Annotated in this window: 219 protein-coding genes, 1 tRNA gene, 1 other RNA gene, 1 pseudogene and 1 riboswitch (1 of these 223 cut by a window edge); of the genes and pseudogenes, 146 read left to right on the forward strand and 76 right to left on the reverse strand. The window is 66.9% G+C overall.

The genetic code is table 11. The features are described from left to right. The 6 genes from V9E98_06580 to V9E98_06605 form a co-directional block, all read left to right on the forward strand. Nucleotides 1–297, forward strand: a 297-nt coding sequence (locus V9E98_06580) for a hypothetical protein (protein MEI2716645.1), incomplete at its 5' end; no start/stop codon positions are given. Nucleotides 298–411: 114 nt separating this feature from the next. After that, nucleotides 412–1,077: an HAD-IC family P-type ATPase gene (locus V9E98_06585; GenBank protein ID MEI2716646.1), complete on the forward strand. Its 666-nt coding sequence runs from the start codon at nt 412–414 to the stop codon at nt 1,075–1,077. Then, nucleotides 987–1,196: a hypothetical protein gene (locus V9E98_06590; protein MEI2716647.1), complete on the forward strand. Its 210-nt coding sequence runs from the start codon at nt 987–989 to the stop codon at nt 1,194–1,196. Before V9E98_06585 ends, V9E98_06590 begins: the two co-directional genes overlap by 91 nt. Nucleotides 1,197–1,445: 249 nt before the next feature. Further along, nucleotides 1,446–2,402 (forward strand): malate dehydrogenase, encoded by a 957-nt coding sequence (gene mdh / locus V9E98_06595; GenBank protein MEI2716648.1) that lies wholly within the window; start codon nt 1,446–1,448, stop codon nt 2,400–2,402. Nucleotides 2,403–2,485: 83 nt separating this feature from the next. Next, the gene (locus V9E98_06600) at nt 2,486–3,706 is read left to right on the forward strand and encodes an NADP-dependent isocitrate dehydrogenase (protein MEI2716649.1); all 1,221 of its coding nucleotides are present in this window, start codon (nt 2,486–2,488) and stop codon (nt 3,704–3,706) included. A 16-nt stretch (nt 3,707–3,722) separates the two neighbouring features. Next, entirely contained in the window at nt 3,723–4,517 is a 795-nt protein-coding gene (locus V9E98_06605) for an exodeoxyribonuclease III (GenBank protein ID MEI2716650.1), read from the forward strand. A gap of 253 nt (nt 4,518–4,770) precedes the next feature. Here the strand turns inward: V9E98_06605 and V9E98_06610 are convergent, their stop codons facing one another. The 3 genes from V9E98_06610 to trpS form a co-directional block, all read right to left on the reverse strand. Next, a complete protein-coding gene (locus tag V9E98_06610) occupies nt 4,771–6,162 on the reverse strand; it encodes a DUF222 domain-containing protein (protein ID MEI2716651.1) in 1,392 nt (463 codons plus the stop codon). Between the two features lie 87 nt (nt 6,163–6,249). Further along, nucleotides 6,250–7,773 carry a hemolysin family protein gene (locus V9E98_06615; GenBank protein ID MEI2716652.1) on the reverse strand — a complete coding sequence of 508 codons (1,524 nt, stop codon included), beginning with the start codon at nt 7,771–7,773 and terminating at the stop codon, nt 6,250–6,252. A 159-nt stretch (nt 7,774–7,932) separates the two neighbouring features. Continuing rightward, a complete protein-coding gene (trpS, locus tag V9E98_06620) occupies nt 7,933–8,934 on the reverse strand; it encodes a tryptophan--tRNA ligase (GenBank protein ID MEI2716653.1) in 1,002 nt (333 codons plus the stop codon). A 153-nt stretch (nt 8,935–9,087) separates the two neighbouring features. Between trpS and V9E98_06625 the strand changes: the two genes are divergently transcribed. Together V9E98_06625 and V9E98_06630 are read left to right on the forward strand one after the other, a co-directional pair. Further along, complete coding sequence (locus tag V9E98_06625) at nt 9,088–9,381, forward strand: hypothetical protein (protein MEI2716654.1); 294 nt, start codon at nt 9,088–9,090, stop codon at nt 9,379–9,381. A gap of 1 nt (nt 9,382) precedes the next feature. Next, nucleotides 9,383–11,431 (forward strand): alpha/beta-hydrolase family protein, encoded by a 2,049-nt coding sequence (locus V9E98_06630; GenBank protein ID MEI2716655.1) that lies wholly within the window; start codon nt 9,383–9,385, stop codon nt 11,429–11,431. A gap of 51 nt (nt 11,432–11,482) precedes the next feature. Here V9E98_06630 and V9E98_06635 read toward each other — a convergent pair whose 3' ends face one another. From V9E98_06635 to V9E98_06645, 3 genes are all read right to left on the reverse strand, one after another. Then, nucleotides 11,483–12,289 (reverse strand): succinate dehydrogenase iron-sulfur subunit, encoded by an 807-nt coding sequence (locus tag V9E98_06635; GenBank protein MEI2716656.1) that lies wholly within the window; start codon nt 12,287–12,289, stop codon nt 11,483–11,485. Next, on the reverse strand, nt 12,289–12,567 hold the full coding sequence (locus tag V9E98_06640) for a hypothetical protein (protein MEI2716657.1): 279 nt from the start codon (nt 12,565–12,567) through the stop codon (nt 12,289–12,291). The genes V9E98_06635 and V9E98_06640 overlap by 1 nt, the downstream gene beginning before the upstream one ends. Before the next feature lie 65 nt (nt 12,568–12,632). Beyond that, nucleotides 12,633–13,142, reverse strand: a complete 510-nt coding sequence (locus tag V9E98_06645; protein MEI2716658.1) for an FAD-binding protein — start codon at nt 13,140–13,142, stop codon at nt 12,633–12,635. On the opposite strand from V9E98_06645, the gene V9E98_06650 reads away from it, so the two are divergent. Both V9E98_06650 and V9E98_06655 read left to right on the forward strand, forming a co-directional pair. After that, nucleotides 13,129–13,554, forward strand: a complete 426-nt coding sequence (locus tag V9E98_06650) for a hypothetical protein (protein ID MEI2716659.1) — start codon at nt 13,129–13,131, stop codon at nt 13,552–13,554. The genes V9E98_06645 and V9E98_06650 overlap by 14 nt on opposite strands. A 126-nt stretch (nt 13,555–13,680) precedes the next feature. Further along, the gene (locus tag V9E98_06655; protein ID MEI2716660.1) at nt 13,681–14,103 is read left to right on the forward strand and encodes a hypothetical protein; all 423 of its coding nucleotides are present in this window, start codon (nt 13,681–13,683) and stop codon (nt 14,101–14,103) included. A gap of 35 nt (nt 14,104–14,138) precedes the next feature. On the opposite strand, the gene V9E98_06660 is transcribed toward V9E98_06655, so the two are convergent. Continuing rightward, nucleotides 14,139–14,543 carry a succinate dehydrogenase hydrophobic membrane anchor subunit gene (locus V9E98_06660; GenBank protein MEI2716661.1) on the reverse strand — a complete coding sequence of 135 codons (405 nt, stop codon included), beginning with the start codon at nt 14,541–14,543 and terminating at the stop codon, nt 14,139–14,141. A 3-nt stretch (nt 14,544–14,546) separates the two neighbouring features. Beyond that, nucleotides 14,547–14,933, reverse strand: a complete 387-nt coding sequence (sdhC, locus tag V9E98_06665; GenBank protein ID MEI2716662.1) for a succinate dehydrogenase, cytochrome b556 subunit — start codon at nt 14,931–14,933, stop codon at nt 14,547–14,549. Between the two features lie 501 nt (nt 14,934–15,434). Between sdhC and V9E98_06670 the strand changes: the two genes are divergently transcribed. The 5 genes from V9E98_06670 (at nt 15,435) to V9E98_06690 (ending at nt 18,866) form a co-directional block, all read left to right on the forward strand. After that, nucleotides 15,435–15,704 (forward strand): hypothetical protein, encoded by a 270-nt coding sequence (locus V9E98_06670; protein MEI2716663.1) that lies wholly within the window; start codon nt 15,435–15,437, stop codon nt 15,702–15,704. Nucleotides 15,705–16,168: 464 nt separating this feature from the next. Continuing rightward, the gene (locus V9E98_06675) at nt 16,169–17,176 is read left to right on the forward strand and encodes an EAL domain-containing protein (protein ID MEI2716664.1); all 1,008 of its coding nucleotides are present in this window, start codon (nt 16,169–16,171) and stop codon (nt 17,174–17,176) included. Nucleotides 17,177–17,207: 31 nt separating this feature from the next. Further along, a complete protein-coding gene (locus tag V9E98_06680; protein MEI2716665.1) occupies nt 17,208–17,600 on the forward strand; it encodes a hypothetical protein in 393 nt (130 codons plus the stop codon). Nucleotides 17,601–17,617: 17 nt separating this feature from the next. Beyond that, nucleotides 17,618–18,055, forward strand: coding sequence for a hypothetical protein (locus V9E98_06685; GenBank protein MEI2716666.1), 438 nt, complete (start codon nt 17,618–17,620; stop codon nt 18,053–18,055). Then, the gene (locus V9E98_06690) at nt 18,048–18,866 is read left to right on the forward strand and encodes a hypothetical protein (protein ID MEI2716667.1); all 819 of its coding nucleotides are present in this window, start codon (nt 18,048–18,050) and stop codon (nt 18,864–18,866) included. The genes V9E98_06685 and V9E98_06690 overlap by 8 nt, the downstream gene beginning before the upstream one ends. Nucleotides 18,867–18,877: 11 nt before the next feature. On the opposite strand, the gene V9E98_06695 is transcribed toward V9E98_06690, so the two are convergent. Beyond that, nucleotides 18,878–19,312 carry a hypothetical protein gene (locus V9E98_06695; GenBank protein MEI2716668.1) on the reverse strand — a complete coding sequence of 145 codons (435 nt, stop codon included), beginning with the start codon at nt 19,310–19,312 and terminating at the stop codon, nt 18,878–18,880. A 213-nt stretch (nt 19,313–19,525) separates the two neighbouring features. Between V9E98_06695 and V9E98_06700 the strand changes: the two genes are divergently transcribed. The 3 genes and pseudogenes from V9E98_06700 (at nt 19,526) to meaB (ending at nt 24,469) form a co-directional block, all read left to right on the forward strand. Next, on the forward strand, nt 19,526–21,316 hold the full coding sequence (locus V9E98_06700) for a methylmalonyl-CoA mutase family protein (GenBank protein MEI2716669.1): 1,791 nt from the start codon (nt 19,526–19,528) through the stop codon (nt 21,314–21,316). Continuing rightward, nucleotides 21,313–23,479 (forward strand): annotated as a pseudogene (scpA, locus tag V9E98_06705) (methylmalonyl-CoA mutase). Before V9E98_06700 ends, scpA begins: the two are co-directional and overlap by 4 nt. Then, nucleotides 23,480–24,469, forward strand: a complete 990-nt coding sequence (gene meaB, locus V9E98_06710) for a methylmalonyl Co-A mutase-associated GTPase MeaB (GenBank protein ID MEI2716670.1) — start codon at nt 23,480–23,482, stop codon at nt 24,467–24,469. 45 nt (nt 24,470–24,514) lie between these two features. On the opposite strand, the gene V9E98_06715 is transcribed toward meaB, so the two are convergent. From V9E98_06715 to V9E98_06725, 3 genes are all read right to left on the reverse strand, one after another. Further along, nucleotides 24,515–26,257: an NAD-binding protein gene (locus tag V9E98_06715; GenBank protein MEI2716671.1), complete on the reverse strand. Its 1,743-nt coding sequence runs from the start codon at nt 26,255–26,257 to the stop codon at nt 24,515–24,517. Then, nucleotides 26,254–26,640, reverse strand: a complete 387-nt coding sequence (locus V9E98_06720; GenBank protein MEI2716672.1) for a DUF6394 family protein — start codon at nt 26,638–26,640, stop codon at nt 26,254–26,256. Before V9E98_06720 ends, V9E98_06715 begins: the two co-directional genes overlap by 4 nt. 158 nt (nt 26,641–26,798) lie before the next feature. Beyond that, a complete protein-coding gene (locus tag V9E98_06725; protein ID MEI2716673.1) occupies nt 26,799–27,935 on the reverse strand; it encodes an FUSC family protein in 1,137 nt (378 codons plus the stop codon). A gap of 52 nt (nt 27,936–27,987) precedes the next feature. Here V9E98_06725 and V9E98_06730 point away from each other — a divergent pair, with 52 nt between their 5' ends. After that, on the forward strand, nt 27,988–28,440 hold the full coding sequence (locus tag V9E98_06730) for a gamma-glutamylcyclotransferase (protein MEI2716674.1): 453 nt from the start codon (nt 27,988–27,990) through the stop codon (nt 28,438–28,440). 85 nt (nt 28,441–28,525) lie between these two features. Beyond that, on the forward strand, nt 28,526–29,983 hold the full coding sequence (locus V9E98_06735) for an NAD(P)H-quinone dehydrogenase (GenBank protein ID MEI2716675.1): 1,458 nt from the start codon (nt 28,526–28,528) through the stop codon (nt 29,981–29,983). Here the strand turns inward: V9E98_06735 and V9E98_06740 are convergent. The 4 genes from V9E98_06740 to V9E98_06755 all read right to left on the reverse strand — a co-directional run bounded on the left by V9E98_06740 (nt 29,973) and on the right by V9E98_06755 (nt 35,784). Next, on the reverse strand, nt 29,973–30,995 hold the full coding sequence (locus V9E98_06740; GenBank protein ID MEI2716676.1) for a hypothetical protein: 1,023 nt from the start codon (nt 30,993–30,995) through the stop codon (nt 29,973–29,975). The genes V9E98_06735 and V9E98_06740 overlap by 11 nt on opposite strands. 90 nt (nt 30,996–31,085) lie before the next feature. Next, nucleotides 31,086–32,435 carry a hypothetical protein gene (locus tag V9E98_06745; protein ID MEI2716677.1) on the reverse strand — a complete coding sequence of 450 codons (1,350 nt, stop codon included), beginning with the start codon at nt 32,433–32,435 and terminating at the stop codon, nt 31,086–31,088. Nucleotides 32,436–32,582: 147 nt separating this feature from the next. Next, nucleotides 32,583–34,337: a biotin carboxylase N-terminal domain-containing protein gene (locus tag V9E98_06750; protein ID MEI2716678.1), complete on the reverse strand. Its 1,755-nt coding sequence runs from the start codon at nt 34,335–34,337 to the stop codon at nt 32,583–32,585. A gap of 10 nt (nt 34,338–34,347) precedes the next feature. Then, the gene (locus tag V9E98_06755) at nt 34,348–35,784 is read right to left on the reverse strand and encodes a hypothetical protein (protein MEI2716679.1); all 1,437 of its coding nucleotides are present in this window, start codon (nt 35,782–35,784) and stop codon (nt 34,348–34,350) included. A gap of 288 nt (nt 35,785–36,072) precedes the next feature. Here V9E98_06755 and V9E98_06760 point away from each other — a divergent pair, with 288 nt between their 5' ends. After that, a complete protein-coding gene (locus V9E98_06760) occupies nt 36,073–36,711 on the forward strand; it encodes a GNAT family protein (protein ID MEI2716680.1) in 639 nt (212 codons plus the stop codon). Here V9E98_06760 and V9E98_06765 read toward each other — a convergent pair. From V9E98_06765 to V9E98_06775, 3 genes are read right to left on the reverse strand one after another with little or no spacing between them, the layout of a single operon-like run. Continuing rightward, on the reverse strand, nt 36,702–37,340 hold the full coding sequence (locus tag V9E98_06765; protein MEI2716681.1) for a Maf family protein: 639 nt from the start codon (nt 37,338–37,340) through the stop codon (nt 36,702–36,704). The two genes, V9E98_06760 and V9E98_06765, sit on opposite strands and share 10 nt — an antisense overlap. Continuing rightward, on the reverse strand, nt 37,337–37,555 hold the full coding sequence (locus V9E98_06770) for an acyl-CoA carboxylase subunit epsilon (GenBank protein ID MEI2716682.1): 219 nt from the start codon (nt 37,553–37,555) through the stop codon (nt 37,337–37,339). The genes V9E98_06765 and V9E98_06770 overlap by 4 nt, the downstream gene beginning before the upstream one ends. After that, a complete protein-coding gene (locus V9E98_06775) occupies nt 37,552–39,150 on the reverse strand; it encodes an acyl-CoA carboxylase subunit beta (GenBank protein MEI2716683.1) in 1,599 nt (532 codons plus the stop codon). Before V9E98_06775 ends, V9E98_06770 begins: the two co-directional genes overlap by 4 nt. Nucleotides 39,151–39,183: 33 nt before the next feature. Here V9E98_06775 and V9E98_06780 point away from each other — a divergent pair, with 33 nt between their 5' ends. The 4 genes from V9E98_06780 (at nt 39,184) to V9E98_06795 (ending at nt 41,750) form a co-directional block, all read left to right on the forward strand. After that, nucleotides 39,184–39,618, forward strand: a complete 435-nt coding sequence (locus V9E98_06780) for a hypothetical protein (GenBank protein ID MEI2716684.1) — start codon at nt 39,184–39,186, stop codon at nt 39,616–39,618. After that, nucleotides 39,596–40,102: a hypothetical protein gene (locus tag V9E98_06785; GenBank protein MEI2716685.1), complete on the forward strand. Its 507-nt coding sequence runs from the start codon at nt 39,596–39,598 to the stop codon at nt 40,100–40,102. Before V9E98_06780 ends, V9E98_06785 begins: the two co-directional genes overlap by 23 nt. 95 nt (nt 40,103–40,197) lie before the next feature. Next, complete coding sequence (locus V9E98_06790; GenBank protein MEI2716686.1) at nt 40,198–40,773, forward strand: PH domain-containing protein; 576 nt, start codon at nt 40,198–40,200, stop codon at nt 40,771–40,773. Beyond that, on the forward strand, nt 40,773–41,750 hold the full coding sequence (locus V9E98_06795) for an adenylate/guanylate cyclase domain-containing protein (GenBank protein MEI2716687.1): 978 nt from the start codon (nt 40,773–40,775) through the stop codon (nt 41,748–41,750). Before V9E98_06790 ends, V9E98_06795 begins: the two co-directional genes overlap by 1 nt. Nucleotides 41,751–41,828: 78 nt before the next feature. Here the strand turns inward: V9E98_06795 and V9E98_06800 are convergent, their stop codons facing one another. Continuing rightward, complete coding sequence (locus V9E98_06800; GenBank protein MEI2716688.1) at nt 41,829–42,338, reverse strand: GtrA family protein; 510 nt, start codon at nt 42,336–42,338, stop codon at nt 41,829–41,831. Nucleotides 42,339–42,457: 119 nt separating this feature from the next. Here V9E98_06800 and V9E98_06805 point away from each other — a divergent pair, with 119 nt between their 5' ends. From V9E98_06805 to V9E98_06815, 3 genes are all read left to right on the forward strand, one after another. Then, nucleotides 42,458–43,633 carry a 5-(carboxyamino)imidazole ribonucleotide synthase gene (locus V9E98_06805; protein MEI2716689.1) on the forward strand — a complete coding sequence of 392 codons (1,176 nt, stop codon included), beginning with the start codon at nt 42,458–42,460 and terminating at the stop codon, nt 43,631–43,633. Then, nucleotides 43,630–44,127: a 5-(carboxyamino)imidazole ribonucleotide mutase gene (purE, locus tag V9E98_06810; protein ID MEI2716690.1), complete on the forward strand. Its 498-nt coding sequence runs from the start codon at nt 43,630–43,632 to the stop codon at nt 44,125–44,127. The genes V9E98_06805 and purE overlap by 4 nt, the downstream gene beginning before the upstream one ends. A 114-nt stretch (nt 44,128–44,241) precedes the next feature. Continuing rightward, complete coding sequence (locus V9E98_06815; protein MEI2716691.1) at nt 44,242–45,456, forward strand: acyl-CoA dehydrogenase family protein; 1,215 nt, start codon at nt 44,242–44,244, stop codon at nt 45,454–45,456. Here V9E98_06815 and V9E98_06820 read toward each other — a convergent pair. Next, the gene (locus V9E98_06820; protein ID MEI2716692.1) at nt 45,399–46,124 is read right to left on the reverse strand and encodes a hypothetical protein; all 726 of its coding nucleotides are present in this window, start codon (nt 46,122–46,124) and stop codon (nt 45,399–45,401) included. The genes V9E98_06815 and V9E98_06820 overlap by 58 nt on opposite strands. A 144-nt stretch (nt 46,125–46,268) precedes the next feature. After that, nucleotides 46,269–47,618, reverse strand: a complete 1,350-nt coding sequence (locus V9E98_06825; GenBank protein ID MEI2716693.1) for an LCP family protein — start codon at nt 47,616–47,618, stop codon at nt 46,269–46,271. Between the two features lie 170 nt (nt 47,619–47,788). Between V9E98_06825 and V9E98_06830 the strand changes: the two genes are divergently transcribed. Both V9E98_06830 and V9E98_06835 read left to right on the forward strand, forming a co-directional pair. Continuing rightward, a complete protein-coding gene (locus tag V9E98_06830; GenBank protein MEI2716694.1) occupies nt 47,789–48,607 on the forward strand; it encodes a glycosyltransferase in 819 nt (272 codons plus the stop codon). 75 nt (nt 48,608–48,682) lie between these two features. Beyond that, nucleotides 48,683–49,804: a glycosyltransferase gene (locus tag V9E98_06835; protein MEI2716695.1), complete on the forward strand. Its 1,122-nt coding sequence runs from the start codon at nt 48,683–48,685 to the stop codon at nt 49,802–49,804. Here the strand turns inward: V9E98_06835 and V9E98_06840 are convergent, their stop codons facing one another. Together V9E98_06840 and V9E98_06845 are read right to left on the reverse strand one after the other, a co-directional pair. After that, entirely contained in the window at nt 49,805–51,232 is a 1,428-nt protein-coding gene (locus tag V9E98_06840) for an LCP family protein (protein MEI2716696.1), read from the reverse strand. It abuts the gene before it with no gap. A gap of 160 nt (nt 51,233–51,392) precedes the next feature. Next, on the reverse strand, nt 51,393–52,091 hold the full coding sequence (locus tag V9E98_06845; protein ID MEI2716697.1) for a TIGR03089 family protein: 699 nt from the start codon (nt 52,089–52,091) through the stop codon (nt 51,393–51,395). Nucleotides 52,092–52,199: 108 nt separating this feature from the next. Between V9E98_06845 and V9E98_06850 the strand changes: the two genes are divergently transcribed. Both V9E98_06850 and V9E98_06855 read left to right on the forward strand, forming a co-directional pair. After that, the gene (locus V9E98_06850; GenBank protein MEI2716698.1) at nt 52,200–53,279 is read left to right on the forward strand and encodes an NDP-sugar synthase; all 1,080 of its coding nucleotides are present in this window, start codon (nt 52,200–52,202) and stop codon (nt 53,277–53,279) included. 209 nt (nt 53,280–53,488) lie between these two features. Then, nucleotides 53,489–54,550 carry a hypothetical protein gene (locus V9E98_06855; protein ID MEI2716699.1) on the forward strand — a complete coding sequence of 354 codons (1,062 nt, stop codon included), beginning with the start codon at nt 53,489–53,491 and terminating at the stop codon, nt 54,548–54,550. A gap of 104 nt (nt 54,551–54,654) precedes the next feature. Here the strand turns inward: V9E98_06855 and V9E98_06860 are convergent, their stop codons facing one another. Together V9E98_06860 and cofD are read right to left on the reverse strand one after the other, a co-directional pair. Further along, on the reverse strand, nt 54,655–56,130 hold the full coding sequence (locus tag V9E98_06860) for a coenzyme F420-0:L-glutamate ligase (protein MEI2716700.1): 1,476 nt from the start codon (nt 56,128–56,130) through the stop codon (nt 54,655–54,657). A gap of 48 nt (nt 56,131–56,178) precedes the next feature. After that, nucleotides 56,179–57,144 (reverse strand): 2-phospho-L-lactate transferase, encoded by a 966-nt coding sequence (cofD, locus tag V9E98_06865; protein ID MEI2716701.1) that lies wholly within the window; start codon nt 57,142–57,144, stop codon nt 56,179–56,181. 59 nt (nt 57,145–57,203) lie between these two features. Here cofD and V9E98_06870 point away from each other — a divergent pair, with 59 nt between their 5' ends. From V9E98_06870 to ahcY, 8 genes are all read left to right on the forward strand, one after another. Beyond that, nucleotides 57,204–59,861 (forward strand): bifunctional FO biosynthesis protein CofGH, encoded by a 2,658-nt coding sequence (locus V9E98_06870; protein MEI2716702.1) that lies wholly within the window; start codon nt 57,204–57,206, stop codon nt 59,859–59,861. A gap of 454 nt (nt 59,862–60,315) precedes the next feature. After that, nucleotides 60,316–60,564: a WhiB family transcriptional regulator gene (locus V9E98_06875; protein ID MEI2716703.1), complete on the forward strand. Its 249-nt coding sequence runs from the start codon at nt 60,316–60,318 to the stop codon at nt 60,562–60,564. Nucleotides 60,565–60,849: 285 nt separating this feature from the next. Further along, nucleotides 60,850–61,215 (forward strand): DUF3499 domain-containing protein, encoded by a 366-nt coding sequence (locus V9E98_06880; GenBank protein MEI2716704.1) that lies wholly within the window; start codon nt 60,850–60,852, stop codon nt 61,213–61,215. Between the two features lie 17 nt (nt 61,216–61,232). Beyond that, nucleotides 61,233–62,633, forward strand: a complete 1,401-nt coding sequence (locus V9E98_06885; GenBank protein ID MEI2716705.1) for a phosphomannomutase/phosphoglucomutase — start codon at nt 61,233–61,235, stop codon at nt 62,631–62,633. Next, on the forward strand, nt 62,630–62,818 hold the full coding sequence (locus V9E98_06890) for a Trm112 family protein (protein ID MEI2716706.1): 189 nt from the start codon (nt 62,630–62,632) through the stop codon (nt 62,816–62,818). The genes V9E98_06885 and V9E98_06890 overlap by 4 nt, the downstream gene beginning before the upstream one ends. Next, entirely contained in the window at nt 62,815–63,891 is a 1,077-nt protein-coding gene (locus V9E98_06895) for a type I phosphomannose isomerase catalytic subunit (protein ID MEI2716707.1), read from the forward strand. Before V9E98_06890 ends, V9E98_06895 begins: the two co-directional genes overlap by 4 nt. A gap of 55 nt (nt 63,892–63,946) precedes the next feature. Beyond that, complete coding sequence (locus V9E98_06900; GenBank protein MEI2716708.1) at nt 63,947–64,954, forward strand: cation diffusion facilitator family transporter; 1,008 nt, start codon at nt 63,947–63,949, stop codon at nt 64,952–64,954. A gap of 98 nt (nt 64,955–65,052) precedes the next feature. Next, nucleotides 65,053–66,483 (forward strand): adenosylhomocysteinase, encoded by a 1,431-nt coding sequence (ahcY, locus tag V9E98_06905; protein ID MEI2716709.1) that lies wholly within the window; start codon nt 65,053–65,055, stop codon nt 66,481–66,483. A 57-nt stretch (nt 66,484–66,540) separates the two neighbouring features. Here ahcY and V9E98_06910 read toward each other — a convergent pair whose 3' ends face one another. Beyond that, on the reverse strand, nt 66,541–68,097 hold the full coding sequence (locus tag V9E98_06910) for a PQQ-binding-like beta-propeller repeat protein (GenBank protein MEI2716710.1): 1,557 nt from the start codon (nt 68,095–68,097) through the stop codon (nt 66,541–66,543). Between the two features lie 85 nt (nt 68,098–68,182). Here V9E98_06910 and V9E98_06915 point away from each other — a divergent pair, with 85 nt between their 5' ends. The 9 genes from V9E98_06915 to secA all read left to right on the forward strand — a co-directional run bounded on the left by V9E98_06915 (nt 68,183) and on the right by secA (nt 76,920). Beyond that, the gene (locus V9E98_06915; GenBank protein ID MEI2716711.1) at nt 68,183–69,679 is read left to right on the forward strand and encodes a hypothetical protein; all 1,497 of its coding nucleotides are present in this window, start codon (nt 68,183–68,185) and stop codon (nt 69,677–69,679) included. A 59-nt stretch (nt 69,680–69,738) separates the two neighbouring features. Beyond that, nucleotides 69,739–70,416: an MtrAB system response regulator MtrA gene (mtrA, locus tag V9E98_06920; GenBank protein MEI2716712.1), complete on the forward strand. Its 678-nt coding sequence runs from the start codon at nt 69,739–69,741 to the stop codon at nt 70,414–70,416. Then, nucleotides 70,416–71,111, forward strand: coding sequence for a hypothetical protein (locus tag V9E98_06925; protein ID MEI2716713.1), 696 nt, complete (start codon nt 70,416–70,418; stop codon nt 71,109–71,111). Before mtrA ends, V9E98_06925 begins: the two co-directional genes overlap by 1 nt. Further along, the gene (locus tag V9E98_06930; protein ID MEI2716714.1) at nt 71,023–71,931 is read left to right on the forward strand and encodes a HAMP domain-containing sensor histidine kinase; all 909 of its coding nucleotides are present in this window, start codon (nt 71,023–71,025) and stop codon (nt 71,929–71,931) included. The genes V9E98_06925 and V9E98_06930 overlap by 89 nt, the downstream gene beginning before the upstream one ends. Nucleotides 71,932–71,980: 49 nt before the next feature. Beyond that, entirely contained in the window at nt 71,981–72,646 is a 666-nt protein-coding gene (locus V9E98_06935; protein MEI2716715.1) for a phosphoribosyltransferase family protein, read from the forward strand. Nucleotides 72,647–73,098: 452 nt separating this feature from the next. After that, complete coding sequence (locus tag V9E98_06940) at nt 73,099–73,386, forward strand: sigma 54 modulation/S30EA ribosomal C-terminal domain-containing protein (GenBank protein MEI2716716.1); 288 nt, start codon at nt 73,099–73,101, stop codon at nt 73,384–73,386. Between the two features lie 51 nt (nt 73,387–73,437). Continuing rightward, complete coding sequence (locus tag V9E98_06945; protein MEI2716717.1) at nt 73,438–74,043, forward strand: response regulator transcription factor; 606 nt, start codon at nt 73,438–73,440, stop codon at nt 74,041–74,043. 224 nt (nt 74,044–74,267) lie between these two features. Beyond that, entirely contained in the window at nt 74,268–74,675 is a 408-nt protein-coding gene (locus tag V9E98_06950) for a hypothetical protein (protein MEI2716718.1), read from the forward strand. Then, nucleotides 74,611–76,920 carry a preprotein translocase subunit SecA gene (gene secA, locus V9E98_06955; protein MEI2716719.1) on the forward strand — a complete coding sequence of 770 codons (2,310 nt, stop codon included), beginning with the start codon at nt 74,611–74,613 and terminating at the stop codon, nt 76,918–76,920. Before V9E98_06950 ends, secA begins: the two co-directional genes overlap by 65 nt. Here the strand turns inward: secA and V9E98_06960 are convergent, their stop codons facing one another. Further along, nucleotides 76,921–77,343 carry an Rv3235 family protein gene (locus V9E98_06960; GenBank protein MEI2716720.1) on the reverse strand — a complete coding sequence of 141 codons (423 nt, stop codon included), beginning with the start codon at nt 77,341–77,343 and terminating at the stop codon, nt 76,921–76,923. A gap of 538 nt (nt 77,344–77,881) precedes the next feature. On the opposite strand from V9E98_06960, the gene V9E98_06965 reads away from it, so the two are divergent. Beyond that, nucleotides 77,882–78,373, forward strand: coding sequence for a hypothetical protein (locus V9E98_06965; protein ID MEI2716721.1), 492 nt, complete (start codon nt 77,882–77,884; stop codon nt 78,371–78,373). Here V9E98_06965 and V9E98_06970 read toward each other — a convergent pair. Next, a complete protein-coding gene (locus V9E98_06970; protein ID MEI2716722.1) occupies nt 78,367–78,582 on the reverse strand; it encodes a helix-turn-helix domain-containing protein in 216 nt (71 codons plus the stop codon). The two genes, V9E98_06965 and V9E98_06970, sit on opposite strands and share 7 nt — an antisense overlap. A gap of 59 nt (nt 78,583–78,641) precedes the next feature. On the opposite strand from V9E98_06970, the gene V9E98_06975 reads away from it, so the two are divergent. The 11 genes from V9E98_06975 (at nt 78,642) to V9E98_07025 (ending at nt 89,623) form a co-directional block, all read left to right on the forward strand. Beyond that, nucleotides 78,642–79,205 carry an SAF domain-containing protein gene (locus V9E98_06975; protein MEI2716723.1) on the forward strand — a complete coding sequence of 188 codons (564 nt, stop codon included), beginning with the start codon at nt 78,642–78,644 and terminating at the stop codon, nt 79,203–79,205. After that, nucleotides 79,202–80,290, forward strand: coding sequence for a hypothetical protein (locus V9E98_06980; GenBank protein ID MEI2716724.1), 1,089 nt, complete (start codon nt 79,202–79,204; stop codon nt 80,288–80,290). Before V9E98_06975 ends, V9E98_06980 begins: the two co-directional genes overlap by 4 nt. Before the next feature lie 699 nt (nt 80,291–80,989). Beyond that, complete coding sequence (locus V9E98_06985; GenBank protein ID MEI2716725.1) at nt 80,990–82,411, forward strand: wax ester/triacylglycerol synthase family O-acyltransferase; 1,422 nt, start codon at nt 80,990–80,992, stop codon at nt 82,409–82,411. A 58-nt stretch (nt 82,412–82,469) separates the two neighbouring features. Further along, complete coding sequence (locus V9E98_06990) at nt 82,470–83,465, forward strand: patatin-like phospholipase family protein (GenBank protein MEI2716726.1); 996 nt, start codon at nt 82,470–82,472, stop codon at nt 83,463–83,465. A 6-nt stretch (nt 83,466–83,471) separates the two neighbouring features. Further along, nucleotides 83,472–83,924, forward strand: a complete 453-nt coding sequence (locus V9E98_06995) for a hypothetical protein (GenBank protein ID MEI2716727.1) — start codon at nt 83,472–83,474, stop codon at nt 83,922–83,924. Between the two features lie 197 nt (nt 83,925–84,121). Continuing rightward, nucleotides 84,122–85,750 (forward strand): L-glutamate gamma-semialdehyde dehydrogenase, encoded by a 1,629-nt coding sequence (gene pruA, locus V9E98_07000; GenBank protein ID MEI2716728.1) that lies wholly within the window; start codon nt 84,122–84,124, stop codon nt 85,748–85,750. A 34-nt stretch (nt 85,751–85,784) separates the two neighbouring features. Further along, nucleotides 85,785–86,975, forward strand: a complete 1,191-nt coding sequence (locus tag V9E98_07005) for a glycosyltransferase 87 family protein (protein ID MEI2716729.1) — start codon at nt 85,785–85,787, stop codon at nt 86,973–86,975. A 106-nt stretch (nt 86,976–87,081) separates the two neighbouring features. Next, entirely contained in the window at nt 87,082–87,471 is a 390-nt protein-coding gene (locus V9E98_07010; GenBank protein ID MEI2716730.1) for a hypothetical protein, read from the forward strand. Nucleotides 87,472–87,555: 84 nt separating this feature from the next. Beyond that, entirely contained in the window at nt 87,556–88,830 is a 1,275-nt protein-coding gene (locus V9E98_07015; protein MEI2716731.1) for a histidine kinase, read from the forward strand. Between the two features lie 2 nt (nt 88,831–88,832). Beyond that, on the forward strand, nt 88,833–88,994 hold the full coding sequence (locus tag V9E98_07020) for an ATP-binding protein (protein MEI2716732.1): 162 nt from the start codon (nt 88,833–88,835) through the stop codon (nt 88,992–88,994). Further along, the gene (locus V9E98_07025; protein MEI2716733.1) at nt 88,991–89,623 is read left to right on the forward strand and encodes a response regulator transcription factor; all 633 of its coding nucleotides are present in this window, start codon (nt 88,991–88,993) and stop codon (nt 89,621–89,623) included. Before V9E98_07020 ends, V9E98_07025 begins: the two co-directional genes overlap by 4 nt. Before the next feature lie 6 nt (nt 89,624–89,629). Here V9E98_07025 and V9E98_07030 read toward each other — a convergent pair whose 3' ends face one another. Then, a complete protein-coding gene (locus tag V9E98_07030) occupies nt 89,630–90,130 on the reverse strand; it encodes a DUF2505 domain-containing protein (protein MEI2716734.1) in 501 nt (166 codons plus the stop codon). A 164-nt stretch (nt 90,131–90,294) separates the two neighbouring features. After that, complete coding sequence (locus V9E98_07035) at nt 90,295–90,513, reverse strand: hypothetical protein (protein ID MEI2716735.1); 219 nt, start codon at nt 90,511–90,513, stop codon at nt 90,295–90,297. Between V9E98_07035 and V9E98_07040 the strand changes: the two genes are divergently transcribed. From V9E98_07040 to V9E98_07125, 18 genes are all read left to right on the forward strand, one after another. Next, complete coding sequence (locus V9E98_07040; GenBank protein MEI2716736.1) at nt 90,506–92,011, forward strand: hypothetical protein; 1,506 nt, start codon at nt 90,506–90,508, stop codon at nt 92,009–92,011. The two genes, V9E98_07035 and V9E98_07040, sit on opposite strands and share 8 nt — an antisense overlap. Then, nucleotides 92,008–95,166, forward strand: a complete 3,159-nt coding sequence (locus tag V9E98_07045) for an NAD-glutamate dehydrogenase domain-containing protein (protein ID MEI2716737.1) — start codon at nt 92,008–92,010, stop codon at nt 95,164–95,166. The genes V9E98_07040 and V9E98_07045 overlap by 4 nt, the downstream gene beginning before the upstream one ends. A 283-nt stretch (nt 95,167–95,449) precedes the next feature. After that, entirely contained in the window at nt 95,450–96,517 is a 1,068-nt protein-coding gene (locus tag V9E98_07050) for an ATPase, T2SS/T4P/T4SS family (GenBank protein ID MEI2716738.1), read from the forward strand. Then, nucleotides 96,514–97,296, forward strand: a complete 783-nt coding sequence (locus V9E98_07055) for a type II secretion system F family protein (protein MEI2716739.1) — start codon at nt 96,514–96,516, stop codon at nt 97,294–97,296. The genes V9E98_07050 and V9E98_07055 overlap by 4 nt, the downstream gene beginning before the upstream one ends. Next, the gene (locus V9E98_07060) at nt 97,293–98,135 is read left to right on the forward strand and encodes a type II secretion system F family protein (GenBank protein MEI2716740.1); all 843 of its coding nucleotides are present in this window, start codon (nt 97,293–97,295) and stop codon (nt 98,133–98,135) included. The genes V9E98_07055 and V9E98_07060 overlap by 4 nt, the downstream gene beginning before the upstream one ends. Before the next feature lie 176 nt (nt 98,136–98,311). Further along, the gene (locus V9E98_07065; protein ID MEI2716741.1) at nt 98,312–98,470 is read left to right on the forward strand and encodes a hypothetical protein; all 159 of its coding nucleotides are present in this window, start codon (nt 98,312–98,314) and stop codon (nt 98,468–98,470) included. Continuing rightward, the gene (locus V9E98_07070) at nt 98,451–98,801 is read left to right on the forward strand and encodes a TadE family protein (GenBank protein ID MEI2716742.1); all 351 of its coding nucleotides are present in this window, start codon (nt 98,451–98,453) and stop codon (nt 98,799–98,801) included. The genes V9E98_07065 and V9E98_07070 overlap by 20 nt, the downstream gene beginning before the upstream one ends. Before the next feature lie 32 nt (nt 98,802–98,833). Then, nucleotides 98,834–99,175: a hypothetical protein gene (locus tag V9E98_07075; protein MEI2716743.1), complete on the forward strand. Its 342-nt coding sequence runs from the start codon at nt 98,834–98,836 to the stop codon at nt 99,173–99,175. 43 nt (nt 99,176–99,218) lie between these two features. Then, the gene (locus tag V9E98_07080; GenBank protein ID MEI2716744.1) at nt 99,219–99,605 is read left to right on the forward strand and encodes a pilus assembly protein TadG-related protein; all 387 of its coding nucleotides are present in this window, start codon (nt 99,219–99,221) and stop codon (nt 99,603–99,605) included. Between the two features lie 18 nt (nt 99,606–99,623). Next, on the forward strand, nt 99,624–100,745 hold the full coding sequence (gene prfB, locus V9E98_07085; GenBank protein MEI2716745.1) for a peptide chain release factor 2: 1,122 nt from the start codon (nt 99,624–99,626) through the stop codon (nt 100,743–100,745). A 621-nt stretch (nt 100,746–101,366) separates the two neighbouring features. Continuing rightward, nucleotides 101,367–102,056: a cell division ATP-binding protein FtsE gene (gene ftsE, locus V9E98_07090; GenBank protein MEI2716746.1), complete on the forward strand. Its 690-nt coding sequence runs from the start codon at nt 101,367–101,369 to the stop codon at nt 102,054–102,056. Nucleotides 102,057–102,192: 136 nt separating this feature from the next. Further along, complete coding sequence (gene ftsX, locus V9E98_07095; protein MEI2716747.1) at nt 102,193–103,098, forward strand: permease-like cell division protein FtsX; 906 nt, start codon at nt 102,193–102,195, stop codon at nt 103,096–103,098. 87 nt (nt 103,099–103,185) lie between these two features. Continuing rightward, nucleotides 103,186–104,478: a peptidoglycan DD-metalloendopeptidase family protein gene (locus tag V9E98_07100; GenBank protein ID MEI2716748.1), complete on the forward strand. Its 1,293-nt coding sequence runs from the start codon at nt 103,186–103,188 to the stop codon at nt 104,476–104,478. Nucleotides 104,479–104,487: 9 nt separating this feature from the next. After that, nucleotides 104,488–104,967: an SsrA-binding protein SmpB gene (gene smpB / locus V9E98_07105; GenBank protein MEI2716749.1), complete on the forward strand. Its 480-nt coding sequence runs from the start codon at nt 104,488–104,490 to the stop codon at nt 104,965–104,967. 54 nt (nt 104,968–105,021) lie between these two features. Beyond that, nucleotides 105,022–106,428, forward strand: a complete 1,407-nt coding sequence (locus tag V9E98_07110) for an aspartate aminotransferase family protein (GenBank protein ID MEI2716750.1) — start codon at nt 105,022–105,024, stop codon at nt 106,426–106,428. Between the two features lies 1 nt (nt 106,429). Continuing rightward, nucleotides 106,430–108,037 (forward strand): FGGY-family carbohydrate kinase, encoded by a 1,608-nt coding sequence (locus V9E98_07115; GenBank protein ID MEI2716751.1) that lies wholly within the window; start codon nt 106,430–106,432, stop codon nt 108,035–108,037. A gap of 107 nt (nt 108,038–108,144) precedes the next feature. Further along, the gene (locus tag V9E98_07120) at nt 108,145–110,904 is read left to right on the forward strand and encodes an EAL domain-containing protein (protein MEI2716752.1); all 2,760 of its coding nucleotides are present in this window, start codon (nt 108,145–108,147) and stop codon (nt 110,902–110,904) included. Further along, nucleotides 110,901–111,836 (forward strand): amidohydrolase family protein, encoded by a 936-nt coding sequence (locus tag V9E98_07125; GenBank protein ID MEI2716753.1) that lies wholly within the window; start codon nt 110,901–110,903, stop codon nt 111,834–111,836. Before V9E98_07120 ends, V9E98_07125 begins: the two co-directional genes overlap by 4 nt. 29 nt (nt 111,837–111,865) lie before the next feature. On the opposite strand, the gene V9E98_07130 is transcribed toward V9E98_07125, so the two are convergent. Together V9E98_07130 and V9E98_07135 are read right to left on the reverse strand one after the other, a co-directional pair. Continuing rightward, the gene (locus V9E98_07130; protein ID MEI2716754.1) at nt 111,866–112,441 is read right to left on the reverse strand and encodes a fibronectin type III domain-containing protein; all 576 of its coding nucleotides are present in this window, start codon (nt 112,439–112,441) and stop codon (nt 111,866–111,868) included. 521 nt (nt 112,442–112,962) lie between these two features. Next, complete coding sequence (locus tag V9E98_07135) at nt 112,963–114,819, reverse strand: DUF222 domain-containing protein (protein ID MEI2716755.1); 1,857 nt, start codon at nt 114,817–114,819, stop codon at nt 112,963–112,965. Nucleotides 114,820–115,367: 548 nt separating this feature from the next. On the opposite strand from V9E98_07135, the gene V9E98_07140 reads away from it, so the two are divergent. From V9E98_07140 to V9E98_07155, 4 genes are all read left to right on the forward strand, one after another. Continuing rightward, on the forward strand, nt 115,368–116,039 hold the full coding sequence (locus V9E98_07140) for an arginine deiminase family protein (protein MEI2716756.1): 672 nt from the start codon (nt 115,368–115,370) through the stop codon (nt 116,037–116,039). Nucleotides 116,040–116,211: 172 nt separating this feature from the next. Then, nucleotides 116,212–116,581, forward strand: a transfer-messenger RNA (tmRNA) gene (gene ssrA / locus V9E98_07145). 475 nt (nt 116,582–117,056) lie between these two features. Beyond that, a complete protein-coding gene (locus tag V9E98_07150) occupies nt 117,057–119,111 on the forward strand; it encodes a right-handed parallel beta-helix repeat-containing protein (GenBank protein MEI2716757.1) in 2,055 nt (684 codons plus the stop codon). An 85-nt stretch (nt 119,112–119,196) separates the two neighbouring features. Next, nucleotides 119,197–119,979 carry a DNA-formamidopyrimidine glycosylase family protein gene (locus V9E98_07155; protein ID MEI2716758.1) on the forward strand — a complete coding sequence of 261 codons (783 nt, stop codon included), beginning with the start codon at nt 119,197–119,199 and terminating at the stop codon, nt 119,977–119,979. 473 nt (nt 119,980–120,452) lie between these two features. On the opposite strand, the gene V9E98_07160 is transcribed toward V9E98_07155, so the two are convergent. After that, nucleotides 120,453–120,803: a hypothetical protein gene (locus tag V9E98_07160; protein MEI2716759.1), complete on the reverse strand. Its 351-nt coding sequence runs from the start codon at nt 120,801–120,803 to the stop codon at nt 120,453–120,455. 155 nt (nt 120,804–120,958) lie between these two features. After that, a complete protein-coding gene (locus tag V9E98_07165) occupies nt 120,959–122,098 on the reverse strand; it encodes a N(5)-(carboxyethyl)ornithine synthase (GenBank protein MEI2716760.1) in 1,140 nt (379 codons plus the stop codon). Between the two features lie 156 nt (nt 122,099–122,254). Between V9E98_07165 and V9E98_07170 the strand changes: the two genes are divergently transcribed. Together V9E98_07170 and V9E98_07175 are read left to right on the forward strand one after the other, a co-directional pair. Beyond that, nucleotides 122,255–123,736, forward strand: coding sequence for a transglycosylase family protein (locus tag V9E98_07170; GenBank protein ID MEI2716761.1), 1,482 nt, complete (start codon nt 122,255–122,257; stop codon nt 123,734–123,736). Further along, nucleotides 123,724–125,139: an amidase gene (locus V9E98_07175; GenBank protein MEI2716762.1), complete on the forward strand. Its 1,416-nt coding sequence runs from the start codon at nt 123,724–123,726 to the stop codon at nt 125,137–125,139. The genes V9E98_07170 and V9E98_07175 overlap by 13 nt, the downstream gene beginning before the upstream one ends. Nucleotides 125,140–125,193: 54 nt before the next feature. On the opposite strand, the gene V9E98_07180 is transcribed toward V9E98_07175, so the two are convergent. Continuing rightward, nucleotides 125,194–126,597 carry an MFS transporter gene (locus V9E98_07180; GenBank protein MEI2716763.1) on the reverse strand — a complete coding sequence of 468 codons (1,404 nt, stop codon included), beginning with the start codon at nt 126,595–126,597 and terminating at the stop codon, nt 125,194–125,196. 255 nt (nt 126,598–126,852) lie between these two features. Here V9E98_07180 and V9E98_07185 point away from each other — a divergent pair, with 255 nt between their 5' ends. Beyond that, entirely contained in the window at nt 126,853–127,470 is a 618-nt protein-coding gene (locus tag V9E98_07185; GenBank protein MEI2716764.1) for an SIMPL domain-containing protein, read from the forward strand. 153 nt (nt 127,471–127,623) lie between these two features. After that, nucleotides 127,624–128,019 carry a hypothetical protein gene (locus tag V9E98_07190; protein MEI2716765.1) on the forward strand — a complete coding sequence of 132 codons (396 nt, stop codon included), beginning with the start codon at nt 127,624–127,626 and terminating at the stop codon, nt 128,017–128,019. Between the two features lie 48 nt (nt 128,020–128,067). On the opposite strand, the gene V9E98_07195 is transcribed toward V9E98_07190, so the two are convergent. Continuing rightward, nucleotides 128,068–128,199 (reverse strand): hypothetical protein, encoded by a 132-nt coding sequence (locus V9E98_07195; GenBank protein MEI2716766.1) that lies wholly within the window; start codon nt 128,197–128,199, stop codon nt 128,068–128,070. Nucleotides 128,200–128,408: 209 nt separating this feature from the next. Further along, nucleotides 128,409–128,759 carry a hypothetical protein gene (locus V9E98_07200; GenBank protein ID MEI2716767.1) on the reverse strand — a complete coding sequence of 117 codons (351 nt, stop codon included), beginning with the start codon at nt 128,757–128,759 and terminating at the stop codon, nt 128,409–128,411. Nucleotides 128,760–128,931: 172 nt separating this feature from the next. Between V9E98_07200 and V9E98_07205 the strand changes: the two genes are divergently transcribed. The 9 genes from V9E98_07205 to otsB all read left to right on the forward strand — a co-directional run bounded on the left by V9E98_07205 (nt 128,932) and on the right by otsB (nt 136,739). Further along, complete coding sequence (locus tag V9E98_07205) at nt 128,932–129,420, forward strand: WYL domain-containing protein (GenBank protein MEI2716768.1); 489 nt, start codon at nt 128,932–128,934, stop codon at nt 129,418–129,420. Between the two features lie 35 nt (nt 129,421–129,455). Further along, nucleotides 129,456–130,391: a WYL domain-containing protein gene (locus tag V9E98_07210; protein MEI2716769.1), complete on the forward strand. Its 936-nt coding sequence runs from the start codon at nt 129,456–129,458 to the stop codon at nt 130,389–130,391. A 210-nt stretch (nt 130,392–130,601) separates the two neighbouring features. Then, the gene (locus V9E98_07215; GenBank protein ID MEI2716770.1) at nt 130,602–131,252 is read left to right on the forward strand and encodes a hypothetical protein; all 651 of its coding nucleotides are present in this window, start codon (nt 130,602–130,604) and stop codon (nt 131,250–131,252) included. A gap of 95 nt (nt 131,253–131,347) precedes the next feature. After that, on the forward strand, nt 131,348–132,556 hold the full coding sequence (locus tag V9E98_07220; GenBank protein MEI2716771.1) for an acyl-CoA dehydrogenase family protein: 1,209 nt from the start codon (nt 131,348–131,350) through the stop codon (nt 132,554–132,556). A 33-nt stretch (nt 132,557–132,589) separates the two neighbouring features. Beyond that, nucleotides 132,590–133,132 carry a general stress protein gene (locus V9E98_07225; protein ID MEI2716772.1) on the forward strand — a complete coding sequence of 181 codons (543 nt, stop codon included), beginning with the start codon at nt 132,590–132,592 and terminating at the stop codon, nt 133,130–133,132. Next, nucleotides 133,129–133,755: a DUF6758 family protein gene (locus tag V9E98_07230; protein MEI2716773.1), complete on the forward strand. Its 627-nt coding sequence runs from the start codon at nt 133,129–133,131 to the stop codon at nt 133,753–133,755. The genes V9E98_07225 and V9E98_07230 overlap by 4 nt, the downstream gene beginning before the upstream one ends. Then, on the forward strand, nt 133,752–134,360 hold the full coding sequence (locus tag V9E98_07235) for a MarC family protein (protein MEI2716774.1): 609 nt from the start codon (nt 133,752–133,754) through the stop codon (nt 134,358–134,360). Before V9E98_07230 ends, V9E98_07235 begins: the two co-directional genes overlap by 4 nt. Before the next feature lie 181 nt (nt 134,361–134,541). Beyond that, nucleotides 134,542–135,975 carry a trehalose-6-phosphate synthase gene (locus V9E98_07240; protein ID MEI2716775.1) on the forward strand — a complete coding sequence of 478 codons (1,434 nt, stop codon included), beginning with the start codon at nt 134,542–134,544 and terminating at the stop codon, nt 135,973–135,975. Next, nucleotides 135,972–136,739, forward strand: a complete 768-nt coding sequence (otsB, locus tag V9E98_07245) for a trehalose-phosphatase (GenBank protein ID MEI2716776.1) — start codon at nt 135,972–135,974, stop codon at nt 136,737–136,739. Before V9E98_07240 ends, otsB begins: the two co-directional genes overlap by 4 nt. 18 nt (nt 136,740–136,757) lie before the next feature. Here otsB and V9E98_07250 read toward each other — a convergent pair whose 3' ends face one another. Together V9E98_07250 and V9E98_07255 are read right to left on the reverse strand one after the other, a co-directional pair. Continuing rightward, nucleotides 136,758–137,135, reverse strand: coding sequence for an ATP-binding protein (locus V9E98_07250; GenBank protein ID MEI2716777.1), 378 nt, complete (start codon nt 137,133–137,135; stop codon nt 136,758–136,760). 29 nt (nt 137,136–137,164) lie between these two features. After that, nucleotides 137,165–138,022: an alpha/beta hydrolase gene (locus tag V9E98_07255; GenBank protein MEI2716778.1), complete on the reverse strand. Its 858-nt coding sequence runs from the start codon at nt 138,020–138,022 to the stop codon at nt 137,165–137,167. Between the two features lie 58 nt (nt 138,023–138,080). On the opposite strand from V9E98_07255, the gene V9E98_07260 reads away from it, so the two are divergent. From V9E98_07260 to V9E98_07270, 3 genes are all read left to right on the forward strand, one after another. After that, on the forward strand, nt 138,081–138,854 hold the full coding sequence (locus tag V9E98_07260) for an AAA family ATPase (GenBank protein MEI2716779.1): 774 nt from the start codon (nt 138,081–138,083) through the stop codon (nt 138,852–138,854). After that, complete coding sequence (locus V9E98_07265) at nt 138,847–139,173, forward strand: hypothetical protein (protein MEI2716780.1); 327 nt, start codon at nt 138,847–138,849, stop codon at nt 139,171–139,173. Before V9E98_07260 ends, V9E98_07265 begins: the two co-directional genes overlap by 8 nt. 200 nt (nt 139,174–139,373) lie before the next feature. Continuing rightward, a complete protein-coding gene (locus tag V9E98_07270) occupies nt 139,374–142,277 on the forward strand; it encodes an AAA family ATPase (GenBank protein ID MEI2716781.1) in 2,904 nt (967 codons plus the stop codon). A gap of 55 nt (nt 142,278–142,332) precedes the next feature. Here the strand turns inward: V9E98_07270 and V9E98_07275 are convergent, their stop codons facing one another. Next, entirely contained in the window at nt 142,333–144,057 is a 1,725-nt protein-coding gene (locus tag V9E98_07275) for a DEAD/DEAH box helicase (protein ID MEI2716782.1), read from the reverse strand. A gap of 206 nt (nt 144,058–144,263) precedes the next feature. On the opposite strand from V9E98_07275, the gene V9E98_07280 reads away from it, so the two are divergent. Further along, nucleotides 144,264–144,926 carry a ferritin-like fold-containing protein gene (locus tag V9E98_07280; protein MEI2716783.1) on the forward strand — a complete coding sequence of 221 codons (663 nt, stop codon included), beginning with the start codon at nt 144,264–144,266 and terminating at the stop codon, nt 144,924–144,926. 119 nt (nt 144,927–145,045) lie between these two features. Here V9E98_07280 and V9E98_07285 read toward each other — a convergent pair whose 3' ends face one another. Next, complete coding sequence (locus V9E98_07285) at nt 145,046–145,270, reverse strand: DUF3107 domain-containing protein (protein MEI2716784.1); 225 nt, start codon at nt 145,268–145,270, stop codon at nt 145,046–145,048. Between the two features lie 64 nt (nt 145,271–145,334). Continuing rightward, nucleotides 145,335–145,955, reverse strand: a complete 621-nt coding sequence (locus V9E98_07290) for a TetR/AcrR family transcriptional regulator (GenBank protein MEI2716785.1) — start codon at nt 145,953–145,955, stop codon at nt 145,335–145,337. A 117-nt stretch (nt 145,956–146,072) separates the two neighbouring features. On the opposite strand from V9E98_07290, the gene V9E98_07295 reads away from it, so the two are divergent. Beyond that, nucleotides 146,073–147,020, forward strand: coding sequence for an alpha/beta fold hydrolase (locus V9E98_07295; GenBank protein ID MEI2716786.1), 948 nt, complete (start codon nt 146,073–146,075; stop codon nt 147,018–147,020). A gap of 247 nt (nt 147,021–147,267) precedes the next feature. On the opposite strand, the gene V9E98_07300 is transcribed toward V9E98_07295, so the two are convergent. After that, nucleotides 147,268–147,831, reverse strand: coding sequence for a YceI family protein (locus V9E98_07300; protein MEI2716787.1), 564 nt, complete (start codon nt 147,829–147,831; stop codon nt 147,268–147,270). A gap of 106 nt (nt 147,832–147,937) precedes the next feature. On the opposite strand from V9E98_07300, the gene V9E98_07305 reads away from it, so the two are divergent. Beyond that, entirely contained in the window at nt 147,938–148,408 is a 471-nt protein-coding gene (locus tag V9E98_07305; protein MEI2716788.1) for a MarR family transcriptional regulator, read from the forward strand. 109 nt (nt 148,409–148,517) lie between these two features. Continuing rightward, nucleotides 148,518–149,708: an adenylyltransferase/sulfurtransferase MoeZ gene (moeZ, locus tag V9E98_07310; protein MEI2716789.1), complete on the forward strand. Its 1,191-nt coding sequence runs from the start codon at nt 148,518–148,520 to the stop codon at nt 149,706–149,708. 98 nt (nt 149,709–149,806) lie between these two features. Here the strand turns inward: moeZ and V9E98_07315 are convergent, their stop codons facing one another. Then, nucleotides 149,807–152,137 carry a lysylphosphatidylglycerol synthase transmembrane domain-containing protein gene (locus tag V9E98_07315; protein ID MEI2716790.1) on the reverse strand — a complete coding sequence of 777 codons (2,331 nt, stop codon included), beginning with the start codon at nt 152,135–152,137 and terminating at the stop codon, nt 149,807–149,809. A 242-nt stretch (nt 152,138–152,379) separates the two neighbouring features. On the opposite strand from V9E98_07315, the gene V9E98_07320 reads away from it, so the two are divergent. The 5 genes from V9E98_07320 (at nt 152,380) to V9E98_07340 (ending at nt 161,783) form a co-directional block, all read left to right on the forward strand. Further along, nucleotides 152,380–152,517, forward strand: a complete 138-nt coding sequence (locus tag V9E98_07320; GenBank protein MEI2716791.1) for a hypothetical protein — start codon at nt 152,380–152,382, stop codon at nt 152,515–152,517. A 110-nt stretch (nt 152,518–152,627) separates the two neighbouring features. Continuing rightward, nucleotides 152,628–155,753, forward strand: coding sequence for an ATP-dependent DNA helicase (locus V9E98_07325; GenBank protein MEI2716792.1), 3,126 nt, complete (start codon nt 152,628–152,630; stop codon nt 155,751–155,753). Beyond that, nucleotides 155,750–158,776 (forward strand): ATP-dependent DNA helicase, encoded by a 3,027-nt coding sequence (locus tag V9E98_07330; GenBank protein ID MEI2716793.1) that lies wholly within the window; start codon nt 155,750–155,752, stop codon nt 158,774–158,776. Before V9E98_07325 ends, V9E98_07330 begins: the two co-directional genes overlap by 4 nt. Nucleotides 158,777–158,787: 11 nt before the next feature. Continuing rightward, nucleotides 158,788–159,705, forward strand: a complete 918-nt coding sequence (nudC, locus tag V9E98_07335) for an NAD(+) diphosphatase (GenBank protein MEI2716794.1) — start codon at nt 158,788–158,790, stop codon at nt 159,703–159,705. Next, nucleotides 159,702–161,783, forward strand: a complete 2,082-nt coding sequence (locus V9E98_07340; GenBank protein ID MEI2716795.1) for an ATP-dependent DNA helicase UvrD2 — start codon at nt 159,702–159,704, stop codon at nt 161,781–161,783. Before nudC ends, V9E98_07340 begins: the two co-directional genes overlap by 4 nt. Here the strand turns inward: V9E98_07340 and V9E98_07345 are convergent. Together V9E98_07345 and V9E98_07350 are read right to left on the reverse strand one after the other, a co-directional pair. After that, on the reverse strand, nt 161,761–163,083 hold the full coding sequence (locus tag V9E98_07345) for an AarF/ABC1/UbiB kinase family protein (GenBank protein MEI2716796.1): 1,323 nt from the start codon (nt 163,081–163,083) through the stop codon (nt 161,761–161,763). The two genes, V9E98_07340 and V9E98_07345, sit on opposite strands and share 23 nt — an antisense overlap. 91 nt (nt 163,084–163,174) lie before the next feature. After that, the gene (locus V9E98_07350; protein ID MEI2716797.1) at nt 163,175–164,011 is read right to left on the reverse strand and encodes a TOMM precursor leader peptide-binding protein; all 837 of its coding nucleotides are present in this window, start codon (nt 164,009–164,011) and stop codon (nt 163,175–163,177) included. 52 nt (nt 164,012–164,063) lie between these two features. Between V9E98_07350 and V9E98_07355 the strand changes: the two genes are divergently transcribed. From V9E98_07355 to V9E98_07365, 3 genes are read left to right on the forward strand one after another with little or no spacing between them, the layout of a single operon-like run. Further along, on the forward strand, nt 164,064–164,387 hold the full coding sequence (locus V9E98_07355) for a DUF5679 domain-containing protein (protein ID MEI2716798.1): 324 nt from the start codon (nt 164,064–164,066) through the stop codon (nt 164,385–164,387). Nucleotides 164,388–164,440: 53 nt separating this feature from the next. Further along, complete coding sequence (locus tag V9E98_07360) at nt 164,441–165,823, forward strand: FAD-binding oxidoreductase (protein MEI2716799.1); 1,383 nt, start codon at nt 164,441–164,443, stop codon at nt 165,821–165,823. A 49-nt stretch (nt 165,824–165,872) separates the two neighbouring features. Beyond that, nucleotides 165,873–167,108, forward strand: a complete 1,236-nt coding sequence (locus tag V9E98_07365; protein MEI2716800.1) for a class I SAM-dependent methyltransferase — start codon at nt 165,873–165,875, stop codon at nt 167,106–167,108. Between the two features lie 30 nt (nt 167,109–167,138). On the opposite strand, the gene V9E98_07370 is transcribed toward V9E98_07365, so the two are convergent. Further along, entirely contained in the window at nt 167,139–168,455 is a 1,317-nt protein-coding gene (locus V9E98_07370) for a zinc-dependent metalloprotease (protein ID MEI2716801.1), read from the reverse strand. 133 nt (nt 168,456–168,588) lie between these two features. Here V9E98_07370 and V9E98_07375 point away from each other — a divergent pair, with 133 nt between their 5' ends. The 12 genes from V9E98_07375 (at nt 168,589) to V9E98_07430 (ending at nt 178,260) form a co-directional block, all read left to right on the forward strand. Next, nucleotides 168,589–168,732, forward strand: a complete 144-nt coding sequence (locus V9E98_07375; GenBank protein ID MEI2716802.1) for a hypothetical protein — start codon at nt 168,589–168,591, stop codon at nt 168,730–168,732. Next, nucleotides 168,729–169,772: a PDZ domain-containing protein gene (locus V9E98_07380; GenBank protein MEI2716803.1), complete on the forward strand. Its 1,044-nt coding sequence runs from the start codon at nt 168,729–168,731 to the stop codon at nt 169,770–169,772. Before V9E98_07375 ends, V9E98_07380 begins: the two co-directional genes overlap by 4 nt. A gap of 10 nt (nt 169,773–169,782) precedes the next feature. Next, nucleotides 169,783–171,192, forward strand: a complete 1,410-nt coding sequence (locus V9E98_07385; protein MEI2716804.1) for a UPF0182 family protein — start codon at nt 169,783–169,785, stop codon at nt 171,190–171,192. Then, nucleotides 171,140–171,610 carry a UPF0182 family protein gene (locus V9E98_07390; protein ID MEI2716805.1) on the forward strand — a complete coding sequence of 157 codons (471 nt, stop codon included), beginning with the start codon at nt 171,140–171,142 and terminating at the stop codon, nt 171,608–171,610. Before V9E98_07385 ends, V9E98_07390 begins: the two co-directional genes overlap by 53 nt. 206 nt (nt 171,611–171,816) lie before the next feature. Further along, a complete protein-coding gene (locus tag V9E98_07395; GenBank protein MEI2716806.1) occupies nt 171,817–172,635 on the forward strand; it encodes a UPF0182 family protein in 819 nt (272 codons plus the stop codon). A 258-nt stretch (nt 172,636–172,893) separates the two neighbouring features. Continuing rightward, nucleotides 172,894–172,967: transfer RNA gene (locus V9E98_07400), tRNA-Met, on the forward strand. 960 nt (nt 172,968–173,927) lie between these two features. Then, nucleotides 173,928–175,076: a hypothetical protein gene (locus tag V9E98_07405; protein ID MEI2716807.1), complete on the forward strand. Its 1,149-nt coding sequence runs from the start codon at nt 173,928–173,930 to the stop codon at nt 175,074–175,076. 213 nt (nt 175,077–175,289) lie between these two features. Beyond that, nucleotides 175,290–176,309 (forward strand): ERCC4 domain-containing protein, encoded by a 1,020-nt coding sequence (locus V9E98_07410; protein MEI2716808.1) that lies wholly within the window; start codon nt 175,290–175,292, stop codon nt 176,307–176,309. A gap of 115 nt (nt 176,310–176,424) precedes the next feature. After that, nucleotides 176,425–176,886, forward strand: a complete 462-nt coding sequence (locus V9E98_07415) for a hypothetical protein (protein ID MEI2716809.1) — start codon at nt 176,425–176,427, stop codon at nt 176,884–176,886. Then, complete coding sequence (locus tag V9E98_07420; protein MEI2716810.1) at nt 176,883–177,140, forward strand: hypothetical protein; 258 nt, start codon at nt 176,883–176,885, stop codon at nt 177,138–177,140. Before V9E98_07415 ends, V9E98_07420 begins: the two co-directional genes overlap by 4 nt. Then, on the forward strand, nt 177,140–177,862 hold the full coding sequence (locus tag V9E98_07425) for a Crp/Fnr family transcriptional regulator (GenBank protein MEI2716811.1): 723 nt from the start codon (nt 177,140–177,142) through the stop codon (nt 177,860–177,862). The genes V9E98_07420 and V9E98_07425 overlap by 1 nt, the downstream gene beginning before the upstream one ends. Continuing rightward, nucleotides 177,859–178,260: a hypothetical protein gene (locus V9E98_07430; protein ID MEI2716812.1), complete on the forward strand. Its 402-nt coding sequence runs from the start codon at nt 177,859–177,861 to the stop codon at nt 178,258–178,260. Before V9E98_07425 ends, V9E98_07430 begins: the two co-directional genes overlap by 4 nt. A 59-nt stretch (nt 178,261–178,319) precedes the next feature. Here V9E98_07430 and V9E98_07435 read toward each other — a convergent pair whose 3' ends face one another. The 5 genes from V9E98_07435 to V9E98_07455 form a co-directional block, all read right to left on the reverse strand. Next, entirely contained in the window at nt 178,320–178,847 is a 528-nt protein-coding gene (locus tag V9E98_07435) for a hypothetical protein (GenBank protein ID MEI2716813.1), read from the reverse strand. A 203-nt stretch (nt 178,848–179,050) separates the two neighbouring features. Then, nucleotides 179,051–179,353 carry a DUF427 domain-containing protein gene (locus V9E98_07440; GenBank protein MEI2716814.1) on the reverse strand — a complete coding sequence of 101 codons (303 nt, stop codon included), beginning with the start codon at nt 179,351–179,353 and terminating at the stop codon, nt 179,051–179,053. A 231-nt stretch (nt 179,354–179,584) separates the two neighbouring features. Then, nucleotides 179,585–180,271 (reverse strand): DUF981 family protein, encoded by a 687-nt coding sequence (locus V9E98_07445; GenBank protein MEI2716815.1) that lies wholly within the window; start codon nt 180,269–180,271, stop codon nt 179,585–179,587. Between the two features lie 180 nt (nt 180,272–180,451). Next, nucleotides 180,452–181,900: an NAD(P)/FAD-dependent oxidoreductase gene (locus V9E98_07450; protein MEI2716816.1), complete on the reverse strand. Its 1,449-nt coding sequence runs from the start codon at nt 181,898–181,900 to the stop codon at nt 180,452–180,454. A gap of 54 nt (nt 181,901–181,954) precedes the next feature. Then, complete coding sequence (locus V9E98_07455) at nt 181,955–183,172, reverse strand: cytochrome P450 (protein MEI2716817.1); 1,218 nt, start codon at nt 183,170–183,172, stop codon at nt 181,955–181,957. A 160-nt stretch (nt 183,173–183,332) separates the two neighbouring features. Between V9E98_07455 and V9E98_07460 the strand changes: the two genes are divergently transcribed. From V9E98_07460 to V9E98_07480, 5 genes are read left to right on the forward strand one after another with little or no spacing between them, the layout of a single operon-like run. Then, on the forward strand, nt 183,333–186,980 hold the full coding sequence (locus V9E98_07460) for a nitrate reductase subunit alpha (GenBank protein MEI2716818.1): 3,648 nt from the start codon (nt 183,333–183,335) through the stop codon (nt 186,978–186,980). Next, nucleotides 186,980–188,590, forward strand: coding sequence for a nitrate reductase subunit beta (gene narH, locus V9E98_07465; GenBank protein MEI2716819.1), 1,611 nt, complete (start codon nt 186,980–186,982; stop codon nt 188,588–188,590). The genes V9E98_07460 and narH overlap by 1 nt, the downstream gene beginning before the upstream one ends. Continuing rightward, nucleotides 188,587–189,204, forward strand: a complete 618-nt coding sequence (gene narJ, locus V9E98_07470; GenBank protein MEI2716820.1) for a nitrate reductase molybdenum cofactor assembly chaperone — start codon at nt 188,587–188,589, stop codon at nt 189,202–189,204. The genes narH and narJ overlap by 4 nt, the downstream gene beginning before the upstream one ends. Next, entirely contained in the window at nt 189,201–189,941 is a 741-nt protein-coding gene (narI, locus tag V9E98_07475) for a respiratory nitrate reductase subunit gamma (GenBank protein MEI2716821.1), read from the forward strand. Before narJ ends, narI begins: the two co-directional genes overlap by 4 nt. Continuing rightward, complete coding sequence (locus tag V9E98_07480) at nt 189,917–190,573, forward strand: HPP family protein (GenBank protein ID MEI2716822.1); 657 nt, start codon at nt 189,917–189,919, stop codon at nt 190,571–190,573. Before narI ends, V9E98_07480 begins: the two co-directional genes overlap by 25 nt. Nucleotides 190,574–190,700: 127 nt before the next feature. Here the strand turns inward: V9E98_07480 and V9E98_07485 are convergent, their stop codons facing one another. Further along, the gene (locus V9E98_07485; GenBank protein MEI2716823.1) at nt 190,701–191,705 is read right to left on the reverse strand and encodes an LLM class flavin-dependent oxidoreductase; all 1,005 of its coding nucleotides are present in this window, start codon (nt 191,703–191,705) and stop codon (nt 190,701–190,703) included. Nucleotides 191,706–191,911: 206 nt separating this feature from the next. Here V9E98_07485 and V9E98_07490 point away from each other — a divergent pair, with 206 nt between their 5' ends. Further along, on the forward strand, nt 191,912–192,472 hold the full coding sequence (locus V9E98_07490) for a hypothetical protein (protein MEI2716824.1): 561 nt from the start codon (nt 191,912–191,914) through the stop codon (nt 192,470–192,472). A 28-nt stretch (nt 192,473–192,500) separates the two neighbouring features. On the opposite strand, the gene V9E98_07495 is transcribed toward V9E98_07490, so the two are convergent. Beyond that, the gene (locus V9E98_07495; GenBank protein ID MEI2716825.1) at nt 192,501–193,946 is read right to left on the reverse strand and encodes an RDD family protein; all 1,446 of its coding nucleotides are present in this window, start codon (nt 193,944–193,946) and stop codon (nt 192,501–192,503) included. A gap of 322 nt (nt 193,947–194,268) precedes the next feature. Further along, a complete protein-coding gene (locus V9E98_07500; GenBank protein ID MEI2716826.1) occupies nt 194,269–194,628 on the reverse strand; it encodes a hypothetical protein in 360 nt (119 codons plus the stop codon). A 247-nt stretch (nt 194,629–194,875) separates the two neighbouring features. Here V9E98_07500 and V9E98_07505 point away from each other — a divergent pair, with 247 nt between their 5' ends. After that, nucleotides 194,876–196,936, forward strand: coding sequence for an FAD-dependent oxidoreductase (locus tag V9E98_07505; GenBank protein MEI2716827.1), 2,061 nt, complete (start codon nt 194,876–194,878; stop codon nt 196,934–196,936). Between the two features lie 43 nt (nt 196,937–196,979). Here the strand turns inward: V9E98_07505 and V9E98_07510 are convergent, their stop codons facing one another. Together V9E98_07510 and V9E98_07515 are read right to left on the reverse strand one after the other, a co-directional pair. Further along, nucleotides 196,980–198,401, reverse strand: a complete 1,422-nt coding sequence (locus tag V9E98_07510; protein MEI2716828.1) for a DUF222 domain-containing protein — start codon at nt 198,399–198,401, stop codon at nt 196,980–196,982. 199 nt (nt 198,402–198,600) lie between these two features. After that, on the reverse strand, nt 198,601–199,578 hold the full coding sequence (locus V9E98_07515) for an LLM class flavin-dependent oxidoreductase (GenBank protein MEI2716829.1): 978 nt from the start codon (nt 199,576–199,578) through the stop codon (nt 198,601–198,603). 242 nt (nt 199,579–199,820) lie between these two features. Here V9E98_07515 and V9E98_07520 point away from each other — a divergent pair, with 242 nt between their 5' ends. Then, nucleotides 199,821–201,947 carry a serine hydrolase domain-containing protein gene (locus V9E98_07520; protein MEI2716830.1) on the forward strand — a complete coding sequence of 709 codons (2,127 nt, stop codon included), beginning with the start codon at nt 199,821–199,823 and terminating at the stop codon, nt 201,945–201,947. Nucleotides 201,948–202,005: 58 nt separating this feature from the next. Here the strand turns inward: V9E98_07520 and V9E98_07525 are convergent, their stop codons facing one another. The 11 genes from V9E98_07525 to V9E98_07575 all read right to left on the reverse strand — a co-directional run bounded on the left by V9E98_07525 (nt 202,006) and on the right by V9E98_07575 (nt 212,059). Further along, the gene (locus tag V9E98_07525; protein MEI2716831.1) at nt 202,006–202,392 is read right to left on the reverse strand and encodes a nitroreductase family deazaflavin-dependent oxidoreductase; all 387 of its coding nucleotides are present in this window, start codon (nt 202,390–202,392) and stop codon (nt 202,006–202,008) included. A 93-nt stretch (nt 202,393–202,485) separates the two neighbouring features. Then, entirely contained in the window at nt 202,486–203,724 is a 1,239-nt protein-coding gene (locus V9E98_07530) for a hypothetical protein (GenBank protein ID MEI2716832.1), read from the reverse strand. After that, the gene (locus V9E98_07535; GenBank protein ID MEI2716833.1) at nt 203,721–205,061 is read right to left on the reverse strand and encodes a lipase family protein; all 1,341 of its coding nucleotides are present in this window, start codon (nt 205,059–205,061) and stop codon (nt 203,721–203,723) included. The genes V9E98_07530 and V9E98_07535 overlap by 4 nt, the downstream gene beginning before the upstream one ends. Nucleotides 205,062–205,085: 24 nt before the next feature. Next, entirely contained in the window at nt 205,086–205,640 is a 555-nt protein-coding gene (locus V9E98_07540) for an ATP-binding protein (protein ID MEI2716834.1), read from the reverse strand. A 23-nt stretch (nt 205,641–205,663) separates the two neighbouring features. Continuing rightward, nucleotides 205,664–206,293, reverse strand: coding sequence for a nicotinamide riboside transporter PnuC (gene pnuC / locus V9E98_07545; protein MEI2716835.1), 630 nt, complete (start codon nt 206,291–206,293; stop codon nt 205,664–205,666). Further along, nucleotides 206,287–206,393, reverse strand: a riboswitch (TPP riboswitch). It overlaps the preceding gene by 7 nt. Before the next feature lie 159 nt (nt 206,394–206,552). Continuing rightward, nucleotides 206,553–208,775: a carbohydrate-binding protein gene (locus tag V9E98_07550; GenBank protein ID MEI2716836.1), complete on the reverse strand. Its 2,223-nt coding sequence runs from the start codon at nt 208,773–208,775 to the stop codon at nt 206,553–206,555. Then, nucleotides 208,772–209,329: a carbohydrate-binding protein gene (locus tag V9E98_07555; protein MEI2716837.1), complete on the reverse strand. Its 558-nt coding sequence runs from the start codon at nt 209,327–209,329 to the stop codon at nt 208,772–208,774. Before V9E98_07555 ends, V9E98_07550 begins: the two co-directional genes overlap by 4 nt. Further along, nucleotides 209,269–210,222, reverse strand: a complete 954-nt coding sequence (locus tag V9E98_07560) for a hypothetical protein (GenBank protein ID MEI2716838.1) — start codon at nt 210,220–210,222, stop codon at nt 209,269–209,271. The genes V9E98_07555 and V9E98_07560 overlap by 61 nt, the downstream gene beginning before the upstream one ends. Further along, a complete protein-coding gene (locus V9E98_07565) occupies nt 210,150–210,584 on the reverse strand; it encodes a hypothetical protein (protein MEI2716839.1) in 435 nt (144 codons plus the stop codon). The genes V9E98_07560 and V9E98_07565 overlap by 73 nt, the downstream gene beginning before the upstream one ends. 1 nt (nt 210,585) lies before the next feature. Then, nucleotides 210,586–210,831: a hypothetical protein gene (locus V9E98_07570; protein MEI2716840.1), complete on the reverse strand. Its 246-nt coding sequence runs from the start codon at nt 210,829–210,831 to the stop codon at nt 210,586–210,588. A 943-nt stretch (nt 210,832–211,774) separates the two neighbouring features. Continuing rightward, nucleotides 211,775–212,059 carry a hypothetical protein gene (locus V9E98_07575; protein MEI2716841.1) on the reverse strand — a complete coding sequence of 95 codons (285 nt, stop codon included), beginning with the start codon at nt 212,057–212,059 and terminating at the stop codon, nt 211,775–211,777. Between the two features lies 1 nt (nt 212,060). Here V9E98_07575 and V9E98_07580 point away from each other — a divergent pair, with 1 nt between their 5' ends. After that, the gene (locus V9E98_07580) at nt 212,061–212,510 is read left to right on the forward strand and encodes a M1 family aminopeptidase (GenBank protein MEI2716842.1); all 450 of its coding nucleotides are present in this window, start codon (nt 212,061–212,063) and stop codon (nt 212,508–212,510) included. 245 nt (nt 212,511–212,755) lie between these two features. On the opposite strand, the gene V9E98_07585 is transcribed toward V9E98_07580, so the two are convergent. Next, complete coding sequence (locus V9E98_07585) at nt 212,756–213,046, reverse strand: hypothetical protein (protein MEI2716843.1); 291 nt, start codon at nt 213,044–213,046, stop codon at nt 212,756–212,758. Between the two features lie 149 nt (nt 213,047–213,195). Here V9E98_07585 and V9E98_07590 point away from each other — a divergent pair, with 149 nt between their 5' ends. Continuing rightward, a complete protein-coding gene (locus tag V9E98_07590) occupies nt 213,196–214,068 on the forward strand; it encodes a hypothetical protein (GenBank protein MEI2716844.1) in 873 nt (290 codons plus the stop codon). On the opposite strand, the gene V9E98_07595 is transcribed toward V9E98_07590, so the two are convergent. Next, on the reverse strand, nt 214,057–214,386 hold the full coding sequence (locus tag V9E98_07595) for a hypothetical protein (GenBank protein ID MEI2716845.1): 330 nt from the start codon (nt 214,384–214,386) through the stop codon (nt 214,057–214,059). The two genes, V9E98_07590 and V9E98_07595, sit on opposite strands and share 12 nt — an antisense overlap. Before the next feature lies 1 nt (nt 214,387). On the opposite strand from V9E98_07595, the gene V9E98_07600 reads away from it, so the two are divergent. Then, nucleotides 214,388–215,698, forward strand: a complete 1,311-nt coding sequence (locus V9E98_07600) for a pentapeptide repeat-containing protein (GenBank protein ID MEI2716846.1) — start codon at nt 214,388–214,390, stop codon at nt 215,696–215,698. A 121-nt stretch (nt 215,699–215,819) separates the two neighbouring features. Here V9E98_07600 and V9E98_07605 read toward each other — a convergent pair whose 3' ends face one another. The 3 genes from V9E98_07605 to V9E98_07615 all read right to left on the reverse strand — a co-directional run bounded on the left by V9E98_07605 (nt 215,820) and on the right by V9E98_07615 (nt 217,180). Then, entirely contained in the window at nt 215,820–216,317 is a 498-nt protein-coding gene (locus V9E98_07605; GenBank protein ID MEI2716847.1) for a hypothetical protein, read from the reverse strand. Between the two features lie 3 nt (nt 216,318–216,320). Next, a complete protein-coding gene (locus tag V9E98_07610; protein ID MEI2716848.1) occupies nt 216,321–216,626 on the reverse strand; it encodes a hypothetical protein in 306 nt (101 codons plus the stop codon). 83 nt (nt 216,627–216,709) lie between these two features. Further along, complete coding sequence (locus V9E98_07615) at nt 216,710–217,180, reverse strand: MarR family transcriptional regulator (GenBank protein MEI2716849.1); 471 nt, start codon at nt 217,178–217,180, stop codon at nt 216,710–216,712. A 16-nt stretch (nt 217,181–217,196) separates the two neighbouring features. Here V9E98_07615 and V9E98_07620 point away from each other — a divergent pair, with 16 nt between their 5' ends. The 6 genes from V9E98_07620 to V9E98_07645 all read left to right on the forward strand — a co-directional run bounded on the left by V9E98_07620 (nt 217,197) and on the right by V9E98_07645 (nt 223,170). Beyond that, entirely contained in the window at nt 217,197–217,754 is a 558-nt protein-coding gene (locus V9E98_07620) for a hypothetical protein (GenBank protein MEI2716850.1), read from the forward strand. Continuing rightward, nucleotides 217,699–218,559, forward strand: coding sequence for a nucleotide disphospho-sugar-binding domain-containing protein (locus tag V9E98_07625; GenBank protein MEI2716851.1), 861 nt, complete (start codon nt 217,699–217,701; stop codon nt 218,557–218,559). The genes V9E98_07620 and V9E98_07625 overlap by 56 nt, the downstream gene beginning before the upstream one ends. Before the next feature lie 578 nt (nt 218,560–219,137). Continuing rightward, on the forward strand, nt 219,138–219,482 hold the full coding sequence (locus tag V9E98_07630) for a HepT-like ribonuclease domain-containing protein (GenBank protein ID MEI2716852.1): 345 nt from the start codon (nt 219,138–219,140) through the stop codon (nt 219,480–219,482). A gap of 517 nt (nt 219,483–219,999) precedes the next feature. Further along, nucleotides 220,000–221,022: an HAD domain-containing protein gene (locus tag V9E98_07635; GenBank protein ID MEI2716853.1), complete on the forward strand. Its 1,023-nt coding sequence runs from the start codon at nt 220,000–220,002 to the stop codon at nt 221,020–221,022. A 314-nt stretch (nt 221,023–221,336) separates the two neighbouring features. Further along, nucleotides 221,337–221,621, forward strand: coding sequence for a hypothetical protein (locus V9E98_07640; protein MEI2716854.1), 285 nt, complete (start codon nt 221,337–221,339; stop codon nt 221,619–221,621). Between the two features lie 307 nt (nt 221,622–221,928). Beyond that, nucleotides 221,929–223,170, forward strand: a complete 1,242-nt coding sequence (locus V9E98_07645; GenBank protein MEI2716855.1) for an endonuclease/exonuclease/phosphatase family protein — start codon at nt 221,929–221,931, stop codon at nt 223,168–223,170. 501 nt (nt 223,171–223,671) lie between these two features. Here V9E98_07645 and V9E98_07650 read toward each other — a convergent pair. Next, nucleotides 223,672–224,097, reverse strand: a complete 426-nt coding sequence (locus V9E98_07650) for a macro domain-containing protein (protein MEI2716856.1) — start codon at nt 224,095–224,097, stop codon at nt 223,672–223,674. A 308-nt stretch (nt 224,098–224,405) separates the two neighbouring features. Here V9E98_07650 and V9E98_07655 point away from each other — a divergent pair, with 308 nt between their 5' ends. The 4 genes from V9E98_07655 (at nt 224,406) to V9E98_07670 (ending at nt 228,776) form a co-directional block, all read left to right on the forward strand. Next, a complete protein-coding gene (locus V9E98_07655) occupies nt 224,406–224,780 on the forward strand; it encodes an ester cyclase (protein ID MEI2716857.1) in 375 nt (124 codons plus the stop codon). Nucleotides 224,781–224,804: 24 nt separating this feature from the next. Continuing rightward, the gene (gene dacB, locus V9E98_07660; GenBank protein MEI2716858.1) at nt 224,805–226,370 is read left to right on the forward strand and encodes a D-alanyl-D-alanine carboxypeptidase/D-alanyl-D-alanine-endopeptidase; all 1,566 of its coding nucleotides are present in this window, start codon (nt 224,805–224,807) and stop codon (nt 226,368–226,370) included. 562 nt (nt 226,371–226,932) lie between these two features. Further along, nucleotides 226,933–227,472, forward strand: a complete 540-nt coding sequence (locus V9E98_07665; GenBank protein MEI2716859.1) for a TetR/AcrR family transcriptional regulator — start codon at nt 226,933–226,935, stop codon at nt 227,470–227,472. A 50-nt stretch (nt 227,473–227,522) separates the two neighbouring features. Next, a complete protein-coding gene (locus V9E98_07670; protein MEI2716860.1) occupies nt 227,523–228,776 on the forward strand; it encodes a glycosyltransferase in 1,254 nt (417 codons plus the stop codon). Nucleotides 228,777–228,959: 183 nt separating this feature from the next. On the opposite strand, the gene V9E98_07675 is transcribed toward V9E98_07670, so the two are convergent. Continuing rightward, nucleotides 228,960–229,388 (reverse strand): DM13 domain-containing protein, encoded by a 429-nt coding sequence (locus tag V9E98_07675; protein MEI2716861.1) that lies wholly within the window; start codon nt 229,386–229,388, stop codon nt 228,960–228,962. 341 nt (nt 229,389–229,729) lie between these two features. Between V9E98_07675 and V9E98_07680 the strand changes: the two genes are divergently transcribed. Together V9E98_07680 and V9E98_07685 are read left to right on the forward strand one after the other, a co-directional pair. Beyond that, nucleotides 229,730–230,464 carry a response regulator transcription factor gene (locus tag V9E98_07680; protein MEI2716862.1) on the forward strand — a complete coding sequence of 245 codons (735 nt, stop codon included), beginning with the start codon at nt 229,730–229,732 and terminating at the stop codon, nt 230,462–230,464. After that, nucleotides 230,461–230,686: the 5' end (the start) of a HAMP domain-containing sensor histidine kinase gene (locus V9E98_07685; GenBank protein ID MEI2716863.1), read on the forward strand. Its footprint extends 794 nt past the window's final position; only the first 226 of its 1,020 coding nucleotides appear in the window; the start codon lies at nt 230,461–230,463; its stop codon lies off the right edge, out of view. The genes V9E98_07680 and V9E98_07685 overlap by 4 nt, the downstream gene beginning before the upstream one ends.

Consider the following 230,686-nt stretch of genomic DNA (forward strand, 5'->3'; position numbering starts at 1 on the left):
TGTCCTGCTCAACTCATCGTATTGTTGTCGGGGTCGAAGGGGTTGCGGGTGATGGCGTTCGCCTACCGGCTGTTCGATCCGGACATGGTCGACCAGGTGCGGGCGGATCCCATGGCGGCGGTGTCCGACCTGACCTTCTCGTCGCTTGTCGGCATCATCGATCCGCTGCGGCCCAGCGGCCAAGGAAGCGATCGCGGTGGCGCATCACGCCGGTATCGACGTGCGCATGATCACCGGCGACCATGCCGTCACCGCCCAGGCCATCGCCGCCGATCTGGGACTGGGGCCCGGGAGTGATCACCGGCCCGGAGTTCGCGAAACTCACCGACGCCGAGCTGCTCGCCCGGTTGGACGACCTGCACGTGTTCGGTCGGGTCGCGCCTGAGGACAAGCTGCGGCTGGTGTCGCGTCATGCAGCAGGCGGGTCAGACCGTGGCGATGACCGGCGACGCGGTCAACGATGCCGCCGCACTGAAGAAGGCCGATGTCGGCGTCGCGATGGGCAGCGGCAGCGACGTGACCAAACAGGCCGCCAACATGGTGCTCACCGACGACAACTTCGCCACCCTCGTGCACGCCATCGAACTGGGCCGCGACATCTACGGCAAGATCACGGCGCAACTCCGATACGTGATGACCGGCCTGTTCGGCGTGCTGCTCGTCATGCTGCTGGCCAGCGCCCTGGACGTGAACGCGGGCCAGGCCCTGACGCCCGTGATGCTGATCTTCGTCACGTTCCTGGTCGGTATCTTCCCGGCGATCGGGATCTCCACGGACTCCGTCGAACCGGGAACCATGGACAAACCACCGCGGGATCCGAACGCGACGATTCTCGAACCGCAGTACGACCCCCCGGTGGCTGTTGTTCGGACTGGTGCAGGCCATCGTCATCCTGGTGCCGTACTTCGTCCTCGGAGAGCGGGGAGCGGACGAGCGGCCCGGGAGCGGGACAGACCACGGCATTCGTGGTGGCGGCGCTCAGCACGGTGTGGATCGCGGCCTCCGTGCGCCGCGACCTGGTCCCGGCCTGGCATGGCCCCCACTTCCCGTATTGGTGGTGGCTGCTCATCCCACTGACGCTCACGTGGCTGTCCGTGACCTACGACGGCCTGACCGACGCGCTGGCCACGCAGCCGCTCGATGGCGACCAGTGGCTGCTCGCCATCGCGACTCTCGCTCGCTGGTCCCCCTCGTGATCGAGGCGGACAAGGCGATCCGGCGGGCGAGCGCGCGCCGCTCCGGACCGTCAGCCCGAGCGTCGCTCCGACTCGTCAGCCGGGCGTCGTCCCGGCTCTTCGACCGGGCGTCGTTCCGGATCTTCCGGCTCTGACGCGGTGCCGCTGGACGACCTCGTCCGTCGCGTCAGCTGAGCGCGCCGATCCCGGTCCGCGGTCACCGAAAGCCGCTGGGTAGGGTGGAGCGTCACGTCCATAGGAGGGTTTCGCATGGCTCGTCAGGGCAAAGTCACCGTCGTCGGCGCCGGGTTCTACGGTTCCACCACCGCGCAGCGGCTGGCTGAATACGACGTCTTCGAAGAGGTCGTCCTCACCGACATCATCGAGGGCAAACCCGAAGGACTCGCCCTGGATCTGAACCAGTCGCGGCCGATCGAGGGCTTCGAGACCAAGGTGACCGGCCAGGCCACGGGACCCGCCGGCGAGGGGTACGAGGTCATCGCGGGATCGGACATCGTCGTCATCACCGCCGGCCTGCCGCGCAAACCTGGCATGAGCCGCATGGATCTCATCGAGACCAACGCGAAGATCATGCGGGCAGTGGCCGAGAACATCGCCAAACACGCCCCCAACGCTGTGATCGTCAACGTCGCGAACCCACTCGACGAGATGACCGCTCTCGCGCAGATCGTCACCGGCTTCGACAAGAGCCGGATCATCGGCCAGGCCGGAATGCTGGACACAGCCCGGTTCACCAATTTCGTCGCCGAGAAACTGGACGTGCCGGTTGCCAGCGTCCGCACCCTGACGCTGGGGTCCCACGGCGACACCATGGTGCCGGTTCCCTCGAAGTGCACGGTCGACGGCAAGCCGTTGACGGACCTGCTGAGCGCTGAGGAGATCGACGACCTCGTCACCCGCACCCGTAACGGTGGCGCGGAGGTCGTGGCACTGCTCAAGACCGGTTCCGCCTACTACGCGCCGTCCGCCGCGGCCGCCCGCATGGCGAAAGCCATCATCGAAGACTCCGGTGACGTCATGCCGGTGTGCGCCTGGGTCGACGGGGAGTACGGCATCTCCGGGGTCTACCTCGGTGTGCAGGCCGAGATCGGTCGCGAAGGTATCCGCCGCATCGTCGAGACCGACCTCACCGAGACTGAACTGGCCGGTCTGAAAGAGGCCGCCGAGGCGGTGCGCGCCAAGCAGGCAGACGTCCAAAGCCTCTGATCCAAAGCCTCTGATCGCCTGCGGACAACCCGCGGTTACGGAAGCCCGAGCCCCTACGAAACACCACCCCTCGGAAGGAAACCATGTCCAAGATCAAGGTGCAGAACCCTGTCGTCGAACTCGACGGCGACGAGATGACCCGCATCATCTGGGAGTTCATCAAGGGTCAACTGATCCTGCCCTATCTGGATATCGACCTGAAGTACTACGACCTCGGCATCGAGCATCGCGACGCGACCGACGACCAGGTCACCATCGATGCGGCCCACGCCATCCAGGAGTACGGAGTGGGCGTCAAGTGCGCCACCATCACCCCGGACGAGGCCCGCGTCGAGGAGTTCGGGCTCAAGAAGATGTGGCGCTCGCCGAACGGCACGATCCGCAACATCTTGGGTGGGGTCATCTTCCGCGAGCCGATCATCATCAGCAACATTCCGCGGCTCGTTCCTGGCTGGACCAAACCGATCGTCGTCGGCCGTCACGCGTTCGGTGACCAGTACCGGGCCACTGACTTCAAGGTTCCCGGGCCGGGCACGCTCACGATGACGTACACGCCCGCCGACGGTTCCGAGCCTATGGAGTTCGACGTGTACGACTTCCCGGGCGGCGGGGTCGCCATGGGGATGTACAACCTCGATGACTCGATCCGCGACTTCGCGCGCGCCTCGATGCGTTACGGGCTCACCCGGGGATACCCCGTGTACCTGTCGACGAAGAACACGATCCTGAAGGCCTACGACGGGCAGTTCAAGGACATCTTCGCGGAGGTCTTCGAGACCGAGTTCAAAGACGAGTTCGAGGCTGCCGGTATCACGTACGAACACCGCCTCATCGACGACATGGTCGCTGCAGCCATGAAGTGGGAGGGCGGCTATCTGTGGGCCTGCAAGAACTATGACGGGGACGTCCAGTCCGACACGGTCGCGCAGGGATTCGGCTCACTCGGACTGATGACCTCCGTGCTGATGACCCCGGACGGTCGAACCGTCGAGGCCGAGGCGGCCCACGGCACGGTGACCCGGCACTACCGCCAGCATCAGCAGGGCAACCCCACCTCGACGAACCCGATCGCCTCGATCTTCGCGTGGACTCAGGGCCTGGGGCACCGGGGTCGTATGGATGGCACGCCCGAGGTGACTCAGTTCGCCGAGACCCTGGAGCGGGTGTGTGTCGAGACCGTCGAGAGCGGCAAGATGACCAAGGACCTCGCCCTGCTCGTCGGACCCGATCAGGGACACCTGAATACGCAGGACTTCCTCGCGGCCATCGACGACAACCTGCAAGCCGCCATGGCGACAGCCTGAGCAACGGCTGCGGCGGATGAGGTTCATCACCGCCAACGTCAACGGCATCCGGGCGGCCGCGCGCAAGGGCGGCCCTGCGCAGATGCTCGGTGAGCGCCCGGATGTGATCGCGCTGCAGGAGGTGCGAGCCGATCCGGAGCAGGTCGGTGTGGCTCTTGCCGGGTCCGGGTTCCTGGACTGGGCGGCCGTCTCGTCTGCTTCCCAGCGCGCCGGCCGAAACGGCGTGGCAGTGCTGTCGCGTGCGGTCATCGCGGACACCCGCACGGGCCTGCCGGGTTTCGAAGACGAGGGCCGCTGGCTCGAAGCCCAGACGAGCGTGGCCGATCGACCGCTGACCGTAGTGTCCGTCTACGTGCCCAAGGGTCATGCCGGCGAACCGGCACAGGACCACAAGATGAGCTTCCTCACCGCCATGACCCAGCGCATGACCGAGCTCCTCGGCAGCGGCGGTGATGTCATCGTCGCGGGAGACATCAACATCGCCCGGACCGAGATGGACCTCAAGAACTGGCGCCAGCGCATCGGCAAGTCCGGGTTCCTCCCCGAGGAGCGGGCTCATCTGGACGCCTGGGAGCGGGCTGGCTGGCGTGACCTGGGGCGCGATCTCTCCGGACCGGGACCGGGACCGTACACCTGGTGGTCGCAGCGCGGCCGTGCCTTCGACAACGACGCCGGCTGGCGCATCGACTACGCATGGGCGACTCCCGATCTTGCGGCACGTGCCACTGCCGCGCGAGTGCTGCGGGCTGCGTCGTGGGATGCGCGCTGGAGTGATCACGCTCCTGTGCTGGTGGATATCGACCCCGAGTAGTTCCGTGTGGGTCCGGAGGCGCGTCATCAGGCCGCGTCCCTGTGTCGCCAGGCATGTCTTCGCACCGGTGTCACGCTCCAGTAGGGACCCTCCGGGTCGGGGTTTCGGACCAGCCGCCAGCGATTCAGGTCCACTTGACGGTGGTGCGACCAACAGAGCAGAGCCATCTGGTCACAGTCCGTGCGCCCGCCCGCGGCCCAGTCGGTGACGTGGTGCGTCTGGCACTCCGCCGGGGGCCGCTCACAGCCGGGGATCACGCACCCGCCGTCGCGGATGGCCAGTGCGGTGCGTTGGGCTTTGGTCGCCAGCCGGGTGGCGCGCCCGACAGCGAGAGGTTCGAGTCGGGTGGCGGCCAGCGCCGCAGCCAGCGGGGATTGTGGGGTCGCCTGACCGGGGCGACCGGTCGATGCTCTGCCGCCCGCGCCGCCCGCGCCGCCCGTGCCGCCCGTGCCGCCCGTGCCGCCCGTGCCGCCCGTGCCGCCCGTGGCGCCCGTGGCCGCCCGTGTCCGCCGCCCGTGCTGCTCCCAGCAACTCCGGCTTGGACGGGGTGGGTGACGATGACACCCGTGAGGTCCGCGGAGCACAGAGCGAAGCGGGCGGCTGCGTCGCCGAGGGTGGTGTCGGACTCCGGGACGTGGGCGATCCCGGCGGCGGATCCGACGCCGAGCCACTTCCTGTCACTCCCGCTGCCGGTGCCACAACCGCTGATGCCCGCACTGGCAGAGTGATCGTGACCGCTGGCATCGAGGAGCCGTTCGGCTTCGGTGAGGCTGATCGTGATGGATGCCGCCACCGGGAGTCCACTCGTGGTGGCGGGCAGGTCGCCGTGCGCCGCAGCGGCGTTGACCAACGTCATCAACGCATCCGCGTAGCGTTGCCCACGCGTCAGACCGTCGTCCGCGGTGCGCAGCGATTCCGCCAGCGCGTGAAGGGCCGCCTGCAGCGCGGCGCCGTCGATACTGGGCAGTTCACCGCGGATCATCGTCATGCCGGCGAAGTTGCAGAACGCCAGGAAGCGACGATCGTGGCGGCGCTGTTCGGTGCGGTCGCGGTCGTCGGGCGTCAACAAGTCCACCGCGCGGGCCACGACTTTCCTGACTTGGCGCACTGACAACCCGGGCAGTGTCGGGGCCAACGCGGCGACCACCTTGCCTTGGTCCTCGCTGGAAAGAGGGCTCAGGCCGCGTGCGATCGCAGCGACGATGTCGACGTTGATCCGACCGGCGGACCACAACTCCGCGAGTGCGTGATGCTGGTCGGCGAACGCTCCCGCCGCCAACAGTGCGCTGACCTGGGTACCTGATATCCCACCTGCGGAGTTGAGCGTGACCCGCGGAGTGTCCCGTAACACCCCGGAGTGGGCGGCGACGGTGACACGGCGAGCCAACTCCGACTGCAGGACGTGGGTGATCTGAGCCAAGACGATCACCGAATCCGCCAACTTCGGCCCGTTGGCCAGATCCCCGACAAGAGACTCGTCGCACAGGCCACAGGTGGCAGCGACGACGTTTCGCACCGCAGTCGAGGCGTTCGGCCCCAGCGCCAACACTCGCGCGACCCGCTGCTCATGGGTCAAGCCGAGGTCCACACCCTGAGCGTCACCGCTGTCGCCTGCCCCTACCGCCTGTCCCCGTTCTATTGCCATGCCACAGTCGAACACGGGGGCCCGACAGTTCGGCGGTGGCGTTGGGATCGTCCGGGGGGCACGATGATGCGGCCCGTTCCCGGGTCGTCATTGCTCCTCTGACGCAGCCGATCCGGACGCGGACCCCGAATCCGACGCGGACCCCGAATCCGACCCCGACCCCGACCCCGACCTCGACTCCGTCCTCGACCCCGCGCCAGAATCCGTCCCCGCGCCAGAATCCGTCCCCGCGCCAGAATCCGTCCCCGCCTCCGGCCCCGAACCCGACCCGGCGCCCGCCGCATCCCCCCCGACCAAAGCCTCCTCGGCGACTGCAACCTCCACTCCGACCGGCGCGACCAGCACACGATCCGCCCGGCGCCCGTCCATGGCGGTCACCGTCAACCGGCACGGCCCGAAGACCACAGTGTCTCCCGGCTGCGGCAGCCGCCCCAGCCGGTGGATCAGATAACCGGCCACAGTCTCGTACGGCCCCTCGGGAAGCTCGATGCCGAACTCGTCGTCGAAGTCGTCGAGGTTGGTCAGCCCGTCGATCTCCTGAGGCTCGATCAGGGCACCTGGATGGCGCAGGGGGACCGGAGCCTCGGTGTCGTACTCGTCTCGGATGTCGCCGACCAATTCCTCGACGAGGTCCTCCATCGTGACGATGCCGTCAGTGCCGCCGTACTCGTCGACGACGATCGCCAGGTGATGCCCTGAGTCCCGCAGCTCCATCAGCGCGGGGATGACCTGCTTGCTGCTCGGGAGCCGGGCCACCTCGCGTGCCAGCGAGCCGACGTGGATGCTGCGGCCCGCAAGCGAGGGGTCCAGGATGTCACGGACATGCACGAACCCGAGCACGTCGTCGGCGGATTCGCCGATGACGGGGTAACGCGAATGTGGCTGGCTGCCCACCTCCTGCGCCGCGCGATACAGCGGTATGGCTTCGTCGAGGAAGGCGACCTCCGTGCGGGGAATCATGACCTCACGCAGTTCGCGCTCCCCGGCGGAGAACACGTCGTCGATGAGTTCGCGCTCGTCTTCGCTCAACTCGTCATGGGACAACACCATGCCCCGCAGTTCTTCCTGGGTGATGCGTTCCCGGCCGATGTCGGGGTCCGCTCCGAGCAGCCGCACCACGACATTCGTCGAGGCGGACAGCAGCCAGATGAACGGTCGCGAGATCCGGGCCAGCCAGTCCACCAGGCCGGCCGTGCGCATGGCGATGCCTTCGGCGCGCTGCAGGGCGAGGCGCTTCGGCGTGAGTTCGCCCAGAACCAGCGAGAGGTACGCGATCACGATCGTCACAAGAACGAACGCCACAGTCTCAGCCCACGCCTCGGGCACGCCCAAAGCCTCGAACCACGGGGCGATGTCCGGAGCGATCTGCGAGGCGCCGAAACCAGCGGATAGGAATCCGGCCAGCGTCACACCGACCTGCACCGCGGCCAGGAACCGGTTGGGATCACGGGCCAACCGCTTCAGCCGACCACCCTTCTTGGGATGGGCTTGCTCGAGTTGGTCGATCTGGCTCTCACGCAGGGACACCAGCGCCAGTTCGGCTGCCGCGAAGAAGCCGCCGATCAGGATGAAGACCAGAACGACGGCGAAGTTGAGCAGGATGTCGGTCATGGCTCCCGGGTTCTGACGATGATGACTCGAGCGTAGAGGACCGGTGCCGAACGGGGCTCCCAGCGCCGCCGATCGCCCCGAGCGCGGCCAAATGTCCCGAGCGCCGTCAACGCATGGGCTGAAGGCGGCGGCCTCAGGAGTACGCCCGCAGGCTGTCGATCAGCCGCGCTCCACCGGCCGGCGCAGGCCCACCCGGTCGTACACGGTGCGGACGGTGTCGGCGGCGACCTCGCGAGCGCGCACGGAACCGGCGTCCATGATCTGGTCGAGCTCCGCCGGATCGGCCAGCAACTGCGCCACCCGCTCCTGGTAGGGCTGAGCGAAGGCGACGATCTGTTCGGCGGCCGCGATCTTCAGCGGTCCGTACCCACCCCCGGCGAACTCGGCGGTCACGGTCGCGATGTCCCGGCCGGACAACGTCGCGATGATGGTGAGCAGGTTGCTCACTCCCGGCTGCGTCTCGGGGTCGTAGTTGACCTGACCCACCGAGTCGGTGACAGCGCGCTTGACCTTCTTCTCGATCACCTTCGGTTCATCCAGCAGGAACAGGCATCCGGTGGGCAGCGACTTGCTCATCTTGGCGGTCGGGTCCTGCAGATCAACCACGCGTGCGGTGTCCTTGGGGATGAAGGCCCGCGGCACGACCAGTGTCTCCCCGAACCGGCCGTTGAACCGCTGTGCCAGATCGCGGGTCAGTTCGAGATGCTGGCGCTGGTCCTCGCCGACCGGAACCTCATCGGCGCGGTACACCAGGATGTCGGCTGCCTGCAGGATGGGGTACGTGAACAGTCCGACGCTCGCAGTGTCGGTGCCTTGCCGGGCGGACTTGTCCTTGAATTGGGTCATCCGACTGGCTTCGCCGAATCCGGTCAGGCACTGCATGACCCACGCGAGTTCGGCGTGTTCGGGGACCTGACTCTGGGTGAATACCGTCGATCGCTGCGGATCGACCCCGGCGGCCAGCAGTTGCGCGTACGCGTTGCGCGTCCGGCTGCGCAGAGTGTCCGGGTCGACCGGGACGGTGATGGCGTGCAGGTCCACCACCATGTAGAAGCAGTCGTGAGTCTCCTGGAGCGCCACCCATTGCCGCAGGGCACCGAGGTAGTTGCCGAGGTGGAACGAATCGGCGGTCGGCTGGATGCCGGACAGGACACGGGGCATGGCCCACATTCTGCCCAATGGGCCTCCGGGTGCCCAACGTGGGACTTCCGCAACCCAAGTGGCCTCCCGGCCGGGGCACCCCCTCGCGCTGCCACATGTCGGGGGTAACCGATAGGTTCGGTCGCAGACGGACAACGAACCGAAGGGGTTCCCATGAGCGAGCAGGATGGCAGTGGATTCGACGTCGTCGAGACGGTCACCGAGGGCATGACCATCGATGGTGAGCACGTCCAGGAGGACGTCGTGGCCGCAGTGGACGAGGAGAGCGGTGAGGCCATTGTCGACGACGTGATCACGGTGGAGTCGCCGGACGGGTCGGTCACCGCGGAAGAGATCGTCACGGCTATCGGTGCGGATGGCACCGCCGAGATCATCTCCGACACCGTCGCCACCATGGATGCCGACGGCAACATCGAGGTCGCCGAACTGGTCGACGAGGACGAGTGAGTTGACGACTGCAGGATCTGACGCGCCGGTCGGGCAGCCGGGCGACCCCGGCGAATTGCGGTACCTGGATGTCTCGGCTGTGGCGGGCACGCTGCTCGCCGCCTACGCCGCCGGCTCATCGACGCAGCCCAATCTGCTGACCCGGGGCACTCCGGATCAGGCGATCATCACCGGCATCAGCACCACCGCCGGATACGGGTGGGGCGTGTCGCTGCACTCGTTCCTGAGGTCGGTGGCCAACCGGCTGCCGGGAAGTCCCCTGGCGAGTGGGCTTCTGGTCGACGGTGCCACCGCCGCCCTGGCCTACGGCGCATATCGGGCCCTGCCGCACCGGCCGGGGGAGCCCGCCCTACGTGCATTGGCCCGGCTGACGACTCAGAGCACGGCCGCCGCCGCTCTGGCGGGGGTCGGCGCGGATGTCATGGACCTGCGTCGCGGGCATCGCTTCGGTCGCGTCGCCGCGCTGGGTGCGATGGCCGGCATCGGCGTGGCCGGTTGGGCGCGGACGCGTCCGGGCCGTGCGCGAGTCGGCTCCCAGTTGGACGACGGCTCGTACTTCGAGGACACCCCCCGCAGCATCAGTCCGGCCAAGACTGTCGGCCTGGGTCTGATCACGGGCGGCATGCTGTTCGGGCTGTCCCATGTGGAGTCGTCTCTCACCACGCTGTTCTCCCGTGGAGCCGCGAAGGTACTGGGCGGTGACCCTGAGGATCACCGAATGCTCGGGCGGATCGGCGCAACCGCCGCTACGTACGGTGTCGGATGGTTGGCGCTGTCGGGCGTGACGGCCAAACTGACCGGAGCCGGCAGCGAAGTCGAGATCGCGAACCAGGCGCAACCCACCCTTCCCGAAGTCACGGGCAGCCCCGCGTCCGGGATCCCGTGGGACAAGCAGAGCCGCGAAGGGACACGTTGGCTCAGTGCCGTCCTGCTGGCCGACCACATCCAGGACGTCATGAAGGAGCCGGCGCGTCAGCCGATCCGCGTGTACGCGAGCTTGAGTTCGGCGGACACGGAGGAGGCCCGCGCCGAACTCCTGCTGAGCGAGCTCGACCGCACGCGCGCGTTCGAGCGCAAGTACATCGCGCTGTTCTCACCGACCGGTTCCGGCTACGTCAACTACGTCGCCTGCGAAACGTTCGAGTATCTGGCCCGAGGCGACTGCGCCAGCATGGCGATCGAGTACTCCGTGCTCCCATCCGCGCTGTCGCTCACCCGGGCCCAGATGGGTACCCGGCAGACCAGGTTGGTCGTCAACGGCATCACCGAACGACTCCTCGCCATGCCCGCGGACCAGCGCCCGAAGTTCTTCTTGTTCGGGGAGTCGCTGGGCTGCAAGGTCAGCGAGGAGGTCTTCGTCGGACACACCGATGCGGGGCCGCGCGGTGTCGGGTTGGACGCCGCGGTGTGGGTCGGCACGCCTGCCTTCACCAACTGGCGCAAGCAGCTGTGGAACGGTCGGCCGCAAGGTGAGCCGCCGACAGTCGGGCCGGGGGCGATCTACCTGCCCCGCGCGATCAGCGACTGGCACGCGTTGCCTGACGACGAGAAGCGGAAGGTCGACTTCTTGCTGCTCCAGAACGGTGACGACCCGGTTCCCAAGTTCGAGGCACCGCTGTTGTGGCGTCAACCGGACTGGCTCGGACCCGACGACCAACGCCCACCGGGAGCTCCCCGGGGCACGAACTGGCAGCCGGTGACGACGTTTGTCTCGACGTTCACCGACTTGATGAACGCACTGACTCCCACGCCGGGCACGTTCCAAGAAGGGGGACACGACTACCGGGTCGAGATCCCCGGCGCCATCCGCACCGTGTGGGGCCTGGACTCGTCAGACGAGCAGATGAACCGCGTCAACGCGGTGCTGCGCACGCGGGAACTCGCCTGGGAGGTCAAGCGCGACTGGGACAACGCCATGGCCAAGCCGGAGGACAAGCGCGCCGAAGCCGCGGACAAGGTCCGAAAGCAGGTCGGCGACTGGTGTGGATCGGACCAGCCGGTAGATGATGAGACGATCCAACTGATCATCAAGGGGACTGAACCGGTGTAGTGGTCCAACGCCGAGGGTCACCTGCCGCAGCGGGTGACATGCCGCTGGGGGTCACATGGCGTCGTCGGCGCCGAACATCATGGCGCGTTTGACCTGCTGGATCGCCGTCGTGACCTGGATCCCCCGAGGGCACGCGTCGGTGCAGTTGAACGTGGTGCGGCAGCGCCAGGCACCCTCGGACTGGTTGAGGATCTGCAGTCGCTGGTCGCCACCGTCGTCGCGGCTGTCGAAGATGAACCGATGTGCGTTGACGATCGCCGCCGGGCCGAAGTACTGCTCGTCGGTCCAGAACACGGGGCACGACGTGGTGCACGCGGCGCACAGGATGCACTTGGTGGTGTCGTCGAACTTGGCCCGGTCCTCGGCGGACTGCAGGCGTTCCCGGGTGGGTTCCTGACCGGTCGTGATCAGGAACGGCTTGACCTTGCGGTAGGCCGCCATGAACGGCTCCATGTCGACGATGAGGTCCTTCTCGACCGTCAGGCCCTTGATGGGCTCGACCTTGATGGGCTTCTTGGTGTTGAGGTCCTTGACCAGCGTCTTGCAGGCGAGGCGGTTCTTGCCGTTGATGCGCATGGCGTCGGATCCGCAGATGCCGTGGCCGCAGGAGCGGCGGAACGTCAGCGTGCCGTCCTGTTCCCACTTGATCTTGTGCAGGCAGTCGAGGATGCGGTCGGTGGCGAACACGGTGACGCGTGAATCTCCTGCCAGTAGTGCTGGTCGTCGACATCGGGGTCGTAGCGGCGCACCTTGATAGTGACGTCGAATGCGACGGGATCCGGGGTCTCGGGGCGGTGCGGTGCCGGTGTCGGGGGCGCTCTCGGGGGCGCTGTTGGGGGCGGGGGTGTCGATGGCCATCAGTACTTCCGCTCCATGGGCTGGTATCGGGTGACGACCACGGGTTTGTAGTCGAGGCGGACGGAGTCGCGCCCGTCGGAGTCGATCTGGCGGTAGGCCATGGTGTGGCGCATGAAGTTGACGTCGTCGCGGGTCTGGTAGTCCTCCCGCGCGTGCCCGCCGCGGGACTCCTTGCGGGCCAGCGCTCCGGCGACCAGGACTTCGGCGAGGTCCAGCAGGAAGCCCAACTCGACGGCTTCGAGCAGGTCGGTGTTGTAGCGCTTGCCCTTGTCCTGCACGCGAGATGTTGCGGTAGCGGTCGCGCAGGGCTTGGACGTCGGTCAGTGCCTGCTTGAGCGTGGCCTCAGTGCGGATACACCTGAGCATTCATGTCCATGGTTTCCTGCAGGGCGCGGCGCAGTTCTCCGACACGTTCGGTGCCGTCGCCCTCGAGGAGGCCGGTGAGCATGTCGCGCACCATGGCCTCGGGGTCGTCGGGCAGCGGGGAGTAGTCGATGGTCTGGGCGTACTCGGCAGCGGCGATGCCGGCGCGGCGACCGAAGACGTTGATGTCGAGCAGCGAGTTCGTGCCCAGCCGGTTGGCGCCGTGCACCGAGACGCAGGCGACCTCGCCGGCGGCGTACAGGCCGGGGACGGTGTCGGCGTTGTCCGCCAGGACCTGGGTGTCGATGTTGGTCGGGATGCCGCCCATGGCGTAGTGCGCGGTGGGGAACACCGGAACGAGTTCGGTGATCGGGTCGACGCCCAGGTAGGTGCGGGAGAACTCCGTGATGTCCGGCAGTTTGGCCTCGAGCCTGCTCGGCGGGCAGGTGGGTGAGGTCCAGGTAGACGTAGTCCTTGTGCGGCCCGGCACCGCGGCCTTCGCGGACTTCTTGAACCATTGCGCGGGCGACCATGTCGCGGGGGGCGAGGTCCTTGATGGTGGGGGCGTAGCGCTCCATGAAGCGTTCACCCGACGCGTTGCGCAGGATGCCGCCTTCGCCGCGGGCACCTTCGGTCAAGAGCACGCCGAGGCCGGCCAGGCCGGTGGGGTGGAACTGGTAGAACTCCATGTCCTCCAAGGGGAGGCCGCGGCGGTAGGTGATGGCCATGCCGTCGCCGGTGAGCGTGTGGGCGTTGGACGTGGTCTTGAAGACCTTGCCGAACCCGCCGGTGGCGAAGATGACGCTCTTGGCCTGGAACGTGTGGATCTCGCCGGTGGCCAGTTCGTAGGCGACGACACCGACGCACGCGTCCTTCGCGACAGCAACACGTCGAGGACGTAGTACTCGTCGAAGAACTCGATGCCGTGCTTGATGCAGTTCTGATAGAGCGTCTGCAGGATCATGTGGCCGGTGCGGTCGGCGGCGTAGCAGGCGCGGCGCACCGGCTGCCTCGCCGTGCTGGCGGGTGTGCCCACCGAAGCGGCGCTGGTCGATGCGGCCCTCAGGAGTGCGGTTGAACGGCAGGCCCATCTTCTCGAGGTCCAGGACAGCGTCGATGGCTTCCTTGCACATGATCTCGGCGGCGTCCTGGTCGACCAGGTAGTCACCGCCCTTGACGGTGTCGAAGGTGTGCCATTCCCAGTTGTCGTCCTCGACGTTGGCGAGCGCGGCGCACATGCCGCCCTGAGCCGCGCCGGTGTGGGAGCGCGTCGGGTAGAGCTTGGTGAGCACGGCTGTGCGGGTGCGCTGGCCCGCCTCGAGCGCCGCCCGCATCCCGGCGCCGCCGGCCCCGACGATGACGACGTCGTACTTGTGCGTTGGCATCCGTTACTCCTCGATCGGGCCGGGTGTGGTTCGGGGCCGGCTAGGTTGCGGGTCGGGTCAGGCTAGGTTGCGGGTCGGGTCAGGCTAGGTTGCGGGTCGGGTCAGGCAAGGTTGGGATCGAAGGTGAAGATCACCAGGGTTCCCAAGATGATTGTCGCGGCTGATGCCGTATACAGCACGCCGTGCAGCCAGAACTTGGTCTTGCCGCTGCGTGCGTAGTCGTTGATGATCACGCGCAGCCCGTTGGTGCCGTGCAACATCGCCAGCCAGAGCATGGTGAGGTCCCACATCTGCCAGAACGGGCTGGTCCAGCGGCCGGCCACGAACGCGAAGTTGATCCGCTGCACACCGCCGTCGAGGATGTTCATGATCAGTAGGTGGCCGAAAACCAGGATGACCAGCACGAGGCCAGATGCGCGCATGAAGACCCAGGACGTCTTCTCGAAGTTGCGGCCCGCCTCTGGCGGCGCGGGCGGCGTTCGGGGGGGCGAGGTCAGGGGTGACAGTCATCAGGCGCTCCCGAAGATCGTGGCGATGGTGTGTCGGAGCATGAAATAGGCACCGGGGATCATCACGGCGCACCACACGACGACCGTGGCCCACAGCATCTGCTTCTGATAGCGGGTGCCCTTGCTCCAGTAGTCGACAGCGATGATCCGCAGTCCGTTCAGGGCGTGGAACAACACCGCTCCGACGAGGCCTACCTCCATGAGGTTGACCAGCGGAGTCTTGTAACTCGCGATCACGAGGTCGTAGGCGGCGGGTGACACACGCACCAATGCGGTGTCGAGCACATGTACATAGAGGAAGAACAGGACCGCGACGCCGGTGATCCGATGCGCGACCCAGGACCACATGGAAATGTCACCGCGATACAGGGTGCCGACGCTTGCCACCGTGCCTCCGATCCCACGCCCGAACGGGGTCAGGCGTGCCGGGTCCCATGCTAGTCCGATCGGGCATCGGAGGGCGGGGGTGACCCGGTTGCGGAGGTGTCAGCCGAGCTGAGCAGGGATGCGGTGAACGGATCCGGGCGGATGGTCCCGAGGACGTGGGGACCTTGGTCCCAGGGGAATCGTCATCGGACCGTAATAACCCGAACGGGTGATTTTCCCTGAGCGTTCAGGCAACGGAGCCAGCGACACCCCACTATGAAGGGGCCCCTCCGTGACGTTTGTCACGCGAAGTGAATGGGTCAGCGCGAAAGTCGCGCTCAATGAAAGGACTTTTGCCATGGCGTCTCGTCGATCCAGGACCCGCCGGACTGTTGCCGCCACCGCCGCGGCCATCGCCACCTCCGGCTTGGTCGCAGCCTCTGCGGCGTCGCTTGGCGCAGTGACTGCAGGACTCACTCGGAGCGACCGTCGAGCACCACTGCTGCCTGCCAGACTTCGGGGTTGACCATCGCGTGGAATGCTCCCGGCCATTCCAACGGAAATCCGAACTATCGGGTGAATGGTCTGAGCATCAACAACGTCGACGGCCTCACCGGCGAAGACTGCGATGGTCTGAACTACAGAGTCGTCGTGCTCGATAGCAATGACGACGCTCTTAACTCGCCCGATGCCTCCGGAACGATCACCAACCAGGCATCAATCCCTGTCACGCTCGCTCCGACGGTAGATGCCGAAGATATCGAGAGCGTCTCGCTCACGATCTACGAGTGATCCGTACGGGCGGGGGGAGATCGACCCCCCCGCCCTTCTCAGGCACGTTAAGTTGCTGAAATGAGAGTGGTTCGATCTGCGGCGCCCTGGGTGGCGATCGTGCTGTTCCTCATTCTGGTGTTTCCCGCCCGATGGGGTGGATTCTTCGGAACTACGATCGTGGCTGGCGAGTCCATGGAGCCGACCCTCAGTGACCGGAGACGTCGCCTTCACGTTCAAGCGGCCCGGCTACGCGATCGGTGACGTAATCGTCTATCACCCGACTGACATTGACAGCGAGCGCCCTGATCATTCACCGAGTGATCGATGTCCGTCCCGACGGCACCTACGTCACCCAGGGCGACAACCGGGACTACCGCGGATGAGTGGTTCCCCACGACTGCGGAGATCGACGGCGGTGTCTTCGCCGTGCTGCCCAAGGTGCACACTGTCCGGTCTGCGGAGCACTGGGGTGGCCCTTCCTGGTGTTCTCGCTGCTCATCACTGTCGCCGTAGCCGTTGCGGTCTACGAGTTGGTCCGTAACGGCCTCTGGCCCACCCGGGTGGTTCTGCCGGACTTGCCCCGGTACGAAGGCGCGGAGGAGGCCTGGGACCGCAGCGAACCCCCGCCTGGCCTCAGCGAGGAAGACGTCCGTGCCGTGAGCATGCTGTCCGCCGTGCTGCGCGAGGAGTTCGTGATCCACTACGAGCCCTCGATGTCGATCCGAACCGGCGACCTGCGCGCGGTCGAGATCCATCCCCGTTGGCAGCACGCGAAGTACGGCCTGATCAAGTCCAACGTCTTCCTCCCGATGACCGAAGAGAAGCAGTTGGAGGGCGACTTCGACTTCTGGGCCGCTCGCACCGGCCTGCGGCAGGTGGCGTTGTGGCGCAGGTACGCCACGGAGGGTCTTCGTGCCTTCATCCGACTCCCACGGCTCACGGGCGGCGACCCGTTGGATCTCGTCGACACACTGCTGGCGGAGGCGGCAGTGCTGGACATCGAGCCGGACGAGATCGTTCTCGGCATTGCGCCCGGCCCCTTCATGACGGAACGCGACAACGACTGGCGCGGGCTCGAGGCCCTGGCCGACCGTGGCGTCGACCTCTGCCTGCATCATTTCAGTGCGGCCGGTCCGGCTCCTCTCGAAGTGGTGGTCGACAGCCCCGTGGACTACCTCACGCTGGACATGTCATCCACGGAACTGCCCCCGGACCCCGACAAGTCCGTCGTGTCCCGGTCGGTGGTGCGGGCCGCCAATAAGGGTGTGCTGGTGATCGGCCGAGAGGTTGAACATGAGGAGCAACTGGAGGCGCTCGCCGAGCACGGCGCGGTAGGGTTCCAAGGTCCGCTGTTCGCACCCCCGCTCGCAGCGAACATCCTCAGCGCCTTGCTGTCCGGTCTGGAGGATTCAAACCCTCAGAGCGATGAACCGGACGATTGGCCGGCTAGTGGAGTCGCCGAGGAGGAAGGGCGGCCCGCTCATGCCTAACTCGCGCAAGCGCCGCTCCCCCCTAATTTGGGTGGCCGCCGGGGCCGCGTCTGTGCTGGTCGTCACCGGGGTTGTCGTCGCGTCGGCTGCCAGCCTCAATGTCAACAGTGACTCCCTGGCCGCTGACACGCTGGACGCCTCCGGCTGCGACAGCAACGGCATCACTGTCGGCATCGCCACCCCGATGAGCTTCTCGGCCGGCAGTGCCCCGGGCTTCACCGTGATCCAGTTCGCACTGTCCGGGGTCAACTCGGCCTGCGATGGTGCTCGGTACAAGGCGACCCTGCAGAACTCCTCCGGCAACTGCACCGCTCAGGGGGATGGCACGTTGACGGTGTCGGGGGGCAACGCCACCATCGACCTACGCTCGCCGAACTGCACCCTGGGATTCAACACCGGCCTTACCCTGACCCTTTACGACTGAGCCGAGGAGGTGGACCGATGCGCGCTGGAGTACTGGGGTTACTGGCAGGTGCGGCCGCGGGCTGCCTGACCGTGGCCGCTGTTGCTTACGCCGCCGCGCCGACCAACTGGGACGGAGCCCGGATCGGCACCAGCAGTGTTGCCCTGGGTGGGTGCGACGCCACTTTGGACAGCATCGGCTCACTGCGTACGGCCTACCGCACCGCAGGTGACAGGTACGAAATCTCCTCGGTGATCGTGAGCAGTATCCCAGTGGCCTGCCAGTCGCGGGCCTATCGGGTGACCGTTGTCGACAATGTGACGGACGGCGCGGCGCTGACGGACGGCGTCCGGACCGGAACGCTTGATGGCGACTCAAGCACCACAGTGACCTACACGTCAGGGTCAGGGGCCCAGATCCAAGACCTGAACAACACCAACAGTCAAGCCCGGATCGTGGTGATCATCCGTGGGTGACACGTTGGGACGCACCTTGTGGCTGGGAATCGGAGTCGGGTTCTTGGGGGCCGTCACAGTCGGCGCTCTGGTGTTGGGTTGGTTGCCGACGAGGGGTTCCGCAGCGTCGTTGGGCACCTTGACCGTTGCCAACACCTTGAAGGTCGAGTCGAACACGATCTTGCCGGTCGCTTCGGTCCGGTCAAATGCGTTGGGTGCAGGCAACGATTTGGACAACGACGTCACGGACTACAACACCGGTGGTGGATATGTGAACAACGCGGGGCCCACTTGGAATACGGTGCGCAGCGGCAGCAATGTGACCGGTGCCTGGATCGCACCCGCCGGCAACTTCGTCGCCCGGAATTCCGGCCCGGCCGCCACCAGTTACGCACTCATCCCGTGGGTAGCGCACCGGTCCTCGCTGAGGAATCGGTCGACCAACTTCAGTACGTCGACCGACATCGGCTATGTCCTGGGGACCAATAGCACCGGCACGAGTACCGGTATTGCCGCGCGCATCTACCACGACACGGGTACTACCTATCGCGTGCAGCTGATCGATGTGGGCAGCGGATCACAATGCGGCAGTGATGACCTGAACCTCGGGAATCTTGCCGGGGACACGATCGATACCAACTTCTCGTACAACCCCGGGACGAGCACGGCGTCGGTGACCGTGACAGGCGCCCCGGTGAGCCCGGTAACGGCGACCTGTACCTACTCCGATGCCAGTGGCACCTATGCCGGTCTGGTGTCCTACGACCTGAGCACGACGCGGTACACGCTCAATGCGACGACCAACCAGACACCGACTACCGCCTTCGGGTAGGACCCGTCGGCCTACTCGTAGATCGTCAGCGCAACGCTTGCGATGTTCTTGCTGTTCACCGCGCTCGACAGGGTGATGGTCTGGCTACCGCCTGACAGTGCGACCGTCGTGTTGGCGTTGGCCAGAGAGGTATTGGCGGAGTTGGCGGCCGTGACTTTGAGATTCAAGCCCTCGCAGTCGGTGCTGACATTGGTGATCTTGATCGTCGACACGTTGAAGGTCGAGTTCGCCGGGGTCGCATTTCCGCTGAACACTGGACTGCTGCTTCCATCGGCCCAGGAGACGTCGATCGTGTCGTCGCACACGGCGACCACGGTGGTCCCGGCACCGAGTTTGTCTGAGTTGAGTCCTCCGAGGGTGGCAGCACTGGCCACACCGATCCCGGCGATACCCACTCCGAGGAGGAAGCCCAGCGCAGCCATGCGGCGGCCAGTGGAGCGTGCCATGGGCACCACCTCCATCTGCTCCGGCCGTCGCGGCTTCTATCGGCTCCGGCCGTCGCGGCTATTGTCCCCGCGCGTCAGGCGAATGTCACCCACTGACCGTCGTTGCCAGTCGAACGTCGCACGAAGTGCCGTTCTGTGAAGGTGGAACGCCCTGATCTGTCGCCGTCCTCGGTCGCCTGTCCGATGGCCGGTCCCGCTGACTACGCTGGGACCATGACGGAATCCACCCCTCTGGCGCAGGGCTTCGCCCCAGTCGATCGCGCGGCATGGCGGGCCCTGGTGGCGGCGGCCCTCGCGCGCTCCCGTGGTGAGGTCAGCCCCGACGACGCCGAGCGTCTGCTCGCCACAACCACCGATGACGACTACACCGTGTCGGCGCTGTACACGCCGGACGATGTCGCCGATCTCCCCATCCCGGCCGACCCAGGTTCCCCGGACTTCGTCCGCGGCGCAGCGCCTGCAGCGGGCATGGACTGGGACATCCGCCAGCGCCACATCACGGTGGCCGACACTCCCGCTGCTGTCACGGACGACCTGGCCAACGGCGTCACCAGCGTGTGGCTGACCGGCGGCGACCCCGACACCGTCGCGGAAGTTCTCGCTGCGGTCGACCTCGCTGACACCCCTGTGATCGTCGAGGACTTCGAACCAGGCGCCCGGCTGGCCCGAACCCTCCTGGCGAGCGAAGGGCCGCTGAACCCGGCATCGTCACTCGGCCTCGATCCGTTAGGCATTCTGGCCGCCACCGGGCGCGCACCCGACGTCGACGACACCGTGGCCCTGGCGGGGGAGGCCCAGGCGGCAGGCATCAAGGCGTTCACTATCGACGGGTCGGTCTATCACGACGCCGGTGCCTCCTTCGGCGAGGAACTCGGCGCCGTCACAGCCGCCGGACTCGCCACGCTGCGACTGCTCACCGATGCCGGGATGGACGTGGCCACGGCCGCCGGGCTGCTTGAGTTCCGCATCGTCGTCACCGACGATCAGTTCGCCTCCATCGCCAAACTCCGCGCCGCGCGCATCATGTGGGCCCGGGTTCTCGATGTCGCCGGCGCCGGCTCCGACACCGGACAGCTGCAGCACGCCACCACCTCCATCGCGATGCTGACCTCCCGCGACCCGTGGGTGAACCTGATCCGCAACTGCGTCGCCGGGTTCGCTGCGGGAGTCGGAGCGGCGGCATCCGTCACCGTCGAGCCCCACACGTTCGCCCTTGAACCGGCCGACACGTTCGCGCTCCGCATGGCCCGCAACACCCAGCTGTTGCTGCTGCAGGAGTCACACGTCGGTTTCGTCGCCGACCCCGCCGGCGGCAGCTACTACGTCGAGAACCGCACCCGACAACTCGCCGACGCCGGCTGGGCCGTCCTGCGCGAGATCGAGGCGGCCGGTGGCATGACCGCCGCGCTGGACTCCGGCGCCCTCGCCGCCCGGATCGAACGCACCTGGAACCGCACCAGTGAACGCGTCGCAGCACGCAGAGCCCCGATCACCGGGGTGAGCGAGTTCCCCGACCGCGAGCGCCGCGACACCCCGGCCCAAGGCTGGCGGCGACCCGGCGGCGGCCTGCCGCAGCACCGCGTCGCCGAAGCTTTCGAGGCGCTGCGGGACCGAGCCGACGTCGCCGCGACGGAACCCGTGATCGCGCTGATCACCCTCGGGCCCCTGGCCCGGCACGCGGCGCGCGAGACGTTCGCCACGAACCTCTTCGCCGCTGGTGGCATCAGCACCGTGTCGGTCGCCTTCGATCCGGACGTGTCGCTGGAACTCCCAGATGGTGTTGCCGCCGCTTGCGTGTGCGGCACCGACGAAGATTACGACCAACACATCGAGCAAGTCGCCTCCGCGGCCGGCGCTGCCGGAGTGCGCCGACTGCTCGTGGCAGGCAAACCCGGAGCCCGGGCCGAACGGGATGAGGCCGCCGGCGTCGTCGGCCACATCTACGTCGGGTGCGATGCGCTGGCCGTACTCACCGACACCCTCGACCTGGAGGTGCCCGCATGATCCCCCCGTTGACCGACACCGACCTGTGGGGTAGCCAGCAGGTGCCGCCCCCGACCGGCGCCCGGGGTGGCGAGACCCGCACCACCCCCGAAGGCATCGACATCAAGGACCTCTACACCGCGGCCGACACCGATGGTCTGGACTTCCTCGACACCTACCCCGGGGTCCCGCCGTTCCTGCGTGGCCCGTATCCCACGATGTACGTCACGCAGCCGTGGACCATCCGGCAGTACGCGGGTTTCTCCACCGCCGAGGACTCCAACGCTTTCTACCGGCGCAACCTCGCCGCCGGCCAGAAGGGGCTGTCGGTCGCATTCGACCTGGCCACCCACCGCGGCTACGACAGCGACCATCCGCAGGGTCACCGGCGACGTCGGTATGGCCGGTGTGGCCATCGACTCGATCCTGGACATGCAGCAACTGTTCGACGGCATCCCGCTGGACCGGATGAGCGTGTCCATGACCATGAACGGCGCGGTGCTGCCGGTCATGGCGCTGTACATCATCGCCGCCGAGGAACAGGGTGTGCCGCCGGAGAAGCTCGCGGGCACGATCCAGAACGACATCCTCAAGGAGTTCATGGTCCGCAACACCTACATCTATCCGCCCGGACCGAGCATGCGGATCATCTCGGACATCTTCGCCTACACCTCGGCGCGCATGCCGCGGTTCAACTCCATCTCGATCTCCGGCTACCACATGCAGGAAGCCGGGGCCACGGCCGATCTCGAACTCGCGTACACGCTGGCCGACGGGGTCGAGTACATTCGCGCCGGCCTGGACGCCGGACTCGGCATCGACGCGTTCGCCCCGCGGTTGTCGTTCTTCTGGGCCATCGGCATGAACTTCTTCATGGAGGTCGCCAAGATGCGCGCCGCCCGGCTGCTGTGGAGCCGACTGGTGCGCCAGTTCGACCCGCAGAAGGACAAGTCGATGTCGCTGCGTACCCACTGCCAGACGTCTGGCTGGTCACTCACGGCGCAGGACGTCTACAACAACGTCATGCGCACGACCATCGAGGCGATGGCCGCCACCCAAGGACACACCCAGTCGCTGCACACCAACGCACTCGACGAGGCGCTCGCGCTCCCGACGGACTTCTCCGCCCGGATCGCGCGCAACACCCAGCTGCTGCTCCAGCAGGAATCCGGCACCACCCGGGTCATCGACCCGTGGGGCGGCTCGTACTACGTCGAACGACTCACCCACGACCTGGCCGTGCGGGCGCTGCAGCACATCGACGAGGTCGAAGCCGCCGGCGGCATGGCGCGCGCCATCGACGAGGGCCTGCCCAAGATGCGCATCGAGGAAGCCGCCGCCCGCACCCAGGCGCGCATCGACTCCGGACACCAGGCGCTGATCGGCGTCAACCGTTACCGGCCGGCCGACGACCCGCCGGTACAGGTGCTACGGGTCGACAACACGGCGGTCCGCCGCGAGCAGATCGCCAAACTGGAGCGGCTGCGCGCCGAGCGGGATGACGCTGCCGTCGAGTCGGCCCTGGCCGCCCTCACGGCCGCTGCGCAGGCGATCGCCGACGGCACGCGCGGGCCGGGTCTGGACCAGAACCTGCTGGCGCTGTCGGTCGATGCCGCTCGCGCTCGGGCCACCGTCGGAGAGATCTCAGAAGCCGTCGAGAAGGTGTTCGGCCGACACAAGGCCACCATCCGCACCATCTCGGGCGTGTACACCCAGGAGGCGGGCGAGGTGACCAACATCGACGAGGCGCGCGCCGCCACGGACCGGTTCGCGACCGAACATGGCCGCCGGCCGCGGATCCTGGTGGCCAAGGTCGGCCAGGACGGCCACGACCGGGGTCAGAAAGTGATCGCCACCGCCTTCGCTGACCTGGGGTTCGACGTCGACGTGGGTCCGCTGTTCGCCACACCCGATGAGGTCGCCCGTCAGGCGATCGAGTCCGACGTGCACGTCGTCGGGGTGTCGTCGCTGGCCGCGGGCCATTTGACGCTGGTCCCCGCACTGCGTTCGACGCTGGACAGCCAAGGCCGGCCGGACATCCTCATCGTGGTGGGTGGGGTCATCCCGCCCGACGACTTCGAGGCTCTGCGCGCTGCCGGGGCGGCTGCCATCTTCCCGCCGGGTACCGTCATCGCCGAGGCGGCGCTGGAGTTGCTGTCCGACATCGACCGGCAGGTCGCCTGAGTGGTGCCACCCCCCGACGCAGAGGCGCTGGCTGCGGGAGTACGCCGGGGCGAGCGTGCCACGATCGCTCGGGCGATCACCGTCGTCGAGTCGACCCGACCGGATCATCGCGCGGCCGCCGCCCGGCTGCTTGCCGAGCTTCAGGCGACCCCCGCCACCGCGACCCGGCTCGGGATCACGGGTGTGCCCGGGGTCGGCAAGTCGACATTCATCGACGAGTTCGGGTCGATGCTCACCGCGGCCGGGCACCGGGTCGCCGTGCTGGCGGTCGACCCGTCCAGCACTCGGACCCATGGCAGTGTCCTGGGGGACAAGACCCGCATGGAACGCCTGGCGAACGACGAGGCCGCGTTCATCAGACCCTCACCCAGCGCCGGCACGCTGGGCGGTGTGGCCCGCTCCACGCGGGAAGCGATGGTCGTGCTCGAGGCCGCGGGCTACGACGTGGTCATCGTGGAGACCGTCGGTGTTGGTCAGTCCGAGGTCGCTGTCTCCGGCATGGTCGACACGTTCCTGCTCCTGGCGCTGGCTCGCACCGGCGATCAGCTCCAAGGCATCAAGAAGGGGATCCTCGAACTCGCCGACGTCATTGCCGTGAACAAAGCCGACGGCGAGCACGCGGTCGAGGCGCGGCAAGCTGCCCGAGAACTGTCCGGTGCTTTGCACCTGGTCGCAGGAGCGGACCAGGACGCCTGGCGGATTCCGGTGCTGACCTGCTCTGCGCTCACCGGGGCCGGGGTGCCCGAGGTGTGGGACGCGATCACCCAGCACCGCGCCTGGCTGGCGAAGTCCGGTCGGCTCGAAGAACTGCGCGCCGAACAGCGGGTCACCTGGATGTGGGACACCCTGGCGGACCAACTCATGACCCGGGTGCGGACACATCCCGCGGTCCTGGCGGAACTCGACGCCATCACGGCGCAGGTGTCGGCGGGGCAAGTGGCGCCTGGTGAGGCGGCCCACACCCTGCTCGCCCTCGCCGGACTCACCTGACCGGACCGCGGTCCTCTCGGCGGCGGCTGACCTTCGCGGTACTCGTCACCGGCGGCGGCTCAGCGCCCGCCACACCCAGCTATTGCCGATGCGTTCGCCACTGGCCACGTACTCCAGCACCTGCGGAACACCCAGGATGGTGTCGAGTTTGCGGCGCCCGGTCACGCTGCAGGCGAGCAGGAGTTGATCGCCTGCAGCCAGTACCTCGTCGTCCCCCGGCGCGGGAACGACGTCGTCGCCACGGCGCAGCAACAGTGCCGTGCATTCCAGTGGCAGGGTGCGGTCCTGCGGATCACGCAGCAGTTCCCCGAGATGCGCGTGACCGCTGTCGAGCCACGACCGCAACGCAGGATTGTCCGCCCCGGTGAGCACCGGTTCGTACAGTCCCGGACGGTGCCGACCACACGACGTCTGCATACGCTCGAGCAGGTCTGCGGACCATTCATCAGAGTGGGTCCGTGCCTCTTGGAGGAACCGCCACAACATGGGGTCACCGATCCGGGCCAGGACCTCGTGGGCGATGAGTCGGGTCGGCACCAGCACCGAGTCGATGGCCACGGAGTCGAACAGTGGAGCGTTGACGGGCTGGTTCTGCCGGGCCACCAGGTACAGATCCGGATTGGCCCGCCGGGCAGCGACGATCAGCGACAGGTTCGTGGTGTCGTTGTCCGTGGCCGCGGTGAACGCTGCGGCGTGGGTGAGATCCGCGCGTTGCAGGACCTCGGGTTCGGTCGCGTCGCCCAGAATCCGAGCGGCACCACCGGTCGCCGTGTCCGTGGTCTCGATGACCGTGACCTCGATACCGTGCCTGAGCAGGTCATGGACCAGCCGTGAACCGAACCGACCGTAGCCGCACACCACCCAACGTCCAGCGCGCGGCAACTCCGGGTCTTCGGGCAGGACAGTCCCGGGATCGGAAGTCAGCCACGTGGCCAGGCGGGCAGTGTCGGGAGCGGTCACCGCGAGCATGAGTTCGTCACCGAACAGGTTGAACGGGTCGACGATCTGGGGCTCGCCGAAGTCGAGCATGCGTTCGGCGATGAGGTCGTCCATCGTGCGGGCGACGACCGGGAGATCCGGGCGCAGCAGGGCGGCTGCCATGACGACCGCCAGGTTGGCCTCGTCGTCGCTGGTCAACGCGATGACTCCGGCGCACTTCGGGTGATTCAAGCCGGCGCGGATCAGTTCCTCGGGGTTGCGGGCGTCGCCGACATGCCCCGGGACGTCATTGTGGAATGACGCGAGTTCGAGGGAGTCGATACGGGTCTGGTCGATGTCCAACACCACCAGCCGACGGTCCATGTCATCGAGAGACCGAGCCAGCAGTTCCCCCGCCTGGCCGAAGCCGACGAGGAGCAGGAACGGTTCGCGCAGCAGTCGTACGGAGCGGGAGAAACGCTGGGTGCTCACCGCGGTCTTGAAACCCGTGTCACCCAACAAGGAGAAGACGGTGCCGATCGCGTATGCCCACGCGATGACCGTCAGGTAGATGCAGATCGTGACCCACATCCGCTGCCCGGTGCTGAACGGATGGGGGATCTCGCCATAGCCGATGGTGGAGGCCGTGTAGCTCATGAAGTAGAAGGCATCGAAGATGTCCATGCGCCAAGGCTTGCCGTCGACGTCCTGACCGGGGATCAGGGTGAGCCCGAACACCGACACGGCGAACGTGACGATCAGCACGAGCAGTGGGGCGCGCATCTTGCGCAGGACCAGGAAGATCGCCGTGGACGATGGGCCGTTGTCCTGCGACGGCAGGTTCGAGGGGGTCGGTTCGGAGACGATCACGTGCGGCGGAACGACGCGGTTTCGATCACGAGCAGGACGACCGACACGATGTTCGCGAACAGGGCGCCCGCTGACAGCGACACGACGCTGGCCATGTCGGGGCCGGTGATGCCGCCGTCGGTGACGTTGTTGAAGTAGGACCACAGCGCAGCCGCGGCGACCAACTGCAGGCTGGCGACCAGGCTGGTCGCGAGGTGGATTGCTCCCATCTGGGTGCGGTCGCCGAACTTCAGCACGGTCACGATCAAGTTGATGATCACCGCGGCCATCAACTCGTAGATGTTGTGCAACTCAGGTCGGTCGATGTCACCGACGAAGAACCCGAAGTTCAAGGTGGCGGCCAGCAGCACGAAGAAGCCGAAGACGACCTTCTCGAGGTTCATGCCACCTCCCCATGCTCACGCTTCAGTTTCGAGCTCATGCGAGCGCCTCAGTCCGATCTCATGCGAGCGCCTCGGTCCGAACTCAGGCGAGCGCGTCGGTTCGAGCTCGTGCAACCTCGAGCGTAGCCAGTTCGATCGCGCGGGTGTTCGGAATCGTGTCACTCGGCAGCAGGGGCGGCTGCCAGCGGCTCAGGCGTGAGTGGCCGCGGTTGGGCCCGCCCGGTGGAGCGCAGATGCTGGTAGCCGAACACGATGGCGCTGGCGAGCAGCACCTGGCTGACGGCGATCAGCGTGTACATGAGCCGGTACTCGCTGGTGGCGGTGACGTCTCCGGTCGAGGACAGAAGGACGACAGTGGGAGTGAGGAACGTGACGTAGATCCAGTAGTTGCCGCCTGATCGCATGAACAGGGCGATCGTGAGGGTCAGCAGCGCGAGCAGGATCTGCAGTCCGTGATCGGGAACGGCGGCGCCGATTCCCGCGGCGATCAGTGCACCGAGTACGGTGCCGACGACTCGGTACACGGATCTCCGCAGCGACAACAGTGGACCGAGTTGGGTGACGGCGATCAGCGTGAGGATGAGCCAGGCTCCCTGGGAGCTGGGGCGCACGACGAGAACGGCGAAGGTATTGGCGGAACACAGCACCGTGATCACGATCGTGTAGGTCAGGGCATCCGCCCGGGACGCTGGTTGCAGTGCCAGGAGTCGGCGATGCTTCGCCAGGATCGGCACGACGAGCGCCATCCACAGAGCGCCGCCGAACAGCAGCAGGCTCAACACGCCGACATACGCCGTGCTCGTGCGATCGATCGGGATTTCACCCAGATGGGGGGGATGGATCAGCGGGTAAGCCAGCACCAGCGGGATCATCGTGAAGGACGTGTGCATGCCCCACAGGGCGGTCATCCCCGCGCCCAGGCACAGCAGCGCCATGATGGCGGCCCCGGCGATGGGAACCTCACCGGCCACGATCGCCACGGGAGCGGCGAGCAGCAGCAGGAAAGACTGGAACAGGGCGATCTTCTGCCCCGCGGACATCGCGGCGACGGCCCCAACGATCGCACCCAGCAACAGAGGTGCGGCCGCCTCGGACGACCAGACCACGCCCGCGATGATGCCGGGCAGGGCCAGGATCAACACGAAGACGACACTTTGGATCAGGCGGTGGATCACCGCTTTCGAACCGGGAGCGGGCTTCTTGGCATCCGGTCCTTCGGCCCCACCGGGTCGTTCGGTCCTATCGGCGTGCGCTGGCCCAGTCGGTGGCGGGGGCGGGGAGTCGGATGCTGTCACGTTCGCCATGGTGCCAGTCCGAACAGTCGGGCGTCGCGAGTACTCTGCGGGCGTGACTTTGTACGCCGCCTACGCCACGAGCCTGGACCCCTCGCGGCTGTCGGCCATAGCTCCACACTCGCCGCCCCGGGGAACCGGCTGGCTGTCGGGGTGGCGGCTGACCTTCGGTGGCGGGGACCTGGGCTGGGACGGTGCGTTGGCCACCGTGGTCGAGGACCCCGACTCGCAGGTCTTCGTGATGTTGTACGACCTCAACGCCGCCGATGAGCGTTCCCTGGACCGATGGGAAGGGACCGACCTGGGCCTGTGGCGCAAGATCCGGGTCCGTGTCGCCACGTTGAACGGGTCACCGTTGGCGTGGGTGTACGTGCTCGACGCTTTCGAAGGTGGCCTGCCGTCGGCGCACTACTTGGGGCTGATCGCAGACGCGGCCGAGGCCGGCGGCGCACCCGCGGACTACGTCACGGCCCTGCGCCGACATCCGTGCCGTTCGATCGCCGACTGACATTCGACGGGGGTGACCACCGTCCGAGGGCGAGGGCGAGAGCGAGGGCGAGAGCAATGCGCACTCTGGTCGCAGTGCCGACGCCATGACTGGTGAGAAGGCAGAGTCACCGTCGCTGCTTCGGATGGACTCGCAGCGCGGCAGAATGCCCCATGTGACAGCAGTGGTGATCATCGGTGGCGGACCCGGCGGATACGAGGCGGCCCTGGTGGCGGCGCAGAACGGGGCGGAGGTCACCGTCATCGAGCGCCACGGCATCGGGGGTTCGGCCGTCCTCACCGACTGTGTGCCGAGCAAGGCGCTCATCGCGACCTCCGAGATTCTCACCATGGCGGGTGAGTCGCACAACCTAGGAGTGACGATCCACGGTGAGCCGGCTCGCCCCGATCTGTTGTCGGTGCGGCTCGACGAGGTCAACGCCCGGATCCGGGAGTTGGCCCGCCAACAGTCCGTCGACACTCGCGCCACGCTCATCGCGGCGGGGATCGCCGTCCAACGCGGTACTGGTCGTCTGCTCGCACCGGATCGGATCGAGGTCACCTCCGATCATGGACTCACCCAGATCGATGCGGACGTCGTCCTGATCGCCACGGGGGCTCGACCGCGCGAACTTCCCGGCACGGACGTCGATGGCGAGCGGATCCTGAACTGGGAGCAGTTGTACAACTTGGGTGAACTCCCCGAGCGGTTGATCGTGGTGGGCTCCGGGGTCACCGGGGCGGAGTTCGCCTCCGCCTACCGGGCGATGGGCAGCGACGTCGTGCTCGTGTCGTCTCGAGACCGGGTCCTGCCCGCAGAAGACGCTGACGCGGCTGCGGTGCTGGAGCGGGCTTTCCGTCGCCGCGGAGTCGAGGTCCGGGCAAGGAGCCGGGCGCAGCGTGCCGTGCGGACCGGTGACCGGGTCGAGGTGTTCCTCTCCGACGGATCAGTGGTGTCCGGGTCGCATTGCCTGCTGGCTGTCGGCTCGGTGCCCAACACCGACGGAATGGGGTTGGCCGAGGCGGGCGTGATCACGGATGACCGCGGGTTCATCACCGTCGACAGGGTCTCGCGGACATCCGCGCGAGGTGTCTACGCAGCCGGTGACTGCACCGGAGTGATGATGCTCGCCTCGACCGCCGCGATGCAGGGCCGCATCGCCATGTGGCACACGATGGGTCAGGCGGTTCATCCGTTGGATCTGCGCATGGTGTCGAGCAATGTGTTCACGGAGCCGGAGATCGCGACTGTCGGCTACTCGCAAGCCGACGTCGATGCCGGAGTCATCAATGCGGATGCGGTCACCCTCGGGTTGCAGACCAACGCACGCGCCAAGATGCAGGGGTTCGACGACGGGTTCGTGAAGTTGTTCTGCCGGCGGGGCACTCGGATCGTCGTCGGCGGTGTCGTGGTGGCGCCGAAGGCGAGTGAGCTGATCCATGCGGTGACCATGGCGGTCGACCAGCGGTTGACCGTCGATCAGGTGGCGGGCACGTTCACCGTCTATCCGTCGCTCTCGGGTTCGATCGCCGAAGCGGCCCGGCAGCTGCACGTCACCGATTGACGGCGGCGGAGTCCGGACTCACCATCAGCCGCCGGGTGTCGACAGCCTCGAAGGCGCCCGCGGGTACCTGCTTCAGCTGGTCGATGAGGTCCTCGGGCCAGCGATCGTCGGCCGTGCCCTGGAAGTACCACGCACCACCATTGTCGGCGAGCACCATTCCGTAGCGCCGCATGCCCTGAAGTACGACTTGGGCCTGCGGCGAGTAACCGGAGATGTCGAATGATCGCTTGAGTCGGAACCGCGCCCCCATGGGCGGGTAGGAGGGATCCGCAGTGGCGCCCGCTTGATGTCGAGCCGGCCATAAGTAGCGCCGGCTCGTGGTCGGTGCGGTGAATCTGATCGCGTGGAACACCTTGCCGGCCGCGACCTCGTCGTAGGTCAGCAACCCGGGAAGGATCGGCAATCCCGCTGCGTCGGCCGAGGTCCAACCGCGGGGCCGCAGGGCGTTCGAACGCAGATCCCACGTTGCGCCCGACCCCGCCGTCCAGGTGCCGCCCGACGAGTGTGTGTCCCAGGTTTCGTAGAGCCGGCACGTGTCCCGGTCGATCACGATCGCGTGCCGGTCTCCGTCGGACTCCCGTCCGCCCTCGATGAACGTGTCCGGGCCCAGCGGGTAGCGCACGTCGTCGCTCTCGTCGGCGTAGTCGAACTGGACCGCGACCGTCGCGTGGGAGGAGTCGACCACCGTGACACCGATGCCGTAGGGGACCGACTGTTCGCCGTAACTGGGGCCGAAGTCGGGGTGCAAGGACTCGGAGCGGCCGATCGTGCGCAGCCATGCCCGGGATCGCCGGGCGACGGGCAGACGGTCGACTCGTGTCCGCCAGTAGTTGTTCGCCGGGAACGTGGGACACGTGGTGCCGGGGACGTTCCCGGTCGCAGAAGCTGCCGCAGCCGCCCGGGCAGCCCCGGGTGCCGCGAGCGGTGCGGGAGCGGAACCAGGCGTCAGTGCCGCGGCGCCGCAGGCGAGCACTGCGCCGACGGCGGCGATGCCAGCGTGACTGAGTCTCATGGGTTCGTTCTCATGGGTTCGGTTCTCATGGGTTCGGTTCTCATGGGTACATTGTCGGCAGCAGAAGACCGGTTCGATAGCGCCGTTCGGTCAGAATCCGCCGCCGCCGAAGTCGCCGCCCCCACCGAAGTCGCCCCCGCCGCCGAAGTCACCCCCACCGAAGTCGCCCCCACCGAAACCTCCGCCGAAGTCCCCGCCGAAACTGCCCCCTCCGAAGTCGCCGCCCCCATCGGACGATCCCGTGCCTTCGGCGCCGTACGCGTAACCGCCGGACATCATCGAGCCCATCATGGTCCCGATCAGCAAGGCGGGCAGGACGCTGCCGAACGAGTCGTAGTAGCCCTGCGCGTAGGGCGCGTACTGGGGCCCACCTTGCCAGTAGGGCACCGATCGGCCGTCGGATGCGGTGACCTGCCGCGGCGCCGGATCGCGGCCCGCGGTGATGGCTTGAGCGCACCGCACACACGCCGGGATCTCCCGCGGAGCGGCTGCTCCCATCGGCGTGTACATCACATCCTCGGTGCTGGGACCGTGGCGGGGATCGATGAAGCACGGGGGTCGGCGAGCCGGCATCGGGTCGCCGTCGAGTTGCGCTGCGACACACGCGACGGCGTAGCGACCGTCTTCCAGATGGGTGGTCACCGTGCCCGCATCGGCGGGTGAGGACAGGGAGGCCAGCGCGGACTTGGCCTTCTCATAGGAGTCCAACGCGGCCTCGAGCTGGTCGCGGGCCGGCTGGTCCAGGCGGCTGTCACTCATATCGAACTGGGTCAGCCGCTCCCCGTATTCGGTGATGTCTTCCTCGAGGACCCCGGTGACGTCGCGCAGTTCCCGGGCTCGGCGCTGCTTGTTCTTCTGACTACTGCGGTAGATGAGCAACCCGCCTCCGGCGACACCGGCCCCGAGCAGGACGGCGAGGACCCAGGGGAAACCGGAGGGATTCGCCTCGGAAAAGGATGTCGGCACTGTGCCGCCGTACCGTTCGGCACTCGCCGCGACGAAGCCTTGCAGCACTGCGTAGGTTCCCGCCCCGCGGTACTCCTTGATGGCGGCGTCGGCGAGGTCGGTGACCGTTGGGGAGCGGGTCGAACCGGCGCGGAAGTCGTTGCCCACGACGACGGCGTAGATGCCGGGACGGTTCACCTTGTCGGGCAGCGCGGCCAGCACGTCGTTGGGGGTCGGGTACTGCGTGTCCAGCGTGGACGCGGGCAGGACCGCGATGAAGTACGGCAGCCCCGTCTCGCGGACGTCGGCGATGAGCGCCTGGGTCTCGGCGCTGGTCATCGCCCGCTCGGCGGAGGTGTCGTTGTACACCGGGGTGGCGGTCAGACTCGCGGCGACGGCGTCGAGCGAGGTCCGGGCGGACCCGGCGCCGACGGGAACAGCCAGCAGTGCCGCCACTGCGACGAGCAGGAGGAGCGCGACTCGGCGAGGTGTCATGAGGTCACACTAACCTCGGGGGCCGACTCAACCTCGGGGGCCAGGCGGAGCCTCGGGGGCCAGCGGAGCCTCGGGGGGCGCAGACGCCGAGGGAGCGGACCCGCCTCACGGGCCGCCGAATGATCGGCTGCTCCCGCAGGGACCAGGTCAGTCGTTGATCTCCATGAGAACGGCCCCGTTGGCGACCGTCGCGCCCACCTCGGCGGCGATATTGGCCACGGTTCCCGACTTGGGGGCGTTGATCGGCTGCTCCATCTTCATGGCCTCGAGGACCAGTACAAGCTCGCCCTCCTCGACCTCCTGGCCCTCGTCGACGGCGATCTTGACGATGGTTCCCTGCATCGGTGCCGTGACGGAGTTGCCGCCCGCACCCCCAGCCGCCTTGGACTTCTTGCGCGTCGGAGCCTTCTTGGACGGCCCGGCCGTACCGATTCCGCCGAGTCCGGCGGGCAGTGAGACTTCCAGCCGCTTGCCGCCGACCTCGACCACGACGGTGTCGCGGGACTCGGGTTCGACCGGTTCGCCGGAGCCACCGCCGTACGGGGGAATGGTGTTGTCGAAGTCGGTCTCGATCCAGCGGGTGTAGATGGTGAACTGCTCGTCCGGATCGGCCGGGGCGAACGCAGGATCGCGCACGACCACTCGATGGAAGGTGAGTGCGGTCGCGATGCCCTCTGCCTCGAACTCGTCAAGGGCTCGGCGGGACCGCTCCAGCGCTTCCTGGCGGTCCGCTCCCGTGACGATGAGTTTGCCGAGCAAGGAGTCGAAGTTGCCGCCGATCACGTCGCCTTGGACGAATCCGCCGTCCCAGCGCACACCGGGTCCACTGGGCGGGGCCCACACGTCGAGCTGGCCGGGGGCAGGCAGGAAGTTGCGGCCCGGGTCCTCGCCATTGATGCGGAACTCGAACGAATGCCCGCGCAGGGGGGGATCGTCGAATCCGAGTTCCTCTCCGTCGGCGATGCGGAACTGTTGGCGGACCAGGTCGATGCCGGCGACTTCTTCGCTGACCGGGTGTTCCACCTGCAGCCGGGTGTTGACCTCGAGGAACGAGATGGAGCCATCCTCGCCCACCAGGAACTCGCAGGTACCGGCGCCGTAGTAGCCGGCTTCCGTGATGATCGCCTTCGACGCGCGATACAGCTCAGCGACCTGGGCGTCGGTCAGGAACGGGGCGGGAGCCTCCTCGACCAGTTTCTGGTGGCGGCGCTGCAGCGAGCAGTCGCGGGTGGACACGACAACCACGTTGCCGTGCTGGTCAGCCAGAACCTGGGTCTCGACATGGCGGGGCCGATCGAGGTAGCGCTCCACGAAACACTCGCCGCGGCCGAACGCCGCGACTGCTTCGCGGACCGCAGAGTCGTACAACTCCGGGATCTCGTCGAGATCGCGGGCAACCTTGAGCCCACGTCCACCGCCGCCGAAAGCTGCCTTGATGGCGATCGGCAGGCCGTGTTCTTGGGCGAACGCCACGACTTCGGTGGCGTCCTTGACGGGGTCGGTGGTGCCCTCGACCTGTGGGGCTCCGGCGCGTTGGGCGATGTGGCGGGCGGACACCTTGTCCCCCAGTGATCGGATCGCCTCCGGGGGTGGGCCGATCCAGGTGAGTCCGGCGTCGATGACTGCCTGGGCGAAATCCGCGTTCTCGGACAAGAACCCGTATCCCGGGTGAACAGCGTCGGCACCGGCCTCTTGGGCGGTGGCGATGATCTTGTCGATCAGGAGGTAGGACTCCGCAGCCGTCGAACCGCCGAGGGCGTAGGCCTCGTCGGCCGCCTTGACGTGGAGGGCATCGCGGTCGGGGTCGGCATAGATGGCGACGGAAGCGATGCCGGCGTCTTTGCACGCCCGGGCCACACGGACAGCGATCTCGCCACGGTTGGCGATGAGTACCTTGCGCATGGCCCCCAGCCTACCGAGCGGATCGCACAGACGATGGGGCCGCCCGGTGATCCGGACGGCCCCATCGCTGAAGTGGCGTCAGTTGGACTTCACCTCGATCCGGACAGTGGCGGTGAACCGCAGGTCGGGGGAGCGGGCCACCTTGACCTCGCGGTACGCGGTCCAGGTGCCGGCGTGGTGTGAGGTGGGCAGGTGCACCGCGTTCTCGCCGTAGGAGAACTGGTAGCAGTTGGCACCGCTGTCTTCTTCGTTGGACCCAGCGGGCCATGTGGTTGGTGCCTGGCTGGGAATAGTGCGAGGCGCACCACTGCTGGTTCTTCTTGGTCACCGCGTCGTTTTCGCGGCCCTCGACCTGCAGCGCAATCTGGTTGGCGGTGGTCGTGAACTGGTGCCGCGGCTGGGCAGCGGCGCTGATGGTCCTGGTCTCACCCGAACCGATCGACGTCTCGCCGTAGCCGTTGCTCCACGATCCGCTCTTGGTCGGTGCCGTGGTGCCGCGGGCCTGGAACAGTAGTTCACCCTTGCCCCGCAGACCTCGGTCCGCGTCGTCGTGCACCACGATCTTCTCGACCGAGACAGTCACCTGGCGCTGTGCCGTCGGAGCCGGGAGCAGCTCCTGATCCCATTCCTGGGTTCCGTTGCCCGCCACCGCGGTCAAGACGTTGTATGCGGTGCCCGGGGTCAACGAGTTGAACCGGTGCATGTACCGGAAGCGGGGCACGTCGCCGTCACTGATCTTCTCGCCGTGCAGCATGATCGCGTTGGCACCGGTCAGGTGGTTACCGGCCGGTGTCGCGGACTTGCCGAGGGACACCCACGCGGCGGGCTGGCTGGACACGAACGACACGTCGACCCAGCTGTGGCCTTTGCTGATCGAGTGCTGACCGTGCAGGAGTGTGCTGACCGAGCCGATCATCTGCACCGGCTTGAACCCGGCGCCCGTGGGGATCGTGAACAGGTAGTGGTAGACCCGGCCCGGCTCGAGGCCTTCCACGGTCTTGGTGAAGGTCCGCATGGCGTTGGGGTCCTTCAGCCCGCCGCCACCGTTCTGTGGGGCGGACACGACCACAGGCTGGGCGGCGCCCATCGTGTAGCGGCCAGAGGAGTCTTTGGTGGCGGGCGAGTCGCTCACCTGCATGATGACGGTGTCCACATTGGCCCGGAACACCTGCGTGAACGACGTCTGGGTCCACGACTGGGAACTGGTCCCGAACTTCTTGCCCGAGTCCTTCAGGGGCGCCGGGGCGATGGTGTCCACGGTCTTGGGCGGTGTCGGCTCAGCAGGTGCGGGTGTGATCTTGTCGATCGGCTTGGGTGGGGCCGGAGCGATCTTGTCCAGCGATGGCGTTGGGGCGGGCGGCGTCTGCGCCAATGCCGGTGCGGCCCCCAAGGGCAGCACGACAGCGGTGAGAATGCCGGCGGACAGTGTTGTCAGGGTGCGGTTCATCTCTTCCTCCTGGTCTCGGCGGTCGGGGTGACCGCGTATGACGGTGAGAGGAGTCGACTGATCGGCTTTCAACACTTTTTCCCAGGTCTTCCCAGGTCTTCCCAGGTCTCCCCAGGTCTTCCAGGGCTCCCAGGTCTTCCCAGGGCTCCCAGGTCTCTGCGAGGTCTTTCCGGAATCGCTTCCGAGGTCTCTTCCGGAATCTCTTCCGGAAACTTCTTCCGGAAACCTCTTCCGGAAACCCGTGTATCCGATGTTGGGCAGGCGGGTTCGGTCTCCTACAGTGGCGCGATGCGCACCCCGCCGTATCGGATCGAGACCGAGCGGGTCGTGATCCGCTGCTACGACCCGGCTGACGCCCCCTTGCTCAAGGAGTGCGTCGACTCGAGCCTGCCGGAGTTGCAGGCGCGGATGCCCTGGGCGCTGGACGATCCCCAGAGCGTCGCCGAGAAGGTGGAGCTTCTGCGAGGTATGAGGTCGCGCTTCGACGCCGACACCGACTACGCCCTGGGGGTCTTCACCCTCGATGGCTCACGGCAACTCGGCGGCACTGGGCTGCATCGCAGGGGGACACCCGACAGTCTCGAGATCGGTTACTTCGTGCGGACCGACAGCATCGGGCGGGGTCTCGCGACCCACGTCGTGGGGACCCTGACCGATGTGGGGTTGCGGCACTGCCGCGCCCGCCGGATCCAGATCGACGTCGAGGCGGACAACTCGGCCAGTCTGGCGATCCCGAGGAAGCTCGGATACCTGGAAGAAGGGGTGCTGCGCGGTCGCGCAGCGTGGCCCGATCAGGAACCACGCGACATCGTCACGTTCTCGTTGCTGGCCACGGAGTACCCGATCGTGGCCGGCGAACGGTCCCCGGCGGGACGACCGGCCGGGCTCGCCTACCGGGCTTACGACGCGGCTGGTCGTCAGCTCTGAGCCCATAGATCGGGCCAGAAGACACCCAAGTCGGCGAGCAGACGCCGGATCAACGGCAGCGAGAGGCCGATCACGTTGCTCGGATCCCCGGAGATCCCCTGGATCAGCGGTGCGGCGATGCCGTCGAGAGTGAACCCCCCCGCGACGTCGAGAGGCTCACCGGTGGCCACGTACGCCGCCAGTTCCGCATCGTCGAACTCGGCGAACCAGATCTCTGTGGCGGCCACCTCGTGGGCACGGGAATCCCGTCCGTCCGGCTGTCGCACGACCACCGTGTGTCCGGTGAGCAGGTGTCCGGTGCGTCCCGAGAGTGCCGCCAGCCGGCGGGTGGCGGTCTGCGCGTCGCCGGGCTTGCCCAGCAGCTCCCCGTCGAACCGGAACATCGAGTCCGCGGCGAGCACGATGGTGGGCCGGGCAACGGCACCCAGTTGTGCGACCACGTCGTCGGCTTTGAGATCGGCGAGTGTTTGGACCAGGCCCGCGGCGTCCGCCGGGTCCCATGCGGCCGTGATCGGGCCCTCGTCGACCGAACTGACGATCGACCGGGCGGTGAGGCCCGCGTTGGCGAGCAGGCCGGCTCGGGCCGCGGAGGCACTGGCGAGAACGACGTCCCACTCGGATGCCGTCATCGGCGCATGGACAGCCGCCACGAGTCCGGTCCGGGCCGCGGTGACCGGCGGGCGGCCCGAGCCGATCCGGACCAGGCGCTGACTCGGGGTTCCGGGGCAGGAGTCGAACCCAGAGCGGAGAACAGGACCACCAGAGCCGCCACATGCTCGGGATCCGGGTCGCCGGACACGATGCGCAGTGCGGGCGCCGCAGGTGGGGCGGTGTCGTCGCTCATAGCGGGATGTTTCCGTGCTTGCGGGGCAGGTTCTCCTTGCGCTTGTTGCGCAGGGCACGCAACGCCCGCACCACCTGCGTGCGGGTCTCGTGCGGGAAGATGACGCGGTCGATGTAGCCGCGCTCGGCCGCCTGATAGGGGTTACACAGCGTGCGCTGGTAGTCGTCGATCAACTCGGCGCGGGTGGCGTCCGGGTCGGCGGCCTGGGCGAGTTCTTTGCGATGCAGGATGTTGACGGCCCCCTGGGCCCCCATGACCGCGATCTCGGCGGTGGGCCACGCCAGGTTGATGTCGCCGCCCAGGTGTTTCGACCCCATGACGTCGTAGGCGCCGCCGTAGGCCTTGCGCGTGATCACCGTGACCAGAGGGACGGTGGCCTCGCAGTAGGCGTAGATCAACTTGGCGCCGCGCCGGATGATGCCGTCCCACTCCTGGTCGGTGCCGGGCAGGAAGCCCGGGACGTCCACGAACGTCAGCACCGGGACGTTGAACGCGTCGCAGGTGCGCACGAACCGCGCCGCCTTCTCCGAGGCGTCGATGTCCAAGGTGCCGGCGAACTGCATCGGCTGGTTGGCGACGATGCCGACGGCGTGACCCTCGACGCGGCCGAACCCGGTGATGAGGTTGGGTGCGAACAGCGGCTGGGTCTCCAGGAAGTCGCCGTCGTCGAGGACGTGCTCGATCACCGTGTGCATGTCGTAGGGCTGGTTGACGGAGTCGGGGAGCAGGGTGTCCAACTCCTTGTCCTCGTCGGAGATCGCCAGATCGGCCTCGACGGCGAACTGGGGCGGGTCCTCGAGGTTGTTGCTCGGCAGGTGAGCCAGCAGGGACCGAACGTAGTCGAGGGCATCCTCTTCGTCGGCGGCCATGAAGTGCGCCACGCCGGACTTGGAGTTGTGGGTGCGGGCGCCGCCGAGTTCCTCGAACTCGACGTCCTCGCCGGTGACGGTCTTGATCACGTCGGGCCCGGTGATGAACATGTGCGACGTCTGGTCGACCATCACCGTGAAGTCCGTGATCGCCGGTGAGTACACGGCACCCCCGGCGCAAGGTCCCATGATCAGGGAGATCTGCGGAATCACGCCGCTGGCGCGCACGTTGCGCATGAAGATCTCGCCGTACATCCCCAGGGACACGACGCCTTCCTGGATGCGCGCGCCACCGGAGTCGTTGATGCCGATGACCGGGCACCCCGTCTTCAGCGCCAGATCCATGACCTTGACGATCTTCTCGCCGAACACCTCACCCAGCGACCCGCCGAACACGGTGAAGTCCTGCGCGAACACGCAGACCGGGCGCCCGTCGATCGTGCCGTACCCGGTGACCACACCGTCGCCGTAGGGGCGGTTCTTCTCGAGGCCGAAGTTGTGGGAACGGTGCCGGGCCAGCCCGTCGATCTGCTGGAAGGAGTCCTCGTCCAGCAGCGCCTCGACCCGCTCCATCGCGGTCATCTTGCCTTTGGCGTGCTGCTTGTCGACGGCTGCTTGGCGCCGCCCCTGAGCTTCGTGGCGGCGATTCGCCAGATCGGTGGCCTTGCCGGCCGTGGTGGTCAGGTCGATCTGATCGGCCGGTGAGTCCGGGGCTACGGCGCTCATGACACCTCCAGGTGGGTTCCCTACATTATGGCCGTGCCCGCAACTTCATCTCCGCCCGGTGACCTGTCGGCGGCTCGCGTGTCCGCACTGCTCGCCGGTTCGGCACTGCCGTGGCGCGACATCGACGTGGTCGAGTCGACCGGTTCCACGAACTCCGACCTGTTGGCCCGACTGGAGCAGGGCATGGCGCACGAGGGCTCCGTCATCGCAGCGGGGGAGCAGGTGGCGGGTCGCGGGCGCCGGGGGAGGGTGTGGGCGTCGCCGCCTGGCACGACCTTGTCGTTCTCGGTGGCGTTGGCGCCGCCGGCGTCACGAGCGGGATTCGTTCCCGTCCTGGCCGCTGTCGCAGTCGCAGTCGCCATCGCGGATGTCACCGGTCTGGCGCCGACGCTCAAGTGGCCCAATGACGTGATGCTCGCCTGGGGCAGCGATGTGGGCGGCCCCGGTGAGAGTGGGCAGCCGCGGTGAGGGGGGCAGCCGCGGTGAGGGGGGCAGGGACGCAGGTGTCGGGGGCAAGGTCGCCGGGATCCTGGCCGAGGGGGGGACGGGTGGCGTCGTCGTCGGGTGCGGGATCAATGTGTCGGTTCCCCACTCGGCTCTGCCCGTCGACACTGCGACATCGTTGTCCGAACACGCCGCGCCGGTTGATCGCGCGGAGTTGCTCGTGGCCGCGCTCACCCACCTGCACGGTTCCTACGAACGCTGGCGGGAAGCGGGATTCAGCGCCGCCGCCTGTGGTCTGCTCGACCGCTACCGGTCCATGTGCGCCACCATCGGGAGCCCCGTGAGCGTGCTGCTGCCCGACGGGTCGCAGTTGACGGGAACGGCCACCGCGATCGACGACGATGGCCGTCTCGAGGTGGCCGGACCGCACGGGACACGCCTGCTGTCCGCCGGGGACGTCACCCACCTCCGCCCCGGACGAGTACCCATCTCCGCGCCGGACCAGTAGGCGCCTTTCCCGAGGGTTCACGAGGCGTGCGAGGCAGGGCTGCCGACAGGTCCAGAGCCCTGCCGCCGACGGCTTCCGGGCAGTACGGTATGCGCATGGGTTACCCGCAGAAACTGCTGTCCGACGGCGAACAGGTCGAGTTCGAGATGAGGCCGCACTGGCGGGCACTCGTGGTCCCGGGCCTGATCCTCCTCGCCTTGGTCTTCGGGCTGTTCTTCGTGATGCGTGCCGTGAACGACTGGTTGGGGGGCTCGGCGATCGGGACCTGGATCATCGTGATCATCTGCCTGTTCATCCTGATCGTGTTCGTCATCCGGCCCTTCCTGTACTGGGTCACCACGCAGTACGTCTTCACCAACCGCCGCATCATCGTGCGGTCTGGCCTCATCGCGCGGCACGGCCGCGACATGCCACTGAGCAAGGTGAACAACGTGTCGTTCGACGTCAGTGTCGGGGGGCGGCTGCTGAACTACGGCATGCTCACGATCGACTCCGCCAGCGACGAGGCGCTGATCATCAACGATGTCCCCAACGTCGAGGAGATCCAGCGCGAGGTGAATCGGCTGCACGAAGATGACGACGAGTATCGGCGTCGGTCGACAATGTCCGATATCGCCAATGAGTTCGGCACCCGACGCCCACCGACTGCTGACGGTGGCCAGCCGTCCTGATGGACGAGGACGAACTCGAAGCAGTTGTCCTGGGCGGCACGGAGCGCTACACACCCGACGAGATGGCCGCTGCTTCCCGGTTGACTCTGCCCGAGGTGCGGCGGCTGTGGCGGGCCATGGGATTCCCCGACGTGGGCGAGGCGCGCGCTTTCACCGATGCCGACCTCAACGCGCTCCTTCGCGTGGCGGCTTTGATGGAGCGGGGCCTGATCGACATGGATGGCATCGTCGAGGTGGCGCGCTCCATGGGGCAGACCTCGGCCCGACTGGCCGAGTGGCAGGTCGAGGCCCTGGGTCGGCGCGTCACGGATGAGGGTCTCGCCTGGCAGGGAGACACCCTGGACGCGCTGTCCGGTGAGATGTCGGAGCTGCTCCCGGAGTTCGAGTTGCTGCTCGGCTATGTGTGGCGTCGCCAACTCGCCGCCACGTTGGGGCGTTACCTGGAGCAGCCCGACGCGAAGGAGGGCGACAGCGAGTCGGTGGCCACTGTCGGATTCGCCGACATGGTGTCGTTCACGCGACTGTCGCGGCAACTGGACGAAGTCGAGCTGGCGGGGCTGGTTCAGGCGTTCGAGGCGGCCAGCGCGGATCTCGTCCACGGCATCGGGGCGCGCCTCGTGAAGACACTGGGCGATGAAGTCATGTTCGTGGCCGCCGCGCCTGGTCAGGCGATCCAGATCGCCTTGTCCCTGCACACCCTCCCGAGCGACGTGCGCGGAATGCCACAACTGCGGATCGGCCTGGCAACCGGTTCGGTTCTGAATCGGATGGGCGACGTCTTCGGCACGACCGTCAACCGCGCCTCGCGGATGACCGCGCTGGCCCGACCGGGGACCACCATCGTCGACGGCACGACCTCGGAGGCGCTGCACGCGCTCTCGGGGTTCGATGTGGACTACACCATCAAGGCCCTCACACCCCGGCCCGTGCGAGGACTGGGGATCGTGCGGCCCTATGCCGTGACCGCCGCGGAGTGAGTCGCGAGGTTCGGCAGTTCCGTTCCGGACAAGGGCCCGATGAGGGCTTGGGAATCAGACGGCTGATCGAGACGCAGATCAGATCAAGGCGTTAGGGGTGCGTTCCCCTTCGGCCTGCTCAGCCGGGAACACCCACTTGCGGTAGGACCAGAAGCGGAACACGGTGCCGAGGCCCAGGCCGATCACGTTCGCGGAGATGTTGTCAGCCAGCGGGGAATCCAGGCCCAATGCGTAGTGGGAGAACCACAGCACGGACAAGGTGATGAGCATTGCCACACCGTTGAGCCCGAAGAACAACAGGTACTCGCGCCAACGCGAACTGCGCCCACCGCGGTGGGAGAAGGTCCAGTTGCGATTAAGGCCGTAGGAGACGGCGGTGGCGGCGATGACGGAGATCGCCTTGGCGGTCAGGGGCTTGTCGTCCAGGAGGCCGTGGCCGGCGAACATGAGCAGGTTGAAAAGCCCGACATCGACGATGAGGGCGACGAAACCGACGACTCCGAACTTGCTGAACTCGCGGATCAGTCCTGAGAAAGGACGAAGCGGTGCGGGCAGAGAATGCTCAGCACGTTCACGGACAGTCGCCACAGTTACCACTCCATCACACTACCCGGGGGGAAGAAAGGCGAAACCCGCCGCGCCACCCGGCCGTGACCGTGTTGCCGCCGTTCCTGCCCCTGACCCCACCCTCCAATAGGCTTCACCCTATGACGCAGTCCCCTCCCGCTCTGGAACCGCCGCGCGGCTTTCCGGTGGTCGGCATGGTCGGCGGTGGTCAGTTGGCCCGGATGACCCAGCCGGCGGCGATCGCCCTGGGAATCGGGTTCACGGTGTTGTCGGCGCGCGCCGACGACAGCGCCGCCCGGGCCGTTCGTGATGTCGTTGTCGGTGATCCGGACGACCCCGAGGCGCTGGCAGCTTTCGGGCGGGGCTGTGATGTTGTCACGTTCGACCATGAACAGGTGCCTGCTCCGGGGCTGGCGGCGCTCGAATCGTCGGGCACCCAGGTCCGACCCGGAAGTCATTCTTTGACCCACGCGCAGGACAAGATCGTGATGCGTCAGGCGTTGACCGCTGCCGGAGCACCCTGCCCCGCGTGGCTCGAGTGGGGTCCGGGCACCACGATGGCTCACGTCACCGCTGAGATCGGGTGGCCCGCGGTCGTGAAGACCTCGCGGGGGGGATACGACGGGCGCGGGGTGTGGGTGGCCGCCGACGAGACCGAACTGGCCGAGGTCCTGGCCCATCCCTTGCAGCCCGGCGCCCGGTGGCTGATCGAGCAGTACGTCCCGTTCACCGCCGAGTTGTCGGCCCAGGTGGCGCGCTCACCCCACGGGCAGGCGGTGGCCTACCCGGTGGTGCGCACTGTCCAGACCGATGGGATCTGCAAGGAAGTCGTCGCCCCCGCCCCCGACATCGACGATGACACCGCGGTCGCCGCTCAGGAACTCGCGTTGCGCATCGCCGGTGAGTTGGATGTGGTCGGGATGCTCGCGGTCGAGATGTTCTTCGTGGACGGCAACGTGCTCGTGAACGAGTTGGCGATGCGGCCCCACAACTCCGGTCACTGGACCATCGAGGGGGCCGTCACCAGCCAATTCGAGAACCACCTGCGCGCCGTGCTCGACCTGCCCTTGGGCAGCCCCGAGCCTGTTGCGCCGTTCACGGTCATGGTCAACGTGCTGGGCGGTGACCACCCCGACATGTACCGGGCCTATCTGCATTGCATGGCCCGGGACCCCGCCCTGCACATCCACATGTACGGCAAAGAGGTCCGGCCAGGACGCAAGATCGGCCATGTGACGGTCAGTGGGGACGATCCCGAAGACCTGCTGGCGCGGGCCCGCCACGCCGCCGACTACCTGACAGGAGTCATCCGATGAGTGAGCCACTGGTCGGCGTCGTCATGGGCAGTGACAGCGACTGGCCCGTCATGTCGGCGGCTGCCCAGATTCTCACCGACTTCGGGGTCGCCCACGAGGTCGACGTCGTGTCCGCGCACCGGATGCCGGCCGCGATGCTGGCCTACGGCCAAGTGGCCGCCGCCCGTGGACTCAAGGTGATCATCGCCGGTGCCGGCGGCGCCGCCCACCTGCCGGGCATGCTGGCGGCGGTCACGTCCTTGCCGGTCATCGGCGTCCCGGTACCGCTGCGCAACCTCGACGGATTGGACTCGCTGTTGTCCATCGTGCAGATGCCCACCGGTGTACCCGTGGCGACGGTTGCCATCGGCAACTCCGCGAACGCCGGACTTCTCGCCGTCCGGATTCTGGCCACGGCCGACGAGGGTCTGCGCCGGAGGTTGGACGATCACCGCTCCGACTTGGAAGCGACAGCCGCCGCCAAGGGCGCTGCGCTACGAGACCTGCAGCCGTAGTCGGCACTGGCCTCAGCCGGTCGTCGCAGGCCGGCCGCGTACCCTGAAGGCACCGATTCATGACGCCGCGCGTCACGCCGCCGGACCTCATGGTCCGGCCCGTGATCCGGCCCCATGGCCCGGCCCGTGATCCGAGATCCCGAGATCGAGATGGAGTGCCCTGTGCCGTACGAGCCCAACCCGAACTACGACTTGTTCCAGCTCAGCGAAGAACACGAGGCGCTGCGTGAAGCGGTGCGTGGACTGGCCGAGGACAAGATCGCCCCCCGAGCGGCTCAGATCGACGAGTCAGGTGAGTTCCCGCAGGACGTCTATGAAGCGCTGGTGGCGGCGGGCTTCCACGCGATCCATATCCCTGAGGCCTATGGGGGTGAGGGTGGCGACCAGCTGGCGTCCTGCATCGTGGCTGAGGAGGTCGCTCGCGTCTGCGGGTCCAGTTCCCTGATCCCAGCGGTCAACAAACTCGGCACGACTCCGTTGTTGGTGGGCGGGTCCGAGGAACTGAAGCAGCGCTACCTCAGCGAGGTCGCCAGCGGCGCGGCCATGTTCTCGTATGCGCTGAGCGAGCGTGAGGCCGGCAGCGACGCAGCGGCCATGAAGACCCGCGCCGTACGAGATGGCGACCACTACGTTCTCAACGGTCAGAAGTCCTGGATCACCAACGCGGGTATCTCGAAGTACTACACGGTGATGGCCAGTACCGATCCGGAGCAGGGTGCGCGGGGTATCTCGGCGTTCGTCGTGCACGACGACGATCCCGGGTTCTCGCTGGGTACACCAGAACGCAAACTCGGGATCCACGGCTCACCCACACGCGAGATCTTCTTCGAGAACGTGCGCATCCCAGCGGACCGTCTCATCGGAACCGAGGGGGCCGGATTCACCTACGCCATGCAGACCCTGGACATCACCCGCATCACCATCGGGGCCCAGGCGCTCGGTATGGCTCAAGGCGCGCTGGACGCTGCCGTCGGCTACGCGCGGGAGCGCAAGCAGTTCGGCAAGGCGATCGCGGAGTTCCAGGGGCTGCAGTTCATGATCGCCGACATGGCGATGAAGATCGCCGCAGCCCGGTCGCTGGTCTACCAAGCAGCCGCGAAGTGCGAGCGGATGGAACCGGACCTGTCGTTCTTCGGGGCCGCGGCCAAGTGCTTCGCATCGGACACGGCCATGGAGGTCACGACCAACGCGGTCCAGGTGTTCGGAGGCGCGGGCTACGTGCGCGATCATCCGGTCGAACGCATGATGCGCGACGCGAAGATCACCCAGATCTACGAGGGCACGAACCAGATCCAGCGCCTGGTGATGGCACGGTCGCTCCTGCGCTGACCGGCCGGGGCTGCCGCGACCCGATGATGACCCGCCGGCCAGAGTGAGCCGACCAGGTCGCGCAGGACTGGCGGGATGACGGGCTGGCAGGATGGGGCCCCATGAGCAGCCTCTCGGCGAAACCGACGTCGTATTCGCGCATCACGCTGGCTCGGATCATGGATGACGGCGATGCCAATCTGCACGGGAACGTGCACGGCGGCGTCATCATGAAAGCCGTCGACGATGCAGCCGGGGCCTGTGCGGCGCGACACTGCCGCGCGCCGGCGGTCACCGCGGCCATGGACGAGATGGTCTTCGTGGAGCCGGTCCGAGTCGGGGACATCCTGACCACTCGCTCCCAGGTCAACTGGGTCGGCCGCACCTCCATGGAGGTCGGGGTGCAGGTCACTGCTCAGCGGTGGAATGACGCTGCCGATTCCGATCACCATGTCGCCTCCGCCTACCTGGTGTTCGTCAGCGTCGGCGAGGACGAGCGCCCCCGGGAAGTCCCGGAGTTGGTGCTGGAAAGTGATGACGATCAGCGCCGGTGGCGTGAGGCCGAGATCCGCCGAGAGCATCGATTGGCGCGCCGCGCCCACATCAAGCAGTCTCGCGCCCAGTCCGCTCTCACCGATCCACCGGCTGCGCGCGTCACCATCGAGGCACCCTGGCTTCGTTACAGCCACTCAACAGTGGCCCACACTGCCCTCGCGCCTTGCCATGCCACCCCGCTGGTGACGCTCGGGGCCCCTCCACGTCGAAGCCGTGGGGGAGCCGAGGACCGGTGGATTGAAGCAAGCGGCAAGGCCGAGGCCGCAGGCCGTGGTGCCTCACTGGCAGATGTCGTCCTTGGCGGAGCGTGCGGTCGCCTCGACGCCGTTGGTGGCGGACCGCACCGGTGCCGCACCGGTGTAGTCGGCGCCGACCGTGATCTGGAAGGTCTCCCCGATCCCGGGGCTCTGCTCGAACTCCGCGTCGGGAAGGACTGCCTGAACGGTGGCCAGGGACTTCGGGTAGGCGGGGTCGTACTCGACCACGGTGGTGGCAGGCGTCGAAGACGCGGACTCCGCCGTGGTGAGCGCGAATCCCGCACTCTCGAGGTCGGTCACAGCTTGTTCGCCGTGGGGCCCGGTGGGGGTCACGGCCACGGAGATCTCGCCCGGGGCGACCTCAACCGGGGTGACCTTGGGCGCCGGTGGGAGCGGCTGGTCCTCGTCGAGTGCCGTGAACATCGCCTCCGCCGCTGCGGCATCCCACAAGACCGTGCTCTCGCCTTCGTGCGTGTGATTGCCGTCGCTGACCGGAACGGTGGTGAACACGACGTTGCCCAAGTCCAACTCCGTCGAACGGCCGGCGAGTGCGGCCAGGGCGTCGCGCGTGAGCCTCTCATCCGTGGTGACACTGCCGACCGCGGCATCGATGAATCCGTTCATCGCCACGGGGTTGAGCAGTGTCCCTGAGCCGAAGACCTTCTGCAGCATCGCGGCCAGGAACTTTTGCTGCCGCCCAGACCGGCCGAAGTCGTTGTCGATGTAGCGGGCCCGCACGTACGCCAGTGCCTGCGGCCCGCTGATGGTCTGGCGCCCGGCTGGGAGGTTCAGCCCTGAGAGTTCATCGACCAAGGGCGTCTCCAGGCACACGTCCACACCGCCCACGGCATCGACCATCTTGAGGAATCCGGCGAAGTTGACCTCGACGTAGTGGTCGATGGTGAGCCCGGTGGCCCGCTGCACCGTGTCGACGGTGATCGCCGGGCCGCCGGTCGCGAAGGCGGAGTTGATCTTGCCGTCGTGTTCGGGGATCTCTTGGCCGTCGGGGCCGGTGTGGCCGGGAATGGTTACCAGTGAATCGCGCGGGATGCTGACCGCGGTGACCGTGCCCAGGTCGCCGCCCAGGTGCACCAGGATGATGGTGTCGGTATGACGACCGTAGTCGCCGTGCCCCGTGCGTAGCCGGCTGCGCTCCCGGGCGGACAATCCCGTGCGGTCGTCCGAACCCACCACGAGGATGTTGGTCGGGCCGCCGGTCCACACCGAGGATCCACCCAGCCCGTTGAACACATTCACCTGGGACAGCCCGGACAGGTACCGTTCGCTGGCAGCCCAGCCCGTGACGCTCAGCATGAGGACCAGAGCCGAGCACACTGCGACAGTGGTGCGCACGATGCGAGAGCGGGGCACGGGCAACCCTTCTTCCGGACCGGGTCCCTCCGTTTTCGGGTACCGGTTTTAGTGACCCTTGAGAGTAAGCGACGCCTCTTCGAGTTCCCCGCAGCCGGCGATGGGCGTGTTCGTCGCCGTCGTCTGACTGCGCCCGATGGTAGATTCCCGCTCGGACGAGGGGAGAGCGAATGGCTCTCGTGAGCATCGTCACGGCGACCTACGCCGGGGACGATCCGCAATTCCTCGCGCAGGCCATCGACAGCGTCATCGACCAGACTCATCGTCCCTTGCAGTACCTGATCGCCGGCGATGGGCCGCTCCCGGACGTCACACGGGCGCTCATCGATGCCCGCGTGTCGGACCATGACTGGATCGAACTCTGCCCGCTGCCCGGCCCACGCGGGCCGGCAGCCACGCGCAACGAGGTCCTGGCCCGATGCCGTGGCGACTACGTGGCGATTCTTGATGCCGACGACGCCATGGTGCCCACTCGGGTGTCCGAGCAGGTCAGATACCTGACCGAACACGGCCTCGATGTCGTCGCATCCTGGCTGGAGGTCATGGACCCGACCGGTACCGAGGTCGGAATCCGCAAATTCCCCGAGACTGCTGCCGAGGTCACGGCCAAGGCGCCGTTCTTCTGTCCGACCGCCAACACGGCCGTGCTCTTCCGCCGCGCGGTGCTGCCTGACTTCCGCTACCCGAAACTCGCTGTGGGTGAGGACTACCGCCTGTGGGTGGATCTGTTGCGGCGCGGGCGGCGCATCGGCAACGTCCCACGCCCGCTCACCCGCTACCGCACCGGATCGGGGTACTTCTCACGACGGCGCGGGTGGTCCTACGCCACCAGCGACCTGGCGACCAAGTTGCGTGCGCTGCCGCTGGCGGTGTGGTGGCAACGGCCGGTTGTGGTCGGCGTTGCCGGGGCCACGTTCGCCGTCCGGCTGCTGCCGGCGTCGTGGTTCCGTAGTGCCTACGCGGTCTTCGAGAAGGTCACCCGCCGATGAGGTGGTTGCCCTGGCGCGCGTCGCCGGCGCACCCTGACGATCGACGGACACCGTGATGACCCAAGGGACACCCGGATGAAGGTCGTCATGATCGCCCCGGTGCACATGTACGACGACGTGCGCGTGTTCCGCAAGGAAGCCGTCACCTTGGCAGCGGCGGGCCACGAGGTCATCCTCTACGCGCGCACCCCCGATGGTGAGCCGGTCCGCCGGGACGCAGTGACGGTTCGCCCCGTCCGCTACCGCAACCGCCTGGAGCGGTTCCTGTCCCTGCCGGTCATCGGACATCGGGCGTGGCGGGAGGGGGCGGATGTCTATCACGTGCACAATCCCGACACGATCCCCATCGCCTTGGCGCTGCGTGCCCGCGGTTGCCGGGTCATCTACGACACCCACGAGGACTTCCGCACCGAGATCCTGTTGCGCGGGTGGCTGCCGGCGCCAGTGCGGCGCCCCGCTGCCGCGACCGTCGCCGCACTGGAGTCCCTGGTGGCCCGAGTCGCGGACGCCGTGATCGTCACCCAGGAACAGTTGTTGGCGCGGCTACCCGGCGCGATCGTGATCGGCAACCCGCCGATCGTCGACGAAGCGGCGGGGCGCGCCGCCGCCCGCGCCCGGACCGAGCGGGTGGGAGCCAACGATCTGGTGCTCGCCTACGTGGGCAGCATCAGCGCCGACCGAGGCCTGTTCCGCATGCTCGACCTTGTGGGACAACTGCAAGAGCGGGTGCGCACGACACTGCTGCTCATCGGTCCCGGAGTCAACGACGACGCTCTCGAACGGGCGCAGTCCCTGCCTGGGTGGCGCCATGTCGACTATCGCGGGAGCCTGCCGCAAGAGCAGGCGTTGGCGGCGCTCGATGGTGCGGATGCCGGTCTGATCCTGTTCGAGGACACCGCCAGCCATGAATACATCGACCCGAACAAGATCTACGAGTACCTCTCCCGGTCCTTGCCTTTCATCGCCAGCGACTTCACCTCGTGGCGTGATCGGTTCCGGGGTGTGACGGTCGGACTCTTCGTCCCGGGCGGCGCCGTTGGACGCGAGACGGCTGCCCAGGTCGCTCATTTCGTTGCCGACCGCCCTCGGCTGCAGGAGGTGGGGCGTGCCGGGCTGCGGTTCGTGACCGGTCACTACTCGTGGCAGTCGCAGGGGGCGCCCCGGCTCCTGGCGCTGTACGAGCGGATCACCCGCTGATCAACCGGCGCAGATCACCTTGTCCGCGCGAGTCGGCGCAGCGGTGTCGTTGCCACTGGTGTCCTTCGGCTTGGCCACGACGATTCCGTCCTTGACGCCGGTCCAGTCCTCTCCGACGACGAGCGTGACTCCCGAGGCAGAGGAGTCCGTCAGGCTGGTGGCATCGGTCGCGTAGGCCAAGGTCCGCGCGGAGTCACTCAGCCCGGACCCATGGGAGACATGAGTGGTGGGCTCGGCGGAGTCCCGACTGCGTTGCCCCACGACGAACCCACCCGCATTGAGTTGGCGCGTGATGTCCTTGGTCGCGACGACACCGCCCGAGGCGTTGACGACGTTGACGGTGATGGCTTCGGGAGCGACAGTGAGTTTCTCGCCCTGGGCGTCCTTGGTGACTTCCGGCGGGTAGGGGGTGTCGTTCTTGATCGCGTCCAGGATCGGTTTGGCGGCTGCAGTATCCAGGTCGACGTTGGCGAGGTCGCTGCGGTAGGTGAACGGCAAGGTCACGAACGTGACGTCTTCGGGCTTGACTGCCCGCACGCTGTCCGCCATGGACTTCATGGCCGAGACGCTGTCGAGTCCCGAGGACACCGTCAACGACGACGTTGCCGTGTCGATCATGCGATACACCCGCGCCGGGTTGAGCAGGAGTTGGCTGTCGGTCACCTTGCGGATCGCGGCCGACAGGAACGACTGTTGGCGTTGGATCCGGCCGATGTCGGAGCCGTCGCCCAGCGACTTGCGAGCACGGACGAAGCCCAATGCCTGCTCACCGTTGACGACGGTCTTGCCCGCGGGCAGATCGAGTTTGGCCTCCCAGTCCTGCACGGGACGCTCGAGGCACACCTCGACACCACCCATGGCGTCGACCATGTTCTTGAAGCCGTTGAAGTCGACGACAACCACGTGGTTCACGTCGATCCCGGTGATCTGCTCCACGAGCTTGTGCGTGCAGGCGGCCCCGCCGGCCTCGAAGGCGTTGTTGAACTTCGCGTACTGCCCGGCCCACTCCCCGGTGCAGTCGGGCTGCTTGACCCACAGATCGCGGGGGATGCTCACCGCCAGCGCCCGGGACCGGTCCGCGGAGATGTGCAACAGGATGGTCGTGTCGCTGCGCTTGGTCGAGCGCCCGGCATCCAGTCCATAGCCGCGGTTGCCCTTGCCGGTGCGGTCGTCGGTGCCCATGAGGAGGATGTCGACGGGAGCGTCATCGACGGGGGCGGCCTCGGCGCCGGGGACCGGGATGACCGTGATCTGCCCCATCTTCTGGTAGAGCACATAGGCTCCGGCGCCGGCGGCGATCGCCAGGACGGCGAGCACGATGCCGATGATCAGCAGGACCCGGGGCCAGCGACGGCGCCGCTGGGGGCGGTCCGGAACGCTGGGCGGGCCTGGTGGGGGGAGGGTCGGCGCTGCCGGGTCACCCGACATGGCACCTCCCCGAGACTCCGCGTGACTGTCGCTGAAGTCTCGCGGCGGATGCGCGCAACTTCGCGGCGGGCGCGCCCAACTTCGCGCGACGCACGCTCAACTGTAAGTGACGGACCGGGTCACCCCCTATCTGCACAACGCTCGGACGGTTGCGACAGGGTCACGGTTCCGCGGTCAGTCGCGCTGTGGCGCGTTCGGCGTGTGCGATCGGCTCCGGGTCGGCGCCGTCGACCAGCACCACGGTGGCGTCGGCCACCATCGGTATGGCCCATGACGCCAGGGCGGTCCGCGGGTCGAGCGGACCCGTCACCAGCAGCCGCTCGGTCACGTGAAGTTCCTCGGCCTCGTGTCTGGCTCGGGCGGCCAGAACCTTGGCGGGCAGCAGTTCTTTCGAGGTGTGCCACGCACCAGCGGCCGCGGGACCGACCAGGACATCGGGCTGTCCCATGGCCTCTCTCGTGTGGTCCCAGGCGCCCGCGGGCACGGGCCCCGGGCGCAGCCCGAAGGCGTCGACCGCCACCACGACGGCGATCTCGGGATCGTCCGCCAGGACGTCGGCGGCCACCGCCCCCGCACTCAGGGTCACCGGACCCTCGTCCCACACGACGGTCAGGCCGGCCACGTCACACGCGGCCAACCAGACGGTGAGCTGCCAGTGCAGCGGCAGCCGTAGTCGCACAGCGGCCCCTGGCTCGAGTTCCCATTCGTCGCGCAGCAGTCCGGCTGTCTTGGCCACGGCGGTCGACAAGGTGACGGCCGACAACTCGGCGCGTTGGCCGTGCGGCCCGTACCACGTCACGACCGGATCCGCTGGTCGACGGCGAGTGCGGTCGGCCAAGAGGTCGGACAGTTCGCTCACTGGTCGCTCACTGGTTTGCTCACTGGGGGGCTCCGGCTGGGGAGCGGGGAATGGCTCTTGGGGGAAGGTTACGTGCAACGGCGCAGGGTGCTGTGCCACGGTGGCCCTATGCAGGCCATTCTCCTAGTCGGCGGTCAGGGCACCCGGTTGCGTCCGTTGACGATCAATACCCCCAAGCCGATGTTGCCGGTGGCAGGGGTGCCCTTCACCGCCCATCAGATCGCCCGCGCGCGCGACGCGGGGGTCACCCGGATCGTGCTCGGCACGTCGTATCGAGCCGAGGTCTTCGCTGAGTACTTCGGCGACGGCAGCCGGTTCGGGGTCGAACTCGTGTGTCTGACCGAGGACGAGCCGCTCGGGACCGGAGGTGGCATCCGGCACGCCGCCGCGGGACTGACCTGCGGCCCCGACGAGCCGGTGCTGATCTTCAACGGCGACGTGCTGTCCGGTGTCGATCTGCGCCACTTGGTCTCCGAGCACGACCGGACGCAAGCCGAGGTGACGCTCTACCTCACACGCGTGGAGGATCCTCGTGCGTTCGGGCTCGTGCCGACCGATGCCGACGGGCGCGTGACGGAGTTCCGGGAGAAGCCGACAACACCGGCTGAGATCGTCACCGATCAGATCAATGCCGGATGCTACGTGTTCCGCCGCGAGGTCATCGACCGCATCCCCCCCGACACCGTCGTCAGTGTCGAACGCGACACGTTCCCCGCGCTATTGAGCGCCGGGGAACGGCTCACCGGCGTGGTCGACGACGGCTATTGGCTCGATCTGGGAACGCCGCTGTCGCTGGTCACCGGGTCGGCGGATCTGGTGCTGGGCCGGGTGCCATCCAGCGCAGTGCCCGACCACGACGGGCCTCAGATCGTTCTGCCCGGCGCGGATGTGGCGTCCGACGCGGTCGTGACCGACGGCAGTGTGGTCGGGACGGGCAGCGTCGTCGGCCCGCGCGCACATGTCGCCGGGAGCGTGCTCATGTCCGATGTGCAGGTGGCCGCCGATGCGGTCATCGAGAACAGCGTGATCGCCACCGGCGCACGTATCGGGGCGGGTTCGGTGTTGTCCGGTGCCGTGGTGGCCGAAGGAGCGCAGATCGGCGCCGGGGTGGAACTCGTGCGCGGTGCCCGCGTCTGGCCCGACGCGGTGATCGGGGACGGGGCGATCCGCTTCAGTTCGGATCGCTGACGGGTGCGGTAGGCGCGACTGCGGAGCGTATTCTGGAATTACGGAACGTAGTTGCGAGGGGAGTCCTCATGTACCCGTCAATCACCACCTCGTCACCTTCCCCACCTTCCGCGCCTTCCGCGCCTTCCGCGCCTTCCGCGCCTTCCGCATCTTCGCCACCTTCCCGTCGCCCAGGGCTGCTTCGCCTGCTGGGACTCGGCGTCGCTGCGGTGGCCCTCACCCTCACGCCCGCGATGCCCGGCAGTGCCGCTCCCACCCCGGACCGGGTCCAGGACTACCGCGTGACCCTGACCCGCACCCCGCCGGTGATGGTCCAGATCGGGATCGGAGCCCAGAATCCGGACTTGGTGCGTCAGAAGTGTCCGCAGGCCTTCCCGCCAGGCTCGATCTTCCCCGTCGTCGGGGTCCCATTCGCATGCACTGACGTCCCGATCACGGTGGCGGACGTGGCCACGACCGTCTCGGGAACGGCGCAGAACAAGGCGAACGGGCGCTCCGGCAACTTCTCGCTGATCTGTGACTTCGCGTTCCCAGCCTCCGCCGACGTCACCGTGACCCTGGGGCCTGACTTCACGCCCACCGACGTCGTGCTCGATGACATCGACGGCACGGGGCTGGTCGGATGCTTCTGGAGCATCAAGTTCTCCGGCGGGACACCCGGCAGCCTGAACGGGACCGCAGTGGGACCCGTCTCGCTCAGCAGGGTTCCCGGGGAACAACTGGTTGCCGCATCGGTCGACCTCGACGTGGCGATCGTGTCGGGAACCAGCCCATACGACGCTGTGGCCGGTGGGACCGGTCGGTACACGGATACCTACCAGGCACCTTTCGAGGCCGAGCCGATGTCCACGACGAGCGCTTCTGCGGTGTATGACAAGGCCGCGACGTATGACACTTCCGCGGCGTATGACAAGGCCATGGCGAGTTCGCCGTCACTCCCGGCTGCGGCGGCCACCGGTTCGCTGAAACTGAAGCTCGGCAAGAAAGCCTCGCAGGCCGGCATCGTGCCGATGCCCAACGCGCTCACGTCCGGCGACGAGCGGACGCTGCGCATCGCGGGTCCGGCCAAGACGAAATGCAAGGCCAAGGCCACCCGCAGTGGCTCCACGGTGTCGCTGGGCAAGGCGACGATCGCCAAGTCAGGCCAAGCCGTCTTCGATGACGCGCTGCGTTCCGAGTTGACGACGGCCGGGTCTTGGAAGATCGCCGCGACCTGCACCAAGAGCGGCAAGAAGTTGACCACCCCGAAGGAGTCCGTCCGGATCGAGTGATGCTGCGGGCCCGGGGCTCAATCCTGGGCCTGACGGTCCACTCGCGAACAGGTCCTCTGGGCTCGGTCGGGAACGGTCTGTTCGGCTCAGTCGAGCACCGTGACTCAGTCGAGCACCGTGAGATGTGAGCCGGGATCGCGCGGGGGGCGTGGCGGTGGAGTGGTGGCGGGAAAGCCGACCGCCACCGCTCCGAGCGGCTGCCAATCGGTCGGCAGGTCGAGCACGCGGCGTACGACGTCGGGACAGAAGACAGTGGATGACACCCACGCAGTGGCGGCACCCCGGGCCGCGATGGCGATCATGAAGTTCTGTACGGCTGCGCCGCCGGACAGCAGGAACAGGTCCCGCTCATGGCTGCGTCGGGCCGCGTCTGGGTAGCTGTGGGCGCCGGCGGCCAGGGCAATGAACGGCAGCACGAGTTCAGGTGCGGCGCGCAGTACGTCGCCGCGGCGCACGCGACGTTCGATCGCTTCGGGGGTGAAACCGTCGAGTTGGTCCAGATCAGTCCGCCATTGACTGGCCATCTCGTCCAGTAGCTCGACGCGACGTGCGCCCCTCACGTGCAGGAAACGCCACGGCGTGGTGTGGTGGGGTGCCGGAGCGGCGATGGCATCGCCGACCGCGTCAACGATCAGGGTGGCCGGGACCGGATCCGGGCGGAAGGCCCGCACAGTGCGGCGGTTGCCCACAGCGGCGCGCAGTCCCTCGCGGTGGGCGGCGGCTCTGCCCAACGAGAACTCGTCCTGTTCGATCGGGCGCACAAGTGCGGCAGCTCCCGGGCCGGGGGTGGCGGTGACGAGTCTGGCAAGGCCGCGCACCACCGCGACGGGTCGCCCCGCGGCCTTGCCGCGCACCAGGTCGGACAGGGCCGCGATCTCGTCGGCCACTGCCGGTGCGGTGACGGCGAGAGTCCGCCCTCGGGCATCGTCGGAGCCGGCCAGATCGATCAGTGGCGGCAAGCCCGCGACGCCGATGGCCGTATCGGTCTGACCCAGCCGCCACGCCCGCCCCATCGTGTCGGTGATCACGACGGCCAGGGGCCTGACGTCGAGGGCGGCTTCGACGTTCGTCTTCAGCTCCGCCGCGGATCGATCGGGATCGGCCGGCAACAGCACGATCGTCCCAGGCTCGGTGTTGCTCTCGTCGATGCCGGCGGCGGCCAGCACCAGACCGGAGTGGGTGCGCACGATCCGTGTGCCCTTGACCTCGGCGAGTACGTCGGCGGTGGCGGACTCCTCCGATTCGCGTCGCCTGTCGGCCGCGGTGACTTGGCCCTCGGCCTTGGCCACCGCCTTGCTCGTCACCACGACCACGTCGCCGGGCTCGGCCCCTACGCTGCCATCGGGCCAGCGCGCGGTGGCGAGCACCAAGGCGATCACACGCGCCAGATCCGTCCCCCGGGTGATCTCGCCGATGCCATCGGGAGCGAGGACCATCAGTTGGTCCGCTTCGTAGCGGGGGTGTTCCGCCTCGCTGTGGGGGTGTTCCGCCTCGCTAGCGGGGGTGTTCCGCCTCGTAGCGGGGGTGTTCCGCCTCGTAGCGGGGGTGTTCCGCTTCTCTGCGGGGGTGTTCCGCTTCATACGGGGAGGGGTGAGATGCCTCGGAGCCCCATTCGGCGGCTGTGGGAGTCATGCCCGAACCGCCGCAGCCAGGTCCAGTGCATCCGCCGCCAACGCCGCAGCCCGGTCGGGATCGTTCATCACGAGGGGAACGGCCCGGGTCATGATTCCGGCGTCGGTCAGTTGAGGTACGGCAGCGGCATCCTCGGGCGCCACCAGCCACCCGTCGAGCAGTCCGCCGCTGCTGCGGGCGCCGTAGTGCTGGGCCACGGCAGTGGCTGTCGGTGGTACGCCGATGGCGGCCAGGCACTGCTCGGCCATGCCGCGGACCGCGCGGCCACCGATGATGGGGGAGACCCCGATCACGGGGGCTTCGGTGGCGCGGACGGCCTCCCGGATCGACGACACCGACATGATCGCCCCGATACTCACCACCGGATTGCTCGGCGCCAACAGCACGACGTCGGACTCCTTCAGGGCGGCGAGGACCTCGGGAGACGCAGAGGCTTCGTCGGCGCCGATCTGGACGAACTCCTCGGCCGGCAGTTCGGCGCGATGCCGGATCCACCACTCCTGGAAATGGAGCGCGCGCCGCCCCTCGGAGTCGGACACCACCACGTGGGTCTCGACCCGGTCATCGGTCATGGGCAGGATGTGCACCCCGGGCTGCCAGCGCACACACAGCGCAGTGGTGACATCGGTGAGGCGATACCCGGCCAGGAGCATCTGGGTGCGTACCAGGTGGGTCGCCAGGTCGCGGTCGCCGAGACCGAACCACGTGTTCGCAATGCCGTACGCCTGCAACTCCTCGTTGGCCCGAAACGCCTCGTCTCGCCGTCCCCAGCCCCGCTCGTCGTCGAGCCCACCGCCCAAGGTGTACATGACCGTGTCCAGGTCCGGGGAGATGTTCAAGCCGTGCAACACGATGTCATCGGCTGTGTTGACCACCGCCGTGATCCCGGAATCCAACTGGGAGCGCAGCCCGGTCAGGAACCGAGCGCCGCCGAAACCACCCGCCAGAACCGTCACCTGCATGTGCCGATCGTGACAGGTGATCGGCACGCGGACTGCGCCGGGCCGCGTACGGTGGACCCGTGCCGGTCAGTGAACGGGAGGTCGAGCGGGCGATCAGACGCGTCGACAGAGGCGCCACGATCAATCCCCGTGAGGCCGTGGCCTTGCTGTGCGCCCGCGGCGAGCAGTTGGACCGACTCCTGGCGGTCGCCGGGCGGATCCGGGATGCGGGACTGCTGGCGGCAGGGCGGCCAGGCGTCGTCACGTATTCGCCCAAAGTCTTCATCCCGCTGACCCGGTTGTGCCGCGACCGCTGTCACTACTGCACGTTCGCCACGGATCCCGCTGCGCTGCGCCGCTCCGGGCAGCAGGAGTACCTCACACCGACCGAGGTGCTCGACATCGCCCGGGCAGGTGCGGCGGCAGCATGCGCGGAGGCGTTGTTCACGCTCGGAGACACCCCCGAGGACCGATGGCCGGCGGCCGCGGAATGGCTCGCCGCGGCGGGCTATGACGACACCGTGTCCTACCTGAGGGCCAGCGCGATCTCGGTCCTGGAGGAGACGGGGTTGCTGCCGCACCTCAACCCCGGCGTGCTCGACTGGGCGGATCTGCGCCGATTGCGCCCGGTCGCGCCTTCCATGGGGCTGATGCTCGAGTCGTCGGCGCGCCGGTTGTTCACCGACCCCGGCGAGGTCCACCACGGCTCACCGGACAAAGACCCGCAGGTTCGGCTGCGCATGATCGAGGACGCCGGGCGGTTGGGGATCCCGTTCACCACCGGGATCCTGGTGGGGATCGGCGAGACGCCGGACGAACTCGTCACCTCCCTGCTCGACATCCGGCGCCTGGCTCGCGAGTACGGACACATCCAGGAGGTGCTGGTCCAGAACTTCCGGGCCAAGCCGGACACGGCCGCCCGGGCTCGACCCGACGCGAACGAAGACGCCTACCTCGCGACGGTCGCCACCGCTCGGGTCCTCCTGGGACCGAGCGTTCGGATCCAGGCTCCACCGAATCTGAGCGCTCCCCAGGTCGTCGCCCGTTTGCTCGCGGGTGGTGTGGACGACCTCGGTGGGATCAGCCCCGTCACCGCGGATCACGTGAATCCCGAACGCCCGTGGCCGCAGATCGAGGCCCTGGCCGCGATCGCCGCCGGCCAAGGTCTCGAGTTGGCCCCACGTCTGACGGTGCATCCGGAGTATGTGGCTGATGCCGCCACGTGGATCGACCCGCGCCTGCACCCGCATGTGGCAGCGCTGGCCGACCCCACCGGTCGGTTCGATCCGACGCGGGCGCCAGTCGGACTGTCCTGGCAGGAGCAGGACCCCGGTTACGAGGAGTTCGCGGTCCGCAACAGCGGCGGACGCACCGATCTCGCGGCCACGATCGACATCACCGGTCGTTCCGCGGCCGAGCGAGGCGACGCTGACACGGTGTTCGGCGACTGGACGGAGATCGCGCAGCGTGCCCGGCGCGTGCCGGGCGCTTCGATGCCCCGCGATGTCGGCCAGGCGCTCGACCTCGCCGAACGCGACCCCGCCGCGCTGGCCGAACGCGCTCACCACGAGGCGGCACTCGCGTTGATGTCGTGTGACGGTGCCGCCTTGGACCGGTTGTGTGCGCTGGCCGACGCCGTACGCGCCGAGACCGTCGGGTCAGATGTCACCTACGTGGTCAATCGCAACATCAACTTCACCAACGTCTGCTACACCGGTTGCCGGTTCTGTGCCTTCGCCCAGCGCCATGACGATCCGGATGCGTTCACGCTGAGTCTTGCCCAGGTGGGGGAGCGGGTCGACGAGGCCGTTGCGTCCGGGGCCACCGAGATCTGCATGCAGGGCGGGATCCACCCCGATCTGCCCGGCACCGCCTACTTCGACTTGGCTCGGGAGGTCAAGCGGCGCCAGCCCACCGTGCACCTGCACGCCTTCTCGCCGATGGAGGTCGTCAACGGGGCGATCCGGTCGCAGATGCCCGTGGAGCAGTGGCTGGCGCTGGCGCGGGAAGCGGGTGTGGACTCGATCCCGGGGACGGCCGCCGAGATCCTCGACGAAGAGGTCCGGTGGGTCTTGACGAAGGGCAAGCTGGCCGCCGACACCTGGATCGATGTCATCACAGCTGCGCACCGCGCCGGACTGCCGTCGAGCGCCACGATGATGTACGGACACGTGGATCATCCGCGGCATTGGGTGGAACATCTGAGGACCATCCGCGACATCCAGATGATCACGGGCGGATTCACGGAGTTCGTTCCGTTGCCCTTCGTCCACCAGCAGTCGCCGGTCTACCTCGCGGGAGTGGCGCGACCTGGACCCACCGCGCGGGACAACCGCGCCGTCCACGCCATGGCCCGGTTGATGCTGCACGGTGCCATCGCCAACATCCAATGCTCGTGGGTCAAGCTCGGGGAGCGTGGCTGCCAGGTGATGCTCACCTCCGGCGCCAACGACCTCGGCGGGACCCTGATGGAGGAGACCATCTCGCGGATGGCGGGATCCGATCACGGCAGTGCCATGACTGTGGCCGAACTCGAGCACATCGCCGCGGGAATCGGTCGCCCGGCGCGGCAACGCACCACGCTCTACTCTGCGCTCGGCTCGCAGCTCCCCTCGGAACTCCCCTCGCAGCTCCCCTCGGAACTCCCCTCGCAGCTCCCCTCGCAGCTCCCCTCGAATCCCGAATCGGCACTCGACCCAGCCCACGACTCGCCTGCGACGGAAGGCCTCCGCCGCTGAGGCGGCGCTCCTGGCCGGCTCCCCAACAACCGCGGTCGCTCGGCGCCGGGTGTCTGTCGGCAGGGGGCTCGGCAGGGGGCTCGGTGGGGGCTCGGCAGGGGGCTCGGTGGGGGCTCGGAGGGGGATCGGCGGGGGCTCGGTGGGGGACCGCCGATTGGGCAGCCGGGACGCCCACGCCCGCCCGTCACCCAGATGCCCGCCAATCACCCGTATGGCTGTGGATGGAACCCACGAATGACCCAAGATGTGGCATTTCGGCGGCAAGTCATCCACAGATATGGGAATTGGGGTTGACGACTCCGAGTCACACCCATGTAATTACAACCACGTCAGCGCCGGGGAACCGGACCACGTGGGGCTACCGGCCCGGGTAGGGGTACTCGGGTCTTCGGTTCCGCCGCCGACGTATTTCCGTGGCTGGGGAACAGAAAAGGGAGGAACCACGGTGGGTGAGATGGTCTTTTTTCCGATGACCGAGAACGAGGAACTGTCCTGGCAGGAGCGTGGGCTGTGCGCCCAGACCGATCCTGAGGCCTTTTTCCCAGAGAAGGGTGGCAGCACCCGGGAAGCCAAGCGGGTCTGTCTGTCCTGCGATGTCCGCTCCGAGTGCTTGGAATACGCACTCGCCAACGACGAGCGGTTCGGCATCTGGGGAGGCCTGTCCGAACGCGAACGCCGCCGCTTGAAGAAAGCCGCCGGCTGACCGGAGGGTCGACTGCCGATCGGCCTCACCGGGCGATTTCGCACCAGCTATCGGACTTCGCGCCTGGCAGTGCGTCACACCGTTGCAGTGGCGCGCAGCCCGATGGGCGCGTCCCGGTGAGGCCGACTCCCTGCTTGAGTCAGACCAGTTCCATTCCGCGGGGGGCGAGTCCGACGGTGACGAGTCCGGGTCGGCACAGACGCGTGCGAGTCGAACGCGGTGGGTGCGACACGGCGCCAATGCGTGGACCACACTCCGGCGGGCGGTAATCTTCGCCTCGTGAGTATGGCCCGCCGATGCAGTAAGCCGTCTTGTACGCGGCCGGCTGTTGCGACCCTCACCTACGTCTACGCGGACTGCACCGCCGTCTTGGGTCCGTTGGCCACCTACGCCGAACCACACTGCTACGACCTGTGCCAGGCGCACAGCGAGCGTTTGACCGCGCCGCGCGGTTGGGAGGTCGTGAGGCTTCAGCCGGATCCGGATGCGCTCAAACCCAGCAGCGACGACCTCGAAGCTCTCGCGGACGCGGTCCGCGAGGCCGGCCGACCGCGCACCCCTGTGCCGGCTGCTGAGACTCCGGTCCCGGCGGGCACACTCGAAGTCACCCGTCGGGGCCACCTGCGCGTACTGAGAGACGCGGACAGTTGAACCGATAGGCTCGGGCCGTGCGCGATCTTGACGCAATCATCAAGGCCTACGACGTCCGCGGCGTCGTCCCGGACCAACTCGACGAATCCCTGGCCCGCGATGTCGGGGCAGCATTCGTTCAAGTGGTCGCAGCGGCGCCCTCCGCGGGTGGCCCCGGAGCGATCGTCGTCGGACACGACATGCGGCCCAGCGGTCCAGACTTGGTAGCGGCATTCGCCGACGGGGTCACGGGTCAAGGCTGTGACGTCATCCGCATCGGACTGTGTTCGACAGACGGTCTGTACTTCGCCGCAGGGCGGTTGGGGCTCCCCGGCGCGATGTTCACGGCCAGCCACAACCCGGCCCAGTACAACGGCATCAAACTCTGCCGCGCCGGTGCGGCGCCCGTCGGGGAGGACACCGGACTCGCCGACATTCGCGAGGCGGTCCGTCAGGGACCGATCCCGGATGCCGACGTGCCGCCGGGAACGGTCCGCGACCGCGACATGTTGGCCGACTACGCGGCGTTCCTGCGCTCCTTGGTCGACCTGAGTGGAATCCGACCACTCCGGGTCGTGGTCGATGCCGGCAACGGCATGGGTGGCTACACGGTACCCGCGGTGTTGGGGACCCGGGCCGGTCTTCCGGAGCTGCCGCTCATGATCGTTCCGATGTACTTCGAACTGGACGGCACCTTCCCCAATCACGACGCCAACCCCATCGAGCCCGCCAACCTGGTGGACCTGCAGCAGCGGGTCGTCGCGCTGGGGGCCGACATCGGATTGGCCTTCGACGGTGACGCCGACCGGTGTTTCGTCGTCGACGAACGTGGCGAGGCAGTGAGCCCATCAGCGATCACCGGACTCATCGCTGAGAAGGTCCTGGCAGCGGAGCCCGGGGCGACGATCATCCACAACCTCATCACGAGCCGAGCAGTCCCCGAACTCATCAGCGAACTCGGTGGCGTGCCGGAACGCACACGCGTGGGACACAGCTACATCAAGGACACAATGGCGCGCACGGGAGCGGCGTTCGGGGGAGAGCACTCCGGTCACTTCTACTTCCGTGATTTCTGGCGGGCCGACTCCGGCATGTTGGCGGCCATGCATACTCTGGCTGCCCTCGGCCGGACCGAGCCGGGAACCGCCTTGTCCCAGATCATGACCAAGTACGAGCGCTATGTCGCCAGCGGCGAGATCAACACGTCCGTCGCGGACGTAGGGGCCGCTATTGCTGCGGTGCGGGACGCTTTCACCGGACGCGGCGACGTCGATGAGCTCGATGGCCTGACCGTGTCCACCCCGCAGTGGTGGTTCAACGTGCGGCCCTCCAACACCGAGCCGCTCCTCCGTCTGAACGCCGAGGCAGCCGATGACGCCACGTTGGCCGCCATCCGCGACGAGGTGCTGGCTGTCATCCGAACAGGAGTTGACGCGTGAGTTCCACCTTGGGCCTGGACCCCCTGCTCCTGGAGCTGCTGCGCTGCCCGCAGCCTCATCACGCCGAGCTTCGTGTCGACGAAGACCGTCACGAACTGGTCTGCACCGAGTGCGGTGCCGCCTATCCGGTACGAGACGGACTGCCGATCATGTTGATCGATGAGGCCCGGCAGGGGTCCGGGTGAGCACCGAGCCGGTCCTGGTCGGTGGTTTCCGTCAGGACTACGACTGGGGTAAGCGGGATGGCCTGGCTGAGTGGACTGCGGTCCCCACCGGTGGCCCACAGGCGGAGTTGTGGTTCGGGGCGCATCCGTCGGGGCCTTCGCCGGTCGTGATGGGGGACGGGACCATGGCCGATCGGATCGCGGGGGTTCCGTTGCTCGCGAAGATCCTGGCCGCTGGGTCCCCCTTGTCGTTGCAGGTCCACCCTGACGCCGAGACCGCGGAGGCTTGGGCGCGGGACCCAACGGCGTCTGATCTCTTGGCCGACTCCGCGGAGAAGACCGAGATGCTCATCGCCATCGAGCCGTTCCGGATTCTGGCCGGGTGGACCCCGGCCGAGCGAGCACGCGACATCTTGGCCGCTGTGGGGGCCGACGCAGCCGTGCTCGCTGCCCTGGATGCTGCCGATCGGGCCACTGCCGTGCGGCTGCTGCTCGGCGACCGTCCCGTGGCTACCGACGTCGATGGTTGGCGTCGCGCTGTTCGCGCCGCAGGCGCAGGAGACGTCGCTGAAGAGAACATGGCATTCGTGGCCGATCGTTTCGGAACCGATCGGGGAGTGGCGGTCGCCGCGTTGCTCGCATCCGATCTGCTCGCCCCGGGCGACGCCGTCTACGTCCCGGCCGGCGTGCCTCACGCCTATGTCGCGGGAGTCGGGTTCGAGGTGATGAACTCCTCCGACAACGTCCTGCGGCTCGGGTTGACCGGCAAACGCATGTCGGTCGAACACAGCCTCGCCGCTATCCGCGACGATCGCAGCGCCGTGATCATCCGTGCTCCCGCTGACCACTGCTACGCACCCGCCGGCGCTCCGTTCCGGGTCCAGACCCTTGCGGGCCAACAGACGTACGACGCACCAACTGGGGCCTACCGACTGGTGGTCGTGCTCGCCGGAAGTGGTGACGTCACCACCGATTCGGTAACCAAAGTGGCGCAAGCTGGCCAGGCGATTGCGATTCCCGCCCAGGCAGCTGCGGCACGCGTCACCACGACCGGCCATGCTGTGGTCGTGGCGGCGACAGAGGCGTCGCAATGAGTACAGCGCCGCGAAGCGGCGTCGCGAGGAGTACAGCGCCGCGAAGCGGTGCTTCATGAGCACCGAAGGTGGCATGCGGGCGGTCATCGCCGCCCTTCTGGCGAACCTCGGCATCGCCGTGGCCAAATTCGTGGCGTTCATCATCACGCAGTCGTCGTCGATGCTGGCCGAGGCCATCCACTCGCTGGCTGACTCCGGCAACCAGGTGCTCCTACTCGTCGGCAACAAACGAAGTCAGAAGGAGCGCACCCAAACCCACCAGTTCGGATACGGCCGGCTGCGGTACGTCTACGCATTCGTCGTGGCGATCATCCTCTTCCTCGTCGGCGGACTGTTCTCGCTGTACGAGGGCTTTCACAAGATCCAGCACCCGGAACCTCTGAACGACCCCCAGATCGCCTTCATCGTGTTGATCGTGGCCATCATCCTCGAGTCGTTCTCACTGCGCACTGCGCTGAAGGAGTCGAACAAGTCCCGCGGGCGACGCAACCTGTTCCGATTCGTGCGCGACACCCGCAACCCCGAACTCCCGGTGATCCTGCTCGAGGACACCGGTGCCCTCTTCGGTCTGGTCTTCGCGCTCATCGGTGTCACGTTGGCGGTCGTGACCGGCAACGGTGCCTTTGACGGGTTGGGAGCGATGTCCGTCGGCACACTGCTGATCGTGATCGCCATCTTCCTCGGCATGGAGATGACCTCGATGTTGACCGGGGAGGCGGCGCTGCCCGAGGAGGACGCCGCGATGCGCGCCGCCATCGAGCAGGTTTCGGGGATCGAGCGCGTGATCCACATGCGATCACTGCACACCGGGCCCGACGAGGTGCTGCTCGCCGCCAAGATCGCCGTGCCGGCTGACGCGAGCGGTCGGCAGATCGCAGATCTCATCGACCAGGCCGAGGTGGGCGTACGCGAGGCCATGCCCGGCAAGGCCTGCCTCGTCTACCTCGAGCCGGATCTGTTCCACGTTGAGTACAAGTCCGCTGCTGAGGTGGCCTCCGAGCAAGCCCGGAGCCCAGGCTCAGACGAGGGTTCCTCGGATTCGGATCCGGGTTCTGGGCGCTGATCAGCGGCCTGTGGCAGAATACCGGGGTCGGACCAACGAAGCCTCGTGACGTCCCCAGGCATTGCCTGCACAACCCCACCTGCATCACGAGGAGAATGATGTCCGTTTCCGACTTCAAGGTCGCCGACCTTTCCCTGGCCGACTTCGGCCGCCGCGAGATCATCCTGGCCGAGCACGAGATGCCCGGCCTCATGGCCATGCGCTCCCAGTTCGCAGCGCAGCAGCCGTTGCGTGGCGCCCGGATCACCGGATCGCTGCACATGACTGTCCAGACTGCCGTCCTCATCGAGACGCTGACAGTTCTGGGGGCGGACGTGCGGTGGGCATCCTGCAACATCTACTCCACCCAGGATCATGCGGCCGCGGCCGTCGTCGTGGGTCCGGACGGCACCCCTGAAGACCCGCGGGGTGTCCCGGTGTTCGCCTGGAAGGGCGAGACACTGCCGGAGTACTGGTGGTGCACCGAGCAGGCGCTGCTCTGGCCCGAGGGCGGGCCCAACATGCTGCTCGACGATGGTGGTGACGCCACGCTGCTGATCCACAAGGGCGTCGAGTTCGAGCGCGCCGGGGCGGTGCCGATGCCCGGCCCAGGCGACAACGAGGAGTACCAGGTCGTCCTCGAACTTCTCCGCGAGACCATGGCCCGCGATTCGCAGCGTTGGACACAGGTCGCCGACGGCATCATCGGAGTCACCGAGGAGACCACCACCGGGGTTCACCGCCTCTACGAGATGATGGCCGGCCAGACGCTGCTGTTCCCCGCGATCAACGTCAACGATTCGGTGACCAAGAGCAAGTTCGACAACAAGTACGGTTGCCGCCACTCACTCATCGACGGCATCAACCGCGCCACCGATGTGCTGATCGGTGGCAAGACGGCCGTCGTGTGCGGGTATGGCGACGTGGGCAAGGGCTGCGCGGATTCTCTGCGGGGTCAGGGAGCGCGGGTCATCGTCACCGAGATCGATCCGATCTGCGCTCTGCAGGCGGTGATGGACGGCTATCAGGTCGCGCGTCTCGACGACGTGGTCTCGGTCGCGGACATCTTCGTCACTGCCACCGGCTGCAAGGACGTCATCACCGTCGAGGACATGACGCGCATGAAGCATCAGGCGGTCGTGGGCAACATCGGGCACTTCGACAACGAGATCGAGGTCGCCGGCCTGGAGGATGTCGCCACGAAGACCGAAATCAAACCGCAGGTCGCCCAGTGGCAGTTCGCCGACGGTCACACGATCATCATGCTGAGCGAAGGTCGGCTGCTGAACCTGGGTAATGCCACCGGGCACCCCTCGTTCGTGATGTCGAACTCCTTCACCAACCAGGTACTCGCTCAGATCGAACTGTTCACCAAGCGGGACGAGTACCCGATCGGCGTGCACGTGCTGCCCAAGCATCTCGACGAGATGGTGGCTCGGTTGCACCTGGAGTCGCTCGGTGTCGACCTCACGGAACTGAGCAAGGATCAGGCTGAGTATCTCGGTGTCGATGTCGCGGGGCCGTACAAGCCGGATCACTACCGCTACTGATTCACAACATCCACTGACAGTGGAGCAGCGGCGCGGAGGAACACTCCGCGCCTGCTGCTACTGGCTGCTCGTGGTGGGTGCGGGCATCGGGGCTGCTGTTGCCTGATCGGCGGGGAACAGCGCGTGAATCCCGCCGTCGCGGGTCCCGAACCACATCTTCCCGCCCCACACCGCCGGTGTGGATTCGATGCAACCCCCGATGTCGACCTTCCACAGCTCCGTGGGTTGGACGGCAGTGTTGCCCATGTCGAAGCCGTGCATCGTACCGTCACAGTCGCCGATGAGCAGGACGTCGTCGATGACCACAGGAGACTGCCAGGTCGGACCGGGCAGTTGGAAGCGCCAGCGTTCCTGGCCCGTGGCCCGATCGATGGCGAGGACGTCGCCGGCGTTGGTGTCGAACACGACGACGTCCTCGTAGAGGGCAGGTGTGCCCCAGATTCCGCCGGACCCCGGGTCCTTGATGCTCCACACAAGGGGGTCGTCGGGCTTGGTGGGATCCAGCTTCATCATCTGGCCGACCTGCTTGCTGCGGGTGTTGCCCTTCTCGTACTCCGATCCGACGTACAAGAAGCCGTCCTGGTCGATGACGATGGAAGCGTCAGTGTCGTCACCCGTCCAGAACCGGAACACCCGCTCGGGTTTGGCGCCGTCCTGCAGGCCGGCGATGTCCCAGCCTTGGACGAGGCCGGCGCTGTTGGCGAAGTAGACGGTGTCCTTGTAGATCGACACGGAGTTCTCGATGGACACCTGGTTGCTGCCGAACTCCTCGAGCAGTTCGTCATCCCAACCTGGTGCGTTGAACACGAGTTCCGGGTCGACGGTGACCTTGCCGTCGGGGCCGTAGGACCGGTTCAGTTTGACGATGTGGAACTGGCTGTTCTCACCGCCTTCGAACAGGTAGTCGTCGATGACGAGCGGGGAGCCGTCCCAGTCGTTGTTCCACTGCACCGGTGAGACGGCGTCGGCGCTCAACTTCCACAGTTCCTGCGGTTTGTCGCCGTCGAACGACAACACCCGCAGGTAGTTGTCGCGGGAACCCGTGTAGACCAACGGGAAGCCGTCGGGGTCGATGGTGACGGAGCCCTTGATGATGTCCCCGGTCTTGTAAGGGGGCAGGATCTGCTCACCGGTGTTGGCGTCGAGGAAGTGCACGCCGTAGTCGTAGGCGCCGAACACCAGCCAGGTGCGGCCGTCGCGATCGAACACCGCCGGCTGGCCCGTCCAACCCGTGCCGCACCAGGTTTCCGGGCCACCGCCGTCGTCGGAGGTGCCGCAGAGGCCCCCCTTGCTGGGGTACCGCCAGGCTTGCACGGGTGCCTCACGGGGCAGGGGGCCCGTGCCGTAGAAGGTCCGGGTCGGGTTGCCCCGGAAGGTGATCAGCCCGGTGACCGTTCCCGGCGGGTAGGGCTGTCCGACCCCAGCAGGGTCGGACCAGTACGGACTGTCGCCGGGTACGGCCGGGGACGGTGGGGTAGCAGCGGGTGACTCGGTCGGGAGATCGGCCCCGGCAGCGGCCTGTTGCACCGGATCCGAGCGCATCGACCAGAACAGAACGAAGGCGGCGAGCACGAAGACTCCCAGCAGGGCGAAGGTCGAGCGCGCGGATCTCACTGCCTCAGGGTAAGCAGACATCGGTTGCCGACCGGGCAACGCCACCTGCCGATGTTGAAGGATGGCGCCAACGTGAGGAGACCAGGTGTCGGACAACGGAGTGCAGTTCCCCGAGCAAGACGGCCGCCGATCGACAACGGCCACCGGTCGGGCCGCATTCGCGGCGGCCGCGGACGCCGTGGACAACCGCCTGGCTCGCCGCATCCGGGCAACCTCGGACTGGCGGAAGAACTACGTCGCCCCGGCGCGGGACCTGGTCGCTGTCTCGGGTCGTGATGCCGAGCTGCCGGTCGCAGCCGCAAGCGCCGGCCTGGAGTACCTGTCAGGTGCGTTCGGGTTCGTGGTCGACGGGGCCGAGCATCCGTTGGCCCTGGCCTGCGAACTGCCCGGGGCGTTGGCGACCCGCTCGTTCCCGGGAGGTGCGGCCGTGCGCACCGGACTCGAGATCCCTTATCGGGGGCGAACACTCGAAGGGTCGGATCTACGGGCCCAGGTGCGCCGCTGGGTGGCGGCCGGGGTTGTCGAACCGTCCTTCCAGGTCGCCGTCGACGCCATGATCGACAACCCGGACTGGCTCGATCTGTCCCACACGACGATCGTGATGCTGGGCGCAGGGGCGGAACTCGCGCCCCTGCGGGAACTGCTGTCGTGGGGGGCCCAGGTCCTCGCGATCGACCTACCCGGCCCGGGAGTGTGGCGGCGCATCATCGCCGCGGTCGAGGGGACCCCGGGAATCCTGCAGGTACCCGTCGCGCCGGGCGCCGGCATCGGACCGGGCAGCAGTATCGACGATGTCGCGGACGCTGCCGGCGCTGATCTGCTCACGGAATTGCCGGCCATCGCGTCGTGGATCTCCAGCTTCGGCGGTGACCTCGTGCTCGGCAATTACCTGTACGCCGACGGCGCCACGAACGTGAGACTGTCCCTGGCTGCCGACGCCCTCATGACGCACCTGGCCGATACCTGTGGCGTGCACACGGTGCCCGCGTTCCTGGCGACACCGACAGACGCGTTCCAGGTGGGACCGGACGTGGTGCTCGATTCCCGTGAGCGCTGGCGGCACCACCACCTGGCCCGGGCCACGAGGTTGCCCCTGCGGGCCGCCAATCTGTTCCAGCCCCACTACGTCGACATGATGCGCGACGACACCGGAGTCCAGTACGCGGTGGCTGACTGCCTCGTCCCCCAACAGGGTCCGAACTACCTTCTGGCAAAGCGGATGCAGCGTTGGCGCGCTCTGGACTGGCGGAACCGGGGCCGTCGGGTGTCCCTGAACGTGGCGCCCGCCACCCGAACGCGCTCAGTGGTCAAGAACCGCATGCTGGCCGCGGCCTACGCGGGTGCGGGCCGGTTCGGGTTGGAGATCTTCGAACCAGCCACCACCAACGCCTTGATGGCCGCCATGCTCGTGCGGGACCTCCGCGATCCACGGTCGGCGGCCGACCCAGCGGTGGAGTTGGCGCATCCGACACAACTGTTCACCGACGCCGCAGCCCATGGGGGCCTGTGGCGCTCACCCTTCTCGCCGCGGTCGGTGCTCGGCGTCGCCGCCGTCGTGGGCATGATCGAACGGGCCGCCTGACAACGCCGGTCCCGACGTGGGTGCGCCCACCCGCCGGACGCTGGTGTCATGATGGGCCAGTGACAGGTCGCATTCTGGTGGTTGATGACGATCCGGCGCTGGCCGAGATGTTGACGATTGTGCTCAAAGGCGAGGGCTATTCGGTCGGAGTCTGCTCCGACGGCGGCTCCGCGCTGGCGGCGTTTCGGGACTTCGGCCCGGACGCGGTGCTACTCGACGTGATGCTCCCGGGGGCCGACGGCATCGAGGTGTGCCGGCAGATCCGCACCGAGTCGGACACCCCGATCATCATGCTGACCGCCCGGACCGACACCACCGACGTGGTGCGCGGACTCGAGGCGGGTGCCGACGACTACGTTGTCAAGCCGTTCAAGCCCAAAGAGCTCATCGCCCGGATCCGAGCCCAGATGCGGCCCGCGGCTCAGGTCGCCCCGGAGGTCATCCGGTTGCGCGACCTCGAGATCGACTACTCGGGCCACACGGTCACTCGCGCTGGTCAAGTCATCTCCTTGACGCCGCTGGAGTTCGAACTTCTTGCCTGTCTCGCGCGCAAGCCGTGGCAGGTCTACACCAGGGACATGCTGCTGCGCGAGGTCTGGGGCTACCAGCACGCTGCTGACACCCGACTCGTCAATGTCCACGTGCAGCGGTTGCGTGGCAAGATCGAGATCGACCCCGACAATCCGCAGTACGTGATCACCGTGCGCGGGGTGGGATACAAGGCCGGATCGGACTGATGGCCGACGGGCTGCCCGTGGTGCGGTTCTGGCGCCGCTCACTGCAGTTCCGAACCGTCGTCAGCACTGTCCTGGTGACTGTTCTCGTCGTGGGGGTCGCGGGGATCGTCCTCATCCAGCGCGTGTCCGAGGGGCTTCTCGACGCAGCCCAGAACACAGCTCTCGCCGAGGTCTCGGCGGGCCGCTCGATCGCGCGCACCTTCGCGACCACGAACCCGCAGCCCACACCGCAGGACACCGTCGACGCGCTCGTCGAGGCCCTCGCGGACAGGGCCGGCAAACCGCCCGCCTATGACGTCGTGCTGCAGCCCGCTCCGGAAGCCCCGGACCTGCCCGCACAGTCCACCGAACTCGTGTCCGCCGACTCCCTGCCACCGCAGTTGGTCGATGCGCTACGTACTCGGCGCACGCCTGCCTGGGTGTATGCCGACATCACCTACAGCGACGGAAGGGTCGAGCCGGGCTTGATCCTGGGGACACCAGTCAACATCGGCGACTTCGGACCCTACGAGTTGTACTACCTGTACGGACTCGACGGCGTGAACCGCACGATCTCGCTTGGTGCGCTCCACCGTCATCGCAGTCGGACTGGCGCTCGTTCTCGCTTTGGGAGCACTGGCCTGGTGGTTCAGCCGGCGACTCGTGCGTCCCGTCCAGCAAGTGTCCCGAGCCGCCGCGGAACTCGCCGACGGTGATCTCAGCAGCCGGATCAAGGTCGACGGCGAGGACGACATGGCCCGCCTGGCAGAGTCCTTCAACGGCATGGCCGACTCGATCCAGGACCAGATCGAACAGTTGCGCCGGCTCTCGGAGATGCAGCGCCGGTTCGTCGCCGACGTGTCCCATGAACTGCGGACCCCTCTGACGACCATCCGGATGGCCGCCGAGGTGATGCATGAGGGAAGTGGGACGGGACACCCGGTCTCGGAGCGAACGAGTGAGTTGCTCGTCACCGAGGTGGAGCGGTTCGATGCGCTGCTGAATGATCTTCTGGAGATCTCCCGGATGGATGCGGGCGAGGTGGCGCTCGACAACGAGGAGGTGGACCTGGCCCGGTTGGTGTCCGACTGGGTCGATGCGCTGCGGCCGGTGGCCGACGACCACGGCTGTGTCCTGACGGTGGAGGCAGCGGATTCCTGCGCTGTGAGTTGTGATGCCCGCCGGATCGGTCGAGTCGTGCGCAACCTGGTGGTCAACGCGGTCGAGTACGGCGCCGGCGCCCCCGTCGAAGTCGCAGTGAAATGTGATGCCCGGCGGGTGCGTGTCACGGTGACCGATCATGGCGTGGGCTTGGCACCCGCTGACGCGGAGCGGGTCTTCGAGCGTTTCTGGCGCGCGGACCCCTCCCGGCGACGCACGCTGGGCGGCACGGGACTGGGATTGGCGATCTCGCGCGAGGACGCCCGACTGCACGGCGGGGATCTGACCGTCAGCGGAGCCCCCGGGTTGGGCTGCACCTTCACTCTCACGCTGCCACTGGTCCACAGTCGCACCACACAGCAACTCGTCCCCTGATCGAGTGCACTCGGGTGCGCTCGACGTGCTCGGGCGCGAAGGTCGGCCCATGACGGACCTGTTGGCAGTGGCACGCCACCTGCTCGTACCGGCCCGCTGCGTCGGATGCGCCGAGCAACGCACGTGGTGGTGTCGCCAGTGTGCCACCACGGTCGCGACCCCCCGCCTTGGCCGGATCAGTGGGCTCCCGGTGGTTGCGGCGGCGACCTACGAGGGAACCGCGCGCGATCTCGTCCTTGCCTACAAGGACCGCGGCATCACCGCGCTGCGCCGACCCCTCGCGCAGCTGCTGCAGTCGGCCATCCGAGATCACCCTGAATCCGCACGCGCTGAGGGAATCGTCGTGATCCCGGCGACCCGGCGAGCGCGCTTGCGTCGAGGGTTCGACGCTGCAGGGGAGATCGCGGCCGGGGGCGCTCTCCCCGTCCTGCCCGCCTTGCGCTGGGTGCGACGCACTCGTCCACAGAAGTCCCTGGACCATGCGGCGCGCAGGGCGAACCTGTCCGGTGCCCTTGCGGCAACTGCCGTCGGCCGGGTTCTCGTAGTCGATGACGTCATCACCACGGGTGCCACCGTGCGGGAGGCGGTTCGAGCCCTGCGCTCCTCGGGCGGCACCGTGTTGGGCGTCGTGGCGGTCTGCTACGCGGAGCCGGTTCATGCTGATCGGTCCTGGATCGGGCAACCCATCGAAGCATCAAGCCCGGGGACGCGTTAGCGTGAAAACAGGACAACTGTCGGCGGAAGCCAGACAGTTGCCGGCAGCGGCCGACTCTGTCGGCTGAAGCCATTGTTGTCTGAAGCGAGGAGGGGTCATGGCTGTCGAGATCGTGGTGCGAGGTCGTCACCTGGACGTGTCTGATCGGTTCCGGGAGTTGGTCACAGAGAAGTTGACCCGCGTCGACCGCTTCGGGTTGGACATTTCGAGGATCGACGTCGAAGTGTCCCGCGAACGCAACCCCCGGATGTCGGAACGGGCCATCGAGGTCGAACTCACGTGTCACGGGCGCGGGCCGTTGGTTCGCGCGGAGGCGCATGCCGGCGACAAGTACGCGGCGCTCGATGACGCCACGGCAACGTTGTCGGAACGGTTACGGCGGATGTCGGACAAGCGTCGCAGTCAGCGCCGTCGTCACGCCCGCGTGGTGTCCTCCGACGTCGAGATCGACAGTGGTCGCGTCGTCAGCGAATCTTCCCGACACCGACGACCAGGCAGACGAGCTGCCTCCGGACGTCGTGCTGGCAGAAGGTCCGGTTCTGGTGCGCCAGAAGACCCACACCACGCGGCCGATGACTGTGCTCGACGCGCTCGACGCCCTCGAGGCGGTCGGGCACGACTTCTTCTTCTACTACGACGTCGATGCCGAGCGGCCCAGCGTCATCTACCGACGGCGCGGCTACGACTACGGCCTGATCCGGCTCGACGTCGCTGCCGAGGACGGACGCGCTGCCAGTTGAACACCGCCGAACCTCAGCCGGCGGCGCCCGCCTCCCAGATCGTCGTCGCCGATGCGACTCCGGTGTTCCTGCACGGGCCTGGTGGGCGTGCTGCGCGCCGCGGGCTACGACGTCACAGGAGCTGCCACAGTCACGGAACTGCGCGAGTCTCTGGGCAAGCAGCCGCCAGACCTCGTCTTGTTGGATGTCCGGCTTCTCGCTGATGACGACGCTGTCTGCGCCGCGGCCCGTGACCAAGGGATCTCCGTTGTCGTGACGGTCGCCGATCCGGACGATCGCGTCCTGGAACTCGTCAACGAGGGCGTCAACGGTTTGTGGGACCGAGAGGGCGATGTCGGCGAGCTGCGTCGGGTCGTCACGGGGGCGCTGGCCGGTTCGCCGGTGGTGTCGCCCGACGTCGGAGCCGCCCTGCTCGAGCGGATAGCGGGCGCCGGTCGGGCCGGCCGCGAGACCGTGGGGCAGTTGACCAGCCGGGAGCAGGAGATCCTCGGGCACATGGCCGACGGCAAGGGCAACCGTGCCATCGCCGACGCTCTGTTCATCTCCGAGAACACCGTTCGCAACCATGTCCGCAACGTCTTGGACAAGTTGCAGGCCCGAACACGCACCGAGGCGGTCGTGCGGGCCGTGCGCGCCGGGCTGATCCGGTTGGGCTGAAACCGCACGCATCGGTCCGGGCCCGGACTCCGACTACCATGGACAACCTTGGACTCAGGAAGGCGTCAGAGTGGCACTGATGGAACGACTCCTCCGCGTGGGGGAGAAACGCGTCGTCCGCAAACTCGAATCGGTGGCCCGCCAGGTCAACGCGATCGAAGACGAGTTCGTCGCCATGAGCGACGAGGAACTGCGGGCGTTGACCGCCTCAGTACAAGGAGCGGATCGCGAACGGCGAGCCGCTCGACGACCTTCAGGCCGAGGCCTTCGCCACCGTCCGCGAGGCCGCCCGGCGCACCTTGGGTCAGCGCCACTTCGATGTGCAGATCATGGGCGGTGCGGCGCTGCACCTCGGGAACATCTCCGAGATGAAGACCGGTGAGGGCAAGACCCTCGTCGCCACCCTGCCGTCCTACCTCAACGCGCTGACCGGCGATGGCGTCCACGTGGTCACCGTCAACGACTACCTCGCCGAGCGGGACTCGGAATGGATGGGTCGGGTGCATCGATTCTTGGGGCTGGACGTGGGGGCGATCCTGGCGCCGATGTCTCCCGCGCGAACGCAAGATCGCCTATGGCGCCGACATCACCTACGGAACGAACAACGAGTTCGGGTTCGACTACCTGCGTGACAACATGGCATGGACGAAGGACGAGATGGTCCAGCGCGGTCATCCGTTCGCGATCGTCGACGAGGTCGACTCCATCCTCATCGACGAGGCGCGCACACCCTTGATCATCAGTGGTCCCGCCGACGATGCGCCCCACTGGTACGTGGAGTTCGCGCGTATCACGCGGTCGCTGCGACGGGACGACGACTACGAGGTCGACGAGAAGAAGCGCACCGTGGCCATCTTCGAGAGTTCGATCGATCGGGTGGAGGACCAGCTCGGCATCGACAACCTCTACGACACCGTGAACTCGCCACTGGTGTCGTACCTGAGCAACGCGGTCAAAGCCAAGGAGCTGTACAAGAAGGACCGCGACTACGTCGTCATCGATGGCGAGATCATGATCGTCGACGAGCACACCGGCCGGATCCTCGCCGGACGGCGCTACAGCGAAGGCTTGCACCAAGCGCTGGAGGCCAAAGAGAACGTCGAGATCAAGGCCGAGAACCAGACACTGGCCACCATCACACTGCAGAACTACTTCCGTCTGTACGACAAGCTCAGCGGCATGACGGGAACGGCCATGACCGAGGCCGCCGAGTTCGGGCAGATCTACGGCATGAGCGTCGTCCCCATCCCCACCAACCGTCCCATGGCCCGCGTCGACCAGCCCGATCTCGTGTATCGCACGGAGGAGGCCAAATTCGCCGCGGTCGTCGAGGACATCGTCGAGCACGTCGACAACGGTCAGCCGGTGCTCGTGGGCACGGTCAGCGTCGAGAAGAGCGAGTACCTGTCCGCGCAACTGCGCAAGCGGGGCGTCAAGCACGAAGTCCTCAACGCCAAGCAGCATGATCGCGAGGCCACGATCGTCGCCCAGGCGGGTCGCAAGGGCTCGGTCACCGTCGCCACCAACATGGCCGGCCGCGGAACTGACATCATGCTCGGCGGCAACTCCGAGTTCATGGCTGCCCAGGAACTCGCACGACAGGGGCTCAGCCCGGTCGAGACACCCGCGGAATACGAGGCCGCGTGGCCCCAGGCGTTGCAGACCGCCCAAGAGGCTGTGGCGCTGGAGCACGACGAGGTCACCGCTGCGGGTGGTCTGTACGTTCTCGGCACAGAGCGGCACGAGTCGCGCCGGATCGACAACCAGTTGCGGGGGCGCTCGGGCCGTCAGGGAGATCCCGGCGAGACCCGCTTCTACCTGTCGCTGCAGGACGACCTCATGCGACTGTTCAAGGCGGACATCGTGGACGCGTTCCTGCGCCGCTTCAACGTCCCCGATGACGTCCCGATCGAGGCCAGCATGGTCACCAAGGCCATCGCCAACGCCCAGACCCAGCGTGAGGCCCAGAACTTCGAGATCCGCAAGGACGTCCTGAAGTATGACGACGTGCTGAACCGTCAGCGGCTCGTCGTCTACGAAGAGCGGCAGCGGGTGCTCGAGGGCGAGGACATCAGCGACCAGGTGCGCGCATTCATCGATGACACGATCCGCGCCTATGTGACCAACGCGACCGCCGAGGGCTACGCCGAGGATTGGGACCTCGACACTTTGTGGACCGCACTGCGCCAGCTCTATCCGGTGGCCGTGACAGTCGACGACCTCGTTGCGGCCAGTGGCGGTGAGTTGGCCGACCTGACGTCCGACTTCGTCGTCGAAGAGATCGTCGATGACGCCCAGGCTGCCTATGAGCGCCGCGAGGAGGAACTCGGCTCCGAGGGCATGCGCGAATTCGAGCGACGGGTCGTGCTGTCCGTCCTCGACCGGCGGTGGCGGGAACACCTGCACGAGATGGATCACCTGCGCCACGGCATCGGGTTGCGGGCCATGGCGCAGAAGGACCCGCTCGTCGAGTACCAGCGCGAAGGTTTCGACCTGTTCAACGGCATGATGGAAGGCATCAAGGAGGAAACCGTCGGGTACCTCTTCAACGCCGAGGTGCAGGTCAACCAGGTCGACGAAGACGTACAGGAAGCCGTCGAATCCCTGACCGATGCGTCCGACGGCGCCGTGGCCGACCTACTCGCGGCGGCAGTCGCCACCGGAGACGTCGAACCGGCGCGCCCCGAGGTCAGCGCCAAGGGCCTCGGACCGTCCCGGCCGCGTGACATGGAGTACTCGGCCCCGTCGATCGACACCGGGGGTTCGGTGCGCACCGTTGCCCACTCCGACGAACCCGAGGAAGTCGAAGTCGACCCCAACGCGTCGCGGGCCGAGCGTCGCAGGGCCCAGCGGGCCAACCGCAAACGCGGCCGCTGATCAGCGAACCTCGGCGGCGGTCACGACCCACTGCCCGCGCCTGCGCCTCAGCTCCAGCGCCACTGCCTGGAATCGGCGCGCCCCCTGGATGACGGCCGTCGCCTCGATAACGCCGCTGACCGGTTGGGCCAGTCGCAAAGACGTCACCGAACGGACGGGACCGTTGCGGCCGGGACGCACCCGCGCCCGACGCTGCAGCCGTTCGAGTGTCGCCGGTGACAGCACGCGGAACATCTGCCGGGCCGGCCGATCCCCATTGCTGACCTCGACGACCGCAGCGGCGATGCGCGCGATCCAACGCTGAGTGTCGTCGGGGAGCGACGGGACCCGATGCTGGGGGATGGGGTCCACGCCTCGGGGACGCCATTGCAGCGCCAAGGCCTGCTGTTGCCCGCCCTGTTGTCCGGCGTCCTGCTTCTGCACGTCCTGTCGTTGCGGCCGTTGCGGCTGCTGGGGTTGTTTCGGCACGTGCGGCTGTTGCGGTTCTTGCGCCTCTTGTCGCGTCGATGGACGGACCTGTGCCTGTGCGGGCGGGTGCGGGTACGGGTGTGCGGGTGCGGGTGCGGTTGCGGTTGCGGGTGCAGGTGCGGGTGCGGTTGCGGGTGCAGGTGCGGGTGCGGTTGCGTGTGGCTGAGCGTAGTGAGTCATTTGTCCCCCGATGGTCATTCGTCCCCGCTTGTCTTCCGTGTGCTGGCTTGTCGTCCGTGTGCTGGCTTGTCGTCCGTGTGCTGGCTTGTCGTCCGTGTGCTGGCTTCAGTGGCGATTTGGACATCTTCTGCCGCACTCCACGTGGCGTTTGATGCTGTTTGATGCTGTTAAATGTTATTTGCCCTTGTTCAGCGCGGTTTAATGAGAAACCCGATCCGGGGTTCGAGTCAAGACCCGACGACGAATGTGAGGTGAACCACCGCTTCGGGCACCACCACGCCCCGACTGGTCGGGGAAGCGTCATGGTCGGCGGATGTCCACCGCTGATTTCCCCCAGATGTGGGACCTTCTGCCCGTCCTCGAACCGCAGACGGCTGAAGAAGCAGCCGACGTCGCTGCGGCGGAACTGGCGGCGATCGGATGGACGGACCGGGTCCGAGCGATGGCGGGTGCCGAGATTCGGGTGGGCATCGAGGATCGGGTCGTCACCGGCACGGTGGGACCGGTGTTCGGCGACGCTGTCGTGATACTCGCGACTGACGGTCAGTGGCTGCTGCCGACGGCCACGATCTCATGGGTCCGGGGCCCCACCCGCCCCGCCCGTGGTCCGACGGGCAGGCAACGCGCCTCCGGCGCTTCCGCGGCGCGGGAGTGGGTCGGTCGGGAGGTCACGGCCGCATTGCGTGACGGACAGATCCTCACCGAGGAACTGGATTGTGTGGGTGCCGACCACATCGTTCTCCGTGGCTCAGCGGGGGGATGGATCGTCCCGTGGTCGGCGCTGCGCTGGCTGCGCTGTCAGTGATCGGCCCTCTCGTCCCTGAGCGACTGCTCGGTTTGTGCGTACATGCGCTTGAGGTAGTCCTCGAAGTCAGCCTCGTCTACTCGCCATTGACCCCGGCCGCCGATTTTCACAGCCCTCAACTCGCCTGAGCGGACCAGGGCGTACGCCTGCGCCGCTGAGATGTTCAGCACATCCGCGATATCCGCGAGGGTCAGGAATCGACGGTCCACGGTCTAATGCTGGCACGGGTCGGGCGCACGGGGCGCCGGACCGGTACTTCGGGGGAGACATGTCAGTTCGTCCAGACGGAAACGTCCACCTCACTCGCGGACCGGGACGAGCCCGGCTGACTGTTGGCGTGGGCTTGATCGCCGCGGCAGCGATCGTCGCGGGTATCGCCGTGACAGGTGAGGAAGTCGACCACCAGCGGGCCTGGATCGCCCGCGAACCGGTGCCGGCGGGGGCCCGGATCGACTCCCTCGCGTTCGAGCAGGTGTCGGTTTCGCTGCCCGAACCGGCCGCTCTGGTCACCCAACCCGCCGGCGTCGCGACGAGAGGTCTCGCCCCCGGCGAACTACTGACCGTCTCGGACGTGACGGGCGGCGAAGCCACCGAGCAGCGCCTGGTCACCTTGCCCATCCCGGCGGACCGGTTGCCGGTCCAGTTGCGCCCGGGAGACACGGTGGACATCTGGGACCACGACCTGCCCGTACTCAGCGACGTGACCGTCCAGCGCACGGCCGGTGCGGATCTCGGTCCTGGCCGGGTCGAGGTGTCGGTTCCCGTCGAGCAGACGCGGGCAGCGGTCCGGGCCGCCTCCTCGCAGGGTCTCGTCGTGGCGGTGCACCCATGACCTGGGTGCTCGCGATCAGCGGCCTGAACTGCGAGGCCGCGATCGTCCGCTCCCTCACCGGCAGCGACCCCGGGGCTCGGAGGGTCTCCGATGTCGTGGAACTGCTGGCACTCGCCAGGCCCGAACTGGCCGACGTCGTGGTCGTGTCCAGCAGATTCCCTCAGATGAACCGTGATGTGGCGCTGCGGATCGCGGCGTCCGGTGTGCCCTGTTGGGGGATCGCTGACACGAACGATGATTCCGCGGCGCGACAATGCGCCGAATGGGGCCTGCCGGTGCTCACAGTGTCAGCCGACAGTGACCTCGCCGCGTTGTTGGCGCAGGCCCGGATGCCGGAATCCCCGCCACCGGACGTCGCGCCGATCATCGCCGTGACCGGGCCACCGGGGTCGACCGGGCGCACGACGGTCGCCACCAATCTCGCCGCTCAGTGGGGATCCGACGTACTCCTCATCGACGCTGACCCGGTGGCGCCGGCCGTGGGCTTCTTCTGCGGGCTGCCACCCGGGGCGCCCGGGGTGATGGGGGCTGCGAGGGCCGCAGCCGGAGGTCGGCTCGATCCCGCCGCGCTGCTGGCTGCCGCCTCTCCCTGGTGGGGTGTGGCGGTCCTTCCCGCAGCGCCCGACGCGAACACGGCCCTCGCGGGACCCGGCGTGTGGGACGCAGTTGCGCGTGCTGGGATACCGGTCGTGGTCGACTGCGGGCCTGACGTGTCACATGGGTCCGGGCACCCCGTGCTCGCTCGCGCCGCAGCAGTCGTCACGGTGGCTGTGCCCTCGGCGCTGGGGATCAGGCGGTGGGCCGATGGTGCCGGACGGATCCGGGAGGCATCCGCTGCCGAGGAAACGGTCGTGTGGAATCACGTCCCGGATCGTGGACTGGGACCAGACCCGCTGCGCCGGCTGGGGCAGATCGTGGCGCAGGTGTCTCCGGCAGCTCGGGTGGCCGGTCTCCCGCACGATCCACGAGCGGCGACCCGCCTCGACCGCCGCCCAGTTCCGTTGCGCCGCGCCGCGCCGCGGTCCGCGCTGGCCAAGGCCATCGAGCGTCTGGCCGGCTCGCTGCGGACCACGGTGTCGGGGTGACTCGGACAGGGACCACTGGTGCGGGGACCACCGGGACGGTGAACCCTCAGACAGGGGCACCTCGGACAGGGAACCTTCGGACAGGGAACCTTCGGGACAGGGAACCTTCGGGACAGGGAACAGGGCCCCTCGGTATACGGGAACGAGGGGCCCTGTTCATGCCGCACGACTCACGGGTCATGCGGTTGTGGTGTCGTTCGTCGAGCGACTGCTGCCACAGACTCTGTTGTCTTGTTCGACCGCCGTCGCCGCCTCTGGAGAGGTGTTGTCGTCGTCGCCGGTCAAGACTGAGTCGAAGTGACTCTGTTGTCTGTCGGTGTCCCTCTGTGAACGTTTCGCCACCTCGGTGCGGACCTTCTCGGTGATGGTCCCGCTGCTCCTCGGTGACAGTTCCACCCTGCCTCGCTGTTGTTGCCGGAAGCAACGCGAGGGCGGGGACTGGCCGTGGGGATCACCCGTTTCGACCAATGTCATTTCGGCGGGTGTCGTATCGGCGGGTGTCGTATCGGCGGTGTCGTATCGGCGGTGTCGTTTCGGCGGGTGTCGTATTGGCGAAGGTGCGGCGCTACCGATGGAGGGCCTGCGGCGCCACGATGAAACGGCCTGCGGCGCCACCGATGAAACGGCGGGCGGCGCCACCGATGAAATGGTGTCGAGTTGGTTCGTGACAGCATGGGGGCAGCGTCGAAGGGAGTTGCGGTGGCCGACCGGCTCAGTCCGCTGGATGTGTCGTTCCTCTACCTCGAGGAGCCCACGACCCCGATGCACGTCGGCAGCGTCGCGGTCTTCGAACCACCCGCCGCGGGCTTCGACCACGACCGACTGGTCCGGCTCATCCGGACCCGGATCGCTTTCGTCCCGCGCTACCGGCAACGTGTGCGCTGGGTTCCGGGCCGGGTCGCCAACCCGGTGTGGGTCGACGACGAGTCTTTTGATGTCACCTACCACGTGCGCCGCTCCGCTCTGCCTCGACCCGGCACTGACGCGCAACTGCGCGAGTTGGTGGCCCGCATCATGAGTCGCCCGTTGGACCAGAACCGGCCACTGTGGGAGATGTACCTGATCGAAGGCCTCGAGGGGGGGAGGTTCGCGATCTTGTCCAAGAGTCACCACGCGATGGTCGACGGCATGGCGGCCGTGGACATCGGCCAGGTGATCCTGGACGTGACGCCCGAGCCTCGGGCATTGGGGACCGACGTCTGGCGTCCCGCGCGCGAGCCGACGTCGCTCGAGCTGTTCGTCGGAGGAGTCGCCGATTCGCTCCGGTCGCCCGCCGCAGTCGTGGAGTCGGTCAAGACCGGATTTGGGGATGTGCGCGAAACCGCCTTGGACCTCGGTCGCAGTGTCGCCGGTGTCCTCAGCGCCGCTGCAACGGTGGTCCGCCCCCCGGCGCACAGCCCACTGAACGTCGAGATCGGTGAGCAACGCCGGTACGGCACCGCGGACACGTCGCTGGTCGACTACAAACGCATTCGCAAAGCCCATGGCGGCACCATCAACGACGTCGTCCTGGCGGTCATCGCCGGAGCGCTGCGTGAGTGGCTGATGGCGAGGGGCGAGAACCTCACCGCCCGCAGCACCATCCGGGCCATGGTCCCGGTCAGCATGCGCCCCGAGGGCGACGCCAATGCCGGCGGCAATCAGGTCGCCGCATTCCTCTGCGACCTCCCGGTCGGAGAGCCGGATCCCGTGGTGCGACTCCAGCGAGTCACCTTCGAGATGGGCCAACTGAAGGCCAGCGGGCAGGCGCTCGGCGCGCAGGCCATTGTCGGGATCGCCGGCTTCGCGCCGCCCACGCTGCACGCCATCGGGGCCCGCGCGGCCAGCGGCCTGACCCGGCGGGTGTGGAACCTCGTCGTCACGAACGTGCCCGGCCCTCAATTCCCGCTGTACGCAGGCGGTTCCCGCATGCTCGCGGCTTACCCGGTGGTCCCGTTGGCACGCAACCAGGCCGTCAGCATCGGGCTCACGTCGTATGACGGCGGCGTGTTCTACGGACTCAACGCGGATCGCGACGGCATGCCCGATGTGGACGTGTTGGCGGAGTGCATCAGCGCTGCTTTGGCGGAATTGGTGGACACCACCACGCCGAGCGGCCGGAGGCGTACCGTAAAGGCGTAACAACTCCGCCACGCAGCCCTCAGGGTCGCGTTTTGATGTGAGTGCTGAGGTGACTGGAATGGCACAGGCACGTCCGATCCGCCGGGGACTGGTCCTCGGCGGGGGTGGGGTGTTGGGTGCCGCGTGGATGATCGGGGCGCTGTCCGCTCTGCGCGACGTGCACGGCATCGATCCTCGCGACTGCGACGTCATCGTCGGCACATCGGCCGGGTCGGTCGTGTCGGCGCTGCTGGGCGCCGGGGTCTCGGTCGACCAGATGGTGTCGCACCAGTGCGGCCACCCGATCACCGACGGACCCCTCGCCGGCTTCTCGTTCGACTACGAGAAGGCGACCGGACCCAGCCGCCCCACGCGACCGCGACTCCTCGGGCCCGGGTCGGCCAAACTGATCGGCTCCAGCATCCGCAGGGCGAGACGGATGCCGCCGACGGCGGTCCTCAGCGGGTTCCTGCCTACGGGTACCGGTTCCCTGGCCCGGGTCGGCCACCTGGTCGAGGCCATCACTCCCATGGGGGAGTGGTCTCCCCATCCGAACCTGTGGATCGTCGCCATGGACTACGAGGATGGACGCCGAGTCGCTTTCGGCCAGCCGTCAGCGCCCCTGGCGCCGCTGTCGGATGCTGTCATGGCCTCGTGCGCGATCCCCGCCTGGTTCCGTCCTGTCCGGATCCACGACCGCGAGTATGTCGACGGCGGCACGTGGTCGGCCACCAACGCCGACCTCGTGGCCGGTCAGGGTCTCGATGAGGTCTATGTTCTGGCGCCCATGGTGTCGTTCCACCTCGACCGGCCGGCGACGTTGCTCACCCGGCTCGAACGCCGGTGGCGGTTGCAGGTCACCAAGCGGTGCCTCAAGGAGGCGGACAAGGTCCGCTCCCACGGGGCCAGCGTCACCGTCGTGGGCCCGGGACCCGAGGACCTCGAGGCCATGGGAGGCAATGCGATGGACCTGCCCCGCCGCATTGAAGTCCTCGAGACGTCGCTGCGCACCAGTGTCGCGACGTTGCGGGATCCGGAAAACGTCGGACCGGACCATATGTCGGAAGTCGGCTGACACGCCGTGCGCGTCTACATTCCGGTGACCTTCGTCGGGCTACGGCGGGCCGTGGCGAGCGGCGCACTGCCTTCGTCGGGGTGGCACGCACGAATCTTGGGCTCGGGCCGCTTGGGTTCGGGCGCTGACGATGCCGACAACGACCAAGGTTCTGCTGAGTACGAGTCCCTTCGCCTGGCCGCAGCGGAGTCCCTCGTTGCCTTGCGCTCCGAACCGGAGGCGCCGCGCCGCCGCGCAGTGGTGGTCGCGAACATCCCGGAGGAGTGGACCGACAGTGAACCTGATGGCGGGGTGATCCTCACCCGCCGAGTACCGGTCGAGCGGTTTCTCGCCGTCTACGCCGATGGACCCGATGCCGCCGGCACCATCGTGGCCGCTCTGAACGGCAAGGAGTCGGCGATCGACTCGACGGATCTGCTGTGGTTCGCTCGCCAAGAACTCGCCGACCTCGTCTCTTGAGGTCTCTTGAGTCGCGGCGGCTCGCAGGCCACGGCGGCTCGCAGGCCACGGCGGCCCGTGAATCACGGGCGCTCGTGACTCACAGCGGCTCGTGACGCATCGCGGTCGCACGCCCACTGCGGTCGCCTGGCCCACCGCGCCAATCCGCCCGCCCGACTGCCAAGATGGGCCCGATACTCACGAAGCGGAGGAACCTCGTGGACGCAGTGACCGACATCCCACCGGTGACCAACGAGCCCATCCGGATGTATGAGCCCGGCAGTGCGCATCGGGCTGCGTTAGCCGCGGCACTGAGCGATCTGGCCCCCGGCGAGGGTCGTGAACTGCCGCAGTGCATCGGTGGCGAGTGGGTGCCGGCGGGCGGCGAACCCTTCGTGGTGGTGCAGCCGCACGACCACGCTGCCGTGTTGGGCACCGGTCGGGAGTCCGTGACCGCGGACGCCGCCGCCGCAGTCTCCGCTGCTGCCGCGGCCGCGCCCGCGTGGCGAGACATGGCGTTCGACGATCGGGCGGCCATCATCCTCAAGGCGGCCGACTTGCTCTCGGGGCCCTGGAGGGATCGGCTCAATGCCGCCACGATGCTCGGGCAATCCAAGACCGCCATCCAGGCGGAGATCGACTCCGCCTGCGAATTGATCGACTTCTGGCGGTTCAATGTCGGGTTCGCCCGCCAGATCCTCGCCGAACAACCGATCTCGTCGCCCGGGGTCTGGAACCGCACCGACCACCGGCCGCTCGAGGGGTTCGTCTACGCCATCACACCGTTCAACTTCACGGCGATCGCCGGGAATCTGCCGACCGCGCCGGCGTTGATGGGCAACACAGTGGTCTGGAAACCGGCCGCGACGCAGCAGTTCGCCGCCTCGCTGGTCATGGAGATTCTCATGGAAGCGGGGCTTCCACCTGGCGTCATCAACATGGTGACCGGATCCGGTATCCCCGTGTCGGAGGTGACTTTGGCATCACCCGACCTCGCCGGGATCCACTTCACCGGCTCGACCCCGGTGTTCCAGATGTTGTGGCGAACCGTCGGCACCAACATCGACCAATACCGCAGCTACCCCCGCATCGTGGGTGAGACCGGCGGTAAGGACTTCATCATGGTTCACCCGTCCGCGGACCCTGCGGTCGTCGTCACCGCGATGGTTCGGGGGGCGTTCGAGTTCCAGGGGCAGAAGTGCTCCGCGGCCTCGCGTGCCTACGTGCCACGCAGTGTCTGGAGCCGCATCCGGGACGACGTGGCGGATACGACGGAGAGCCTGACGATGGGATCCACCCTCGACTTCGCCAACTTCATGGGAGCCGTCATCGACGACCGCGCTTTCGGACGGTTGGCTGCTGTCCAGCAGCGGGCGGCCGCAGATGACACCGTCACGACTCTCGCGGGCGGTTCGTCGGACGACTCCGTGGGCTACTTCGTCCGCCCCACAGTGCTGGAGTGTTCTGATCCGACCCGTGAGTACTTCACGACCGAGTACTTCGGACCGCTACTTGCAGTCCACGTGTTCGACGACTCCGACTACGACCGGGTGCTGGACCAAATGGAAGGGATCGCTCCCTATGCGTTGACGGGTTCGATCATCGCCCAGGATCGCGCCGCCATCGCCGACGCCATGCATCGGCTGCGGTTCGCCGCCGGGAACTTCTACATCAATGACAAGCCGACGGGTGCGGTGGTGGGTCAGCAGCCGTTCGGCGGCGGTCGGGCCTCGGGCACGAACGACAAGGCAGGTGCTGCGCAGAACCTCATGCGCTGGACGAGCACGCGCTCGATCAAGGAGACCTTCGTGCCACCGACGGATCATCGCTACCCCCACATGGACTGATGGCTGCGCCCGGATCGGGCCCGGGGGTGTCGTGATGGCCGTGCCCGCAACGGACAATGCGGCGTCGTGGTGGCGGTACGCCATGGTGCTCGCGGCGTGGCTGGTCACACGCGTCGGGTTGGTGATCCTGGGACGAGTGGAACTGGGGTTCTATCCCGGTGGACGCTTGGCGTTCGACGATCTTGACGTCTATGCGCGTTGGCTCCCCGTCCTGTCGGATGGGCGACTTCCGGTCGATGACATGTGGCAGTACCCACCGCTGTCGGCGTTCTTCTTCCTGGCTGGAGGAATCGGGTCGGATCCTGCGACAGCGCTGTTGTTGGCGATCATGGCCGTGGACCTGATCTTGACCATCGTTCTGACCCGCCACAAGTTGGCCGCCGGATGGTACTGGGTGGGTTTCGGCGTTGTGATCGGCCCGATCCTCGTGGCGCGGTTCGATGTGGTGCCCACCCTTTTTGCGGTGCTCGCTGTCATCGCCGCCGCCCACCCGGTGCGAACAGGTGTCTGGGCAGCAATCGGCGCGGGCTTCAAGGTGTGGCCGGTCCTCGTGCTGGCCGTGGTGCCCCGGCGGCGTTCGCTGCCCGCTCTGGGCAGCTTCGTGGCGATCACGGTGCTGCTGCTGGCCGGCACCGCCCTCGTCTTCGGTGACCTGACAGGGTTCCTCGGCGGACAAGGCAGTCGCGGTCTGCAGGTGGAATCCGTCGCCGCGTTGCCGTTCCTGATCATCAATGCGACCCAGGGCGGCGTCGAGTTGGAGTATCGATACGGTGCGATGGAGGTGGCGGTCGCCGGGGCGGGGATCGCCGCTGCCGTGGTCACCGTCGTGGCCGTCGTCGGCCTTGTGTGGCTCGCCGTGGTCTGGTGGCGACAACGCCTCGCCCAGGCTGCGCCCGCCGACATCGCGTTCACGGTGGTTCTCTTCTCTGTCGTCGTGAGTCGGGTGTTCTCGCCCCAGTACTCCATCTGGCTCCTGGGGCTGGGTGCGCTGTGCCTGGTGGCCCCCCGGTCTCGAGTTCGCACCGCGGTGTGGCTCGTGGTGGCCGCCGCCGCGATCGCTCAGATCCTCTACCCGGGCGGCTATGGGCGGCTGTTGTCGGGTGACCCCTTGATGGTCACGCTGCAGGCGGTGCGGGTGACGCTCGTGGTGGTGGCGGCTGCGTGGTCGTGGTATCGCGTCGTCGTGCGACCCGGAACCGGACCCGGACCCGGTCCGAGTCAGTGAAGCCGAGCGCATGGGGGTGATCCTTGGACGCGGGGGTGGTCCTAGGACAAAGGTCGGGTTGTTCGCAGGCGCGTCGTCGGTCACGATCGAAGAGGAGGACTCCGACATGTTGACCATCACCCGCTTCGTCTCCGCTGTGGCCGCGGTGGCCCTCGTGCTCGCTGCACCGCCTGCGTCCGCAGCGCCAGGCGGTCCGGGTGGAGGCGCGGACACGATCGTCAGTTCCGGCCGATGCTCGGGCTCGAGTAGTTGGGTCATGTCCGGCAGGGCGAAGAACCGCGGAATCCTGGTCGCGATCCGTATCACCGGCTCCCGTCAGTTCTGGCGCGCGAGGGTGCTGCACAACGGTCGGGTCGTGCCCGGTGGGTTCGGGGGGCCGGGGCGGGGGGGTTACATCTTCCGGCGGCCCACGTTGAATCTTCCGGGCGTGGACACCTACCGCTTCGACGCTCGCAGCCGTTCCGGGGAGACCTGCTCGGGGTCGTTGACGTATTGACCGGCCACGACTTTCCTGGCCGGCAACAATCTCGTTGGCCGGAAACGACCTACTGAGTGTCCACCCGACGCGCCACAATGAACCATGACCCCGCCGGCGACCCCAATGGCTGGTCGGCTGGTCAGCGGTGCAGCGGGGCACGGTTCGGGTTCTGATTCCGACGATCCGCGTTCGATCGTTCGCCGCGAGGTCCTGCGGTTCGCGATCCCGGGACTGATCGGACTGGTCATCCTCGCTCTCCTGAGTCTTGTGGTCGCAGTGGCAGTGGCCCGGGAGCAATCCATGCGCGATGCCGCGATGACAGCGCAGTTCTTGGCCCGCTCCGTGGTGGAGCCTCGCCTGAGTGAGGATCTGATCGCGGGACGACCGGGGGACATCTCCTCGCTCGACGACGCGCTCGCTGTCACGCTCGAGGGCTCCGATGTGCTGGGATTGAGGGTGTGGACGGCGGATGGCATCGTCGTCTATGCCGATGACCCGCGGATCATCGGCGAGCCGTTCGTCCCGGCGCCGACCTTCGACCCAGGCGCCGGGGTGGTCGTCGAACCGGCGGATGTGTCCCGACCCGAGAATCGATACCTGGATCCCGAGTCCGCGATCCTCGACGTCAGTGTCCCCGTGAAGGGTGCCGATGGCGTCACCTATCTGGTCCAGGTCCACCAACTGCAGGACTCGCTGTCCGAAGACGCTCGCCGAATCTGGCTGGCTTTCGCCCCGGTTGTCCTGGGGTCGCTGCTGCTTCTGGCTGTGGTCCTCGGGCTTCTGGCGGTTCGTATGGCCCGCCGGATCAGCGCCGACCTGCGGGTTCGACAGGATCTACTCCAACGTGCCGTCGATGCCGGGGACGTCGAGCGGCGTCGGATCGCCGCCCGCCTGCACGACGGGACCGTCCAGGACCTCGCGGGACTTTCGTTCACGCTGGCGGGACTGTCCGCCCGGGCCCGTGCGGATGGAGCGGCAGACGATGCCGAGCAGCTGGATTCCGCAGCCGGGCAGGCCCGCGACGCGGTGCGAGGTCTGCGCAGCCTCCTGGTGGACATCTACCCGGCGAACCTGACCCGCACCGGTCTCGCACCGGCATTGGCCGACCAGATTGCGGCTCTACCCAGCGGGATCGAGGCCAGGGCCGATGTTGCGGAAATCGCGGACCTCGATCCCGAAGTCCAAGCGGTCGTATATCGCATTGCACGAGAGGCGCTGGCGAACGCAGCCAAACACTCGGGGGCCGACCATGTGACCGTGACCCTGTTGCGGGAACGAAATAGCGGCCTGCCTGAAGGGGAAGGGGGCCGGGAGCGAGCGGGGGAGAGCGAGCGGGAGATCGAGCGGGAGAGCGAGCGGGAGAAGAGGTGGTCCTGACAGTGACAGACGACGGAACGGGGTTCGACCCGGATGCAGTGGAGACGGGGCACATGGGGCTGCGGATCAGCAGCGACCTGGCAGAGTCGGTCGGTGGCCGGTTGACCGTCGCGGGCGGCCCTGGTACCGGTACGACCGTGACTGTCCGGGTGCCGGTGACATGATCGGCGTCGTCCTCGTCGATGACCACGAGGTGGTGGTCCAGGGACTCCGCCTCCTGCTCGGTCAGATCGACGACATCGAGGTTCTCGGCTCGGCGAACGATGGGGCCTCGGGTGTCGAACTGGCGCGTCGGCTGCGGCCCGATGTCGTGCTGATGGACCTGTCGATGCCCGGTACCGATGGCATCGCCGCCACAGCCGCCATCACCGAGTCCGTGCCCGACACCGCGGTCGTTGTGCTCACAACTTTCTCGGATCGCGAACGGGTACTGGCCAGCCTCGACGCTGGCGCAGTGGGGTACCTGATGAAGGATGTCTCACCTTCGGTGCTCCAGGACGGTGTGCGCGCGGCGGCAGCGGGGGGCTCGCCCATCGATCCACGGGTGGCCCGGATGCTGGTGGAAGCCCGGCGTACGCGAGTCGAGTCAGGCACCGCGCACACGCTGACCGCGAAGCAGGTCGAGGTCCTTCGGTTGGTGGCCGCAGGCAAACCCAATCGCCTCGTGGCCCGCGACCTTGGTATCAGCGAGAAGACCGTCAAGGCTCACCTGACCCAGGTCTACGCAGCCCTCGGCGTCACCGACCGGGTGCAGGCGACGCTGTGGGCCCACGAGCACTTGGCGGCTCCGTGAGCAGACTCACCGTTCGCCGTTGAGCCACGCCGTCCCGACGCGCTGTTCTTTGTCCAAGTACTTGACGATCCACTCCTCGGCGACACCCTCGATCTTGCCTCCCACCAAAGGGACGGTGCACTTCAGTGATCCGACGGTTTGCACCGTGGTGCCCTGCGGGTGTGGATCCAGATTGACGTCGCCACTGAAGCCGATGGGGTTGTTGCCGAAGTCCACGACAAAGGTTGCGGTGCGAAGGCCGGCGTCCTGATCCGATGTCCACCGTTGCGTCTCGACGAGAGTGACAGTCTCGCCGACGAACTTCTTCGCGAACCCGGGCAGTTTGGCCGGTAGCACCCGGCGGCTCACGATGGTGATGAGGGTGTCCTCCTCGAAGACATCCGCCGACGCCTCGATCGAACCGCTGGCCAGACACTTGTGTTCGACGAACTCGGGGTCACACAGCATGGCGAACACCTCGTCGGCGTCCGCCTGGTACTGCTGGACCCAATCGATCTTCTTGGCCACGCGCACTCCTCCTGAGTCATCCGCCCTGCCTGACAACCCCACCATGCCCTACTCGGCACCCCTGAGGGTGCCCAGTATCCGACCGCTTGCGCGTCCAGGTTGTGTGCAGGGCGCGACGGTGCGGGTGGGCCGATAGGCTGAGAACGATCATGACCACCCACCTGTCAGGCGACATCGCCGCTCGCCACGAGTCCGAGGATCGGCAGCGCTCGGACATCTTGGCCGAGGCGATCTCGCAGGCGGAGGCCCTCGGCGCCGCAGGAGTTCCCGGGGTCGCACCCTTGGTGGAGTTGTACTACTCCAACGTCGCCGTCGAGGACCTGCTGGTGCAGGACCCGCTCGACATCCTCGGGCGCCGCGCTCAGCCATCGGCAACTGGCCACTCATCGCGAGCCCGGGCGTTCCGTGGTGCGGGTGCACACCCCGACCGTGGAGGAGAACGGGTGGAGCAACGGCCACACGTGCGTCGAGATCGTGACGGACGACATGCCGTTCCTCGTCGACTCGGTGTCCGCGGCCCTGTCCTCCAACGGGCGGGGGATCCATCTGGTCATCCATCCGCAGTTCGATGTCCGCCGCGACGACACCGGCAACCTGCTGTCTCTCGGGCGGGTCGACCACGGCGAGGATGACGCCAAGCCACTGGATGCGCTGTCCGAGTCCTGGATCCATTTCGACATCGATCGCGAATCCGATCGGGTCGCTCTCGACGAACTCACCGCCATCCTGGAATCGGTGCTCGCCGATGTGCGTGCCTCCGTCGAGGACTGGCCACCCATGGTGGCGGAGGCCGGCCGGCGCGCCGAGGACATGGCCGAGCATCCGATTCCTGGAGTGCCCGAGCAGGACCAGCAGGAAGCGGTTTCGTTCCTGCGTTGGCTGGCCGACGGCAACTTCACGTTCCTGGGGCACCGCCGGTATGACCTCGCCGAGACTGAGGACGGCACCGCTTTGGTGGTCACACCCGGCAGCGGAGCCGGAATCCTCCGTGGTGGTGACGGGTCGGTCCGATTGCTCGGAACCATGCCCGAGGCCGTGCGGGTGCGCGCACTCGAACCCGATCCGTTGATCCTCACCAAGGCCAACTCACGATCCACCGTGCATCGCAGCACCTACCTCGACTACGTCGGGGTCAAGGTGTTCGATGAGACACGGCACGGTCATCGGGGAGGACCGGTTCCTCGGCCTCTACACGGCTGCGGCGTACAACCAGAGCATCCACGACATCCCGGTCCTGCGCGCCAAGGCCGCTCAAGTGCTGGTGATGAGTGGTTTCGCTGCCGACTCGCACAGCGGCAAGGATCTGCTGCAGTTCTTGGAGACCTACCCGCGCGACGAGTTGTTCCAAGCCATCTGCCGGCGAGTTGCTCGACACCGCACTCGGGGTTCTGCGGCTTCAGGAACGCCGCCGAACCCGGTTGTTCTGGCGCCGCGACCCATACGAGCGGTTCGTGTCGTGCCTGGTCTACCTGCCCCGCGACCGTTACAACACGACCGTGCGGCACCGCATGGAAGCCACCCTGTGCAATGCCTTCGATTCCGAGAACATCGAATTCCGTACCCGGGTCACCGAGAGTGTCTTGGCCCGACTTCACTTCGTTGTCCGGGTGCGGCCGGGACACGTATCTACCCCATCCCGATCATGCGGTGGTCGAAGCCGAGCTCGCCGCGGCAGCCCGTTCGTGGGAAGACGTTTTCGCCGACGACCTCCTCGAGGCAGTGGGCGAAGAGGACGCCACCCGGTTGACGGCGAGGTTCGGGCGGTGCCATGCCGGAGGCCTACAAGGAGGTCTTCCCCGCACGCACCGGTGTGGCCGACATCCGTCACCTCGACCGGCTCCCGGACGGTGCGACGGAGTTGAACCTCTACCGTCCCTATGAGGCGGGGGAGCGCACGCGTCGACTCGAAGATCTACCGATCCGGGGAGTCGGTCTCGCTGTCCCGGATTCTCCCGGTACTGCAACACCTCGGTGTGGAGGTGACGGACGAACGCCCGTTCAATGTCCCCGACTCGGCAGGCACCCCCTACCGGATCTACGACTTGGGCCTGGTGTTCCCCGAGGGTGACCTACCGTTCGGGGATTCCCTGAAGGAGCGTTTCGAGGAGGCGTTCCTGGCCACGTGGCGAGGTGCCGCCGAGGTCGACGGCTTCAACGCACTCGTGCTGCGCGCCGGCCTGAACTGGCGCGAAGCAGCGCTGCTGCGCGCGATGGTCAAGTACATGCGCCAGGCACGGGTGTCGTTCAGCCCGCGCTATGTACAAGCAGTCCTGCTGGCGCATCCGGAGGTCGTCCGCGACCTGGTCGACCTGTTCCACGAACGGTTCGAGCCGGCGCGCGCCGACGACCGCGAGGCCGCCCAGTCCGTCATCCACGATCGGATCCTGGAACGCATCGATGCGGTCGCGTCGCTCGACGTCGATCGGATCCTGCGGTTCCTGCTCACCTTCATCACCACCTGCGTGCGCACCAGCTACTACCGTCCAGCCACTGATCCGTTCCAGATCTCGTTCAAGCTGCAGCCGCGTCTCATGGACGAACTCCCCGAACCCCGACCGCGCAACGAGATCTGGGTCTACTCCCCGGTCGTCGAGGGCGTGCACCTGAGATTCGCGGCGGTGGCCCGCGGGGGGCTGCGCTGGAGCGATCGGCCCGAGGACTTCCGCACCGAGATCCTGGGTCTGGTCAAGGCGCAAGCGGTCAAGAACACGGTCATCGTGCCGGCCGGCGCCAAGGGCGGTTTCTACGCCAAACAGCTGCCCGACCCCCATCGGCGCGAGGAGTTCCAGGCCGCCGGCCGCGCCGCCTACACCCGGTTCATCTCGGGCCTGCTCGATCTCACGGACAACCGGGTGGACGGCATCGTCGCTCCGCCCGCTGACGTCGTGCGCCACGACGACGATGATCCCTACCTGGTCGTGGCGGCCGACAAAGGCACCGCCACCTTCTCCGACCTCGCCAACTCGATCTCCGCCGAGTACGGGTTCTGGCTCGGAGACGCTTTCGCGTCCGGTGGGTCTGAAGGTTACGACCACAAGGCGATGGGGATCACGGCGCGCGGCGCGTGGGAGTCGGTCAAACGCCACTTCCGGGAGCTCGGGATCGACACCCAGTCCGAGGCTTTCACGGTCGCGGGGATCGGCGACATGAGCGGCGACGTCTTCGGCAACGGGATGTTGCTGAGCGAGCACATCAGACTCGTGGCCGCTTTCGACCACCGCCACGTGTTCTTGGATCCGGCCCCGGACGCCGCTTTGTCCTTCACCGAAAGGCAACGGTTGTTCGCACGGCCCCGGTCGTCGTGGGACGACTACGACCGGGCCTTGATCTCACCGGGTGGCGGCGTGTATCCGCGGTCGGCCAAATCGATCACCATCACCGACGAGGTTCGTGAGGCACTCGGGATCGAGACCACCGCTGCTTCGCTGACCCCCAACGAGATGATCCGTGAGATCCTCCGGGCCAAGGTGCATCTGCTGTGGAACGGCGGGATCGGTACCTACGTCAAGGCGGCCACGGAATCCCAGGCCGAAGTCGGCGACAAGAGCAACGATTCTGTCCGTGTCAACGGAGGTGACTTGCGCTGCTGGGTGGTCGGCGAGGGAGGCAACCTCGGACTGACACAGCGGGGCCGGATCGAGGCTGCCCGCGCCGGTGTGCAACTCAACAACGATGCCGTCGACAACTCCGCAGGTGTCGACACCTCCGACAACGAGGTCAACATCAAGATCCTGCTCGATGACGTGGTGCGGTCCGGAGACCTGACCATGAAACAGCGCAACGAACTGCTCCACTCGATGACCGACGAGGTCGCCGATCTGGTGCTGGCCCACAACTACGACCAGAACAACACCTTGGGCAATGCCCGGATGCAGGCAGTCGGCATGCTGCCCGTGCACACCCGCATGATGCGGGAGTGGACGGCGGCCGGGGAGTTGGACCGTGATCTGGAATTCCTACCCGGCGAGGAGCAACTGCGGGAACTCGAATCGGATGGCGGCGGACTCACATCCCCGGAGCTGTGTGTCCTCCTCGCGTACTCCAAGATGATCCTGGCCGCTTCCCTGTCGGATGACGCGTTGGCCGGTGACCCCTACTTCCGGCCGGTACTGGACTCGTACTTCCCGAGTGAACTGGTCGCCAGGTACAGCGATCGGTTGCCCGATCATCCGTTGGCGCCGGACATCATCAAGACGGTCGTCGTCAACGACCTCGTCAACCGCGGGGGCATCTCGTTCGTGTTCCGGGCCCGGGAGGAAACGGCCGCCGCACCATTGGACATCGTCCGTGGGTACACGTTCGCGCGCGATGTCTTCGATCTACCGGACTTGTGGGCTCGCGTGCGCGCCCTCGACAACCAGGTGCCGACCGAAGCGCAGAGCCGGGTTTACCTCGAGGCTCGTCGACTGCTCGACCGGTCGGCGCGCTGGCTGGTCCAGACCTACAGCTCCGCCGTCGACCTCACCGCTGAGGTCGCACGATTCGGTCCCGTCGTCGCCGAACTCAGCCCGCAGTTGCCGGGATTGCTGCGGGGTGCCGAGGCCGCCCGCTGGCGCGAGATGAGCGAGGAATTCCGCGCGCAAGGGCTGCCCGAGGACATCTGCGACGACACTGCCAGCCTGCTCTATCGGTTCATGTTGCTCGATGTCGTGCGGATCTCCGAGCGCACCGGTCGCAGCGCGGCCGAGGTGGCGCCGCTGTACTTCTGCGTGTCTGAACGTTACGAAGTGGACAACTTCCTCACCCGGATCTCGGCGTTGGAACGTTCCGGCCGGTGGCAGGCCCTGGCCCGCCAGGCGCTGCGCAGCGACCTGTACAGCGCGTTGGCGTCTTTGACCGCCCAGATAGTGCGCTCGACCGACTCCGAACTCGACGCCAAGGAGCGAGTCGACGAATGGGAGGCGGCCAACAGCGCCGAAGTCTCGCGGGTCACCGCCACCGTGCGCGACATCAGCACGATCGATGCGTCCGATCTGGCTTCGCTCAGTGTCGCGCTGCGGGCGTTGCGCACGTTGGTAGCACAATCCCGGGGCTGATCGAGCCACCTCACCGCCGAGTCCACCCGACTTCACGCCCGAGTTCCAGCCCAGATCCGGGGCGTGTTCCGCGCTCGCCCGAGGGCGTATGACCGTGTGTCGTGACGCCGGTACCCCGGGCACAGGCCAGGTGAGATTGTGCACGCCCCGCCGGCTTGAGTTTCCACGGATTCCGCACCTACGGTTTTCGAAGCCTGATCGGGGGAAACGGCCGGGCGGCTCACCTGCGGGGGAGTCGGCAACCGGTACGGGGGAGAAGCAGGTCAGGGGGAATGGGGGGAAGATGTCGCTGGGTCGACCGACGCTCGTGGCCGAGGCCACCAGTGTTGCCGAAGGTGGACCTGGCGGCATTCTTCCCGCCATGGCAGCGGCGCTGTCCGACTGGGGTCCGGTGCAGGAGTTGCTCACCGACCCGGCCACCGAAGAGATCTGGTGGAATGACCCGGCGCGGATCTTCTGCTCGGTCGACGGCGCGGCACGGCTGTCCAACGTCGTGATGACCGAGGACGAGGCGCGGGCGCTGGTGATGAGGGCGATCACCGCCTGCGGTCGCCGGGTCGACACGTCGCAGCCGTTCGTCGATGCCGAGTTGCCCGACGGCAGCCGACTCCACGTCGTGATCCCGCCCATCACCCGTCGGTTCTGGGCGGTCAACATCCGCCGCTACATCGTCAGGCCCACCTCGATCGCGGACATGGTGGCGCTCGGGGCACTGCCGGCGGATGCCGCCGCCGTACTGGCTGGCGCTGTCGCCGCCGGCGCCAACACCGTCATCTCGGGCAGCACTCACACGGGCAAGACGACCATGCTCAATGCCTTGCTCGGGTCCTGCCCCGGTCGGCGTGTGGTGTCCTGCGAAGAGGTCCGTGAACTGCGGCTGCCGGTCGTCGACTGGGTCGCACTGCAGACCCGCGATCCCGGGATGGAGGGAACCGGCGGCATCACGCTGCGGGACCTGGTTCGCGAGGCGCTGCGCATGAGGCCGGATCGAGTTGTCGTCGGCGAGGTCCGTGGCTCGGAGGCCCTCGATCTGATCCTTGCCATGAACTGCGGGATACCGGCCGCGGTGACCATCCACGCCAACAGTGCCGGCGACGCAGTGGACCGCCTCGTGGGGCTGCCGCTGCTCGCCGGTCCGAATGTGTCCGCCGACTTCGTCTGTCGATCAGTCGCGCGCTGCCTCGATCTGGTGGTGCACCTCGGTGTCGGGTTGGACGGGCGTCGTGGCGTGCGGCAGATCGTATCGGTGACACCGGGTGCAGAGGGTCCTGTGGTGGGCCGGTTGTTCGCGGACGACGGCGCCGGGCTGCGTAGGGCGGCGGCCGAGATCCCGGCGGGGTGGCAAGCATGACGTGGTGGGTCGTCTCCGCGCTCCTGCTCAGCGCAGCGGGGTGTCTGGCAGTGCCGCGCCCAGAACCCGCACGACTGTGGGCAGGTGCCAGAATCGTGGGCCTCGCCGTGACCGGCGCGCTCGGGGCCGCTCTGATCGTGGATTCCGTGGTGGGGGTGCCGGCAGTCGTGGCGGTCGGTGCGCTGACCGCGGCCGCCGCACCGTGGCTGCTGGTGCGACACCGACGTCAGGTGGCAACCGCCGAGCAGCGCGCGGCGTGGCCTGACGCGATCGAGGTCATCAGGGCCGGCGTACGTTCCGGGGCCACCCTCGTCGAGGCGGTGGCGGATGGAGCCGAGCGAGGACCAGAGGTGTTGCGCAGTCGGTTCCGCCGCTTCCGCCACAGCATGGTCGCGGGCGCACCTTTCCCGCGGGCGATCGGCATGTTGCGCCGACCAGGTGACGACGTCTCCGATCGGGTGGCGGCGGTCCTGGTGTTGGCACATGAGGTCGGCTCGTGCGATGTCGGCAGAGTCTTGGGGGAGACCGCCGACTTCCTGCGAGCTGACCTGGCCCAGCAGCGCGAGATCGATGCCCGGCGCAGCTGGAACGTCGCTGCCGCGCGCATGGCCGTGGCCGCTCCGTGGGTGACGGTTGCCGTGCTGTCGATCCAGCCGAGTGGTCGCGCGGCGTACAGCAGCGCCACAGGCACCGTCCTGCTCGCGATCGTGGCTGCTGCCACTTCGGTCGCCTACTGGCTCATGACCAGGATCGGTCACTCCGGAACGGGCCAGTCGTGAACCTCGCGGCCGCCGCCGTCACGGCTGGGACTTTGGCGGGGATCTCTTTCATGGTGTCGGGCGCGCGCCTGTTGCGTCCGGATCCGCTGCGCCGAGCCATGTCGTGGGACGCGGCCCACGCGAACGGTGAGCTGAGCCCGTTGGATCGCACATTGGCCGTGTGGAACGACTGGATGGGTGTTGGGCGTCAACAGTCCTGTCTTGTCGTACTGGAGCGTCCGGCCACCTGGCACCGGATGGGACAGATCCGGGCCATGATCGTCGCGCTCGCGGGGTCATCGTTCCTCGCGCTCGCGGGGATCGCTCCGATCGGCGCCTTGTTGGCGACGGTGGTCGGCGTCGCGACGGCCCTGCTCGTGACGGAGAAGGCCCTGCACCGGGCGGCCCGACGCAGACGCGCTGTCCTGGCGGATCAGGTGCTGCTTCTCGCCGAGTTCCTCGCCCTGTGCTTGACGGCCGGTGTCACTGCGGCCGAAGCGCTGCAGCGCAGCGCCTCCCGCACGCCGCAGCCGTTGTCCGGTTGGATCGACATCGTGGTCCGGCAGGTGCGCGCGGGTCGGCCTCTCGACGAGGGGTTGACCGAGGTGGCTCGGATCCTGCAACTGCCCGAGTTCGACCGGCTGGCGGATTCGATTCGGACAGCCGCGGAGCGCGGGGTTCCGGTTGCGGCCGTGGTGAGTCAACAGGTTCGAGACGAACGCGGCCGACGGCGGGCGGCTGATCTCGAGCGGGCTGGTCGGGCCGACATGGCCATGCTGGTGCCGGTGGTCATGTTGATACTGCCCGCAGTTGTGGTGGTGGCGGTCTACCCGGGTTTCGTGACGCTGCTGTCCATGTAGTCGGGGTAGTCGGGGTAGCCGGGGCAGTCGGGGGAGCCGCCCGATGGAGCGGGTGACAGGCCCGACACGTGCGGGTGACAGGCCCGACACGTGCGGGTGACAGGCCCGACACGTGCGGGTGAAAGGCCCCATAGGTGGGGGAAACAGAGTGGGGGAAACAGAGATGAGGGGGAGTTATGCGGAAGAGAGAACTGTGGCGTGACGAGCGCGGCGATGTGCCCGGATGGGTCCTGGTCGCCGTGATGACGGCGGGTCTGGTCACCACCTTGTGGGTGGCGGCCGATGACCAGTTGGCCAACGTGCTGCAACAGGCCATTGAGTCGGTCTCGCGCTGACCGAGGCTCCGCGGTCGTCGACTTCGTGCTGCTGGCGCCCCTGGTCTTGATTCTGGTGTGCACGATTGTGCAGGCCGGGATCTGGGTGGTGGTGATGGCGGAAGCCCATCGGGTCGCGGACACCGCGGCCCGTGCCGGCGCGGTCGCCACGAATCCGGAGCGCGTGGCGACGACCCGAGCCCGGTCCGCCAGCCCGCAGGACTCCAGCGTCTCGGTCGCACGGGAGGAGTCGGATCTGGTGGTCCGGATCTCGGTGCCGATGAAGGTGATGTTGTGGCGCACGACCATCACGGGCACGGCCACCGGCCGGATGGGACTGGAACCCAGGTGAGCGGGCGAACGTTGTCTGAGCGCGGAACAGCTGTGCTCGAGTTCGTTGTCCTGACCGTGGTGTTGGTGGTGCCGATAGCCCAGGTGCTGACCACGGTCCTGGCGGTGCACCGCACCCGCGTGCTGGCACAGACCGCCGCCGCGGCAACTGCGCTGGCCGTCGCACGAGAGGGCCCCGATGTCGCTGAGCGGGTTGTGAATCGGCACCTGCCCGCGGTGACCCGGCCGCGGGTCCAGGTCGAGTGTCGCCCCGGGTGCGCAGCAGCCGGAGCCATCGTCACCGTCCGCGTGGCAGCTCAGGTGGAGCTGCCGGTCGGTCGCCTCACCATCGAGCAGGATCACTCTCAGGTCGTGGATCTCTATGCGGCGCGGTGAGGGGCGCGGTGAGGGGCGCGATGAGGGGCGCGATGAGGGGTCGGTGCTGATCCTCACCTTGGGTCTGGTAGTCGTCTTGGTGGCGCTGTTGGGCGTGGTCGTGGACGTGACCGCGCTGGCCTTGCGCCGCCGCGAGGCCGAGCTGACGGCCGACTCAGCAGCGCGCGCCGCCGCCCAGGCCGTCGATCTGAGTGCCTACTACCGAGGCGCGGCCGGCGAGCGGATTCCCCTGGATGTTGCCAATGCCCGGTCACAGGCGTCCGAGTTCCTGCGCCGGCCTTGGCGAATGGTGCGACTGACTGCCACGGATGAGGTGGTGCAGGTGACCGTGGCCTCCCGGATGCGGTTGCCCTTCAGCGGCTGGCTGGGCATCGGTCAGGTGCGCGTCGTGGGTCGCGGTGCTGCGGAGATGCGGGTGGCTCCCCGGTAGACAAGTACCCTGGACCTCGTGCCCGATCCCGACGTGACCCAGCGCCTCAGTGAACTCGACAGCACGCTGGCGAGTATTGCCACCGTCGTGGACCTCGATGCTGCTCGCCGGGAGATCTCCGAACTGGAGACTCAGGCCAGTGACCCCGGCCTGTGGGACGACCAGGCCAACGCACAGCGGGTGACCTCGCGGCTGTCGTTCCTGCAAGGTGAGGTCCGGCGGGTCGAGTCTTTGCGTTCCCGGCTCGACGACGTCCTTGTTCTCTTCGAACTCGCCGATGCCGAGGGGGATGCCGAGGTCACCGCCGAAGCGGGGACCGAACTGGATGACATCGCCGCCGCGATCGCCGAGATGGAGGTACGCACCCTCCTCAGTGGTGAATACGACCAGCGCTCGGCACTTGTCCACGTCCACTCCGGCGCCGGCGGGGTCGATGCAGCCGACTGGGCCCAGATGCTGTTACGCATGTACACGCGTTACTGCGAGCGGCATGGCTGGAAGTACGAGGTGTACGACATCTCCTACGCCGAGGAAGCAGGGATAAAGTCCGCCACGTTCCAGGTCGATGCGCCGTTCGCCTACGGCACCTTGAGTGTGGAGCAGGGCACTCATCGTCTGGTGCGGATCTCGCCGTTCGACAATCAAGGTCGGCGCCAGACTTCGTTCGCGCGCATCGAGGTGCTCCCGGTCACGGAGCAGACCGATCACATCGAGATTCCGGAGACCGACATCCGCATCGACGTGTTCCGCTCGTCGGGGCCGGGTGGCCAAAGCGTCAACACGACTGACTCAGCGGTTCGGATCACCCACCTGCCCACTGGGATCGTCGTGTCCTGTCAGAACGAGAAGTCGCAGATCCAGAACCGCGCCGCCGCATTGCGCGTCCTGCAGTCGCGCTTGTTGGAGCAGCGGCGGCAGCAGGAGAAGGAGGAGATGGACGCCCTCAAGGGAGATGCGAGCGGATCGTGGGGCGACCAGATGCGCTCCTATGTGCTGCACCCGTATCAGATGGTCAAGGACCTACGAACGGGCACGGAGACGGGTAACACGACGAGCGTTCTGGACGGGGAACTCGATGAGTTCATCGAGTCCGGGATTCGGTGGCGGCGTACCGGCGAGGCCGAACCGGCTCCAGCCTGAACCCAAGCGATGTCAGACGCCCCGGCGGGCAAGAAGCCCTGTCGGGCGGTGAGTCTGGGCATGCGGAGGCTCCGGAAAGGGGGGGAAATCCCGGAGCCTCCCACCTGGAGGGTGTTGCGTCGCTGGGCGACGCGGCCGGTCGGGGTTGGGGGGAAATCCCGACGGGCCAGTTGGGTGTCCTTAGCATGACGCGGGATTCGGTGATGCGCGACACCTAAAGAATAACAAAATGATAACGATCGGGGGGATTGGTAAACGGCCGGCCGGCCCGTCAAGGCCGGGTCGCCCGGGTTCGGGTTCGGTTGCGAGGGGAGGTCGGGTTCGGTTGCGAGGGCATGTCGGGTTCGGTTGCGAGGGCATGTCGATTCGGCCGCATTGGCAAATGTGACGCCCAACACTGCCTAAACTCGTGTCCCTGCCCGTCGGAGAGTTGCGGCCGGTCGGAGAATGACGGCCGAGAGCGGCAAGCGGGTGGGGGAACTCCGGGCTGGCGGGATGACTCCCGGGACCGGCGGGAGAACGCGGTCCAAGAGTTGACGGGCCAGAAAGTGGGTTCAGATGACGGGTCCGAAAGGGGCCGGCCACGGATCCGAAGCTGCTGAGAAGGGGCGAAGGGGCATTGTGATCAAGTTCGAGGACGTCACCAAGCAGTACAAGACGCAGCACAGTCCCGCCCTGCGCGAAGTGAACGTCGACATCCAACGCGGCGAGTTCGTGTTCCTGGTCGGCCCGTCAGGTTCAGGCAAGACCACGTTCTTGCGGCTATGCCTGAAGGAGGACCGGCCCACATCCGGCACGGTCTGGGTGGCCGGCAAGAACGTCGGCAAGCTGTCGTCGTGGCGGGTGCCGCAACTGCGTCGCCAGATCGGCACGGTGTTCCAGGACTTCCGACTGCTGCCGAACAAGACCGTGTTCGAGAACGTGGCTTTCGCGCTTGAGGTGATCGGGAAGCCCCGCGGTCACATCAAGACCGTCGTGCCGGAAGTCCTGGAGATGGTCGGACTCGACGGCAAGGAAAAGCGCTTCCCCGACGAACTGTCCGGCGGTGAGCAGCAGCGCGTCGCGATCGCCCGGGCCTTCGTCAACCGGCCGGATATCCTCATCGCCGATGAGCCGACGGGCAACCTCGACCCGAACACGAGCATCGGCATCATGAAACTGCTCGATCGCATCAACCGCACCGGCACCACCATCATCATGGCCACGCACGACGCCCAGATCGTCGACCAGGTGCGCAAGCGCGTCGTCGAGTTGGCGGACGGCATCATCGTTCGCGACCAAGCCCGAGGGGTCTACGGCTATGCACACTGATCGAAGGGGCGCATTGCGCGGCAAGGGCGCATCGCGCGCCAAGGGCGCATTGCGCGGCAAGGGCGCATCGCGCGGCCAAGGGCGCATTACACGCCACCGTGGTGTCAGGTTCGATGGGGAATGACGGAGGCGGCGAATGAGGGCCCGTTTCGTGCTCAGTGAGGTGTGGCAGGGGCTTCGTCGCAACCTGACCATGACCTTGGCGCTCATCATCACCATCGCGGTGTCTCTCGCCTTGTTCGGTGCCGGACTGATGGTGCGTCAGCAGGTGTCCCAGATGAAGGGATTCTGGTTCGACAAGGTCGAGGTCTCGATCTTCCTCTGCACCAAGAACTCGCAGGAGACTTCGTGTTCCGGGCCGGCGAGCGAGCAGGAGAAGCAGCAGATCGCTGCCGACCTCGAGGCGATGCGCCCGCTCGTCCAAGAGGTCTACTTCGAGACCTCCACCGAGGCGTACAACCGGTTCCAGGAGCAGTTCCAGGGCTCACCGATCGCGGAAAGTGCCACCCCCGAGGACCTCGGCGAGAGTTACCGGGTCAAACTCGCGGATCCGGATCAGTACTCGGCCATCACCAGTGCCTTCTCCGGGCGACCGGGTATCGAGCGCGTGGACGACCAGAAACAAGTGCTCGACAAACTCTTCCGACTGCTCGACGGGCTGCAGATGGTGTCTCTCGCCATCGCGATAGCGATGCTGGTGGTGACCGTGCTCCTGGTCGGTAACACCATGAGGCTGGCGGCCTACAGCAGACGGCGCGAAACGGGCATCATGCGTCTGGTCGGTGCCTCGAAGTTCTACATCCAGCTCCCGTTCCTCCTGGAATCGGTCATTGCGGCGTTGCTCGGCGCGTCTATCGCAGTTGGCGCCCTCGTTGTGGTGAAGATGTTCCTGGTCGATCGGTTCCTGGAGCCGTCCTTCCAGTTCACTCCCTTTGTGGGCTGGGACACCGTGTGGGTTGTCTCGGTGATCCTGGTGTTGATGGGTGTGGCGCTCGCGGCGATAGCCGCGGTGTTGACGCTGCGGAGGTATCTCAAGGTCTGATCGCCCGCCTGGTGGGGTACCGGAGGGGTGAAGATGATGGGCCGAAATGCCGATGTAGAAGGCAACGCCAACTGTCGGGAAGTGGTCGTGCCACTGCATCGCCGTCGCCGCCGTGGGGCTGTGGCCCTGTTGGCTGCAACGGCGCTGAGCCTGGGTGCGATCGTTCCTGGAGGAGCGACCGCCGGCGACGATCTGCACGACAAGAAGCAGAAGGTGGATGCCGCCCTCGACGACGTCCACGACGAGGTCCTGTCGTACAACAAGAAGGTTGCCCGAGCCACGCAGCAGGTCCTCGACGCCCGTAAACAACTCCCCGAAGCCCGTGAGAATCTGGCGGCGGCCCTGGCCGAACAGGAACGCACCGAGGCCGCCGATCAACTGGCGGCGCAGGAGTTGGAGCAGGCCACCGCCGACGTCGCCGAAGCGGAACGGCAACTCGCCGCTCTCGAGGCGCGTCTCGCGGAACTCGAATCCAATGTGGGCGACTTCGCGCGCCGCGCCTACCAGATGGGTCCCTACGCCGGCTTGGAGATGGTTCTCGACGCACGTGACCCGTCGGAGTTCACCGACCGCCTCGCGGCCATCCGCACGGTGAGCGCGTCCAACAACGCTCAGCTCGATCAGATGAGCGCTGACCGCGCTGACCTCGCCTACACCGAACAGCGCCTGACCGCGCTGCGCAAGGTCGCTCAGGAGAAGAAGGAGTCAGCCGAGGCGCGCTTGGTCGAGGCCCACGAAGCCGCAGAGGGGGCCCGCGCCGCGAAGGAGATCGTCGACGGACTGATCGCCCAAGAAGAAGCCGCATTGGCGACAGCGCAGGAGAACCGCGCCGACGTCAAGAAGCAGTACGAAGAACTCGAGGCGGAGCAAGAGCGGATCCAGAAGGAGATCGCCGCGGCCGCCGCCAAGCTCGCTCGCTCGACAGGAGTCGCGACCAACGGCGACGTCAACGCCATCGACAGCGGCACCCAGTGGTACTTCCCGCTGCCCGGGTACGCGATCGGCTCTGACGCCGGCTGGCGCTTCCACCCGATCCTGCACTACACGCGCTGCCATGCCGGTGCCGACATCAGCGCACCGTCCGGCACTCCGATCCACGCCGTCGACAACGGCACTGTGATCCAGGCCGGCTGGAACGGCGGCTACGGCAACTTCACCACCATCGCCCACGGCAATGGGCTGACCAGCAGTTACGCCCACCAGACAACGATTTCCGTGAGTGTCGGGCAGCAGGTCAAGCGGGGCCAGGTGATCGGCCGGGTGGGCTCGACGGGTTTGTCCACCGGTCCACACCTGCACTTCGAGGCGCGCGTCAATGGCTTGCCCTACAGCCCGAAGGGGTGGTTCGGACAGGGACCCAAGGTCCAGGTCTGCGTATAGCCTGGGCGGATGCCCAAGGAATCGGGCCGTAAGAAGATTGCGGTCAACCGCAAGGCGCGCCACGACTATTTCATCGACGCCACCTATGAATGTGGCCTGGTGCTCACCGGAACGGAGGTCAAGTCCTTGCGTGTGGGCCGGGCGAGCATCGTCGACGGCTACGCGTCGATCAAGGACGGCGAGGTGTGGCTGTACGGGGTTCATATCCCGGAGTACGAGCACGGATCTTGGACCAACCACGACCCACGTCGCCCGCGGAAGTTGCTGCTGCACCGCCACGAGATCGCGAAGCTGATCGGGCGCTCCAAGGAGTCTGGGGTCACGTTGATCCCGCTCTCCCTGTACTTCTCGGGTGGTCATGCCAAGGTCGAACTCGCGCTGGCCCGCGGCAGACGAGCGGCCGACAAGCGGCAGGCGATCGCCGAACGGGAGGCCAAGCGTGAGACGGAGCGGGCCCTGGGTCGTCGCGCCAAGGGGATGGACGACTGACCGTCCCACATCCCACGGCGATAGGCTCACGGGATCGCAAGCAAGGACGTGCCCATGAGTGATGACGCCTTCGTCGACGGTTTCTGGCCGTACCGCAACGACGCCGACAACTACCGAGAGATACCGGCGGAACCGGTCGACCGGGCCGAGGTGCTGGCACGTATCCAGCGGATGGCGCGCCGCGAGGATGAGACTGGGGATCAGGGCAGAGTCTCGGGCAGCCTCTACAGCGGCGATCACGACCACTATCGGTATCTGGGTGATGTGTTCAGCGAGTTCTCGCATGCGAACGTGCTGCAGCGGGACATGTACCCCAGCGCCACCAAGTTCGAGGGCGAGATCATCGCCATGGTGTTGGCGATGCTGCACGGTGACGAGGCGGGGTGGGGCGCGTGCGGAGTCGTGACGAGCGGTGGCTCCGAGAGCCTCATCACCGCGCTGTACGCGTATCGCGAGCAGGCTCGGGCCGACCGAGGGGTCGAGCATCCCAACGTCGTCATGCCGCTGACCGCCCATGTCGCTCTCGACAAGGGAGCGCACTGGATGGGTGTCGAGATGCGTCACGCCCCGGTGGGGCCGGACTTCCGTGCCGACGTCGCCGCGATGGCCGAGTTGCTCGATGACAACACCATCGCCCTGGTCGGATCCGCCGTGAACTACCCTCACGGCCTGATCGATCCCATCAGTGAGATGTCGGATCTCGCACAGGAGCGTGGGGTAGGACTTCATGTCGACGGGTGCCTGGGTGGTTTCCTCCTGCCCTGGGTCGAGCAAGTGGGCTACCCCGTGCCGCCGTGGGACTTCCGCGTCCCCGGAGTCACGTCGATCAGCGCGGACACGCACAAGTACGGGTACGCGCTGAAGGGCACCTCCACCCTTCTGTACCGCAGCCGAGAGCTGCGGCGCCACCAGTACTTCACCTACCCCGACTGGCCCGGCGGCCTGTACCTCTCTCCGGGTCTCGCCGGGTCGCGGTCCGGGGGACTGATCGCGTCCACGTGGGCGGCGATGGTCACCACCGGCCGCTCCGGATACCTGCAAGCCGCTTCCGAGATCATGGCCGCGGCGGAGGTGATCCGCGCAGGTGTCGCCGACATCGATGGCATCGAGGTGATCGGTGATCCGTTGTGGGTGGTGGCGTTCCGGGCGACCGACGCCGAGATCGACATCTACCTGGTCAACGACCGGTTGAAGGAACTCGGGTGGCGACTGAATTCCTTGCAGTTGCCCCCGGCTCTGCACTTCTGTGTCACGCGCCCGAACACACGCGACGGTGTCGCCGACGGGTTCGTGGCTGCGCTGCGCGATGCCGTGGCATACGCCCGCGAGCATGCCGGCGAACCCGCCGCCAGCGGTGCCATGTACGGATTCGGAGGCACCCCGCAGGGCAATGCCACACTGACGGAGTTGATGGCGGGAGTGCTCGACGCCATGCACGAAGTCGCCCCTGACGGGGCCTGACATGGGTAGCTGGATTCTGGCGATCGACCTGGGCAGCGGCGGTCCCAAGGTCGCCGTCGTCGGCCTCGACGGCCGAATCCGAGGAACTGGACTCACCCCCGTTTCGGTGCACATCGGGCGCGATGGTGCGGCGACCCAGGATGCTGCTGAGTGGACCGATGCCCTGATCACCGCTGTCGGGTCGGCCTTGGAGTCGTCGGGTGCGGATCCGCACGACTTGCACGCCGTCGGGATCACGGGCCAATGGGGGTCGAGTGTTCCCGTCGGCGAAGATGGCGAGCCGGTCGGCCCAGTGCTGATGTGGGCGGACACCCGGGCTCGCGACCACATGAAAGACGTGATCGGAGGGCGGTTCTCGGTGCAGGGGATCGCCCCTCACAAGGCGCTGCCCTGGGTCAGGATCACCGGCGGAGCGCCGAGCACCAACGGCGCGGATCCGACGGGGCACGCGCTGCTGCTGCAGCACGAACTGCACGAGATCGGACGGCGGTGCTCAGTCGTCCTCGAACCCGTCGACTACCTCGCCTTCCGCCTGACCGGGCGCGCCGTCGCCACCCCCGCCTCCATGGTCTTGTCCTGGCTGACCGACAATCGCCCCGGCGCCGAACCTGGCTACCATCCCGACCTGATCGTGCGAGCGCGGCGCAATCCGCAATGGCTGCCCGAGTTGGTCCCGACCGGTTCGGTCCAGGGCACCCTGCAACCCGAGATCGCGGATCGGCTGGGGCTGGTTCCCGGTGCCCCTGTGGTGACTGGAATCCCGGACCTGCACGCAGCAATCGTGGGGAGCGGCTCGGTCGAGCCGTACGGCACACATCTGGCGGTATCGACGACGGCCTGGCTGTCGGCCCGCGTGCCCTTCAAGAAGACCGATGTGCTGCACTCGATCGCGACTCTGCCCGGGCTGGATCCCCAGTTCAACCTCGTGGGGGACAACATCGAGACCGGCGGCGCCGCGCTGGCCTGGCTCCGCGAACAGATCATCGCGCCGCACGACGGGCTGGCCGGCGGGGGCAGCGGCATCGGAGCCGCCGGTGCCGCGGCTGTGGCCGATCCCCCCTCGTACGACGAGATCATCGCCCTCGCTGAGCGGGTGCCCCCTGGCTGCGAAGGTGTGTTGTTCGCTCCCTGGCTGGCGGGGGAGCGCAGTCCTGTCGACGACCGGCTCATCCGTGGCACGTGGCTCAATCTGTCGCTGCGCACCGATCGGTCGGTGCTCGTTCGCTCAGTCCTCGAGGGAGTCGCACTGAATATCCGGTGGCTGTTCGACAGTTATCAGAAGTTCCTGCGGCAACAGGTGCGCAGCATCCGGATCCTCGGCGGTGGGGCTCAGTCGGACCTCTGGTGCTCGATCATCTCGGGGACCCTGGGGGTTCGGATCGAGCAGGTCGATGATCCACTGAACGCGCAACTGCGCGGGGTCGCGTTGTGGGCCCGGGTCTGCCTGGGTGAGCTCACTTTGCATCAGGCTGCTGCGCTCGTGCCCGTGGCCCAGCAGTTCACCCCTGATCCGCGGGATGTGCGGACCTACGACCAGAACTACCGTGAATACCGTCGTCTGTACGGCACGGTGAAGGGTCTGTATCACCGGCTGAACGCCGACCTGTGATCCGTCCCTTCTGTCGGCCGAGCCAGGGTTCCTGTTGGTGAGTAGGCTGAGGTGATCGACGGGCCTCGCGTGGTTGCGGATGTGCCGATCCCGGCGAGGGGAGGGCAATGAGAACAGACTCATCGGCCGTCGCACCGGACCTCTCTGCTTGGGCTTCTCCTGAGTTCCGACGGGTCACGGAATGGGCTGTTGCCGCAGCTGTGGTCATGGCCGCTGTCACCACGCTCCTCGATTTCTTCGGCCGCCTGGGCATCATGGACGCCACTGCCATCCCGCGCGCTCTGGCTGCCTTCACCATGCTGATCGCGGGGACAACCGTCGTCGCGTGCATCGCCGAACGACGATCCCGAGAACTGTCACGTCGACGCTGGGCCCTGGTGCTCTTGGGTGTCGGACTGGGCTTGATCTACCTGGGTCAGTTCGTCACCTACCTGATTGCCCTCAATCGAACCGGCTACTTCGAGGGTTGGATCGAAGGAATCCCCCTGCTTCTGGGCGCTCCGTTCGTGGCCGTCGGAAGCGTGGTGCTGTGCTGGCCACCCCGTATGACGGCCAAAGATGCTCTCACCGTGATCGCCGACAGTGTGCTCGCGGGCCTCGCACTGGCGTTCGTCTGGGTCGCACTCGTTGTTCCCAGTCACACGCGGTCCGGAAGCGAGTTGGACAGTACATTCGCGGCGTTCGATGTCTGGGCGCAGTACGGGGCAGTGTTGACGTTCGTCGTGGTCGCGGCCGCGAATCGCAAGCCCGGAGCGCTGCCCATCAGGCAGTTGGTACTCCTCCAGAGTGGGGTGTTGGTCTACTTGACCGCCGACATCGTGGGCGACAGCCTCCAGCACGCAGATCGGGAGTCGAGCGTCACCTGGTCGCTGGTCTTCTATGCCGCTGCCGTTGCCCTGCTGCGAGCCTTCACCGTGCGTCCGGTCCTGGAGCCGGAGTCTCCACGTGCCGCCAAACTGCGTGACCTCTGGTCACACGGGATCCCCTTCCTTCCTCTACTCCTTGCCAGCGCAGTGGCCCTTGGGGTGCGACTGTTCATCGCGCCACTAACGGTGGAGGCGGTTGCCTTCTTCACGGGAACAGTGGTGGTGGGAGCGATCTTCCTGTTGATCTGGCGAATCGACATGGCTCGGGAGCGGCGTCAAGTCATCGATGAAAGGCTGGCGGCTAACTTGCAGGCAGCTGCCCGCTCGAACTGGTTCAGTGCTCTGGTCGGGGATTCCCAGGACCTCGTCACGGTAGTTGATCGAGACTGCCGCATCGTCTTTCAGACGCCCTCGGTGCTTCCCATGCTGGGGTACGAGCCCACGGATCTGGTCGGGACACAATTCGCCGACCTGGCTCCGCGGGGGAACGAGAGCGAGATCGGCCAATGGCTTCTGCGCTCTGCACATTCCTCTGATGATCGCGGACCGCATGAGTTGGTCCTCCGGGGCAGCGATGGTGTGGAGCACGAGACCGAGACCATGGTCACGCCATTGGAGGGTGAAGGTGCGGAGGGTTTCGTTCTGACCACGAGAGACGTGACCGACCGCCGCCAACTTCGCGCGGCATTGGCCGAGTCCGCGCAACGGGATCCGTTGACTGGCCTGCCGAATCGTGAGGCCTTCCTGAGCAGGCTGTCCCAGGAACTGGTGGTTGCGCGTTCCGGAACAGTAGCCGTGGCCATGGTGGACATCACATCCTTCCGTGACTTCAACGACAGCCGCGGCCACGCTATCGGCGATGAGGTCCTCCAGGCAGTCGCTGCGGCGCTGGCCCGGCTGCCGGACTCAGCCCGCGTGGTGGCGCGTACTGGTGCCGACGAGTTCGGGGTGATTGTGGTGTCCGATCCCCTGGAGTTCGCCATCGGTGAGTTGGAGCGTGAACTGCACGAGACCCTGGATGTGCTGCTGACCAGCGACGGTCGAGTCGCCCGGGTCGGCTTCGACATGGGCTATGCGGTCGTCGACGATCGCCATACATCAGCGACTGACTTGCTGGAGCAGACCGACTTGGCGATGGCTGCCGCCCGAAAGGCGCGGACCGGCGGGGTGGTCCGATTCGAATCCACGATGCGCTCGGCGCTGATTGAACGGCTCAGGGCAGAGGCGGATCTGCGCGAGGCGTTGGACGCCGATCGACTGGTGGTTCACTACCAGCCCATCGTGGCGTTGACAGACGGCAAGGTTCTGTCTGTGGAGGCCCTGGCTCGCCTACGCTCTGCGGACGGCTCCTTGATGTCTCCCGATCGGTTCATTCCGCTCGCCGAGGACCTCGGGCTCATCCGCCAGATCGGCCAGATGGTCCTGCGCAGATCATTGACGGATGTCCAACGTCTGTCAGAAGTCCTGGGGCGTCCCATCTCGGTGGCGGTCAATCTGTCCGCGGATCAGTTGGATGACAGCCTGACCGGCGTCGTCGCGGAGGCGTTGGCCGTCGCCGGAGTCCCACCATCGCAACTCACTCTCGAACTCACCGAGAGCATTCTCGCCAGTCGAGAGTCTGAGCCCGCTGCCCTGCTCCAATCGCTGCGGGATCTGGGCTGCATGTTGGCGTTGGACGACTTCGGGACCGGCTACTCGTCCATGGCCTATCTGGCCGAGTTGCCCGTCGACTATTTGAAGATCGACCGCTCATTCGTCGGGGCCATGGGTTCTTCACGCAACTCACTCATCCTGGTTCGCACTCTGCTGCAGATGACTCACTCGCTCGGCTTGGTCGCCATCGCCGAAGGAGTCGAGACCATGGAACAGGCGGACCTCCTGCGCGGGATGCAGTGTGATCGGGCGCAGGGCTACCTCTTCTCCCGACCTCTCGCCCTGGAGGACCTGCTGCTCGCGCTCCGAGTGACCAGCGGAGTGCTTCCTCTGTCGTCATCGCAGTGACTGCAATCGGTGCCTCCGCAGGGCGACCCGGGTCACCAGAGTCGCGGGCCTGCACCGACGTCATCGATCATCTGAGGCTTCCCGGGATCGCCGATCTGCATGTGCACTTCATGCCCCCACGCGTGATGGCCGCGGTCTGGCGGTACTTCGAGTCAGCCGGCCCGCTGGTGGGACGGGACTGGCCCATTCGGTACCGGGGTAGCGACGCCGAGAGAGTGGCCCTTCTGCGTTCGTTCGGGGTTGAACTGTTCGCCGGTTTGACCTATGCCCACAAGCCAGCGATGGCGCAGTTCCTGACGGAATGGTCATTGGGCTTCGCCGCTGGGGTCCGCGGAGCAGTGGCAACGGGGACGTTCTTCCCCGAGCCCGGCGTGCGCGACTATGTGGTCACCGCCGTGGAACGCGGGTGCCGGTTGTTCAAGATCCACCTCCAAGTCGGTGACTTCGATCCTCGTGATCCGCTGCTCGACGACGTGTGGGGGGAGTTGGCGGACATCGGTGTCCCCGTGGTGGTTCACGCCGGTTCCGGACCGATGCCCGGCCGATTCACTGGCCCTGGCCCAATCGCGCAGGTGCTGGCGCGCCATCCGCGCCTGTCATTGATCTTCGCTCACTTCGGCATGCCGGAAGAGGTCGAGTTCGTGTCGCTGGCGGAGCAGTTCCCGAACTGTGGACTGGACACCACCATGGTCGAGACCGACTTCATGCGCGAGATGCACGTCCTGGACGCAGCCGTTCTGCCGGCGATCCGTGATCTCGGTGTCGCCGGTCGGGTGTTCTTCGGTTCCGACTTCCCGAACATCCCTTACCGATACGACCATCAGGTTGACGTGCTTGAGCGGTGGGAACTGGGAGACGATTGGCTGGCGGCTGTCCTGTGGGGCAACGCCGCCCGGCAGTTCGGGGTGTCCGTGTCGAGTGCGGAACTGTGACGTGACGAGCCGGTCGAAAGCCAGACCTGCTACCTCTTCCGGTTGATCGTCCACGTCTTGCGGACGGGGATCCGTTCGTCATCGACCGGCTTCAGGTAGCTCGTGACCTCCACCTTGACGGCTCCCTTTCGCAACGCAGCTCGGGTCTGCCCGCCCATGGGGCAACTGAACGTGTACGTGCCCGCATCTTCGACCGTCTCCTTCTTCTTGCACTCGAGCCACTGTTTGGCTGGGTTCATGTCGGGCTGGCTGATGATCTTCTGTCTTATCTCACCCGCTGGGAAGACCGACATCTTGGTCCGGAACCTCACGTTGTTCGACGTCACCTTGGTGGCCAGGCGCTTTATCGAGATCCCGGGATCCGGGGGGATCGGGTCGATCGTCACCGGGGCTGAGGCGGTGGATGCTGGTCCGATTCCTGCATCGTTGCCGGCCACCACGGTGAAGGTGTACGTCTGACCAGCCGTGAGGTCGGGGACATGACAGACCGTGCTCGTTGCCGGGACCGTGCATTGTTTGCCGCCGGGCGACGATGTGACCGTGTAGTAGGTGACATCCCCGGTGACCCCGGTCCAGCTGACGCCAGCCGTCTCAGGGCGGCGCACTGGCTCTCACGCCCGTCGGCGCGGTGGTGGGTGGACCGGCAGCACCGGCCACCGGCGCGGATCCCAGGAGAACTGCGATCACCATGATCACCAGTACCCATCGGCCGGATGACGAGATGCCTCGTCGTGGGATGCCGGGTGGTGAGGCGTCTGATGGTGAGGCGTCTGAGGGTGAGGCGTCTGATGGTGAGGCGTCTGATGGTGAGGCGTCTGAGGTGAGGCGTCTGATGGTGAGGCGTCTGAGGTGAGGCGTCCGAGGGTGAGATGTCTGATGGTGCGGTGTGAGTCTTCATGTCTCGCCTCCCGGCAGTGCGGGTCATTTTCAGGCTTCGCCCGAGCTCCCGTGTGAACCGAACCAGAGGCCGTCTCAAGGATCCTGCGAGCCGAACCGTTCGTGGGTACTGCTTGTGTGGGGTGGGCTCGCTGGTCAGGGGTCAGGGGTCAGGGGTCAGGGATCAGGGATCAGGGATCAGAGAGCGCGGATGGTGGATCACGGATCCTGCAGTGGCCGGGGTGGGTCGTCATAGCTCGTGATCCCGGCCGGACTGGTCCAGTGCAAGGCCGGTGGAGCCAGGTCGTCGGCACCGGCTACCGACACCGGCACCGGCCCCGGTCTCGGAACCAGAGACCTTGCTCGCTGTGAAGTCCTTGCTTGCCGCGGAACTCCCGCCCGCCGCCAACCCCTTGCCTGGCGCGGGCATGTCCGTGTTCAGTAGCCAGTTCGTGTGGGTCTTCAGGCGATGGTGCCGTCTGCACAAAGCACCCAGATTCCGTGCGGACGTCGAACCCTCGGGCCATGGAATGGCGTGGTCGAGGTCGCAGTGCTCCGCAGTGGTGCGGCAGCCCGGGAAGCGACAGTACGGTTCCCGGGCCCGGATCAAGCGGGCCAACGCGGTCGGAGGGCGGTAAGTGCTGGCCGACGTGGCCACCAGGTGTCCAGTGGTCGAGTCCGTGATCCATAGTCTCCAGGCACGGTCGGCCGCGAGTTCCCGAGCGATGTCTGAAGGAATCGGACCACAGCCGGCCAGCATGGCTGGATCCGAGGCCATGCCCAGCAAGGTGGCCAGGTCGATCACAACATCGGCTTCGCCGCAGTGACCGCACGGCCGGGGACGGGGGCGCGTCTCGGGTGACCCCGGTGGAGCGGAGGAGCTTTGCGCGGACTGATCCGGCCCAGCGGAGCCTGGGGCGGGTGACCCCGGTGGAGCGGAACTGGGGTTCACCCGAGGCGGGACCGTCGTATCCGGCACGGCAGCGGTGTCAACTGGCCTGTCGAGGATGAGGTCCGCCAATACATCGGCGCGCTGCTGATCGCGGCTGCGGGAATCGTCCGAAGACAGGTCGCGCGAGATGGCAGTCAGCCGACCGTAGATGCGGTGGGCGATGTCAGCGGGAAGTTCCGCGATCAACTCGGCCATGCCGTCTCCGAGGTCGTGAACGGAGACGCGGCGGCCCTGGCGAGCTCGACGTCGCGCTTTGGCGAAGTCGACCGCGACCCGCGCCACGATGCGGGTGACCGCAGCCCGGAGTTCGCTGAACGTCCATGCCCGCAGCCCGTCGCGGTGTCGTTCGGTGACACGAACCAAGAGGCGGTCAATGACCACGTCGCGCTCAGCAGCCGACAGGGTTTGGAGGTCCTGAGTCACGAGGCGTGCAGCCCACGACGACACGAGCCCAGCCTCGACAGCGACCATCAGATCAGGTTGCTCGCGAAGGGCCCGGGCGGAGGCCACCCGAACTGCGCAACTGCGTGGCGACAGGCGAAGAGCAGGAGCAAGTTCGTCGACGGCGGGGTCGACGATGGTTCCCATACGCGGGTCCTCGGGGTCGCAGGTGACGGTGACCGGCTCGGCTCCGACGGCGTTGACCACGGCCCGCGTTTGGCGGGCGTCCGCCCAAGAACTCACGGCTGTCCAGGCGGCAGCGATGACGATCATGCAGGCACACGGCTGCCCGGGACGCCCGACACCGACGCGGCCGGGTGCGCTGGGGTCCGCCAGCGAGGAATGGCCGGTCACGGGATCGGCAGGACACAGGCCTCTAACCGCCAGATTCGACAGCGCCGCGACCAGGGCCGGGCCCGGCGCGAGCATCAGTAGCCGTTGTGCCGCGGGGCGCAGCGGAGCGTCGAACCAGCCGGCATGTGTCCAGGCGGCGCGATGGCGCAGCCACGCGGCACGGTTGATGGCGACCGCTGGGAGGGCTGGAGCGGCTGACTGCGACGTGGGATAGGGCAGGGGCGCCTCGGTGGGCAAGAAGCCGTCGAGCGGGTCGCCAACGGGCGTGAAACCGTGGAGTGGGTCGGCGATCGGTGTCAATCCATCGCCTGGGTCATCCACCGGTACGAATCCCTCGTGCGGATCGGCTACCAGCACCATTGCCTCCCACTGTGTTCCCGTGGGTCCAGGCGGCGCCGTGGGTCCGGGAGGCGCCGTGGGTTCCTTCGGTCCCGTGGGTCCGGGAGGCGCCGTGGGTCCGGGAGGCGCCGTGGGTTCCGGTTCGGTCCCGTGGATGCCTTCGGTCCCGTGGGTCCGAGAGGCGCCGTGGGTCCCTTGAGGTGCTCGTGGGTCCCGTCGGTCCCGTGGGTTGCGTGGTCCTTTCCATGGTTTGAAGCTATGCCTGGGGTCCGACAGTTCCTTCGGCCTCGACTTGGTCGGTCTCCTCGGTATCAGCCCCGTCCGTTCCCCTGTGCAATCAGCCTCGTCCCGTTCCTCTCGAATCGACCTCGACTGGTCGCTCTCAGCGGCAACTCCTGCTGCGGCGAGGCCGTGACTCGTCCGGCGATGCGCCCAGCGCCGATGGCTCCTGCCTGCCCCCCGGCCCCGCCACTCGGGCACTACGCTGCCTGCATGCGTGTCCTGGTCCGAGAACCCAGTCCCCGGTTGGCCCAAGGTCTCTGTGACCCACATCGAACGCACGCCCGTCGATGTCGACCTCGCGCGGCAGTCAGTGGGACGGCTATGTCACCGCACTGGAGCAGGTCGGGTGGGAGCCGGTCGCGGTCCCGCCGGCGCCTGACAACCCCGACAGCGTCTTCGTCGAGGACACGATGGTGGTGTGGCGCGATCGAGTCGTGATCGCGCGCCCCGGAGCCCCGGAACGCCGTGCCGAGACCGATGCGGCCGAACGACTGATCCGATCACTGGGCTACGAGGTGTCACGGATCGAGGAGCCCGCCACCCTCGATGGTGGGGACGTCCTCAAGATCGGCGAACGCTGTTTCGTCGGGGTGGGTGGGCGAACCTCCATCGACGCCTGCGAGCAACTCGCGCAAGGCCTCGGCCTCCCCGCTGTGCCGGTTCCGATCAGCAAGGTGCTCCACCTGAAGAGTGGCGTCACGGCGTTGCCGGACGGCACGGTGGTCGGCTATCCACCGTTGGTGGACAACCAGGCCGGGTGGGAGCGTTTCCTGCCCGTTCCAGAGGAGGGTGGGGCCCATGTCGTGGTGATCGACGACGACACGGTCTTGATGGCGGCCTCGGCGCCGCGGAGCGCAGGTCTGTTCGAAGAGCGCGGTCTTCGAGTGATCGCCGTCGACATCAGCGAATACGAGAAGCTCGAAGGCTGTGTCACCTGCCTCTCGGTCCGGTTGCGCTGACGCCACCGGATCGGAATATCGTCTCTGCATCCGACGTTGCCCCAAGTGCGCCGGAAATTCGCGGCCAACGTGAGGGCCCGTGACCTCCGTGGGGTTACCGCGGGGTCTGTGGTTTTGCTGCTCCGTTGGAAGGAGTCGGGGGCTGCGCCTATCCTGGGCCCACAACTACACAGGGGGTGACAGGTTTCGACAGCGTCTGTCGAGACGGGAGAAGCGAGCCGAGAACCCGTGGTGACCTCGTAAACCATCCGCGGAAAACCAATAGGTGCCAAACAAAACCGCACCTCCTTCGCCCTCGCTGCCTGACAGCGAGCCCGTGAAGGCGCCCGGCGGGAACAGTCCCCGCACCGTCGGGTGTCGCCAGGGGGCTCACCAACGACTCCGGGTCACGCGGGTCGGCGGAACATCTTTCAGTGACTGTGGCCGTGTTTCCTGCAGCGTCGTAAGAAGTAGGAAGGCCAAGAACACGCACATCGACTGCGCTCGGAGAAGTCCCTGATCTTCACCGTTGGACCCGGGTTCGATTCCCGGCACCTCCACTCAACTCAACTCACGTAAGACCCGCGCCTCTGGATTGACACCACGGCGGGCCAAGGTCGTGCCACTACCGTGAGCTGTACCTCCAGGCGGATCACGTCATCTCCCATGTTCTCGCTGGACTGCAGGCGCAGCGGGAGGGCGGAAGAGCCCCGGCGGCGGCGCGAAGGCGGTGTGGTCGACGTAGCCATCGAGCGATACGTGCATACAGAAGGCAAGGCTCGCCATTTCAGGTCATCTCCTCCCCTGGACGGCCCAGAGGTGGGCCGAGCCCAGCATGATGTGCTCACCACTCGACCATGCACCGACGGATCGACCATGCACCGACGGATCGACCATGCACCGACGGATCGACCATGCACCGACGGATCGACCATGCACCGGCGGACGATTGGCTGCCGATCCCCCGAATGTCGGATCATGGCGGCCCCTCCGGATGACGATGGTCTCAGAACCGAGATTTCCGGCCGGGAGGTCGACATGGACCAGCGCGGGTTGTCCGCAGGGGCCGCACTCGCTCTCGCGGCCGGCCTGGTGCTCGGTGTGCCGGCACCGGTATCCGCGGTGCACGTGACTGACGCGCAGGGGTTCCAAGGACTTCTGACCGGCCGGCCGAGCGCTCGAGCGACAGGTCCGGTGAGTGCGAGCGCCGCGGAGGACTGGCCGACGTGGGCATCACTGGATCCCGGCGGTGGTGCCATCCGACATGTGGCCACGACCGGGAGCGACTCCTCCGGTGACGGTTCAGCGGGAGCGCCGTTGCGCACCATCCAGCACGCAGTCGATCTCTCGGCGCCCGGTGATGAGGTGTGGGTGCAGCAAGGGTTGTATCCCGGAGAAGTGCGGATCAGGCAGCCAGGTATCACGGTCCGAGGGAGCTACGGGTCCGACAAGCCCCGCATCGTGGTTGCGAACCAGGACGAATCGGCTCATGAGATTGCCGTCGAGCTGGATCCGGATGCCGACGGTTCCCGCATCATCGGACTGGATATCGAGGGCGGTTCGTACTACGGGATTTCGTGTGAGACGAAGTGGGACTGGGGCGACCCCGCCGATCGCAGCGGTGCGACGGAGGTGGTGATCGCGTACAACGTGATCCACGATTCAGGTCGGGATGCGATCAAGATCAAACCCAATTGCGATGACGTGCTGGTGGCCAGAAACGAGATCCACTCCACCGGACGGCGCGATGACAGCAACGCCGAAGGCGTCGACAACGTGAACGGCGATCGGATGACTCTGCTGGACAACCACCTGCACGACATCGCGACCACCGGGGTGTACTTCAAGGGCGGGGCGATGGATGCTCGGGTAGAGCGCAATCTGATCGAACGGGTGGGGCAGGGCTCCAGCCCTGACTCAGCGGGCGCGGGCATCCTCGTGGGGTTCGATACTGACACCGACTACTTCGATCGTGCACAGAACCCTGGCATGTACGAGGCGATCCGCGGCCGAGTCGTCAACAACATCATCGACGAGACGACCATGACCGGGATCGGGGTGTACTCCGCGCGTGACTCGCTGATCGCTCACAACACGATCCGCAACTGCTGTCGTGACCATCATGCGGGGATTCACTTCGGCATCAGCCTCCAGAGCTGGATGCCTGACGGACTGCGTCCCCCCAGCGCCAATGTGACGGTGTGGGGCAATCTGATCGGGGTAAGGAGTGCCGACGGTGACGACTACGGCTCATCGATCCGCTTCCTGTCGGAGCCGGCTCTGGGTGATCTCGCTGGGTATACCGGCATGCCGATCATGGACTACAACGTCTACTCGACCGGCGCGCCACCGCTTCGGTTCGCCGACTCGCGGCCAGCTTCGCAATACGACGCTGCGGGCTTGTCCGGGTGGGCGGATCACATCGGGGCGGAAGCGAATTCCCGTGATTCTGGATTCACTGTCGACAGCCTGTGGGTTCCCGACCCAGCCGTGCCGGTCGATCCGAGTAGTCGCTACGACCTTTCCCTGGACTTCTACGGACAGATGCGATCGAGCCGACCCGTAGCGGGTGCCGTTGAGACACGTCCCTCCACCGGACTGAAACCGGCACCCACGGATCCCGCCTCACCACCCGGCAGTGGAACTGCCGATCCGCCAACTGCCAGTCCGTCTCCTGATGCATCCGCACCCCCCGGACCCCCGGAAGGAACGCCGGCAGAACCGCCGGGTCAGACTCCGGAGCCGGGTACCTCAGTGCCCAGCGCGAGGGCGCAGATCCTCGCGAGATGGAGGGCCCTGGGCGGGGCGAGTGGATCGCTCGGGCGCCGGGTCAGATCGATCAGGGATGGTCCATTGGGCTCCCGGATGCAGCGATTCACCCACGGGGTCATTCTCTACTCACCGACGACCGGGGCCTTCGAGTTGATCGGTGCCATGGCCCGGACCTACTCCCGCCTCGCGCCTGCCCGGCGCCAGCGGTTGGGCCTGCCCACCACAGGTGACCTCGCGCCGGGCCAGCGGCGCAAGACCAGATTTCAGCGCGGTGTGATGACGTGGTCTCCCCGTGCTGGAGTCGCGATCAGGATCGGCTGATGATCACGATCGGCGGAGTGGGACTCGCCGGGCGAGTTACTCGATCGCGGGAACGATCACGGAAACTTCGTGGCAGCCTCGTCCCATGCCCGAGGGAGATGCCGTGCGCCGCACTGCGCGCCGCCTCGATGGCGCGCTCGTCGGTCAGACGCTGAAGGTCGCGGAGATCCGAGTACCACGGGCAGCCACGGCGGATCTGGTCGGCTGCACAGTGTTGGGTACGCATGTGCACGGCAAGCACCTGCTGCTGCGAATGGCCAACGGGACGTCTCGCCTGACCTTGCATTCCCATCTTCGGATGGATGGTCGCTGGGCCACCGGCACCGCGTCTGGCCGGCCATGCGCGGGACCTGAGCACCAAGTGCGGGTCTGGCTGGTGGGGGAGCAGCGGCAGGCGGTCGGACTGCGGCTCATGGAGGTGGCTGTCGTTGCCAGCGATGACGAGGGCGATCTGATCGGCCATCTGGGTCCCGACATCTTGGCGGCGAGCTGGGATGGCGCGGATGGAGTCCGGCGAGTGTCGGCAACCCCTGACCGGGGACTTGTCGAGACGTTGCTGGACCAACGGGTGGTCAGTGGGCTGGGGACGATGTGGGCGGCAGAGGCCGCGTTCACTGCCGGAGTCACGCCGTTCACTGCGGTGGGGGACGTTCACCAGTTGGATGTCGTACTGGCTCGCACCCGGCAACGGATGCGGCGCGCGATCATCGATGATCGGCGCGCCAGTCGGGCTCGACTGAACATCTTCGAACGCCGAACCTGCCTGCGTTGTGGCGGTCCAGTTCGTACGGGCCGGGTCGGACACCATGACCGGGTCACTTACTGGTGCCCCCGGTGCCAGTCCGGGCCCGGTCCCACGGGTCGCTAGCTCGGCTTCATTGGCCGGGGCCTCGGTTTCATTGGACGGGGCCTCGGTTTCCTTGGACGGGGCCTCGGTTTCCTTGGACGGTGCCTCGGTTTCAGTGGGTGGAGTACGACGTGTCATTCCCAACCCCATTGCCAGTCGGCGTCGAACGCCTCGCTGAGTTCGTAGTCGCTCTCCACCTTGCGTACTGCCGTGTCGTCCATGGCGTCCACTCCTCTGCTGTCCTCTGCCTGCCCATTGCTGGCTCTCTGCTGGCTCCTCGGCTGGCCAGTGACGTCTCACAGGAAGGACGCGCGCAGGGGGCGACATGCAACAGTTTCTGGGAGGGAATTCCGCCCCTGAGTAAGGAATCCGCCCCTGAGTAAGGAATCCGCCCCTGAGTAAGGAATCCGCCCCTGGGTAGGGATCCGATTCTTCGCGAGGAAGCGAACGACAGCAGTGGTGGTTCTTCCCCGAACCCCCGTGCGGCGGGGAGGTCAGACGGCGGACAGCGTCATGATCACGGCGAGGATGACGGCCGGCGCGAACGCGAGGATCATCAGCGCGACCGCCCAGGTCCACCTGCCCCGCCCCCACGACCGCCAGGCCGCGACGCTGAACCCGATCGGCCACAGCGGGTACAACAGCACCAGCCCACCGAAGATCCAGGCGCCGACACTGCCTTCGGTGGCAGCTGCGATGACGGTCACGACAGCCACCACGGCCCAGATGATCAAGGTGATGACCGCGAGCACCTGACCGGCGATCAGGGCTGCCAGGTATGGACCGCGGGGCGTATCTGGTGCCTCACGGACCGCCGGGATGGCGTCGGTCATGTCCCCACTCATGGCCCCAGGGTACGGTCCGGCCGCCTTGTCAGACGTCGGACCAGGCCATTCACCGTCGGGCGCCAACTGTCGGGCGCCAACTGTCGGGCGCCAACGGTCGGGCGCCAACGGTCGGGCGCCAACTGTCGAGTGTCACTGTCGGGCTGCCCCGGCGGTCACTGCTGGATGGGATGCGGATACACGGGCGCGCGGTGTTGAAACGACAGGATCTTGGGGTTCACGATGACTCCGTCACGGATCTCGATCGCCTTGCGGATCGTGGGGCTGTGGTCCCACGCGCCGGTGAGAACGGGCCGCAGATGAGGGATCAGTGCCTCGCTGTTCTCCCACGTGGCGGACTCCCACAGGTACGACGGACTGTGGTCGACGCCGTAGTAGTGCACATCGTCACCCACCACGATCATCGGATCGTCGAAGGTCGTGGGCCGCGCGAAGGAGAACCCCATCGCGGCGTCGCAGGACACATCGACAATCACCGTGCCCGGCCGGAGTCGGGGCAGGTCCTCGTCGGTGAGGAACATGAGGGGCTCGTCGGTGTCTTGCAGGACACAGTTCACGATGAGGTCGAATTCGGCAAGGAATTCCTCGGTCGGCACCGGGCCAGAGCCCTTCAGTGTCATGGTCCGGGAGGGATCGTCGGTACGCCTTTCGAGGCCGCCGAGAGTCACGTTGGGGATCGGCGCGGCCACCAGATGCACGTCGCGCATTGTCAGTGCGACGACGTCGACCACGCCCAGGCTCTCGAGTGCGTTGGCGGCCCCGCGAGCGGTGTTGCCGAACCCGATCAGTACCGCGCGCCGCCGCCGTCCGTAGGCGCCTGTGAACCCGCGGAGCGACATGGCGTGCAGCACGGATGCGTAGCCCGCCAACTCGTTGTTCATGTGGAACACATGGATCACGAAACGGCCGTGTTCACTCCAGTGGTTCATCGCCTCCCAGGCGATCAGAGTGAGTCTTCGGTCGATCGCGACCTGCGTGAGTTCGGGATCCTGCACGCAATGGGGCCATCCCCACAGGATCTGGTCGTCCCGCATCTCGAGCACATCGGACAGCGTCGGCTTCGGCAGCAGCAGGACATCGCTGTGGGCGATGAGCTCGGAATGAGTCCGAAAACCGGCGACCAGCTCAGCCAGCTCCTCGTCACGCACCCCGAAGTGGGAGCCGTAGTCGTGTTCCAACCAGATCCGGGATCGCAGGTCGGGATCGATTCGGTCGAAGTGGCGCGGATGCAGTGGCAGCCGCCGCTCGTTCTCCTTGCCTGAACGGCCGAACACTCCCAGGGACAGTTCGGCCACAGCAGACTCCCTCGATCGGCGACTCATCCGCAGCGTATCCACCGCTGCGTCCGCAGCGCGAAGGCCGTCGACAGCGAGCGGACGAGGCCAGGCGTGGCTGCCGCGGGAAACGTGATCGGCGCGAAATGAGTCGTTGGATCGCACTACGTTCGGAGGATGATCTCTCGCATCCTCGTCGGCACCGTGACCGCCGGTCTCGTCATCGCGGTGGCGGCCCCATCGTTCGCCCAGCCGGCCGATCCGCCCCAGACCCAGACATCCGCTGAGACGGCGCAAGCGAGCAACAAGTCCAAGCAGATGAAGAAGGCCCAGAAGTGGGCGCGAAAGTCCAAGGCCTTGGACGCTCGGATCTGCCGGTCTGGCAACTACCCGGCCTTGAAGACCTCCGTGGGTTCGGGTGCTTATCTCATGACCCAGCAACGGTGGCAGAAGTTCGGGGGCACGGCTTTCGCCGCGCGCCCGAACAAGGCCTCGCGGCGCGACCAGAATCTCGTCGCGTGGCGGATGTTCAAGTCCTCCGGATGGAACAACCTCGGTTGTCCGCGGGCCGACTGGATGCGTGCTGCCTATCAGCGGGCCAAGAGCACCCCCTTGGGCGAGATGCTGATCCCCGGCACCCATGACTCGGGCTCGTCGCTGATCGACACTGATCCTCCGTGCGCCCCGCAGGTCATCGCCGGAATCAGTGCGGTGTTCGCCCAGGCGGCCCAGGTGAATCCCTGCGGGGCCGCTGACGAGGCGCGCGCGCAGGAGGAGAATCTCGGCGATCAGTTGCGCGGCGGGGTTCGCTATCTCGACATCCGGGTGGGGGTCCCCGCGAATCAGGTGATCGACTCTCCGCGCCCTCCGGCTCCGGACCCCTTGTCCGTGCCTCTGGTCCTGCACCACAACTACGTGTCGCAAAGCCTCACCAAGGGTCTGCGACAGGTCCTGAAATACACCGCCGCCCACCCGGCGGAGCAGGTGATCCTGGACTTCCAACACCTGGATCTGACCGGCAACCAGGCCATCGACGAGTACTACTACCAAGCGCTGCTCGACATACTGATGGAGTTCCAGGCCGAGGACAGTGGGCCCACCGTGTGTGAAGCCGCCTGGACACGGGACATCGTCGGCCTCCCCGACGGTGAGGTGGCCATGGGCGTGCCGGTCGGTGACATGTGGCAGTCGGGACGCAGCCTGCTCGTGCTGATGCCCGAGACGGGCATGCCCCAAGACGACTGTTACTTCTCGCGAGAGCTCGTCATCCACAGTCCGTGGCCCAACACCGACGTACCCCAGGTCAGCAAGGACGCGAATGACGGATACCTGGCCGAGCGGACGCAGCGACTCGACGGTGACCAGTGCGTCGACGCCTCGGGCAACGACTGGTGCGTGTTGTTCGTCAACCAGCTGCAGCTCACTCCGAGTGCCGTCAACTACGCCAACTGCGTGTTCAACAAGGTGGGTGACAACTGCTCGCTGCACGCGCTAGCCAGGTTGGTGAACGACAAGGTGGCCGGTTACATGACCGATTGGACGACGTCCGGTGAGCCGACCAACATTGAGATCATCGACTACTACGAGGACAGCGACCCGAGCGTTGCCGACCAGATGATCAGGCTCAACTGGCAGCGCACCGGGCAATGGCCACGATGATGGCCGAGCAGCGACTTCATGCGTTCGGTGACGACGCCCTCGGTGCTGACGATGTCGTGGGACTGCGCGAACGACTGGAGCGTCGCGAGGTGTCGCCCGCGGAACTTCTGGCGGCTGCCCGGTCCCGCGCCGAGGCACTGCAACCGAGGGTCAACGCGGTGGTCGCGTGGGCCTTCCCGCCCCATCCGCGTCCCGATCCCCAGGCGCCCTTGTCGGGTATCCCCACGGTCGTGAAGGACAACGAGCCTCTCGCAGGAGTTCCGACCCGCGAGGGCTCCCGGGCCACGGCTGATCGTCCCGCGCCCACAGACGGAGTTTGGGCTGCACAGTTCCTCGCCCTCGGGGCAGTACCGATCGGCAAGTCGACATTGCCCGAGTTCGGCCTGACGTCTACCACCGAGTCCCTGTTCAGCGGACCGACGCGGAATCCGTGGAACCTGGGTCGTTCGGTGGGCGGTTCGTCCGGAGGATCGGCGGCTCTGGTCGCCGGGGGAGCGGTCCCGATCGGACACGCGAATGACGGCGGAGGATCGATCCGCATCCCGGCTTCCTGCTGCGGGCTCGTCGGGCTCAAACCCTCGCGGGGTCGCATCATCGACCTTCCGGAGATCGAGAAGCTCCCGGTCAACGTGGTGACGCAGGGAGTCGTCACCCGTTCGGTGCGCGACACGGCGCTGTACTTCGCGGCCGCCGAGCGGATCCACCGCAACAGTGCTTTGCCGCCTGTCGGCCACATCACCCATCCGTCGGACCGGAGGCTGCGCATCGCGGTCACGACCAGCGGGCATCCTCGACTTCCCACCGAGCCCGCGGTGGCCAGCGCCGTTCGGGATGCGGCCCGACTGTGCGAATCGCTAGGCCACCACGTCGAAGAGGTCGAGTTCCCCTACGGCGAGCAGGTCGGGGTCGATTTCCTGCGCTATTGGGCATTCCTGGCGTACGGCATCAAACGACTGGGTGGTCGCATGTTCGGCAAGGGTTTCCGGGCGGACCTGCTCGAACCCTTCACCTTGGAGTTGGCGGGGATGTTCTCCGGCAGTGCCGAGCGCCTGCCCGCTGCCGTACGTCGGCTCAAGCGGTTCGGCGCCGACTACGATGCCTCCTTCGATCGCTTCGACGTGTTGCTGTCGCCGGTCACCGCTCATGAGCCGCCTCCGATCGGCTACCTCGGGGCGCTCGTCGAACCACGGACACACCTCGTGCGCCTTTTGCGATATGTCTCGGTGACGCCTCTGCAGAACATCGCAGGGGCGCCCGGTATCAGCCTGCCCTTGGGGATGAGCGCAGCCGGAGTTCCCATCGGAGTGCACGCGGCTGCACGCACCGGCGATGAGCGCACGCTGTTGGAGTTGGCGCTCGAGTTGGAGCAGGCCGCGCCGTTCGCGCGCATCCAGACAACCTGACAGCGCACCCAACAGACGCCTGTTCCGATCACCCGAGCGGTGAGGGTCCGGAACCTATCCACCCGATCCGGCCGGACCAGAATTGGTGGCATGCGCGGATCTGCGTTGCGCGGCGGATTGCTGAGCCAGGAAGAGGCCGCCCAGCACCAGTCCGGCGACACCGCTCCACAGCAGCGTCGCTGTCGTGCCCTGCGCGAGATCCCCGCCGCCGAGGATCTCGACACCCAATGCGGCCAGGACGACGCCGACCCCGCCGATCGTGACGATGGTCGTGATCACCACCCCGGAAGCCTGTCCCGACAGTTCGACCGGGAGCACCGATTGCGTCGCCACGTTGGTGAACGAGTAGCCCATGGCGAAGGACAGACCGCTGATCATCAACCCCACCACGTCGAGCACCAATGATGATGCGAAAGCCTGCAAGACCAGTCCGAGGCTGCCGGCGACGATGGCGGATCCCATCACGATTCCGTCGGGGATCCGGCCCGCGATCCGGCCCGACAGCGGTCCACTCATGGCCGTCGCGAGTGCCGGGAAGACGAACAGCAGTCCGGCGACGACCGAGGACAGCCCACGTACTTGCTGCAACTGGATGGTGACGACGAGCATCATGATGCAGTAGCCGACGTTCGCGACGGTTCCGGCGATCAGGATGGTTACGAAGGACCGCCGTCGCATCAGCTGCGGACTCACGAGTGGCCACGGGTGTCGGCTCTCTTGCCGGGCGAACAGCAGTAACAGCACGAGCCCCGTGACGATCGCGCCGCCGGTACTGACGGCGAGGATCGACAGCGTCGACAGGTTGTCCAGCCCCCAGGTGGTGGTGGCAACACCGGCGATGACCAGCGCCGCCCCGAGCCAGTCGAGCTCGGAGGTGCGATGGTCGCCGGGATCCCTGCTGTCCTGCAGGGATCGCATACCCCACACGAGGGCCACCACGGCCACAGGGATGTTGACCCAGAAGACCCAGCGCCAACCGGCGCTCGCCGCGAGTCCGCCGCCCACGATCGGGCCGACCGCTGTGCCGATGTTCGCGAGTCCCAGCATGAGTCCGAGGATGCGAGGCCGCTCGTCGGACGTTGTGTCGTTGCTGACCAGGCTGAAGGCGACCGGCATGATCATCGCCCCGCCGACCCCTTGCAGGACACGCGCTGCGATCAGCTGCCCCGGAGTCTCGGACAAGCCGCACAGCAGCGAAGCCACCCCGAACGTTGCGACGCCGATCAGCAGGATTCGTTTCCGGCCGACGAGATCCCCCAGCCGGCTTGCCGGGATCATCAGGGACCCCAGCGTCAGCATGTAGGCGCTGAGCGCCCACTGCAGATCGGTGGTGGTCGTACCGAGATCGACCGAAATCACCGGTAGGGCCAGGCCCAGAGAGAAGAAGTCCAGTTGGATCAGGAACAGGGCCAGGACAACCGGCAGGAACCGGATGGGCAGGAATGACGGTGGCCGCATGCGGGGAGCCTACGGTCTGGACCGGTGATCACCCACCCTTCCGGGTCGCACGGCGGAGTTGGGTGGGCAGAGTCGGGTCCGCCACTGGAGGATCGGGCTGCGCGCGGAGGTGTCGGTTCTGTTCGGAGGTGTCGGGCCGGAGGTGTCGGGCCGGAGGTGTCGGGCCGGAGGTGTCGGGCCGGAGGCGTCGGGCCGGAGGCGTCGGGCCGGAGGCGTCGGGCCGGAGGTGGCGGTTCGGAGATAGGGTCGGCGATCATGAGTGACGTGAGTGACGGCATTTCGGTGACAGGGACGGGCAGCGCCGGTGCGGTGCCCGACACTATGGTCCTGCAGACGGGAGTCGAGGTCACCGCAGCCGATCCCGGTGCGGCATTCACAGCAGCTGCCGCTGCCCTCGACACTGTGCGGGCGGCCGTGATGTCCGCGGGCGTCGAAGCCGCCGATCTACGCACTACGCAGGTAGCTCTGCGTCCCGTCCACGATCGCGACGGCCGGGTCAATGGACATGAAGCGGTGCTCGGACTGGCCGTCATGGTGCGTGACATGGGTCGGTCGGGCAGCATCATCGATCAGGTCACCCGCGCGGGCGGGACTCATGCCCGGCTGTTCGGTATGCAGCTGGAGCACAGCGACCCGACCGAGTTGATGTCCCGCGCCCGGGAACGGGCCATGGCGGACGCGCGGGATCGGGCGCAGGAGTTGGCGCGCCTGGCGGGGCGTTCCCTGGGTCGGTGCGTGGCAGTTGCAGAGCCAGGGGCGTCCGGTCCGCGGCCGATGATGGCGGCCCGGGCGGGGGGTGGCGAAATGGCGGTCGATCCCGGTCAGCTGGAGCAGTCGGTGTCGGTGCTCACGCGCTGGGAGTTCGGGGACTGACGGCGCTCTTCGCGCATGAGTGGGGCGCGCGGAAGGAGACGTCCGATCAAGAGGCTTCAAGCCCGAGTGTCTGGAACACTTCGGCCACTTCGCCACTACGGCCGGGTGGCCATCCATTGAGCGGGTGGCCATCCATTGAGAAGGAATCGGCGCATGCTTGTCTCTCTGCGAACAGCCCTGCTGGTCTCGATCACGGCGACCGCCCTCGTCGTCGGTGCTGTGAGTGTGGCTATCGGGGGTCATTCGGACCTTCCCAAGGCACCCAAGGGCTCTGTGATGGTGGACCACCACAGCCGGACGGGTCTGGTTGCTGCGGACTACAAGATCGATGGCATGTCCCCGGCAGCGGTCACGAAGCACTATCGCAAGGCGTTCAAGGCGCGGGGTTTCTCGGTGCGATCGAGTCGCAGCAGTTCCGGCTACTCGTATCTGTATATGAAGAACGCCGGAGTCTTCTCGTTCGTGGGGGCGGGTGAGGGGCGCAGGGGCGAAGTTCACTTCGAGGTCTGCAAGGGAACCGACAAGTTGCAGGTAGACGTGTGCGGGTGACCCAAGGCCACCCGCACTGCAAGTTCCGGGGGTGATACCCCGACCCGATCAGGTCTTCTTGGCGCCGTGGGGCAGTTGCTTCTTGTTCTTGATCGCGTGCTTCAACGCGGCTTTGTGAGAACTGTGATTGATGTTGCTGGTGTGGCTGGGACCGTTGCCCAAGACCTTTGTCGAATACATGGGGGCTCCTTTCAACACTTCTAGTGTCCCACTGTCATGCATATATACACATACTTTGGGTGGTGGTGATCGTCACACTCAGGTGCGATGCTGTCCGGCGGAAGGGCTGTCCGGCGGAAGGGCTGTCCGGTGGAAGGGCGAGGCGGACGTAGGGCAGGGTGTGCACGGGAGGTCCAGTGGGGCAATCGGGTGACAGTGGGAGCACGGCGTCATCCCCACGCCCGAAGGGCAGTGTGGATCACCCGAAGGGCAGTGTGGATCACCCGAAGGGCAGTGTGGATCACCCGAAGGGCAGTGTGGATCACCCGAAGGGCAGTGTGGATCACCCGCAGCAGAGCGTGGTGCGCCCGCTGCAGCGAATGGTGATGGTGACCAGCATCTTGAGTGCGGCGGGCCCTTCGGGACGGCCGGCGGGGATGCTCGCGGATGCCGTCGGATTCCATGGGACCGACGAAAGCAAGCGCGAACAGTTGGCCCGACTGATCCGGGACCTGCGACGCGTGGGGGTCGACATCACCAACGTCGCCGATCTCGGCCAGGAATCCCATTGGGTTCTGCACCCCCGCGACAGCCGAATCCGACTGGCCTTCTCGCCCGAGCAGCAGGCTGAGCTCGCCCGCGCAGCGCTGCTCGCGGACCGCACCACCATCGCCTCGTGGCCTGGGAGGAGCTCACACTCGCGGGGCCCGGGTCGAAGTCACAGTCAAGGATCTACCTATCGATGTCGACCTCGTGCTGCGGGCCATCACCACCCGCAGCGTGCTGCGGTTCGGGTACAACGGCCGGGCCCGGGAACTCGATCCAGCGTCGTTGCACCGGGGTACGGCAGGGTGGGCCGTCACCGGATTCGACCGGGGTGCTGACCAGTTGCGCACGTACTATCTGACCCGGATGACCGACGTGACCGCGGGACCCAGTGGTTCGGCCCGGTCCGTGTCCGATCACCGCCGAGACGGAGCCGACCCTCTGACCTGGCCCATCGATCCGCCGCAGTCTGCCCTTGTGGTCGTTGATCAGCAGTACTTGTCCGACGTCGAACTCCTGCTGGGGGCGCCCGAACGATCCGTGCCGACCGACACCACCGTCGAACTCACCTACACGGTCACGAACCGTTGGGTGTTCTTCGCCAGGCTGGTCGAACTCGGTGAGCGGGTCGTGCTGGCCGGGTCGCAACCGCTGCGCACCGCATTCGCTGACATGCTGCGGGCGGCGATCCCATGACGGCGCTGGAGTCCTTCGCCCGAATACACCGCGTGATGGCGATTCTGACCAGTCATCCGGAAGGGCTGTCGCTCGATGCGGTCGCCGCGGAACTCGGTGTTCCGTCAGCGACGCTGCGTCGCGAGATCCTGGAGTACTTCGCCACAGACATACCGGCCGAGATGCTCATGGGCCTCAACCGCGCCGACACCATCGAGTTCTTGGCGGCTGATGGCGCAGAGGCGGACCCGCACCAGGCGCCTGTGATCCGGGCAGTCTGCGAACGACCCGAAGCCGAACTGGGAGTCGAGTACCTGAGGGCGGACGACTTGGTCGCTTTGTACGAAGCCGCATCGGGTCTGGCTGAACTGGAGCCGGACAATATGGCCCTGGCGCACGCGGTCGAAGTCCTGGCTGACACGTTCCTGGCGCGATCCGCCACCACTTCCCCCGACCGGGGGGAATCGACGGCGTCACTCCTGCGCGATGCGATGGACCGACGTCAGCCGGTTCGCATCACCTACTCGCGCGCCTGGCGCCCGGGGGTGTCGCAGCGTGACATCCATCCGTATGCGCTGCACCACACCGCTCGCGGCTGGGAGGTCGACGCCGGACCACTGATCGACGGCCGGACCCGCACCTACATCGTCGCGCGGATCAGTGCCTGCGAATTACTGTCCGGGGAGTTCGACAGGCCCGTGGACGCCGAGCAACTGATCGAGCGTGATCGGGCCCCGGTCTCGGTGGATTTGTCGTTGCCACAGGGAAGTCACTGGGTGGCGGATCGATTCGCGGAGTCCACACGGGTGCTCACCGCCGATTCCGACGATCTGTTGATCCGGGTTGAGTTGCTGCCCCCCATCGCCGAGCGGGTGGGGCTGATCCTGCTGATCGCGGGGCCGGACGCGTTTGTGATGGAACCCGCCTCGGTCGTCGACGCGGGTGCCGATCTGGCTCGCCAGCTGCTGGTGCATCACGGCATCGAAGCCTGATCCGGAGACCGGCGCCGCCGCTCGGACATCTGACCCTCCGGTACTCACCCCCCCGTTGCCCCCCGCTGTCCCCCCCGCTGTCCCCCCGTACCCACTCCCTGGTACTCACTCCCCGGTACTCACTCCCCGGTACTCACTCCCCGGTACTCACCCCCGTACTTGCCGGTCTGGGCCAGGTGAGGCAGTGACCGGATCGTGACCGTGGGCAGCGTGCCTGATCGGCGCGCCTGGCTCGTGGCGTGGTGGCCCTTGGACACAATGAGCGCGCCGGCAACCCGACCCGAGAGGACCGCTGTGGCGACGACTGCGTCGACGACCCGTTCCCTGGGCGAACGTTCCCGCCTCCCGCTTGCCTACCCGGTCCTCTTGGGACTGCTGTGTGTGTCGGCGGGGGTCTCGCTCGCCTTGGCTGCCGCGGGTCATCTCGCCGACCTGGGCGGAAGCGCGCCCTACGTGCACAGTCTCGTGGCCTTCAACGAGCCCGCGACTGCCGACCTGACCGATGTGTTCGGTCCGGCGGCCAAGAGTGTCGACAACCTCACGTTCTTCTTGACCATCGGTGCGACCGCTGTCGCCGCAGCCCTGCTCATCGTGGCGACGGGGTTCTTCTGGTCCTCGGGGCACGTGCGTCATCCGGATGCTGCCCGCAGGGTCGCTGCCGTGGGCCTCACCATGGCGCTCGCGATCGCCATGGTGACCGTCATCCCTTTCGATGCCGGCTGGGGTGAGGCCTTGGGGAGCACCGGTGGCACCACCGTCGAAGCCGTACGCACCGGAGTCGTGGCTCTGCTCGGGCTCCTCGTTCTCCAACTGTCCGCGCCGCAGTGGCGCGAGAGCGTGCGCGAGGCCTTCCGAGACTGACCCGCCCGCCCCGAGTTCGCCCCCTGCGGCCGAACGGGGGATAATCGGGCCAATGCCTGCCGACAGTGGGCCGGACATTCTCAGGAAGGACTCCCATGGCGCGCCTTGCCCAGACCGAGGATCTCACCGACATCCAAAGCGACATCCTCGCGGCCGTCCACGACTTCGTCGACAAGGAAATCATCCCCAACGCCAATACGTTGGAACACGCCGACGAGTACCCCACCGAGATCGTCGAGGGTTTGAAGGAACTCGGTGTGTTCGGCCTCATGATTCCCGAGGAATACGGTGGCCTGGGTGAGTCGCTGACGACCTACGCGCTGGTCGTCGAGGAGATCGCCCGCGGTTGGATGAGCGTGTCCGGAGTCATCAACACCCACTTCATCGTGGCGTACATGATCATGCAGCACGGCACCGAGGAGCAGAAGCAGCGCTACCTGCCTCGGATGGCCACGGGCGAGGTGCGGGGCGCGTTCTCCATGTCGGAGCCCGGCTGCGGCTCCGACGTGGCCGCCATCCAGAGCAAGGCAGTGCGCGACGGTGACGACTACGTGCTCAACGGCCAGAAGATGTGGCTGACCAACGGTGGCTCGTCTACTTTGGTGGCGGTCCTGGTGCGCACGGACGGTGAGTCCGATGATCCCGACGCCAGCGTCTACAAGAAGATGACCACCTTCCTCATCGAGAAGCCCGAGGGTTTCGGAGAGGTGCGACCCGGTCTCACCATCCCCGGCAAGATCGACAAGATGGGCTACAAGGGTGTCGACACCACGGAACTGATCATGGACGGCCTGCGACTTCCGGCCGATGACGTGCTCGGTGGCGAGCCCGGCAAGGGTTTCTACCAGATGATGGACGGCGTCGAGGTGGGTCGCGTCAACGTCGCTGCCCGCGCGTGTGGTGTCGCCATCAGGGCGTTCGAACTCGGCGTCGACTACTCGCAACAGCGTGAGACTTTCGGCAAGCCGATCGCCCAGCATCAGGCGGTGCTGTTCCGGCTCGCCGACATGGCCGTCAAGGTCGAGGCCGCGCACCGCATGATGGTCATGGCCGCCCGCAAGAAGGATTCCGGTCAACGCAACGACCTCGAAGCCGGGATGGCCAAGTACCTGGCCAGCGAGTACTGCAAAGAGGTCGTCGAGGACTCCTTCCGCATCCACGGTGGCTACGGCTACTCCAAGGAGTACGAGATCGAGCGGCTCTACCGTGAGGCTCCCATGTTGATGATCGGCGAAGGAACCGCTGACATCCAGCGCATGATCATCGGGCGGCGCTTGCTCGAGGAGTACAAGCTGCGCCTCTGACGCGCCGCGATGGGCGGGGACTACCGTGGTTCCATGGCCAACATCCGGGGCATGAATCCCGACGTCGCCGATCGTCCTGTTCTGGTGTCGTTCTCCGAGTACTCCCAGGCCCAGGCGGCTGTTGACACGTTGAGCGACAACAAGTTCCCCGTCCAACACGTCGCCATCGTCGGTGTCGACCTCACTCTTGTCGAAAGTGTTCTGGGCCGGACGTCCTGGGGTCGGGCAGCGCTCAACGGCATGGCGACATTCGCCTGGTTCGGCGTCCTCATCGGTCTGTTCGTCAGTTTCTTCGGCGCCCAGGACTCTGCCCCCACCCGGCTGGTCTTGTTGGGGTTGCTCTTGGGGGCCGCGTTCGGCATCGTCTTCGGTCTCGTGTCTCATGCGCTCACCGGTGGGCGCCGTGACTTCGTGTCCCGGCAGGCACTCCAAGCTGACCGCTACGACGTGCGTTGCGACGCGGAGTTCATCGGCCAGGCGCGCCAGATCCTCGGACTTGCTCCCACCTGGCCGCCCGCACCACCGGAACGAAGCGAGAACGAGGCCACCAGCGACACCGACCAGTCGCCGACATGAGCGACGATCCGCGTTGCCCGCGCTGTGGTGTCGAACTGCTGGCACCCACAGTCATGCGTGAGTACCACGCCTGCCCCACCCACGGACCGGTTCCGGTGCAGCATCCGCCCCGGTTGCCTTCGTCGGCGACGTTGACGGCGCTCGCGGCCGAATCCGACGTCCCGTTCTGGGTTCCGTGGCCCTTGCCCGCAACGTGGGTGTTCGCCGGCATCCAGGTCGTCGGCGGCGGTCGACAGCCCATCGAGGCGGCCACGCTGGGATTCACCGGCCGCGGCATGTCCGCTGGGCCGTCGGACCTGCTCATTGTCGGCGAGAAACCCGGCACCGGAGTCGGGGCGCGCTGGGCCGGCGTCCCCGAACCGGCCCCTTCGCTCATGGCCCAACCTGCGACCACCAAGATCCGAACCGCCGGATGGCCCACTCCGCTGTGGTCCCTGGAGTCCCCGGGCCGAGCCGCCTATGTGGGCGAGTCAGCCGGCTGCTGGCTGTGGTTGATCACGTGGCCCGACACCTCATGGTCGGTCTTCGATCTGGATCTGGAACTGCGCGACCTGCGCGACGGCATCGCGATCGACCTCCCCAGCGGAGCCATGCTGCCCCGGCTGGAGGCCCCCGACCGGTGAACACCGCTCTCTACGGCTCCGTCGTGGTCACCCTCTTCGTGATCATGGACCCGATCGGGATCATCCCCGTGTTCCTCGGTCTCGTCGGCGATCGCGCCCCCCGCGAGATCCATCGGTTGGCGTGGCAGGCGGCCCTGACCTCGCTGGCTGTGATCGGCGGGTTCGCGATCTTCGGTGACGCGATCCTGACCTACCTGCACATCTCGCTGCCCGCCCTGCGAGTGGCGGGCGGCCTGCTGCTGCTGGTCGTGGCCCTGCAGTTGCTCATGGCAGGGGAGTTCCGAGTGTCGGCGGCGACGGACAAGGCCAACATCGCCTTGGTCCCGCTCGGGATGCCGCTGCTGGCCGGGCCCGGTGCCATCGTCGCCGCCATCCTGTTCGTCCGCAGCGCCAGTGCTCCGGGCGACCTGTTCGCCATCGCCGTCGGCATCATCACCATTCACGTCATCATCTGGCTGTCCCTGCGCTTCTCGACCACGATCCTGCGGGTGCTGCGCCGCGCGGGCGTCACGGTGATCTCGCGCATCGCCGGCGTGCTCCTCGCCGCGATCGCAGTCCAACTGATCGCCGACGGCATCCACGAGTTCATCGTGTCGTGGCAGTGACCACCGTCAACTCCCCCGAGGCCCCCGAGCCCCCACGAGCTCACGAGCCACGAGCACGGCTGACGAGTCCGGCGTTCGACGTGGGCGAGAGGTTCCGCCGGGGGAGACGGGCGATCCTGATCGGGTCGAGGGGGACGGCGCAGTCGGGCCGTCATCACGGAAGGCCCGATAGGGTTGCCCCATGGACACCACCCACGACTTTGAATCGGAACGCCCGCTGGTGGTGGTCGCCAACCGTCTCCCCATCGAATACGACGAGGCCGAAGGCTGGCATCCCGCCCCTGGCGGACTCGTCGCCGCCCTGGAATCCGTGCTGCGCGACCGCGAGGCGTTGTGGATCGGATGGAGCGGCCGGTTCGAGGATCCGGATTCGGACGCGGAACAGGCCCCGCCCCCGCCCACCGGTACAGGTTCACTGAAGCTGGACGAAGTGCCGCTGACTCACGCCGAGGTCGAGGGTTACTACGAGGGATGCTCCAACGGCGCCATATGGCCCCTGTATCACGACGCGATCGTCACACCTATCTACCATCGCACCCAGTTTCAGGCCTATCGGCGGGTCAACGAGAAGTTCGCCCGGCACGTGGCCGAGGTCGCCCCACCTGAGGCTGTCGTGTGGGTCCACGACTACCAACTGCAGCTGGTCCCGCGCATGCTGCGGCAGATGCGTCCCGACCTGAGGATCGGATTCTTCCTGCACATCCCATTCCCGCCGGTCGAGATCTTCAGCCAACTCCCGTGGCGCCGACAGATCCTCGAGGGGCTGCTGGGATCGGATCTGGTCGGGTTCCAGACCAAAGAGGCCGCGCTGAACTTCCTGCGCTTGGTCCAGAAGTATGTGGCGCTGCGTCCGGGCGGAGACCGAGTGGTCGTCGACGAGCTATCGGGCAGCCGCACTGTTCGGGTGGAGGCATTTCCGATCGGGATCCGCGCGCAGGACTTCGCCGAGCTCGCAGCCGACCCCGCCACCATCGAACGGGCCGCGCAGATTCGAGCTGATCTCGGCGACCCGGAGCTGATCCTGCTCGGCGTGGACCGCCTCGATTACACCAAAGGCATTGACGTTCGGATCCGGGCAGTCACCGAACTGTTCCAGGACGAGGACCTCGACCCCGATTCGACGGTGTTCGTCCAAGTCGCCACGCCCAGCCGGGAGAACGTCGAGGAGTATCAGCGCATCCGCGACGATGTGGAACTGCTGGTGAGCCGGGCCAACGGCGACATCGGCAAACTTGGAACCACGCCCATCCACTACCTGCACCAGCCCATGAGGCGCGATGAGTTGACGGCCATGTATGTCGCTGCCGACGTCATGCTCGTCACTCCGCTGCGCGACGGGATGAACCTCGTGTGCAAGGAGTATGTGGCCTGCCGGACCGAGGAAGACGGCGCCTTGGTGTTGAGCGAGTTCACCGGTGCCGCTCACCAGATGTCGGACGCCTGGCTGGTCAACCCGTACGACATCGACGGGGTCAAGCGCAGCATCTTGGATGCGGCGCAGTCCGCTCCTCAGGAATCCGCGCGACGCATGTCGGCGCTGCGCCATGGCGTCTTCGAGCATGATGTGGAGCGCTGGGCCTCCGACTTCCTCAACCGGCTGCAGGGTTCTTTGTGACCGACACCGATGCCACGCTGCCCGCGCCCCTGATCGAACGCGTCCGGGGGATCGAAGTGGAGGCCTCGCTGCTGGTGTGTTGTGACTTCGACGGGACTCTCGCGCCGATCGTCACCCGACCTGAGGACGCGCGACCACTGACCGGGATCCCACCGTTACTGGAGCAGTTGGCGGCCGCGGACCACACCACGGTGGCGGTGATCTCGGGTCGCTCGTTGGCTGATCTGCACACACTGTCAGGGTTGTCCGCGCCGATCGTCCTGGTCGGTTCGCACGGGGCGGAGTTCGAGGCCGGTTTCGTCGAGGAGTTGACCACCGGGCAACAGCAGTTGTTCGCTCGGCTCGACACAACTCTGACGGAACTCGCTGCGACGGCTCCAGGCGTGCAACTGGAGCACAAGCCCGCCAGCATCGCGGTCCATGTACGCCAGGCGAGCCGTCCCGATGCCAATCGGGTGATGGCGGAGTTGTGGGAGGGTCCGGTGTCGTGGCCGGGTATTCACGCGACAGCCGGCAAAGAGGTTCTCGAGCTTGCGGTCCTCAAAGTAGACAAGGGCGGCGCCGTTTCTCATTTGCGGGACAGTGCCGCCGCCGACGTCGCGATCTTCGTCGGTGACGACGTGACCGACGAGAACGCCTTTCGGGTGTTGCGCCGTGAAGATGTCGGGGTCAAGGTCGGCGACGGTGAGACAGCGGCCGAGTACCGGATAGCGTCCGTTTCCGCGGTGCGCTCGCTCTTGGCGCTGCTGGCTGCTGTTCGCTGAGAGGCGCGGAGTCCGGGCTCAGTCCCGCTGCAAGGGGATCTCCGCCCACACCACCTTGGAGTCCTGGTCGCGGTCCCAGCCCCACCGGGACGCCATCGCCGATACCAGGTGCATACCGCGGCCATCTGGTTCGGTTTGAGTGAGGATCTTGGGATAGGGCAGATCAGAGGCGCGACCGTCTTGGATGGCGATGGTCAGGGCGTGGTCGTCGATGCTGATATGGGCGCTGATCGGACCGGTGCCGTAACGGACGGCGTTCGTGGCGAGTTCCGAGACGATGAGCAGGGCGTCGTCGAGAAGGTGGGTGGCCCGAACAGTTTCGAGGACATCGCGCACCAGTCGGCGGGCCTGGCCGGCGGCTTGAGGCCCGTCAGGCAGGTCGCAGTGCTGCTCCATGGGTCCGCGATACCCACTCGTTACGCGTTTCACACCCCTCGCGCGGACACGAAGTCGATGATTTCGCGGACCGTGCGCTGCGGATTCTCCACCGCGGGCGAGTGCGCGGCACCGGGGATCGCCACCGCGGGCACCGCCAGGCGGGCCGCCATGTCCGCCATCTCCGGGACCGGCCACGCCGAAGTGTCGTCCTCGCCGTACATGACGAGTACCGGAATCCCGTTCTGCGTCACCGTGTCGGACAGTTCCGACGTCAAATCCGGCACGCTCATCAGCGTCTGCGCGATCCCGGCCAGGCACCACGGATCCGTCGCGACCCAGCGGCGGTGCAGGAACTCCTCGACATCGGCTTCCAACGCAGGCACCCCTGCGGCGGCGTCCACCGCCTGCTTGGCGACCCAGATCTGTTCGCTCGTTGCGACGGGGACCAAGTCGCACAGTGCGGTCATGAGGTCCCAGTGTTCGCGCGGGAGTGCGCCCGGACCCGAGTCCATCAGCGTGAGGCTGCTCACCAGGTCAGGCCGCGCCAGTGTGACTTCGCGGCACACGAGACCACCGAACGAGTGACCCACGAGATGGGCGGGCCGGGATCCGATCACGTCGATCAGGTCGGCAGTGAAACTCGGCAGGCGGTAGTCGTCGAGTCTGCCGGTCCCCGGACTCTCGTGTTGGCCGCGCTGATCGATAGCGGTCACATTCAATCCAGCCCCGGCCAGCGGCTCCAGCAGGGGCAGGAAATCCTCCTTGCTGCCCGTGAATCCGGGGACGAGAACCATGGCCGGCCCGTCGCGGGGGCCCATCTGCACCGCGGCCAACTCCCCGTCCGTGGTGCTGATTCGTAACGGTTCGGCCCCTGGCGGGAAACCCGTGGAGGGTGGGACACTCATGCCGAGCAGAATAGGATGCTCAGCGAGGGTTCACGTTCCAGGGGCAGGTGGGGGTTCGATGACGCGCATTATTGCCGTCGCCAACCAGAAGGGCGGGGTCGCCAAGACAACGACGGTCGCTTCGCTGGGTGCTGCGCTCGCCGAACTTGGTCAGAAGGTTCTCGTTGTCGACCTCGACCCGCAAGCCTGCCTGACGTTCTCGCTCGGCCTGGATCCCGAAGCGATCGACATGAGCCTGCACGATGTGCTGCTCGAGCGCGTCGGAGCGGGCATGGTCATCCGCCCCACGGATGACGGCATGGACTTGCTGCCCGCCACTATCGACCTTGCCGGCACCGAAGCCCACCTGCTCACCCGAACGGGTCGCGAACATGCCTTGCGGCTGGCGCTCGAGGACGTCGCCTCCGACTACTCGTACATCCTGTTCGACTGCTCGCCATCGCTGGGCGTGCTCACCATCAATGCGCTCACAGCTGCGGACGAGGTCTTGATCCCGCTGCAGGCCGAGACGTTGTCCCACCGCGGTGTCGGACAACTCCTCGACACCGTGCGTGATGTCCAGCGCCTGACCAATCCGCGGCTGCGGGTCCTGGGTGTGCTGCCCACGTTGTTCGACGCGCGCACCACGCACGCCCGGGCAGTCGTCGCCGACATCCAAGAGCGCTATCAACTCCCCGTGCTCGAACCACCTATCGCGAAGTCCATTCGATTCGCTGAGGCACCCGCTGCGGGCCGTTCCGTCCTCACCACCGCGAGTCGGGTCCGAGGAGCCGACAACTACCGTGAACTCGCCCGTCGAGTCGTTGCCGGGGAGGTTGACGTCGATGCCTGACAGCACCTTCGACCGGGTCCGCCCGCGGACCGCGCTCGCGGAGGACGAACGCATCACCGTTATCGACGGTGAAGTCCGAGTCCCCGACCGCGAGGGCAAACGTGCGCTGTTCTCGGGTGAGCCGGAACCTCCCAGCCTCGGGTCGATCGCCATGACGTGCACGCGGTGCGGCGCCCGCTCCGTCGTGTCCTGGGGCGCTGCCCTGAAACTGGCTTTTCCCAGTGTTCCGGTCGCTGTCCCCGCATCGGGGATCCGCGCCTGGATGAAGTGCCCCACTTGTGACCGCCGGGCGTGGGTCGATCTGTCGCTGCGCTACTGACCCGTCATCCGAGTCCAGGCGTCCGGCGTTTCGGGAGTCAGGCCCAACAGACCCGCGGGCGTCAGAGAGTCCCGAGTGCGTCAGGAGTTCCGAGACTCCGCCAAGCGGAGTCGTCCGGTCCAGACGCTGGGGTATGGAGTTGGACGTACGCGGAGTGCTTAGATGCACCTGACGGCTGGATGCACAGCGGCAGGAGCGACATGCCTGTGAACCCGACCCGGCTGGTGGGCCGTGAGCGTGAACTCGCCCTGCTGCGCACCGCTCTGGATCGGGTCGCGGCCGGTGAGGTGGTCGCCCTCGAGGTGTCCGGCGAGGCGGGCATCGGGAAGAGCGCCTTGCTCGACGAGTTGGTCCGCGAGGCATCGCGGCGTGGGTTCCGGTGTCTGCGCGGAACGGGATCTCGAGCCGAGCAGGACTTCATGTTCGGCGCGCTCGCTGCCCTGCTGGACGGGCCCGTCACCGCCGACCCCGCGATCGACCAGTTGGATCCTCACACCCTGAGGGACCTGGCATCGGTGCTACCTGGGATGAGAGCGAAGGTCCCCGACACACCCGCAGCGCCGGTCGATCCCTTGCTCGTGTGCCACTCGACCCGACGGGCGCTGACGGCTCTCGCGGCCCGGGGCCAGGGTTTGGTGATCGCGGTCGATGACGCGCACTCGATCGACGAGATGACTGCTTGCGTCATCGGGTTCTGGATGCGGCACGGAATCGACGCTCCGGTGCTCATCGCCACGGCCCGACGCTCGGGTGGGCCAGGCGCTCATACCGGATCCCTCCACCTGCGGTCGGATCGGGTCGAGCGGATAGAACTCGAACCTCTACCGCCGGAAGACGCCGCGCAACTCATGGCGCACCTGCCTGCGGTGCAGCAGAACCGGGTCATGGCGGACGCCGGGGGAAATCCCTTCTACATCACCCAGTTGGCGGCTCATGTGCCGGCGCAGCGTGGCGCGGCACCGACGGAGTCGCCTGAGGGCCGTAATCCCCCCGAGGTGTCGGCGGCGATCCTGGCCGACCTCGCGGAGGTGTCGGTCCCCGCCCAGCAGTTGGCCGGTGCGGCCGCTGTGCTCGGTGACCCGTTCGATGTGATGCTGGCCGCCCGGGTCGCGGAAATCGCCCCCAATGAGGCCCTGCCCGCCCTGGACGAGTTGGTCGCCGCCTCCTTCGTGGTTAACCGCGACGGGCACGGCACCTATGAGTTCCGCCACCCGATCATCACTGCCGTCGTCTACGACTCGATCCCCGGTGGGCGGCGCTTGGCCGCGCACTCCAGAGCCGGGACGATCCTGCAGGCCGAGGGGGCGGCCCCGATCGCTGTGGCGCGTCACTTGGAGCGCAGCGCCGATATGGGGGACGAGCAAGCCATCGAGGTGATTCGGGCAGCCGCGACTGCCACCCGAGTTCTGGCCCCCCGGGCCGCGGCTCGTCTGCTCGCCTCCGCTATCCGACTGTCTGGTCCGGTGGCCGAAGGTGCCCCAGATGGCCGTCCACTGCTCATGGCAGAGCGGTCCGACTGTCTCATCAACGCCGGGCAGTTCGCCGAAGCCCGTGAGGAGCTGCGCGCCGCGCTCGAGCTCGTCGCTCCCGGCGATCACCTGACGCTCGCCTACCTCGTCGGGAACCTCACAAGGGTGGAGAACTGGCTGGGGGAGGAGCGCACAGCCACGCAACGGATTCGTTCGATCCTCGCGGATCTACCGACGGAGGCGTACTTCCCGCGTCTGCTCATGCAGGTGTTGCTCCTGGCCCAGGTCGCCGTCAGTGGTTCGGTCGATGAGGTGCGTGAGATCGGCGGCGTGCTCGTCCCCGCGACCACCGCAGTGCCCGGTCTGGAGTTCGCCACGGCCGTTCTGCTCGCCTATGGCGAAGCTCGTGGGGGGGATGCCGTCTGCGCTGGGGATCAGGCCCGACGCGCAGCCGACCTGTTGGCCGCCACCCCCGACGACCAACTCATCGCCGCTTTGGAGACGCTCATCCTGCTGTCCTCGGCAGAGGAATGGCTGGGCCGTTGGAAGGATGTGCTCGACCACACGGGACGCGGCATCGCGCTTGCCCGCACGACCGGGAATCTGGCCGCGGGTGTGTGGCTGCGGATCGCGGCGGAGAGCGCTCTGACGAAGCAGGGCCGTTTGACCGAGGCCGCCGAGCTCATCGCCGAGGCTGAGGAACTGGCCCGCATGCGCAATGACCCGCTGCTCATCAGTGTCGCCCTGGCGCGGCGCAGCGCGGTCGCGGCTCAACTCGGTGACCTGTCCACGGCCATGTCCACCGCACAAGATGCGGAGGTCTACCAGGAGTTGACCCACGACCCCGGTGTGCCCGCGATCGTGGCGTATTCGATCGCACCGGGCCTCGTGGAGGATGGCCAGGCAGAGCGGGGCATCCAGGTGATGGTCCGGGGAGCCGGCGGACCTGGCTTGCCTCTCGTGGCGGAACCGACCAAGGCCCGCACGCTGGAGATCCTCACCGAGGCTGAGTTGGCCCGCGGGGACGCCGTGGCAGCGCGGAGCTGGGCTGAAGGCGCAGGTGTCAGCGCAGACAGGCTCGGCCTCGCTCTGAGCCACTGTGCGGCGCAACGAGCCCTTGCCGAGGTGCTGCTCGCCGAGAACGATCCGCAGTCGGCGATTGCGCATGCCCGCGCTGCGGTGGCGTCAGCCGATTCGGCCGGAGCACCGCTGGAAGCTGCGCGGGCCCGTTTGATCCTCGGGCGGTCGCTCGGGCGCTGCGGGCAGACGGATCTGGCGGTGGCCGAGATCCGGCGAGCGATCGCAGTGGCGCAGGAGTGCAGGGCCCGCAGCATTGCCGGGCGCGGCGCCCGTGATCTGCGGGATCTCGGTGTCCATGGATCAGGGGAGCGCGCTGCCCGGGGGGCAACGGGTCTCGATGCGCTCAGTGCGCGCGAGCGGGAGGTCGCCGAACTCGTGTCCGAGGGGCTCGGCAATCCTCAGATCGCACAGCGTCTGTTTCTGAGCCGACGCACGGTGGAGTCCCATGTCGCTCGGATCTTCACGAAACTGGGTGTGTCCTCGCGTGGCGAGGTTGCTGAGGTCATGAGACGGGGACAGATCATCGCCGAGCATGTCGAGTCGCCTCGCCGCTGACCTGTTCGAGCGCCGCCCCAACTTCCAGCCGTCGGACGGTGGGACGGGTTCTGAACTACTCCCCAGTCGGCGGCTGTGTCCCGGATCCAGACGACCGTCGGCGCCGCCGATTGCGCGAACGGCGCGGCCGCACCTCGGAGACGTCACTGCCCGTGGGGACATCGGTGGCTGGGCCCGCGGTCGCGTCGGTGGTGTTCCCGGCGGGGGAGCCGCCGCTGTCGGCACTGCGTGTCCGGCGCCGCTGCCGCTGGCGACGGGGCCGATCGTTGTCCTGACGCTGCGTGTCGTTGCCGTTGTCCCGGTCCCTGTTGCCAGACCGATCCTGGTCGCGACGACGGCCCGAGCCGCCTCCGCGTTGGCTGCGCCGCTCGTCACGCTGCCCACCGCCACGCTGCCCCCCGCCTCCGCGGCTCTTGCCGGTCTCCCCGAGATCCTCGAGTTCCTCGGCCTCCAGCCCGGCACGCGTGCGATCGGCCCGGGGCAGGCGACCAGTGGCTTCGGCGGGAATGCCCAGTCCGGTGTAGATGTGCTCCGAGGTCGAGTAGGTCTCGATGGGGTTGGCGAACGGGAGTTTGAGCGCCCGGTCGATCATGGCCCAGCGAGCGAGGTCCTCCCAGTCGACCAGTGTCACCGCGACGCCTGACTCGCCGGCGCGCCCGGTGCGGCCGATCCGGTGGACGTAGGTCTTCTCATCATCGGGGCATTCGTAGTTGATGACATGGGTGACGCCGTCGACGTCGATGCCACGAGCTGCCACGTCGGTGGCGGCGAGCACGTCGACCTTGCCGTTGCGGAACGCACGCAGCGCCTGCTCGCGGGCACCTTGCCCGAGATCGCCATGCACCGAGGCCGCCGCGAACCCGCGGTCACTGAGTTCGTCCTGAATGCGTTGGGCCCGCCGCTTGGTCCGGGTGAAGATCATGGTGAGGCCGCGATCCTTCGATTGCAGCACTCGGGCGATGATCTCCATCTTGTCCATCGGATGGGCCCGCCAGACGTGCTGCTCGATCGCGTCCACCGTGGCGGATTCGTCGCCTGCGTCGGCGGCTCGGATGTGCATGGGCTTGTTCATGTAGCGCCGGGCGAGCGCGACGATCTGTCCGGGCATGGTGGCCGAGAACAGCATGGTCTGACGCTCGGCCGGTACCTTGGCGACGATCTTCTCGACGTCGGGCAGGAAGCCCATGTCCAGCATCTCGTCGGCTTCATCGAGCACCAGAACGCCTACCTGGGAGAGATCGAGATGGCGCTGCTGTACGAGGTCGATCAATCGACCGGGAGTGCCGACGACGATGTCGATGCCCTTGGTCAGAGCGTCGATCTGGGGTTCGTAGGCGCGCCCGCCGTAGATGGTCAGCACCCGCACCTTCAGATCACGGCCCGCCTCGGCGAGGTCCTTGCCGACCTGGATGGCGAGTTCCCGGGTGGGGACGACGATCAGGGCCTGCGGCTTGCCGTTGCTCTCGCCGTCCGCGGGGACCAGGATCCGCTGCAGCAGTGGGATCCCAAAGCCCAGTGTCTTGCCCGTCCCTGTCTTGGCTTGACCGATGACGTCGCCGCCTTCGAGTGCCAGGGGCAGGGTCTGAGCCTGGATGGGGAAGGTACGCTCGATGCCCTCGTCGGCGAGCGCGGCCACGATCTCGGGGCGGACGCCGAGTTCGGCGAAGGTGGGGGCCAGCTGTTCTGTCTTCGGTTGTTCTGTTTCTGTTGTGGTTTCCGCTGATTCTTCGGCAGCGGGTGCTTCGGGAGCTGTCTCTTCGGGCGCGGTCTCTTCTGACACTGATGGTTCTCCGGAATCCTTCGTCAGGACCGACCCATCAGTCCTGTGGCGCCGTGCTGCGGGAGTTTCCCGTTCGGGTTCACGTCCGGGACTGCGCGATCCGGCTCGAGGAGCGGGGTGGCAGGTACCCGGCGGACGCACCGGCGGTTGCGCCGCTCAGTCTACGCGCTCAGCCACCAGATCGCGGGCCCGGCTACGCTGCGGCCATGGTCAGTGCCACCGATGCGCCCGTGATCGACTTGCTCGGGCTTATCGCCGCCGGTGAGTTGTTCGCGTTCGAGACCTTGGCCCGTGATTCGGCGCTGGCGGACGACCTCAACGCGAAGTCCGCTTTGGGTGCCATTGCGTGCCGTGAGTTCGGGCACTTCCAACTTGTCGTAGCGAGGATGCGCGATTCCGGCGCCGATGCCGACGCGGTGATCGGCGCGTATCTGCCTATTCTGTCGGAGTTCCACGCCAAGACGGCTCCACGGGATCTGCTCGAGGGCCTGCTCAAGGCGTACGTCGGCGATGGGATCGCCGCGGATTTCGGTCGCGAGATCGCCGCGTACGTCGATCCCCAGACGCGGGGCTTTCTCGACGATGTGCTGAGCGGCAGCGGTCAGGCGGAGTTCGTGGTGCCGTATGTGCAGCAGGCCTTGTCGCAGGACCCTGGGTCGGCTGGTCGCCTGGCGTTGTGGGGGAGGCGGTTGATGGGGGAGGCACTGGCTCAGGCCCAGCGCGTCGCGGCAGACCGGCCGGATCTGGCGGAACTGGTTGTCGGTGGTGGGGGACAGACGGGGGCGGGCTTGGCGGAGTTCGCGAACATGCTGGCTCGGATGACGGAGTCCCACAGCGCTCGGATGCGGAGCCTGGGCCTGGCTCCCTGACGCGGCGCCACGGGGATTTGAGTGGGGGTCAGGCCCGGACGGCGTACCTGTCAGTCGCGGCCGGAGTTGGCGGTGGCCGGAGTTGTGCGGTGGGCCGGAGTCGTTCGTCGTGAGAACGGTTACGTGGCGCCGAAGCCGACCCTGCCCGCGAGCGGCGCGCCGAGTTCGATGTACGCGACCTTGTCGGTGGGTACGAGGATCCGGCGACCCTTGACGTCTTCGAGGGTGACCAGTTCGTTGGCCGCCCACGCTTCGCTGATCACATCGGCGAGGTCCTCGGGCTCGGCAGCGCTTTCGAAGACGACCTCACGGGGTGAATCCTGGATTCCGATCCTGACTTCCACGCAGTCCTCCAAGGGTGTCGCTCGACCCTACCTGGCACCGGGTCAGGTGGGTATGGGTGTTCGCTCAGGGCTGTGGCGCCGGGGGGTGGCTGCGGGGGAAACCTGAGATCCCGCGCCATGCCAGCGCCGACAGAAGGTGGGCGGCGGCCTCGTGCCCGATGCCGTCGGGGTTGCTCAGCCAGCGCAGCGCAGCCGTCTGGGCCATCCCGAGCAGGCCGTAGGCCAGCAGCATCGCCTCGGCGACCGACAGGCCGGTGTCGGTCGCGATGACCTCACTGACCATTTCGGCGCTGAGCCGGTTGACGCGCTGGACCCGTTCGCGGACATCGGGTGCATTGACCAGGTCGGACTGGAACACGAGGCGGTAGGCCTCATCGTCGTGGCTGATGAACCTCAGGTACGCGTCGATCGTGGCGGTGACCCGGTTGCGGTTGTCGTCGGTCGACTTCAGGGCCCGGCCCATCGATTCCAGGAACTGTTCGGCTCCGCTGTCGAGTACCGCCAGGTACAGGTCACGTTTGGATCCGAAGTGCTGGTAGAGCACCGGCTTGGTGACGCCGGCGCGGGCGGCGATGTCGTCCATCGCGGCTTCGTGGTAGCCGGACTTGACGAATACCTCGCGAGCCGCGGTGAGCAGTGATTCCCGGCGTTCGACGCGCGGCAGCCGGGCTGCGGAGGAGCTCACGACCGCTATCTTACTCACCGGTAACAAGTGGCGGGCGGCTCTGTCCGAGGCCGACGGAGGGACTGTGACGAGTCCCACGCCGAGCAGGCGGCGCGTTGCGGTCCTACCCTGGGCCTCATGGCTGACTCCGAGACCGTGGACCTGTCGGTGGCCCCCCTGCCCAGTGATCTGCCCGCGGCCCCGCCCAGTGAGGAGGTCTGGCTGAACGAGCGCATGCTCACGGTGCGTCGCATGGCCGAGGGTGGCACTCCGACCGTCATGATCCACGGATTGGGCGGATCCAGCCTGAACTGGACCGATCTGGCTCTGGCTTTTCGTGGGCGCCTCGATTCGTGGGCGGTGGATCTGCCCGGGTTCGGCGCCTCTCCGCCCCCCCGCGACGGTGACTACACTCCCGCCGGTCACGCCCGTGCCGTCCTGGAGGTGATCACCGAGCGGATCGGGCGGCCGGTCCATGTGTTCGGCAACTCGATGGGGGGTGCCATCGCGGTTCAACTCGCCGCCCGCGCGCCCCAGTGGGTGCGGTCGCTGACCCTCATTTCACCGGCCTTGCCCGGCGGCCGGATCAAGAAATCCAACATGCATCTGCCGGTCATCGCGGTTCCGGGTGTCGGGGAGCGGGTGTTACGACGGTATCTGCAGGTGTCACCGGAGCTGCGGGCCCGCGCGACCATCGACCTGTGTTTCGCGGACGCGTCGCGGATGCACCCGGACCGGATGGCCGAAGCGGTGACCGAGGTCCGTCGCCGGGACACGTACCCGTACACGGCTGACGCCTTCGTGCAGTCGACCCGGGGGCTCATGGCAAGCCTGGTGGCCCGGGGCCCGCAGCGGCCCGCTGAGTTGATGACCAACATCCATCGCCCGGTACTGCTCGTATATGGGCGCAAAGACGCCTTGGTCGATCCGGCGGGCGGATACAAGATCGCGTCTCACCTGCCTGACGCCCGGGTCGTGGTGATCCCTGACTCCGGACATGTAGCGCAGATGGAGCACCCGGAGTTGGTGGCAGCGGCGTGGCGGGACCTCATCGGGAGTCGGTCTGGGGCCGTGCCCAGCCGCTGAGGGCTCCAGTCGCTGAGGGCTCCAGTCGCTGAGGGCTCCAGTCGCTGAGGGCCGGAGTGAGCCGTGCGCTCAGAGTCCTCACAATCCACCGTTGTAAAGAGACGACAGCGGCGAGAGACGACAGCCCCCGGACCGACGCTGGGGGTGCGGGTCCGGGGGCTGTCGCGTTCAGGCCGCTCGGGAGTCCGGCCTGGGGGGATGGCCTGTTTCGGCCTGTGGGTGCGCGTTTTGGGCCTGTCGGGGGAGATCAGGCCTCGAGGACGAACTCCGCCTCGATCTGGATGGTCACCTTGTCGGAGACGACGACGCCGCCGGCTTCCATTGTCTGGTTCCAGGTGACGCCGAAGTCCTGTCGGTTGATCACGGCCGTCCCCGAGAATCCGGCACGGTATCCACCGTAGGCATCCGGGCCCAGACCCACGAGTTCGAAGTGGAGGGGAACCTGCTTGGTGATGCCCTTCAGCGTCAAGTCACCCGCGAGAACCCAGTTGTCTCCGTCTTCGGAGACGCCCGTGGAGCGGTAGGTCATGGTCGGATTCTCGTCGGTGCCGAAGAAGTCCGGTGAGCGCAGATGCTCGTCGCGCTGGTCACTGCCCGTCTCGATCGACGCCAGTTTGATCTCGACGGTCACGGAGGAGTCGACGAGTTCCTCGGCGGTGGTCAAGGTGGCCGTGTAGTCGGTGAAGCGGCCGCGCACCTTGCTCACCATCATGTGGCGCACGCTGAATCCCACTTCGCTGTGCAGTGGGTCGATCTGCCAGGTTCCGGTGCGGTAACCGGGGATGGCGTCAGTGGCAACTGTCTGGGTCATGGCGGTGTCTCCTATGTCGTTGAGCGTTCATGGACATTAGAACGCAACATCATTGAATGTTCAAGTTATTCCTGGGGTGGACTCGTTGGTCTGTACCCTGGGGGACATGACGCGATGGCTCACCGAGGACGAGCAACGGACCTGGCGTGCTCTGCTCGACATGAACCGGCTCATCCAAGAGTCCACCGATCGTCAACTTCAAGACGACTCCGGCATTCCGGCCACCTACTACGGGATCCTTGTCCAACTGTCCGAGGCCCCCGACCGTCGCATGCGCATGTCCGCTCTGGCCGAGGCCCTCGAGGGGTCCCAGAGCAGGCTCTCCCACGCTGTCAGCAGGCTCGAGGATCGCGGCTGGGTCACGCGCAGGCGCTGCGATTCCGACGGGCGCGGTTGGTACGCGGTGCTCACCGACGCGGGGCTGGAGGCGCTGCAGGCGGCAGCCCCCGGACACGTCGCGCAGGTGCGCCGCATCCTGTTCGACGTCTTGTCCGTCGAGCAGCAGGACTGTCTGCGCGAACTCGCCGAACAGGTCTCGGACCATCTCCGTGCAACCTCGGCCGCCGACGTCGCCTGACACGCCCTGACCTCGGAGCCTGGGAGGGCTGCGCCGCCGGTTTGGACGCCACGGGAATGGCCCTCATCCTGGTGTGGTTGCAGTCACCGATCGGAATCTGGAGTCGCTCGTGTCCCTGCCCCCCTTGGTCGAACCCGCGCCCGAACTGACTGTGCCTGAGGTGCGCAGGTACAGCCGCCACCTGATCATCCCCGACGTGGGAATGGACGGGCAGAAGCGTCTGAAGAACGCCCGGGTTCTGTGCGTAGGCGCCGGCGGACTCGGCAGCCCCGCCCTGATGTACCTGGCCGCTGCTGGCGTCGGCACACTCGGCATCGTCGAGTTCGACGTCGTGGACGAATCCAATCTGCAACGCCAGATCATCCACGGGCAGAGTTCCATCGGTGTCTCCAAGGCGGAGTCCGCTCGCGCGCGCATCGCGGAGATCAACCCACTCGTGACCGTCGAGTTGCACGACACCCGGCTGGACTCCAGCAACGTGATGGAGATCTTCGCTCAGTACGACCTGATCGTCGACGGCACGGACAACTTCGCCACGCGGTATCTGGTCAACGACGCGTGTGTCTTGCTCGGCAAGCCATACGTGTGGGGATCGATCTTCCGGTTCGAGGGACAGGCGTCGGTCTTCTGGGCCGAACACGGACCCTGCTACCGGTGCCTGTACCCCGAGCCGCCCCCGCCCGGGATGGTTCCGTCGTGCGCCGAGGGTGGGGTTCTCGGAGTGCTGTGCGCGTCGATCGGTTCCATCCAGGTCACGGAGGCCATCAAGGTCCTGACCGGGATCGGAGATCCTCTGGTCGGTCGGCTGATGATCTACGACGGCCTCGACATGAACTACCGCAGTGTGAAGGTCCGCAAGGACCCGAACTGCGCGGTGTGTGGCGACAACCCCACCGTCACCGAACTCATCGACTACGAAGCTTTCTGCGGAGCCGTGTCGGCGGAGGCCTCGGAAGCCGTGAAGGATTCGACCATCTCGGTGCGCCAGCTCAAGGACATGCTGGATGAACGTGAGTCGGGGCAACGGGATTTCGTGTTGATCGACGTCCGGGAACCGGCCGAATGGGACATCGTGAGCATCCCCGGCGCCGAGTTGATCCCCAAGGGGGACTTCCTGAACGGCTCCGCTCTGTCGCGTCTGCCGCAGGACCGACAGATCGTGTTGCACTGCAAGGTCGGAGGCCGTTCAGCGGAGGTGCTCGCAGTCGTGAAGTCAGCGGGGTTCGCCGACGCGATCCACGTCGGTGGCGGCGTGGTGGCCTGGGTCGACCAGATCGAGCCGGACAAGCCCAACTACTGACCATCGACCGCCGGCTCGTCCAGAGTGGAGATCTCGGAACTCCTGGCGATCCGTCGAGGTGCTTGCCCGAAGTGGCTCACAGGCTTGCCCGAAGTGGCTCACAGGTAGTTGTTGCGCTGCAGCCAGTTGAACGAGAAGTACCCGGGCACGGTGGGCGCCCAGAAGGTGATCACGCGGTAGAGCAGGACCGCGGAGAATGCGATTCCGGATTCCAGGCCCGCCAATGTGAGACCGGCTGCCATCGCTGCCTCGACCGCACCGAGACCACCAGGGGTCGGGGCGGCCTGACCCACCACGGAACCGGTCAGGTAGACCACGGCGATCGCCGCGAAACTCAGGCCCCCGCCGAACGCGGCCACACAGGCGGCGAGGCACAGAATGTATCCGAGGTTCAGCACCAGCATGCCGCCGACGCCTTCCACGATCTTCCACGGCTGTTGCGCCACGGTAAGCAGCCGTGGTCCGACCTGGCGCAGCAGCGGTCCCGCACGGTTCCAGACCAGGCGTCTGACCGGGGGCAACAGGAACGCCCCACCGATGATGATGAGAGCCGCAGCGCCGGCCAGCACCGCACCCCTTGGTGGCGAGAACGAGAAGTCTTGCTGAGTGCCGGCGGCGATACCGAAGCCGAGCAACAGCAGGATGTGAACCAGGAACGCCGCCACCTGCGACACCCCGATGCTCGCCGTCGCCAAAGCCGGATGAACCCCGGAACGCTGCAGATAGCGCAGGTTGATCGCCACCGCGCCCAATGTCGGCGGTGCGACCAAGGTCGCGAAATCGCCGGCGAGCTGTGCGGCGATGGTGCGGATCAACTTGAGTTTCTCCGGGACGAATCCCGTCAACGACCAGGCCGCACCGGGGTAGGTCATGATCGACGCGATCACCGCGACGATCAGCCAGCCCCACTCGGCGTTGGCGAACAGATCGACCAGATTGACCTGGGCGAGTTGCGACAGAAGCACGTACACCGCGATCGACCCGATGATGATCATCAGCAGGGTGCGTGGCTTGATCCGCTCCAGCTCGATGTGCTCGACTTCGGCGTCAGGCCGGATCTCGATGAGTGAGTCGCGCAGCGAGATCATCAGATCCTTGTTCTTGCGCATCGCCTTCTTGGTGGTCGGGCTCAAGGCGACCGGCTGCAGAACGGGTAGTGCGCGCGTGAGGACCTCTGTTCCCAGCACGCGTTTGCCGGAGGCGATCGCGCGCTCGGGTCCGACGATCAAGGCCTGGGTGCACAACATCTCGGCCAAGTCGATTCGCAGCGCGACGTCGCCGGCGGCGATCGACCCCTGGCTCATGCCGAGGATCTGAACACCGTCCCCCGCGGTCAGCAGCAGATGATCCGCGGTCAGTCGTCGGTGGGCGATCCCCGCCGACCGTAACCGGTCGACCGCGCGCCATGCATTGTCCAAGGCAGTGTCGCTGAGGTCCTCGACCCCCACTTCATCGAAGCGTCGGCCGTCGGCGCGGTCGTAGGCGAGCAGGGATGAGTCGGGACCGATCTCGCGGGCGGCCAACAGGCGGGTGGTCGGCACCCCGGCATTCTGCGCCGCGTACGACATCAGAGCGCGCTGCTCGAGGCTGCGCCGCATGTTGAAACTGCTGCGCGTCGATTCCCGCAGGCGCAGACTGTGCCACAGGGCTTGTGCGAGGCCAGCACCTTCGAGGTCGCGATCGAGGACGTAGACCTCGACGGTGCGCTGGTCGCGTTCCCGCACACCCAGGTAGCGCCGCCCGACATCGGTGACGTCCTGGGCTCGGAGCACGGACACGGGGATTCCCGCACCCGCCAGTGTGTGCGCTACCTGCACTCCGCTGGGGCGCGTGGTGGGCGTGCCGACTGCGTAACGCACCGCGAGTCCCGTGGCCCAGCCGGCCATCAACGACAGTCCGATCCCGGCGATCGTGGTGCCACCGGTGAACACATTCACCACGAACAACGACACGACGACCAGGCCCGACAGGACGTTCCACGGTGCCCGTGCCATCAACCGGGCCACCGTGATGAAGGCCATGAGGCCGCCGAGCAGGGGCAGCAGCGGCGTGTCCTGCGGATTGACGCTGCCCGCCAGGGCGATCTGCCACCGGGCGGTGCCGAACTGCTCGATCACCAACGCCACGGCCGACAGGACGGCAACGGCCACGAATAAGCCCAGCAGCGCATCGAGGAGCTGCCGGCCACGGCCGCGGACCAGCATGTCCACCGCCGACGCCACCGGCAGCGTCAACAGGCCGAGGCCCGCGATGACGTTCATCACCAGGATCAGCAGGTCGGGCAGTTGCCGAGACGCCTCGGTCAGATCCTCGCCCAGTCCCGTGGCGGTCGACGTGGCGAAGAACGCGATCGTGGCGATCGCGGCCATGGCGACGACCGCCACCAGGAGGCGCACGAGATCCATGGGGCGGCGGAGGCGTTTGCCCACGACGCCTTCTTCGATGACCACCGTCTTGTCGGCCCTGTCGGCCCTGTCGGCCCTGTCGGCCCTGTCGGCCCTGTCGGCGGTCGGGGTCTGGCGGTGATCCGAATGTCGGGCGCCGGGGTCCGAATCGTGTGGCTCGTTCGGTTCGTCGAACCACACCCGCTCTCCCGGGCGCTGCGCGGCGTCATCGGGAAAGCACTCCTGGGACTCAGGGCTCGGAGCCGCTGGGGGCTGCCCGTCGGAGCGTGACGACCAATGTTCGTTGGCGGGCTCGTTGGCGGGCTCGCTATGGCGGACTCGACGGCGGGCACACCGGCGGGCGCGCCGGAAACCCGGTCGTCGGCAGTGGTCACCCCACGATGGTGGCACGCCACGGCGTGTGACGCCGAGGACCTGTCGGGGGTGTGTGCTCAACTGACACACGAACCACCGAGAAGCCAACGCCGGCACCGAACCGTGAGAACACAGAACACCAGCCGTGGGAGGGGGAGTCATGAGGGAGGCCACCACCGTCGGGACAAGCAACTGGGTCACCGATCAGCCGGGGGCCGAAGGTGGCCCGGTCCGGTCGTCCGAGCCGCGCGACCCTGGCTGGCGACTCGACCGAGCGCAGCAGTCGGTGGTGGATGCCGACAAATCCACCATCCTGCTGGGTCCAGCCGGCACCGGAAAGACGGTCGCCATGGTCCACGCCAGCGCCCGGTGGGCGGTCCGCCGTGGCTCCGCTCGGGTGCTCGCCGTGGCTGCCGACCGGGTCGCGGCCCGGGCATGGCAATCGCGGGTCGCGCGGCTCGTGCCGGGGGCCGCACCCACGGTCACGACAGTGGCCGCGCTCGCGCAGAGCATCATCGCTGACGACCGCATCGGCCCTCTGTCTGACGCCGAACCGGTGCGCACCTTGACGGCCCCCGAGCAAGAGGCCCGCATCAGGGAGATCCTCACCGGCACCGTCGATTCCGGCAGTGTGGACTGGCCCACCGAATGGAAACCCGCCCTGCCGACCCGGTCGTTCGCGCGCAGTGTTCGTCGCGCGGTGGCCCGGGCGCGCCGATGTGGCTGGGAACCCGACCGGCTGCGCGAGGTCGCCGAGGCCTGTGGCGATGCCGGATGGCGCGCCATCGCCCAGTTCCTCGACGAGTACCTGCAGGTATTGGACTGGGAGGGAGCGGTCGACTACAGCGAGCTGGCCCTCAGGGCTCGCCGTGTGTGGCGGGGGCGCGGCAGTAGCGCGCAGTGGGACGTCGTCCTGGTCGACGACGCCCACTTTCTCGATCACACCCAGGTCGATCTACTGACCACCCTGGCCGGCAATGGCGGCGTCATCCTCGCCACTGCCGATCCCGACCAGAGCGTGGGTTCCTACCGCGGTTCCGACCCCGCGGCGCTGAGTCAATTGGTCAGCGGGCGCCCGGTAGTGATAGCCGATACGTGCTATCGCGGCGGTGCGCATCTTCGTGACGCGCGGGCTGCGCTCATGGCGGGCCGGTGGTATCCCGGCCTGCCCCGCGCCGACCAGTACCGCACACCGGCACTGAACGACCCCGCCGATCGGCTGACTGCGGTGGAGTACGACGACTCCACCGCAGCGGCCCGGCACATCGCGGCCCAGTTGCGGCACGCGCATCGAACGGGGGTGCCGTGGCGCGATATGGCCGTGCTCACTCCAGCGCCCGGCACCGAGATCCCCTTGCTCGCACGGGCTCTCTCGCAGGCTCGGATCCCGGTCCACGTGCCTGCCGGCGATTCGGCGTTGCGGGATCAGCCAGCCGTCGCCACGCTCCTGAGCGCAGCACGTCTCGTGCTCGCAGCCGACGTGAACGACGCCGCATTGGGGCCGATCTGGCAGCAAGTGCTGGGGTCGGACATGTTCACGCTCCCGCCACGGCAGATCCGACAGGCTGTACGGGCGGCATCGGCGGCAACCGATGGGCAGGTGACGGTCGTTGACCTCGCCCGCGACCCGGTGCTGACAGCGGCTCTGCCCGAGCATCTCCAGCCCGTCGTCCGGAGCGCGCGGCACCTCGTCGAGCGCGTGACCCGAGCCCGCCGCATGCACAGCGAGGGCGCCGCCCCCGCCGAGGTCCTGTGGCAGTTGTGGCACGGCGACGACACATGGCCTCAGCGACTGCGGCAGCGGGCTGTCGGCCGGGGCGAGGCCGCCGTCGCCGCGGGCCGCGAACTCGACGCCGTCATCTCCTTGTTCCGGCTGGCCGAGCGTGCCCCGGAACGCTGGGGCGGCAGCCGCGGCCTGCTGTCCCTGATCGAGGAGATCGATCATCAAGAGATCCCGGCGGAACCCGACTTGAAGACCGAGTCCCGCGCCGACCAGGTCACCGTGATGTCACTGCACCGCTCCCCGGGGCGATCGTGGCCGATGGTCGTGGTGACAGGGATGACCGAATCCTCGTGGTGGGCGGGATCCGACCGCGGCCTGATCGAGCCGCAACGGCTGAGGCCCGAGGGCCTCTTCCCATCCGAGGGCGTTCCGCAGCCTGCCGCAGCCGAAAGACGTCGCTTGCTCAACATCGCCCTGTCCCGCGCCGAGCGAAGTCTGCTCCTCGTGGCCGCGGGGGGTGGTGACGATCCCCCGACCCCACTGCTGGCCCAGGCGGGCATCGCTGTGACTCGGGTCCGCGGACTCCCCGCGCAGCCTCAGACCGCCCTCGACGTTCTCCTCCAGGCGCGGCGCAGCGCCACCACCGGGGCGGGTGACGACGCCGTGGCCGCGCTGGCCGCGCTGGCTGCTCTGGCCGCGGCGACCGACGGCCGCGGCGTGCCGATCGTGGCCGGTGGCGATCCGCAGCGGTGGGACGGCGTCTCGGAGTGGACGCGGGCCCCTGATCCACTGCGTCCGGTCGATCAGCCGCTCGCTCTGTCCGGCTCGGGCCTCGCGGTCCTCGACCAGTGTCAGCTGCGTTGGGCCCTGCAGCGCGAAGTTCACGGCGAGCGGCCCAGCGGAGCGCGCGCCGACTTCGGGATCACCGTCCACGACATCGCCGCCCAACTGGCCGACGATCCCGACAGCGATCCCGCAGAGCTGCTCACCGAGAGGTGGAGCGACGACGGCTACGACGCCTCCTGGTACGCCCGGCTCGAGCGCGCCACCGCCGAACAGGCGGTGCAACGAGCGGCGGCGTGGCTGAAGACGCGATCCGGTCGGGTCTCTGCCGAACACCCCATCGATGTCGCAGTGCCGGTGCGCGGTCCTCACGGCGACGTGATCGACACCGTCAGGATCCGCGGCGCGGTCGACGTCGTCGAGAATGACGGCAGACAGGTTCGCGTGTGGGACTACAAGACCCAGCGCTCTGCCAGTTCCGTCGCAGACACCCGCGACAACGTCCAGCTCGCCGTCTACCAACGGGCCGTGGCCGCAGCCGTCGGGCTGCCGTCAGCGGGTGCGGGTCTGGTGCATCTGTGTCTCCCCGCCGGCTCCCGAGAACTCGATCTGCCCAAGGTGCGGGACCAGGGCCCAGCTGCGGACCTGGGTCCGCGGCTCGACGGCGTCCTGCTCGCGGCGTCAGAAGCTGTGCGCGCCGGTCAGTTCCGACCCAATCCCGGGCCCGGTTGCCGTACGTGCGCCTTCCGAGCCAGTTGCCCGGCCGGAGGTCAGGCATGACCCAGACGGCGCCGTCACCGACGATCACGCCCCGCGACCTCCCGAAGCTGTTCGGCGTACCCCTCAGCGACGAGCAGTTGGCTGCCGCGACCGCTCCGCTGGCCCCCCAACTGATCGTCGCCGGGGCCGGGACCGGCAAGACCACCGTCATGGCTGCTCGAGTGGTCTGGTTGCTTGCCACCGGGCAAGTGCGGCCCCATCAAGTCCTGGGTCTCACCTTCACCAACAAGGCAGCCGGCGAACTGCGTCATCGCATCCGGGCGGCGACCGACAGACTCGGGTCCGGGGCGCTGCCGGACGACGGTGGCGATCCCAGCGTGCTGACGTACCACGCTTTCGCGGGGCGGCTGCTGTCCGACTACGGGCCGCTGCTCGGGGTGGAGTCCGACGCCCGGCTGCTCGCCGACGGCCAACGGGCTCGGCTCGCCTACTCCGTGGCCTGCCACCCCGCGGACATCCGCGGGCTCACCGGCAACCCCACACAGCTGGCCGAGCGAGTTCGAGCCATGGACGACAGCTGCGCGGACATGGGCATTTCCCTGGCCGAGCTGCGCAGCCACGACACCGACTTGTTGCGCCACTTGGAGCAGGCCGGCGGCCCGAACGGTCTGACCGGCAAGATGGTGGCCGCGGCGGAACAGCGCCTCGCGTTGACGGTGCTCACGGCGCAGTTTCGTACCGCCAAGCGTGATGCCGAGTTGATCGACTTCGCCGATCAGGTGCGACTGGCTGACGAGCTGGCTCACGTCGCACCGCTGGTCCGCGATCAGGTTCGCTCCCAGTTTCGAGTCGTACTCCTGGACGAATACCAGGACACGTCGCGGGCGCAGCGCCGGATGCTGCAGGCGTTGTTCGATGGTGGCCACCCGGTCACCGCGGTCGGCGACCCCTGCCAGGCCATCTACGGGTGGCGTGGGGCCAGCGTCACCAATATCGACGAGTTCCCCCGGCACTTCCCGAGCAGCCAGGGTGACGCGCCGGTGTACTCCTTGACGATCAATCGCAGGTCGCTGCCGTCGGTGCTGGCGGCCGCCAACTCCGTGGCCGCCGACTTGCGCGGTTTCCACCGCGTGGCGCCCTTGAGAGCGCCCGCGGACGCGGGCGGCGGTCGGGTGCGCTGTGGCCTGCTGGCTGGTTGGGACGACGAACTTGTCTGGTTGGGTGACCAGCTGGCCGAGACGGCCGCGCGCTTCGCCTGGTCCGACATGGCGGTCCTGTGCCGTTCCAACGATCAGGTCGCCGCCGTGGTGGACCATCTGCGCTCGATCGCGGTTCCCTGTCACGTGTCCTCACGGCGGGACCTGCTCGCCCTGCCGGAGGTCGTCGCCGTTACAGCGCTGCTACGCGTACTGGTTGACCCGTACGCCAACCCCGACCTCATCCACCACTTGGTGGGGCCCCGTTGGAGGATCGGCCCCGTCGACTTGGCGATTCTGGGGCGGCGAGCCCGTGATCTCGCCGATCCGGACTCCAGGCCCGGTGGGGGTCTGGGTGACCAACCGCACAGCTTGCTCGACGCAGTACACGACCCCGGCTGCGAACCCGACTACCCGTACTCGCCCGAGGCGCGTACCCGACTGGCGGCGTTGGTGGCAGAGCTCGATCAGCTGGCTTCCATGAGCGACCGTGCCCCTGCCGACACCGTGAGCGCCATCGTCGACCTCCTCACGCCGGCGTTGTTGCCGCTGGACAGTGCTCAGGTGCCGGACTCCCTTCCGGCGCTGGTCACCATGGCCCAGCATTTCCGAGGGTTGGACGGCTCCCGGACGCTCAGCGACTTCGTGGCGCATCTCGATGACTGTGCCCGGTTCTCCGCGTCACCAGAGGAGCCGCCGGGGCCGCCCGGTGCCGGTGTCGCTGTGATGACGATGCACGCGGCGAAGGGTCTGGAGTTTCCCGTGGTCGCCCTGCCGTTCCTGAGCGCCGGGGTGTTTCCCGCTGCACAGGGATCGTCGCGGTGGGTGACGAGCGCATTGGCGTTGCCACCGGTGGTCCCGGACGAGCCGGACCCCGCTTTGGAGTTGGGGTTCCCGGGCACCGCGTTCACCACTGCCGATCACGATGAGTACGTTGCCGCGTGCCGCCGCGACGACCGGCGTGACGAGGACCGCCTCGCCTATGTGGCCGTCACCCGCGCCAAACGGGAACTCATCGCCAGTGGCCACTGGTGGGGCCCGACCCAGCAACGTCCCCGGGGGCCTTCCGACTACCTGAGGGTCTTGCGGGACCACTGCGAACCGGGGGCCGTGACCGACTGGATGGCTGACCCCGGCGAGCGACCTGAACCCACCTCCCGAGCCGCGGAACTCCTGCGTCCGTGGCCGCAACCTGCGGGACGCGCAGCGGCTCGCGAACTGGCCGAGGCGATCAGTACGGCCGGGCCGCTCACCGATCGCCGGTGGCGCGAACGCATCCGCGACCTGACCGCTGAGCGACACGCCACGCCTGGCACCGCTGTCTCGCCCGAGGTCTGGTCGGCGAGTGCTCTGTTGTCGTGGCTGCGCGACCCCGAGCAGTACACCGACACCATGCTTCGGCCCATGCCGCGCCGCCCCAGCGCAGCTGCCCGCGCCGGTGTCGCCTTCCATTCGTGGATGGAGCACCGGATCGGACAACAGACGCTGTTCGACCTGCCGGACTCCAGCGACGACGATCTGTTCGCCGCCCAACTCGCGCGCACCGCCTACGCCGACCGCACCCCGCATGCGGTGGAGCAGCCCTTCGTGATCGCAGTGTCCGACCTCGTCGTCACGGGGCGCATCGACGCCGTGTTCCGGGTCACCGACCGCGACGACTTCGACTGGGAGGTCGTCGACTGGAAGACCGGCACGTCGGCCGTCGCCGATCCGGGACAACTCGTCCTGTATCGCGCGGCATGGGCTCGGATGATCGGGTGTGACCCGCGGCGGGTCCGAGCCACGTTCGTGTTCCTCGCCGACGGCTCCCACGTCACCTACGACGATCTGGTGGCTCCCGATCAGTTGCTGCGGGGTCATCCAGTGTCTCCGGCCGGCTCACAATAGGCTGACCACCTATGTCAGAACCCCCGTCGCTGCCACTGACAGTGCCGCCGTTGGACCGGGTCGCCCATCGCCGCAGCGACGCGGCGTGGCTGCGGGAGCAATGGCAGTCTTCGTTGGCCCGGGCTGCCGTGTTCGTCGGCGACCGGGTGCTGACCCGCGAGGGTCCTGACCCCGACGTGGCGTGGGTCTCACCCACCGATATCGCTCAGGAGCCGACGGGTGACTGGGTGTTCTTGGGGCAGGACCTCGCGGGCGCGCCGTACTTCGCGGTGCATCGGTCCGGTGACGCCGTGCCCTCCGAACGACTGTTGGGGGTGCGCGAGCTCGGGCTCGCGCTCACCGACGACCCCGAACTCGGCATCGTCGTCGCCGCTGTGGCAGTGCTCAACTGGCACCGCCGCCACTCCCGCTGTGCCCGGTGCGGTGGCCCGACCGTGGTGGCCGACGCGGGCTGGACCCGTCGCTGTCCGGCCGATGACAGTCAGCACTTCCCCCGGGTGGATCCAGCGGTCATCCTGCTCGTCATCGATGACTCCGATCGCGCGCTGCTCGGCCGTCAGTCGCGCTGGCCCCAGCAGTGGTACTCGACGTTGGCCGGTTTCGTGGAGCCCGGCGAAACCCTCGAGAACGCCGTTGAGCGTGAAGTCCGCGAGGAGTCCGGGGTCCCCGTCACGGACATCCGGTACCGCGGGAGCCAGCCATGGCCGTTCCCCGGCTCGCTCATGCTCGGTTTTCACGCTACGGCCCTGGACACCGCCATCACCCCTGACGGCAGCGAGATAGCCGAAGCCCGCTGGTTCACCCGAGAGGAACTGTCCGAGAACTGCGCGGCCGGGCACGTGCGGCTGCCACCGCGGTTCAGCATCTCCCGGTGGTTGATCGAACTGTGGTTCGGAGCCGCCCTGCCCGGTCAATGGTCCCGGCAATGACCGACATCCTGGCCGGCCTCGACCCCGAGCAACGCCATGCCGCGGAAGCCCTCGACGGTCCGGTGCTCATCAAGGCGGGGCCGGGTTCGGGCAAGACCCGCACGATCACACACCGCATCGCGCACGCTGTCCGCACCGGGCGCCACGACCCCTCCCGGTCACTCGCCGTCACCTTCACCGCCCGCGCAGCGGGCGAACTGCACTCCCGGCTGGCCCAGCTCGGTGCGGGAGACGTCGCCGTTCGAACCTTCCACTCGGCTGCGCTGCGTCAGCTGCGGCACTTCTGGGCCGACACGATCGGAGGAACACCGCCCCGCATCGAGGCCGATCGCGCCGGGCTGCTCAGTCAGGCGGCGCGTGACACGTCGCTCCCCAGCGACCGCGACCATCTCGCTGTGTTCACCACCGAACTCGACTGGCTCAAGGCCAACTGCCTCACCGCGGACGAGTACCCGGTGCGCGCGAAGGAGCGCGACACCGGCGGCTTGCCCGCCACGGACATCGGGGCGGTCCTGCAACGCTACGAAACCGTCAAGTCCGAACGCTCGGTCATGGACTTCGACGACGTCCTGTTGGTCACCGTCGGTTTGCTCACCACGCGCAGTGATGTGCGCGAGACAGTCCGCCGCGCCTTTCGCTGGTTCACCGTCGACGAATACCAAGACGTCAGTCCGCTGCAGCAGCGACTGCTCGACCTGTGGGTCGGCGACCGCGACCAGATCTGCGTCGTGGGCGACGCCGCGCAGACCATCTACCAGTTCGCCGGTGCCGATCCCACCCTGCTGGCTGGATTCCCACGGCGCTACCCGAGTGCCACTGTCGTCGAACTGCCCACCACGTACCGCTGCGCGCCTGCCATCGCCGCGGCAGCCAACCGGCTGGGCCGCGACCTGCCCGGGGCGCTGCAACTGCGCAGTGCCGGCACCGACCCGGGCCGGACCAGGGTGCTGAGCTTCCCGACGGACACCGTTGAAGCGCGTGGCGTTGCCGACGAGATCGCGGGTCTGATCAGATTCGGGCAGTCACCCTCCGACATCGCGTGCCTCTACCGCATCCATCGCCAAGGTCGAGTGCTGCAGGACGAGATGCGCCGCCGGGAGATCCCGTTCAGCACTCGCGGCGGCGACCGGTTCTTCGAACGGCCTGAAGTGCGCGAAGCCGTGACCCGCTACCGCGGCGAACTGCGCGTCCAGCCCGACGCTTCGGCGCCCGAGATCATGGCTGCGGTGCTCGCGGCCATGGGTCACGAACCGACCCCGCCGGACAGTCCTGGAGTTCGCGACCGGTGGGAATCCCTCGCAGCCCTCGCCGCCCTGTATCCGAGCGCGACCAATGACGCGTCAGGGCTCGTCGCCACCGGCGCGCAGGGACTCGACGAACTGCAGCAGCGCGGGACCGACAACCAGTCCCCACCGCCGGCGGGCGTCAGCCTGCTCACGTTGCACGCCGCCAAGGGCCTCGAATGGGACACCGTCTTCATCATCGGTGCGGATGACTCCTCCCTGCCGTATTCACGGGCGGAGTCATCGGATGCTCGCCTCGAGGAGCAGCGGCTCGCGTACGTCGGGTTCACCCGGGCGAAGCGTCGACTCGTTGTCTCGTGGACGACCGAGACCACCCGTGGCGGCAGGCAGGGGCCCTCGCCCTATCTGGCGGCACTGGATGGCTCCGGGACGGTTCCCGAGTTCCCCGCGCCACCTGTTGCGCAACCCGCGACCGACGATCACTGCGATCGGGCCGGTGCCGGCCTGCCGCCGGCTCGGTGCACCCGTTGTCACCGGGCCCTTGTGACGGGGAGGGAGCGGGTGCTGGGTCACTGCGAATCCTGTGGCTCACCTGCGGACGATCGACTCGTCGCTGAGTTGACCGCTTGGCGCGACCGCACGGCCGATGCCGCCGGGCTGCCCGGGCATGCCGTGCTGACCGATACGACACTGCGCGCCATCGCAGAGCGGATTCCCCGTGACCCGGTTGCGCTCGGTGAGATCCCCGGCATGTGGCCCCACCGGATCGCCGACCACGGTTCCGCCATCCTGGCCATCGTGGCGGGTCGGGCTACAGCAGATCCTCGTCCATGAAGCCGGGCACCCAGCGCTCCATCTCGGGGCGCACCGGGATCGTCGCGTCCAGTTGACACGTCACGCCGGTGGCACCGATCCACACCCGGTGGATCAGCGCGTAGCTGGGCGGCAGGTTCAATTTCAGGCCCACCGTGAAGTCGGCGCCCCGGGGATCCTTGACCCGCTCGAAGAGGCCCCGCAGCCACTGCCGTGAGTAGTGGAACTCCTCGACCTGCAGGGGTTCGATGAACGGGGTCAGATAGTCCAGCAGGCGGTCAGCGTCCAATGTGATGTGGGGCCGCACGAATCCCTCGGCCGTGAGGCCGGCCAGGACGGTGTCGGCGTCGCCGGCCATCGCGATGCGCATCAACCGTCCCACGGCCCGGGGCATGCCGTCGGGCAGGTGGGCGACCGCTCCGAAGTCGAGGACCGCGAGTCGTCCGTCGGGCATGATCCGGAAGTTGCCGGGATGGGGGTCGGCGTGCAGCAGTCGGGCCCGCTCCGGGCTGCAGAGCAGGAATCGCTGGTACAGCAGCCCCGCGTGATCGCGCTCCTCACGTGTTCCCTTCGCTATCACGTCGGCCAACGGGCGGCCCTCCACCCATTCCGTGACGAGAACGTTCGGCGCGGCCGACAGAACATGCGGGATCACGAAGTCAGGGTCGTCGTCAAAGGCAACCGCGAAGGCTCGCTGGGACTGGGACTCTGTGAGGTAGTCGAGTTCCTCGAGGACCCGCTCCCGCAACTCTTCGAGCAGCGGTTTCATGTCGAGGCCAGGGACCGCAGTGCCGAACAGTCGGCCCATGCGGACCATCTGTTTCAGATCGCTTGCCAGCGCCTTGGCGGCTCCGGGGTACTGGACCTTGACTGCGACGTCGCGGCCATCACGCCACACTCCCCGGTGGACCTGTCCGATGCTGGCGGCGGCTGCCGGCTGGTCGTTGAACTCGGCGAACCGGTCGCGCCAGTCGGCCCCCAGTTGGTCGGCGAGCACTTCGTGCACGGTCTCGGCGGGCAGCGGGGGAGCGGCCTCCTGCAGCCGGGTCAGGGTCGCGCGGTAGGGCCCGGCCATGTCCTCGGGGAGCGCGGCCTCGAAGATGCTCATCGCCTGGCCGACTTTCATGGCCCCGCCTTTGAGTTCACCGAGCACCTTGAACATCTGTTCGGCGGAGCGTTGCTGCAACTCGGTGGTAACCGCCTCGGCGGGCTTGCCGCCCATACGTTTACCGAGGCCCACCGCGGCTCGCCCCGCATGTCCGATCGGCAGGGCGGCCAGCCGCGCACTGCGCGTCAGGGTGCGCCGGGGGAGTTGGGCCACGACGACATTCTCGCCCACTGTGCGCGGTCGCGCTCATCGACGTCCGCCGACGATCGGTAGACCGGGGTGACCCACACCGACCAGCCTCTGGTCAGGTCGGGTGATCACCGACCAACGGCCACCAGCATCCGCAGGCTGGATGTCTGGCGACCTGGGTCGGGAGCGGCTGCAGGGCGTCGAGGTCACAGGTCCAGTACTGAGAGTGCAGTGCCGAGTCTCCGGTCTCGAGATGCTGCACGATGCCGCGCACCGCCACAGCGCTCGCGTGCCCCATGAGGACGGGGTCCGGCTGTGGCGAGGTTGTCCTGCGCAGTTGTTCCGACAGCGCTGGCCACTGTCGGTCTCGGTCGCACCGGCTCAGATGCAGGCACTGCAGGCACGCCGTGGCGCCGGGGACGACCAGCGGCCCCACCCGAACGGAATCCGGGCGGGGAACCACGACCAGGTGAGGCGTGTCGGATCCCATCCAGCGCTGGATGGTGGTCGGGGAGGGCCGCCCGACATGGATCTCGAGCACCGCATCGCCGCGTCGGTCGACAACCGGCACACCAGCGGCCCGCAACGAAATGCGCAGGGGCTCGCTCAGATCGTCGTCGCCGGACACTGCCACCGCTGCGGACCCGCGGCGCTCGATGCGGTCGAAGGCATCGAGACCGCGGGCGGCGCGGCTGAGGTAGGCGCGAGCGCCGGCATCACCGTGCACAGACGCCAAGGCTCGCCAATGCCGCAGATCTACCAAGGCGCCGACCTCCTGCAGGGTGCGAACGCCGACCCCGTCGTGGTCGGTGCCGCGGGCCGCCGCCCGTAGCGGGCCGCTCAGATGCTCGGGGAGGTCGGCTGGTGTCGGATCGAAGGCCACGCGCAGGCCGGTGGCTCCGGTCAGCAGCGGACGCCAGGGATGGAGGCGAAGAAGTTCATGGGTCGTCACGACGGTCACTTTGCGCCGCGCCGGTCCAGATCCGATCGGCCATCCACAGGCCGTGACGCTGTGTCGCCAAGCGATCGCGTTCGGCGTCGACTTCCGGACGCCGGCATCGCCCCTGAAAATCGCCGCATGGCCCCCACCCGGATACCGACGACGTCGGGGGTTACTCTTGCACGCGCGATGGTCGGCAGCCGCCGACCCCGACGAGGAGGCATCAACGATGGCCGAGGAATACAGCGGCACTGCGTACTGCGTGAAGTGCAAGGAGAAGCGTGACTTCACCGGTGAGGTGTCGGTCAACGCCAAGGGCACACGCATGGCCAAGGGCAAGTGCCCGGTCTGCGGCACCACCGTCGCCCGGATTCTGGGCAAGGCCTGATCTGAGCGGAGGGGGGCCACACCAGCCCCTCTCCCGCCTTTCCACACGGTGGCATGAGTACCCATAGACCGGCGCCGCCGGATTTCGACACCGCCGCGGCCCGCGCCGCCGCCACCATTGCGCAGTGGCCGGTCGGTGAGCCCATCCGGCTCGCCAAGCGAACCTCGAATCTCTTCCGCTCCCGCGATGCTGTCTCGCACCGTCTCGACCTCGGTGCGTTCGACGGTGTCTATGACGTCGATGTCGAGCGGCGCACCGCCTCCGTCGGTGGGCTGACGACCTACGAGGACCTGGTGGCCGCCACGCTCCCGTATGGCCTGGTCCCGCTGTGTGTCCCGCAGTTGCGCACCATCACCCTCGGCGGTGCCGTCACCGGGCTGGGGATCGAAGCGGCCAGCTTCCGCAACGGCCTGCCGCATGAGTCCGTCCTCGGCATGGATGTGCTGACAGGTGCGGGTGAGATCGTGCGCGCGGAACCAAACGGCCCGCACAGCGACCTGTTCTTCGGATTCGCCAACTCCTACGGGACTCTCGGGTATGCGCTTCGGTTGGACATCGAGCTCGAACCAGTCCCGGCGCAGATGGCATTGCGCCACACGGCGTTCGGGTCCACCACGGACATGGCCGAGGCGATCGGCGAGATCGTCGTCGGAGGCAAGTGGCAGGACGAGTCTGTCGACTACGTGGACGGCACGGTGTTCGCCGGCAACGAGATGTACCTGACGACGGCGCGCTACGTGGATGACATGGGCCCGTCTTCGGACTACACCGGCATGGACATCTACTACCGGTCGATCCGGCGGCAAGCGTCCGATCGGCTGACCACACTGGACTACCTGTGGCGCTGGGACACCGACTGGTTCTGGTGTTCTCGGGCCATGGGGGCGCAGAACCCGACCGTGCGGCGACTGTGGCCGAAGTCCAGGCTGCGCAGTGACGTCTACTGGAAGATCGTGGCCTTCGAACGGCGGCACAACATCACCAACCGGATCGCGGTACGACGAGGCCGCCCGCAGCGCGAAGCGGTCGTGCAAGATGTCGAGGTCCCGTTGGCCGCACTGCCGGAGTTCATGGACTTCTTTCACCACGAGGTGCGGATCGAACCGGTGTGGGTGTGCCCGCTGCGTCAGCGTGATCCCGATGCGGTGTGGCCGTTGTACCAGTTCGACCCGAACGGCATCTACGTCAACGTGGGTTTCTGGTCCAGCGTCGAACTCCCCCCCGGCGTCGAGCCAGCGGCGGGGACGGTCAACCGCGCGATCGAGAAGAAGGTCACGCAGTTGGGTGGACGCAAGTCGCTGTACTCCACGGCCTACTACGACCGAGACGAGTTCTACGACATCTACGGCGGGGACACCTACTGGCGGCTGAAAGACCGCTACGACCCCGAACGGCGGTTGCTCGATTTGTACGCCAAGTGCGTGCGTTCCTCGTGACTGCCGCGCCCGCAACCGCCATGATGGCCGCAATGAGGAGGAACCCCCGATGAACATTGCCGACGCTTTCCGCATGGTCGTCCCCGACAGCCCCGAGCTTGAGTTCGTCGGCTACGACGGCAGTCGGGCCGGCAGTCCCGATGCCCCCTACCGGATCACGTTGACATCGGAGCGGGCGCTGCAGGCCATCGCCGGGGCTCCTGGTCAACTGGGGATCGCCCGCGCGTACGTCAACGGCGATGTGGACATCAGCGGTGACATCTACGGCGCATTCGATGTGCTGTACCGGTCAGCGCAGATGCCGTCGTGGTCGGATCGGCTGGCCCTGGCCAAGCAGTTCGGCCCCCACGCGCTGAAGAGGCTCCCACCGCCTCCCGAGGAGGTTCGCCTGTCGGGCCGGCGTCACGGGAAGAACCGGGATGCTGCGGCCATCAGTCATCACTACGACGTCAGCAACCGCTTTTACGAGTGGTTGCTCGGCCCCACGATGGCCTACACGTGCGCGGTGTTTCCCAAGCCCGACTCCACGTTGGAGGAGGCGCAGGACGAGAAGTTCGATCTGGTCTGTCGGAAGTTGGGGCTGCAGTCCGGGATGCGACTGCTCGATGTCGGCTGCGGTTGGGGTGGGATGGCCCGTCACGCAGCGGCCAACTACGGCGTCAAGGTCATCGCAGTGACCTTGTCCGCGCAACAGGCCACGTGGGGCCAGCAGATGATTCGCGAGGAAGGACTGACCGACCTGGTCGATCTTCGGTGCGGTGACTACCGTGACGTACCCGAAACCGGCTTCGACGTCGTGTCGTCGATCGGGCTGACCGAGCACATCGGGCGCGCGAACTACCCCGGCTACTTCTCATTCCTGCGTGACAAGTTGGTCGAGGGTGGTCGGCTGTTGAACCACTGCATCACGCGGACGGACACCAAGCAGCCCACCATGTACCGGCGCGGGTTCATCAATCGCTACATCTTCCCGGACGGCGAACTAGTCAATGTCGGCCATCTGATCGAGGCGATGGAGCATCAGAAGCTGGAAGTGCAGCACGAGGAGAATCTGCGCGTGCACTACGCGATGACCTTGCAGAAGTGGTCGGAGAACCTCGACGATCACTGGGAGGACGCGGTCGCCGAGGTCGGGTTGCGCAAGGCCCGGGTATGGCGCCTCTACCTGGCCGTTTCCCGGTTCGGGTTCGCGCACAACGTCATCCAACTGCACCAGGTGCTGTCCACCCGCACATCGCCGGACGGTTACGCGAACATCCCGTTGCGCCCCGACTGGGGGTCGTGACGCCCCGAGCTCCGTAGGAGCACTCAGGGCTCAGTTCGAGCCCGGTTCACCCGGGCCTTGGTCGGGGTCGGCCGCTCCGCGGGCCTCGGGCATCTCGATGGTCTCCGCGCCGGAGCGTTCGAAGAAGCCGTCGAGGTCGTCGAGGTCCTCGGCGGTCGGCATCAGGTCGGGGTGGTCCCAGTAGCCGTCGCGAGCGGCGGTGTCGCTGTCCGCTTCGACGCGTGACCAGAACTGCGCGGCTTCGCGAAGGCGGCGCGGTCGCAGCTCCAACCCGACCAGGCTGGCGAATGTCTTCTCGGCCGGGCCACCGGCCGCCCGGCGGCGGCGCATCGCCTCGGTCAACTGCGGCAGGGACGGGAGTCGGTCCGCGACCGCCACGACCACGACATGGTCGACCCAGCCTTCGACCAGTGCCAGCAGAGTTTCGAGCCGGGCCAGGGCAGCGAGCTGAGCGGGGGACTGCGTCAGCTCGAACATGTCCCCACCCATGGCCTCGGTGAGGCTGGCGGGATCGGACGGGTCGAACTTGCCGAAGGCTTCTTCCATCTGGCTCATGTCGACCTGGATGCCGCGGGCGTAGGCGGCGACGGCGTCCTCGAGACGCGATCGCAGCCACGGAACGTGAGTGAAGAGACGCTGGTGGGCGCACTCGCGCAGCGCCACATACAGCAGCACCTCTTGGCGCGGCATGCCCAACCCGTCGGCGAACTCGTTGATGTTGAGGGGCACGAGTGTGGGCCGACCGTCGGGGGTCAACGGGATTCCGATGTCGGAGGACGACAGCACCTCGCCGCTGAGCATCCCCAGCCCTTGCCCCACCTGGTTGGCGAACATCGCGGAGCCGAGTTGCTGGGCCATACCCGCCAGCGGTCCCATCATGGACTTCATCTGTTCGGCGTCGAGTCCCGGGATGCCCTCGGGCAGGCTCTGTCCACTCATCAGACCGGTCATGGCGCCCTGCACGTGCTCGGCGACGGGCGTGACGATGCGCTGCCATGCGGGGATGGTGCCGTCGACCCACTCTCCGCGGCTCCAGGCGATCGCAGCTGCGTTGCTGGCGGCGAACGACGAGGCACCATCGAGCCAGTGGTTGGCCAGGCCGACTGCCTCATCGACCGCAGTGCGCTCGGCAGCTGTCACGCCGTGGTCGGCCTTCTGCGGTTCGCTGCTGCGCGCGATCTGGCCGGCCATGTCCCAGTTGACTGCCCCCTCGCCTCCGGCCTGCAGCATGCGGCCCAGGGACTCCAGCGCGGAGCCGAGATTGGACAGGTCGAAGTTGCCCAACGGGTTGTTGCCCGGGTCGCCGTCCCCCGGCGGTTGGAAGCCGAAGGGGATGTTGCCGCTCATGTGCGATCTCCTTGCTTGGATCCCCCCACGGTATCTGCGGGTGGGGTCCTTGACGACCGCGTTGCGGCCGCGTCCGCTCAGAGCGCACAAACAACAGACCACGCGGTTGTCGGGCATGGGGGATACTTCCGGGGTGGAACCGCTGATCTGGTTGACCCTGCCCGTGGTCGTCACGATTCTGGCGGCCATCGTGCTGCTCCGCCGCGATCGCCGTCCCGCAACTCCCGACGATGCCGAGCGCCTGCGTCGCATCAGACGCGGTCTCGGCGGATCATGACGCGCGCCCGGTTCTGGGCGGTGCTTGCCATCGCCTTGTCGGTGGTCGTCGTGACAGGCGCCGTGCTGGTGCCCATACCGTTCGTGTCCCGATCGCCGGGCCCGGTCTTCGACATCCTCGGCACGAACGAGAACAAGCAGGTTCTGGTCATCTCCGGCACGAAGACCCATCCCACGACGGGAGTGCTCGACATGACGACAGTCGCGGAGAGCGGCGGATCGTCGGGTCAGATCACCGTGGGGTCGGCCCTGGTGGGTCTGTTCATGCCGGACACGACCGTCGTCCCCGATGACAGTGCTGCGGAGCCCGGCGACCGCGAGGTGCAAGAAGCCATCTTCCGAGACTCGACCTCGGGTGCGCTCGGAGCGGCCGCCCGGTACCTGGATCGACCGGTGCGTTCGTACGCGACGGTGCTTCAGGTTGTCGCCGGCGGAGCATCCGAGGGACTGCTGCAGACGGGGGACACCGTGGTCGCCATCGACGGGAAGAAGATCGACACCCGCGAAGACGTCAGCGCCGCGATCTCCGGTCAGCCCGCGGGAACCACGTTCGCGATCAGCGTTGAGCGGGACGGCAGGGAACGCGTCGTGGAGGTCACATCGCGCCAGGACCCGGATGATCCCGCCAAGGCCGTGATCGGCGTGTTGCTGGACGATCAATACCGATCCGATTTCAAAGCCACCGTGAATCTGGACAACATCGGAGGGCCGAGCGCAGGTTTGATGCTGTCGATCGGCATGGTCGACAGGCTCACTCCGGGAGATTTGCTCGGTGGGCGCACGGTCGCCGGCACGGGGACCATTGACGGCCAGGGTCACGTCGGCGCGATCGGAGGAATCGACAAGAAGATGATCGCGGCGCAACAGGCCGGAGCGGAACTGTTCCTCGCTCCCGCGGACAACTGCCCTGACGTGGTGGGGTCACAACCGGACGGATTGCCCGTTGTCCCGGTCGCCACGTTGACCGAGGCCATCACGGCGCTCGAGGACTGGCGGGCGGGGCGACCACTTCCGGGATGCCCGCGCACGGGCGACGAGTAGGGTTTCGCTCATGGCTTTCGACATGCCCGGTGGTGGTGCCGGCACCGGCGCCGGTGGAACCGCCCAGCGACTCGCGGAACCACCGTCGCGCGGGCGGGTGCTCGTGCCCACGATCCTGGTCCTGAGCGGACTGGTCCTGGCGTTCGTGATCTTCTCGGGGTTCTACAGCGACTGGCTGTGGTTCGGCTCGGTCGAGAAGACGTCGGTGTTCGCCACCACGGTCATGTCCCAGATCGGGTTGTTCCTGGTCTTCGGTGCGCTCATGACGGGGGCATTGGCCCTCAACGCGGCGATCGCGTTCCGCACCCGTCCGGCCTTTGGTCGTATGACCGCCGAGCAGGCGTCCTTGGAGCGGTATCGCGCGTCCATCGAACCGTACCGACTCGTGATCACCATCGGGCTCGCCACGTTCATGGGCATCATGACCGGGCTGTCAGCGAGCGCGGAGTGGTCGGCGTTCCAGTTGTGGCGCGAAGGGGGCGCGTTCGGCCAGACCGATGCGCAGTTCGGGATGGACGTTGGCTTCTTCGTGTTCCAACTGCCCTGGTTCCGATTCCTGATCGGCTGGGTGTTCGCCGTCCTGCTGCTCAGCTTGATGACCGCCGTCGTTGTTCATTACCTCTACGGAGGTATCCGACTCCAGGGCGACTCACGGATGATCAGCCCGGCCGCTCAGTCCCATCTCGCTGTTCTGGCGGGGCTGTTCTTGCTGGCCAAGGCCGTCGCCTACTGGTTGGACCGCTACGACCTGGCTGTGGAAAGCCAGTCCCTCGTCCCCGGTTTCACGGGCTTGAAGTACGTCGACGTCAACGCGGTGCTGCCGAGCAAGACCATCCTGGCGTTTGCGGCGATCGTCGTCGCGATCCTGTTCTTCATCACGGCATTCCGCCGCCAGTGGTCGCTGCCCCTGATCGCTCTGGGCATCCTGCTGGCCAGCAGTGTCCTGATCGGTTGGCTCTACCCGACGGTCGTGCAGTACTTCCAGGTCCGACCCACCGAGGAAGTCCGGGAACGGCCGTTCATCCAGAACAACATCAACGCCACCAGGACCGCGTACGGGCTCGACGGTGTTCAGGTGCAGGACTACGACGGCCAGGAGGTCGCGCCGGCCTCTGTGCTGCGTACGGACTCCGGCACACTGCGCAACATCAGGTTGCTCGATCCGTCCGTGGTCAGTCCGACCTTCCGGCAACAGCAGCAGATCCGCGGGTTCTACGCGTTCCCGGACGCGCTGGACGTCGACCGCTACACGCTGCCCGACAAGTTGCAGCAGGGCGCCGTGGTATCGGTTCGCGAACTCGACTTGAACGGGCTGCCGGAGGGGCAGCGCAACTGGACCAACGACAAGACCGTGTACACCCACGGCTATGGGTTCGTCGCCGCGCGACGACAACACGGCGACCACAGGCGGTGCCCCTAGTTACTTCGAAAGCGACATCCCGCCGCAGGGGATCCTCGACATCACCGAGCCCCGGATCTACTTCGGGCAGTTGTCGCCCGAGTACTCGATCGTCGGTGCCCCCGAAGGTGACCCGCCGCGCGAGTTGGATTTCCCCGACGACGCCAGCCCGACCGGTCAGCGCAACAACACCTATACCGGGATCGGCGGCGTCCCGATGGGTTCGCTGTTCAACCGCATGGTGTTCGCGACCAAGTTCCAGGACTCCAACATCCTGCTGTCCGACCTGGTCAACCCGGAGTCGCGCATCCTGTACGACCGCGACCCGCGTGACCGGGTGGCCAAGGTCGCGCCGTGGCTCACGCTTGGACGGCGATCCGTATCCGATCGTGGTGGACGGGCGGATCAAGTGGATGGTCGACGGTTACACCACCAGTAACAACTACCCCAACTCGGCGCGAACTCTGCTGAACGAAGCGACCAACGACTCCGTCACGGCGACTTCTCGATCGGTGTCGGCGCAGAGCCGCGATCAGATCACGTACATCCGGAACTCGGTCAAGGCGACAGTGGATGCCTACGACGGCACGGTCAACCTGTACCTCTGGGACGAAAGTGATCCGATCGCGCTGGCGTGGAGAGCGCGTGTTCCCCGACACCGTGCAGCCTCGCTCGGAGATTCCGGAGGAAGTCCTGCAGCACGTCCGATACCCCGAGGACATCTTCAAGGTCCAGCGCACGGTGCTGAGCAGGTATCACGTCACCGACGCCCAGGCTTTCTACTCCGGGCAGGACTTCTGGGTCATCCCCAATGATCCGACGAAAGATGTCGATGTCTTCCAGCCGCCGTACTACCTGACGCTGCAGATGCCCGGCACCACGGAGCCGTCGTTCTCGCTCACCACCGCGTTCTCGCCCAGTCGCCGGCAGACGCTGGCGTCGTTCATGGCAGCGAACTCCGCTCCGGGGCCCGACTACGGCACGATCCGGGTCCTGCAGTTGCCGCGCAACACGACCATTCCGGGTCCGACACAGGTGCAGAACAACTTCGAGTCCGACCCTGCGGTCAGTTCTCAGTTGAACCTTCTGCGCCGCGGCGGGTCGACGGTCGTGCTCGGCAACCTGCTCTCGCTGCCGGTCGCCGACGGGATGCTGTACGTGGAGCCGGTGTACGTCCAGGCGGCCGGTGAGCAAGGCTTCCCGCTCGTGCAGAAGGTGTTGGCCGCGTACGGGCCCGAAGTCGTCATGGAGGACAACCTCGAGGATGCCCTCGCGAAGGTCTTCACCGGATCTGTCGACGGGGGCAATCAAGGTGGCAACCAGGGCGGCAACGGGGACGGATCTCGACTCCGGCTGAGGAGCTCGCCCAAGCGATCTCCGATGCCAACAAGGCGTACGAAGATGGTCGGCGGGCGTTGGCCGAAGGAGACTTCACCGCTTACGGCGAGGCGCAGGAGCGGCTGAAGTCCGCCCTGGACCGGGCCGCTGCGGCTGAGGCGCGGCTGTCCGGTGAGGAGCCGCCCACGGCGCGGGAACCTGATGTCGTGCCTTCGCCGAGCGCCCCGCCGGACACCCCTTCGGCGCCACCCGAACCCACCGACGCGGCGACGGGGACCCCCGCGGCCGCGTCCGGTGCGGCGTGCGTTTCGCAACGGGTGAACGCCGTTCATTTGGAGGGATCGACCTCGGGCAGTAACCTAGGCGAGTCGCATCAGCGATCACCGCGGGGTGGAGCAGTTCGGTAGCTCGCTGGGCTCATAACCCAGAGGTCGCAGGTTCAAATCCTGCCCCCGCTACGTCATGTGAAGTCCCGGGACATCCTTATCGGATGTCCCGGGACATTCTTATTTCTTGGGGTAGCGGTAGCCCTTCTTCATGCCGCCTTTGCGGGTGTGCCTTTCTTGGGTCTGGGGGTAGGCCGCGGGGTTGATAGTTCTCGTCCATCGGGGTGTGCTTCGACAGTCTGACTGGGTTGTCGACGGCCGCGACGGCGGGAATAGCCTGGTAAGTCAGTCCAGGGAGGACCGCATGAAACTCACCGTACGTTCCCTCGCTCCGTTCGCGGCTGCCACCCTCTTGGTGGGGGCCACACCGTCAGCGGCTACAGCCGATCCCGCGCCCGATTCTCACCGCGTGGTCATCACATCCACCGCCAGAGTGCTCGAGCAGAGATCCAATGGCACGGCAGTCGTGACGGGCACCGTTGCCGGGACCTTGGGGAAGGGTGCGGTTGTCTCGCGGCGCACGACGGACGGATCGCGTGATGAGACATCGAGGGGGACGATGTACTTCGCGGAAGGCAGTGTGCGCGGGACCAGCGTTCTCGAGATCAAGCGCGAGCGGCGATCATGCCCGCCTCACCGGCTACTTGAAGGTCACCGGTGGTACCGGCCGCTACGTCGGAGCCCGGGGACGCTTGAGCGTGAAGGGAACTGGTGACGTGGCCTCGCAGCTCATCACGCTCACCATCAGAGGTAAGTTCAGGTACTGACCCTGGGTATCGGCGGTTCAGCGTCGGCGGCTCGTCACAATGGGAGGTGTCTGAAGGGCAGTCCGAGTGTGACGATGTCCAGTGACTTCGCGAGCTGGTCGCAGACGCCAGTTGATGGGGTCCGGGCCAGCCGGTTGCCCGCATCCCCATGTCAATCCCCGTGTCCGACGTAAATCCTGGAGGGACTCATGAGATCCGTCAGGCCTTGATACGTTGCAGAGGACCCGGATGACACTCACTCCGATTGGCGCCACGGGAGCCTCACATGTCCCACCCCAGTTCCTCACCCGAAAGCGCTATGGGTGCTGCTCCCGCCGAGGACGTCGAGAAGACAGCACCCCAAACCGTCCACCTGGATGACCTCCTCACGCCGGGGGATGAAGCGTTGGTCGCCAGTGAGCGGTCTGGAGTTTCGCGTCCGCCAGCCCCGACCGCCGTCAACCCGCCGGCTTCGGTTGTATCCGCGGTCGCCACTCCGGCCGCTGCACCGGCGACCAAGACCAGTTGGCGGGCGCGGTTGGCTCGACGCTCAGGAGCTGGAGTCAAGGTGGTCAAGGAATCCCCGCCCGTGTTGAGCAGTCAGCGTCAGGTGATCGAGACAGCGCGATGGTCGCGCCCCATGAACGTGGCCGTCCTGAACCTCAAAGGTGGAAGCGCCAAGACCCCCACGGCGTTGGCTCTGGCAGGTGTCCTGGCTTTCGTCCGCGGCGGCGGGGTGGCGGTGGTCGAGGCATGTGAGGCCACCGGCACCCTGGCTCTTCGTGCTGAAGGATCCACGGATCGCGGCTTGAGCGAGTTGCTTGCCGCCGCCGACCAGGTGCCCAACGCGGTGGCTCTGTCTATGTACATGCAGCGGCAGACGTCCCATGCCGATGTACTGGCGGATGCCGATCGACGGAGCCGGGTGCTCACCGGCGACGACGTCACGTCGTTCCGGCGTGTCATCGACCACTTCTACTCCATGTCGGTGACGGACACGTCCATCAATCCGGCGAGCGGCGCCTGGCAGGCAGCGGTCAAGGGAGCCGATGTCGCGGTCCTGCCGGTGACATACTCGAGTGATGCGATCGCCGGTGCGGCCAGTGTTCTCGACATCCTTCGAGCTGGACCCAGCGAGTTCAGCGATCCCGAGTCGGGGCTGATCGCTCGCACGGTGGTGGTCCTCAACGACTCCGGGGTGCGCGTTTCGCCCGAGACCAGTCAACGCGTCACCGCCGCCCTGGCATCGCTGGGCGTTCCGGTTCTGACGGTGCCGTTCGAGCCCGCCCTGCAGGACGGCGAAATCCACCTGAACGCGTTCAACGACGCGTCCCAGGCCGCCTGGACCGCGGTCACCGCTGCCGTCGTCGAGATGTGCAGTAGCGCCGACCCCGGCAGCGCGGACGTGGGCACTACCCGCGTCAACACCGCGTGATGCGGGTACGTCCCCTCTTCGTGTCTGGTCAACTGGCCGCTGGACGAACTCGTCGCAGACGACAGCCGCATGATCTGGTCCCCTTCGCCGATCCTGGGGCCTGCCAGCTCGACCTGATGACCCGCACGCCCCGGAATCCTGGTAGCCGTGGCCCGACATCAGTCAGGCCAGCTCATCGCACGAGCGGGCGCGCCATGCCTGAGACTGGTTGCCATGGCGGAACTGCTGATCGCCCGCAACCCCGACCCGGACTCGAAGCTGCCGTATCTGATGCTCCTACCGTTGGGGCAGGGTTTGGTCTTCCGCGTCCGGGACACCTGGCCGAGGACCAGTGCCGTCTACTGCCACCCGGTGTCGCGGGACGAGTGGCCGACATCGCCGGACATCGTCATTCGGGAAGCCCTGCGATCGTGTGAGCGCCGTGGTGCGGCGATCGATCTCGTCCTGCAGCGGTCGCGGGAGAACCGCTCTCAACTGGTGTTCACCAAAGCGCGCGGCCGCGACGTCGTGTTCTGGCAGGGACCCCGAACCCGCAAGAAGTCCCGACCCCGCGCCGCAGTTCCCAAGGGCTGGGCCGACGGTGGGTCCTTGGAAGTGACCGTCGACTCCCACGAGCGTTACGCCTATCGTTTCAGCGATCGTCGGGTGACCACCACCAAGCGGTCGCTGCCCGCCGGGGACTACGGGCTGATCGTCGAGGATCGGCTGATCGCTGTCGTGGAGCGCAAGTCGGCATCGGACTTCGTGTCGTCGCTCACCTCAGGTCGATTGGCGTTCGCGATGGGGGAGTTGGCGGCCGTACCCAGGGCCGCGGTGGTCGTCGAGGACCGCTTCTCCGCGATCTTCGCCCTGGGCTTCGTCCGGCCGTCACAGATCGCGGACTCCCTGGCCGAGACCCAGGTTCGCTGGCCCACCGTGCCAATCGTGTTCTGCGATACGCGGTCGATGGCCGAGGAGTACACCTACCGCTTCCTCGCCGCCGCCCGGCAGGTCGTCGCCGACGACGAGGTGTTGCTCTCCCGGCTGACCCCGCTGGCCATGCCCTCGCGCAAGCCCATGTCCGCCCCGGTGGCGCCAGACCTGGATGTCTCCGCCGCCGAGGTGCGGGCCTGGGCAGCGCTCGCGGGCGTTCCGGTTTCCGCCAAGGGGCGCATCAGCGCCAAGGTCCTCGCCGCCTACCGCCGCGCCAACCCCACGGACTCGGGCGCCGACGCGCCGCCGTTAGGACACTGACCACCGCTACGCGAAAAAGAGCAGACGGAGTGTGGGCGCGATCACGGAACGGGCCTCACCTTCCGCCTTACGTTGTGTCGACCCTGACGGGCAGGGCAGCGACAAGGAGGCAGAAATGGCGACATCCACAGTCAACATCACGACGAATGCCACGGGCATCGACGTCAGTCGAAGGGTGGTCGCCGGCGCTGCCGGTGGCCTGGTCGGCGGCATGGTGTTCGGGATGATGATGCAGATGATGGACATGATCCCGATGGTGGCGATGATGGTCGGCAGCGAGTCGATCATCGTGGGTTGGGGGCTCCACCTGGCGATCTCGGTGGCTTTGGGAATCGGCTTCGGGCTTGTCTCGGTGCGGGGCCTGGATTCGTGGGGTCCTGGCATCGGAATGGGTGTGGTGTACGGCGTGGTGTGGTGGGTGCTCGGCGCCCTGCTCCTGATGCCGGTGAAACTGGGGATGCCGGTCTTCGTGATCAACACCATGGCGTGGCAGTCGCTCATGGGTCACATCATCTTCGGTGCGATCTTGGGCGCAGTCGCGGTCGCGGTCATCCGACGGGGAGCGCAGCGGGTGTGACCGGTCGGATCCGTTTGGAGGTGCTGGTGTCGGTGTCCTGCGCGGGTTGCGCGCAGGCACTGGCCCTGGCGCATCGGTTCGGCCAGGAGCGCCCGGACGTGGTCGTTGATGTCATCGACGTCGACCACAGCAGTTGGAGACCCAAGCCGGGATTCGCCGGGACGCCGATGTTCTATCTGGGGGATACCGTGGTGTCCTATGGCAATCCCACATTGGCTCAGTTACATGCTGCGGTCACCGAGGCGGAGTTGTGATGGCTGACGTCGAGCGAGAGTGGGTGTTGCGCGAGTTCGACCTTTTTCGGGACTTGTCCGATGACGAGGTCGAGGTCATCGGTAAGTCGGCTCCGATGAGCCAGCTGCCCGCGGGACAGATGCTGTATTCACCGGATAGTCCGACCGAGGTGCTGTTCATCCTGAAGAAGGGCCGCATCCGGCTATACCAGATCGGCATCGACGGGCGGACCATGACCACAGCGATGATCACACCGGGTCAGGTTTTCGGTGAGATGGCCGCGCTGGGACAGCATCTGGATCAGAGCTACGCCGAGGCGATCGAGCCGTGCGTGGTCTGTCTGATGAGCCGCGCCGATGTGGAACGGCTTCTGCTGTCCGATCCGCGTATCGCCACGCGAGTGGCGGAGTTTCTGGGCTCGCGAGTGGCGGATCTCGAACGGCGACTGGGCGACAGTGTGTTGAAGTCCGCCCCGGAACGGATCGCGGCGACACTGGCCCGATTGGCCGGCAACACCGGTGACCAAGCGACGGTGAAACTGACCCACGAACAACTGGCGGACCTGGTCGGAAGCAGCAGGGAGACCACGACGAAGGTTCTGGGCGACCTGGCCGACCGGGGTCTGGTGTCTCTGCGGCGCGGTCGGATCATCGTGCGCGACCCGGCGACGCTGCGCGAACTTGCCGACAGCGGTGGCCTGTCGGTCGCCACCGGGGGCTACCAGTCGAAGGTAATGCGATGAGTACGTCGGACGACACGGTCACAGAACTCATCGGGGTCTATCACGCCGATGGCGGACCGATCGGTGAGGCGAAGTATGTACTGGGCAAGCTCCTGGGAACCGCGCACTGTGCACTTTGCGACGTCACCCATTCCCCGGTGCGCCGCAAGCCCCAGTGGGACGCGATGGTCAGCCGTATGGGGATTCCGGTGACGCTACTGCACCTGAACGAGCAACCCACGGACGTCGCGGCCGCCACACAGGTCGCCGGCACTCCCGTGGTGTTGGCCCGACTGACAGACGGTTCCCTGCAAGTGGCCTTGAGTCCCGACCAGTTGGACCAGTTGGGCGGATCGGTGAGCAACTTCGAGTCCGCCGTGATCACCAGCATCGACCACAACGGCTGGAGTTCCACCTGACGCTGGGGTCGTCGTGGAGCGCTTCGCAGGTGGCAGTTGGGGCTGATCTTCCGCCCGCCTCAGCAGTCGCAGATCTCCAGCTTGACGACGCGGACGACCTGGTTGGTGAGCTGGAACACCGTATGGGTGTCGCTCTCACCCAGGTCGGGAGGCTGGGTCTCGCAGACCTGCCGGCTCGGATCATCAGGAACCTGTTGGCACGACACGTCATACTCGGCCCGGAGTTGCGCAAGCGTGGACCCGACGCCGATGCCCTCGGTAGTGCGCGGCTGACGAGAACGAGTCGATATGGTGACCGTTCCTATCGAATGACTGATCTTCACCGTGAAGCGATCCGGGTACTTCAGGATCCGGTAGCGGCCGAGGTCGTCGGATCCCCGGGTCACCTGGCGCGGCGGGCCCATCTGCTTGACCACCCACCATGCGCGGTTGTGGATCCTGATGCCGTTCATGCTGCGGTCCACCTTGATGACGTCGGTGTCAACTGCGGCAGTGGCGCCGTTCGCGGACGCTACGAGGGTGAGAGCGGCACCGGTTGCGGCGACCAGGAGGAGTGGCACGGGGCGAAGCCGGGCGAGAGGGGACATACGTGCACCATAGGTCGGATTCAGTCGGTCATGGACCTCTGCGCGTTGGAATCACGCGGTCGGGTGCGGTCCCTTCGGCGCACCGCGGGCTCTGCGGCGCGGTGCGCGGATGCCGGTGAGATGGAGTGAAGGCAGCCGGTGTCGCGGTGGGTCATCGGGCCTCTTGCCGTCGGGCGGGGATGTGCAGGAGTGGGACGGCCAGCTCAATCCCGGCTCTCGTCCTCGTCGCCGACGACGTTCACTCCCCGCCAGAATGCGATGTATCCCTTGATCTGCTGGGCGGCCGCTGACGGGTCACGGTAGACCCAAGCTGCATCGGTGTTGGTCTTGCCATCGACGACCACGCTGAAGTAGGACGCCTGGCCCTTCCACGGGCACGTCGTATGCGTGCCGCTGTCGACGAAGAACTCCTGGTTCAAGGACTCGGGTGGGAAGTAGTGGTTGCCCTCCACGACGACTGTGTCGTCGGACTTCGCCAGCACAGCCCCGTTCCAGATCGCTTTCATCAGTGTTCCTTCCTGTCATGGGCCTGGTCTGGGCCTGTTTTGGCCGTGTGAGTCCCCTCGCGAGAGTCCCTCTTTGGGAATCCACCCTGACACTCCTGGCCTGGGTACTACTGTGGGGGCGCCCACACGGTCCTGCCACACGGCGCTGCCGGGCCGTTCAGCGTGAGGCGTGCTCCGGATGGCTGGATACGCAGTCGCGCAGGGCGAGCGTCGTGGGGTGCGGCCCTTGAGTCACGTGGCCAGCAGAAGCCCGATGTGGGTGTAGTAGTTGAGCACGCTGTACAGGGTCAGCGCTACCCCGCTGACAACCAGGCACCAACCGGACACCAGCGCCAGGGGGCCACGCAGGTTGCGCACGGCCCAGGGGGCCAGCAGGCAGCCGATCGCGGCCAGCGCGTAGACGACGCCGAGGAAGCCGTTCTCGAGGCCCGCCGGCAGGGCGCCGCTGACCGGCTCCTGCTGCGGTGCGTTACCGAACGCGTTGAGCGAGAGGATCGCAATGGTGCAGGAGGTCAGGATCAGTCCCAGCACGAAGATGAGCCACGCCAGCGGCTGGGTGACGGCCAGTAGGTGTCGGTCATCGGCGCTACTCGCGGTCAGGGCGCTGCCTCGGGCCCACAGGTAGAGGGCAGCCGCGAGGACCAGGAGTCCAAGGAATAGCGAAGGTTCGCCGAACAGGATGTTCACCTGTGGCTTCTCATCGAGTGGCCATGTCACGGTCATGGCCCCGCTCAGGAAAGTGATGATCACCCCCAACACCCCCAAGCTGAGAGCCCAACCCTCAACTGAGAGAAGGTCCCGCCGCCGGACGTGTCGGGCGAGCAGGGGAACAAGGATCATCGCGGTTCCGGCCGCCACGCCGAGCAAGGTGTTGTAGAGGATCACCAGGACCTCCATGGTCGGCTGTCTGCCGCCCATTGTTGCGAGCGGAAGCCGCCGACGCGCGGGTCCGTGATCAGGCGCGCGGGTGAGTGATCAGGAAGGTCCGTTGCCGTTGCCGTTGCCGTTGCCGTTGCCGTTGCCGTTGCAGATCTCGATGGGCGCGAGTGACTCCCGTCGTTCGTCGGGAACGGGGTCGGTGGTCACAGGTCCGGCAAGTCACAGGTCCTGCAAGAGGGCGTCGGCAGCGAGGATCCCGGAGATCGCGGAGCGCCCAACGCTGTATCCCGGATAGGTGGTCTGGCCGCCTTGGTAAAGGCCCCGGATCGGGGTGCGGTGGGGGAAGTGATTCCAGGGTGCGACCTGTGGCGACAGGCCGTAGACGGCGCCACGATACAGATTCAGGTCGTCCCGGAATTCCTTCGGGCTCGTCGTACGCGTGGCGGCGATGTCGAGGTCGTGAATGCGCGAGAGTGCCTCCACCGCGCGGTCTTCCACCTCAGCCTTCCGATCGTCGTTCCATCGATCCAACGGGAGGTCACGGTGTACTGGTGGGTACATCTCGATGACGCTCCCGCCCTCGGGCGCGAGTCCTGGCAAGGTCACTGTGGGAACGTCGTACACGGGCCACATGACCCCGTTGTCGCAGGGGGTGAAGACCTCGTCCTGGTGGTCCATAGGAGGAATGTGGCAGTTCGAATGACTCGGAACGTCGATGTGATTGCGCAGACCGAGCTGCACAGAGAACGCGCTGTGGGACAGCTTCGCGTTCTTGGCCTTCCGCGCCAACCGGCGGGGGGAGTCCTCAGGACTCAGCAATGACTCGTAAGTCAGCATTCCGCTCACTGTCGACAGGACTGCGTCGAGTTCCATGGTGTCGTGGCCCTCGATCTGCACCGCGCGTACCTGGTTGCCCTCGACCCTGATCCTCTCGACCCGGTGCCGCAGGTGGATACGACCCCCATGAGCCACCGTGACTGTGCTGAGAGCTTCCGGGACTCTACCCATCCCGCCCACCGGGAGATGAAATCCGTCGCAGAACAACGTCACGAGGCCCAGGATCGAGATCACCGGCTGCTGCTGTGGGGGAATCCCGGTGTACAGCAGGACTCCGGACATCGCTGCCCGGACCGATTCGTCGCTGAACAGCCGGTCCAGTTCGTCGGCCACGGAACCTCGGAACTTGGGCAGTTGCCGCCAGCCCTTGGCCAGGACGTGAGGAAGGCTGAGAGGCCGCACCAAGATGTCGTCGGTCAGCAGCCGAAGGGCGGGCTGCCAGCGAGCCATCATGGCATCCAGTTCGCGCTGCAGAGCCCGCTCGTCGACTGTCCCATCGCGCCTATCGACGCTTACTCGGCGTTCCCCCCCGAAGGTGACCCGGTCGCCGTTGGGCAAAACGGTGGTCTGTGGCGCTGCGATGCGCTGCAGGGGAAGCACGGATTGTCGGTCCAACCCGAGTTCAGCGAAGGTCCGATCCAACATCTGAGGCAGGGCCAGGTACAAGGCCCCGTCGTTGAACGTGTAGCCGCCGATGTCGGTGGTCGAGCAGCACCCGCCGACCTTGTCGTTGGCCTCGAAGAGTTCGACCTTCATCCCGCTACGCGCGAGCCTTGCGGCGGCGGTGAGTCCTGCGACCCCACCGCCGATCACTCCGACGGTTGATGTCACGAGGACTCCTTACTGGTCACACCTGCGACCGATCTTGTTCAGTCGCCACCCGCGTTATTCGGCCTGTTCCCCCAACGACAACAAGACCTCGGCAAAACCGCCCGATGGCGGGGCTGCGCGCTTCGCCGGTGCCCTGAGCGCGAACTTCGGCACCCAATCCAGGAAGACCTCGGTGAATACCCCGAGCTCCAGCCTGGACAGTCCCTCGCCTGGGCAGTAGTGGATCCCGCGGCCGTAGAGCAAGTTCAGGTCCGTCGGCCGGTCGAGGTGGAACTGGTCCGGTTCCGCGAAGGCACGAGGGTCGCGTTGAGCGGCCGGCCAGATGATCGTCACCGCGGCGTCGGAGGGAATGTCGGAGGGAGTGTCGGAGGGAGTGTCGGAGGGAATGGAGACACCGTTCTGGGTCACCGGTCGGGTCTGGGTCACCGGTCGGGTCTGGGTCACCGGTCGGGTGGTGCGGCGGCGGTTGCTGATCAGCGGGGCTTCCAGTCGCAGCATCTCATCGAGAGCGCGCTGGTCGATGCCAGTTCGCAGATGGCCGCAGATATCGGCGTTTCGAGCGAGGAACTCGCAGATGATGCCCACAGCAGCGGCGATGGTGCCGAGCTCGCCGACGGTCCAGTTGCGCAGCATGCTCACCAGTTGATCGTCGGTCAGCGCTTCACCGTCGATGTCGGCTGTCAGAAGGTCCACCGTGACGCTGGAGGGTCCATCCGCCCTACCGGCGCGGGTCTGAGTGAGCACGTCTCGGATGATCCCGTCGAACTCCTTCGCGACCCGATCCAACTCGGCGCGATCACGTTTCGCCGTTGCCAGGGCACTTCGATCAGACCATCGCAGAAGTGGGTCGGCCACGGTCTCGGGCCATCCCAGATACGCGCACTGGGCTCGCGCCGCAAACGGCAAGGCCAACTCGGACATGACTTCGACCTGGTCACGTCCGGTAACGGATCGTTCGATGAGGTCGGCGGTCAGGTCGCGTAGTTGCGGCTCGAAGGCCGCCACTCTGGTGGTGCTGAAACAGCGGTCAACGACTGCCCGGTAGGCCGTGTGATTGGGAGGGTCCATCCCGTTCGGTATTGCGACGTGCTCGGAGACGCGGTTGCTGAACGTGACCGGGTCGCCGAGCGCATCAACCACATCGCTGTGACGCAGCAGTGACCAGCCCCAGGCCCTACTGTGGGCCACCCGGCAACGCTCGCGAAGCGTGTCGTAGGCGACGATCTGATCATCTCGAACCTCTGGTGCTCGAGGATCCCAGTCGTCTGTCATGCGCTCCTCCTCAAGTCAGGGTAGGGGGTGGGTGGACTGTCGCGGCGGGCAGGAGCAGGGATCGGGCTCGGACAAGCAGGCAAACCGACATGCAGGTGTGCCAGAGTCCCCTTGTGACCCCGCAGCAGGTTCACCCGCACAACGCGATCGCAGGCAGGCGATGAGTCTGCCGACCGTGCCACCGCGTGCGTTGCGGCATCTTTCGCGGGGGACACCCGCCGCGGACGGCCGCACGATCGATCGGGTCGGCAGTCAGGTGTGGGAGGAGTTCTACCGGGATCGGTGGCGCCACGACAAAGAAGTGCGGTCCACCCACGGGGTGAACTGCACCGGTTCGTGTTCGTGGAAGGTCTATGTCCGCGACGGGATCATCTCGTGGGAGACACAGGAGACGGACTACCCGCAAACCCCGCCCGGCGTCCCTGACCACGAGCCCCGCGGATGCCCGCGAGGCGCCTCCTTCTCGTGGTACGTCTACAGTCCGGCCAGAGTCCGGTACCCCTATGTCCGTGGTGCGCTGCTGCGGAGTTGGCGTCGGCTCGCGGCGGACCACCCTGATCCTGTCGATCGGTGGGCTGCACTGCAGTCCGATCCGGACCTGGTAGCGCAGTACAAGGGGGAGCGGGGCAGAGGTGGCTTCCTGCGTGCCGGCTACGACGAGGCGGTGGAGATCGCCGCAGCCGCGCACGTGCACACCATCAAGGAACACGGTCCCGATCGGGTCGCGGGATTCACTCCACTGCCGGCGATGTCACCGGTGTCGTACACCTCGGGCTCGCGTTACGTGGCCCTGACGGGTGGGTCCCACATCTCGTTCTACGACTGGTACGCGGACCTGCCACCCGCCAGTCCACAGATGTTCGGTGAGCAGACGGACGTGTCGGAGGCACGTGACTGGTGGAACTCCTCGTACGTCCTGGTGTGGGGCTCCAATGTTCCTGTCACGCGCACGCCGGACGCGCACTTCCTGGCCGAGAGTCGGTACCACGGCGAGAAGGTCGTGGTCATCGCGCCGGACTACGCCGAACACGCCAAGTTCGCCGACCACTGGTTGCCGGTGGCGCCCGGCAGTGACGGGGCGTTGGCGATGGCCATGGGACATGTCGTGCTGCGCGAATTCCACGTCGATCGAGTCGCCTCGTACTTCCGCGACTACTGCCGCACGTACACCGATCTTCCCTGCCTTGTCGCACTCAAGCCCGGACCCTCCGGCGACCTGGTGCCCGACCGGCTGCTGACCGCTGCTGATATCGAAAGTTCCTCCGAACTCGCCGACTTCCGACCCGTGGTGCTGGATGCGGCCACAGGAGAGATCGTCACACCCCCGGGCACCATGGCGTCCCGCTACGCCGACAGCGAGCACGGAACCTGGAATCTCGAGCTGGGCGACCTCGATCCGGCGATGTCGCTGCTGGAGCGGAGCACCGCAACCGCTGAAGTGGCCTTCCCTCGCTTCGACACCGAGCCGGCTGGCACAACGTTGCGCGGGGTGCCGACGATCGAAGTGGCGGGCCGGCAGGTCACGACCGTGTTCGATCTCATGCTCGCCCACTACGGAGTGGGCCGCGACGGGCTCCCGGGGAACTGGCCTCAGGGGTACGACGACGGGGATGCCCCGTATACGCCTGCCTGGGCGGAACGGGTCACCGGGATCGACGCGGCGACGATCATCCGGATCGCGCGGGAGTTCGCCGAGGCCGCGGAGAAGACCGAGGGCCGGGCCATGGCCATCATGGGTGCCGGCATCAACCACTGGTTCAACTCCGACACCGTGTATCGCGCCATCCTGACGTTGTTGGTGACGTGCGGAACCGTGGGCCGAAACGGTGGCGGCATGAATCACTACGTGGGTCAAGAGGCGATCCGGCCCTTCGGGGGCTGGGTGACGCTGGCCCATGCATTGGACTGGTCGGCGCCTCCGCGGCAGTGCAATGGAACCGCGTTCTACTACACCGCCACCGACCAGTGGCGCTACGAGGTGTGGCAGGCCGACGACCTCGCCTCCCCCACCGGTGACGGCTTGTTCGCAGGACGCAGCTTCATCGATTGCCTCAATGTTGCGGTCCGGCTCGGCTGGCAGGTGACCTACCCCACCTTCGCCGCGAATCCGTTGGATCTTGTCGCCGAAGCCGATGCGGCCGCCGTGGATCCAGCCGACTACGTGACCGGTCGTCTGGCCGACGGCTCCCTGCGTTTCGCGGTGGAGGATCCAGACGATCCGGCGAACTTCCCCCGAATGATGTTCGTGTGGCGGTCGAACATCCTCGGTGGCTCCGGAAAGGGCTATGAGTACTTCTTGCGCCATCTTCTCGGCGCTCAGGCGAACGCCGATGCCGCGGAGACCCCCGAGTCTGATCGTCCGCAAGAGGTCACCTGGCACCCCGATGCTCCGGTGGGCAAACTGGACCTGTTGGTGAACCTGGACTTCCGGATGACCAGCACCGCCAACTGGTCCGACATCGTCCTGCCGGCAGCGACCTGGTACGAGAAGTACGACCTGAGTTGCACGGACATGCATCCGTTCGTGCACTCCTTCAACAAGGCCATCGACCCGCCGTGGGAGGCGCGCAGCGACTGGGACGCGTTCACGGAAGTCGCGGCGAAGTTCAGTTCCATGGCGGCGCAGCATCTGGGCGTGCGCCGCGACCTGGTCGCGACCAGCATCGCTCACGACAGCCCGGGCGAACTCGCCGTTCCCTTCGGGGCCGTCGACGACTGGAAGCAGAACGGCACACGGCCGGACCCCGGTCGCAACGCGCCTGTCTTGACCGTCGTGGAGCGCGACTACGGTGCTGTGCTCGACCGCTTGTTGGCCCTCGGTCCCAGGATCGACACTGCCGGAGTGGCCGCGAAGGACACGAAGTACGACCCACGAGAGCAGGTCGCCTGGCTGTCGGTGAAGAACGGCACTGTCGCGTCCGGGCCGGCGAGTGGACGTCCACAACTGGTGACCGACCAGCAGTGCGCCGAGACCATCCTGGCCCTCTCCGGTGCCACGAATGCCACGGTGGCCTCTGAGTTGTGGCGCCAGGCGGAGGCCGAGACGGGGTTGGATCTGTCGGAACTCGCGGACGGTGAACGGGACCGAAGGATCACCTGGGATGACGTGAGCAAGCGGCCCCAGCACGTCGTCAACTCCCCGGACTGGACCGGTGACGTTCGTGAGAACAAGGCCTACACCGGGTTCGCGACCAACGTCCAGCACAAGATCCCCTGGCGAACCCTGTCAGGCCGTATGACGTTCTTCCTCGACCACGCATGGATGCGCGAATACGGGGAGCAGTTGCCGATCTTCCGCCCACCTTTGGCCATGGTGGAGCGCTACACCGCAGTCCACGACCTGGGCACAGATGCGGTCGCCGTCAGGTATCTGACCCCGCACAGCAAGTGGAGCATCCATTCCGAGTACCAGGACGACCTCTTGATGCTCACCCTGTTCCGCGGCGGTCCTGTCGTGTGGTGCAGCGTCGAAGACGCCGCGACCCTGGGGCTGCGCGACGGTGAATGGGCGGAGGTGTGGAACCGCAACGGCGTCATGGACGGACTGGCCGCCGTGTCCCCCCGGATGCCCAAAGGGCTGGTGTACGTCTATCACGCCAAGGATCGACAGATCCAGACCCCGCTCACCGAGCGGACCGGACGACGCGGCGGCACGGAGAACTCCCTCACCCGCGCCGTACTCAAACCCACCCACATGATCGGCGGGTACGGGCAACTGTCGTATGGCTTCAACTACTACGGCTGTACGGGAAGTCAACGTGATGAGGTCGCCGTGCTCCGGCGGCGCTCCCAGCAGGTGGAGTTCTGATGCGGGTCCGGGCGCAGATCATGATGGTGATGGCGCTCGACAAGTGCATCGGCTGCCACACATGCTCGGTCACCTGCAAGCAGGCGTGGACCAACAGGTCCGGTACCGACTACGTCTGGTTCAACAACGTCGAGACCAAACCCGGCATCGGGTATCCGAAGCGTTGGGAGGACAACGAGCACTGGAAGGGTGGGTGGACCCTCGATCGCAAGGGCGAACTGCAGTTGAAGGCCGGCGGTCGCATCAAGAAGTTGCTCAGCATCTTCGGGAATCCGAACCTGCCTCTGATCGACGACTACTACGAACCCTGGACCTACGAGTACTCCAACTTGGTCTCGGCCCCGCTGCAGGACAACCCACCCGTCGTACGGTCGCGGTCGCGGCTGACCGGAAAGCCGCTCGACTTGACCTGGGGACCCAACTGGGAGGACGACCTGGCCGGCACCGCGCAGCGATTCCAGGACGATCCCAATGTCGCCGCTCTCGGTCAGGACGCGCAGTTGGACTACGAGCGGGTCTTCATGTTCTACCTGCCCAGAATATGCAACCACTGCCTGAACCCCGCCTGCGTCGCGTCTTGTCCCTCGGGGGCCATGTACAAACGCGAGGAGGACGGCATCGTCCTCGTCGATCAGAACGCCTGTCGCGGTTGGCGGATGTGCGTCTCGGGTTGCCCCTACAAGAAGGTGTACTTCAACCACGTCACTGGCAAGTCCGAGAAGTGCACGTTCTGCTACCCCCGTATCGAGGATGGTCTTCCCACGATCTGCTCCGAGACGTGCGTCGGGCGCATCCGCTACCTCGGTGTGGTCCTGTACGACCTGGACACTGTCACCGCGGCGGCCGAGACGCCGGACGACCAAGATCTCGTCGCCGCTCAGCGGGACGTGATGCTCGATCCGCACGACCCTGCGGTGGTGGCTGCGGCCACGGCCTCAGGGGTGCCGTTCGATTGGATCCAGGCCGCGCAACGCTCTCCCGTGTATGCGCTGGTCAAGCAACTGAAAGTGGCCTTGCCGCTTCACCCTGAGTACCGGACCCTCCCGATGGTCTGGTATGTCCCACCTCTGGCACCGTTGGCCGACAACGCAGCGGATGCCGGGTTCGACGCCGAGGACTCGCTGAAAGTGCTGGCCGGGATCGACCAGATGCGGATCCCGGTCGACTACCTGGCGTCTGTGTTCACCGCCGGGAACGCCGAGCCGGTGCGTGACACGCTGCGGCGTTTGACGGTGCTGCGGGCCGTCAAACGGGCCATGCAGTTCGGTGGTGATGTTCCGGAGGGCCTCCTGGCGGCGGTCGACATGAACGACGCGGACGTTGAACTACTGTTCCGGTTGCTGGCGGTCGGCGAGTACGGTGACCGCTACGTCATCCCCACCGCCCACCGTGAGGATTCGGGAGCGCAGCAATCGCAGTTCTGTTCGTTGGACTTCCCCGGCGGTCCCGGCATGGAGGAGGCCTTGGGGCATGCCACAGGGGCGAGTCCGGACAGTGGTCCTGGCGCCGGTGGGCAGTTCCGGGCCGATGACGGAACGGCACGGTTCAATCTCCTCGGCTGGGACGGGCGAGGCCAGGCTCCGGGCCTGTTCCCGGGAGGGGCAACATGAACCGTCTGGGCAGGCGTCGCCGACTGGGGACTACGCACGACGTGGCCGCTACCTGCCGCGTGACCGCGGTACTGCTCGACTATCCCCGCGATGATGACGAGTGGGTCCTCACCCAACCCATGAGCGCGGGCGTGCGGCACTTCGCGGTCAACTGGTTCGAGTTGGATCTCAGCGAGCGGCAGGAACGTTACGTGGCGGCCTTCGACCATCGCCGTCGCACCCCATTGCACGTGACATACCTGACCCACGGGGACACGCGCAACCGCGGGGTCGCCCTGCTGCAACTCAAGCACCTCCTGACGCGGTACGGATTCACCATCACCAGTGGGGAACTGCCCGACTACCTGCCTTTGTTGCTCGAGTTCGCGGCTACGGAACCCCGCGGCTTGCAGGTCCTGGGCAGCTACCGCAGGTCGGTCGAGTTGCTGCGGCGATCCTTGGAGGATCTGGGTGACCCGTTCAGCGTGGTGGTTTCCGCTGTCGCCGAGGTGCTCCCGGCTCTGGACGAGTCCGACCTCGCCGCCGTCGTCGACATCGCTGCCAACGGTCCGCCGGTCGATTCAGTGGGCCTCGGTGACTTCGCACCCCAACCCATGGCGGAGGCGCGGAGATGACATCCACTCTTGACTGGATCCTGTTCGGCATCCTCCCGTACGTCGCGATAGCGGTACTTGTGGTGGGGATGATCTGGCGCTACCGGTTCGACAAGTACGGGTGGACCACCCGCTCGAGCGAGTTGTACGAGAAGAAGTGGCTGATCGTCGGGGCGATGCTGTTCCACTACGGGGCCTTCATGGCGATCGCCGGCCATGTCATGGGGATCCTGATTCCCTATCAGTGGACGGATGCGTTGGGCATCACGGAGGCGCAGTACACCCTGGTAGCCAAGATCGGGGGCGTGACGGCGGTCATCGCGGTGATCGTCGGGCTGGGGATCCTGACCTCACGGCGAGTGCTCAATCCGCGGGTCAGGCGCGCGACGAGCCGGATGGACATCGTCACGTTCGCCATCTTGTGGACGATGATCCTGCTCGGATTCATGGAGACGGTCGGCTACAACATCCTCGGGCCCGGCTACAACTACCGGCCCAGTGTCGCCGAATGGTTCCGGGGGCTCTTCCTGCTGCAGCCGGATCCCTCGAAGTTGGAGGGTGTGCCGACCATCTACCTGATCCACATCACCGTGGCCTGGCTGTTCTTCGCGCTGATTCCCTGGGGCCGTTTGGTGCACTTCTTCTCGGTTCCCTTGTTCTATCTGACACGGCCCTACGTCGTGTATCGCAGCCGCCAGCCCGTGCCGACACCGACACCAGGGTCCTCGGCCGGATGGCAGACCATCGGGAGGCGATGATCAGTACGGCACCTGTACCCAGTCGTTCAACCTTCGGGGACCTCCCGGAGGCCATGCGCGGGCTCGGTGCCCGACTGCGTCTGCCGGCGCTGGAGCGACACCACAACAATCGCGCCGTACTGGGGACCTATGTCCTGATCAACTCGGCGCTGTCGATCGCGATCTTGTCGACCATCGCCTTGATCACGGGGGAGCCGTTCATCTTCCCCTCTTTGGGCCCGACCGCGTTCCTGCTGTTCTGGGCAGCTCTCAATGCCCAGTCGGCTCCGCGCAACGCCTTCTTCGGCCACCTGATCGGTGTCTTGGCGGGATTCGCCGCCCTGGTGGTGTTCGGCCTGACAGCGGCGCCGCCGAACCTCGAAGACATCACGTGGGATCGAGTGGGGGCGGCCACCATGTCGCTGTGTCTCACTTTGTCCCTGATGATCTGGCTCGGGGTGCCCCATGCGCCGGCGGGCGCGACCACGCTGATCGTCAGTCTGGGCTTGCTCAGGACGCCGGCACAGTTGGCGATCCTGATGCTGGCGGTGGTCCTGCTCATCCTGCAAGGCCTGGTGATCAACCGTCTTGCCGGACTGCCCTATCCGCTCTGGTCGCCGCGCCCGCCACCGGCTGAGGCCGACAAGTCGTGACAGGGCCCCCGAGACTCGCCACGGGCAGTGTTGCAGCCCCCCGAAGCAAACGAGTTCTGCGTGCTGTCGAGCGAAGGAACCGGCGCCGGCGCCTGAGCATCACCGCTGACTCCGGTCAAGACTCCGGTTAAGAGCGAACAGGGGCGCCTTCACGCAACGGGTGGATGACATCCACGGCGATGCGGTGATCGTGGTCGAGCCGTTCCTCAGTGGGAACACTTCGGTCGGCGCCCACGATCACGAGGAAGTCCAACCCGGTATCCAAGATCCGCTGCAGGTGTCGACCGCATTGCTCTGCATCGCCGACGACCACGAACTGGCGCAGGAACTCGGTGGTCAGTTGCTGCGCCTGCGGCGAAGCACCCGTGGAGTGTCGGGTGGGGTCATAGGAGTCGATCACGCTGCGGATCAACTCCTGGTCGCTGGAGGAGTACCGGGCGAGAGTGCCGCCCTGGAAGTGGGCGGAGATCGACGCTTGCCCTCGCACGAGGTCGATGCCGGCGCTGTCGGGGCCGTCGACTCCGACGACGACGTACGCCCCGACTTCGATGGTGCGGCCCGCATCCTGGGCAGCTTGACGTGCCGTCTGCGCCGCCCAGGAGATCCGCTCCGGATCGGCCCCGACGGTGACGGTGACCGAATCGCCCCATCGCCCTCCCACTCCCAGAACCTTCGGCCCGCTGGCGTACACGGAGATGTGCGGCTGGGGGCAGTCAGGATCGGTCCACGCCAACCGGTGATGGTCCGAGTGAACCGACTGCCCACCGAGCAACTCCGTCAAGTCCTTGAGCAACTGCTCGAACTGCGAGACAGAGGGAGTCGTGAGTCCCGCCAGGCTGAGCGAAGTGTCACCGCGGCCCACTCCCAGCATCACCCGCCCCGGGCACATCTGCTGCCACGTGGCAGCCGCACCGGCGACCACGCTGGGATGTCGATTCACCAGATTGGTGACTGCCGTACCGATGCTGATGTTCTCGGTACGCGCTAGCGCGCGCTCAACCGCCACGTAGGCGTCAGGAAGGAGCAGGGGAATGTCATCGAACAGAAGCCCGTCCCACTCATCCCGCTGGCAGCCCGCCGCGACCTCGTCGAGATTCTCCACATAGGGGAACGTTCGTAACAGGTACTTCATCGCACGCTCTCGGACTTTCTGGGATTCGCTTCCTCCAGGCAGCGACGGTACTCCTCTCGGCGCCCTCTTGCGGATCGCGCTGGTGCTCTCCTGCTCGGCGGGGAACCTCGGAACGGAGTGCCAACGGCGCAGCCGATCAGCGGTATCGGCGGCATGCGCGGGCTTGGAGCCAGTGGCTCGATCACGATCGTCAGCTGGGAGAACGTGTGGCGGGGATGGATTTCCAGGACTACGTACGCACCAACATCTTGCAGCCGCTGGGGATGAGGAACTCGAACTACCTGTCCGAGGTTTCGGCACCCGGCAAAGTGGCACTCCCCGGCCTGCCCGGCTACCTGTTGGCCAAGGGGGCGCTGGTCGAATCCGTTCCCTTCGACGCCACGACTGGCGACACTCTCGGCACCATGTTCCTCGAGATCCCTCTGGGGTTCGGCCGTGACCTGTACGACTTCGACTTCGCGATGCAGGGTGGGGACGAGTTGCTGTCGTTCAGCAGCAGCATCGTGCGACCGGCCTCCACGGTTCCCGACCTGGGCAGGGGCGACAACAGCGTCGCCGTCGGTGCCGCGGGATTGGTGGAGTGGCGCAAGGTTCCCAGCGCGGCGAGGGTGACCATCTCCGGTCAGAGCGACTGGAAACTGTTCGACAGTGACCTGTCGCTGATCGACTCCGGAGGTGCTGCCACGGCTACGAGTCAGGCACCGGACGGGGCGTACCTTGCGGTCTTCGGCCCGGCGGGAAGTGCGGCGACCGTGGTGGTCGAGTAGTCCGGCGGCGGGTCGTTCGGCGCCGCGGTCAATCCTGGCTGTGGCCGCCGGTCGGCTGAAGTGATCCGTCGGAGCGGTCGTCGTCCCGACCGGCCGCCTCCCGCTGCTCCTGAACGGCGTCGCGGACATGACGCCTCTGTTGAGTCTCGGGCACCGAGTAGCGCACTTCGGTGTGTGTGAGCAGGTCCAGCAGGCTCCGCCTCTTGGAGTCGAACAAGGAAATGAAACTGGTCGCCAGCCAGAAGAACAGCCCGATCACCAACAGCCAGGCGCGGGCGATCGCGCGCACGAACCCGGGGCGACGGCCGTCCGGCGTGCACACGCGGACACCGACGATCCACATCCCCAGCGATCGGCCCAGCGTCCAGTAGGAGAGACCCAGATACGTGGGGATCGCCGAGGCCGCCAGTGCAACCAGGGTGAGGGCCAGCCAGTCGGGTGTTGCCCCATCGAAGAGTGAATCGATCAGGCTGCCGAGCGTCGAGAAGAGGACCGTGGTGAGGTACCCGACGACGAACAGGTCGATCCCCAGGCCCAACAGCCGGGTGGCGGCACCGGCGTAGGTGAAGTCCCGTCCGGGCGGTGCGGGCGGGGCCGGGAGCGCGCGCCAGACCGCCCGTTGTCTCGCCAGGTCCTCGACGGCCAGTCGTAGCGGTTTGGTGTCATCGGGCGACGTTTCGGCGAGGACGAGTTCCACGGCCGTTTCCGGCTTGGGGCGAGGTGGTCGCCGCAGCACTCGCCTCCCGATCCGATCAACCGTGGAGTCGACATCTGCCAACTTCCCGCGGAAGCCTTCGAGGGTGTCGAGGAACAGTCCCTGGCTCTGTTCTCGGATGAGGTCGCGGATGCGCGGATCGTCCACGATGTCGTCGAGGATCTGCGGGACGACCTCAGTTCGGATCTTGGGCATCAGCGAATCGACCAGGTCGGGGGCCACTTCGTCGCGGATCTTGGGCATCAGCGCATCGACGAGCTGCGGTGCGATGGTCTGCTCGAGATAGGGGACCAGGGCATCGACGATTCGCGGCACGAGTTGCTGCTCGAGGTACGGCTGCAGATCGGCCAACAAGCGTGGCAGCAGGTCGTCCACCAAGCCCGGGGTGACGCCGGCGACGACCTCCGGCACGGTGACGTCCACGAGGTGGCCCGTCACCCCATCGACCATCTCGGGGATGGTCACGGTCGTCAGATGATCGGTGATTCCGGCGAGGACTTCAGGGACTACGTCGTCGGTCAGGTACGGGGTGATGCCGGCGACGATTCGCGGAATCGCCTCCTCGATCAGGTAGGGCTCGAGGCCCTCGATGACCTGCTGGGCCGTTGCGTTGGTGGCGTCGAGAGCCGCCTCGCCGACGGTGTGCCCGACGCGACCCACGGTCGCATCGAAGGCGCTGTCCGCCGCGCCCCGCGCACCGCCCGCAGCGCGACGCACGATCCCGCGCAGTCCGTTGTCGGAGTCCTGCGGCGGGGTCATACGGGCAGGCTAGGGCCTTGGGCCCTCACGTCACGGGATTCGCCGAACGTCGGTCTGGTATCAGCGGTGATATCGCGCGGTCATGGCGATGACGTTGCGGCTCAGCGGTGATCAGACCGAAGCGCTGCGGGAGAAGTCGATGACGTGAACATGAGCGCCGACCTGCTGGTACGCGCGGTCGAACCCCGCCGCGGTTCAGCGCGGGCGCTCTGAAGGGGGTGCCGCTTTCGAGGCGCCCGTCGACCGGGCCAGGGTCCGTTCGTGTCCCGTGTCCCGCACCCGGCGGCGGGACGAGATTCATACGGGTGGGGTTCGAGCGAGTTCAGCCCTCGATGTCGTCGTCGCCATTGGTGGGCCATGACAGCCGTGTGTGTGTTTGGGGAGCGCGGTAGCCGCGGGGGCGATTCGAGACCGTCCAGTGGTTGAGATCGTCTGAGGTCAGCAGACCGAGGGTGAAACCCGTGGGGGTGCGGCGGGAGTCGTTCCAACTGTCCAGGAGTGGGGCGGACAGGTTCCCGGTCTTGGGCTCGCGGAACACTCGCATGCCGTTGCGATCGCTGGTCTGCTTCATCGGGGCCGCAGTGGCACCGTCCACCGCGAGTACCGACGTTCCGATCAGTGGCGACGTTTGGCTTGGCTCGGTGGCGGTGGTCGATTCGGTGGCAATGGTCAGGATGCTCATGATGGGGACCGTCACTTCCGATCTCGGTGTTTCGCTTCTCCTTCACCATGGCGAGGGGAGTTCAAGAAGTCGTCAAGGGAGCGGCAGGGTTTGCTCCGGATTCACGCCCTTCTCCGGGAGTTGACGTATCCCCAGACGGCGAAAGCGTGGACGGGAGTGTGTACTCGATCCATGGTCCGACTCGGACCTTGGCGAGGGCTTGGCGGGGCCACCATGGCAGCCCCGGACCGATGATGGGACGAACAGTATGGGCGACTACGACATCCTCTTCGAACAGGTACAGATCGGGCCGAAGGTCGCACCCAACCGCTTCTATCAGGTGCCGCACTGCAACGGGCTGGGACATCTGCGGCCACAGTCGCATGCCGCGATGCGGGGGATGAAAGCCGAGGGCGGATGGGGCGTGGTGTGCACAGAGGAGGTCGAGATCCATCCATCGACCGACATCGCTCCCTGCATCGAAGGCCGCCTCTGGGACGACGCGGATGTGGACAGCCTGCGCCTGATGACGCAGGCCGTGCACGCGCACGGCTCGTTGGCCGGTATCGAGCTCACCCACGCGGGTCTTGATGCCCCGAATCATTATTCGCGCCTGACGCCCCTCGGCCCGCGAAGCGAGGGCGTGCTCGGGGGAACAGGGTACGAACCCATGCAGACCCGGGCGATGACTCGGGCTGACTTCGCCGACGTCCGGCGCTGGCACCGAGCAGCTGCGCTGCGTGCGCGGGACGCGGGCTTCGACATCGTCTACTGCTATGCAGCGCACGGACTCACATTGCCGATGCAGCTGTTGTCGCGGCGGCACAACGACCGGACCGACGAGTACGGCGGAAGCCTCGGCAACCGTACGCGGTTCTTGCGCGAGTTGATCGAGGACACCCGCGATGCCGTCGGCAGCGACTGCGCCGTGGCGGTACGGCTGGCCGTGGACGAGTTGGTCGGGCCGATGGGGATCACCCACGATGGAGAGGCGACCGAGATCGTCGGGATGCTCGCCGAGCTTCCGGACTTGTGGGACGTCAACGTGTCGGATTGGAGCAACGACTCGGCCACCTCCCGGTTCGCCGCAGAGGGTCATCAGGAGCCCTACATCTCGTTCGTCAAGGGTCTGACCACGAAGCCGGTGGTCGGCGTCGGGCGCTACACCAGTCCGGATGCGATGGTCTCCGCGGTGCGCCGTGGCGTCCTTGACCTGATCGGGGCAGCGCGACCCTCGATCGCCGATCCGTTCCTGCCCGCCAAGATCCGGGACGGCCGACTGAACTCGATCAGGGAGTGCATCGGGTGCAACATCTGCGTGTCCACCGATGCCAAGGGTCTGCCGATCCGGTGTACGCAGAACCCGACCATGGGCGAGGAGTGGCGGCGCGGTTGGCATCCGGAGCGGATCGAGGTGCGGCGTACCTCGGCTCCGGTCATGATCGTCGGCGCTGGTCCTGCCGGGTTGGAGGCGGCGCGGGCCCTGGGTCGGCGCGGGCATCACGTCCAACTGCTCGACGCGCGACCCGAGGTGGGTGGTCGGGTGGCGCGCGAGGCCCTGCTGCCCGGGTTGGCGGCGTGGCGGCGTGTCGTCGACTGGCGACGCGGGGAGATCGCGGAACTCGACGCGGTCGAGGTGTTCCCCGCATCGCCGATGACCGCAACCGAGGTCCTCGATGCGGGGGTACGTGATGTCGTCGTCGCCACCGGCGCGACCTGGCGCCGAGACGGTCGTGGGCGCTCGACAGGTCGGCCCGTCGCCGGCTATGAGCAGGAGCATGTCCTCACACCTGACGACATTCTCGACGACCTCGAGTCCGGTTCCTGGCGGCTGCCCGAAGGGGAGGTCGTGATCTTTGACGACGACCACTACGTCATGGGGGGCCTGCTGGCGGAACTGATCGCTAAACGCGGCGGTCAGGTGACGCTGGTGACCCCCGCACCGTTGGTGTCGTATTGGTGCCAGTTCACGCTCGAGCAGGAGCGGATCGAACGGCGCCTGCGTGGCCTCGGGGTGCAGATAGTGACCAGGACGGCACTGAGTGGGATTCGACCAGATCACGTGATCGCCGAGGCCGTCATCGATGGTGCCCCCGCTCAGTTCCCCAGCGACGCCGTGCTCCTGGTCGCCGATCGGGCACCCACCACCCAGCTTCACGACGAACTGCTCCCAGCCGAACGAACGGGGGAGTTGGACTCCCTGCGCCTCATCGGCGATGCGGAGGCCCCGGGTTTGATCGCTCAGGCGGTGTTCTCCGGGCATCGGGCTGCCCGGCAGTTCGGCGAGGACATCGACATCGATGCCGTGGAGTTCCTGCGCGAGGGGTAGCCCGACAGCGTGTCGGTGAGCACCCCGACGATCCCGGCGCTGGTCAGTGAGGTCGTCGTTTCCATTGGTGTCGGGGGGTGGGGGTGATGAGCCAGTGGGGTTGGTCGGGTCCGGTGTCGGGGTTGGCGGTGATGGTGAACCGGTTGAGGTCGATGTGTCGGTGGTGGGTCCAGCACAGCAGCACCATCTGGTCGAGGTCGGTGCGCCCTCCTGCGGCCCAGTCGGTGAGGTGATGGGTCTGGCATTCGGCGGGTGGGCGGCCGCACATGACGCATCCGCCGTCGCGTAGTGCCAGCGCGGTGCGTTGCGCGGGGGTGGCGAAGCGGTGGGCTCGCCCGACGGCCAGGGGTTGGATGCGGGTTTGTCCCAACGCGGCAGACACCGGCGTGGGGCCTGAGTTGAGGTCGTCGATGACCACGCCGGTGTGGCTGGCGGCGCACAACGCGAAACGTACTGCGGCGTCGCCGAGCGTGACCGGCGCGCCGCTGCTGGTAGTGAGCGCAACAGCTCGGGGGTCGCGCCCGCCGGTGAGGTCGCTGGTGAGGTCGGGGCTGGGCGTGCGGGGCTGGCCGGTGGCGACGCGGTCGGCTTCGCTGACCCCGATGGTGATGGTGGTGGCCACGGGCAGACCGCTGCGGGTGGCGGGTAGATCGCCGTGGGCGGCGGCGCGGTTGACCAAGGTGATCAACGCGTCCGCGCGCCGCTGCGCCGTCGTCGTGGGGTCTCCGGCCACGCGCAGGGAGTCCGCCAGGGCATCCAAGGCGGCCATCACGGCGTCGCCTTCCAACCCGGGCAGGTCGGCTTGGATCATCGTCATGCCGGAATGTCGGCTGGACGTCAGGGCGCGGCGATCCCAGTCCAGTTGTTCCTGCCGCTGGGCGTCGTCGGGGAACAGCAGGTCCAGCGTGCGGCTGATCAGGACCTTCACCGCCCGCAGCGACAGCGACGGCAGTTGGTCCGCGACCGCGGTCAGGAATCGGCCTTCCACATCATGCGAGACGCCGCGCAGGCCTCGGGCGATCACCGCCACCACATCCGTGGACACCCGCCCGGTGCGCCACAACTGCTCCAGACTGCGGTGTCGGGCGGCGAGGCGGCCGGCCACGACCACGCCCGATGCATCCGGGCCGGACCACGCGGCCGTGCGCTGCAGATGCGTTGCCGGCGAGTGAGCCAACACGTCGTGGGTCTGCGCGGCCACGGCCGTGCGGCCGATCTCCGCGTCCAACACCGATCGGATCCGCGCCAACACCGTCAACCGATCCGCCAACCCAACGGCCGTGCCCAACTCGCCGCTCACCGGCGATTCCACGGCGGCGGTGAGGGCATCGACGATCGCGACGACATCGCTGGGACAGTTGCCCGCCCCGGCCAACAGCCGCTGCGGCAACTCCGAATCCGGTGTGGCCGGTGGTGGTGTTCCCCGTTGCATCCCCATGACATATTCGAACATGTGTTCGATCACAGGTCCAGGTCCGACACGAGGAAATCCCCAGGTTCTGCAACGGTTTCTCCGGCGAAACCCCTCCACCGGGCAACCCTCCAACCCCTCCACCGGACACACCTCCAACCCTTCCACCGGGCAATCCCCGAACCCCACCGCTCACACCGTCGATCTGACGCACTCGATCTGACGCTCGTCGGTGGATCTTGGTGGATCCGGCTCAGAGCTCACGGAGGTGCGGGGCGATTTCGTCGCCGAAGGTCTTGATGAAGGTGAGGAGTTCGGGGGTCGGGGTGTCCAGCGACCCGAGGATGATCACCAACTCGTCGCAGCCGGTCTGCGCGATTTCGATGAGTCGATCGCGGCACTCCTCAACAGTGCCGGTGACGGCGTACCCCAGGTCGTCAGTCTGATCAGCGCCGATCGCTTTGGACAGTCCATGAGTCGCGAGCGAGTAGCCCTTGGTCGCTGCCTGGGCCGCATCGGCCAGTTTCGAGTGAACGGCTTGAAGTGATTCCGTGGCCATCCTCGCGAGTAGGGGAGTGACCCCCCGGATGGAGCCGGTCGTCCCCTGGCCGTCAGGTAGCCCGACGATCACATAGCTGGCGACTCTGAAGGTGGGTTCGGGCGCCACCTCGCGGATCTGGGCGATGTACTGACGAATGGCCTCCGGGTCGCTTCCGACCTGCAGGATCAAGCCGTCCGCGTTGTGGGCGGCTTCGCGAATCATGCGCGGACCACTGGCCACCGCGAGAACAGGAGTTGTCACCTGGTCGGGGCCCCGCCATTGCAGTGTGCTGGTCGTTCCGGCGATCTCCGCTGGTTCCCCCGCGAGTAGTCTGCGGACATCTGCCAACGCTTGCCCGAACTGCGCCGTGTTCAAGGGCTCGAGTCCGACTTTGAGGACTGCCGAATCGCCGCGTGCGATTCCCAGATGCATACGGCCGCCGGACTCGGCCTGTAGTGTCGCCGCGAGGTTGGCCACGACCGTTGGATGCCGAGTGACGACATTGGTCGCGCACACCCCGAAGTGCAGTTGCGTCGTTGCGCGGGCGATGTAGCCGAGTTCTACGAATGTGTCGGGCGCCAGACACTGGCTGTCAGTCAGGAGGACGCCGAAGAATCCCGCCTGTTCGGCTTCACGCGCGATGGTCGCGGTCTCTGCGATTCGCGGGAATGTGTTGAGCCAAACTCGCATCGCGACTCCCAGCGCCGTCAGTAGTTGGCCACGACTGTATCCCTATGCCGAGGCGATGGCCGGATGCTCGACGCCATCACCGGATGCTCGACGCCATCACCGGATGCTCGACGCCATCACCGGATGCTCGACGCCATCGCCGGGCGGCTGAGACGATCACGGATTGGCTGGGCATTGGGCACCGGGTTAACCTTCCGAAGCGCATGTTCACCCGGGTATGCACGACACCAGGAGCGCACCGCATGCGATTACCACGAGTCCTTGTCGCCGGCATCGCCGCTGCCACGGTGATGGCGGGGGGCCCGTCGATCCAGGCTGGGCAAACCGCGCGAGTACAGGAGCCGGCCCGGGCTGCAGAGACCACCCAGTCGCAGAAGTCCGAGCAGCCGTCGTGGACAAAGACGATCACGGCGGGTCGCAAGGCAATGAGGTTGGCGTTGAAAGAGACCCAGTCGACGTCTGGGTCGGTCGCACTGGTCTCCGGCGGCAAGACCGTGTGGAGCCAGACGTTCGGCCGGGTCGACACGGCCGGCAAGAAGCCGTCGCCCACCACGAAGTTCGGGGTCGGGTCGGTGAGCAAGATGGTGACCGCGATAGCAGTGATGCAGCTGGTGGACGCCGGCCAGGTATCCCTGGATACTCCGGTGGTCCGGTATGTGCCGGACTTCTCGATGCAGTCGCCGCAGTACAAGCAGATCACCGTGCGGATGCTGCTGAACCACTCCGCCGGCCTGCCGGGTACCGACTACGCCGACAGCTTCAGCTCCGAGCCGATCCCCACCTACGTGGATCGCGCCATGGCCGGGTTGGCCAACTCGCATCTGAAAACCACGCCTGGCGCGATGAATGTGTACTGCAACGACTGCTTCACGTTGGCCGGAGTGGTGGTGGAACGCGTCTCGGGCATGCCGTACCAGGATTACGTGACCACCAACATCTTCAAGCCGCTGGGCATGAAGCACTCGACCTACCCGACGACGATGCCGGCGCCGGGGACGGTGGCGCCAGTCATTCAGGGTGGCAAGGTCCAGCCGATCGAGATAACCAACTTGTTCGCCACCGGCGCGCTCATGTCGACGTCGGACGACATGGCCCAATTGGCCAAGGTCTTCACCGGGGACGGTGTGGTCGGCGGCGAACGGATCCTGTCCAGTTCCGCCATCCAGCAGATGGCCATGGACGAGACAGCCACCACACTGCGAGTGGGATCACCCGGTGCCTTCCGCTACGGACTGGGCTGGGACACCGTCCGGGACCCGGCGTTGAACTCCGCCGGAGTTCTCGGCTGGACCAAGGGCGGCGACACCGGTGACTACCACGCCGGGTTCACGATCGCCCCTGAGCAAGGGCTGGCTGCTGTCGTCGAGGGCGCTGGCAGGAGTTTCAGTTCCTCCGCGGCCGAGACGGTCGCGCAGACTGTGCTTCTGAACGCTCTGGTCGAAACCGACGCGATCAAGAGGCTGCCGAAGCAGGTCAGCGGCATGCCTCCCCAGCAGAAGCCGACGCAGCGGGACATCAAGAAGATCACCGGCATCTTCCTTGCCGATGGCGGGGCCCTCAAGGTGATGGAGGCCAAGAATCGGTCCCTGCGAATTGCTCGCCTGACCGACGGCAAGTGGGCCACGCAAGAGGGCCGTTTGATCCGGCGTGAGGACGGAGCCTTCTGGTCCACGTCATCCCCTGGTGCATCGATACGGTCGGTGCGGTCATGGGATCGCACGTATCTGGTGAGGCGTGGCATCGGCGGAACGGGGACGTACTCCTCCGACTCCGTTCTGGGCCAGCGGATCCGTTCGGGAGGGTCGTTGTCGCCGGTCTGGCAATCCCGGCTGGGCAATCGGTGGCTACTCGCCAACGAGAACCCGAGTTCGTTGAACTGGACGCTGTTCGGAACCCCCGCCGTGCAGATCGTGTCCATCCCCGACCTGTCCGGCTACCTCTTGGCAGAGGGCCCACTCGCCCAGGGCGCTCCCTTCGATGCCACGACCAGTGACAGCGTCGGAACGATGTTCCTCGAGGTCCCTCTGATCGCGGGCCGCGATCTCTACGACTTCGAATTCTCAATGCGGGACGGGGAGGAGTTCCTGTCGTTCGACAGCAGTGTGCTGCGGCCGGCCGCGACGGTTCCCTCCCTGTCCGGGGGCAGCAGCGCGGTCACCATCGGCTCCGAGGGATTGGTGGAATGGCGTAGGGTCCCGGTCGCCTCGAAGGTGATGATCTCGGGGCAGAGCGACTGGAAGATGTTCGATCGGGACCTGGCGATGGTCGGCTCCGGCGGAGCTGACTCCACCACCGAACAGGCGCCGGAAGGTGCGTATCTGGCGGTCTTCGGGCCTGCGGGCAGCACTGCGACGGTGGTGGTCGAGTAGGCGAGCATCGGGAGTCGTCGCCGACCGAGTCGGCCACACGTCGGATTCAGGCGCCCGACTACCGATCGACCCGCTGAGCGGTGAGGAACTCGGTCACTCCTGCCGCAGCCAGGATCGGACGCAGGTAGACGGGAAGCCGTTGCCGCAAGGACGGATCGTCGATCAGCTCAGGGTGGGTCAGCCGAACTGTCCTGCCGTGGACCACCAGCTCGAAGGAGCCCGCGGCCACAACGTTCTTGACCCAGTCGACCGAGCTTCCGTAGGTCAACGCGCAGATCCACTGATCGCCGGTGTGGAACGCCAGCACTGGGTTGGAGTACTCCCGCCCCGACACTCGGCCGCGATGATGGACCACTGCCATGTGTGGCGCGAACCGGGCGACCCGCTTCATGTAGGGGTTCAGGTGGTCCCGGTTGAACCGGGTGATCCTCGTGGGAAAAGGCATATTCCACGGTTGCGCGGACCCCAGCGTGACGCAAGGCAGACCACCACCGTCCACCGCGTGGCGGAGCCGTCACTGCTGCTGATGCCGCGCTCGTCAGTCGCTTGCGACGACCTGCTCCTGGGGGGTCGGCTCGACCGATGCGGGGGTTCCGAGTCGAGCTGCGACCAGCGCCACAAGGAACACAACGATCAGAGCGCCGAGTGTGGCCACCTCGAGTTCGAGCCGTGAGGTCACAGTCAGCAGCACTGCAGCGATTGCTGCGGTGATCAGACCCGCGGCGACCCCGCGGCCGATGGCCCGGGCACCGAGATGTGCTCCGACCAGCGCAGCCCCCGCTAGGGCGGTGACGACCAGGATCTGGTCGAGACCCGGATCGAACAACGCGATCCCGGCGGCGACGAGAGCGACCACGACCACCCATGTCCTCGTGGTGCCGGTCCCCGCGGCTCCGGCGTCGGCGGCACCGGTGAGCACCAGCGCCACCAACGCCGTGAACACGACGGTCAAGATCGCGAGCATCACACCGGCGAGTCCAGGCAGGGCATCAAGATTCGCGGGCAACACGAAGAACTGCAGCGACGGCGCGATCACCGCACCGCCTAGGAACATGAGTTGCCCGAACGCGATGGCGGTCACGACGACAGCCGCGCCCAGCCAGGTACGCCAGGGTCCGGGGCCGGTGGCGCCGGTGGTCAACCGCAACGCGTTGTCCGCCCATCCGATGACGAACAACCCAACCGCGACGACCACGACCGCCGCCCAGGAGGGTGGCGGTACCAAGATGATCGGGGAGATGGCCGCGGATGCGCTGCCGAGGAAGATACCCAGCGCAATGCTGATCAGGGCGGGCACGATGAGCAGCCATAGCGCCAAGGAGCCGGCCCGGGATCCGCCGACCAGGCCTTGTCCCACCACGACCAGCGCAGCGATCACCGCGATCACGATCACCACCATGCGAGGGTCGATCCGACCGAGGAGTGACAGTGTCTCGCCGGCGGAGATGAGCAGGGCGGTGACCAGTCCGGTTCCGACGAGGACCCGAACGGCCGATTCTCCTGCCCCTTCGGGGTCACGAGTGCGGCGCCCGGACAGGGTCGTGGCCACCAACGGCAGGGCGAGAGCGACAAGCAGGATCAGGAGCAGCCAGAACGTCATCCCCGTCGTGACGAACACCGGGGCGGCGATGAAGGCATAAACGAGCAGCGACGCCATGGCGGCTCGGCGCCGCACACCCGGCTTGGGATCTTGGGCCGTGCGGTAGGTGGCGACGACGACGAACAACAGCCCCAGCGTCACTGCCAGGACGACCTCGGGAAGGTTCTCGCGGTTCATCCGTCCACCCCCGTCGCCCGGGCGGCGGTACCCAGCAGTTGATTGGCGCAGTTGTTCGGCGCCGGCTCGTCTGCCCAGCGGGCGTTCATCCAGTCGACCACCGAGGGTTTGTTCAGCCGCGCCTGGAAGTTGATCGACGGGTGATCGTCCTCGGGGTAGCGCACGTAGTAGACGGTGGATCCCCACGCACATTGCGTCAGTACCTGGGCGTGGGTGAACTGCGGCAGGATCGTCTTGTCCTTCAATCCCTGCACGATGATCATCGGCGTCGGGATGGGCTTATTGCCCGGCATCCCCTCGGCCAGCGCCGTCACCAGACCGGTGGCAATGGGCGTGTTGATCAGTTGGCTGAGCGGGATGTCGGACACCGCGTCGGCCAGTTCGGATCCACACATGGTGTCGAGCAGCGCCACGCGTTTGCGTCCCTCCGGGCTGAGGATGTCGTCGAGGTTCACCAGGTCCGGGTAGTTCTCGGCATATGACTTCGCGATGAGCATCACGAACATGTTCTGGGAGGTGCTGGTCGGGTTGCTGGCCACGGCGTTCAGTACACCCTGCAGGGCAGGCGTGAACCCGGGAGCGAGAATCGCGCCACCACCCAGGTCGAGTTCGGGAGCGTAGTCCGGTGCGAGTTGCAGGGCGGACATGGCGGCCTCGCCTCCCTGCGACTTGCCGTAGATCCCGAGCTTGCCGGCGTCGATCTTCACCGACCCGGCATCGGGTGACGGCTGCAGGACCGCGCGCATCGAATCGAGGATTCCGCGGCCTTCGAGCGGGCCCACCAGGTACGACGACGGGCCCGGCGCGCCCATGCCGCTGTAGTCGCTGGCCACGACTGCCCAGCCCTTCTTGACGAGGGGTTCGATGTGGGGCACCCACGCGCTGTAGCCGGGGGTCTCGGCTTGGAAGGGAGTGTGGCTGATGCCGCACATCCGTCCGACGCCGGTGGTGCCGTGCGCGAACCCGACGAGGGGGAATCCGCCGGGCGGCGGCGCGGAGTCGGGTACGGCATACAGCGCGGTCACGGGAATCGCGTTGCCCTGCAGGTCTGTCGAGGAATAGAGGATCCGGAAGACCTTCGTGCCCGCGGGCGCGCCGTCGACCTCTTGCGCGCTGACCAGCGTTCCGGGTGTCTTCGTCTGCCCGAGGGGAGTGTCGTAGAAGTCCGCCAACTTCGGCGTGATGGTGGCGTCCAGATCGGCCGCTTGGCTCTCCTCTTTGGGGAAGGCCGGCGCGTCGACCAGCGAACTCGCCGGCGCGCTGACATACAGCAGTCCTCCAGCCACCACCGCGACCACCGCGGTTCCGAGTGCGGCAGCAGACCGAGACATGGCCATGGATCACCTCCGACTTGGACGATGCTAGTGATCGGGCCAGGGCTTCGCCGGGTGGATCAGCGGGTCGTCGCCTAGCCCGCAGGCGCGGGCCACCAACTCAACGCGCTCGTCGACTGATCCCGTCACGCGGGAAGCCGCGATCGAGTGCGTCCGCACGACGTCCGCGAGGATCGCATCGACGCGGTCACGTTCTGCCGGCCCATCACGCTGGGCCCCATCGGCTTCCCAGGGGATGGCCGGGTCGCACCAGACGAGGAGGTCGTAAGTGGACAGATGCGCGATCGCCGCGGCCAGCAGAGAGTCGTCGGCGTAGTAAGCCATGCTGTAAATGGCAGTCATGAAGGCGGCGGGGTCACACACGACGATCGTGTCGTTCGTCGCGGCTGCTTGCGATCTCGCCTGCCCTTCGGCTGCTTCCTGCTCGTGCATGACCTGTGCTTGTTCGGACTGCGTGGGGGCTCTGCCGTGGGTGTCCACAAATGCGCGCAGCACCTCGGGAACGTGAATGCCACCGAATCTCTCGACCAGCGCCGTCGCCAGCGACGTCTTGCCGGAGCATTCGCCGCCGACCAGTCCCACGACGACCGGTCTGCGCGCAGCCGTCACGAGTACTGGCCGGTGGCCGACACCGACTTCGCGTCGCTGTCGACCTGCCCTTCAGCACCCTTGCGTAGCCAGTTCCACCAACCCCACACCGCCAGACAGAGCAGGACGAAGTAGAACAGCGACGTGAAGTAGAGCTGCTGGTTCGCATAGTGGTAGGTGCCGACCACATTGACGATCGTCCACATCGGCCACGCTTCGACGTAGCCCTTCACCATCAGTAACTGCGCGGCGACGGAGCCGACCAGGACGAAGCCGTCCAGCAAGGTGGCCGCTGCACCCATCGCGCTGAGCAGCGGGGTCACGATCAGCCAGGTGATCACGACGCCCGTCAGCCCGATCGAACTCACGCGCAGCGACAGTCGCTTGGGCTCGCGGACTCCGCCAGCGCCCCACCCGAACCATCCCCACACGGCGGCTGCGATGAACACCAACTGCAGGATCGCGCTGCCGAGCAGATCGAACTCGACGAAGAGCCATCCGTACAGCACACCGGACAGGAAGTAGAACGGCCACGCGATTCGTTTGCCCAAGGCCGCCAGGACGATCGCGACCAGCGAGACGACGACCGCCGCGAACTCCAGGTAGGTCACCGGATAGTCCCAGGCAGTGAAGAACGTGCCCATCATGGTTGCTCCCTCCCTGTGCAGCATTACCTGCGTCAGGTTCAGACGGTCGGCTGTGGATCAGCCCTCTCAGCCCGGCGTGCGAGCTCCCGTGATGGGGCAAGGATAGTCGTGTCGGCGGAGCCCCGCCGGTCCCAAGGGAGATGTCGCCGGCAGCCGCAATCGTCAGGTCGCCGACTGCCCAAGAGTCGAGGTCGGCGTGGGTGTGTGCGGTCGCCCGGTTGCCTGGTCGCCTCTTGCCCTGGTGCCTATGCCTTGGTGCCTATGCCCGGCTGAAGGTGAACCAGTTGATGTTGGCGAAGTCCACCGCCGCGCCGGCGTTGGCCATGACCAGGTAGACCGAATGCTCACCGGTCACCGTGCGAGACAGCCGCGCCGTCTTCGTCTGCCACGTCTGCCAGCCCCCCGTCGGGGGGATGGCCACGGTTCCGAGCAACTCGCCGCCTGGTCCATCCAAGCGGACCTGGACATCGCCGGTCACTGTCGATCCGTTGGCCAGGCGCAGCTGGACCTCGTTGTAGCCCGTGTTCCCGAAGTCGACGTGTCGGTATGCGGACCAGTCGCCGTTGGCCAGCCATCCGATGTTGCGGCCTCCGCCCACATCGCTGGTCACCTCGGCCTTGGCACCGGATTGCGCGTCGTAGTCCTCGGCCTCGATCCGGTTGCCCGCCGGTCGGGACGCCGGCGCGGTGTCAGTGGACTGGTACACCCGGACGTAGTCCACCAGCATCTTCTGCGGGAACTGCGTCGTCTGGTCGGGGCTGCCCGGCCACTGACCGCCAACTGCGACATTGAGCAGCACGAAGAAGTTGTGGTCGAAGACCCACGCCGAACCGGCAGGGACATCGGACTTGGTCACGCGGTGGAACGGAGCACCGTCGAGGAACCAGGTGATGCTGTCGTCGTCCCACTCGATGGCGAAGTCGTGGAAGGAGTCGGACAGCTTCTCGCCGTTGGGCAGTGTGGTCGAACCGACGATCCCGCAGCAACCGGAGTAGCCGGGGCCGTGGACGTTGCCGTAAACAGTTCCCGGCTCCTTTCCGACGTTCTCCATGATGTCGATCTCACCGCTGTTGGGCCAACCGACGTTGCGGAAGTCCGAACCGAGCATCCAGAAAGCGGGCCAGATCCCCTGACCGGCGGGCACCTTGATGCGGGCCTCGACCTTGCCGTACTTCGTGTCGAACTTGTTCTCGGTGATGAGTCGAGCCGACGTGTGTGTGCATGGTCCGTACCAGCAGTTCTGGCCGCCACCGTCCGCCTTGGCAGTGATGACCAGGTTCCCGTCGCCGGACTGCGCGGAGTTCTCACGTGAATCCGTGTAGTACTGCAACTCTTGGTTGCCCCAGCCCCATCCGCCGGTCTCGGCGGTCCACTTGCCGGGATCGGGGGCGGCGCCGGCGGCTCCGTTGAACTCGTCGTTCCACACCAGCGACCATCCGCCGGGCCCGGGGGGGGTCGGGGTCTGGGTCTGGGTCGGCGTCGGGCTGGGTGTGGACGTGGGTGTCGGGGACGGCGTCGATGGGCCGTCGGCGACGGTGTCAGTCGGCGACGGTGTTGCAGTCGGCGTGGGCGTGGGCGTGGGCGTGGACGTCGGCGTGGGGCTCCCGCTGGTCAGATCAGGGCGGGGGGCGCCCTTGATCGCGAACTGGAACCGGTCGAGGTTGACGTAGTCACCGGAGTAGCCCGAGGTGAACGCGATGTACAACTTGTGCACGCCGGTGACGCCGCCCGCGTTGGCGGGGATCTGCTTGTAGGTGTTCCAGCCGCCGGTGTCGGCGATCGCGAAACTTCCGACGATCGGTCCGGTCGGGGAATCCACCCGGTAGCTGACCAGGCCAGAACCAGAGGAGCCGGCGGAGACCAGCGAGTAGACCTGGAACGGACCGCTGCTGCCGAAGTCGACGGTGCCGTATTCCAGCCAGTCGCCATTGCCGAGGTTGCCCACGTGGCCGCCGTCGATTACGCCACCGTTGTTGGCGGTGGGCGTCTCCGCCTCGACCCGGTCATACGCGGAACGCACACCAGAAGGCGGTGCCGGGCTGGGCGTCGCCGTCTGGGTCGGCGTCGGCGTCGGGGTGGGTGTTGGAGTGGGCGTCTGTGTAGGTGTGGGTGTCGGTGTCGGTGTCGGTGTCGGTGTCGGCGTCGGTGTCGGGGTGGGGGTGGGGGTCGGAGTTGGGGTCGGGCAGGGCGTGGCCGAGACCGAACGGGCGGCGACGGTGGTCAGGTTGGGGCGTGGTGCGCCCTTGACCGAGAACTGGAACCGGTCGAAGTCGACGGCACCGCGCTTGTGTTTCGAGGTGGCCGTCACGAACAGGCGGTGGGTGCCGGTCACGGGACGGGTCTTGGTGCGGTACTGCTTGAAGGTGTCCCCACCGGCCTTGCCCGAGACGGTGAAGTCGGCGATCTTGCGTCCGGTGCGCGCATCGAGTCGGAATGACACCGTCGCGGGGCGCGACGTGGCGTTGGCGACCAGCGAGGTCACCCTGGGCGGGTCCGCGCTTGCCGAAGTCGACGGTGCCGTAGTCCAGCCAGGTGCCCTTGCGCAGTCGGACGACGCGGTCGTCGGCTGGTGACCTTGCGGTGGCGGTCAGCGGTCTGCTCGGCCTCGGTGACGGTGTAGGCCGACATCAGGTCCGGACGCGGCGCGCCCTTGACCGAGAACTGGAACCGGTCGAGGTTGACGTAGTCACCGGAGTAGCCGGATTTGAAGGTGACGTACAGCTTATGTTCGCCGGTGACTCCGCCCGCGTTGGCGGGGATCTGCTTGTAGGTGTTCCAGCCGCCGGTGTTGGCGATGGCGAAGTCCGCCACGACAGGTCCGGTGGGGGAGTCGACCCGGTAGGTGACCAGGCCGGAGCCCGACGAGCCGCCGGAGACCAGGGAGTTGACCTGGTAGGGGCCGCTGCTGCCGAAGTCGACGGTGCCGTATTCAAGCCAGTCGCCGTTACCGAGGCTGCCGACGTGGCCGCCGTCGATCACGCCGCCGTTGTTGGCGGTGGGCGCCTCGGCCTCGATCCGCTCGTACGCGGAACGCACGCAAGGTTCGATCGATCGTGTCTGAGTCTGTCGATGTCGGAGTCGGCGTGGACGTCGGGGTGGCCGGGGGTGCCGTCGTGACCGTCGGCGTCGGAGTGGGCGTCGGTGCCGGCGTGGTGCCGTGGTCGGGGGTGCCGTCGTGACCGTGGGCGTCGGCGTGGGGGTTGCCGGAGGTGCTGTCGTCGGTGGTCCGCGTGGGCGTCGGAGTCGGTGATCGTAGGCGTCGGAGTCGGCGTGGGCGACGGGGTGGTACCGCCGGCGCATCCGGCCGGGCTGGTGTCGGGATCGATGGTGATCTTCAGCGTGCCGTCGGTCGGCAGCTCGACGATCGGGATTGCGGTCGGGCTGGTGGTTGAACGTGTCGCCGTACGGGAAGCCGTAGGCGTCGGTGATCGGCCAGAGCGCCGCGGCCCACACGTTGTAGTTCGCGGCGTCGGGCTGGGCGCCTTCGAACGGACCGGGTGCAGCGCTGAACGTCGAAGCGGCCGCTGGTCGTTGCCGTAGGCGGGACTGCCCCAAAATCCGTAGGCGAAGCCCGCGACCAGGTCGCGGTAGACCGCGCCGTAGACGTCGTTGCCGCTGTGCAGTGTCCCGTCGACGTAGTAGGGGCTGTTGTTGCCGTAGATGCCGTTGGTGTCGTTGCTGCTGTTGCCGGCGAGCGAACTGCCCTTGACGTACATCGGAGCCAAATGGTCGGGGCCCTGATCGGTCAGCCGGATCGATCCCGGACCGTTGGGATCGTGGGGGTCGTCGGCGAACGTGCCCGTGTATCGATAGTTCTTGCCCATCGCCGTGCCGCGCACGGTCAACTGCTCGCCCTTCAGCGAACTGATGTAGGAGTCGAATCGTGGGTAGCCGCTGGGATGTGCGCCGCTGACGATGTTCGGAGACACCAGCGCGCAAGAAGTTGCCGTCGGCGTCGGTGCGGACCACCTTGCTGTAGTCCCCACCCGCCGCGGTCGATCCGGGCCTTGACGGCTGTCTTGGACCTCGTCGGTGTAGCAGGCGCACTTCTTGGACGCCACCAGATTCGCCCGCCGGCGTCGAACGTCTCGATGTCCATGGGGATCCCGAGCATGTCCACGGCGGTCAGGTTCGCGACCCCGGGGTAGGTCAACTCGACGGTGTCGAAACGGACATCCGAGGTGTCGGGGCTGGGGAACGTCGACGAGTTCAACGGTTTGCCCAACGTGACCCAGACGCGGCCGGAACTGACACTGTCCAGCGTGAACGATGACCGCTGCGACAGCGGCAACTCACTGCGCCGCCGCGCCGTTTCCGGTGGCCTTGACCCACACCCTGTCCGCGCTGTAGTCCGGGTTGTTGTTGACCACGACGACCTTCAGGCCGTCACCCGCGGCCGCCTGCGCCGGCGAGATCGCCGTTCCCGAGAGCAACGCCGCTGCGATGGCAACGGCCAGCGCCACCGCTGCACCGGCGCGGAAGCGCGCAGTCGACAGCAGGGAACGAAGGGTCGCCAAGGCCGCACGATTGAGATGCATGTCACGAAGAGTAGTTTCGTAGGCACTCAGTGAACATCCGTGAGTCACACGTAAAGGTGAGCCGAAACCGCCCGTACCCGGCTACCGGACACGGAACCCCGGGTACCCGGCGCGGAGCGCCGGGTGTCGGACGCGGAGCGCCGGGTGTCGGACGAGGGGACAGTGCGACGATGGGTAGGAGTCCGGACCGACCGGGTGGTCGGACTGATCGGAGCGCCATGGGTCTGCCTCGAACCGTCGGTGTAGTCATAGCGGTGGTCGCGGTGACGGCCTGCAGCAGTGCGGCCACCACCCTCGATCAGGCGGTCGTCGGCGGTCGACGCGAGTTGGGCCGGCGATCCGTACTACCCGGGTCCGGCAATCCCGGGTACGACGTCACGCACTACGACGTCTCCATCGACTACCGGGTGGATTCCGAGGTGATGCAGGGGCTGACGTCGGTGGCGGCCCGGGCCACGAAGCCCCTGGATCTGATCCCCCTCGACCTCGGGGCCACAGTTCGTCGCGTGTGGCTCGACGGCACTCCGGCCACCTTCGAGCAGAAGGGGAACAGGCTCGTCGTCTATCCCGACCGCGGCGGTGGCCACCGGCCAGGACTTCACCGTGCGGGTGTCCTACCGGGGTCAGGGCACCCGGATGGCCGGAGAAGGCGGCGGCTGGATCACCACCGACGACGGAGCTGTCACGGCAGGGGAACCGAAGGTCGCGACCGCATGGTTCCCGTCCAACGACCACCCGAGCGACAAGGCCTCCTACGACGTCACGGTCACGACCGACGAGGGGCTGGAGGTCGTGGGCAACGGGGACCTCATCTCACACCAGAACGGCTCGGGACTCGACCACGTGGCACTGGCGCGAGACATCCCCGATGGCCACCTACCTCGCGTTCGTGGCCATCGGCGACTTCACCTTGGAGCGGTCGGTGTCGGACGACGGGATCCCGTCACTGATCGCGCTCTCCGACGAGTTGGGCGCCGCCGAGTGGCGGGCGCTGGCTCGTGGCCTGCGCCTGACCCCGGACATCGTCGACTCCCTGGCCGACTATCTGGGCCCCTACCCATTCGCCAGCACTGGAGGCGTGGCCGTCGACATCCCCTTCTCGGCGCTCGAGACCCAGACCCGGCCCATCTACACCAGCCGGGTGTTCGGCAACATCCGTTCGGCGTGGAACCGGGAGCTGCTCGTCGTGCACGAGTTGGCGCATCAGTGGTTCGGGCGACAGTGTCACCGTGCGTACGTGGAAGGACATCTGGCTCAACGAGGGATTCGCCACCTGGTCCGAGTGGCTGTACGCGGAGCAGGAGGCGGGCATCGACGCGAACCGCGCCTTCACGCGTGTCTATCGCTGGCAGAAGCGGTACCCAAGACAGACGTGGACCTGGGACGTTCCGCCCGGAGATCCGGGTCGGCGCTACATCTTCGACTGGGCGGTGTATCAGCGCGGTGCTCTCGCTGTGCAGGCGCTGCGCAACATCGTCGGTGACGACACGTTCCAACAGATCGTGCGCACCTGGCTCAGCACTCGCGTTTATGGCAACGGCTCCGACCAGGAGTTCCTGGCCCACGCCGAACAGGTGTCGGGTCGGTCGTTGCAGAAGTGGTTCGACGTGTGGCTGATGGCTCCCCATCGCCCCGCCGAGACCAAGGAGAACGGCTTCCCGCCTCAACTCCTGGACTGAGCCACGATCCACTCCTGCCTGGCTGGCCACTTCTGCCGGGCCGGCCACTTCTGCCTGGCTGGCACTTGACGAAATCACGGCGGAAATCGCCGCAGGGTCGGTGCCGGGAGACGGCGCACTTGAGGTTCCGGCAGAGTCTGCGCGGGAGCGTTCCGGGGGAGTTCGTGGGTTCCCGGAGAGTCCCGGGCGAAGAGGTGGGAGAAAAAGTCCGAAGAAAAGTGTTGAGACGGGGATCCCCCAGCCTCTTACCCGTGTAACGGCCACCGCGGCCGGCTCGTGAACAGAAGGATCCCCGCCATGTCATCGTCATTGTCGTCCTCGAACAGAATCGCCGCCCTCGTCGCCTCGGCCGCCGGGTTGGGCATCATCGCCTCCGGTGCGTTCACCGGAGTGGCTGCCGCTGCCGGGCCGAACACCGGCCCCTCCGAGATCGCGACCCCCGCGGTCACGCCGCCTCCGGGCCCCGGCGCCATCGCCACTCCCGAGCCCACGACACCTCCGGCCGGCCCGGACACCATCGCCGCGCCGGAGCCCACGCAATCCCCCCGCCGGCCCCGGTGGCATCGCCAACCCTCAACCCCCGACCTCGCCGAACCCCGGTGCCGGCCCCGGTGTCGGCCCCGGTGAGATCGCTGCCCCCGAACCCAAGCCCACCAATCCCGGCGGGATCGCGGACAAGCCGCCTGTGTCGTCCGGTGCCATCCTTCGGGACTTCACGGCGAAGCCAGTCGAGGCCTTCAGCTTCACCTACAACTGGACGTCGAACCGCAAGACTTCGCTGTTCCAGGCATCGACCGCCAAGTTCACGAAGAAGGACGGCCTCTACAGCCTGCCGGCTTCCGCGGAAACCGTGAAGGTCACCGGTACCAAGATCGGCTCCGGCAAGGGCGGCGACCTGGCCGGTGGCGCGCCGAACTATCGGTTCACCCACACAGTGACCGGGACGCAGCCCTCGACGGTGTATTCGGTGCTGGTGTCGGTGCCCCTGAGCGACGCTTTCCTGCCAGTTCAGCGGGCGTGGACCACGACCACCAAAGCGCCCCCGGCGCTGCCCCCCGCTCAACTCAAGAGCCACCTCGTTTCGGTCAAGGTCACCCAGATCAAGGTGATCAAGGACGGAGACACGGGCCTGCGGGGCAAGGGCGAGGTCAGCTTCGGTGTGCGGTTGGCACCTGATGCGGACGCCACGATCCCCAGCAACTGGGGTGACTTCACCCACGGCCCCGACGGCTACTTCAAGGCCAAGAACGGGCAGACGCTGAACCTGACCAACGCGCTCACCCACGACATCGTCACCACCAAGAACAAGGCGCTGGTCGAGGTGCAGGGTCTGGAGAACGACGTCGACGTGTTCGAGGGCTTCTGCCCGCTGGGCGCCTGGGAGAACGTGACCGCCCGGGAGTTCTCCGACAACTGCTACGACGCCTCGGTGGCCCGAGCGCTGGTGAGCATCCCGGCCAAGAAGGGGTCCAGCAAGCAGACCGTCACCGCGACGGTTCCGGGATCCCCGGGCCTGTCGTTCGAGGCGCAGGTGGAGGTGACCACCTCAGCCGCCTGACCGCACAGCGGTACCCGCGAGGGTCGCGTTCTGGATCAGTTCCAGGGCGCGGCCCCTCTTGTCGTGGGTCGGCCAAGAGTCGACGAAGAACCTTGTCGTGGGTGGGCCGTGCCGCGTGAGTGAGTAGGGGTTGGGTCGGCGGTGGGTCGATCCCAAGCGAACGAAGACCACGGCAAGTACGGTCAAGGTCATGCGAGGCTGGTCGGGGTGGTTCGGAGCAACCGGGTTGGTTGCTGCTCTCCTGCTGTCGGGCTGCTCGTCGGGGGTAAACAACAACGAGCCGGCGGGCTCGACTTCCTCGCCGTCTGACTCGATCACGGTGACGGCGACCAATCCCTATTACCTGATGCAGGTGACGTACCAGGGAACCCAGGTTCAGTCCGGGACCAAGATCGCGGGCTGCACGATCGCCAGCTACTCGAAGTGTCCCGGCGCCGAGCTCTCCGGGCGGAGTCTGCAGGGAGCGTTCCTGTCGTATTCCGCGTTTCCCAAGGCGGACCTCTCCGGTGTGAACCTCAAGGTCGGCTCGATCGCCTTCGCTGACTTCACGGATGTGACCGGCCGAGAGTTGGACCTCGCAGGTACGTCCTTGGTGCGGACCGACCTGTCCGGCTCGAACCTGCGCGGAGCCAGAATGGTGCTCAACGACGCGGCCGAGGTGAACCTGACCAAGGCGGTCCTCGACGACGCGAATGTGGTGGACACGTCGTTCGTCAAGGCCAACCTGCGGGGGGCGTCACTGAAGGGGGCAGTAGTTCGCGGTGACGTGTTCTCCGGGGCGGACATCCGAGGTGTGGACTTCACCGGGGCTGACCTCAGCGAGTCTGATTTCGTGGGGGCCCGGGCGTCGGGTGCTACTTGGCGCGGCGCGACGTTCTGCAACACTTTGATGCCGGACGGTTCGGTCAAGGGTGAACAGGACGGTCCTTGCCCGGGGGCACCGGAGTTCGGCCCGTCCGGTTCCACGATCACCTTGACACCTTCGGAGCCGTTCTACCTGGGGGCGCAGTCACAATTGACCTCCTCACCGGCTCAGCCGTACGGTTCGACGCTGGCCGGGTGCGAACTCGTTCAGCAGGCCAAGTGCCCCGGTGTCGACTTCAGCGGTCAGGACCTCAGCGGTGTCCTGCTGGGGCAGGCGGACCTGAGCCGGGCGAACCTGGACGGCGCGGATGCGGAGAACGCGTCGCTGGTGCTGTCGAACCTGGCCGGTGCCACCGCGCAGCGGACCTCCTTCGTCAGTGGCGCGGTCACCGGGTCGGGCATGAGGGGTGCCCAGTTGTCGGACACTCAGTGGACATTCGCGTCGGCGGCCCTGGCTGACATGCGTGGGTCGGACCTGAGCGGGGCCGACTTCGGCTTCGGTGACCTCATCGGAGCCGACCTGACCGGGGCGAATCTGGCTGGGGTGGACCTGTCCGACTCGAACGCCATCGGCGTGAACCTCACCGACGCCAGCTTGCGTGGGGTCAATCTGGCCAACGCCGACCTTACCGGCGCCACCCTGACTGGCGCGGACCTCAGTGACGCCCAGTACTGCAACACCGTGATGCCCAACGGCTCGGTGAAGGCGCCGCAAGAGGGGCTGTGCCCGGGTCAGCAAGTGCCTACGGCGAAACCCTCGCCATAGCCCTGAACGAAAGCATCAGGGCTGGGGCCCCCTCCGTCGTGTGGTCGGTATTGCCGTGGGTCGGCCGTATGGGCGAAGCGCCTCGCGCACTTCCGTGAGCGCCCCTGACGGTGAGTCGCGATCAGGAATCGCCGGGGATGCCGCGGCGTGAGTCGCCGGAGTCGCGGACGGGGACGTCCTCGTCGAACGCCATCTGCCCGAGTCGCAGCAACTGGTTGTCGGTGATGTCGTCGATGTCCATCCGGATGTTGCCGACGATGCGCGCGGCCAGGTCGCGGTGGTGCTTCTCCAGGTAGGCCTCGAACAGGTGGCTGGCGTTGGCCTTGCCCTTGCCGTGACCGAGCAGCAGGATCTCGTCGGCGCCCTGGAGTGCTCCGGCGAGCGTCGCGAGGAACTGGTCGGTGTCGATCGCGTCGATGTCGTAGCGCCCGTCGGGGTTGCCGGCGCGGTGGTAGAGGTTGTGGTCGAGGTGCCAGGGATCCTTCGCCGTCACTGCCTCAGGGTTGCTGTGTCCGGGGGAGGCGACCGTGTAGATGCGGGCGTGGTGGAAGTCGATTGCGACGATCGCCCGCTGGCCGCGGACGTCGACACGGTCAGTGATGTCGGCGTTAGTTGTCATCCCTCAGACCTCCTTGCCGGGTGCCTGCGGCTCGAATCCCGCGTTGCGCAGCATCCGGCGCAGGTCGACGACCTGTTGGGTGTCGATGTCCTTGCCCCGCGGCCGCTCGAAGATCTCGGTCTCGGCGCCGACCGTCACCTTGAACTTGCCGTCGTGGCGCTGCTCGACCGACCCGACCGCCGCAAGCAGGGACTCGACCGACGTCCAGGTGATGTTGTGGCTCACGGGGTGCCCGAAGATCGAGGTCAGCGTGTCCTTGTGGTGGTTGTTGAGGTGGGCCGGCTCGGGCGCCACGGAATCATTGGCCATGGCCGAACGCTACCCCGCACCCCCGTGGCATCGCCTGGCGCAGGCCGCCCGCCGGGTCGAGTCTTCTTGCCCTGAGAGGCCGGTCAAAGCGCGCGACTGTCATCCTCACTGTCGACGTCCTTCGTCGGATGGGCCAACTGGTCGAGCAGGCGCACCGCTGTTCGAACCTGCTGATCGTCGAGAGCGGCGGTCCATTCCGCAACGGCCTGCCGGTCGCCTGCTTCGCGGTCCCGGAAGCGCTCGGCGACCGCAGGGGACAGGTAGAGCAGGCGCCGGCGCCGATCGTTGTCGTCGGGTTCGATGACCATCAACCCCTTGCGTTCGAGGGCGTCGACGATCTGTCGCGTGTTCTGGTGAGTCGTCCCCAAGAAGCGACTGACATCCGCGACCGAGGGTGGTTGATCGGCCGTCTCCACCGTGGTCAGGACGGCCGCCTGCTGGGTCGTGAGCGACACCTCCGCGAGGCGTCGGTCCATGCGCGAGCGCATCCGGATCCCCAGTACGACTAGGAGGCGGAAAAGGTCGACACGATCGTCGCCAGAACTCTGGTGCATATCCACAATATATTGTATGTTCTCGCTCAAGGAGGCAGCCATGATCGTGTTGATGCCCCATTGCGGATTCCTCTCCGAGACGTCCCGCATGATCGCCATCGCGCAGGCGTTGCGGTCGCGCGGCGAGGAGGTCGTCCTCGCGACTCACGGCGGGGCCTACACGGACCTGATCGCGGAGGCGGGCCTGACGTGGGTGCCGCTGTCGCCGACGAATGATGCCAAGCGCCAGGAGCAGTTCCTGGCCGGGTTGCTGTCGTGGGGCGGCGCGGACCTTCCTCTGTACGGTGGCGACGATCTGCAACAGTCGGTGGCGAGCGAAGTGGCCCTGTTGCGCGACACCGGCGCCCGGCTCGTCGTCACCGGCTTCACACTTTCGGCCTATCTGTCGGCACGGGTCGCCGGTCTCCCGCTTGCCACGTCGCATGGCGGCTCCTACGTGTGCCCGGTGCTGCGGGCTGGTCTCGCCCCGGTGCCGGTCGAACTCGCCCAAGCCCGAGTTGGCCAAACTGCCGGTCCCGGTGCAGCGGTGGCTGGCCAACCTGATCCCGCGTCTTTTGCGCAGGCAGGCGCGTGAGATCAACGCCGTCGCAGCGGAACTCGGCGTGGCACCGGTACGCGGGCTCCTGGGCCTGATGTCCGGGGACCTCACCCTGGTCCCCGACCTGCCGCAGGTCGTGGGCCTGCCGCCGACGCGACTTCGGGATCCCCGGCCGATCTTCGGCGGACGGCAACGTCGGTCCACGTATCGGTACACCGGCCCACTCTTCGCCACTCTCGATCGCCCGATCCCGGCACGTGTCCAGGCGTTCCTCGATGAGCACCAGGGAGTCGTGTACCTGTCACCGACGAGCGTCGACGAGAGTCTGCTGCGGCGCTTGGTGGAGTCCCTGAAGGCATGTGGGGCGCCACTGTTGATCAGTGCCACGGTCCACGACATCGCCGATCTCGAAGACGATCGCACGATGGTCGCGGATGTGCTGCCCAATCATCTTGTCCTGCCTCAGGTCCGGGCTGCATTGATCATGGGCGGGCAGGGCAGTGTTCAGTCGGCCCTGGCGGCCGGCGTTCCCTTCGTCGGTCTGCCGTATCACGGAGAGCAGGAACTCAATGTCGCCATCGCGGAACGTGTCGGTGCTGCGCTGCGGATCTCGCCGGCAGCAGCGGGAACCGTCGAGCTGACGAAGGCAGTCAGCCGTGTCCTCGACGAGCCTTCCTTCACCGAAGCTGCGCGACGTGTTCAGGCGCAGTATGCGGGCCTGGACGGAGCCGGAGCGGCCGCCGACGCGATTCGCGACTTCCTCCCCGAGCGCCAGCCGGGTACAGGCGGAACCGCTGGTGTTCAGCACTTCGAGCGGACATCGACCGTGACGCGACCGTAGGCTGCGCGAGCACCGAAGTTGAAGGCAGGACAGCATGGCGAAGCCAACCCCCGATGAGTCCCAGGACGCGCAGCGTCACGAGGAAGACATCGAGCACCACTCGTTCTCCAGGGAAGCGAAAGCTGAGGCAAACGCCGAGGCCGAAGGCGAGTAGCCCCCGGCTGAATCGACTTCTTCGGATGGGGTGATGTCCGGGCGCTGGCGGTCCATCTTCCTGACTCCGACGTGCTGTTGTCGGGCGTTGGGCACCTGGATCTGCTGCCGGACGGCGTGCTCACCCGTCGGTACCATCAACGCATGGATCTGAGTGTGGACAGCGACGCCCTCGCTTCGATTTGCCGACGCTACGGACTCACTGAGATCGCGGTCTTTGGCTCCGTTGCCCGAGGAACGGCCGAACCTGGCAGTGACATCGATGTGTTGTACTCCTTGGCTCCCGATTCACCCCTTGGCTGGGACATCGATTTCCTTGCCGACGAACTAGCCGGAATCTTCGGCCGGCCGGTAGACCTTGGTGGCACGTCGGGGACTCCATCCACGCCTGGCGCGCGTCGTGCTTTCAGAGGCTCAGGTGCTCTATGCGGCGTGATCTTCTGGTCCTCGACCAGATGATCACCGCTGATGCCCGCGCAACCGCCATCTGCAGGCAGAACAGCCTCGCTGACCTGGAAGAACGCCAAGACGCGTGTGAAGCCTTGCTATGGAACATGACGGTGCTGGGCGAAGCCGCCACCCAACTGAGTCCGGACTTGCGCGAGGCGCACTCAGAAATCCCTTGGCGGAATGCCATCGCGTTGCGTAATCGCATCGTGCACGGCTACTGGTCGGTCGATATCCAGATCATCCATACGGCTGCTATCCAGGATCTCCCCGAGTTTCAAGATCAACTCGTGTCCTTGCTGGCCGACCTTGAGACGCCATAGCTCTCGCAATTGACTGACGCAGAATCGAAGGATTCGCCGGTCGGCGGAGCTGTTCGCAGGCCCGCTCGGGCTGAACCAGGGGATCCGCGACGCGCGTGATGTCACGCAACAGGCCGATCATCTGGTCTAGTTGCACCCGCGCCAGAAGCAGGGTGGCTGTGTACTCCCAGTCGATCGGCGGTCGATCCCGGGAGATCCCCTCGCTTACGTCCATAGTGTTCTCGCTGTCGGGATCCTGGTCGTCGAGGGCTTCGCCGGCGAGCAGGAGGCCCGCCTGACCGATCGGGAACGCGCACACCAGTCTGCAGGTGCTGGTCTGCGACGTCATGTTCTGAGGATCGGCTGGACCTCCGACACAAAATCCGGGCTGAGCAGCGGGGCGACCGTTCGCCGGTTCTGTCGGACCCCCGGTGCACAGTGAGGTCAAGAGATCGACAGCGGCGGTCCAGGCGACTGGCTGCCCTTCACTCGCATCGACGGAGACTCCGCCGACAGCAATGACCGAACGGGGAGAGCCATGAACGAGCCCACCAACACCGACGCCATCAGCGCCGACACCGGCGGCAGCAAGCCGTTGCTGCTGCTCGACGTCGACGGCGTCATCAATGCGTTCCCCGACAGTCGCACCCGCGACTACACCCGCCGCGTGATCGACGGCTACCCGATCCACTTCCACCGCGAGGTGCCTCAGATGGTGTCCGCCCTTGAGCAGGCGTTCGAGATCGTGTGGTTCACGTTGTGGAACCATCGCGCCGCACTTGGGATCGGTCCTCACGTCGGGTTGAGCGACGCGGACCACCGCACCACGTCATGGGAGCGCGGGTGGGACGTCGCCTACGCGGCCGGCACCAGCGTCCGCGGGATCAACGCGATCATGTACGCCAAGACTCCGCTGCTGCCCGAGCTGGTCAGTACCGAGCGGCACTGGGTGTGGATCGATGATGCGCACAGCGGTTTCGATCGCGAGTACCTCGTTCACGCGGGCTTCGACCCGCGGCGCTTCCGCCTGGTGCGCACGAATCCCGAGACGGGCTTGGCCTGGACGGACGTCGACCGGGCGCTGGAGTTCGCGCGGGCAGTGGTCAGCGGCGCCGAACTGCCCATTGACGATTCAGTCGAGGACTCCTCGGCTGGTACGAGCACCTCGCCTGCCGTCGGCCCGGGCTCGACTCTGGGCCGGGCGACGGGCGCTACTCCCGACGACGGCCCGTCCTCCGCTGCGGAGGTGGAGTCGGATGATGTGGATCCCGACGACGTGGACCGCGTCGACCGCGTCGCAGTGGACCGCGATGATGTGGACCGCGAGTTCCTGGATCTCATGGCCAGGCTTGGTGACGACGGCTCCGACGTGTGCTCGTACTGCGGTGGCGAGATGCGTCCGGTCGTCTACGGCCTGCCATCACCCGAACTGTTCGAGGAAGCCGACAAAGGCGACGTGATCCTGGGGGGCTGCTGCATCCCCTCGTCGCCGGCCCAGACCCGCTGCATCGACTGCGGACACGAGGCCCCGCGCTACGTCCTCCGTGCGGACCTGTGGTGATGGTGATGGGGGTGGCCTTGCGGCGCCGCCGAGAGCGAACGCAATCACTTACGCATCTGGACGTCGCTGAGGGGGGGAGTCATGGGGCCAGATCGTCCACGCCATCCCAAGAAGGAATGGGAACGCCTACTTCGAGACGCTGAAGTGCGCGGGCATCGGGTGACCAAGAAGCGGGGCTACTTCCGCGTCTGGTGCCGATGCGGTGACAATGTGGAGTCCATCCCGTTGAGTCCGTCTGGTCGCCGTACTCTGCTGAACAAGACCAAGAGGCTGCAAGGGTGGTCCTGCTGGGAACCTGAGGAAGGGGCGACGCCATGAAGAACTACGAAGTCGAGCTCTGCGTCACGGGGCCCACGACTCAGGAAGCATTAGACGCCGCCTTCGATGCCCTCGAAGCGTTGGAGGTCATTGCTCCCGATGTGCATGCGTTGGACTATCGGGCCACTCTCAGTCGTCAGGAGGCAGTCATCACGATCACCGTGGCGGCGGAAACCGCGACTGCGGCCGAGGCCCGCGCGTTGGACCTTACGCGGGTCGCATTCAACTCGCCCGCGAACGATCACAGCAGCATCGATAGGCGTTCCGCCGTTCCCGCCTGACAGGATGGCTATCGACCCAGCCCTCGAGTTCACGGGTGACTGGGACCGCTTGAATCCGTCCCGGGCGCCGATCGTCGCGGGCACCGATCGCGGAATCCCGCGCCCCCGCCAGATACGGCGGGATAGCGGGAGCCGTTGGCGGGCTCAGGGGATTCTGCGCGCGAGGTCGACGGACCACCCTTGGATCCGCCCCGTCGAGACGGTCGCATTTGTGACGGGGAATGACGGCCCCTGTACTCTTTGTTACTGGGTTGCGCGTGCCAACGAAGGGCGTCGCGCCCAAGTCTGAAGAGGGTACGGGGGAATCATGCGTCGACTCATTCTTGGTGTGGCATCGGTCCTGGCGGTGAGCGTCGTCGCTGCGGCCCCCGGTCTGGCGACGACGCCGGCGAGCCCATCACCGGTGTCCGCGGCCGGTAAGTCCGCTGGGGCAGGTCCGGACATCGAGTTCGCGACCTGGAACTTCTGCAACCACACGTGCCCCAACTACGAGCGCCGGCTTGACGGGCTGGTGCGCACCATTCGCGTCACTCGGCCCGATGTCCTGGCCCTCCAGGAAGTGAAGGTTGGCGGCGAAGATCATCTGGTGGACGTCGAGGAACGGTTGGGCGTCCTGGGGTATGCCAACACGAACCCGTCGGCCGACGAGACCTGCTCGTCCGGATGCGAGTCACACATCTTCATCCGCACCGCCGCCTTCACCGTGCTGGGTTGGGACCAGGTCCCACAAGAAACCGAACGTTGCCGAGGGCTCCTCGACGAGTATGAATACCAGCGACTCAGGGACGAGTTGCAGCGACAGCGATGGGCCTTGGAGTCCCAACGGCCTGATTGGCGCGACGCCGATGCCTGGAATCGGTACCAGATGCAACTGCAGGACATCGATGCACAGATGAATGCCCTGGACGACGAGTGGGACCAATGCTGGCGCACCCGGGAGGACCTGGCTTCCTTCGCGAGTCCGTACTTCGGCTTCGTGGACATGGAGCAACTCCCACGACCTGCGCGCGGGAATCCCGCGGCCTTCGCGTTCGTGCGTCACCGGGCTAGCGGCGCGAAGATGCTCGCACTATCCATGCATCTGTTGACGCAGAACGGCACCGGCGCGAACGGTCCGGATGACCGCGCCCGCAACGCCGCTGTGCGCGGACTCGCTCAGTGGACCAAGAAGCGTGCCAACCAGGTGGGGCTGTCCGGCATCCCGACGATCATGATGGGTGACTTCAACTCCTACCTGCGCAAGCAGCCCCGCGGCCCGCAATGGGTTCTGCAACGGGAGGGATTCGTCCTCGCCGACAAAGCACGGGTCGGGCGCAACTACGCCACCGTCAACAAGACTCCCGTCGACGCGCGGTGGGACGGTTTCCCGCCCCGCCCTCGGATCTTCCCCGACCTCGGTCCGCAGATCGACACCATCATGACGAGAGGCGCCGGCCCCGCGAAACGGTTCGAGGTGTTCGTCAAGACACTGCCGAACGGGCGCTTCGACGAACGGTTCCGGGCCTCCGACCACAATCTCGTGCGGGCCACCATCCAGATCCCTCGCTGACCTCTGACCGCGCGGTTCGGCGAAGGGCGCGCCGAACGCTCCAGCCTGACCGGTGACGGTCGGACCACTCAACCTGGGGTGATAAGTTTGTCTTATGGACCTGATGGATGTCTTCCGAGACGCCAGACGCGCTGAAGACATCGCGCGGCTTCGCCGCGTGCTCGCGCTGCGCTCCCTGGTGGCAACCGGTGTGAGTCAGCGGCAAATCGCGGAGGCGGCAGGCATCAGCCAGCCGGCCGTGAGCCAACAACTGAAGTTCGCCCCCGACCTCGATGACATCCACCCCGAGGTCCTGATCGAAGCCGCGGCGCCGATCCTCAAAGCCCTCGGCGCGGATAGTGGTTACTCGAGGCTCGCCTTATTCGGCTCCGTGGCACGAGGCCAGGCTCACCAGGACTCCGACATCGATCTGCTCGTCGAAGCGCCCGAAGGTACGTCCTCCTTCGGGTTCATTCGATTCAAGCAACTCATCGAACAGATCCTCGGGGTTCAACGGACGAGCTACTCCTCCAGGCGACTGCGAACGGCGTCGAGGATTCTCGGATCGAGCACCACGATCCGCGCTTCCGCCACGGCTGACTCGGCGGCCACCAGGCTCTCCACGGCCGCGGCGACGGCGTCGTCGAGGGGCCACCCGAAGATGCCTGCGCTGATCACCGGGAAACGCGATGCTGGCCGCCCCGACGTCGGTCGGCGACTTCGAGGCCTCCGGCGGTAGCACGACGTCAGCAGGGTGCGGTCGGTCTGACCCGCCCGGTAGTTCGGTCCGACCGTGTGGATGACCCAGCGAGCCGGCATCAGCCCGGCGGTGGTCCATCCGGCGTCGCCGGTGGCCAGCCCGTGTGGGAAGCGCTCGATGCACTCGGCCAGGATCGCCGGACCGCCGGCTCGGTGGATCGCCCCGTCGACGCCACCGCCGCCACGCATGCGGGGAGTTGGCGGCGTTGACCACAGCGTCGACCTCCTGGGTGGTGATGTCGCCCAGGACCGCTGTCACCTCAGGCATCGAGACCGATCTCGAGCAGGTGCTGTCGACCATGACATGTGACCGATCCTGGCATGAGCGTCCCGTACTCGGGTTTTGAGACCCCCGGCACGGGATCTCGCCGTCCGTGCTGAGGCCCTTGTCAGGTGAGTCACGTCCGTGAGCCCCGAAGGCACTGTCATTCCGCCCCGTTCGCCGAAAGCCCTGGTCGAGTCGTTGTTGTCCTCGAGCAGCGTGGGACCGTGTTCCCATGAACGTGGGGCAGTTGGTGAGCCTGTTCTACGCGCAACTGTGGAATCGCTGGGATGACCTGGCGGTCGAGTCCGTCCTGGCGGAGGACTTCGCCTTCCGGGGGTCATTGGGTCAGGAATCCGTCGGCCGCCAGGGTTGGCGCGAGTATCGGGACTGGGTGCACTCGGGATCGAGCGACTTCCACAACGAGGTCGTGACACTCGTTGTGGACGGAGATCGAGCGGCCGCGCGTCTCAGGTACTCGCAGCAAGGTCAAGCCGCAGTACGGCAGGCGTGGCCTCCGGCGCTGATTCCCACGGCTACCCTGAGGGCTTCATTGTGTGCGACGGCGGGGGCGCTCAGTTTCACGAAGAGAGGTCGCTATGCGCCTTAGGAGTTCCACCTGTGGCGTTGGCTGGTGTCACCTCTGCTGGCCTTGGGGCTGGCGGCGTGCTCCAGCAGTCAACCGGCGAGCGAACCATCGCCCGATTCGTCGACCATCGGCTCCATCCCCGGCATGAGCCAGTCCGCGATCGACGTCATGAACTCGGCCCCGTACAGCGGCAGTACATGGGCGATCCAGGTCTCGGACGCGAAGACGGGGGAGTCCCTGGTGAGCTACAACTCCACGCGACTGCTGGAGCCGGCCTCGGTCACCAAGACCTATAGCGTCGGATCCGCGTGGCTGAAGTTCGGCCCCGATTCCCGCATCGTCACCCCGGTCGTGCGCGCGGGGAAGATCTCCGGGGAGACGCTCAAGGGCAACCTCATCCTGGTGGCCAAGGGCGACATCACCATGGGGGGCCAGACGGGCCCCGACGGCAAGATCGTCTTCACCGACCTCGACCACAACGATGCCAACGCGATTCCCGGCGCCACCATCGCCGACAACGATCCGTTGGCCGGTCTCGATGACCTTGCCGAGCAGGTCAAGAAGTCCGGGATCAGCGAAGTCGACGGTCAGGTGATCATCGACGACCGACTCTTCGTGACCCAGGACCTGGGCGAGGAGGACGGTCCTGTCTCGCCGATCGTCATCAACAACAACCTGATCGACTTCGTCACGACGCCCACCACACCAGGCCAGTTGGCGAAGGTCGAGATCCGGCCGGAAGTCGCTCCATGGCGGTTGGTCAATCGGGTGAAGACAGTGGCCGCGGGTGGGGACTCGGAAATCGCCATCGACTCTCCGCGCGACGGGGTGGTCCGGCTGCGCGGAACCATCGCGGCCGACAGCGATCCGGTGTTGAAGGTGTGGCACTTCGACGACCCGGCCGCGTTCGCGCGCACTGCCTTCATCGAGGCGCTACAGCGGGCCGGAGTCTCCGTGACCGCATCGGCGACCGGCGACAACCCGGCTGCCCTGCTGCCTTCCGAGGAGGCGATCGGGGACCGGCCAGAGGTCGCCAAACTCAAGGGATTGACCTTCGAGCAGAACGCGACGTACATCCTGAAGGTCAGCTACAACCGCGGTGCGCAGACGCAGGTGTGCCTGTTGGCCGTGTCCGTCGACAGCAAGAACTGCGACGCCGGGTTCCCGGAGATGGCCAGGTTGCTGGCCGCTGCCGGTGTCGACCCCCGCAACGCCTCGCTTATCGACGGCTCCGGATTGCCAGGCAACTACGTCACGGCGCAGTCGTCGGCGCAGTTGATGCAGGCGTTCGCCGCCCGGCCGGATGCCGAACGGTGGCAGCAGGCACTGCCGATCATGGGCGTCGACGGGTCGATCGCCACGGTGCAGAAGGACAGTCCAGCCAAGGGTCAAGTGTTCGCGAAGACCGGCACGCTGGCCAACGCAGACCTGCTCAACGACCGCCTGCGTCTGGAGACCAAGGCGCTCGGCGGTTACATCATCGCCAAGTCGGGCCGGAAGTTGGCCGTCTCGATCATCATGAATCAGGCGATGTTCGATGACATCCAGGGCGTGTTCGCCGCGAACGAGGACCTGGGCAAGATCGCGACCAGCATCTACGAGTCCTTCTGACCGCCCACTGACCGAGGTGGGCCCCCGGGTGCGACGCGAGTTCGCCCACGGATTGCCGCGATCCCGCCAACCGGTGCTGAGACCCCGCCGCATGTGGCGGGGTATTGGTGGCTTGCGAAGTGTCCTCCGTGGGCAATCCTTGAGGCCACACCGGACCAACGTCGCCGTGTCGCGCGCGAAAGGGCAGACGGTGCTCACCCGATCTTCCGCTTTGACCGCGGTCATGCCTCGCCGCGTGGCTGGTGTTCTCCATCTCGGGGCCTCCTCGGGTTGTGCGGGCCCGTCGGTCGGGATGGTGGCAAGGCCCTGGCGGCGGGTGCGCCGGTTGCGGTTGGTCGCGTGAGCGCTCGCAGGATCGCCGGAGGGTTCGCCAGGACTCCCTTGGGACTCCCGCGGTCAATGGGGAGACGTCGAACGCATGGTCCCGAAGCTTGGGCAGGCCGCCCAATCGCTGGACAAACCAATTTCGTGACCATATGGTAGTCGCGAAATGACTCGGACCTACCGCCAATCGCGCCGCCAAGAGCAAGTGCAGGAACGCCGGCGCCAGATCATATGGGCCGTGGGCGCGCTCATGGTCCGGGGATCCTTCGACGATGTGACGTTGCAGGGGGTCGCAGATGAAGCAGGAGTCTCGCTCAAGACCGTGACTCGCCAGTTCGGGACCAAGGAGCAACTGCTGCAGGCAGCCATGGATGATGCGCGTGGTGACGAGGAGTCACGGCGAGCGGTGTCGACCTCAGACCCCGCTCAGGTGGCCCAGGTGCTGGCCGCTCGCTACGACGAGATGGCCGAGATGATCTATCGCATGGGCGACGCGGAACTGCGTTACGCCTGGCTCGGGGAGTGGGTGCAGATGGCCCGCGAGAGCCACCTCTCCTGGCTTGAACAGACTTTCGCTCGATGGTTACCCGAGTCGCTTCCGGAACGACGTGACCGACTGATGTGCCTGTTCGCTGCCACCGAGGTTCGCAGTTGGTGGGCGATTCGACACCGATTTGACTGTGACTCCACCACCGCCGAACGCATCATGCGCGAGCACCTCGAGGCGCTCACCAGCACGTGGGAACGACATGACCTGCAGCGAAGAACCGAGGAGTGACTGTCATGGGGAACCAAAAGATACTGCTTGCCCTGTGGGACGGTGGAGGTGTGGTTCCACCTCTCATGGAGGTGGCGCGCCGGTTGACCGCCAGTGGCCACCAGGTGGTGGTCCTTGGCGACCCCACCATCGCCGAGGAGGCCGCCGCAGCTGGAGCCACGTTCCGGAGTTGGTCGCGCGCACCCCATCGGCAGACGCGGGATCGGACCGACGACATCATCCGGGACTACGCCTTCAAGAGCCAGCAGAAGTTCTTCAAGGCAGAGTTCCGTGGCTACTTCATTGACGCGGGCCCGGACTGGACGGCGGACGTCCTGGCAGCGATCGATGAATACGACATCACCGCCGTCCTGTGCGACTTCATGGTTCCGTGGGCGTCAATCGCGGCAGAGGCACGATCATTGCCGTGCACCGTTCTGGTTACCTTCCCCTACCCGGTCCCCACGGCCGGGTTCCCGCCCCAAGGCTCCGCCTTGCTGCCCGTCCCGGGATTCCTGGAGTGGCCGCGTGATGCTGCGATTAGAAGGATGACCGAGTGGTTCTACGACAAGTGGGTGCCCACCATGAACGCTGTACGCGCGAGCTTGGATCTTCCACCCATCAAACACGCCATGGATCAGGTGCGGAACTCCTCGGCAATAGCGGTTCTCACTGCCCGCGCCTTCGACCATCCGACATCGTCGGCTCCAGCAAATGTGTCCTGGACCGGTCCGATGCTCGACGATCCGTCCTGGGTGCGACCGTGGCAAGCCCCATGGGCCCCAGACGACCAGCGTCCCTTGGTGGTCGTGGGACTGTCTTCGACTTTCCAGGATCACGTCGACCTGCTCCAGCGGATCGTCGACGCCCTCTCGGAGCTGCCGGTCCGGGCCATCGTCTCCCGTGGGCCCTCCATCAGGGAGGGCGAAGTGGTCGGCACACCGGATGTCGTCATAGTGGAGTCCGTGCCGCACGAGCAGGTTCTTGCGGATGCCTCGGTTCTGGTCACGCACTGCGGTCATGGAACGGCCATGAAGGGCCTCGCCGCCGGAGTACCCATGGTCTGCATTCCCATTGCTCGGGATCAGACGGACAATGCGGCCCGTCTGGTCAGCCTGGGTATCGGTGTCAAAGTCAAACGCTCATCCAGTTCGGCCAAGATCAGGTCGGCGATCGAGGAGGTCCTGGCGAGTCCGAAGTATCGCGACTCTGCCCATGCGGTGGCCGAAACGATCGCGTCCGGCTTCGGGCAAACCGACATTGTCACCATCGTCGAGGCGACTGTTCGTCACTTTGGCCCAGTCAGCCCAGCCCCCCGAGGGTGACGTCACGCATTCTGGCTGAGGCTGCGTTGACTCAGAACTCGATGTCGTCATCACCATTCATGGGCCGGGTCCGGCACATGGCCATGGTCTGTTTGTCGATGTGCCGGGTCGTGAGGCGTCTTGGTTCAAGTTGAGCCCCCTGTGGTCACCTGACTGCGTCAGTCAGCCCGATCCTGCCACCTTTCAAGGCCTGAGTTCAGCGGCGCCGAAGGACACGCTGAACCGGTCGCACCAGATGGCGACGCTGCGCAACTGGTCCAGGTCGACATCGCTCGGGATGACGTAGTTCTGGTTACCGACGTTGCCCTTGAGCGGGCCGAGGTCGACGTACTCGCCGTCGTCGAAGACGAACCAGCCGTCGGTCCCGTCGATGACCCGAGAGTCGGTCAGCCACACCTTCAGGTCCGGACCGTTGCTGGTGCGGAAGCCCTCCAGCCGCAGGATCCGCTGACCATCGGCCAGCTCGAGGATCTTCGCGGTGCCCTGTGTCTCGTGCTCGTGGCTGATGAAGGAACCCGAGAGCAACGTGGCCGGTCCTGTGGCTGTTGCCGTGGCGGCAGCTGCCCTGCCCGGCATCAGGGACGGCAACGGCCGCCACCGGAATCGCTTCATCGACGGTCTGGTCCAGGATCAGGCGCCATGGCTGGAAGGCCAGAGCCGCAACGGTCAGCAGGGCCAGCACGATCACGATCGCGGGGATCAGAATCTTGGGACTGGTCCAGCGTCGCTTGCGCTTCGCACCGACGGTGGTGTCGCCTGGACTCTGCTCGGTCGATGCGGGGGATGTCACTGCGGCGCTTCGTTCGCTGGTCACTGGATTCTCCTCGGTCGCGTTTGACGCTTCATCAAGAACAACCCATCGCGGCGCCCGGTGATAGCCGGATTCGATTACCAGAGTCTTACGGTGCGGGCGCACCCTCGCTCAGAGGGGTGATCGCACCTACTCTCGGGGTGTGAGCGGAATCCTGGTCGTCGACGACGATCGCACTGTCGGCGGAGTGCTGCTGAGTTATCTGAAGCGCGCCGAACTCGAGGGCCGCCACGTCGACGTCGGCAGCGGACTGCACGCGACGATCGAGCAGATGGACCCGGACCTGCTGGTGCTCGACGTCATGCTGCCCGACGCCGACGGCATCCAACTGTGCGGTGAGATCCGGCGCACGAACCCAGAGCTGCCCGTCATCCTGCTGACAGCGCGATCCGAGGAGATCGACCGGATCTCCGGACTCACCGCAGGAGCCGACGACTACGTCGTCAAACCGTTCAGCCCCCGCGAACTCGTCCTGCGCATCCAGTCCGTGTTGCGCCGCTCGCAGGCCACCCGCGCGGTTGACACCCGGGAGCCGATCATCCGTGATGGTGACCTGGTGCTGGATCGGCGATCGCGCCAAGCCACCCACGCCGGTGCGGATCTGTCGTTGACGATGCGCGAGTTCGATCTCCTCGCCCACCTGCTCGATCATCCGGGCCAGGCATTGACCCGCGAGCAACTGCTGGAAGATGTCTGGGACTGGAGTTACGGCGACAAATCCACCGTCACCGTGCACGTGCGTCGGCTGCGGGAGAAGGTCGAAGTTGACCCTGCCAACCCACAGCGGCTCGTCACCGTGTGGGGCGTCGGCTACCGCTGGGATCCGACGCCCGACACGGCGGATCCGGCGGCGGCGACGCCGGAGGTTGCTTCATGAGCCACTCCGTCACCGCCGTTCTCATCGCCGCCGGGTCAGCGTTGATCGTCGGCGCCATCGCACTCGCACTGTTGTACCGGTTCACCCGGCGGTCCACGCTGTGGGCTGTCCGGCTTGCGCCTCTTGTCGCCGTCGCCAGCATCGCCGCCGGCGTCGTGGCCGCGAGTCTGACGATGCTTCTCGAACCCCAACAGGTCCTGGTTATCGCGCTGGTGCTGGCCG

Source organism: Candidatus Nanopelagicales bacterium (assembly GCA_037045355.1).
Lineage (GTDB): Bacteria > Actinomycetota > Actinomycetes > S36-B12.

Bases quoted from the DNA above. Each gene is read 5' to 3' on its own strand.
- V9E98_06585 (MEI2716646.1), top strand. From the start codon at position 412: ATGCAGCAGGCGGGTCAGACCGTGGCGATGACCGGCGACGCGGTCAAC.
- mdh (MEI2716648.1), top strand. From the start codon at position 1,446: ATGGCTCGTCAGGGCAAAGTCACCGTCGTCGGCGCCGGGTTCTACGGT.
- V9E98_06600 (MEI2716649.1), top strand. From the start codon at position 2,486: ATGTCCAAGATCAAGGTGCAGAACCCTGTCGTCGAACTCGACGGCGAC.
- V9E98_06605 (MEI2716650.1), top strand. From the start codon at position 3,723: ATGAGGTTCATCACCGCCAACGTCAACGGCATCCGGGCGGCCGCGCGC.
- V9E98_06610 (MEI2716651.1), bottom strand. From the start codon at position 6,162: ATGGCAATAGAACGGGGACAGGCGGTAGGGGCAGGCGACAGCGGTGAC.
- V9E98_06615 (MEI2716652.1), bottom strand. From the start codon at position 7,773: ATGACCGACATCCTGCTCAACTTCGCCGTCGTTCTGGTCTTCATCCTG.
- trpS (MEI2716653.1), bottom strand. From the start codon at position 8,934: ATGCCCCGTGTCCTGTCCGGCATCCAGCCGACCGCCGATTCGTTCCAC.
- V9E98_06625 (MEI2716654.1), top strand. From the start codon at position 9,088: ATGAGCGAGCAGGATGGCAGTGGATTCGACGTCGTCGAGACGGTCACC.
- V9E98_06635 (MEI2716656.1), bottom strand. From the start codon at position 12,289: ATGGCCATCGACACCCCCGCCCCCAACAGCGCCCCCGAGAGCGCCCCC.
- V9E98_06685 (MEI2716666.1), top strand. From the start codon at position 17,618: ATGCGCGCTGGAGTACTGGGGTTACTGGCAGGTGCGGCCGCGGGCTGC.
- V9E98_06695 (MEI2716668.1), bottom strand. From the start codon at position 19,312: ATGGCACGCTCCACTGGCCGCCGCATGGCTGCGCTGGGCTTCCTCCTC.
- V9E98_06700 (MEI2716669.1), top strand. From the start codon at position 19,526: ATGACGGAATCCACCCCTCTGGCGCAGGGCTTCGCCCCAGTCGATCGC.
- V9E98_06720 (MEI2716672.1), bottom strand. From the start codon at position 26,640: ATGAACCTCGAGAAGGTCGTCTTCGGCTTCTTCGTGCTGCTGGCCGCC.
- V9E98_06735 (MEI2716675.1), top strand. From the start codon at position 28,526: ATGACTGGTGAGAAGGCAGAGTCACCGTCGCTGCTTCGGATGGACTCG.
- V9E98_06740 (MEI2716676.1), bottom strand. From the start codon at position 30,995: ATGAGACTCAGTCACGCTGGCATCGCCGCCGTCGGCGCAGTGCTCGCC.
- V9E98_06745 (MEI2716677.1), bottom strand. From the start codon at position 32,435: ATGACACCTCGCCGAGTCGCGCTCCTCCTGCTCGTCGCAGTGGCGGCA.
- V9E98_06750 (MEI2716678.1), bottom strand. From the start codon at position 34,337: ATGCGCAAGGTACTCATCGCCAACCGTGGCGAGATCGCTGTCCGTGTG.
- V9E98_06755 (MEI2716679.1), bottom strand. From the start codon at position 35,784: ATGAACCGCACCCTGACAACACTGTCCGCCGGCATTCTCACCGCTGTC.
- V9E98_06760 (MEI2716680.1), top strand. From the start codon at position 36,073: ATGCGCACCCCGCCGTATCGGATCGAGACCGAGCGGGTCGTGATCCGC.
- V9E98_06765 (MEI2716681.1), bottom strand. From the start codon at position 37,340: ATGACGGCATCCGAGTGGGACGTCGTTCTCGCCAGTGCCTCCGCGGCC.
- V9E98_06770 (MEI2716682.1), bottom strand. From the start codon at position 37,555: ATGAGCGACGACACCGCCCCACCTGCGGCGCCCGCACTGCGCATCGTG.
- V9E98_06775 (MEI2716683.1), bottom strand. From the start codon at position 39,150: ATGAGCGCCGTAGCCCCGGACTCACCGGCCGATCAGATCGACCTGACC.
- V9E98_06790 (MEI2716686.1), top strand. From the start codon at position 40,198: ATGGGTTACCCGCAGAAACTGCTGTCCGACGGCGAACAGGTCGAGTTC.
- V9E98_06795 (MEI2716687.1), top strand. From the start codon at position 40,773: ATGGACGAGGACGAACTCGAAGCAGTTGTCCTGGGCGGCACGGAGCGC.
- V9E98_06805 (MEI2716689.1), top strand. From the start codon at position 42,458: ATGACGCAGTCCCCTCCCGCTCTGGAACCGCCGCGCGGCTTTCCGGTG.
- purE (MEI2716690.1), top strand. From the start codon at position 43,630: ATGAGTGAGCCACTGGTCGGCGTCGTCATGGGCAGTGACAGCGACTGG.
- V9E98_06815 (MEI2716691.1), top strand. From the start codon at position 44,242: ATGGCCCGGCCCGTGATCCGAGATCCCGAGATCGAGATGGAGTGCCCT.
- V9E98_06830 (MEI2716694.1), top strand. From the start codon at position 47,789: ATGGCTCTCGTGAGCATCGTCACGGCGACCTACGCCGGGGACGATCCG.
- V9E98_06835 (MEI2716695.1), top strand. From the start codon at position 48,683: ATGAAGGTCGTCATGATCGCCCCGGTGCACATGTACGACGACGTGCGC.
- V9E98_06840 (MEI2716696.1), bottom strand. From the start codon at position 51,232: ATGTCGGGTGACCCGGCAGCGCCGACCCTCCCCCCACCAGGCCCGCCC.
- V9E98_06850 (MEI2716698.1), top strand. From the start codon at position 52,200: ATGCAGGCCATTCTCCTAGTCGGCGGTCAGGGCACCCGGTTGCGTCCG.
- V9E98_06860 (MEI2716700.1), bottom strand. From the start codon at position 56,130: ATGAAGCGGAACACCCCCGCAGAGAAGCGGAACACCCCCGCTACGAGG.
- cofD (MEI2716701.1), bottom strand. From the start codon at position 57,144: ATGCAGGTGACGGTTCTGGCGGGTGGTTTCGGCGGCGCTCGGTTCCTG.
- V9E98_06875 (MEI2716703.1), top strand. From the start codon at position 60,316: ATGGTCTTTTTTCCGATGACCGAGAACGAGGAACTGTCCTGGCAGGAG.
- V9E98_06880 (MEI2716704.1), top strand. From the start codon at position 60,850: ATGGCCCGCCGATGCAGTAAGCCGTCTTGTACGCGGCCGGCTGTTGCG.
- V9E98_06900 (MEI2716708.1), top strand. From the start codon at position 63,947: ATGAGCACCGAAGGTGGCATGCGGGCGGTCATCGCCGCCCTTCTGGCG.
- ahcY (MEI2716709.1), top strand. From the start codon at position 65,053: ATGTCCGTTTCCGACTTCAAGGTCGCCGACCTTTCCCTGGCCGACTTC.
- V9E98_06925 (MEI2716713.1), top strand. From the start codon at position 70,416: ATGGCCGACGGGCTGCCCGTGGTGCGGTTCTGGCGCCGCTCACTGCAG.
- V9E98_06935 (MEI2716715.1), top strand. From the start codon at position 71,981: ATGACGGACCTGTTGGCAGTGGCACGCCACCTGCTCGTACCGGCCCGC.
- V9E98_06945 (MEI2716717.1), top strand. From the start codon at position 73,438: ATGCGACTCCGGTGTTCCTGCACGGGCCTGGTGGGCGTGCTGCGCGCC.
- V9E98_06965 (MEI2716721.1), top strand. From the start codon at position 77,882: ATGTCCACCGCTGATTTCCCCCAGATGTGGGACCTTCTGCCCGTCCTC.
- V9E98_06975 (MEI2716723.1), top strand. From the start codon at position 78,642: ATGTCAGTTCGTCCAGACGGAAACGTCCACCTCACTCGCGGACCGGGA.
- V9E98_06980 (MEI2716724.1), top strand. From the start codon at position 79,202: ATGACCTGGGTGCTCGCGATCAGCGGCCTGAACTGCGAGGCCGCGATC.
- V9E98_06990 (MEI2716726.1), top strand. From the start codon at position 82,470: ATGGCACAGGCACGTCCGATCCGCCGGGGACTGGTCCTCGGCGGGGGT.
- V9E98_07005 (MEI2716729.1), top strand. From the start codon at position 85,785: ATGGCCGTGCCCGCAACGGACAATGCGGCGTCGTGGTGGCGGTACGCC.
- V9E98_07010 (MEI2716730.1), top strand. From the start codon at position 87,082: ATGTTGACCATCACCCGCTTCGTCTCCGCTGTGGCCGCGGTGGCCCTC.
- V9E98_07015 (MEI2716731.1), top strand. From the start codon at position 87,556: ATGACCCCGCCGGCGACCCCAATGGCTGGTCGGCTGGTCAGCGGTGCA.
- V9E98_07025 (MEI2716733.1), top strand. From the start codon at position 88,991: ATGATCGGCGTCGTCCTCGTCGATGACCACGAGGTGGTGGTCCAGGGA.
- V9E98_07045 (MEI2716737.1), top strand. From the start codon at position 92,008: ATGAGGCGGGGGAGCGCACGCGTCGACTCGAAGATCTACCGATCCGGG.
- V9E98_07050 (MEI2716738.1), top strand. From the start codon at position 95,450: ATGTCGCTGGGTCGACCGACGCTCGTGGCCGAGGCCACCAGTGTTGCC.
- V9E98_07055 (MEI2716739.1), top strand. From the start codon at position 96,514: ATGACGTGGTGGGTCGTCTCCGCGCTCCTGCTCAGCGCAGCGGGGTGT.
- V9E98_07065 (MEI2716741.1), top strand. From the start codon at position 98,312: ATGCGGAAGAGAGAACTGTGGCGTGACGAGCGCGGCGATGTGCCCGGA.
- ftsX (MEI2716747.1), top strand. From the start codon at position 102,193: ATGAGGGCCCGTTTCGTGCTCAGTGAGGTGTGGCAGGGGCTTCGTCGC.
- smpB (MEI2716749.1), top strand. From the start codon at position 104,488: ATGCCCAAGGAATCGGGCCGTAAGAAGATTGCGGTCAACCGCAAGGCG.
- V9E98_07110 (MEI2716750.1), top strand. From the start codon at position 105,022: ATGAGTGATGACGCCTTCGTCGACGGTTTCTGGCCGTACCGCAACGAC.
- V9E98_07115 (MEI2716751.1), top strand. From the start codon at position 106,430: ATGGGTAGCTGGATTCTGGCGATCGACCTGGGCAGCGGCGGTCCCAAG.
- V9E98_07120 (MEI2716752.1), top strand. From the start codon at position 108,145: ATGAGAACAGACTCATCGGCCGTCGCACCGGACCTCTCTGCTTGGGCT.
- V9E98_07135 (MEI2716755.1), bottom strand. From the start codon at position 114,819: ATGGTGCTGGTAGCCGATCCGCACGAGGGATTCGTACCGGTGGATGAC.
- V9E98_07140 (MEI2716756.1), top strand. From the start codon at position 115,368: ATGTCGACCTCGCGCGGCAGTCAGTGGGACGGCTATGTCACCGCACTG.
- V9E98_07150 (MEI2716757.1), top strand. From the start codon at position 117,057: ATGGACCAGCGCGGGTTGTCCGCAGGGGCCGCACTCGCTCTCGCGGCC.
- V9E98_07155 (MEI2716758.1), top strand. From the start codon at position 119,197: ATGCCCGAGGGAGATGCCGTGCGCCGCACTGCGCGCCGCCTCGATGGC.
- V9E98_07160 (MEI2716759.1), bottom strand. From the start codon at position 120,803: ATGAGTGGGGACATGACCGACGCCATCCCGGCGGTCCGTGAGGCACCA.
- V9E98_07170 (MEI2716761.1), top strand. From the start codon at position 122,255: ATGATCTCTCGCATCCTCGTCGGCACCGTGACCGCCGGTCTCGTCATC.
- V9E98_07175 (MEI2716762.1), top strand. From the start codon at position 123,724: ATGGCCACGATGATGGCCGAGCAGCGACTTCATGCGTTCGGTGACGAC.
- V9E98_07180 (MEI2716763.1), bottom strand. From the start codon at position 126,597: ATGCGGCCACCGTCATTCCTGCCCATCCGGTTCCTGCCGGTTGTCCTG.
- V9E98_07185 (MEI2716764.1), top strand. From the start codon at position 126,853: ATGAGTGACGTGAGTGACGGCATTTCGGTGACAGGGACGGGCAGCGCC.
- V9E98_07190 (MEI2716765.1), top strand. From the start codon at position 127,624: ATGCTTGTCTCTCTGCGAACAGCCCTGCTGGTCTCGATCACGGCGACC.
- V9E98_07195 (MEI2716766.1), bottom strand. From the start codon at position 128,199: ATGTATTCGACAAAGGTCTTGGGCAACGGTCCCAGCCACACCAGCAAC.
- V9E98_07210 (MEI2716769.1), top strand. From the start codon at position 129,456: ATGGCGATTCTGACCAGTCATCCGGAAGGGCTGTCGCTCGATGCGGTC.
- V9E98_07220 (MEI2716771.1), top strand. From the start codon at position 131,348: ATGGCGCGCCTTGCCCAGACCGAGGATCTCACCGACATCCAAAGCGAC.
- V9E98_07225 (MEI2716772.1), top strand. From the start codon at position 132,590: ATGGCCAACATCCGGGGCATGAATCCCGACGTCGCCGATCGTCCTGTT.
- V9E98_07230 (MEI2716773.1), top strand. From the start codon at position 133,129: ATGAGCGACGATCCGCGTTGCCCGCGCTGTGGTGTCGAACTGCTGGCA.
- V9E98_07240 (MEI2716775.1), top strand. From the start codon at position 134,542: ATGGACACCACCCACGACTTTGAATCGGAACGCCCGCTGGTGGTGGTC.
- V9E98_07250 (MEI2716777.1), bottom strand. From the start codon at position 137,135: ATGGAGCAGCACTGCGACCTGCCTGACGGGCCTCAAGCCGCCGGCCAG.
- V9E98_07255 (MEI2716778.1), bottom strand. From the start codon at position 138,022: ATGAGTGTCCCACCCTCCACGGGTTTCCCGCCAGGGGCCGAACCGTTA.
- V9E98_07260 (MEI2716779.1), top strand. From the start codon at position 138,081: ATGACGCGCATTATTGCCGTCGCCAACCAGAAGGGCGGGGTCGCCAAG.
- V9E98_07265 (MEI2716780.1), top strand. From the start codon at position 138,847: ATGCCTGACAGCACCTTCGACCGGGTCCGCCCGCGGACCGCGCTCGCG.
- V9E98_07270 (MEI2716781.1), top strand. From the start codon at position 139,374: ATGCCTGTGAACCCGACCCGGCTGGTGGGCCGTGAGCGTGAACTCGCC.
- V9E98_07280 (MEI2716783.1), top strand. From the start codon at position 144,264: ATGGTCAGTGCCACCGATGCGCCCGTGATCGACTTGCTCGGGCTTATC.
- V9E98_07295 (MEI2716786.1), top strand. From the start codon at position 146,073: ATGGCTGACTCCGAGACCGTGGACCTGTCGGTGGCCCCCCTGCCCAGT.
- V9E98_07300 (MEI2716787.1), bottom strand. From the start codon at position 147,831: ATGACCCAGACAGTTGCCACTGACGCCATCCCCGGTTACCGCACCGGA.
- V9E98_07305 (MEI2716788.1), top strand. From the start codon at position 147,938: ATGACGCGATGGCTCACCGAGGACGAGCAACGGACCTGGCGTGCTCTG.
- V9E98_07325 (MEI2716792.1), top strand. From the start codon at position 152,628: ATGAGGGAGGCCACCACCGTCGGGACAAGCAACTGGGTCACCGATCAG.
- V9E98_07330 (MEI2716793.1), top strand. From the start codon at position 155,750: ATGACCCAGACGGCGCCGTCACCGACGATCACGCCCCGCGACCTCCCG.
- nudC (MEI2716794.1), top strand. From the start codon at position 158,788: ATGTCAGAACCCCCGTCGCTGCCACTGACAGTGCCGCCGTTGGACCGG.
- V9E98_07340 (MEI2716795.1), top strand. From the start codon at position 159,702: ATGACCGACATCCTGGCCGGCCTCGACCCCGAGCAACGCCATGCCGCG.
- V9E98_07360 (MEI2716799.1), top strand. From the start codon at position 164,441: ATGAGTACCCATAGACCGGCGCCGCCGGATTTCGACACCGCCGCGGCC.
- V9E98_07365 (MEI2716800.1), top strand. From the start codon at position 165,873: ATGAACATTGCCGACGCTTTCCGCATGGTCGTCCCCGACAGCCCCGAG.
- V9E98_07370 (MEI2716801.1), bottom strand. From the start codon at position 168,455: ATGAGCGGCAACATCCCCTTCGGCTTCCAACCGCCGGGGGACGGCGAC.
- V9E98_07380 (MEI2716803.1), top strand. From the start codon at position 168,729: ATGACGCGCGCCCGGTTCTGGGCGGTGCTTGCCATCGCCTTGTCGGTG.
- V9E98_07385 (MEI2716804.1), top strand. From the start codon at position 169,783: ATGGCTTTCGACATGCCCGGTGGTGGTGCCGGCACCGGCGCCGGTGGA.
- V9E98_07390 (MEI2716805.1), top strand. From the start codon at position 171,140: ATGGGTTCGTCGCCGCGCGACGACAACACGGCGACCACAGGCGGTGCC.
- V9E98_07405 (MEI2716807.1), top strand. From the start codon at position 173,928: ATGTCCCACCCCAGTTCCTCACCCGAAAGCGCTATGGGTGCTGCTCCC.
- V9E98_07410 (MEI2716808.1), top strand. From the start codon at position 175,290: ATGGCGGAACTGCTGATCGCCCGCAACCCCGACCCGGACTCGAAGCTG.
- V9E98_07415 (MEI2716809.1), top strand. From the start codon at position 176,425: ATGGCGACATCCACAGTCAACATCACGACGAATGCCACGGGCATCGAC.
- V9E98_07425 (MEI2716811.1), top strand. From the start codon at position 177,140: ATGGCTGACGTCGAGCGAGAGTGGGTGTTGCGCGAGTTCGACCTTTTT.
- V9E98_07430 (MEI2716812.1), top strand. From the start codon at position 177,859: ATGAGTACGTCGGACGACACGGTCACAGAACTCATCGGGGTCTATCAC.
- V9E98_07435 (MEI2716813.1), bottom strand. From the start codon at position 178,847: ATGTCCCCTCTCGCCCGGCTTCGCCCCGTGCCACTCCTCCTGGTCGCC.
- V9E98_07440 (MEI2716814.1), bottom strand. From the start codon at position 179,353: ATGAAAGCGATCTGGAACGGGGCTGTGCTGGCGAAGTCCGACGACACA.
- V9E98_07445 (MEI2716815.1), bottom strand. From the start codon at position 180,271: ATGGGCGGCAGACAGCCGACCATGGAGGTCCTGGTGATCCTCTACAAC.
- V9E98_07455 (MEI2716817.1), bottom strand. From the start codon at position 183,172: ATGACAGACGACTGGGATCCTCGAGCACCAGAGGTTCGAGATGATCAG.
- V9E98_07460 (MEI2716818.1), top strand. From the start codon at position 183,333: ATGAGTCTGCCGACCGTGCCACCGCGTGCGTTGCGGCATCTTTCGCGG.
- narH (MEI2716819.1), top strand. From the start codon at position 186,980: ATGCGGGTCCGGGCGCAGATCATGATGGTGATGGCGCTCGACAAGTGC.
- narJ (MEI2716820.1), top strand. From the start codon at position 188,587: ATGAACCGTCTGGGCAGGCGTCGCCGACTGGGGACTACGCACGACGTG.
- narI (MEI2716821.1), top strand. From the start codon at position 189,201: ATGACATCCACTCTTGACTGGATCCTGTTCGGCATCCTCCCGTACGTC.
- V9E98_07480 (MEI2716822.1), top strand. From the start codon at position 189,917: ATGGCAGACCATCGGGAGGCGATGATCAGTACGGCACCTGTACCCAGT.
- V9E98_07485 (MEI2716823.1), bottom strand. From the start codon at position 191,705: ATGAAGTACCTGTTACGAACGTTCCCCTATGTGGAGAATCTCGACGAG.
- V9E98_07495 (MEI2716825.1), bottom strand. From the start codon at position 193,946: ATGACCCCGCCGCAGGACTCCGACAACGGACTGCGCGGGATCGTGCGT.
- V9E98_07500 (MEI2716826.1), bottom strand. From the start codon at position 194,628: ATGAGCATCCTGACCATTGCCACCGAATCGACCACCGCCACCGAGCCA.
- V9E98_07505 (MEI2716827.1), top strand. From the start codon at position 194,876: ATGGGCGACTACGACATCCTCTTCGAACAGGTACAGATCGGGCCGAAG.
- V9E98_07515 (MEI2716829.1), bottom strand. From the start codon at position 199,578: ATGCGAGTTTGGCTCAACACATTCCCGCGAATCGCAGAGACCGCGACC.
- V9E98_07520 (MEI2716830.1), top strand. From the start codon at position 199,821: ATGCGATTACCACGAGTCCTTGTCGCCGGCATCGCCGCTGCCACGGTG.
- V9E98_07525 (MEI2716831.1), bottom strand. From the start codon at position 202,392: ATGCCTTTTCCCACGAGGATCACCCGGTTCAACCGGGACCACCTGAAC.
- V9E98_07530 (MEI2716832.1), bottom strand. From the start codon at position 203,724: ATGAACCGCGAGAACCTTCCCGAGGTCGTCCTGGCAGTGACGCTGGGG.
- V9E98_07535 (MEI2716833.1), bottom strand. From the start codon at position 205,061: ATGGCCATGTCTCGGTCTGCTGCCGCACTCGGAACCGCGGTGGTCGCG.
- pnuC (MEI2716835.1), bottom strand. From the start codon at position 206,293: ATGATGGGCACGTTCTTCACTGCCTGGGACTATCCGGTGACCTACCTG.
- V9E98_07570 (MEI2716840.1), bottom strand. From the start codon at position 210,831: ATGCATCTCAATCGTGCGGCCTTGGCGACCCTTCGTTCCCTGCTGTCG.
- V9E98_07605 (MEI2716847.1), bottom strand. From the start codon at position 216,317: ATGACAACTAACGCCGACATCACTGACCGTGTCGACGTCCGCGGCCAG.
- V9E98_07610 (MEI2716848.1), bottom strand. From the start codon at position 216,626: ATGGCCAATGATTCCGTGGCGCCCGAGCCGGCCCACCTCAACAACCAC.
- V9E98_07615 (MEI2716849.1), bottom strand. From the start codon at position 217,180: ATGCACCAGAGTTCTGGCGACGATCGTGTCGACCTTTTCCGCCTCCTA.
- V9E98_07620 (MEI2716850.1), top strand. From the start codon at position 217,197: ATGTTCTCGCTCAAGGAGGCAGCCATGATCGTGTTGATGCCCCATTGC.
- V9E98_07630 (MEI2716852.1), top strand. From the start codon at position 219,138: ATGCGGCGTGATCTTCTGGTCCTCGACCAGATGATCACCGCTGATGCC.
- V9E98_07635 (MEI2716853.1), top strand. From the start codon at position 220,000: ATGAACGAGCCCACCAACACCGACGCCATCAGCGCCGACACCGGCGGC.
- V9E98_07640 (MEI2716854.1), top strand. From the start codon at position 221,337: ATGAAGAACTACGAAGTCGAGCTCTGCGTCACGGGGCCCACGACTCAG.
- V9E98_07645 (MEI2716855.1), top strand. From the start codon at position 221,929: ATGCGTCGACTCATTCTTGGTGTGGCATCGGTCCTGGCGGTGAGCGTC.
- V9E98_07650 (MEI2716856.1), bottom strand. From the start codon at position 224,097: ATGCGTGGCGGCGGTGGCGTCGACGGGGCGATCCACCGAGCCGGCGGT.
- V9E98_07655 (MEI2716857.1), top strand. From the start codon at position 224,406: ATGAACGTGGGGCAGTTGGTGAGCCTGTTCTACGCGCAACTGTGGAAT.
- V9E98_07675 (MEI2716861.1), bottom strand. From the start codon at position 229,388: ATGAAGCGATTCCGGTGGCGGCCGTTGCCGTCCCTGATGCCGGGCAGG.